This is a genomic window from Bradyrhizobium sp. CIR48 (assembly GCF_014198315.1).
In the GTDB taxonomy this organism is placed as follows: domain Bacteria; phylum Pseudomonadota; class Alphaproteobacteria; order Rhizobiales; family Xanthobacteraceae; genus Bradyrhizobium.
On sequence record NZ_JACIHG010000003.1, the window covers coordinates 1 to 230,686 of the forward strand.

A 230,686-nucleotide genomic window follows, 5' to 3' on the forward strand; every position below is an offset into this window, starting at 1 on the left:
AGGAACTCAAGATTGCCGTCCGGCAGATAACGTGCAAGGTCGCCGGTCCGGTACAGCCGATCGCCCTCGACAAACGGACTGGCGATGAAACGCTCCGCTGTCAGCTCAGGGCGGTTCAGGTAGCCTCGCGCCACCCCCGCCCCGCCAATGTAAAGCTCGCCCACCGCGCCGAACGGCACCAGCCCGCCATGGCCATCCAGCAGGTACACCCGCGTGTTGGCGATTGGACGCCCGACGTGAGGCATCTGGGGCCAACATGACGGATCAGCTGCAAGGTGGTGCTCGGAAATGACGCTGATTTCCGTGGAGCCATATTGATTGATCAATCTCGCGTTCGGGTGTGCTTCGAAGAACGCCCTAAGCAGAGGAGTTGCCTGCAATCGCTCGCCGGCTGTATAAAGCTCTCTTAAAGAGGGCAGCTGCACGCGCTGCGTGCTCCAGACTTCCGCAAAATGATTCAATGCCACGAACGGGAGGAAAAGCCGCTCGATCGCCTCCCGCTCTACAAATTCCAGCAGGTCGGAGAAGCGCCTCCGGGTCTCTTCCCGCAGGAGCACAAGCACTCCGCCGTCCTTCCAACAGATGAACAATTCCTGGCAGGACACATCGAAGTTCAGGGTCGCGAATTGAAGTGTGCGCAGTTTTGACGTGCCAATCCCCGCAAGCGAATTCACAAGCGCGCCATGGGACATTTCTACGCCCTTGGGGATTCCGGTTGATCCGGAGGTATAGATGACATAGGCGAGATGGCGCGATGTGAGGCCAAGCGTGCCCGGGTCCGGGTTCGAAGCCGGCCGCTCGCCCCAAGTCGGGGTCGCCGTCTCCAGATTGACCACCGTCACATCGGCCACGGCTTCGGCGCCCAATGCAGTTCGACCGGCGACATCGCAAAGCAGCAGTTTCGGTTTTGCATCGTCGACAATCTGCCGCAGGCGCGCTGACGGATAAGCCGGATCTAGCGGCAGATAGGCGCCGCCAGCCTTCAGGATCGCCAAGAGACCAACCACGATCGCTAGGCTGCGTTCCAGGCAGATCGCCACCGGTTGGTCCGGCTTGACCCCGAGCTCGATCAGATAATGCGCCAGCCGGTTGGCCCGCGCATTGAGTTCGCCATAGCTCAGTCTCTCCTTCTCATGGACCACGGCAACCGCTTCCGGGGCCTTTTGCACCTGCGCCTCGAACAGCTCATGGATACATCGCTCAAACGAATAAGGCGCCGCCGTCCGATTCAAATCCTCAAGTAGATACCTGCGCTCGTCAGTCGGCAGAATGTCAATTCGGCCGACAGACTGCCCAGCATCGTCCATCACGCCGCGTAACAAAGCTTGCAAATGCTGCGTCATGCGGTCGATCTGCTTGGGCGTTAATCGAGCGGCATCAAAATGCCAGCGGAAGCTCCCATCCAGAGCGCGAACCTCAAAGGTCAGCAAATCGCCGCATAAGGCTTGGCCATCCTTGTGGCTCGTCGTCAGATCGGCGGCGACGGAACAGCTCTCTGTCGTGATTGCAACGCCGATCGGCCAAGGCTGGAGCGCCCGTAACGCCTCCACACTTCGCAATGTCGGGTAGCGCGCGATAAGATCTCGGGCAAAGCTAGCGTGCGCCCTCAGCTGAGCGACTTCGGCCGCTACGGTTTTGCGCACTTCTTCAAAATCGAGAGCAAGTCCGATGCAAACATCCATCGGCACGACGGAGGCGATCAACACCTCGACGAGTTTGGAGCCAGTTTGCAATCCATCCCATGCAGGCTTCCATCCCAGTTGAAATTCTTTTTCCCCCGTCATCCGAGCGAGATAGATCAGCCAAGCCGTTACCAGATATTCCGATCGAGCTTGTGGGGAAAGTTTAGCCAAAGCGCTTGGGGTGAACCACGAACTCGACTGCCATCGGGAAGGCGCCGCAGCCACGGACGATGACACGAAAGGAGGATTCAATATTCTAAACTGCTCGAGCCGCCGTCGCCAAAACTCCTCCCCGCGCGCCAGCAGTTCATGTGCGCCAGATATGCTCTGCACCGGTTCATCGCTCATCCGCATCACCAAATATGGTGCCGGCAGTATCGCAGCTGCCACTCAACGCGTCAGCGCTTCTGGTAAGCGTTCTCATCGAATGACTTTTCCTCTATGGCGTTCTTTAGAGGATTACGCATGTTTCGTGCCAAAGGTGAAATCGAGTGCGATCGCTGCGATCGTCACAGTGGTGCTATGTCAGCTGTCCAACAGCGTCGCCAGACATCGTACAACTGAGCGCGCCATTAATCGGCACAAGCCTCCGCCCGCCTGGGCTTCCGGACAAGCCTGGAATCCCAAAGTAATTTGTCAGCTCAGCCGAACCGCATCGCGCGCACCTTCGCAGAGCCGGGACAAAGAAGTTTTTCTGAGGTCCGCGCGTGCGGTACGGGGCAGTGCTGGATGGCTTGAGTAAATGTTTCTCGCAATTAGCGGCAGTTCATATTGGATTTGCGTTTCTTCACAACGCTCAATACGCGGAGCCTGCAGGGTCGTCGAGCTTGTGGCGTTCGGTTCCGGTGAGGGGCGGGTTGAAGATGCTAACGAGGATCATGTCCTTATCCCGTCCCCCGCGCAGGAGATGCTTGTCATGCTTGTCAAGCACATACATGTCGCCCCGGCGAATGGGAAAGACATTGCCGTCCATGTCCTCGACCTCGCCCTCTCCGCCGATGCAGTAGCAGGCTTCGAGATGATTCCGGTATTGCAGAAGAGAAACGGTGTTAGCGCGCACGACGGTGTGGCAGATGCTAAAACCCATGCCGTCCTTATCCGTCAGGAGGCGGTGGCTAGTACCATTGCCCCAATCGACGAAGTGATCGGTTGCTTCAACCTCGTGCAGGCTACGCACAATCATAGTGTTCGATTGCTCCGTCCAGGTTGAAGTGATTGATCCAAAGGCTGGAGGCGGTTGTTCTGCCCCGGTACTGCGATCTCCCTGTCGCGCGGCCGACTGTGATCTCCGTCGAAAAACCCCGCCGCCGGTTGCTGAGAACCCGTGCAGTAGCCCTAAGGGATTGGCTAGACGCAAAAGCCCTGCCATTCGCCCCACATCGACTATTAAAACTATAGACGCGAGGGTGTTTCGCAGCCGAGCCCGATCGGCGCGTACCGGCTTGATGTTCCACCTTGGTACCGCCGCTTACCATTCTCTTCCCCAGAATGCTGCTGGAGGCATTGCCGGCGACATGAACTGTCTGCAGTCGCAGATTTGGCAAGTCGTTTCCTTCCTTCGTTGCCTTGCCTCTCGCCGCGAATGCGGTTTCCGAGCGTGTCAGCTAGGAGAGCAAATCTCATGCCGTGGTCGCAAACCGATGAAAGATAGAAGTTGCGGCTGTCTCAGCTGGCTAGCGAGTGAGAACGATTTGGCTGGGCGTGTAGCCAATCTAACAAACTGCCGAGATATTGGCCGAATACAAACAGGTCCGCGAGCAAGAACCGGTCGAACAGCGCGGACCGTCAAGATCCCCAAACCGCTTCCGCGCTTTAGAAGTTGCAAACTACTCCTGGCGTCACCAGAAAACATGTTGTGAACGTCGGAAATTTTGGCACATGCTGCGCCGCCCTGTGGCTGCCCTCTGAGTTGTTTCTCTTTTTCGCAACCTTGCGCTTCCGCTTCCGAGCTCTGGCCGCCGATTTAGCAGACTTTGACTTGGAGGGAGCGGGAGAGCCGCGACCGAATTGAGCGCGTTGCGACGATCTCTGACGTATCTCGTCCCGGCGTGCGCCACCAATTTGAGAAATCGGTCGCTTATCCCGAACACCTGTAGCTTCCAGACAATCAAGAGCCGCTGCACCAGCTTCTCGCGGTGAACGGCAGACAGACCGGGGCGCGAGCGAGAGACAGCTTCCACATGCAGCTGCGCCACCAAAGCTCGGGCGAGCGCGCGGAATGCTTCTTGAGGTTCATGCTCGGACGCCTCAAATGCGCACTCGGTGACCTTATCGGATATAATTCGGGTTCGAATGCCGTGACCAGCCCGCTCGTCGCGATGACAGTGACACGAGGCCGCTCGCTCGCGCGACCATTTTGGTTCGTTGGGTCGCGTGCGCAGTCCCAGACACACTCTAATATATTGATCTTGAATTAGATTCCATCGACGCAGCTGGAGCGCCCCTCAGTAGAACTGAGGTCCCACCGCGCCCCCGCGCAAGTCAGCAGATCACGCCGCCGGGGTCCGGAACGCGCGCGCGGTTCGCGGCTCCTCGCCTAGCTTGCCGGCATGTCCGCCCCCTTCCGAAGGCTAAACGCGAGCGGGAAGGTCTCGGCCGAAAGAGACTCGAGCGCGGTCTGCTCTTCGAGCAGGCGGTTTTCGATGAACTGACGTTCGACATCCGACAGGTTCGACTTCAGCAGGCGACGATAGCGGTGGATGTTGTCACGGTGAGCACGAATGCAGGCCAAAACTTCATCGAGCATCCTGGACGCTCCTGACGTCGTCGCAATCTCTACGAAGAGATGTTCAGGCGGGCATGTCGTCGGTCAACGCGCCGCTGTCATCGCATCGCGGAAGCCGTTCGGCAGGAGGATAAGAACCGTGGCAGCTCTTGAAATCATTCCCCCAGCTAGCCTAGCATTTCCATCGCGACGATCCGCAGCCTTTTTGGCTCGCCATACGCCGTCTTTCTGCTCGGCCAGTCCCTCAAACAGAGCTGGACGCTTGTGAAGCGCGAGGAATAGTCGGTCACGCCCCGGGTGCCGGACGCTTGTCGCCAACAAGCTCGCCCGTCAGTACTCTCTCCCGGCGGGCTGAACATCATTTGCCGATGTGCTATACGCTTCTTCGTTGAGAACAGCTTTGTTTGAGAGTTTCGATGTCTCTTTCGATTGGATTGATTGTGGACGGCTATGTGAAACTAAACGACCGCAGCGCGCTGGAGAACCTTCTGACGCATCGGCGGGAGCTACTGCAGCAGTTGAACTGCGTTACCGGAATTGATCCGAAGCCAGCGATCGCTCAGGTCGGTCAAGATATCACAGTGATCGAAAGGGCACTTGCGGCGCTCGCACAGGAGTAAACAGCAACGGCGCGCCGGCTCGCTTGAGTTGATCGCGCTCCCGCGCCGAACACTGAGTTAGCCAGCGTTTGCGGATGAGTGTTACAGCACGACGCCTCACCGGCTCGTGGCGCGCAAGGATGCGTGCGCCAAGGCTTGGATGCGCTGCCTTTTGTGCCAGCTGCTCTCTTCTTTCAACCCTCGGCCGCTCGCAGCGAGCAAAGTGCCAACCGTTTCACATATGCAAATGCGGGGCGGCGGCTTGCATGGGCCTATCGTGACGTATCGTGGTAATGAACGGGGGTACTAAGATTGACTGACGGCGCTTGTTCGCAAAACAGATTCTTTGTGCGGAAGGGCGGGAAGGGTTGGATGGTTTATGATCGGGAACGTAAGGGCCCAGCGCTGATTGGAACCAGCTTGGCAGCCAATCTAACCATTGGACAAGCCGAACGGACAAAGCAGATGCTCACCGCTTCGCGGGAAAACAAGGTCTGATTTTGAGCAGAGCATCGAGATGCCAGGTTGTGTGATCGTTCGAGCCTGCACATGCGATGGGAGTAAGAGCGTATCAACTCCCGCCGCCAGGAACGCTCGAGCGCAACGATACGACACTTCGCCGAAATCTCCATCGCACAAACGTCCCGTTGGACGCGTGGTTGACGAACACCGCATGCCGCTTCTCAATCGGCACACCGACCACCCGCACGCTGGTGAATGTCGCCCAGAAATGAACAATGAACTTCAAGCGCGGAGCCGTTCGCGTCCTCTGCGCGCGAAAGGATGCGCCATGACAATGCTCCATCGGATAACGCGCATCATGTGTGACGTTGGCCCGCCATCGATTTGTGACCACGATACAGCCCTGAGAGCTGGCCAGATCGCTACGCCGCAGGCGACGCGATTAGATCTATCGCCACATCGTTGGTGCTTTCGAAAGAGCTTCCTGACCGATCTGTTTAAGCAGATCGGGGCGCGTCTCACCTCTCCAGGATTTTGGAGGCAACGTAGGCGCGGACGCCGGCGTCATACGGTGAGACGTTCTCGCAAACCTCATCCAGGATCGTGCGCAGGAGCGCGGTCGTGGCACCGTCCAGCATTGGGAGATCTCCCTCACCCCATCGAGGAAGATAATGGGCATTTGCTGGACCGCAACGCAAGACATCAGACCGTATGAGGCTTCGCGACTGCGGGTCACCCGATTTTCACGGAGGAGCAATGTCCAGCATCTCTGCGATGGCTGATCCATTGCAGCAGCTCGCTTGATCGACCTGCTTTAGTTTTCTCGTCGCCCCTCTCGGCTTAACAGACAAGCTTGGCAGGGCTCAGAGCCTAAGTTGACACCCCGCGGTCATGCTCTGCGATGACGTAGGGCATGCTCGGCCATCTATTGCGCGCCGGACTGGCTGGCCGGCTGCGGCAGGCCAATGTTCGGACCCTGCTAGTTCGTTGCCGACCTCATCAGGTTCAATTGCCGCCAGAGGATTTGCCGCTTATCGAGCCTGCTGCGTCCAACCAAGCTCGAGCGCTTCGCATCCTGTCTGGCGACGAAATCGCGCGAGATCCGACGCCCACCCTCAGTGACCCGTGACTCGCGCCCCTAGGCGCTCTTGGCGATCTTCGGCTTTACGCAGCTTGATCGGGGAGAAATTTCGCGGTTATAGGCGTGTGGCTATTGATCCACAATCGCACGTATTGGCAGCACACGATTTTGAGCGATCCTCCTTTGGGAATGCCCGCTTGCAGGCGGGTGATCTCAGTAGCGACTTGCGTTTTCGACATATAAGCCTGGTGTAGCTGAAGGACCCCAGCACGGACACGCGAGCGTCGTGTGAAAATACATCGGGGTCGCTGCCGCAATGCAGGATTTGAGCGCGGGAGCGCGGCTCGTCGCATTAATCGATATTGCCATTTTGTTACAGTCTCCGCCCGGAGCAATCACATGCAGCCCGGGGCGGCATATTCCGCGGCCACATTGTGAGCCATTACTGCAACTGAGCATGAGGCATGAGCGAGATGGCGTCGCCGAAAGTGCCGTCCATCTGCGAGCTGGGCCCGAGCCCTTTGCAGGGAGTGAGCTAACACACCAGCCCACCCGCGTGCTGCATGTGAAACGCTCCGATCTGACGTCGAGGCGCCTCGTTCAGGAAAGAGAAGCGCCTGGGCTGTTCAGATTTTCTGCTGTGTTTGTCGAATAGGAAAGGGAGCTACATGAATCATCTTTACAGCAGCCGACGTCCCACAACATCTGTGATGACGGCCGAACAGCACGAGCTTGAGCGCTGCAAGCAGGAGATTGCGCGCCTCAAACAGCTCGTTGTACGACTTTCTGAGATTGCTTTGCGCAACGTCGTAGAAAGCGCGCAAAGCGGTCGGAATGTCCCGTGGCGTCTGAGCGAGCCGCCGAAGTCATAATACGGAAAGCGACCTCGCACTTGGCTGCTCTCGGCAGAGTGGAGCGGCCCCGCTCTCGCTCCACTTGTCAGCTGCAGGGCCAATCAACCGACATCAAGAGCTCGAGCGCGGGCAGTTGTTCAGGAGAAGGAGCAATTTCGGATCGCGTTCGAGAACTCTTCAGGATGCTGAGGATTTCAAGGCTAGCTGATCGGGTTCGGCTGCTTCTGAGCGCAGTCGCTTGCGGATCTGGCTAGCTAGGTCAGGACTACATTGTCGATCAACCGAGTCGAGCCCACGTACGCTGCGACACAGAGCACCGCCGGATAGCGCAGAGGGCTCTCGGCAATCCTGAGGGTCCCAGCGTCGACAAGCTTAAGGTACTGGAGTCGATCGACCCTTTCCAAATGCTTTCTTGCAAGCGCAATCAGCGTTGACGCCTCCCGCTCCCCGGAGGCAAACTCTTGGGCTGCGGCGAACAAGCCATGGCTGATCGCAAGGCTCCGACCACGTTCTTCCGGGCTGAGATAACGGTTGCGACTGCTCATTGCCAGCCCGTCGGGCTCCCGCACGGTCGGCACGGTGACGATCTCGATCGGAATATTCAGATCAACAGTCATGCGGCGTATCACAGCGCATTGCTGAAAATCCTTCTGTCCAAAGTACGCGGCGTCCGGCTGCACCATGTTGAATAGCTTGCAGACGACGGTCGCGACACCACGAAAATGTCCTGGCCTGAAACCTCCGCAGAGCGGTTCTGCGAGTTCGCCCGGCTCGACAAATATCTCAAACTGAGCCGGATAGATCTCCTCTGCACTTGGCGCGAAGATGATGGAGACCCCGGCACTACGGCACAAGGCTTCATCGCGGGCGAAGTCCCGAGGGTACCTGCTGAGATCCTCATTTGGGCCGAACTGAGTGGGGTTGACGAAGATGCTAACGACAGTTACGTCGCAGTGTCCACGGCTAGCCGAGATCAGGGACAGGTGGCCGTCGTGCAGGTATCCCATCGTCGGAACGAACCCGATGCGCTTATCGGAGTTGCGGACGTCTGCAAGGGCCCGACGCAGCTCAGCGACCTTCGTAATGACTTGCATTTCTTACCTTGATTCAGGTGGAATTGGAGGGCACCCAGTTGGCGATGGCATGGCGAAGCTGATCGGGAAGCCGATAGCACTCCTCTGAGCCCGGGAATGCACCTTTGCGGATATCGGCAGCCCAGCGCGACAGCGCCTCCTGGAACAGCTCGAATCCATTTGTATAGGCACGAACGAATTTGGGGCGATGGCCTTCGGTTAGCCCCAAGACATCATGGAACACGAGCACTTGGCCCGAGCAATCAGGTCCTGCTCCGATCCCGATGGTGGGTATCGTGAGAAATTCAGTCGCTCGCGCGGCGAGCTCGGCAGGAATCCCCTCCAGGACCAGGGCGAAACAGCCGGCTTCCTGCAGACGGTGCGCGTCATCGAGCAGCCGCAAGGCGGTATCCGTCGTCCTTCCCTGCACCTTGAATCCACCCATGACGTTGACGCTCTGCGGGGTCAGACCGAGATGCCCCATCACAGGAATTTCGCAATCGACCAAGGCGCGTACCATGTCGACGCGTTTGGCACCACCCTCGAGTTTCACAGCATCGGCGCCACGCTGCAGAAACCCGCCTGCATTGCGAATCGTATCTTCAGAACCGACATGAAAGCTCAGAAAGGGCATGTCGGCCACAAGCAGGGCATGAGGCCTCGTGCGCGCAACAGCCTCCAGGTGATGATTCATCATGGCCACGCTGACGGGCAGCGTGTTGTCGAATCCCAGGCAGACGTTTCCGACGCTATCGCCGACCAGGATGATATCGACAATGGGATCCGCGATGCGCGCCGCAACCGCATCGTAGGCGGTGGTCATCACGACACGACGTCCTTCATCCTTCCACTGCTGCAGTGCCGGAATCGTGACAGGCTCTAGAGGCTGCTCTGAACTGTGGCTCATATTGAATCCGCTCCCACACACCGTCGGCGCTTCCTAGAGAACGCAGGAGAAACCTGTCAATGGCATGGAGGATGGAGACCCCAGCTCTCTAGAACTGAAGAACAATGCAAAAACAGTCCAATGGTCGCGCAACCATGAGGCAAGACCTTCCTCATCGCAACTTCACCAGCCGAAGGCTCGTCTCCCCGCACGGTTTCAGCGACTATCCCGGCCGCCGCCTCGATCGAGGAGTGGCGCTCGCGACCACCATCTGCATGCGTTTTCTGGGCTGATTGCAGTGTCTCCAAACGGTGGCGGCTCGACCGACGGTGCTGCAGATGCACGCAGTGAGAGACTTCGTCTTTTGGGGCACTTCTCCGAGGCTGCCACCCTAGGGGTACTCGTGAGGCTCCTGCTTCGGCGCTGGCGCACCGAGAAAAGCAAACGGATCCCAGGCCAGGAACGCCCAAACGTGACAGGCCGCTGTAGCGGAGCGAGAATGGCGCTCGAGTACATGTCGTCGCGAAGGCGCTCAGACCGAGCCAGCCTGGCGGCCCTGTAGGTCCTGAAGTCGATTATTTTTGCCGATCTTTCTGTCACTTGATTTCCACGCGCTCTAGAAGGCCACCCGAATTCGCAACAAGTCTGACCAGGGCGGTACCGGTCCAACTCGGTCTAGTCCTAAGCCGCTCGCAACCATCGAAGCCATATCTGATCGGCCTCTCGTCGCGCCTTGAAGCGGTTGACGCATTTCTTGGAGCAAAGGGCCGTTCGCCAGCAGTAATGGCGGATCAGCCCAAACTTTCCGCCGCATATCGCGCAGCATGTGGCTGAATGGTCGAGTGAATTACGGAAGCCAATGTGCATTCTCGCCTCCTGTCAGACATTCACCTGCGAAGCCCCGTAGCCCTCTCACGGCAGCACCACCATCGCACCAAAGGTGCGGCCGCCCGGCGGTCCTTCTCAATGGTCTTGCAGCCATCAAGAGCATGACTCTGGTTGCGGCTGCCTCGCGAAGCAGTACTTTTCGCAGAATGCCTCGCCGAGAATTTGCTCATGATAATGGATTTCTCTATCGTGATTACCGCAATTCGCTCGACATTTCGGCCAAATGCTGCAGCTCTCATGGCTAGTCCGCAGGATTGCTGCGGCAGTTGGATCAGGAGCGATTAAAGCAAGTGTCTTAAAGCACGGTCCAGCCTGCGAGCCATGGGTGCTGCATCCTCCTTTGCACTATCAAACGGCAGCAATACCGACACTTTCGCCTTGCAAGATCCCGTCACTGAAGACGATTGCAACTGTTATGCATCTCACATCAGCAAGTCAGCAGCGTCACGGATGGCAGCATAAATTTCATCAAGGTCGGCCGCCGTAACGCAGTAAGGCGGCATCACGTAGATCGTGTTACCGAGTGGGCGTAACAGCAGATTCCGCGCTTGGAAGAATGCCAAAAGCTTCGGCCCGATGTCCGCCAGATAGCCGGCATCGCTCGTGATGAGTTCAAGCGCTGTGACTGTTCCTGTGCGTCGGACGTTTGCGAACCGTGAATCGGCGCAAAATGGCGCGAGTGCCTGTTCCTGCATCCTGGCCAAGGATGCGACCCGCCGGCGATATTCCTGGTCCTGCCATAGGTCCAGATTGGCCTTGGCGGCGGCGCAGGCCAATGGATTGGCCGTATATGAGCTCGAATGAAAAAACGTACGCGTGCGATCTTCAGAATAATGCGCATCAAAAATATCGGCACGACAGAGTGTGACAGCGAGCGGCAGCGCCCCAGCCGTGAGGCCTTTCGAATAGCAGGCAATATCGGGCGTGACATCGGCCTGCTCACACGCAAACAAGCTACCCGTCCGGCCCCAGCCCGTCATGACCTCGTCGGCAATGAACAGGACGTCGAAGGCTTCGCAGATCCGCTTCATCTCTCCTAGCACCGAGGGAGAATACATCAGCATTCCACCGGCACCCAATATCAGGGGCTCCACGATAAAGGCTGCGGGATGTTCGTTTCGACACGCGTTTTCAAGCGCATCGAGGGCTATTTGCTCACGATCTCTTGCCGGGAACGGAATCGAGGTCACCTCGAACATCAGCGCCCCGTAGGCCGCATTGAAGACGCCTCGGCTGCCTACCGACATCGCCCCGATCGTGTCGCCATGGTACGAGTGCTGCATCACCACAATTTGGGTTCGCTGTCTACCGGTGTTATGCCAGTAGCCGAGCGCCATTTTCAGCGCGACTTCGACGCTGGTTGATCCGCTATCGGAGAAGAACACATGCTCGAGCGCCGGGGAGGTGACCTTCAATAGTTCCGTCGCAACTAGCTCAGCCGGGTCGTGAGTGTATCCGGCGAAGATGACCTGGTTGAGCTTACCTGCCTGTTCTCGGATCGCGTTCACGATGCACGGATGGCAATGGCCGTGGGTCACGACCCACCAGGAGGAGATTGCATCGATAAGGCGTCGGCCATCTTCGGTGTAGAGATAAGCCCCCTCTCCCCGCAGCACCTTCGTCATGTCCCGCTGTAGAGCATGCTGTGTGAACGGGTGCCAGATCGGCGACCTCTTGGTTATTGTCATAGGTTCAGGAAATCACTGCCAACAAAGGAGTCTTTGAAAGCGGCCTGCAGCCTGTCGTTCGTAAGGGGAACAAGCCACGGGAGCCGTCCCAACCAACGCACTCTCCCGATCTCGCAAACCGCGCTTTCAGTTTCGGCGTTTCTTTCGCCAATGAACGCAACTCCAAGGATTCGAAGCTGACGCTTGCGAAGAGCCTCTATGGAGAGCAGGGAGTGATTGATTGTGCCCAGTCCCGTCCTTGCGCAAAGCACGACGGGAAGCTGCCAGCGCTCAAAGATGTCCATGTAAAGAGTGCGCGCTGTCAGCGGGACCATAAGTCCGCCGGCGCCCTCGATCACGAGTTGCCGCTCGCCACTGTCCGGCAGTTCAAGCATCTCTGTGTCTATGAGAACGCCGTCGATCTCCGCGGCGTAATGAGGCGACGCAGGCGTCCGAAGTCGATAGAGCTCCGGGACAATCCGATCGGATGAGAGGCCGCCGAGGCGGCGGACGCACTCGGAGTCGGTCTCTTGTTCGAGTCCAGCCTGGACCGGCTTCCAGTAATTCGCGCCGAGAAGGCTGGCGAGCCCTGCGGAAAATACCGTTTTTCCGACCCCGGTGTCCGTACCAGTCACGACGATCCGCTTATTTGTCAAAACGAGCCCCTCGTCACCTCGACAAGCGCATCGAGCATTGCGCGCACGTCCGCTTCCCCAACATTGAGTGTCAACGAAATTCGCAAACGGGCGGTGCCCGCTGGGACGGTTGGCGGCCGAATTCCGCGGATGTCGAAGCCGCGCGCCTGCAGATCAGAGGCAAGTCGCAATGCATGAGCATTGTCACCCACGATGTACGGCACGATCTGAGAGGTCGACGGCGTGTGCAAACCAAGAGAGGTGATCTGCCGATGCGCGAACGCAACGATTTTGGCCAGCCGTTGCTGCCGCTCCGGCTCTTTCTGCAGGATGAGGAGTGCCTCTCGAACGGCAACGGCCATCAATGGTGATGGGGCGGTGGCAAAAATAAACGGACGGCAGCGGTTGACCATGAAATCGCGCAGGATGCCGGAGGTCGTAACAAGTGCACCTGCCGCACCGAGCGCTTTGCCGCAGGTATGAACGACGATGAGATTGTCGCGCCTGTCATATGGGGCCGTGAGCCCCCGTCCCTGATGCCCGTAAGCACCTGTGGCATGAGCCTCATCCACGATCAGAAATGCGTCATGGCGATCGGCGATTGCCACCAGTTCCTTGAGTGGAGCGAAGTCGCCATCCATACTGTAGAGACTTTCGGCCACAATCCAGACGCGGCCCGCTCCACCTTTGGTTCGCCAGTCGCGAATTGCGTCTTCGACCGACTGGGGATCATTGTGCACGTGAATTCGGCACTCTGCGCGCCCGGCTCGCGCCCCTTCGTGAATACTGGCGTGCACTAGCGAGTCGAGAACGAGCAGATCGCCGCGCTGCGGCAGCGTTGTCAGGAGGGCAAAATTTGCGATGTAGCCGCCTCCAAAGAAAAGCGCTGCCTCTGCTCCAAAGAACTGAGCCGCTTCCGCTTCGAGCTGTTCATGCTCCTCGCAATTGCCGCGCAGAAGCCGCGACCCGCCGGCTCCAACCGGAGTGCCCGCCTCGAGCGCGGCGACCATCGCCTTTTTGATGCGCGGGGCGCTCCCGAGCGCCAGATAGTCGTTGGATGCGAAATCGATCCCCACGCGCGGCTTGAGACAGCGCAGCCGTTTATCTTCGTTCAAACTATTCAACGCTGCGACGTAGGGACTAAGTCTAGCTGCTTGGATTGCCCGCATTCATCGCTCCCAGGATCGCATCAAATCACGCAAAAGATCCGTTGGCCGTTGCAGAAGGAAGGATGGCCCGTGGGGCTCAACTTGCCAGGATGCGATTGTCTCGGTCCACACGCACAATGCGCGGCTTGAATATCTTTGCTTCGGCCTCGTCAAATGAGGCATATGCAACGATAATGATCTTGTCTCCGGCCATCGCCAGTCGGGCGGCCGCACCGTTCAGGCTTATCGTGCCAGACCTCGGCGGCGCCTCGATCACGTAGGTGGCAAAGCGCGTTCCAGTTTCGACATTGTAGATTTCGACCCGCTCGTTGATCACCATTCCTGCTGCCTCCAGGAGCGTACGATCTATCGAGATCGAGCCTTCATAGTGCAGATCAGCTTCGGTCACTGAGGCGCGATGGATTTTGCCCTTCATCAAAGTTATCTGCATTTCCCACCTAGGCTGGATGCTGGGGCAACATATTGCGCGCACTGCTTCCCTCCGGCGAGCCCGGACGTGATGCCGAGCCGGGCCAGCAGATCCGCATCGCGATCAACTTTCGGGTTTTGGGTGGTCAAGAGCACGTCGCCGATGAAGATTGAATTTGCGCCGGCCAAGAAGCAGAGCGCCTGCAATTCATCGGTCATGTATTGCCGCCCGGCAGACAAGCGAAGCACACTCCTCGACATCATGATCCGCGCGGTCGCCACCAGCCGGACCAGCGCGATCGGATCGGGAGGCTCCGCGGTGTCTTCCACCGGCACGCCCTCGATCTTGTTCCATAGGTTGATCGGCACGCTTTCAGGATGGCTGGGGAGATTGGCGAGCAGCACGAGCATACCTAGGCGGTCCTCGACGTGCTCGCCCATCCCGATAATCCCGCCACAGCAGATCTTGATGCCGGCATCACGCACATGCGCCAGCGTATCAATGCGGTCCTGCAGGCTGCGGGTCGTGATGATCTTGCTGTAAAACTCGGGCGATGTGTCCACGTTGTGATTGTAGAAGTCAAGGCCGGCCTCGGCGAGGCGTGCGGCTTGGTTCGGTGTTAGCATGCCGAGCGTGACGCACGTTTCCATGCCGAGTCCCTTGACCGCGTTGACCATGTCGCAGACGGAATCGAGATCGCGATCTTTTGGAGTGCGCCAGGCCGCGGCCATGCAGAAGCGCGTGGCGCCCGCATCCTTCGCGCGCCGCGCGGTCGCAACCACATCGGCGCAAGACATCAGATGGGTGGCTTTCAGGCCGGTCTTGTAATGCGCGCTTTGCGAGCAGTAACCGCAGTCTTCCGGACAGCCGCCGGTCTTGATGCTGAGCAGGCTCGCAGTTTCGACGTGGTTTGGATCGAAGTTCTTGCGGTGAGCGCGCTGCGCCTGAAGCATCAGGTCGGCAAAAGGAAGGTCGTAGAGCGCCTTAGCCTCTTCGACGTTCCAAAGATGACGAACCTGCGCCCTGTTGCCTGTTCCCTTCCGTTGGACTTGCGCAGCAGCATCCATAAACCCATCCCGCTCGATTGTAGATAATCGCGTGAATTATCTATAGTCATCACTCTCGAAGAGATGCTAATCGAGCTGCCTCGCAAATGCACCGGTTATTGCGGTAGATAATCTATGATCACTGCTGACAACATGACGACGGTCGCGCGCATAGCGGACTCAATCGCTGAGCGCATTATCAGCGGCGCCTTAGAGCCAGGCGCGCCACTCCGTCAGGATCACCTTGCAAGAGAATTCAATTCCAGCCACGTCCCGGTGCGCGAGGCCTTTCGGCAGCTGCAGGCACAACATCTCGTTGTCGCTGTGCCGCGCCGCGGTGTTCGGGTTGCCCCGCTCGATACCCGTTCAGTGAAGGAGATCGCCGAAATGCGCGCCGCGCTCGAAGTGGTGGCATTGCGCCATTCGGGGCCAAGGCTCACAACAGCTCATTTGGCTCGGATCGAGCTCACCGTGATCGAAGGAGACAATGCAAAGACGATCGAGGAGTTTGAGGTGGCCAACCGCGCCTTTCACCAAGCCTTGGTCGCGCCGTGCGGAATGCCGCGTCTGCTCGCGAGCCTCGATGGACTGCAGCTTGCCAATTCTCGATTGGTGTTCGCGATGGCGCGATCGGTGGGCTGGCGACCGCGCTCCAATCAAGATCACCGTCTGATTCTGCAAGCCTTGCGAACACGCAACGTCGATCAAGCCTGTAACCTGCTGACGCGGCACATTCAAACCATTGAGCGCCTCGCCCTTCCGGCGTCCTGAGCAAATCTGGCAAGCTTCATTGCGGATCGCCGACGATCGCAAGCGACGATCATGCAGCAAGCGACTAGCCTCATTGCAACGAGCTCTATTCCCAGATAGTTATAGCACCCTAGCGACATCTCCACGGACAGCCATGATTCGTCACATCGTCTTGTTCAGCGCCAAGGACGAGGCGCATATCGACCAGATCATCGAAGGTCTTTCGCTTCTCACCACGATACCACATGCGCGCCGGCTTGAGGTTGCCCGCAACAGCAAGACCGATCAGCTCGGCAACGATATAGACATCGTGGTCTATGGTGAGTTCGACAGCGAGACGGAGCTCGCAGCGTACAAAGCGCACGATCTCTATCAGGAGTCGGTTAAACGGGTCCGACCGCTCCGCGAGCTGCGGTTCGCGGCCGACTACGATGTAACAATAGATGCCGCTTTCGCCTCCACGGCAGGATGATCAGGTGCTGTCGCAGCAAAAGGTTCACGGCCGGGTTAACTTGGCAATGGGCCTCAAGTTTCGGCCCATCGCAGACAAGCGTCGTTCTCATCGGGTGGGGCAACAGATGGAACGGCACTTTCACGACGTCAGCCGCAGGTGACCGATAAGCCGATGTACGTTCGCGAGCTGCAGTGGGTTGAACCTGTCACAGCGGTGCGATGTCTTGGGCATCGATCGCATCTCACGTTTCTCGATAGCGCAGCAAGGCACGAGCTGCTTGGGCGCTACTCATACCTAACGTGCGACCCGTTCAGCACCTATAGAGTCGCGAACGGCCGAGCCAGTTGGAACGGACTGACTCTCGAGGCCGATCCATGGAAGGTTCTTCGAACGCTACTCGCGAAGTACCCGCAAGAGCATCGTCCGGATCTCCCGCCGTTCCAGGGAGGAGCGGCAGGCTACCTTGCCTACGACATGAACAGGACATTGGAGCGACTGTCTGCGCCGGCAATTGCCGGTCTGGGTTTGCCCCAATCCATCCTGCATTTTTATGATGTGGTCATCAGCTTCGACCACCGGGATAACAAATGCTGGATCGTCTCGACGGGATGGCCGGAGCAGGATCGCGCGCGACGGAGCGAACGAGCGCGTCGTCGAGCCGACGAGTTTGCAGCATTGCTTGCCGGTCCAAAGGCGCCACAGAAGGGTTGTCCCAGCAAAGCGGGCGCATGGCGCTCGAACTTCAGCCGCGAGGGCTACATTGCCGCGGTGCAGCGCGTGATCGACTTGATCCTGGCCGGTGACGTTTTCCGGACGAATATTGCGCAGCGTTTCAGCACCCGCCTGCCGACCTCGTTTGATCCGCTCGCCTTCTATTGCCAGCTGCGATCATTGAATCCGGCACCTTTTGCGGCCCTGCTGCGATGGGGAAAGCTGACCATCGCATCAAGTTCGCCCGAACGATTTCTGAAGCTTGAGGGGCGACAAGTCGAGACACGACCCATCAAGGGCACAATCGCGCGTTCGCCTGATTCTAAGGAAGACCACCGCCGTGCGGCTGTTCTCCTCGCTTCCGAAAAGGATCATGCCGAGAACACGATGATTGTCGACCTTTTGCGAAACGATCTGTCACGCGTTTGCACTGCGCATTCGGTCGAGGTTCCGGCCCTGTGCAATCTCGAGTCCTATGCCTCGGTGCACCATCTCGTGTCGATCGTTATGGGGGAACTTGCCGGAGAGGAAGACGCCGTTAGCCTGCTCCGTGTTTGCTTTCCGGGCGGCTCCATTACGGGAGCGCCAAAGCTGCGGTCGATGGAAATTATTACAGAAATCGAGCGCATAGCGCGAGAGGTCTATTGCGGGGCGATCGGCTTCATCGGCTTCAACGGGCACATGGACACAAGTATTGCGATCCGCACTGTCACGATCGACGGCGACCTGGCTGTGTTTCATGCAGGCAGCGGTATAACGGCCCTGTCGGAGCCCAAGGCCGAATACGAGGAAGTGCTCGCCAAGGCAGAGCGAATCTTTAATGCATTTGGTTCTGAACCAGCTGGTGCATTTTGATTGTGATCATCGATAATTACGATTCCTTCGTGTTCAACATTGCCCGCTATTTTCACAAGCTCGGTGAAGCCACGAAAGTGATCCGAAACGACGCTATCAGCATCAGCGAGCTCGTTGGTCTCAAGCCGCGCGCGGTGGTGATATCGCCCGGCCCCTGCACCCCAACAAAGGCAGGAATATCGATAGCAGTGGTCCGCGAACTTTCAGGGCGCGTGCCAATTCTTGGCATCTGCCTTGGACATCAGTGTATTGCGAGCGTTTTCGGAGGACGGGTGGCGCGTGCGTATCGACCCATGCACGGTCGGCGCTCATACGTTGCGCATGACGGCCGAGGGTTATTCAAGGGGCTGCCGACCCCGCTTGACGTCGGGCGCTACCATTCTCTTATCGTCGAGCTTGATCAGTCATGTGCGCAGAACTTCATAGTGACAGCGCGTTCGGAGGAAGGCGAGATCATGGCCCTCACGCACGGCTATTATCCCACCTATGGGGTCCAGTTCCATCCCGAGTCGATACTTACCTCACAGGGGCACGTCCTGCTTATGAACTTCTTGCGACTGACAGAGGATTTCCGAAACCACGCGGAGCAATGAGAGGCTCCATCAAGATGGTGGACCGTTGGTTTCCGAAGTGGTTGGAAGGCGCAGCGTCATATGGCAGGCATTTTGTGGAAATCAGCGCTGTTCCGTGCTCGGCTCCGCAGTCAGCGGCGCGCCTCCGACAGAAACCGGACCTTGCGGTTTCGAGGGCCGGACGTCTCTCTTGGCCGGCTTGGATGTGGTACGCACGGGTGGCGAAGTGGTAGAAGTAGCAGGAGAAGCAACAGGCGCCGGATTCTGCAGCTCCTCGATTCTTTGGGCCAGGGCTGCGATCTGATCCGAGACCCGCTTTAGCTCGGCTTGCTGCGCATCGACGTTGCGATTGAGCTCGGCAATTTCATCGGCTGTCTTCTGCTGCCCTGATTGGATCCCTAAAAGGACGTCCCTATCCTCAGGTGACAAGCCAAGCGTGGGAGGCACGACTTCATGCGCCGGCGGCGCCTCCGCAAACGTTTCGATATTCGTCCAAAAATAGGCGCCTCCGGCGCAAAAAGCGAGCAATACGGCTAGAAGAGCAACGATCCACCGAAAGCCTTTCGACGGTCTCTGCAGGACCGGCGGCAACTCCGATGCTTGGGATTGATCCTGCACAGCCACACCCCGCTCTCATCATCTCGATCTGCTTTGGTTGTTCTCGTTGCCGCGATAGCAGAAGATGGTCAAGAGCTGCCGCGAGCCGCAACCCCCGCTGCATCGTTTTCAGCAATGTTGTCCCCAAAACCGGGGCTTCATCGCATCAGGGTTTGTACGAGCTGCGCATTGCGCCCCAGGTGGTGAGGTAAATAATGAGGGCCGGTAGAGGGGGTTACCCGTGAAGCACATTCATACCTGCTTGCTCTTGAGGGGGCCGCCTCACTCAAACGCTGTGCGCGTTGGGGATTTGCTGGGTGACGCCCTGCTGGGTGACGCCCCCAGCGCTCCTGTGCCTGATTGTTCGAGGGTCGATAGTTGTCGCGCCGAAGTTGACCTGGCGCAGAAATGCTGCGCAAGCCACGCAAAAAGCGCGTGATGCGAGCGCAATCATAAGACTAACTATATCGTTCGATGGAGAGGGACCTACGTTGTTAGTGGGCACTGCACGAAGCCCAGCCAGGAGATCAGATCCGCCGTTCAAAAACGGCGGGCACGACATGCGAAAGCGAAGCGTTTCGAGGAAGCGGATCCCTACGGCTGCTTAAGCAGGTCATCTACAACCGCCGGGCCGCCATACGTGGAAAACCATACCAGCGCACTCTGTCCGGCTGCGTACCGTCTTGCGTGACGTCTTGCAGGGATCCTATCGCGCCAAAGGTCGATCGCGGGATCTAAATGAAAGCAAATGCGAGCAGGCTAGAGCAAAGCAGCGCAAGCCCAGCGGCTGTCAGCGCCAACAGGCTGCCGGACACAATGTCATGATTGCGCATGAACCGTCCTTCATGGGGAAGCAGCACGAGGGGGCGGCTGCCTTCACGGTGAATAGCCGATCACCCGATTACTACTCAAATTCGCTGCACTATTCCTGCGGTCTGCGAGGGAAAATGCATTTTTTGAGCGCAAATGTCCCGCTGTTCGGTGGCGGCGAGAACGAACGAGTATCAAATTTTGTGAAAGTGTTGGTGGCCAATAGGCTGTGTGGGTGGGATGCCCCGTAAGGCCGCCACTCTCGAGGGCACCGGATGTGAGCCGTTTCATAATTGCGATATATCGTTTCGAGTAATCCTGGTTGCATGCGCGTTCTCCTAACTGGTAAAGCACCAACCCGCATATTCCGAAAAAGGCTGCTAAGAATTCTACGACGTGCAATGTCGCCGGCTCGAGGGTCCCTAGGGGGTCGTCGCATCGACAATTGTCCACTTTCATTGGAGGTATTAATGCCCTCCTCGCTTTGTGGCGTTCCAGCGCTCCAGGCAGAGGCTCTGCGACGTCGCGGGCTAGCAGAATTGGGATCGCTGCCGCGGATGTCTCAGAGGCGGCGGATGGCAGCGCAAAAGTCGCGGCGGATGCAGGTGCCGCTGCAGAGAGCGAAACGATGGTCGAGGCCAGGAGCAAGATGAGTTTGCTCTTGCAAGCGACATATTTTGATTCATAGCCGTAGAACATTGCTCGTGCCAAACCCGATGTTCTCTCAGCGCGCCGGTTCTTCTTGCATGCTTGAGCCAGCCGCGAGATGGTAGCAAGATCGTTCCAGCTTTGGCACGGGCACTCATCAACATGCACCCACAGCCTGATTGATGCGATGCAAGTTGGATGAGGGCCGGGTAGTTGGCGGTGAGTTTGTCTTCGCGTGCCACGCGCCGGTATGCTCGACGTTGTTGAGGAAGCGCTCGACGGAATTCCGGTTCAAATAGAGATGCGGGCGAAGATTGATTGGATCTCAGCGATTGCAGCGCGGCGGAATGTTGGCCGATGCGCCTTCTTCCGGTCCGCATCATAACCTCGGCCGTCCAGGAGCATTGCTCCTGACTTTAGGTGAGATACAAGTCTTTCGGCGAGTCATTCGCCTCACGCGAACTTGCTTGTGACTAAATCGTCGGCGTTACTTCATCATCGCTTCGACCTCTGCACGAAAAGCTTGGCGCGAGGTATCTCGTGAATAGAACATATGGCCGCCCGGATAGACTACAAGCTTGAGGCGCGGCGCCGAGGCAAACGGCGGCAACTGATCCAGCACGATCTGCGATGCGAAATAGGGGGTGACGAGGTCAAACAGGCCGTGCGCGACGAGCAATTTCATCTTCCGGTCCGTTGCCAGAATCTGGCGCAGCTGTGAAAGGGACTCTGGGGAGCCGCGACCGAAATCCCAAGCCCGCCCAACCGCGCCGTTGCGCAGCTCGTAAGACCCGTCCGGCCGCCAATTAAGCTTGCGCGTAAGCAGATCGACAGTGGCGCTGGTCAGAGGCGCCAATAGCGTATCGCTGGAGGGATCACCGGAAAGTGGGAAATCGGAGTCCGGATACGGATTGAGGCCACGCACCGAGGCGTCATAATTGCCAATTAACTTACCGTTTTTACGCTCGAGTTCACGGCGGAACTCCGGGAGGCCGAAGCGGCCCGCCAGCCTACGACTGACCTTCTGGTCGATGCCGGTCAGCGCTGCGGCCTTGTCGGCCAGGCGCGTGGTCGCTTCATTGTCCGCCTGGCCTTTCATGAGATCGACCAGAAACTCGCCGCGTGCATAGGCTTCCACGTCGGCAAGATCAGATCGCTTTACCGGACCCTCGGCTTCGCGCAGGGTCGCGACATAGCTTGGCAGGGTTGCGACGTATCGCAGCAGGCTCGTGCTGGTAAACTGACTGTAGTCGAACAGTGGCGAGACCATAATCAGTCCCTTGATGCCTATGCCCTGCTGCATCTGCAACTGCTGGACAACCTTTGGCCCGCGAATCCCGCCATAGCTTTCACCCACGATGTATTTCGGCGACAACAGCCGGTCATGCATTTCGAGCCAGCGGCGGACCACCAGCGCGAGCGCGTTGACGTCGCCGTCAACGGAATAGAGCTGCTTGCGCGCATCATCGCCGGTTCCGACGAAGCGGCTATAGCCGGTGCCTACGGGGTCAAGAAACACGAGATCGGTGAAATCGAGCCAAGTTTCCGCGTTTGGCCGCGCCTCCGGAAAGGTCGATGGCGTGACCTCGTCCGCATTGATCGGCAACCGCCACGGTCCGGCATTACCGAGGTGCAGCCAGGCCGATGATGAGCCCGGTCCGCCATTGAAGAAGAATGTTACGGGGCGCGAGCCGCGGTCGGCTCCGTCAAGCTGATAGGCAGTATAGGCGATGTCGGCCTGGGGCTCGCCCTTGTCGTCGAATAGGCGGATGGAGCCGGCGGTCGCGACGAAAGAAAGCGTCCGCCCGGGGAGCTCAAGCGTTTGCGCGGTGCTGGAGTCCGGCGGCAGGCGATGCTGCTCGGCCGGCGATCGCATACTCGGCGTTTGCCCAGCGCCAGCCTTCTGGCCGGGCGGCGTAGTGACCTGAACAGGCGCCGAATCGGCGGCTAGTGCGCTCTCCATTCCCCCGCAGGCAAACAGGATCAGCGCAAGAGAGGTGTGGCGCAGCGCGGTCAAATGCATCGAGTTTCTCCTGTCCCGGCGCGCACCCTGTGCGCGGAACCCATCTGTCAAAGCAATTCTGATCGCTAACTCATTTGGGGGTACAACAAACCTACTAGAGCCAGTAGTCGTCTTCATCACCGCGTGCGCGCACAAAGGGGGAATTCCCTCCGTGCATACAAATCTAACCGGGTGGACCCCCAACTCGCCGACGAGCATGCGGTGTTATCGATGCGTGCTTCTGCCGGCTCAAGGAGGTTTCAGCGCGTTACAACCGGCTACGACAAGCTTGCGAGAAATCTCCTGGCCGTCGTTTACCTTGTCGCCATCGTCAGAGTGAGTATTGGATCCTTGGCCCGACTCCTAATCCTCCTCGCGGCTTTTACGATCATGTTGGCGGCACGTGACCAGCACCAAAATGGCTTCGTGCCACGCCCGACGGCATCCATGCCCCCGGTTGACGTGCCGTAACACAAGCACCTGCCTATGTCCTCTAACGACTTGACGCACTTCATCAATATTGGGCAATCACTCAGACCCATACTTGCGATCTGCACCGCAGCTGTAGGCAGCACATCTTCCGCCCTGGCGTGGGGACAGCTACGTCATTCTGTCATCGCGGAACTGGCCTAGCGGCACTTAAGTCCGGCAGCTCAAGCTCAAGGAGCCGATCGGCACACTTCGCTGGCCGCCAACTCAAACTGGGTGGGCGACTATAAATCAACGCCGGAAGGAAAGGACACCTATCGCCGGCATTTCGTCGATATCGACATCGAGCAGGCCGACATATGACGTCGCTCTTGGTTGCAAGGTTGGACACAACCAGGGAACCTGCATCCTCGAAGGTCTTCCGGCGGCGATTGCGATCCTCAAAGACAATTCACGCCCTGAGGAAGACAGGTTGCGTGCGCTGAGGCTCGTTGTCCATCTGGCTGGGGACCTGGAGCAGCCGTTCACGCAAGCGAACACAACGGCGATCAATGCGGTAACAAACTTTATGTCATCTTGCACGCGAAGCGACCCGACGGCGCGTGATGTACGCGCGCGCCGACATTCCACAGCATGTGGGAGGACCTCTCTGGTCGGTCACCAAGCGTATCTTGGGAGAGTTAAACTGATGCGCTAGATGCCGGTCCGCTGCCGACAGTCGAAGCCCCGCCCTATGATGAAGCACGAGTTGCTGCTTGCGCGAACGATACGCACGCCCTGGGTATAAGAGCCTATCAGCTCCTGCCCGCAGGAACGCAGGACCACAACGATTCGGGCCACGCCGTAGGATCAGCAACGATTATGCCGTAGCCATCAAAGCGGACCTGGATCGCGAGGTGGTAAAAGAAGCCGCGCGTCTTAAGGCTATTCTGGAAGATGCACTCGGCAATTCCTAGACGAACTGCCAACCTTAGGTCGGCCGCAGAACACCTCCCACTAATTCTCGATAATCATGATTTAACAAGATCAGTGTTGGATGCTTTGTACACTCGAAGTCCGCACGATATCCGAGGACGGTTCTGCGCGATGAGGGTCGTGCGGCTTGAAGGCAATCGGCGCGCGAACCGCGTACTAAGCTAAGGTTGAAACTCATTAAATCCACCATACACCAGATCGCAGCATCCAGCAGATACTATTGAGGACGCGTCGGTCGTTTTACCCGAGGGTCTCCACGCGGCTTGTTTGGTAGCATAGATCCGATAGCTGCCCATTCGTAGCGTTAGTTCATGGCGCATGATTCGAAGCCCCAGTTTGGGAGCTTGAATCACGGGCGCCGGGCCAATCACAATGCTTTTGCCATGTCAGGCCGACTTGTCCTCACGACTGCCCTCAAGCTTATCTCGCAAGGCCGTGATCACGCGATGGACAATCCGTATATCCTTGACCGACAGCCCTTCTGAAAGATCGTTGATCCAAGGAGCCTGCAACTCCATTGCGGCTTCGAAGGCGCGCTGTCCATTCGTAGTGAGCACGACGAGCTGCGCCCGTCGGTGATGCGGGTTGACCTCAAAAGATACGAGGCCCTCTCTGTGCAGATCATTGATAATCCGCTGCACGTTTTGACGATTGCCGCCGATGTCACGAGCGAGCCAAGCGACCGGTTGGGGACGTTCGGCGGACACAATGGCGCCAAGCACCTGCCAGCGTGCGCTTGTTAGGCCGAGCGGGGCGACCAGACGGTCGCCGGCTGTCAGAAATAGGCTGTCGAGCCTGAATAGATCGAGAACAAGGTCGGTCAGGGCGTCACCCTCCGGGGTTCGCTTGGCTCTATTCATTTGTCACCATTGTTTTGTATTGACATCATGATGTCAACGTGGTACGTGAACATGATACCAATTAGACATCACGTATCAAAGAGCAATGGAGGCACTCATGTCGCTGCTACGCCCACTCGACCCTTCTTTCCCGATCGACCGCCAGATCGCTATTGAGGCAAATTCGGTCGTCCTGGTGAACCCATTCACACTCGACAAAGCCGATGAGGCGGCTTTTCTCAAGACCTGGCAGGACGACGCAGCGTTCATGAAGCGACAGCCGGGCTTCATTTCCACTCAGCTGCACAGAGCTCTCGGCGACAGTTCGACCTATCTGAACTACGCCGTCTGGGAATCCACCGCACACTTCCGCGCGGCCTTCACCCATCCTGACTTTCTAGCAAAAATCGCCAGCTATCCGGCCTCCGCGATAGCCTCCCCTCATCTGTTCCAGAAAGTTGCCGTGCGCGGCATCTGCGTTGCCTAGCCCTGCTCTTTTTAGGAAGGGAAGATACTCATGATCAAGTTGATCCATCCTGTCGCTGGTGCCTTGGCTATCGGAACGATCGGCACATTTTGGCTGTCGACGGTACTCAGCGAGCTGTTCGCGTCCCATGCCACAGTTGCAGCGGTTAAGAGCACCATACCGTGGGGTTTCTTGTTGCTGATTCCGACGCTCGCTGCGACCGGTGGTACAGGTGTCATCTTGGCAAAGGCGCGCCGGGCCGGACTGATCGGGGCCAAATTCAAGCGCATGCCATTCATTGCAGGAAACGGCATCGTGATTCTTATTCCGTCTGCGCTCTTCCTCGCGTCCAAGGCTCAGGCGGCAGAATTCGATGGCACGTTCTATGCTGTGCAGGTGATCGAGCTCGTCGCGGGCGCAACAAACATTACACTTCTTGCTCTCAACATGCGGGACGGTCTCAAAATGAAGGGATGGTTGCGCCACAAACCCGCTTGATCAACTGAACCAGAACCGCGCGGACAACTGACCTGAGGCCCGGTATTGTCGTGGCTTTATGAGTACGCGCCCTAAAATGTTCTAGTTCTCCCGCCGGAGAACAGGCCGGGTGGTATCAGAATGCGTAGCCCGATCAGCAGTTTAGAACGTTCGGCCCTTCAGTTTACCTTCGGCAGCATAACCCTGACCGTGGTAACACTGGCCTGCTTGTACCTTCACGCGCATTTCGCTGCGACGGCGTTCGCGTATTTGTTAGTGATCTTGCTGTTTTCGCTGATGGGCAGTTTCATTGCGTCGTCGGCGCTTTGCATCGTAACCATCGCTGCTCTCGCTTACTACTTTGCGCCGCCGGCGTTCAGCCTGCGAATCGATGACCCCCAAGATCTGCCGGTGGTAGTTGCATTCTTTATTGCCTCGATTGTGGGAGCGCACCTGGTCGGAAAGCTCCGCCAGGAAAGAGAGGCTGCGCGTGTCGTTGCGGCCAAGCTTCAGCGGAGTGCGGCCGATTTGGAGGATCGCGAAAAGCGGTGGCGCGCCATCTTCGAGCACAATCCCGCCATGTACTTCATGGTCGATGAAGCCGGCACTATCCTCAACGTCAATACGCTCGGCGCGACACAACTCGGTTATGCTCCTGCTGAACTGGTCGGTCGATCAGTGCTGGACGTATTTCTCGAGGAGGATCGCGCGTTCGTTCGAGAATGCGTTCGGACGTGCCTTGAGGATGTCGGACAGACGCGCACGTGGGACGTCCAGAAAGTCAGTAAGGGCGGATCGGTGTTGTGGGTACGTGAAAACGCCAAAGCCATGCTCTGGGGCGATGAGCAGCCCATTGTCCTTATCGCCTGCGAAGATATCACGGAGCGAAGGCGGACCGAACTCGCCCTTCAGCGGAGCGAAGCACATTTAGCCCAGGCGCAGGAGTTGAGTCACACAGGCAGCTTCAGCTGGAATCCCACTACGGGCGAGGCCTTCTGGTCGAAGGAAACATTTCGCATTTTCCAATTAGATCCTGACACAGTGCAGCCGGGGCCGCAGCTCGTCGTTGAGCGCACTCATCCGGATGATAAGGCTTCGGTTAAAGAAATTATCGATCGCGCGATGCGAGACCCGAGCGATTTCGAGCACGAATACCGGCTTCTGCTACCGGACGGCTCGGTAAAGCACATCCATGCGCAGGCACGGGCGACGAGAACAGCCTCTGGTGACATCGAGTTTGTTGGAGCAGCGACGGATATCACGGCGGCGAGGCGAGCAGAACAGCAGCTGCGCCGCAGCGAGGCTTATCTGGCCGAGGCCCAGCATCTCAGTCACACGGGCAGCTGGTCCTGGGACGTCTACCGTCTAGATTTCGTGTATCGCTCCGCCGAGGTCGATCGTCTGTTCGGCTTTCGCCCACAAGAGCCGGTGTCGATCGAGACCATTCGATCGCGCATCCATCCGGAGGACTTGCCGCGGCTGGAGGAGGTGCAGTGCCAGGCGATTGAACACAAGGAGGGGCGGTTCGAATATGATTTTCGTGTCCTTCTACCGGATGGCGGGATAAGACGGATACACTCCGTTGCGCACGTGGTGGTCGGCAGCGATGGTAACGTCAGCGAGCTGATCGGAACACATATGGATGTGACCGAGCAACACGCAGCTAGGGAACGCCTGGAAAACACACTTGCCGCGCTGCGCGAAAGTGAACAGCGCTTTCGCGACTACGCCGAAACGGCTTCCGACTGGCTCTGGGAGACCGGGCCGGATCATCAGGTCACTCACTTATCCGAGCACACCAGTGCTGCGGGAATTTTGGCGGCAGGACTGATCGGCCTGCTTCGCTGGGACATTGCGTGCGACGTCGAAGATGAACCCGAGAAGTGGCGGCAGCATCGGGCGACATTGGAGGCCCATCTTCCGTTTCGGGATCTCGTCTACCGCACCGTGAATCGGACAGGTTCTCCGATCTACGTGCGCACGAGTGGCAAGCCTTTTTTCGATGGAAAGGGCAATTTTCTCGGCTACCGTGGCGTCAGCACTGACATCACCGCTACCATTCGCGCCGATCAAGCCGAACAAGAACTACGAAAGGCACAGGCGGAGCTTGCGCACGTGACGCGTGTAACGACGTTAGGAGAGCTGACAACTTCCATCGCCCACGAAATAAACCAGCCCCTCGCCGCTATTATCAGCAACGCTGATGCGTGCCTCGGTTGGATGGGCCGGGAAGCGCCTAATCTTTCCGCCGCCCGCTCTTCGGTGGAGTGGATCATCGAAGACGCAATCCGGGCAAGCGAGGTGATCCGTCGTATTCGCGCGCTCGCGAAGAAAGGCGAGATTGAGATGGTGCCGCTCGATATCAATGAGGTCGTCAAGGACGTCATTGCACTGGTAACACGAGAGCTGGTGAGCCACCGAGTGATGTTACGAACCGAGTTGACGGCAGGGCTGCCTACGATCCTCGGCGATCGGATTCAGCTGCAACAAGTGATCATCAATCTGGTGATGAACGGAATCGAAGCCATGGACGCAGTTACAGACCGGACGCGCGAACTGCTGATTCAATCATCGAAGGACGATGTGGGGCACGTCCAACTTGCCGTGACCGATTGCGGCGTCGGCATCGCCGAGGACGACGCGGACCGCGTCTTGGATCCCTTCTTCACCACGAAATCGACTGGCCTTGGAATGGGTCTTTCGATCTGCCGGTCGATTGTGGAAGCTCACGGAGGACGGCTGTCAATGGTCCACAAAAATGGACCGGGCGCGACCTTCCAGGTTGCCCTACCGCCGCATAAGGAGGCCGTCTCGTGACAGGACGATTTGACTCGCCAGGCGAAGTCAGCAATGCCGAGTCCTCGACAAGGGCGGTTGTCTTCGTCGTGGAGGATGACATCTCAATGCGTCGCTCGCTTACGAATCTTTTTCAATCGGTAGGGTTAGGCGTCATTGCATTCGGATCGGCGCGCGAAATGCTGCAGAGCCCGATCCCGGACGTTGTTAGCTGTCTGGTTCTTGATGTCCGGCTGCCAGGCTTGAGCGGCCTTGACTACCAGACCGAGCTCGCGAGGTTGAACATACATATTCCGATCATTTTCATTACCGGCCATGGCGACATTCCCATGACCGTCAGGGCCATGAAGGAAGGAGCGGTCGATTTTCTCAGCAAACCTTTTCGCGATCAGGAACTGCTTGATGCCGTGGTTGCGGCGACCGAACGCGATCGCAAAAGACGGGAGGCTCAGCAGATCGTCGCGAACCTACAGTCCCGATTTGAGAGCTTAAGCCCGCGCGAGCAGGGGGTGATGAAACTGGTCGCTGCCGGCCTGATGAACAAGCAGGTCGCCGCCGAGCTTGGGCTGGCCGAGATTACGGTCAAGATCTACCGGGGCACGTAATGAAGAAGATGCGTGCACGGTCGCTGGCCGACTTGATCAGAATGACTGAGACGTTGGGAATTGGCGCAAATCGTCCTGAACAAACACAAGTATGATTTTACAATTTCATTAGTCGAGCCGATCTTTAGCCGAGGGTGGCTAATGCTTGCAGCCGCTATTCCCGCTTCAGGAGGGCTCGTCTTGTCCGCGCCTGTGATTTCCGTTGTTGACAACGACGCCTCAGTCCGTGCGGCGACAGAGAATTTTTTGAAATCGCGTGGCTACATCGCCCAAATATTTGCCTCGGCCAAACACAGAGGAGCCCGGAGCAGGCTAGAACGCTTTGAGAAGCCGTACGGTTGATTGCGATTGCTGGGGTTTGGAATAACCGGCTTGGTTGCGCGCTCATCGAGTTCTTCACGCAATTCGGCGCTATCATAGGCTTTGTCAGCGAGCATCCATTTCGGCCGCTTGACCCTGCGCACGAGACCGGCACGTTACGCAGCCAGGACCTCAAGCGCGTCACGGTAGATACCACAGTGCAGTCGAAGGCCATCACCATTCCGACCGATGCCGAGCTCCTGCATGCGGCCATCAAGGGCCTCAATCACCTGGCGAGAAGGCACGGGGTCAGGTCTGGCAATCCTATGCTCGCGCGGCCAAGGCCGCCGCGATGATGGCTTCCCGCTACGCTCGCGCCAAACAATTCAGGCGGCATCAGGGACAGTTGCGCACCCTGTGTAGCAGGCTCGGCCCAATCATTCGCGACATCCGCCGCAAGATCGAGGGCCAGCCGGCACTGGAGGAGCCCTTCGCCCTTCAACTCGGCTGGGCCGCGCACATTCGTTCGCAGCAGCAGCGCCAGCGCGGCTGGAAGCTTTATTCCTTCCATGCTCCGGAGGTGGAGTGCATCGGCAAAGTCAAGGCCGCCGCGCCCTACGAGTTCGGCGTGAAGGCCTCCGTCGTCACCAACAATCGCCCGCTCCCGGCGGACTGTTCGTGCAGCACGCGAGCGAAATGCCCGACAATCCGTATGATGGCACACCCTGCGGGACGTCATCGAGCGCACCGAGACGCTCACCGGCTGTCCGATCGAGCGGGCCTATGCCGACAAGGGGTACCGCGGCCACGATGCGCAGAATCCCCGTGGCGTCTTCAGCTCCGGCCAGAAGCGCAGGGTCTTCGGTGTCATCAAGCGCGAGCTGCGCCGTCGCTCTGCCATAGAGCCCATCATCGGGCACATAAAGGCCGAAGGCCACCTCGGCCGCGGCGGCCTCTAAGGCCGCGCCGGCGACGCCGCCAATGTCGTCCTCTCAGCCGTCGGCCACAACTTCCAGCCGCATCCTCGCCCGGCCCAGAGAACTCTTGGGCGTCTTCCGCGAGTTGCTAATGGCGAACGGTCGCCTCTCCAACACAGCTCAATCCGGCTTCTTAACTCAGGAGTTGGAGCTTGGAGGCCAAAGTGCGGTTCATTCGGCCACTGGGTCCGGATGCGAAGAAGACCAATGCCGTACCACAAGCGGCACTCTATCGAGTCGCTTAACTAGTCTCGTATCGAGTCACCTGCGTGCCCCGCGCCCCGTTCCGGCCAAAGGATACCCTGGATAGCCGCTAAAAGCGGAACCTAACAAGGACTTGCAGAACGCAGGCGTGAGCTTGCCGCGGTGGATCACGACGTCTTCGTGACCCGTTGCAGCTCGAGCGTTCTGCCAGAGGCGATTGTAGCCGCGCTGTTCGTTGGATTTCACGTGGCAAGCGGCGAATTCGGCGTCAATCAATGTCGTTAATTGCCACGCATAGACCGGCCGCTTCGTATGGATGTGCACCCACATCGGATTCACCGCACCATTGCGCAGTGGCGTAGGCTGCAGCTTGAGCTCGAACAGCGTTCCGGGCTCACCCTTCAGCGCGCGCGGTGACTCCAAGGGAGCCAACTCCTCGGCCGCCTGCAACCGTTCGAGGTACTTCTGCGAGGGAAACGCATAGGTCTTCATGCAATCGATCTCGATCGAAGCCTTTTGCGCCTTCGCAGTTCGTGCCTGCCCCTTAACCTCCGACAACATCGCCTTGAGGCGGACTATTTTTTTTTGCACTTCGGGCACTTGGATAGGCGTGAGTAGGCCGCGTCGGCGAGGTTCGTCCAGCGCGGTTACACAGGCCTCAATCTCCGCGGATTGGCCCTGCAGCCGCTCAACCACGGTGTCCACGACGTGCTCGGCATCTTCGGGCTTCATGTGGCGCGCTCGCGAAACGGCTCTTTGCTCACTGCGCAGATCGAATTGCAAGAGTTCGTCTAATCGCGCGAGCAGGCGCGTCAGTGTCTCCTTCGATGGCGGGGCCTGCCATATTGCCAAGTGTTCCCTCGCGGAGGATGACATCCTCGTATGCGCCTCCTCCGGGCTCGCGAGTTTCTTCGTGCCCAGATCCGAGAGCACAATAACCTTGGTGGTTCGCGTCGTAACGGCGTCGGGCCTAGCGAGCTGCGGGTCGGGCTGCCCGGCTGCCGAACTCCCCGCACCTCCGGCCTGCCTGCGCTTGCCCTTCCCTTTCCTTCGCGCTGGACTGCCTTCGGCCGCCGGGTCGTTGCCGGCAGCGTCGGCCGGTAACGCAAGGCCAGCCTCCGTTGGCGGTGCAATGATGGCTGGTGTCTTCGGCTGCACTGCTAGCAGGCGCATGACCTCATGGGCCGTGACCCACGATTCTTCCACGATCTGATCCAACAGATCCAATGGAAGCTCGGGACTTGCTCCCTTATTCCTTAGCTCGGCAACCATGTTGGGCAGCGCCGACGCAAATTCCGATAGCCGCTCCATGACCCCTTCCAGAACGGCGCAGTGCTCTGCGTCGAGGGCTTGTCCTTTGCTGTTCAGAACAGCGTCGCCCGTTGAGAGGAATGCCGGAACAACATCGCCCATGAAGGTTCCGAGTAGACGTGCCCGACCGTTCTCGCCCAAGAGGATTTGCCTGACGGCCGGGTCGAGCGTGCTCGCGTGCGACTCAATCATGACCCGCGCGAGAAGGACTTGCGATTGCAGATGCACGCACCTCGTATTCAGTGCCCAGCCGGTATGCAGCCGTAGTGTCGCCTGTTCGGCCTGTCGCATTTCGGCCGTTGCACTTGGCAAGCTGGCAGTGGCTGCGCAGACGGACTGCATCCGTTCAGAGCGCAATGCCTTCTTTTCCCACCACTCCGTGCAGGCCAGATAGTGTTTCGCCACACCGGAAGCCGCTCGAATCAGCTGGTCGGGCGGAGCATTGGATTGGCGCATCCGCTCGAGTATCTTTCCCGCATTCTCCCTACTCTTCTCCAAGGCGTAGATGGTCGGTTCGGCCAGCGCGTTGCATTCGTTCCCCGCATCCAGAGTCCGGTCACGAATTCGGCAAGCCTGCTCTTCGGACAGAATGCTGCGCGCCACATCTGGAGACAGGCTCGCGTAATAGTCCAGAACTGCTGCGCCAGCTTTGACAACCTGATCGATCAGCTCTTGCGCCTCAGACGAGCTCTGAGCGCCCATGGCAGCACTGTGGCAAGCATCAAGTTCCTCAAGCAGGCCGTCCATATTTTGTTTCGCTGCGTTGATCCCCTCACCGCTTGAGGAAATGGGGACTGCCACACCCGAACCTGAGGGCAGGCTCGCGAGCGTCGCCATGCTATCTTCAGAGCGCATCCGCTGCACGACGGAGTTGAAAACTCGGTCGCCTTCCGCAGGGACACACTTTGGCTCCGAATGCGCACTGCTCGATACCGACGTGGTGTCGGCTCCCGCAGCCCAAACGTGCGGTTCGCCAGGTCGGCCAATGCCCGTCATGTTCCATCTCCCATACGGTCAACAATGCGCAGCGTCCCTGGATAGGCCACCTGGCTGACGGTTGGCTGACGAAGGATGCTCTCCGAATGCACCACCCCGCCGTCCTAGTTCAATTTCATGGAAGCTGTTGTGGTGCTGAGGCAGCAATAGGGGATGACCCATAAGGTGCGGGATAGTCGATTGTAGCGCCGGTCCGCATTCCGCTGCCTCGCCGTGACCAGTATGGAAATCTGCGCTGCCAGAAATAGCCCTGCCAAAGTCATTCCCGAATACCGAAAGCCGTCGAGCATGGCGAACCGCAGGGTCGATTGTCAGGTTTTCGGCAGCAGCAAAGCTCTTATTAACCGGGAGGAGATGCTATTGTTCGACCAAAGAGTTTCGGATCCAACTATGCTAGATCTGGCTCGATGTGGAACGTCTGTCAACTCGACCTCTTCTTCTCGCGTTCGAGTGAGCAGAACCTACGCTGCGCAAGTCCTTTTCAGAATAGGACCTCGCCGAGGATGCTGCCCAGTTAAGCGCACTTGGAATACGCTCATAAAAATAGCGCAGTGAGCGTGCCAAGCCCACCGAGCGCCAATCCGATATCGGCGAGTACCGTTAGCCCGTCTCGAAACAGCAGAAAGCGTGAGAATCGGTTCCACCACCAAGATTGCTCCGACCGATATCGCGACGATTATGCAGATATTTCGAGACGCATGTATCCCAGTGCATGTCCGAAGACGAGAAGGATACCGCCGAAGGGTATCAGCAGAAACATCGGCAAGAGCGTTGTCAGTTCCCCGCCGGCCTTTCCAAACTGCTTTGAGGCAATCAACCCTGCGATTATCGAAAGCGCTACTAAGAAATGGCGTCCACCGCTCAATCTTCAATGCTGAACTCAGCGCCTGACGTATCGAAAGCGCTGTCAAGGTGGTTTCCAATAATGGACAGCATCTCCTGGCTGCCTTGGACGGCTTGAGCGTCGATCTACAGGATGCATGCACATGATCCGAGGCTAGCGGCATGGGCCTGAACACGACCTCGGTCCGGATCAAGGTGACCTCTCAAGGATGTGAAACCGGAGGTGACGCGGCGGCTCTTCAATATCGTTCAGGGGATCGGCGCGAAGACGATCCATTATTTCTATGACTTCGGTGACAGCTGAGACCAAGTGATCAAACTCGAAAAATGGTTCGACATCACGACGATAGAGGGACTTCCCTCCTGCTCAAGGACGTCGGCGGTGCGCCCGGCTATGCCGAATACCTCGACGCCAGCGGCGACCCTACTCATCTGGAATATGAAAATATGCGCCTCCGGGGCCCGCACAGTTCGATCCCAACCTCGTCGCCCCGAGGATGCTCGAGGCCGGCGCCAGCGCATTGTTCAAAATTTGGAAGCCGCGGCGTCGCGGCACGCGGCTCAAATAGATGTCGAGCGTCAATCATCAAAAGGGTCGCAGAGCTACGCTTACAGTCCGCTTACCGGTCTGGTAAGCTAAGTCGGCAATGAAGAGGCGAGGAACTTCAGCTCGTTCACTCAGCCGGAGTGAGTATCTGGCTGACGGACCGCAGCGTTTGTCTTGCCGCTTTGGGACCAACCGAGGCAAGCGCGCGCAACTCGACGGCTTGCGAGGGATAGCTGCCAACCGGGCGCATGCTTGAGCTCCACCATCTGCTTGGCGATGTAAAGCTTACGAGAAGGACCGGACGTTAGATATAATCTAGCATCCCAACGGAGCAATCGCGGTTGCTGCCACAGAGCAGATAACAGCAGACCTCCTCAACGTTCCCGAGGTCCTCACTTAACGAGTAACGCACATTTGCTCTGTATGAAGTCCAACATCAGCGGGACAGGCAGCCGCAATAGTGTGGCCGGCAAGCCAGAGGAATGAAGTTCAGAACTGTCGAAGAGCTCAAGCTAAATGATCTCGAAGTATCTCCGACGTTCAAAGTCGGTGACCCGATGTTGAACGGCTTCCCACTCCCAACGGCGCGAGCAAGAAAACGCTTCAACAAACCTTTCTCCGAAGACATCACTTGCCGCCGCAGACTCTGCGAACCGAGAAGTTGCCTCTGATAGGCTTTGAGGCAGTCTCGCGGACGGCCGACACATTTCCGCGCTTGCATCACCGACGATCGAAGCCGGCAGTGCCGGACCTGTCTCGACACCCAATATTCCCGAACCAATCGCACTTGCGAGCGCGAGATATGGGTTTAGGTCTGCGCCAGGCAGCCTATACTCCAGGCGATGGGCAGATGGCTCTCCCGGAATGGCGCGAATTGCGCAGGAGCGGTTGTCAACTCCCCAGCTTGGACAAATTGGTGCCCAGCAGCCAGGTACCAATCTCTTGTAGCTGTTGAAGTTCGGCGCAGCGAGCACACAGAACTCATTCATGTATTCTAGTTGTCCGGCGATGAATTGCCTCATAAGCTTCGAGACGTTGCCGAACGCATCACTGTCGTAAAACGCATTCTGACTATCCGAGGACATCGAGATGTGAATATGCCCGGACTGGCCGGGCCATTCCTCGGAAACCTTGGCCATAAATGTAGCCATCATGCCTCGCGTTTGCGCCCAGGCCTTTATCATCGACTTGAATATGGTTGCTCGATCGGCAGCTTCCAGCGCATCACAATGACGAAGTGACGCTTCGACCACGCCAGGTCCCGTTTCAAAGTGCAGTCCGTTGAGAGGTATTCTAGCCTTCTCACAAAGCGCCAAGATCTCATCAAACAGCTCATGTTGCGCGACAGAGCGCGCAATCGAGTAGCCGAACGGGCCGCGAGTTAAAGGAACCCACTCGCCGAACGGCTTTTCTTCAATCGTGTCTGCGTTCTCCTTAAACAGCATGAATTCAAATTCGAACCCGGCAGTGCAGTCGTATCCGTGTTCAGCAGCCCTTCGCAGGACCCTACGCAGAATACCGCGCGGGCAGATGTTCTCATGTGAGCCGGTGAACTCCGCGAGGTAGAGATGTTGATCGCCGAGAAGAGACACCGAACGGCCGGTGCCTGACAGAATACGAAGGTCAGCATCTCCGAACGCTGATAGCGGCTTTTGCGTGAAACTGGCCGGAATGACCCGATCCGAACAATCCCACGCCAGCACCGCTTCAGAGAACTTGATAACTTTATCTCCATCTGAGAGATCTTCACCTAAGACGTGTTTGCCTCGCAGAACGCCATCGAAGTCGCTTACGCCGACCATCGCCGCGCGGGCTGGATTCGCTTTGGTCAACCTGGGATCAGTTGGCATTAATCGCCATCCTGCGTCACTAAATCGAACACCTGGTCCATCCGCATTGCTCGCAACTTGCGATAGTCATTCTCAAGCTGATTCAAGTCGCTATTCACGAGATAAACGATGCCGGGTGTCGACACCAAGTCGATCGTGGGAACCAGCTCTTGACCAATCGGAACGAATGCAATGGCATCCGCGAAGCTCGGAAGCTTGCGGATTGCTTCGAGTCCCGGGTAACCTGCAACGACACCGCCCATATCTGAGATCAGCGAGACGCAAAGTGCGTGAGCCTGCCGCTTGTAGGGCCCGCGCAGCCTCATATATTCACCAAAGCCCTTGGGATCTGCGTAGCGCCAGGCCGTCAGCGTCATATGGTTGTGCCCCAGCGCCATCGTTCGTGCTTTTGCCGACATGGTCCCTTGAAGCCTCGCTCCGAAGTCCACCAGAACCGGTCCCCGATTATCGACGATGATCTCAGCATGAGCCGGTCCGTCGACGATCTGTAGTGCCTGCAACGCACGCACCAAGTAGTCGGACAGTTCCTGAACGATTGGTTCGCCGCCCTCCAACAATCTCTCAAGCGAGCAGACCGATGATGCCCTCTCAACAGGAACCGTGTCATAGGTCCAGGCCTCCGTAACGAAGGCTTCCTCGTCGATCGAGACGGCATTTACGGTGTATTGCTGGCCGTTTATTTTTTCTTGCCCAAGGGCAAAACGATTCAACGCTCCGACACGGTTCGTCTTCCCGACAATTGCGCTTAGAGCCCGCTGAATATCAGCATCTGTCGAGCAAAAGAACACATCCTCGGTACCCGTACTGTTCAGAGGCTTGATCACGATCTGATCGAACTTCGCTTCGCGCTTCCAGCTCGCGATCTCTACAGGACTGTCGGACACGATTTGTCTGATCGATCGCACGCCTGCAGAGGTCAGCGCGCAAGACAATCGCGCTTTGTCACGCCGAGCAGCGGATAGCGCGGTCCCATTTGATGGTAAACCCAGCCGCTCCGACAAAGAATCGGCGAGTTCAACTCCGGTCTCGCACCCCGCGATAACGAACTCCAATTCCCGGCCATGGAGAGCCTGAAGATGATATTCAACGATGTCGTCATACCCCATGCGCTCGCTAGGGCGAATGACCTCACCATACAGGTCCGCATTGAAATGCGATTGGAATATGGGTGGAATCTGTGCAGCCGACATCACATGCACCGTTCCAATTCCATAGCGCTTGAATTCTTCCGGTAGGTATCTGCCGGTAGAGTATGCGTCTACGATTACACAATTCCGTTCTTTCATGCGGATCTCCGATACTGCAAGTAGATGTTGCCGACAGCAACAGCCGTAATGAGAACATTTCCAATGAACGTATGTGACGAAGGCACGATGCGAGAATCGAAGTACTGGAACAGGAAGGTGATGATAGGGGCGGTGGACAGGACCATGTTGACGGTGAAGGGCTCTACGCGCCGAATGCCCTGCTGGATCAAGAGCAAAGGAACAATGATCGTCGACAGCCCAATTGCTGCGATCGCAAACCAATGCTGCGAGATCTCAGGCACGATAGATGAATGATCGACCAGTCCCAGCAGCAAGAGAATCGTTCCATAAAAGCGATGCGCCAGGACTTGTCGGCCAGAAAACCCACGTTCGAAGAGCAGTTTGACAAGTATATTTGTAAGGGCCAGCGATAGGCCGGCCACGATGGCCAAGACGATGCCAAAGGACGATCGAGCCCCCCACTCCACGCCTGCGTTGCCGCTTGCCGAGATCCAAATCATGTAACTCCCGATCGTGGCGATCGTAACGCTCACGACAATATCGGATGCTGGAGGGGCACTCTGGTGCCTGATCAGTGCGTTTAACCACACTGTTGCGGTGGGCCCCAGCGCCACCATGAAGGCGACGACGATCGCGGGTTCAGCGTATTTCAGTCCGATAAATAGGCCGATCCAGCTGATTGCTGTCACGACATTGAGCGCAACGAAGACCAGGAGCGACCATTTCGCCACCGTTGCCTCGCCTCGCCCGTGGCGAGCCAGGAGATTGAACATCAGACAAACAACAGCGAAGGACAGCAGGAGCGCGACGAACACATCCGCTTGCTGAAAATACGATGCCGCATAAACCTCGCCTGCCGCGCTCACGACGACATAAAGCGCCACAAAGAAAACTCCCAGAGCGAAGCGATTCGTCAATCGCCCAGTCTTCCTGTGCCCGCGAGGGGGCGCACGGCCCTCGCAGGACCGGACGCGTGCATCGGCTCCGGGTGACTGTCCTTTCGCCGTGCACGGACCACGTTTGGTTTGCAATGTCACAACCCGCCCCTAGTTCTTCTTAGTTCGGTAGTACCCAACACACGCCTCTCCAAATGCCTTGAACAGTTGCTTGCTGAGGAGATCGGTTGAGACGTGCCATTCGGGGTGCCATTGCACACCGATTTGCAGGGTCGGGGCGCCAATGACCGAAGCCGCCTCGACCAAACCGTCAGGCGCCCACGCCTCCCGCCTCAGCGCCGGGGCAAGCGCCTCGATCCCTTGATTGTGCAGCGAGTTGACTTGCGCTTCGATCATCCGCGCGATTGGAAAGAGCGCGCCATCGGAAGATATCCTGACGCTGTGCGCGGCGTCGTACTGACGGTCTCTTGGACGATCTGGCTTCTCGGCGTGCATCGCGCCGCTTTCCGGCCTCCACTCCGCAAGCGATGAGCGGAGCGTGCCGCCGAAATAGACGTTGAGCTCCTGAAGCCCACGGCAGATGCCCAGAATAGGCATTCCGAGCGCGATGGCGCTCTCTATAGTTTGGGCAGAGAGCCTGTCCCGCGGACGGTCAAGAATCCCAACCTCAACGTCCTGCCGATCAGCCTCCGTCAAGGACGCAGGGGCTCTCAGGACGGCGGGGTCGATGTTCGATTCATCACCAGTCAACACCAAGCCGTCGACCCGGCGCATGATCGCCGGGGCGAGCTCCTCCCTCGCATCTTCGGCGTCGACCGTCGGCAACATGACGCAAGCCACTCCCGCATGACGATGGAGCGCCTGCAAGTACTTGCGCCGCAACCAGTCGCGATGCACACCATCGACGATGAGACGATTCGAAGTGACGCCGACCACGGCTCGGGTGCTCTCTGGCCGTAGCAACGTCACGCGCCATGCCCTCGCGTGCGAACCTCGGCAACGGACTGCTCATACAAGCGTCGATTTCGCTCTTTTAACTGAGCTATGACGCTAGGTTGACCTTGAGGTCCCTTGACAAAGAGCCCGCCCCAGGTCGCCGCGACCTTCGCGTAATTCGGATCCTGCATTCGGATTTTCTGAGCTTTGCGCAACAGCCAAAACGGGATACCCGGCGAAAGGTGATGCTCAAGGTGGTACTCATCCAGATTCTGTCCGAGGACGGCCCGCTCGAGGAAATTTCCTTTCCGATTCCTGGTGAGATAGACGTTCTGCGTCTCGGTTTCGCACATAGGTGAGTGCTCGGCTAGCTCGATAAACCAGCCGAGGACCTGGAACGTGGTGAGATAGGGCACGATCCAAAACAGGACGACGATATGGAGCAGCCCAACAGCATATGACCCAGCCAGGATGCTGATCCAGAAGAGATAGAAGCCATACTTGTCGATAAGTATGCCTGAGCGACTCAGATCCTCGGCCTCTGTGATCGAAAATCGATTGGTCCAAAGATACTTCAGATACGCTACTGTCGCGCCGCCGAAGATCGGCTTCCAGATCATGTTGAAAGCGTACCGCTCCGGAGGCAGCACGTCGTAGACGCCGCTGGCCAGGAAGAACTTCAGGTCGGGATCCTTGTCCGGGTCTCCGAGATAGGGATGATGCAAATAGACGTGCGAGATCCGGTATGCCCAGTGGCGCTGGAACAAGGGATAGGAGGCGAACAGAATGCCCAAGACATAGTTCCAGGTCGTGTTCTTCGCGAGCGTGCGGTGAGCCGCATCATGAGCGATGGTTGTCAATCCGCGCTGATAGGCACCAATTAGAAGGACGGCCAGCGGGTAGAGCCACCATGAGACGGACACAGTCGCGAGCGTGCACGCGGTGATGACAGCGTAATCTTTTGCAATATAAGCGGCTCCCGTTATGTTGTCGGGTCTCAGCTCGGAGAGCTGCCTATTGATTTCTCGGCTGAATTGAACGGCCTCATAGCGTGATGACCTCAATTTCCAAGCGTCTGCCTGATTCATGAGAACCTCCTCCTGATCGCTTGCAGGTTGTCAGATTGCGGAAAGCGCCTTGTCCAGATCGCGCAGGATGTCGTTGACATCTTCGATGCCGACGCAAAGCCGGATCGAGCCGCCAAATATGCCGGCGGCTTCGCGCTTTTCCCGCGGGACCGTGGTGTGGGTCGTCGAGACAGGATGGGTCACGAGCGTGCGGGCATCGCCTACATTCGAAACGTGATACATCAAGTCGACGTTCTGGATGAACTTGCGCCCAGCATGTTCGTCCTCCACTTCGAACATGACCATCGCCCCGTGTCCGTATGCGGCATTGAGTGTCTGTTCGACGGTTTCGCGATCGGCGCCTTCAAAGAGCCCCGGGTAGAAGACACGGCGCACTTTAGGATGCTCCTTGAGAACGTCGGCCACGATCCTGGCATTCGCGCAGTGCTGCTTCATGCGAAGTGGCAGCGTTTCAAGCCCTTGGATCAGTTGAAAGCTCGCAAACGGGGCGATGGCCGCGCCGGTATCACGCAGCCAGGTCATGCGAGCCTTGAGAAGAAACTCGCTCTTTCCAAGATCGTCGACATCGCGCACCGCGTTGTGCCAAACAATTCCGCCATGCGCATCGTCGGGACGGTTGAACAAGGGAAAGCGAGAGGCTCCGCGGTAGCTAAACTCGCCGTTGTCAACGATCAGTCCACCAAGCGTCGTGCCGTGACCGCATATATATTTTGTTGCGGAGTACGTCGTAATCGCAGCGCCGAGATCTGACGGCCGGCATACCAGTGGCGTCGTCGTATTGTCCACGACCAAAGGCACGCCGTATTTTCGGCCGATCTCGGCCAGCTGTTTGACCGGGAACGGAATCAGACAAGGATTCGAAATCACCTCCCCGAACAAGCATATCGTGCGATCATCAATGGCACGTTCGAACGTCTCGGGTTTTCGCGGATCGGCCGTCCTCACGCTGATTCCAAGACGCTTCAATGTGTTGTGGAGCAGGTTCCAGGTATTGCCATATAGATACGGAGAGGCGACGACATTGTCCCCCACTTCGCCACTTGACAGGTTGACTATAGCAAGGAACGTCGCTGCTTGACCTGACGCAACGGCGAGCGAGTCGCGTCCCATATCGACGGCTGCGTAGCGCCTTTCCAGCGCGCGGGTCGTTGGATTGATGATCCTTGTGTAGGTGAACCCATCGGCCTTGACGTTGTAGACGTCGGCAATGTGGTTTAGATCGCCATCGAGTTCATAAGCTGTATTCTGGTAAATCGGCACTGCGACGGCTTTCGTCGCTACGTCTCGTCGATAGCCCGCATGCAGAACAGCAGTCTCGGCCGAAAACGGCCGCTGCGGGTCCCCAGCCGCTCGCGCTGCCGGCATCGTTACGCGAGCCCCGCATGTCTCTTGGACCGACATCGGCACCGCTGACCGAGCCTGACCGGACCGGAAATATGTACGAAAAGCGCAGCCCAACTGCTCGATCCAGCTGGTTTGGATTTCCCCAATGCAACCGACGCGGAAACTCCGCGTCGGAAGATGCAGCTTCGAGTAGACGTAAAGGTTATGGGCCGCCAAGTGGCGATACAGCCCATCGAATCCTGCTTGGTCCACCATTCCGGACGGCGCACTGAACGCGACGCAGACCGGCGACTGCAACTCCGCGGACAGCAGCGGAGACACCAGTCCTTCGAGTTCTTTGACGAGATCGTTCCTGACCTTCTCATACCTGGAGCGCCTGGCATCAATGCCCTCCTCGTGCAGAATCTCCAAGGCCTTTGCCGTTGCCTGAACGATGTGGGTGGGAGGGGTCGATCGCCACTCACCGGTGCGCTCGAGCGAGAGCCATTGATCTCTCACGTCGAGCACAAACGACCTCGGTTCTTGAACCGCATTCTCCAGCAGCTCGCGAGAAGCGATGACAAACGCTACTCCCGGCGGCCCTTCTATGCACTTGTTGCTCGAGGTGACCAGGACGTCAGCTCCACGCTGGCTCAGATCGATATTAAGGGCGCCGAAAGAACTCATCCCATCGACGATGGTCTTTACGCCACGTCGCCTCGCCTCCTCCACGATCGCGTCCAGCGGATTGACGATTCCGGTTGTCGTCTCACAATGCACGAAACATAGGTGCGTAACGCCAGGATTTCGGCTCAGATGCTCGCCAATTTCTTGAGGATTCAAAGGATCGGTCGCTCGCTTGACAAGCTTCAGTGCCTCGACGCCCCACAGCCGCAAAATTTTTAGAATGCGCTCACCATAAATGCCGTTTATGCAAACGAGCGGCCTGTCGGCTCGGGACACAAATGAAGAGAGAGCGGCTTCCATTGCAAAAGAGCCGCCTCCCTGAATAGGCACCACCGAATAGCCTTCAGCATTTCCAAGCAAGCTGAGCATCAGCCGCCTCATGCAGGCGGTCACTTCCTTGAACTCGCAATCGCGCGATGCGAGATCAAGCTGCATCTGACTCCTGACTGCCAGCGATAACGACAATGGACCAGGCGTCAGCAAAGAGCGCTGTCTTGTCAAGACATTCCTCCTCAAGTTGTAGTTGTCAATGGATATGGAGAACGCCGAGCCACCAGGGAGCCTCTGACAAGCCTCGACTTCCTCCGGTCAACAGCTTCGGGGCAAGCGCCATAAATCGCGGGGGCGTTTAGGGTCGGCGCCCGAAACACCTGCCGGATAGCAACCTCCATATCTCATCGCAGATACGGAGCGATCCCTCATAAAGCTCATCGCCGGTGCCATTCACACCTCCTAGAAATTGGCTTTGGGAGAGCGCGCTCGAACGCAAGTGGCGCCGACGGGCGCTCTCATCCCAACCATCACACAGGCGCAGAATTGAGCGCCGTCGGCTTCTTGCGTCGCGAAGCAGCAGGTCCGGCGACCGACTTACGCGGTGAACCTTCTTTTCAGGCACACTTCACGTTAGGAGAACGATGCAGTCGGATGTCATCGCGCCCGGATGCAGATCAAGCCACGGCACACTTGATGATCGTCGTCGGCAGGGAGTCTGATGCGTGGGTTTGAGACTTGATGCATTCGCATTCCGTCGCTCGTTGGAGGGTTTGGGACGCCGATGACTGTCGTTGTCCATTTCGAGATCGTACAACTTGACGTTAGGGGCGTTTCAACCCTCTCGCGGGATTTTCTCACGTGAATTTTTCCTGACGCACTCCATCTGGCGGCGACAAGCCGACGTAGGCAGCAAAGTGCGGAGATTCACAGCGAGGCAGAATAGTTTGAGAGTTCGACGTCAGGACCGTCGGCATTCCGCCTGCAAGCACGATACCTGCAGGTAAGTGATGGCCCAATCTGCCCGGCACGTACGATCCTCGCCATACCCACAGCTGGAGTACGTGCTCTTCGCCGTGCCGGCGAGATTCCCGTGGATGGTGGTGCCTGGAAAGTGTACGCCCTCGTCGCAGATGACTGCCAGTATCACGTCGTTGCACTTGAATGGAGCGGCCTTGGCAGGCTGTGGCCGAGCCCGGCTTGAAGACAATTGGGCGACCTTGGATCGCTGGCCGTTTAGCGACGATCAGCTCGACACCTTTCGGCGAGTCGCCGTGAAGCAGAACATGTCATTCCTGCTCTGGTAGGACTACATCGAGCCGACTCCAGATGAGTGGCATGTGTCCTCTCTGCGAGCAATCGCTAGGCTAGTAGCATCTCTCGGTTCTGTAAGCCGCTTCGCGGCGAGAACGTCTTACGGATCAATCATCGGCTTTGTGAGCGTGCCGCGGTCGACGGTCGGTTTAACGCGTGAGGCCCAGGGTGAGCCGGAGTTCCATCGCGCCGCGGCACTCAATGAGCGCCAGTACCTCGGCCGTGAGGCGCTCTGGTTGGACGGATCGCACCTCCGACCCTTCTGCTCGCGTGTCTCTGCAGCGCCTGCTCGTTCATGGCGAGCTCGCGTTCGACGCGATCTACCGCGTGGTCGAATAGGTTGACGGTTGACCTGAGCGGATCATCAAGACATCGCCCTTGTCGCTTGCCATGGATGAACTCGCTTGCCTTTTCGGCCGCGCACATCGCCGGCTTCATGGTGATCAACGGGGGCAGGCGGAACGGAGCAGAACCCGAAGCATGGCGGAGGCCCGTAGCGCAGCGCAGGACGGCCAGGGTTCGCGGCTGCTTTGTCTCGCGATACGAACGCGCGGGGCGTATTGGTCGACGAGCGGCGGGCCAAAAGGAAGCACGCTTCCAGAAAGCTGGCAGGGTCGCGACAGGAGGGAGTCGGGGCCGACTGCTAAGTTCAGATTGGTCAATATACTGAAGCAAGCGCCCGCTCGCTGGATGCGGCCAGGCTCGGAAAACCGAGGCTCGAGTTCATACTGCGCGAAAGATTGAAGCCGGCCGAGACGCTGCCTGGCTTGTTTTTATGGGAGCTCGGCGTGTCGGTGGCCGCACGCGTAGCAAGAAGCGCTAAGCGAAACTCAACCTACTGGCAGTCGGACTTCCTCTCTGGCCTTTGTCATCGCGTCGTAAATTCTGATCTGGAGCATGGGACGACGCTTCTTGAGCTCCTCCGCTCCCGCCCATGCTCCATCTCTGCTCGCGTACTCGGTCGAATTGACCATCCACTTCGAGCACGTAACCGGAAGTGGGCAGTCGAGAAGTCGGGGCGACCATCTTGTTGCTTTAGAGCGAAAAGTCCGATCGCAGGCTCGCCTGAGCCGAATCGCCTTGGCCGGGCCAGCGGGATATTGTGCGAATCGATGGTGCGATGCGAGGGACATCTAACCATCAAGAATTGAGCGCGCCATCAAGACATCCACTACCGCTTCCACTGAATGCTCTAGGGTCTGCTCCATGGTCCTGAGATGAATCTCCGGTGTTGTTGGTGCTTCGTAGCACGAATCGATCCCGGTGAAGTTCTTGATCTTGCCGGACTTCACTTTTGAATACAGGCCTTTTGGGTCTCGCCGAGCGCATTCGTCGATCGGCGTATCGACAAAGACTTCTATGAACTCTTCCTTGCCAACCAGGCCGCGCACCCTGTCCCGCTCGGCCCTAGAGGGCGAGATGAAGGAGCAGATGACGATCAAGCCGCTGTCCGCCATCAGCTTGGCAACTTCACCGACGCGCCGAATGTTCTCCACGCGGTCCGCCTCCGAGAAGCCGAGGTCCGCGTTTAATCCGTGCCGGAGGTTGTCGCCATCCAGCAGCATGGTATGCCGCGACATGCCACACAGCTTTTGATCAACCAGGTTGGCAATCGTCGTCTTTCCCGCGCCAGATAGGCCAGTGAACCAGATGACGCAAGGCTTCTGATTCTTGAGCGCGGCGCGCTGCCTCCTGTCCACGGATAGCGCTTGCCTAGCAATATTGGTGTCCCGCCGTAGCGGAAAGGCGATCATGCCGGCCCCGACCGTACGATTCGTGTAACGATCGATGAAGATAAATGATCCGGTCTTTCGATTGAGGTCGTAAGAATCGAATACTGCGGGCATTGCGGTTGCAACGTCGCAGAAGGCGATCTCGTTGAGGGAAAGCATCCCGGCTGCCAGATGCTCACAAGTGTTGACGTCGATCCGATGCCTAATTGCGGTAATGCTGCCGGTAATCGTCTGTGATCCAATCCGCAGGACGTAATTGCGTCCGGGAGCGAGCGGCTCTTGGTCCATCCAGATCACATAAGCGGCGAACTGGTCGGCGACCTTCGGTCGGTCGTCCGGTCGCGACAGAATGTCGCCACGGCCGATATCGATTTCATCTTCCAGTGTAATGGTAACCGCATCGCCGGCTTCGGCGCCGACAAGGTCGCCATCGTGGGTCACGATCCGCTTGATGCTCGTGGTCCGTCCCGACGCGGCGACAACGATCTCGTCTCCTGCCGAGATCCTCCCGGAAGCCACCGTCCCGGCATAGCCCCGAAAATCCGGGTTTGGGCGGTTCACCCATTGGACCGGAAAGCGAAAAGCCTGGCCTGAGGTGCCGGACGGGATGTCAATGCTCTCCAAATGCTCGAGCAGGCAGGGACCATGATACCAGTCGGCATGAGCGGAGCGGTCCACGACGTTGTCGCCGTAGCGGGCCGAGATCGGGATCGGAACGACCGAGGTGAAGCCGAGACCGGCGGCAAAGGCCAGATAGTCACGGGCGATCCGATCGAAGCACTCTTTGTTGTATCCGACAAGATCGATCTTGTTCACTGCCAGCACGACATGACGAATACCGAGCAGCGAACAGATAAAGGAGTGGCGGCGGGTCTGAACCATCACGCCTTTGCGGGCATCGATCAGGATGATGGCGAGCTGGGCATGCGAGGCGCCGGTAGCCATATTGCGGGTATACTGCTCGTGACCGGGAGTGTCGGCCACCATGAAGGAGCGCCGCGGCGTCGTGAAGAAGCGGTAGGCGACGTCGATCGTGATGCCCTGCTCCCGTTCGGCTTCGAGCCCGTCCACGAGCAACGCGAAATCGATGTCATTTCCGGTGCTACCGTGCTTGATGCTGTCGCGTTCCAACACCGTGAGCTGATCGTGGTAGATCATCTTGCTGTCGTGCAGTAATCGGCCGATCAGCGTCGATTTGCCGTCGTCCACCGAGCCACACGTGATGAATCGCAGCTGATCCTTTGTCCTGGCGGGGACCGCTTCCGTTCTCGGCCTTGCAAACATCAAAAATAGCCTTCCCTCTTCTTCTTCTCCATTGAAGCGGCTTCATCGGTATCAATTAGGCGTCCCTGGCGCTCCGACACAGTCGCAGTCTGCATTTCTGCGACGATGTCTTCGATCGCCATCGCATCAGATTCAATAGCCCCGCTCAAAGGATAACATCCGAGCGTGCGAAAGCGGATCATCCGCATTTCCGGCGTCTCGTCGCAGTTAAGCGGCAATCGCGTGTCGTCGATCATGATCGTCGCACCATTTCGACGCACTGTCGGTCTTTGTTTTGCGAAGTAGAGCGGAACGACCGGAATCTTCTCAAGCATGATGTATTCCCACACATCGAGCTCGGTCCAGTTTGACATCGCAAACACGCGCATGGTTTCGCCCTGGCGGATCCGTGTGTTGAACAGGCTCCAAAGCTCCGGCCGCTGGTTACGGGGATCCCATACGTGTCCGGCCGAACGGAAGGAGAGTATCCGCTCTTTTGCGCGACTCTTTTCCTCATCGCGCCGGGCTCCACCAAAAGCGGCATCAAATCCGTGGAGGTCGAGCGCCTGCTTCAGCGCATCTGTCTTCATCACCTGGGTATGGAGCGCGGAGCCGGAATCGATCGGATTGATCCCGCGCGCGATGCCGTCCTTGTTGATATGGACGATCAGGTCGAGGCCGAGCCGCTTGGCTGTCGCGTCTCGAAAGCTGATCATCTCGCGGAACTTCCAGGTCGTGTCGACGTGGAGCAGTGGGAAAGGCAATTTTGCCGGATAGAACGCCTTGATCGCAATGTGCAGCATCACGCTTGAGTCTTTTCCGATCGAGTAAAGCATGACCGGCCTTTTGAACTCGGCGACAACATCACGCATGATTTCAATCGATTCAGCCTCGAGACGGCGCAGATGTTTCGGCAGCATATATCTTCTTTTTTCGATGCAGGATCTCTGTTCTTCGCCGTTCTATGGCTCCAGCCCAGAGTGGGGAATATCCGCGGCGCAAACGGACGGCCAAGAGGCAGGCTCGTCCATGAGGTCAAGCCCAATTGGACAGCAGACTTGAAGACGCGGCAACATATCGCATTCCGCCGCTGTTGCGACCGGCTCCGGCGTCACACCTGATCGGGAGATCAGCTCGTGCGGGTTAAGGATCTTGGCTAAATCAACCAGCGTGTTTTGATCGCAAGCATTCAGATCGCCCTACGAGATATTGAGGATCTGCTCAAGCCGCGCGACCTCGCCTCGCAACATCTCGATGGCTGCGTCTCGGTTCTCCGAAACGTTCCAAGCAGTGTGGACCGGCTCTCCAGCGTGAGAGGGGCCGGATAATGCTCCGGCCTTGGTATTTCGCAAATCCCACCAGGTTCGGAATATTCGACGATAGAGTTCGGTTACCTCACTTCCCCTATCCAGCACTCCGGCTTTCTGTGCATGCAGCAGTTCCTGCTCATATCCGAGTTCCAGCAAAAGATCAGCGCCAACCAAATCAGTCACGGTCTGCATCTCTTCGACGCTCAATTGAGATTGCCATGACTTGACAGAGCTTTCGTCGACGGCGTTTCGTTCCAGGATTTTTCGATCCCCAAAGCTGCTGGATCGAAGATAATCCGCTTGTCTCATCCCGGTCGATGCGACGACCGCTGGGTCACAGCCGAGCCCCGTCAACAGACGCCGGGTTTCCTCGTCCGGATGCGCCACGAGCAGTTCGTATTGCACGAACTGTGTCTGCGGGCGAGTGCGGTGCGCGGCGAGCTTGGGAAGGCCCAGAACCAAATCGGCGAGTGAAGTTATGATGACGTCGGGCAGACGGAGCATGAGATCGGCGAGGCTGGATACGCTAACCGAATGCGAGCTTTCTGTCCGCAGCGGGATGCCCCACGTCGATTTCAGTGAAGCGGCGATGGCATACGGATTGCGCATCAGAAGGATGTGTGGCGCCTCTGGATAGACAGATTCAAGAAACTCAAGCACCGTCCAATAGCGTGGTGTCTTGTCTATGACGATGCGCTTGCCCGCTTCTGCCAGATACTGATCGTATGCTGCATCGGCAAAAGCGCGGCTGACGATCGTGCGATCTATCCGCCCCAGGAATTCGGAGGTCGCGGCCTTGATCAGTGAGCTGCCCGCCGGGTGACGCTGATCCACCCTGCCAAATGCTTCAAGCGCCAACATCAACCAGGGTTCAGGCGGAGCCACGATGTCTGGATGGTGCTGGAGCAAGTGCGCCAGGAGTGTCGTCCCGGATCGCGGAAGACCGAGGAGAAAGCACACCGCAGGCGAACGGCCAAAACGTCCGCTCATCGTTCAGACCCTCGTGCTTGAAACGCAAACCCTGTCGGCGCTCGCTCGATTGAGCGAAAAAAGCCAGTCGCGCGATCACATGGGCAACCGCATGCGTACAAAGCGTCAAAACGACAAGAATTTTGTCTGCCACTCATGACTTGAGAACCGTTCAGTTTTGATTGATCGGGCGGGATCACGGAAGCATAATCGAAATTGCCTCCTCGATTTCTCGATAGTTGAAACGAAGTCAAGCGCCACCTCAATTGCACGAAGGTTGATCGCGATATGGGAAGGTTGGGAAGAACTATACGGACGTTTGCCGAAGACTGCCCGCGGTACATGGAAGGTTATTACGTGTAGTCATAAGCTGCACGTTGCTGGGGCATTGACGCCGTAAAATGCGACATGCACCTCGCTGATGTTCGGCCTACAAGAGCGGACAGCTCGGCAAGCGCCGTAAAGACTACATCGCGGACATCTCACTTGGCGGGGCGCAGCTATCTTGTCAGCGCGTATCGATCCTGACGCAACTTTGCCGTTGGTCCGTCAAGACGCTGAGCCATAGCTCCGGCCCGCCTGTTGTGCGCAAGCCCGTCCAACAGAACTATACCAACTATTTGATTTACCTGCTCTTGCAGCACTGGCGCTCCCCTAATCGGCGCTAAGGACGGTTGTCAAGGACGGAACCTGGCTTATTATGCCGCCGGATTTACCTGATCCAGCGAGCGCGCTTGGCTGCATCTATACTGACGGAGACGACATTGTCCGGCCGTTCATGTGGGAGAGCAGATCAATCCATGCGTGTCTCGCAGAACTTGCCAGCTTTCCTGCCATGCTGGGCATCACTGGGCCACGGTGGACGATCCTGATGGCGGTGACCTATTTGGGCAGAGAAAAGGGTGTGCCGGTCAATCTAGCGTCACGATTGATGCACGTCGACCCTTCCTTCGTGACGACCCACTCAAGGCTGCTAGAGAAAAACGGTTTGCTGCGGCATAGTCCTCCGCAAAGGATGCCCGGATCCTGCAGATGTCGCTGACGGCCACAACGCGCTGCATCTCGCGACTTTGGCGCCACGACAGGCAACGCAGGATGAGCTCGGTTTGATGAAAGCGGCGTTGACCGATCAAGCGAGCGCACTGCTAAGCCTGCTACGGCGAGGCATCGCCTGGAAAGGGCCCGCTCTGGCATTAAGAAGACCAAACGCACGACCTAGAAATGGAGCTCGCTGACCATGAGTCTCCCATCCTTCGAATATGTCTTGAAGCAACGCGGTCGAAGGTGGTTGTGGTCCGTGCACAACGCGGAGGGCGCGCAGGTGATGACGGGTTCAGGACGTAACCGCTCCGCCGCGATCTATCAAGCGAACAGAGCGCTTTTTCAATTGCTGTTGAGGCGCCATATCGTCTCGGAGCTCAAGCTAGCCAACAGGCTCGGCGGCGGTCCGCTTACGCCCAAACTTTAGTCTGGCATGAGCTTCGAGGATGCCCCATTCGCGAGGTTCTTTCCATTCGGCTAAAGCGATCAGCCGATGTGTTCGGCCCAGCGCAGCCAAGACTGCCTCGCCGAAGCTGAAGAAGCTGCCGCCCGAACGGATACTAGATTCCACCCTTACGGGAGTTCGCCTGAGACTGGTCAGCTTCTCGAAAGCTAACGCATCCAGGACTCGGCGTTGTGTCATCGCATGCGTTCCGGGACCGAGTGTTTCCGGGTTTTATCTTCGAGACAGGGCTATGGCCAAGGCTATGTCTTCACTCGCGATCATACATCGCAAGCGGCCGTCGCCCCCCTTCCAAGTCTCTTGATCAAGGATGAGGAGGCGCAGGAGCGCATTCCGCGACATTGAAGGCATCCAGCACATGCGTGAAAAACTCTCTCAGCGCGGATCGGCGAAGCCAAATGTGGGACAAAATTTCTATAACAAAAGAGGGCGGCCCGCGAGCCGCCCTACCGCACCCTTAGGCAGCGTCGCTCAAAATTAACGCTGATGTCCGAGTCCGATTCCGAGATTTAAGGCCTTCTGGCGTAGCGCGCCGGCGCTGCGTTTAGTCATTTTCGCTATCTTTATGACCGGGGTCCGAGCCTTCGAATGGACTTTGAGCTCTTTGATATCTGCCTTCGTCCACTCGCGCCGCTTAACGCGTTTCTTGGTTGCTTTTTTCACGATGAATGCTCCTTCTGAGAAGGGCGCTTGTAACATAGTTTTTTCGCAGCGCGACAGTAAAAAAAAAGGACAGCATCGGAACTCGCGCCGGGTATTAGCTCGGTCATGCTTTCGGAAGACAGCGCGTCTGGACTAGTGCAGCTGTGGAATTGTAAACTTCGTACAGACGCTGTGTGTGAGAGGCTTCGTTATAATTGAACGCAGCTCCAATCGACCCCTCTCTATTCGAAGCTAAGAACGTAGACTAACATGTTCTGGAATGAGAAAGCCAATCGCGATGAACCTGAACGGCTGCATCTCGGGGAGCTTCGTGATTTGGATTAAGTCTGGAGCGATCAGACATCGAGGCCCTCTGAGACATCGTGGCGAACTTGCTATGGTCACCTTTTGACGATTAGCGCGCTCGATATCTAAACGCCAGAGACCCCATAGGGCTTGCGCGTATACTAGATCGCTCACGTCTTCGTGTCGGTCGTCCGGGCTCGGCTCAACGCGTCGGAGTGCACGAAGACATCAGCTCCTCCATTCCTTGAGTTGAATGAAGACATATCGTCCCTTGGTCGCGTTGGAGCACTTCACAGTACCAATAGCCACTGCATTATGTCCAAACTGAACTTGGGCGATCTAATCGGGTACGTGGCCATCAGCGAGGGCTTGAGCGACAAGCCGTCACGCCGATAGCCCTTGCGCGGGCTCGTGCCGGGGAGCGCTTTCTGCGCGCGCTCGTTTGTAGCTGCGAAGACACCCAGGGGCGGCTACTCATCTTCGGGTTCGTGCGCGATCTCCCGTCCAACCTGCCCCTGCATAGTGCCCAGATCTAGCAGTTCGAGCCCTTCAAGAGTCTTCCTTCCCTCGTCGGTGATAATCCAGCACCCGGCCTCTCGCTCGATCAGCCTTTGGCCAAAAATATCGAGTTGGGGCGCGCGGCTCGCGATGCGCTTCATACGCGCCGGCCACTCTGGGCCGCTGCTGTAATAGATAGCCAAATGCTGTTTAACGACTTCGATGCTCGCCCGTCCGTGCGGCTGGCCGGCAAGTATCTTCAGTATGGACAGCTGAAAACTCACGCGAGCACGCCATCGAGTCGAGGAAAAGCTCCAAAATACTTATCCTGAGGGAAGCCGCAGCGCCGTGCGCCGCTTTTCAAAAGAAACCTTGCGCCATAAGCCTGATGAAGCAGGATACCCACCTGCCGCCGACGCGGTAACCAAGGCTCTCGACGGCATCGGCGACATCCTGCCCAGAGTGTTTTGAAGTGGGTCAGCGGAGACAGCCGCGTTGGCTACGCGTGTGACGAGGTCTCAACTGCCGTCTTCGACCGATTTGAGATCAAACTACGTCGGTGGTAACCGCGCTGTTCCACATCTTGGCGAATGACATTGCTCACTGAACGCACCGCACGCTTCTTTCGCTTCCAACTGCCGGCTAACCCCGCAGGGATCGCAAACCCTCGCGGAACGACCAAAAGATCGCGTCTTCCGTTCAAATAAATATCGAACATGTCGTCCCTCGTTTGATACAAGCCTAGATCGCGGGTTCATACATTTGGTGACATCGAAGCAACAGTTGCGCTTTAAGACTCTACGCGAGTTTTCTCCGGATTTCGCCCGCACTTGAGCGTGCATGGCGCGATCCCGCTTCTCCTTCGCGCGCTCCGCATTGCCGAGAATACAGGAGCCTTCGCACGCCTTTTTTTCGCTAACAGATCCCCTCATGGGGGCGTTGTTCTCGATAAGGTAATAAGCCTTGCAGGCAACCGTTGGACCGATAACGAGCCAGTGAACTGAATTGTCCTTCAGTAGACAGAGGCCTGATCTGTGATGCGACGGACTTTTGCCGCGCGGACGGATTTGATTGAGCATTGTCTTGCGTGGCCATCTTCTTTTGTTCTGAGTTTCTCCCTGACCGCGCGATCATATCGTACTCGGGTGCTGCTGCTTCAATGTACGTGATGACGTCGCGGGCGCGATGGTGCCGCCGGACGTGAACGTGTTCACATCCCAACTTACCGCGCACTGGTCACGGAATACAGACATGGCGTTCATAGCGCGAACGCGAGATTCGCCAGCCACAAAGTGCTACGCTCCTCGGTCCAACTTGTGCCCTTGACATCTGACCATTGGCCGACATGAGGTCTATATGGCTCAACCTTCATCAGATCGACACGATAATGACCATCCGCGTTTTAGGAACATTTCCGTCCTTGTCAGGAATATGCGCCCGAGCAAGTGGAGCGCACTCACCATTTGTGTTGAGCGTCTTCATGCAATACGCCGCGCCCTTTGAGACTGCATTTACTTTATCCAGCGGCCACATCGCCATTACCGAGGCGAATTTGATCAGACCGAGTTGTAGTTCGGCAGACCTATCATCTCCGCCTGCGGTAGTCGCGCCGGCCGTTGCGGCGGCGCCAGGCTGGCGGCGAAAAGCGAGCAATACGCAGAAGGTAAACGCGGGTTCGTGTTCCCGTCGCTGCGGCAAAGCAGAAAACGTAGGCAGAAACAGCGGTACAGACATAAGGACTGCTTCACCCATGTCGTCGATTTCGAGGCGGCAATGAGGCTTGTCCTGTGTCGGCCCTCTTTGAATGCCGGCATGCTCAGGAAGCAAGATCTTCGGCGAGGAACTGTTGAGCGCAATCAATCGCGAAAGCGTAGCGGGAGGATATCCCACGGCCGAGCGCGCAGGGTCTGTTCATTGGAGCAGTCTTTGAGCGGACTTGCATGGCTTTGCCTCTCGAGGTCGGCGGCGCAGCGGACTTCGGTCTGACATAGGCCACTCACCCGCTGCAGATCGCGCAATACGTCTCCATAGCGGCAGCAAGCGCATTCTCGAAAAAACCGGCAAGTGCCAGGCGCCCGCTTAAATACTCAGGAGAGCGCGCTAGTTGAAGGGCAGATGCGGACAGATTAAGTCAGGTGCGATCGCATCGATGTGCTGCGGGCTCAAGTAAACCCGGTTCGGATGTAGGGACAGGCTCGCGCGCAAACGGCTGAGCAGATGCCTTAACCGTCAAGGGCATTAATGTGTGCAGATTGGCCAACCACGCATACCCTTTGAAACAGCCATGGCTGCCAGAGGCAGACTTGTGCTTGACATGAATCAAACAAGACGAGTTGTGGGAGCCGATCCTTCCGGATGGCCCTGCCGGTACAACGCTTGACGGAGCGCTGCAGAGCCAGTTGAGCGGCAGGCGGCAAACTCTCCAGCGAGGTCCGCTAGCTGTGAGACAACAGGGCGCTCGCCGATTTGACGCCAGCATCACCAGTTGTTCTCGAATCGACGGTCGCCGCGATCCTGTCCGGGATCACGCTTAGATTACAGATTGACCCACAATTCGCAGACTTCCCCCGCCAAAGTCAAGCTAACCAGCCCATGCCGGCGGCAATGCAGGCGGGGTTCGAAGCTCTATTACATCGGCGAAGACTGTCCAATCGCGAACACTCTTTTGCTTGCAGAAATCGCTCTCCGCCTGCTGTGCAGCAGCACTCAGCGAGGTGGCATCGACCTTGAACGCTGCCTGACAGGCACGATGTTCGTGTCCGGTATCGTCACAAACGGTCTTAATGAACCGAACATTAAATGAAGGCATGGCATCCTCTTCTTGTGGGTTTGCTTATCCACCATTCTGCCATTCGCGCCACAAGAGTATTTGATCTGCCTCAAGCAGCATCCCCAAGAGGTTGTCCGCTCCTCCATCGAGATAAGGCCGAAACTTTGGCAGCGCGGCTCGAGCTCTCCTGTTGTGCCGCAGACCACGCGACCTCTATTTGTCCAGCTTGTCGGATCGCACCCTGTGTTTTGGGCCGAGGGATAACGCCTTCTGCTCTGCTCATGCCCTGGACTGACAAAATTGAGTCGCCGACGAATCGAGCAATGTCTGACGAGACGATTGAGAGCCGCATGCGCCGTCATGCCCGAGATACCGGCTATTGATCTCTATCGATCCCATACTCAACCGCTGGCAATATGGAGACTTGAGAGGCCGCGAACTTTACACGCGATACTTGATGGTCTCACGAGGTATTGCCGCAAACGAACGTCATTGCGTCAATCACCGGGCAGAGCCATTTCTGACGCGCGCCGGCGGCCGGGACTATCGATTGCGAGACCTACGCGCACGTGTTCGTGGGCCAATGAGGCAAACCGCCCCTGCGGTCGCGACAGCAAAGCCGATGATCACGCTTGTCGCATCCAACGTTTCGATGAGCCCCGGGTTCAGGACTTCAGCGCCAAGCCTATGGCTGGGATTTGCCCGGCAAGGCCACCGATAATGCGAGGTGAGCGATCAATTGACCATCTGCTTGCCGGCTATCGCAGCATCGAGGACAAATGCTGTCGCGGCCTATTCGCGCGCGGTGCACCTCAAATCAACCCCGCTAAACGCTGGCGTGTTGCGGACCAACGCGAGGTCCTGGCGGATCGCCCGACTTGGGACATGTCGCCTGCCAACGGGGGCCTGTGCGGCTCGCTGCAGCCGCTCGAGCTCGGCCATTCTGGATACGCAGCAGCTCTTTTTGACCTGTATCAATACTGCGGCGACTGCCTACTGATAGAAGTGAGCTTCCCGTCCAAGGTCACACACATGGCAGACAGAAAGACTTGGCGTCCCATCATCTTTTCATGTCCAGATACCGGCGACCGGCTGCCGGACGTACCTGAGCCGCGTGCCGATGACCTGCATACAATAACATGCGCCGCGTGCGAAGGCGTCCACTTCATCGACCCGCAAACGGGCGCGATGATCGACGCCGAGCGCGGCTAGGCCCGTCCGAATGGAGTCAAGCGAGTTCCGGCGTCTTCCGGTTCTCGGGATGCCGCCCCGGTCACAAGGGCGCGGCCGACGTCATCACAACCCAATGCCCGACTTTGACGCCGTGGGACAAGGAGATTTCCCACCAACGAAGGATGTTCGAGATGACAGACCACGGGGACATTCGTCCCGCCGCGCGCCAGATTGCGGGAGCGGCAGTTCAGTTCAACTTCTGCAGAACGGCGGTTAATACCAGCCGCCGAGGTCTTGAGCTGATCCAGATCGATTCGACCGAAGCCCGGGAGTTGTTTCGCAGCGCCAATCCTAATATTTCGGTTGGCGAGCCGATCATGTCCCGGCACGATAGGTTCAACGGCGCCACGGCCGATAAAACCGCGGCCGCCACGCCGCCTGGGCAATATTGGGCTGAGCCTGTTCGCGCGGCGGTCCAAGCCATCTGGTCCGTAGTTCAGAAGGTCGCCTGAATTTGTCAGCCAGCAGCGATGAACACCGTCCAAGATCTACTGGCGACCTGACTTGGGAGCGGCTCGAAACGGCGCCGCCCTTTGATCGGGATCTGGAGATTGCCGTGATCGAGGGTAATACCATTCACCGGGTGGTCTTTCCTTGCCGCCGGACCTTCGGCGGCTGGATCAAGGCCAAGACCGGAGAACACGTAGCCGTGCAGCCGACGCACTGGCGCATATGGCCAGATAGCGGCGGCCATCCTGCACAATGGATTGGTGTGAGTTGAGGCGCGTTCTGCTCCGGTGGCCTCTCGTGGGAAACAATGTAGAGTCAATGGAATGAGAGGGTCTACAAGGAAACATGTCCGACCACGTCCGGAACGGCTATGGCACTGCCGCGGCACGTTTTGCCGCTTTCGTCGCGGCCGCGGCCGGGCGGACGTCGCTCCTCTGCTCTGCCTCATTACAGCGTGGCCCTTCTTGTGAAAGGTCTCATTACCGATCCCGCAAACATGATCGATCTCGCGGAATTCGCGGGCGCCATGATCGTGATAGACGAGAAGGGCATCATTCGCTCGTTCAGCGCCCCGGCAGTGCGTTTATTTGGTTGGTCTCCGGACGACGCGGTCGGAATGAATGTGTCGAGGTTGATGCCGCAGCTCTACCGCGCCGAGCATGAGCGCTACATCGAACGTTATGTGGCCAACGGCGAGCGGCCCATCATCGGCATCGGCTGCATCGTGGTCGGCGAATGGGGCGACGGCTCGACCTCCGTCGGTGAGGCCATAGCGCGCGCCGAACGGCTCTTCACCGGTTTCATCCGAAACCTCACTAAGAGCGGGCGCAGGAACGGCGGTTGCAAGATCTGCCACCTGAACTCGTGCACGTGTCGCGGCCGACTGCCATTGGTGAGATGGGATCGTCTATTGCCCATGAGGATCAACCGGCCGCTCTCCGCAATTACAAGCTACATGCGCGAACAAAGGCTCTGCTGGCACCCGACGAACCGGACGCCAACTGCATTGGTGATGCACTCGAACACGCCGCCGAAGAGGCTCTGCTCGCCAACGATATCATCAAGCGCCTGCGGAAATTCGTTGCCAGGGGCGGGCGCACTGTGGAGAGTCCGCTCACGCTCCTTGAACAAGCTGTGGCTCTGGCCTAGTTGGCCCCAAGGAGCGAGGTGTACGCGTGATGACCCGCAGCGACCGCGACATGATCGTCGACAAGATCCAGATCCAGATCCAGATCCAGATCCAGATCCAGATCCAGATCCAGAAGGTCGCGCTGGATCTGATGCGCAATGCAATCGAGGCCATGGCCTCCTGCCCGCGCCGCGAAGCTGCCAACGTCGACAGGTTTACCGTTGCCCATAAAGGCCCCGGCATCAGCGCTGATATCGCCGACCGACTGTTCCAGCCCTTTGTCGCGATTAAAAGGCATGGCATGTGTATGTGGGGGGCTATCAATCTGCCGGACGATCGTCGAGCCACATGGCGGATATATCGTCGCGGAAGCGAATCCGGGTCGCAGCCCGATACTTCAGTTCACCGCGCCATTTGCGGAGCTTAGTGAAGCGACATGATGGGGCGGCGCATTCTTGTGATCGACGATGACGCCGCAATGCGGGACTCGCTCGCATTTCTTCTTGATGTAAACGGTTTCTACGTAGCAACCTATGAGACGGCGACCGCGTTTCTTAATGACGTCGCGAGCGGTCCAGTTGATTGCATTGTGTCAGACATCCGTATGCCGGGTATGAGCGGTCTCGAACTAGTCAGTAAAGTGAAGGCCAATCGCGTCAACTGCCCCGTCGTTTTGATAACTGGTCATGGCGACGTATCGCTCGCAGTCGAAGCGATGAAAGCGGGTGCGGTCGACTTCATCGAGAAGCCATTCGTGGAGGACGTGCTATTGCGTGCGATCAATAGTGCTTTGGAAGCGCGGCCGACGAACCCAGCCGGTGACGCAGCGAAACTGCAGGCGGAAGCCCGCCTCGCTGGCCTCTCGTCGCGCGAGCGTGACGTCCTGCAGGGACTATTAGCCGGCAAGATTAACAAGATGATCGCCCATGATCTCGGCATCAGTCCCCGGACAGTCGAGGTTTACCGTGCAAACCTCATGGCCAAGACCAATGCCCGCAGCATGTCTGAGTTGATGCGGATCGCCATTACTGCGGGACTCTAGCACCAGCGCAAATGGCGCGAATAGCTTATTCATGCATCCAAGCTGCGCAATCCAGACGGCGAAAGGAGGGTTTTCAGGCGTACCGCGCCGAGCGGATCATGTTTTCGGTGACGGCTACCGATGCAACACACGCTGCTGGTTTCTTGAATCACGACGGCACATGAAGCAGATCAACTACGTCCGCCCAAATTTGTGCTCCGATGGACAGCAGGTCTGTCACCCCCGAGAACGGCATAGTTCGGCAATATACTGGTCCATCCGCCAACGGAGCCCCGGTGAGGGCTGCCGTGAACGGTTCGACTTCCATCGCATTGAGCACAAGTGCGCATCTTGACGCTGTGGCAATCGGCTACGAGAGGACATCATTCGCTCATTGCGCCCGGCTGGGCGATAGTCACTTCGGTCTTCGAAATTCAAACGCTCGCGTGCTTTGGAGCGAGCCGAAGCGGCAGTGCGGGCACGGAACGCCGGCATACCAGCGCGCTGAGTGCGATTCCGGCCTAGGCGCGCCGCCCTAACCATCGTCACACACCATTAAGGGGCCACGACAGCGGATCGCATGATCATCAAGCGCGTCGACCACGTCGGCCAGCGTAAATCGATCGGGATGCGGTCAATATCCGCCCGGTCACTTCCGCGGCCGACCGATGCTGACGGGGATCAGAGCCAAGGCCCCCGAACAAGACTTCCTGCGGCGAGCCGAAAGTGGCGGTGGACACAACCATTCGGCTGGCTGGAGCTCTTCACGGGTGCGGCCGTGCGCTTCCGACTGTTTCCATGGACGCGGCCGCGGAAGCCAGCATGCAGCTTTCTAATCCGATTTGAACATGTTTGAGCAAACGAGGGACCGCGCCGCCCCATTCAGGACGCCCTGCTCATGGCACTTACGTGTAAATACTTAGGGACTTCTACCTAGGGAAAACATCCAAATTTTCCAGTTCGTCAGGATCAGCCAATCTGCGTCCCATCGACGTTCGCAAGATAGGGTCCGCCATGCACGCCCAGGCCGCCAGTTTTACCGAGACCAGTTGCTATGCGACGAGCGTCTTGCGTGGGCAACCTCAACACTTCGGCTAAGTTGATTTACGCCAACTCAAATTCAAGCGCGCTACTCTTTTGCGTCGAACAGCGCGGAAAAAATTGCAGCGCAAACAACACCGAACTCGGCTTGGGCGATCTTGCAAGTGGCAGAAACGCTTCCGGCCTAAATTGTCCCCCCAGGAACACCGCAATGATCATCGATCTTTTGCTTCGAGAGCATCGCAACATTGATCTGCTTCTGGCCGCTCTCCAACGCGAATTGGAGATTTTTGAGAAGGGGATCCGTCCCGATTATGAGGTCATCCGCGCGATTATCAGCTATTTCGAGGTTTACCCCGAGGTGTACCATCATCCACAGGAAGACTTGATTTTTTCCAAGCTCAAGGCTTGCGATCCGGATGCAGCTGCAATCGTCGGCGATCTCGCGCTTGAACACCAGGAAGTCGTCGACCGTTTGCACGGCTTCGCGCGAGCTATTGACGCCATCCTCACGGATCGTGAGCTCGCTCGGCAAGACGTCGGCAATATCATACGCGACTTCATAGTTCGCGAGCGGCGCCACATGATGTGGGAAGAACTAGATTTCTTTCCGGCCGCACTGAAGGCTCTCTCGGCACAGGAATGGACTGAAATCGCTTCCGCCGTCACCGGTCATGGAGATCCGCTGTTCGGCGAGACAGCGGCAGCCACTTCCGATGCGCTAAGAGCGCATATTCTGAAATTGGAGCAAGAAGCTGAGGTCGAACGGAGCTCGGTCGCGTTATCGTCCACCAAGGCCGGCAATCCCTGACACGGCGCCGAGAGGAGCCGTATTGATCGCTGCCGTTTTGCAGCAGGAATTAGACCTCATGCTCATCCTGCCGAAATGAAAATGGGGTGTTGGCGGGCGCGTAGCCGCCGTACCGCCAAAAATGGCTTCTGCGCACTATGATCGCTTGCTCGACCACCGGTGCAAACGCCATGGCCGAGCCTTTCTGAGCTCTGGTTCCGGCACGTCCCACAGTGTGACCATCTCAGGTTTGGTAGTTGCGCAGTGACATCGCGCGAAGCGGATGTCTCTCGTGTCGGCCGACCCGTAGGACGGACGATTGCGGCGCGCGGGTGCGGCGAAGCACTCCCACTCCTTCCCAGCCCGGCACGCTCTGAATGATCCGCGAGGCACTGCTCGCCCGGGTACGTTTAGCACGAACGGCGAGGCGCTGGACGTCCGGTCTAACTCTGCGCCGAGCCGAGTCGTGTCGGATCCGTGATCGCCATCTCTCAACTGGCCTATGTTGAGGGCAGGACCACGCTCACGGCTGAGGAGCAACCTATCGGCACCGTGCCATCTTCAAGCTCGTGACATCCTCCGCGTGGTCGGCTCATAGACTCCCAAAACAAAGGCCAAAGCCGAAACCCGACTATCGGGTGGAACCGGTCGGCCAAGGACTGCCGTAAGCAGGGTTCAAATCAATAGCAACCGCTCATGCATTGTCCACGCTGCGAGATCCTTGGAGCCAGGTTTTTCGTATCGTCGCGCTGATGGAGCATAAGGTTTCCAGGCAGGAAAGCGCACCGAGTTTGCGGCTCGTGCCCTGCGGTGACCGCCCGGCATCACCGCCTCCCTCGGCTCTGTCGTAATCGTTGCCAACGTGCTCTTAAGCGACAAACCTTGGTGTATATTTATACACTTCAGGCTATACGGTCGCATACCACTGCATAATTGAGCTACGCTGAGCTTGTGCTTCAACTGGGCTCAGATTTTCGGCGAATGTCCTTGCCGTAATCGAACCGGCGGTTGTCCTCTCTTCCGCCGATGGAAGCCCGCGCGATGCGTCAGCGTCGCTCCTCCCAGACTTTCGCCCGGCCCGCTAAGCGGGGGCCGGGCTTTTTTTGTGTTCCCAAGGCTCCATCGATTATGGAGAGCGCAAATGACCGCAAGAGGATCAGCTTTGTCGAGAAGAGACCCAAGCCCGGATCAACGGCCTCGCGGATCGAATGCAGCGCGCAGTTGGCGGGCGGCAGCGACCATGTTCGCTAGCGCCGGCCGAACCTCCTCCCATTTGCGCGTCTTCAGGCCGCAGTCCGGATTGACCCAGAGCTGCGAATCCTTTAGCCGGGTCCGAGCCAACGCCATCAGCTCTTTCATTTCGCCCGCCTCGGGAACGCGTGGAGAGTGGATGTCGTACACGCCCGGCCCGATCTGATTTGGATATTCGTAGTTCCTGAACGCGTCGAGTAGTTCCATTTTCGACCGCGACGTCTCGATCGAGATGACATCTGCGTCCATTGCAGCGATCGCACCGATGATGTCGTTGAACTCCGAGTAGCACATATGTGTATGAATTTGCGTTTGATCAGCGACGCCGGACGAGCAGATGCGGAAGCAATCCACGGCCCAGTCGAGATAGGCGGTCCACTCCGATCGACGCAACGGCAATCCTTCGCGAAGTGCAGCTTCGTCGATCTGGATCATGGTCGCACCAGCATTCTCGAGATCGCGGACTTCGTCTCGGATCGCGAGCGCAATCTGGCGGCAGACCTCGCTTCTGGGAATATCATCACGAACAAAGGACCAGTTCAAGATCGTCACCGGTCCGGTCAACATCGCCTTCATCGGCTTCCTCGTTAGTGATTGCGCGTAGCGCCACCAGCCTACGGTGATAGGCTTCGACCGCACTACATCGCCAAACAGGATCGGTGGCCTGACGTAGCGCGATCCGTAGGACTGCACCCATCCATTCCTGGTAAATGCGAAGCCGGCGAGTTGCTCACCGAAGTACTGCACCATGTCATTGCGTTCGAACTCGCCGTGCACGAGGACATCGAGACCGATGTCCTCCTGCCAGCGTACGGCGCGCGCCGTCTCCTCCTTGAGGAACCTGTCGTATTGCTCGTCGCTCATAGCGCCTCGGGCATGCGCCGCACGGGCATTCCGGACCTCTTTGGTCTGCGGAAACGATCCGATCGTCGTGGTAGGAAAAGCCGGCAGTCCGAAACGATTGCTTTGGATCTCGGCACGACGGGCAAATGGGCTCGCGCGCCGACGCATGGTCTGGTCGATCGCTTTCATCCGGACAGCGACATTGGCATCATGGATTATCGGCGAAGTCCGGCGGACAGTCGCGGCACATTCCGACTCGGCAAGAGCTAGCGCAACATTCTGGTCGCCTGTGAGTGCCCGCGCCAGGATCGCGAGCTCTCGCATCTTCTGGACCGCGAAAGCAAGCCAGCTCTTGACGTCGGAAGCGAGCCCGGTTTCGAGTTCAACATCGACCGGCACATGAAGTAGCGAGCAGGATGGGGCAATCTGTACACGATCCTTGCCGAGCTTCGCAATCGCGGGTTCGAGCCGCTGGCGCAGCGACGACAAATTCGACCGCCATACATTCCGGCCGTCGACGACACCGAGCGACATGACGAGATCACTTCGGCCGCCAGCGATGATCTGGTCCAACAACTGTGGCGCTCGAACCAGATCGAGGTGCAGTCCGGCGACTGGTAGGCTCAAGGCGGTGTCCAGATTGTCCCCGAGATCGCCGAAATAGCTGGCGACTAAGATCTTGATGGCTGGCCCCTCCTTGGCGAGCCGGTCATAGGCATGTCGCAAAGATTGTCGCGCCCTCTCATCCAGATCAAGAACCAGGCAGGGCTCGTCGAACTGAACCCAATTTGCCCCACGTTTGGCCAATTCCTGCAGAACCTCGATATAGGCCGGTATCAGTTCATCCAGTAGTGAGAGTGGCTGGAACGCAGGATCGGGACTCTTGCCGAGTTTTAGGAATGTGACCGGCCCGATCAGGACAGGGCGGGTCTGAAAGCCAAGGGCCTTGGCTTCCTCATACTCCTCGATCGGCTTGCGAGAGCATAGCCTGAAAGTCTGTCCCCTGTGAAACTCGGGGACCATGTAGTGATAGTTGGTGTCGAACCACTTGGTCATCTCCTGCGCGGGTGCGCCAAATCCGCGCGGTCCGTGACCGCAACTCGCATCCTGATCGTCGCATTGTGATCCGCGGGCCATGGCGAAGTACGTCTTGAGCGAAACGGATTCGGCTTTCGAGGCGTAGATCTCCGGGATGGCGCCAACCATGACACTTGTGTCGAGCACCTGGTCATACAGCGAGAAATCGTTCGATGGAATGACCGTGACGCCGATAGATTTCTGACGAGCCCAGTTCGCGGCACGCAGGCCAGCTGCATCCTCGAGCAACTGCTGTTCGCTGCTTTTTCCGGCCCAGTAACTTTCGAGAGCGAGTTTGAGCTCGCGCCTTGGACCGATGCGTGGCGTTCCGAGGGTGGCAACCGGAAGCGAGAGAAGAGTCATAGCGTGAACCCCATGTTGGGGGCAAAGGCCATGGCGGACGCAGGCAGGGGAAGTCGCGCGGTGCGACGGCTGCTTGGCGCACCACCAGGACACCCCGCCCGTGGACGAATATATTGTCGGGGCAGGTCTCCTGGCTCGCGGGTCATCGCTTCTGTCCGGCCTTCCCGAAGCCGCGCAGGCTTCAGTGACGTCGTTGGACAGCGGCTTGCCGCTCACAGTTGCGGGGGCAGCGCCGGCATTGTCACCGGCTTCCCTCTTAGCTCCGGATCAAGTGGAAACCGGAGAACCTCGACGGCTTGGATTATCGGCAAGAGAAGTCTTCCGTCAACCTCTCAGATTATGTCTCAAGCTGATGCTGCGACATCTGCTACGCGAATCACCGTGCATCACGTTGAGATGATGTAGAAGCGCTTTCAATCGGCGATATCGGAATGACCATCGGAGCTGCCCGCGGGCCGCACGCCAGATTGGTGGAAGGGACAAATGCGGCTTGCGCGGTCGGGACTGCCACCTCGAGCAGAACGCATCTCCGGCTTCCCAGCGGTTCTTGAGCACGTCCACCATCCAGTCACCTTCTCAGCCAACAGGATCCGTGTTGAATAGGCCCCAGCTGGCAAGGCCAGCAACATACCCCGCCAGCACGTTGATTTGCAGTTCAGCAAGACTCAAAATGCTCGGCGGTGAAGATCGGCTTCGCGTGGTTGGCCGTCGAGTGCAAAGCGCTCCGGACTGAGGCTGTTCTCGAAGCGCCGCGTGTCGCGAAGGGAGCGCCAAACGCACCATGGCCCATTGGCCGCAAATGCCCAAACGCATGGCAGAGATCGAAACGCACATTCTGGCAACGATACCGGACCAAACCGTCGCGTGACGAGGATGCATAAGCCGCGCTGGATAGCGCTGAAAGGAAACATCGAGACCTGCCAGTCGGAAAGTCGACAAAGAGGACACAAAAGCGGTGTGAATTGCCGCCCATTACCTGGCACGAAGAATGCAATACTTCGGCATGCCAGTCTCCTCCTTGCTGGGCAAGTCCAGCACAGCAAATTGAGGCTGTCGCCGGCAGCGAAGTTAGCGGCGCGTGACATAGAGGGGAGCGCCTGCTCGCACGGGACACCATCGGTCTCCCCGTCGCGTCGCCGCTAACTTCTTGCGCTCGCGCATAACAGGTTAAAGGTTGCCCCGCTTTAGAATGACGTGTGGATGAAAGCAGATAGGCTGACAGTTATGAGGAAAATGTCTGGAAGACGCGCATTATGGTTTTGTCTCGGTCAATCCCTGATCTGCCTGGCCGGGTTGGCTGCGACGAGCAACAGTGTTCGCGCCAACGAGAGCCCCCTTATCGAAAGATTCAAGTCAACGTGGCGGGCGCAAGACGGCGAGACAATAGAACAAATTATCTCCAATGTCTCGAAGGTGGCGCAGTTCGTCCCTCGAATGTGGGGCGTCGCTGAACTTGACGAAAATGACCATGTTTTCGTTTCGTGGACCAGGCACGGCGATGATACATCAGACGAACAGTACGTTATCACCTGGAAGATCGCGCTCGACGGCACGATTCAGCTTGCGTCGACCTATGCCAAACCGATGGAATTGGGCTGGCGCGCCCTGGCGCTCTCGTTGATCGCCAGTGAAGTCAAGGATGGCGAAAGGGACGCAAATTTTGGCTTTCTGCATGATCCGAGCAACTTCAACTTTGTGACGACCATGCAAGGCCGGCTCGGCGATCTTCTGCGGCAGGGCCGCTGCACTATCGTTGAACCTGTTGGAGTGGACTACTTGCCGAAGCAGAATGACAAGCCGACCGAGAAGGGTGATCTGTGGCGCGTTTTGCTTTTAGTGAACTGTAATATCCCAGGGCCCCGTTTTTTTACACACAACGGGGTCATCACTTTCGAGAAGAGCGAAGGGCAAGATTGGGAGCCGCAATCCTCCTTTGCCAAGCGTATCGCGGCCTTTCCTCCTGGCTCCTGGTTCGCTCGCATGGAGCCAAAGGAACAGGAAGAGTTAGAGGGGAGCGAAGGCCCTCGGTAAAACGGTCGCGCAGAGCAAGATCGCGCCGTAGCTCCTTTACGGCCGAACGTCTGAGCAAGTGCAGACATATTAGCTCGAGAATGTCGGTGTTTACGCCTTCAGCAGTCGCGAGCCCTTCCTGCAGCTTCAGCCCGTCAGGAAAAAGTCGGGCAGCACGATTACCTCCGATTCCTTCTGCGAGTAGCCGAGCTCAGCGGCGTGTGCCAGCTGGCGAGATTTGGCTCCCGGCGCGCCCGACGCGGTGGGGGGACACCAATCCACGAGGGAACCAGCTCCTCCATGCCACTGTTCAAGGGACCAGGCCTGAAGATGCCTCGGGCCCAAGCCCGATCCCGCGTGCGCGCCGCCCATCGCGCGACTGACTGGCACCCGCAAGAGCGTAAGCATGCCGACGCCGAGGCGGCACGCGGGATCGAGTGCTGCGACGAAACGCGTTAAGACAGTAATCGGGCAGTGTCAGTGGGCCGGCAATGCCCTCTGAGCACCGGCCCTTATCCGAGTGCCCCCGGCGAGAGCCCCGGAGCCGTGCGCGAGGCTTCGAGGACCGAACTGAGTCGGCGCTAGATTTCCTCGCGCGCATTCGTCTGCGCGTCAAATATCCGGATTTGAAGCGTGGGAAACCGCCTCTTTAGTTCTGCTCCGCCTGCCCTGGCGCCGTCTCTGGTTGCGAATTCGGCTCTGAGTCGACCATCCACTTCAAGCGCGTAGGAAGAGACCGGAAAATTCCGGGGGGCTGCAACCATTTCATTCCCATTGTGTAGTGAGGTTGTTGCGAATGATTTGTAGCTTGAGTCGGCTAAACCGCACCAGAGCTACCCTGCCCGAGTGCCGCGATGGGGCAACCATGTTGTGGATTGAGGCCTCGCACCGAATGGCATCAGGATGACACTCGCGATCCTCCGAACACGCGGGCGGCTTACCCCTCGCCCGGCGCGTATACAACGAAGCCACGGAGGTTGCCGTTCCAAAATTTCCCTGGCGCAAACGCACGCCCTCACGCGGGCTTGGTGGGTAACTCTCCACATGTGATCGCGGTGAAGCGTACCACGAGAGAGCGGCCGCCAGTCGCCGCCTGGGTCATGACAATCCGGTCCTTGTCCGAACGCGGCGGCGGCACCACGAACGAGATATGGTGCAGCGCAGACGTGCGAAAAGCCAGAACGGAATTGGCATCAACGACCACCCTGGTTGACCCTCCGAAAGAGGCCTCCGGGTCTTGCGCGGTTTGCGCAAACGATACCGGTTCATTTTACGCAGCGGACATTGAGCTGAACTCCGTGGCGCCTTTGTCCAGATCTCAGAAGAAGCAAGACCAGGTTTCTTTCGAACAGATCCTGACAAGACTTTACGGCGAAATGTCATCGCTCTTGCTGATACCGTCGGCAGCCTTGCCGATGGTGGCCGCCACAAAGCATAGCCAGATTGCTCCTCCCCTCCTGACTTCGACTCGACCCTTAAGATTCACAGGCGACTTTTGTTCTTCAACCGCGTGAGAAACAGCGTTCCGAGGTTCGGCTTTCTCCCGCATACCGAGTTCGCGGCCGAGCGATGCGGATCTCCTCCTCAGGTGGAGAGGGTGCAGTGCGCGCCCAGGGAGAGAGACCGGCGAGGTTCGAAGGGTACCGCGACACGCACACCGGAAGAAATCGCTTGAACCTCACGCAGCGTAAGGTCGTAGCATTGGAAATGACGGCCACCCTTTTTAAGAAAAAACGTCGAAAGATGTCGGCCGAATAACGGACATAGCGTCTAAGCAGTCGAATGTGGCGGCGCCGGATCGTGCGTGAACATGGATCAAGAGCGAGAGGTTATTGTTGGGATGAAACACCGCGTAATGATGGTCGCATTGTTCGCTGTCATCACATCTCCGGTCTGCGCAGCGAAGCTCAGCGGCCCTCCTCGCATCCTCGACGGCAATACGATTGAGATCGAGCAAACTAAGCTTCGGCTCTCAGGCATCGAAGCTCCTGAGACTGATCAGATTTGCCTCGACGCCCACGGTCGGAAATGGACTTGCGGCGTAGCTGCTCGCGACGAGCTGATCAAGCATTCGAACGGACGAACGTGGGATTGTCATACCACAGGAGTTGATGAATACGGCAGATCACGCGGCAGTTGCTTCATAGAAGGCGAGGACGTGAACGCCTGGATGGTACGCTCCGGCTGGGCATTATCGTCGGGCCCTTCTACTCAAAGCTACGTTGTCTATGAGGTTGTGGCGAGCAAAGCCTATGCGGGGCTATGGTCGGGGGCGTTCATCGCGCCCTGGGACTGGCGTCGCCGCAACAAGGGGACGATCATCATCGGCGCGAGCTCGGTTCCGATCGACGCTCAGGAACTCCTGCTCGGATCCGCGCTGCTATCGGACCCGCCCTCGTCCGAGTGCCTGATAAAGGGCACCGTAGACCGCAACGGCGAGCGCATTTATCACCTGCCCGGGCAACTCAGTTACGAACAAATCGACATGACGAAGAAGCCCGGTGAACGCTGGCTTTGCAGCGAAGCGGAAGCCGAAGCCACCGGGTGGCGTAAAGCCGCGCGATGAGGTGAGATGCATGCATGCAGGCCATTCTCCGACCTATCTGACCAAGATCGCGCCTTCGCGCCGCTCGCTGTTGCAATTCGCTATTTCGTCGGTTTGCCTGCGGCTTGGCAACAACATTGTCGATGCTAAGGAAGCAAGAACGCCGCCCAAGCCAGATAACCTGATCTCGCCGGAGACTGCCCTGAACCGGCTGATGGAAGGGAACGATCGCTATGTCCAAGGCGTATCACGAAGCGACGATTTCAAGCGCGAGCGCCCGGTTTTGGTGGATGGGCAAAATCCATATGCCGCGGTTTTGAGCTGCGCCGATTCTCGCGTGGCGCCTGAACTTGTCTTCGGCAGCGGACTTGGCGATCTGTTTGTCTGCCGCCTCGCCGGCAACTTCGCCAACGATGACACGCTCGCCAGTATGGAATATGCGGTGGCCGTGCTGAACACGCCGCTGATCCTGGTACTTGGCCACGATCATTGCGGTGCGATAGACGCCACGATCAAGTCGCTCCACGACCATAAGCCGGCGCCGGGGCACATTTCATCCCTCGTCGCTGCGCTTGCGCCTGCGGTAAAAGTATCTCGCCAGCAAACCGGTGACACGTTCGTCCTAGCAACCCGACAAAATGTAATCGATAACGTCAACAAACTAAAATCGACGGGGCCGATTCTGAACAGGGCAGTTGAGCAGAACAGACTGAAGGTCGTCGGGGGCCTGTATCGGCTCGGCACCGGCAGGGTCGATTTGCTGAGCTGACGCCGGCACCTTCGCCGGCCGGCTGGTCGTTTGCCGCCTGATGTAGGGCTTCGGTTGAGTTCCGTGCGATTCGCTCATGCATCGGCTGCATTAAATGCACCGAATACAATCCGCTCCACAATTGTCCTAGCTTCGAGAAGATCTTTGGTATGCGCGGCCTCTTAATTCTTATCGTATTCTACGTGCTCATGTTGGCGACGCGAGGCCAGCACCAAGAAGCACTCATACCGCGGGCTACACTATTCATGCCTGCACGTTGATGCGCTAGGCCAACAGACGTGGTGCAAGCGGCAGATCGCGGTGCGAGGCATGCAGGGGCTGAGCTCTCGGCCTAACGGAACACGCGACAATTCCGGCAGCTCTCACCCGCGATCCGGCAGCCCCCTCTGGTCCTGCTATGATCACCAGGCTCAGCTAGGGCCGAAGATCACATAGAGCAGGGATTACGTCTACCAAGACTACCCATCCGGCGGATGCAAAGAAAAATGCTACTCGCGTCGGGATCGGACGGTCTCCCCCGCATCTGCCATCAATGATGAACGACTGTGATCGCTATAAAAAGAAGGTAAAGATCTGCCGTCCATTCTTTCAAGGCGGCCGGAGGCAACTGTCTCGGTCAACCAGCACGAGGCGAGGCCTGCGCGTTTTTCCTACCCCGAAGGACGCACAACTGCAGCCAGTCCGGCGCTTATTGAGTCGTCACCATGATTGGCGACTGGAGTGCTTCGATTACGTATGTGACCGCGCTTCGGTTTCGATTTTGGCAGGTCACGGCGTATCTGTTGATCAACTATCCCGGCCCCGCGGCAGCGCGCGATCGAGCCTTCGTCGCACAAACTTTCTCGTATGACTGGCGCGCCACGCATTTGCAGGAAGATCGAACGCGCGGGTCAAAAGACGCCGAGCGCCGCCGGCGACATCCATCGTGTACTGGCGTCCGGCGGCACGTCCCCGGCTGGGGTACATATCGCGAGCAAGCGCACTCCGGTCTCTCAACGCCGGCAACCGGCTCTCGCTTGACGACGTTCCATAGGATATACCGCGAGGCAGAACGAGCATACCAAGGCCTGCTCGTCCATATCAGTGATGCCGCTGCACACCTTGATGTCAGCGCCACGTGGAGACACCTGCGCCGCCAATTCTTTGCACCCAATGGCCTTTCCGGACGCCCGCCAAAAGAAGTAACCGTTGCGGCGCGGACGATTCCGCCCGGGGTGGTTATTTGGCAGATTGGGCTTCGCCATGCGCGCGCAAGCTTCCTACTGACCGGACAATGCACACTCTCAGCGAGAGTGATCTGATCGCATGATAAGCGTACGGTGCGTACCGGAGCGACCGTGAGAAGATTTCCAGTTTCGGCGTGCCGAATCACGGACCTCGCCGGACGCGCCCCAACTCGATCCTATCTCAGAGCCCTGTACAGCACTGATCTCAGCAAAAGACGAGCAGCCAATCGTGTCGCTGTTGCTGGCGAGTTGGACAAGCTCAGTCATGATCTAAAGCATCTGGAGCTCGCTGAAGAGAGAGGCGCCGAAAAGCGTAAGTCACGGCAGGGATCTGCGCGAATCTCTTGCGTTTGGTACGACAAAACAGGAACAGTTGGATCAGTTACTGGTGAACCTCGACAACTCAAGCATCTAGGAAGCTTTTTGCCTTTCGCTTGCATGAGCGGGGGCACTCTTGGAGTACATAGGACAGCGACTTGATTGCAATGGCAGCCCCTGACGCCGCCGTCACGTTTGTTGAATACCTGCCGTCTCATGTCCGCTTCTAACCAACAGCTCACCCACAGTCGCGAGCACGGTAAATTGCGCTGTTGGTAATGTCAGGAGATCAGAGCGGGCCTGAAACTCCAGCAGGCAAGCCGAGCCCGACTGGTTCGCGGTCGAGGTCCACTTCAGTCGTTCTCCTTCCGCCGTGTTCGGTTGATGACGTCTTGTGCCTGGAATCAGACACGGGAGGCGCGAACATCCTGCCGGCGCGGCACGAGCGACGTGATCTCGCTGGATTCAGACACGGCCGGCAGACTTGATTGATGGCATGTCGATTGCTGGGGACATGGAAAAGAGCCGCAGGCTTGGGCAACCTCGCGGTCGCCAAGTCAGGCATTCACAATTGGTTCGAGCCGGCCGAGCCCAAGTGTGACAAAGTCCGTTGGAGAAGACATGACAAAACGAGCGCTGCCGTCAGCCCTTGGAGACATAGTGCAGCAGAGGCGGATCGATCTCGCTGCCGCATATCGGTTGCTTTGCCGGTTCAGCCTCAATGACAGCATCGACAGCCCTCCGTCAGTCTTCCAAGCCCTCAACACCTTTTTTTTGAGCCAATCGTTCGGGGTGTGGTTTAGACTGGAAACCGCCTGTAATCGCATCACAGTCGATATCAACTGCGACAGTTTCGACGATCCCTGCAGACTGGGTATCAATCCGGCCGGCTTCGCCATGCGCGCACAATCCAAATCAATGAAGCACGGCATCGATCGGCTCAAGACACCGAGGACAGCTTATGAACGCTCCACCAGAGAAGATCACTTCAGAAGCCGACGCTACGGCTGCGACCTGGGATAATCTGTCGCCGCTACTGGTCGATATCCGCGCGCGTCGAAACGAGTTCGCCCGCGCGCAGAAGATTCCAGACGAGATCATCGAGGGCTTCAAGCGCGTTGGCGTCTATCGGGCTTTGGTCGCCAAGCGATTCGGCGGCGAGGAGCGAACGCCCGCCGACTTTTGTCGCCTGATCGAGCGCATTTCCGAAGCCGACGGCTCCGCCGGTTGGGTCGCCAGCTTCGGCGATGGGGCTCGCTACCTCGCTGCTCTTCCGGACGACACGCTTCGCAAGGTATACGCGAATGGACCTGACGTGGTCTTGGCAGGTGCGCTTTTCCCGCTTCAGCCCGCCAGGCGAAGCACCGACGGGTTTGTCCTAAACGGCGTGTGGCCATTCGCCAGCGGCTCACCGGGCGCGGATCTGATAGCCGTTGGCATCACTGTGGAAGACGATCCGACCGGGGGCCTTGCTCGTGTAGCCGTGATGCCGGCCGAGAAGGTGACAATCCGCCCCAATTGGGACGTCATCGGCCTGCAAGGCACCGGCAGCCACGACGTCGTTGTCACCGATGTCATTGTACCGGAGGAATGGACCTTGATCCGCGGCGGTCCGCCGACACTCGACGCGCCGGTCTATCGTTATCCGTCCGTCACTTTCGCAGCGCAGGCGCATGCGATTGTCGGCATCGGTATTGCGCGCTCCGCGCTAAACGAGGTGATCGCCATGTCCGGAAGCCGCGTCTCAATCACTGGAGCGCCCGTGATGGCAGAGCGCGGCTATGTCCAACTGGAGATGGCGAGAGCCGAAGCTATGCTGCGTTCCGCCCGTTCCTTCTTCTATGAGGCCACCGAGCAGCTGTGGAAGGAAGCGCTCAAGGATGCGGTAAACCCGAACACAGCGACGCTGATGCGACTCGCCGCGACGAACGCCGCGCGGCAGAGCGCTGAGGTCTGCAACATTGCGAGCGGTCTCGCTGGAAGTGCGTCGCTCTCTACCACCAGCAATCTGGCGCGGGCCATGTGCGACAGCTTCGTGGTTGCTCAGCACGCAGCTTTAAACGAGGGAACGCTCCAAAGCGCCGGCCGACTCCTGCTCGGAAGTGCAGCACAGCCGGGATTTCCATGAAGTGGTTCATAAACGTTCCACACGCCGCGGCGCAACGGATGGCCGGACCTGCGATATAATGCTGTCTGCAGCTACAGTTCCTCGCGGCGTACCGGCCTTGTTTAAAGGACAAGAGAGAGAGAGAGAGAGAGAGAGAGAGAGAGAGAGAGACCCTTGCAGTCAGGCGCTCCTCAAAAACACCACTTCTTATCCGTGGCGCAACCCTCGAGCGCTCTCATAGGTCTCTACGCCCCCGCCTCGCTCATGGTCGTGTCGAGCACGATCCACTTGCATTTCAGCGCAACTGCTCGCGGTTCAACTCACAAAGCTCCCAAGTCCGACCTTTTTTAGTATCGCGCTCCGTGCTTAGCCGTTCGTTCTGCTGGCGTAGGCGGACGATCTCCGAAGCCTGGTCCGCCGACATCGGCGTCGCCTGCGTGGCGGGCCCAACGCCGCCGATGCCGGCTCCTGCCGGAGCTTCCAGAGTCGCAGTACCGAGTCGCGCAGACCGAGTTCGTTGACGACCGTTCCGATCGTGGCACTGTCGGAACCCCCCCGCCCCGACGCGGATGTCATGCGCGGGGTCTGTAATGGCAACCGGAAACCGGAGCGCCCCTCCGGCCACCGATATCCGCTCGAATGATCACCCGTTGTGCAGCTTTGGGCGGCTAAGCGCGCCGGTCAGGTTTACCAGCAATGAATGAGGCGCCCGATATGAGTCGCCATTAGAAGCGCTTATTTTCGAGCAATACATCACCCTCCACCGCGCGGGGATAGTGGGCCGCCACTTCGAATGATGGCAACAGGTCAAGAATAGCTTGGAGGGACAACTGCCCTTCGTAGAGCTCGCGGTCGCTATATTCTGTGTAGACGAAGCGCGTGTTGCTCAAGGTCTGCATGCCGCCGGCGATAACGTCCGCTTCGGCCCCCTGGACATCCATCCAGATGAAATCGATCGTATTCAGCTTGGCTTCGCTGCACCAGTCGTCCAGCCGCCGCGTTTCAACCGAGACAGGGCGACCGAACCGAACCCACTCATACTCAGTAAGATGGTTCTTCGGGCGGCGTATTGAGCCGGAGAGGTCCCATTCCTTCGCATCACCATCTGCATTGCTTGGATGGAAGTCGATCATCCCGTTTCGATCACTAATCGCGATCTCAAGCAGCTTCACCCTATAGAGGGATGGGCCCAGCTTCTTCTTGAAGCGCGCGATCGCTCGCGGGTCCGGCTCAAAGCAGTAGAGCTGAGCTTGCGGGCAAAGGTTGAGAAACTGTTCCGTATCGGTCCCGTCATTGCAGCCGATATCGAGGATGACGGGATTCGGCTTCTGAAGACGTGAAACAATGTGCTGGTGAACTTCGGCAGACGACACAGGTGCTTTTTCCATGGGCGCGGAGATCGGATGAATTTCGCCTTTGACGCCAATTCACACGCCAGACGCGCCGGCACAACGTATATCAACGTATATGATTCATATGCCCGTCGGTCCCTCGATCCATGACAGCTATTTGGACGCCATCAACACCAAAAGGGACGCCTGTCGAACGGGAGCTGCAGCGACTGCCCAGCAATACAAAGTGCCGCTTGGTTTCGGGAGCCGCGCCAACTGTGAGCTAGATCGTCGTGTCCGGTCCGCCTTTCGGAGCGGCGGAACGGCTTCGCGCCGAATGTCAGCCGTCGGTTCTCTTTGAAACGTGCCCGGCAGGCTGATCTCTCGTGCGCAGCAGCTAGCCAATCACCTCGATCACAGTTGCGCAAAATGTGCTCTGCCGACTGACGGTCATCATCTCAGATTCGCTGACGCATTTGCGAGCAGCTCCGGGCGATCCCTTCTTCGGAATCATCTGTCCTTCGGAGAAGAGCGTATGAGGTCAAAGCTCCGACGCACGCGTTGCCGCGTGCACGCCTCCGCAGCGATCATCTTCGATCACTCGATCGGGGTAAATGCAACAGGTGTGAGCGACCGTGCGACGTCTGGAGACGGACAATTCGATGATGGCCTTTCTTGGAGTACGCCGCCTCCCACAGGAAACATCGCCTGAGTTTTCGCGATAGTTGGCATATTATTGCGACTACGTCAGACTGATCGAGCGATGCTCATCGAGCGGGTCTTGTGCAGGTCGCCGGCGTCAACTGCTAGATGCTGCCGTCAGACGAAGCAATCATTTGCCAACCACGCGGTCGTCGTTGAAACACGCGGCGCTTCGATCGGTGTAACGGCCGCCCGTGCAGTGTTGAGGACCCCTGGGTTCAAATCCATGTTTCGACGAAACGCAATGTCATTTTAGCAACAGCTTGGCGGGCTGTGTAGCTGAGGGCGTTTGCTTCCGGACAAAGACAAACGTTGGCCAGGCTACGATTCAGTAGAACTGCAGGCATCGATCGTTCAGCCCATTTTTGGCCTGATCCTTGCTATAATTGGGCTTGTCACAATGTGACTATCTCTAACTTGTTCAACGCTCAGGAGACTCGCATGAATTTCCGCCCGCTTCACGACCGCGTCGTTGTCAAGCGCATCGACGCCGATGAGAAGACCGCTGGTGGCATTATCATTCCCGACACAGCCAAGGAAAAGCCCTCGCAGGGCGAAGTCATTGCAATCGGCCCGGGCGGCCGCGATGAGACTGGCAAGCTGATTCCGATCGACATCGAGGTCGGGGACCGCGTGCTGTTCGGCAAATGGTCGGGCACCGAAGTCAAGATCGACAGCGAGGAGCTGCTGATCATGAAGGAGAGCGACATCATGGGCGTTCTCACCGATGCGTTTCCCAAGAAGAAGGCCGCCTAACCAAGCGCTCGCACAGCTCACTCCCTGACGAGCGCCCACTTAGGCGCGCTGAAGGATGAGATAACAAGAACTGAGGGAATCTTTATGTCAGCCAAAGAAGTCAAATTCGGAGTAGACGCGCGGGACCGCATGCTGCGCGGCGTGGACATCCTCGCCAATGCCGTGCAGGTCACGCTCGGCCCGAAGGGCCGCAACGTAGTGCTCGACAAGTCGTTCGGCGCGCCTCGCATCACCAAGGACGGCGTTGCCGTCGCCAAGGACATCGAACTCGACGACAAGTTCGAGAACATGGGCGCGCAAATGGTGCGCGAAGTAGCTTCGAAGGCGGCGGATGCTGCCGGCGACGGCACCACCACTGCGACCGTCCTGGCCGCCGCGATTGTCCGCGAAGGCGCCAAGTCGGTTGCCGCCGGTATGAACCCGATGGACCTGAAGCGCGGTATCGACCTCGCGGTCGAAGCCGTGGTTGCGGATCTCCAGAAGAACTCCAAGAAGGTCACCTCGAATGAGGAGATCGCCCAGGTCGGCACCATTTCGGCCAACGGCGATGTCGAGATCGGCAAGTTCCTCGCCGACGCCGTGAAGAAGGTCGGCAACGAAGGCGTGATCACGGTCGAAGAGGCCAAGTCGCTCGAGACAGAGCTCGACGTCGTCGAGGGCATGCAGTTCGACCGCGGCTACATCTCGCCCTACTTCGTCACCAACGCCGACAAAATGCGCGTCGAGATGGACGACGCCTACATTCTCATCAACGAGAAGAAGCTCTCCTCGCTGAACGAGCTGCTGCCGCTGCTCGAGGCCGTGGTGCAGAGTGGTAAGCCGCTGGTCATCGTCGCCGAGGACGTCGAAGGTGAAGCGCTCGCGACCCTGGTCGTGAACCGCCTGCGCGGCGGCCTGAAGGTCGCGGCCGTCAAGGCTCCGGGCTTCGGCGATCGCCGCAAGGCCATGCTGCAGGACATCGCGATCCTGACCGGCGGCCAGGCGATCTCGGAAGATCTCGGCATCAAGCTCGAGAACGTCACGCTCAACATGCTCGGTCGCGCCAAGAAGGTGATGATCGACAAGGAGAACACCACGATCGTCAACGGCGCCGGCAAGAAGGCCGACATCGAGGCGCGCGTGGCCCAGATCAAGGCGCAGATCGAGGAGACCACTTCGGACTACGACCGTGAGAAGCTCCAGGAGCGTCTTGCCAAGCTCGCTGGCGGCGTCGCGGTGATCCGCGTCGGCGGCGCGACCGAGGTCGAGGTGAAGGAGCGCAAGGATCGCGTTGATGACGCGATGCATGCGACCCGCGCGGCTGTGGAAGAAGGCATCGTCCCGGGCGGCGGCGTCGCCCTGCTCCGTGCCTCCGAGCAGCTCAAGGGCCTGCGCACCAAGAACGACGACCAGAAGACCGGCGTCGAGATCGTGCGCAAGGCGCTTTCCTGGCCGGCCCGCCAGATCGCGATGAACGCTGGTGAAGACGGCTCGATCGTGGTCGGCAAAGTCCTGGACAACGAGCAGTACTCTTATGGCTTTGATGCGCAGACAGGCGAGTATAGCAATCTTGTCTCCAAGGGCATCATCGACCCGACCAAGGTGGTCCGTATCGCGGTCCAGAACGCTGCCTCGGTGGCCGCGCTCCTGATCACAACGGAAGCCATGGTCGCCGAGCTGCCCAAGAAGGGCGGCGCCGGTCCCGCGATGCCCCCGGGCGCCGGCATGGGCGGTATGGACTTCTGATCCACTTTCTCAAAGTGTCGATGACCGTGCAAAACCCTGGCACGAATGCCAGGGTTTTGCTTCGGCGAGCTTGCAACGTAGCCCTAGCAAGCCGTGCCAATGGCCGAACCCATCGGCTAATCCGTATGAACGGCGGTAGAGCCCAGACCGAACTTGCTTGTGACTTTTCCTTCGGCGGCGACAGAGCCTTGGCCAAGGTAAAACGGGTCCAGCACTGCGATGGAAGTGTGTCGCTATTTGAGTCTCACGAAGCTGCCTCTGCCGAGTGTTCGAACCCTTCGTCTGGGTTTATCGGGTGCCGCCTACCGCTTTCGACCCTCTTGCCCGTGGACCCAAGCGCCCACATGCCCTTTCCTGGCTCGCACTTACATCTGATGGCGAGAGGCTTATTTGAAACCCCTCAGCGAGAATGCGCATCATCAAAAACCACGAGATATCCTGCTGAAGTGTCATGATTTACTGTAGGCTCTATTTTTTTCCGCGGATGGGCTCCGCTTCGCCTAGGGGCCGCCAACTTCGCCGCAGCGTCCTACCATGATATCTGTGTTACAGAGAGTGTGTGTCAGCAGGTTGCGCAATCGACGCTGTTGAGCATACGGCCAAGCAGATCACGGGGAATGACTTTTTCTGAGGATGCAGCGGGACCGAACTTTGGACTACTCAAAACTAGAGTTTTACGCCTCTTGTAGCGAGACCGAAGTTTGGACCACCCAAAACTAGAGTTTTTCGCCTTATCACGTTGGCGGGCTGGTTGCGCCGACGTGGTTGTGCAGCAAAATCGGCGGTCGATTGCCGATCGCCCCATGGGGCCGTTCCTCGTTATAATAATTTGCGCCAAGTCTACACTTTTTCCTGGGCGTCCGCAGGGGACAGGAACCAGTGGGCGTTGAGACATTCGGCCCGGAAGCGACCGTTGAAGGGCCTGGACGCACTGTCGTTTGGCTTGCCGGGCCGCCAAACACAGTGTGACGCCGTGCTGTAGCCCTCAGAAGATTGCGCGAGACTAGCTCGCTGCCCTGCTCGATGCGGATCGTCGACATCCCAATTCCTTGTGGCTCCTTTCCGGTATCCCCACGACGTCGCTGCCGAAGGCCCGCACTCAGCAACTCCCAAAATAGATGCGGATCGGCTTCATGGAGTTCTCTCCGGTACCGGCACGAATTTTGATTCGTTCCTTTCGCACACCATCAGCCACGTCGTAACTATCATCAGCCGAAGGCCAGCCGAGAAGAATTTGATGAAAGCCAACGTTCTGATCGATCGCGACTTCACCATTGGTCGCACGGACCTCGTCTGTTTGGTGCTTTTGTCGAACATCTGGGCCGATGCATCTATGGTGGCATCTACGAGCCCGGCCATCGGAGCGCAGACAAAAGAGGTTTTCGGAAGGACGTGCTGTCGCTGGTGAAGGAGCTCGGCCCGCCCCTCGTTCGATATCCTGGCGCAATCTCGTCTCCGATTACAAATTGGGAGGACGGCGTTGGACCACTAGAGACGAGGCCGGCGCGCCTCCACTTGGCCTGGTTCAGCACCGAGCCAAACAGCTTCGGCACCAATGAATTCACGGGCTGGTGCACGGCGGCCGATGTCGCGCCGATGATTGCCGTCAATCGGGGGACCCGCGGCGGCGATGCCGCTCGCAATCTGGTCGAGATACTGCAACCATCCCGGAGGAACTGCGTGGTCGGAGCTCCGCCGCAAGCTCGGCTGGAGGACGACCTCATGGGATCGAGCTGTGGTGCCTCGGCAATGAGATGGCGGGCCCTGGCAGATAGGGCAAAACAGTGCCGCCGCTTACGGGGCAGTTGCAAGAGAGGCGGCCAAATGATGCGGCGGGTGGACCATACCATCGAACTTGCGGTGTGCGGTTCATCGTTGCGCAACATGCCTAGTTTCGGCCAATGGGAGGAAACGGTCCTCAAACACTCCTTCGACTACGTCGACTACATTTCAATCCATACTTATCTCGAGAATTACAGTCACAGCGCCTCATTTCTCGCGAGCACCGACGTGATGGACGGCTTCATCGATGAGGTCGTCGTCCTAGCTGATGCGGTTGCGGCCAAGCGGCGCTCCAAAAAGCGTCTTGTGCTGAGCTTCGACGAATGGAACGTCTGGTATCGAACGCGCAACGAGGTTGCCCCGGCGGTAGACCGCTGGTCAATGGCGCCCCCGATCCTTGAGGAACTCTATACAATGGAGGACGCGCTCGCCTCCGGCGGCGCCTGCATTCCATGTTGAATCACGCCGATTGGGCGAGAGTTGCCTGCCTGGCGCAACTCGTGAACGTCATCGCGCCGATCAGGACTAAGACAGGCGGAGGTGCGTGGCGCCAAACTATCTTCTTTCCTTTTGCGCATATGAGCCGCGTTGGTCGCGGAAGCATTTTGCACGCGCAAGTCGAGACGGAAGCCTGCTATGCGTCGTACAACAATACTGACGATAGACTGGTCGGACTTTCCCAGCGCCTGATGTGCCGTATCTCAAGATAGGGGCAGTCGCCGAACAAGGCGGCGGCTTGTCGCTCTTTCTGCTCAATCGTGATCTGAAGCAGGATGGAGGTGAGCGTCGAGGCCAGAAGCTTCGTTCCCCTGACAGTTCACGAGCGGCTCGAGCTCCGGCACGATGATCTGATGGTGGCAAATACCGAGAATGCGCCGGACAAGGTCAAGCCGGCGCCCTCGCAAAGCGTGGCCTTTGCCCGCGGGAGGTTGCGACGCTCAAGCCGGCGTCATGGAATGTGTGTGATCTACCTGGCGCCACGTTGAGAAGATGAAGGGTCCGCGAAGGCGGCGGCAAAGGATCAATCGTGATCGCGGTTTAGGTTCTTGCTTGAGCATGATTTTCGCGAACGCTATTAGGCCGAGAGCGTGAGCACATCGCAAAGGTGTGAGCGCTGCCGATCGCACCAGGGCCAATGATCGTGGCCAACGGCAGTGATGGGTGATAGTCCCCTGCCGCGATCAGCGCGTCCGCCGCCGCGCCCGGCCCAGATTATCTGCACGGGGTACGACAAACTTTCAGGCCGCCGCATTCTGCGCCTGCACGACATCATACTATCATCGTCTTTCGCCCGACAAGCAATCGGCCCGTTCTAGAGCGGCGCGCCCTACCAGCGCGTGGCTCCGATAGGTTATATCGACAAGCTTATCTTGATGAGAGCCCGCGCAGCGGCCGCAATAAATTCGAATACCGGAGACGTGCTTATGCTGCGCTTGCATCCACACTATACCAATGTGTAACCGAGATAGCCACGGGGATGAATTGGCACGAAGCGCGACCGGGTTCATTGTGGGCCTTATGACTATCTATACTCAAGTTTACGCCCAATTTAGCGAGGCGCAGGAACGCAGAGCCGAGGGCCGTGCGGCTGCACTATACTCCAGTTTGATCGCTGACCTCAGTCAGCTGAATTTCGCTGACGCGGATGACCGCCGAGCATTCCCTCCGACCCTACACAGCATATTGGCAAGGCATGGACTGTTCGGGCTCACCACACCAGGGGAGCATGGCGGATTAGCTCTTCCCTTGCAGGAGGCCATCAACCTCATCTCCGCCACTGCATCTTTCGATGTCTCCGCTGCCTCTACCCTCGTCATCCATAACTTCCTGGCCTTGCCCTGCATCCAAGCGGCACCGCACATCCCCGAACAAAAGCATATCATTTGGGGTGCAACACGCGGCGATCTCTGCGCTTTCGCTTTGACGGAGCCCGGAGCTGGCTCGGCCCCGAGGCACATAGAGGCTTCGGCTCTCATGCGCGAAGATAAAGTTCGTATCTCTGGCCGCAAGATCTGGATCGGCCTCGCTGACTGGGCTCGCTGGATCGTTTGCTTTGCGCGCGCGTCTGGACCCGATGCAAAAGGTCGGCTCGTTGGTGTACTCCTTGACAGGCAAACTCCAGGCCTAAAGGTCACGCACGAGCATCGCACACTCGGTCTACGTGGCATCATTCAAAATACCCTGGAGTTCCACGATGTCGAGGTGCCGCGTTCTTACGTGCTCTCTCGCGATCAAGACGGCTGGGGCGCGGCGGCATCTAGTATGAACCGCGGCCGTATCGGTGTGGCTGCTATGGGTCTTGGTGCCCTTGAGCGCGCTATCCAGGTCGCAGCCTCTTATGCAAGCCATCGCCGGCTCGGTAAACTGCGTATGATCGAGAACAGCTACATCGAGCAATTATTTGGACAGATGGTCCTGCGGCGGGAAGTCGTGAAGGCGATGCTGGCCGCATCCTGCCGACTTGTTTCAGCGCTGGGCGCGCCAAACGTCCACCTTGCGTCGGCAACGAAGGTTTTGTCCTCGGAGTGGTGCGGCCTTGTTGCTGATCAATGCGTCCAGCTGTTAGGTGGCCGTGGTTACGATGAGGGAGCCCCTTTAGCGAAAATCTATCGAGACGCTCGCATCCTTCGCATCTTCGAAGGTCCGACTGAGGCGCTCCTATCACATCTCGGCCGCTGCCTCCTCTCTAAAGCCACGCGTGACGAAATAGCCGATCTCTTTCGGTCAGTTGGAGCGGCATCAGTCCATGCTGCTGCAATTGAGGAGCTCTCTGGGCTCAATGAGACAGACGGGGCCGTGCTGATCTATGCGGGTTGGCTCACCACATTGGGACTGGCAAAAGCTGTCATGTCTGCTGGTTGCTTCTCTGCCTCAGATTGCGCCGCAGCAGCGGCTGACCTGGTCAGTTCCGAACTTGCAATCCTCCGTACTCGCGCGCCGGGCCGGCAACCTGTCGAAGTCCGCAATCGGGCTAGTCGGACTCTGACCACCTTCCTTGAAGACGCGGCTTGTTCTATTCGCTCACCTGTCCTCACAGACGATTACCTTAGATTGGTGCAGTATGTCTGACATCTGGCGGATGCCGGAGGTCTTTCCCACCTGGTGGGCCCGCGCGCAATGATGCAGCTGCGGAGAGGCGAAACATCCCTGAGCACTACCATGTCTAATTCCGGCAGGCTGCTATGAGGGCCTAAGCTAATCTCGCTCCGGGCGGCGCCGCAGCAGCAAAGGTTTTCGCGTTCAGGAGGACCCGATCCGCTCCTCGACCCGGCGCCGCTTCAGAAGAATGGGCCGCGTCGAACAACTTCAGCACGCTCCGTACCCTATCGATGATGGCCAGCCACCGTTTCGTGGTCCCCCATGGTCGATACTGACGCCACCGTGCTTGCGCGGCTGACGACTGCGCGATAATGCGTGTTCCGACATTTCTCGTAATGCGCCCGAGAAGCGCTATGTACCCCGGAAGGGCCGCCCTACACTCAGAAGCCCCGCGCCCTTCATTCCTGGTACTGTTTCGCTCCATTGGAACGCGGCGTCGAAGCGCATGCCGCAGCGAGATGATCGCCATGACTTGGCCAGGCCATGAAGCTTCATGTTGTTTCGGGCATGAGCGGCGAAGCAGTATACTGGACCCATCAGCCATGTGTAAGCCGTCTGACGGTCTGGCTTAGGATCAATATCATCGAGCCATTCGATACCCGCCCTTGCGATACTCGCAGATGGTCCAGCGAAAGGGCGACACACTCTCTCTCGTAGAGCCGATCCAAAGGCGATCATCAGCTCATCGCCGTGTTCCGAGTGATGGTGTAGCTCGGTAGAGCAAAGCCGCCCATGAACCTGCGCACGCTCGTTGAGAAGACCTCTGATGCCGATCTGTTGCACGAGATGATCGGCTTTGCCGCCCAGCCCGTGATGGAGCCGCAAATGGATTGCCAGATCGGCGCCGCCTATGGCGAGAAGACCCCCGAGCGTCTGGCCGAACGCAACGGTTGCCGCGACCTGACCTCGATAGACCCGAGCCGGCACGATCGAGCTTCGGATCCCCAAGCAGCGCAAACGCTCCTATTTTCCGGATTTCCTGGAGCCGCCGCGCATGGCCCAGAAGGCGCTCACCGCCGTCATCTCGACCCGCTCGGTTGACGCCTTGGTGCAGGGCAAACCGGACTCTCCAATCGCGCTGGAGGCGGTCAGACACCTCGATGCGTTGTTCGAGATCGAGCGCACCATCAACGGCCGGGACGCCGACGAGCGGCGCGCCGTGCGCCACGAAAAGAGCAAGCCGCTTCTTGAGCACATGCACGCCTGGTTGTTGCGCGGGCGCGAAGCCCTCTCGCGCTCCTCCGAGGTCCTGAAGCCTATGAATTACATGCTCAGGCGCTGGGACGACTTCAACTGCTTCCTCGACGATGGCAGAACTACTTGACCAACAATTGCGCTGAGCGCGCATTGAGAGGCATCGCCTTGGGAGCGCCACTGGACCTTCGCTGGTAGCCAGCGTGACGCCGACCGTCCCGCCATCGTGCTGACGATGATCACGACCTATCGCCTCAACGACGTCGAGTCCAAGGCCTGTCTCACCGAGGTCCTGGCCCGGATCGCCGATCTTCCCGCGATACGCCTGCACGAACTGCTGCCCTGGGAATGGAAGCTCCTCCGCCAGGCCGATAAGCCCGCCGGTCAGCAAGCCGCCTGACCTTGACACAACCGATCATAGAGCTCGTTGTGCCCGCGTACATGCGTCAATCGGGCGGACTTCGTCTATGCGTACTCAGCTCCTCACGTGAGACACACTATGATGCTCTGCGAACACACCGATTGCGGATCTTCGATCGGCGAGAAGCGCATTCACTCAGTCGCGCGCCCTGTTCAGTTGAAGCCGACACCAGCGCCTAGTCGGTCCCGCAGTGCCTGCCGATTGATGACAAGATTGTTGAGGTTCAGGTCCGGCCGTCGTGCTGCCAATCGCCTAACCAGTTCCCGGGTGCCGTCCACGACAAAGACGCCGCAGTCATAACCGTTCTGCTGCTGTCTTATCGGCGCCTGTTGCAGGTTAGCGTCGAGCCGTCCTGCGAGTTCCGCTGCGGGCCTGTCATTGTATCCCCGGGTGGAGTCGTAGTGATAGGCGACCGGCCGGCCCTGATCGCGGCGATTAACCAGCAGCAGCGACCAGTGACTGCCGCGCCGATGTCTATCCGTATCGCTGGCATCGCTTACCGGCAGGAACAGGAAGTCGGCTGTATCATGGCGAACCCACCCTAATGCTCGTTCGGCGACCTCCTTGGAGGGGGATCGCAACATTTGGGCAATCAGGGGATCCACGAACCGCGTCCGGGCGGCGAGATCCGGATTGTTCTGCTGCAACTCCTGCGCCAGGAGCTCATAGTCGCGCTGGATATGCTCGTCACCCAGCCACTGCGTGGGAGCCAGCACGGGTCCGCTGCGGTGGCCGGCAGAGGCAACGGTAGCCGAGGGGCCGATCTGAGCACCCGGGACAGGGGACGGGCGAGGATGATGGATGAATTGCGCACCGCGGCGTCCTCGCGGCCCCGGTGTGATCGAGTGGGTCTCATCGTTGATGGAGACCTGGGTTGGGCCGCTGAACTGGGTCGGCAGGACCCCAATATTATTCAGGACATCGAGCAAGAAAGTCGGCACCGGCTGGGATCCCTCCTGCCACTCCTCGTCGACTCGGTATCCGATGTGCTCAAGCTCCTGAAGTACGCCCGACCGCCCGACAAAGAACGCGGGCTTACCGGCAGGGCTGAGCATCGGCCCTGACTGAGCATCGTCTCGCATCTGCTGCGGTGTGTACGGCAGATCAACCAAAGAGTTGAGACCGCGGTAGATGTCTGACGACTGAGCTGGCGCGTCTGATAGTTCAGTAAAGACCGGCGGTCTGGCGGCAGCCCCACCCGCCGCCGCTGACTGAGCATCGTCTCGCATCTGATGCGGTGTGTACGGCAGATCAACGAAAGAGTTGAGACCGCGGTAAATGTCCGACGACTGAGCTCGCGCGTCTGATAGTTCAGTGAAGACCGGCGGTCTGGCGGCAGCCCCACCCACCGCCGCTGACTGAGCATCGTCTCGCATCTGCTGCGGTGTGTACGGCAGATCAACGAATGAGTTGAGACCGCGGTAGATGTCTGACGACTGGGCTGGCGCGTTCGACGGTCCGGTGAAGAGCGGCGGTTTAGTGGCGGCCCCACTCACCGGCGCCGACTGAGCATCGTCTCGCATCTGCTGCGGCGTGTACGGCAGATCAACGAATGACTGAAGACCGCGGAAAATGTCTGCTGACTGAGCTGGCGCGCCCGATGGTCCGGCGCAGAGCGGCGGTGTGGCGGCAGCCCTACCCACCGGCGCTGACTGGGCATCATCTCTCACCTCCTGCGATGAGTACGGCAGATTTACGAAAGAGTTGAGACCTCGGTAGATCGCCGACGACCCATCTGGTACCGCTTCCGGCGTCGGCCACGCAAACTCGTACGGCAGGTGCGGCGACCACGTTGAGTTCGACTCGCCACGCCCGGCTCCCCACCCGCCTGGTCAGGGAAGTCGCCCAGCGCAGCGTTCGCCTCGACGAGCCATAGGTAGTTCCGCAGACGATCGAAGCCCATGTCCGCGGTTCGATGGGCTTTTTTAAAGTCCGTGTAATCGTCGTTGAACGACTTTTGCTGCTCGCTGGTGCCGGTGACTCGGCTCACCATGCTCCCCCGCCCCTTTCTTTGAAGCCAAGCACCGAATCTTCGTTGGTTGCGGGCCAGATCTTGAACAACTTCTCTCCGGCTAGTCTCCTCGGGTTTGAGCATGCTCAGCTCTGCCTTTTCCAGGCCATCAATGATGCGGGCGTCATCGGGGTAAAGATGCAATGTGGGCGACGGCACAGCACGACCGCTGGGCTCCCGAGACGCACCCGCTTCGGAAACGTGCTCGGCATCGCGAACCTTGTTTAACGCGAACAATAGAAGCTCGTCCTTCGGGAACAACTTCTGAGCGAATTCAATCCGCGCAGCGTAGTCTAGCCCGGATATGGAGTAGCCCGGAAGATTAAGCGCGTTAGAAAATCTGCGAAGACTACGATCATGACGAGCAGCGCTGCCTGTCGTCATGCCACTGGCATTAAGCCGCTCTGAGAGGGGCGCGTCGTCCGCTGAGGGGATCGTGCGCGGCCGCCCGCCGGAAGCTACATAGCTCGGATCATGATACGCACGAAGAACATTCAACCCTTTCTTCATGTCTTCGTCGTTAGGGAAGTAAGTCTTGACGTGACGGACCAGGGACTCGTGGTCTCCCAGATCAATCTTTTGGCGATGAGCGCCAAGATCATGTCCAAGTCGGCGAAGCGCCTGAGTATAGCGCTTAATCGTCTTCGGTTTTGGTTTTTTCTGAGCTGCGTATTGGGCAATGGCCTTATCGATAAGTTCCCGATCTTCTGCAGAGAGATGGGGATGGTGGTTGCGGCCGCCACCGGAGACAGGACCCGGATGGGGTAGGCGCGCCTCGGCCAAGTGCTGCTCAAAGCCCTCTTGCCCGGCATGGCCCCCCTGGTTCTCTTCCAAGACGGCGTGTTGCGGGCCAAGCTGTTACATTGGATGGATCGAAATTGTAGGCGTCTAAGCTAGCCTCACGTCCAAGAAATCAATTGAGCTGATCCTATTATCGATAGGCTTTCCAGAAGCTGACGAGGCCGTCGCTCGTGAAGCAATGCATCGCCACATCTGCAGAACGAAACTGCCCCGCGGCTCTCAATGGTCGCGGGGGGGATTCATGGGTTTCAGGACCCGCCTTCCTCGCCGCCGATGAAGCCTTCCGGCGGCATGGGGCCGACGACTCGTCATTGCTCTGGCTGAAAACGGCATACCGGCGGCTCCGCACTTGTCCGCCGTCGATCTTCTCTCCCGGTCCGATCACTTTCGAGCTTGATCGATGGGCCCAGCTGTCGTCGAAGTCGCAGAGATAATGGATTGCCTTTCGTGGATGATGCCGCAGAGCCGCGCCTTTGCAATATCGATGGGTTTCTGCTGACACCTTCTCGCGGCACATGGCATATGCAAGTTTCACGATCTCTTTGAAGAGATAAGCTTATGTCTATGCTTGAACATACCCTTCAGTCGGATGTCCGCTGGACAGATGGGTGGGTTCCAGGCAGAAGGACATCGACCCACGCCGGCCGCTTTCGCACTTTGTGAATCTCGTCGGGTTCGTCAGCTTTCGGAAAGCTAGTCCCTGTACGGTGACGTCGAAGTTAGCGGCGCGTGGTAGGGACAGCGCTTGCCCCGTGTATGCGTGGGGCTTTGGGGCGCCGAGTCACGTTTCTGCTAACTTCAACCAGTGCGGGCGTGGCAGCGACAGCGTCTGATCCACCAGCCCGACCAGCGCCGAGTCGCGCCCGCGCTGCTCTAGGTGTGAGACTGGGATCATATAAAAACCATCGGACAACGTCTTCCAGATCAACTAATAGCCGGCTTGCGCCCGCTCCGCGGAGAGGGGCTCCAGGCGTAAATTCAGAAAAATTGCTTTGTAGTCGGCTCCGCGCAGAGTTTGACCGTCAGGCTTCGAACGAATACAGTGCATAGTGTTATCACTGTCGGTTCCGGTTTTGGGATCTTCAACCAGAGCCGCGCGCGTACAGGGCGCCACATCCATGTTCCCTACCGTGGTTGCACTGTCGGAGGCGATGCGGCTGTCCGGCATCGATCACGAAAGATCCACTCGCGGGCCTCGGGTCTGTTGCAACCTCCGAAACACTCACGCCGTCCTTTGCGTGACGACAGTCGATATATCATGTCGGTTCGGGTTCCTGTAGCAACAACTCACCCATCTGATCTGACCGAACGGTAAATTCCGCATAATTAGGATCAAAGAGGGTCGTCATTCCATTCGATGTCGACGTTGCGATTGTGTGGGCGCCACCTGCGGCGAAACGCAAGCTGACCAAATAGATCACCCCATCGTCAGTGACCTCATTCACGATTTGGTCAATGCGCGAAGATGTACCAAACCTATATCGCGTCTGTTCGGCGAACGGATCTAGGCCGGCTTCGCGTAACATCGTACTTTTTGCCTGAAGGTTGTGAGAACCTTCCGCCCCATCACTTCGCAATAGACTCTTGAGGTCTTCATACCGCTGCTGCCGCATTGCCGCTGCGTTATGATTTTGAGTCCCCAGGTGCAGCGCCCTCATCCGGGATGAAGGGCTGCTCGGCAGATTGAGGAGCCATTCCGCTGTCATCCAACGTAGATTCCGTTGACATTGGCCTCGGGCAATTCAGCAGCCCTGTATTCGAACAGAGGACGGATAGGCCTCGCTGAAGAGGATGGATTTGAGCTGGACGACAGAGAGGATGTGCTGGGGTCTAAGGTGCTTGGACTATGAATGATTGCATCTGAGGTCTGCGGCTTGCTGCAGCAGAGCCCCATTTTGTCGGACAATTCCCCAGATGGCGGGCTCTCCCGTTGAGCGAGATCCGTCAACGTTTGAGCAAATTCGTAACCGTCCGCGGACCGACTCGGTTCGTCAGCTTGATCAGGGCGTGTGGATCGGCCACTAACTCGATTATACATGCCGGTTCGCCCGCTTCCTCGGCGTACTTTTCCTCAGAGCGAGCGCGGCTGCTTAGTATCCATTCGGCGTAGGCCGCAGGGTTACCGCTTGAGCAGTCCGGGGTTCTCTTTGTAGAGCTTGATGAGCTCGATCAGGTTTTCGATTCCGAAGTCGGTGAACGCCTGGACGCCGTCTTCTCCGACGCCATAGACCCAGATGACGCCGTCCTCGGTCTCCATTTCGTTGGCGATGTCCCACAACCAATCTTCGTCTTCGCCGAGGTCTTTGGCGACCTTGGTAATGGTGGTGACGTGATGGACCTTGTTGACGTGGGTGGTCATGCGGCTTGAGCAGAGATCGCCGATGGCGTCCAATTCCAGGGCAGAAGCTCGTCCAGCCGATGAGCCGGCTGGGCAGCGATCCGGGCGAGGACATCCGTAAGCCATGCCTGCGGGTCAATGCCGTTCATTTTCGCCGTGACGATGAGGCTGTACATGGCTGCGGCGCGGCGCCCTCCGCGGTCAGATCCGCAAAACAGCCAGGACTTTCGGCCCAGAGCGATGCCTCGCAAGCCGCGTTCGGCGGCATTGTTGGAGAGGCACACCCGTCCGTCCTCCAGGAACAGGGTGAAGCTCGCCCATCGCTTCAGGACGTAGTTGAACGCCTTGGCCAGGTCGTGACCGGGAGACAGTTTGGCGAGCTGTTCGCGCATGTAGACCTGAAGGTCCTCGACCAGGGGCCGGCTCAGCGTCCGCCGCACCTGAAGGCGCTCCTCGGCACTCTTGCCATTGATGGAGCGCTCAATCTCGAACAGCGCATCGATCCGGCGCACCATTTCGATCGCAATCGGAGACAGCGGGATTTCCTTTTTGCCGGCGGCCTTGCGCCGGGCATTCTCTTCGATGTCAGCCATGACGAAGAATGGGCGCCTTCCATGCGACCAGCAGGTCCGGGCTGACGCCCCGCCAGATAGAGCCGGTTGTATCCGTCATAGGCATCGGCCTGCAGGATACCGGCATATCGGGCCAGATGTGCCAGGGGATGCTCGCCCTTGCGGTCGCGTGAGTAATAGAACATCGCCGCCGGTGGCACGGCGCCCCCAAACGGCCGGTCGTCCCGGACATAGACCCAGCACCGTCCCGTGTCGGTCTTGCCCTTGGCCAGCACCGGCACGGTTGTATCATCGGCATGAAGCCGCTCGGCCGCCATGACATGGGCTTCCACCAGGCTCAGCAGGGGCTGAAGCGCCGTGCAGACCGAGCCCACGGCATCGGCCATGGTCGACAGCGCGATCGGCACGCCCTCCAGAGCGTAGCGCTCGGACTGACGGTTCAACGGCTGATGCTGACCGAACTTCTCGAACGTGATCATGGCCAGGAGGCTCGGGCCGGCCCATCCCCTGGCGATCGCATGGAACGGCGCCGGCGCCTGGCTGATCTTCTCGCAATCGCGACAGGAGAACTTCTCCCGCACCGTCTCGATCACCTTCCACTGGCGCGGCACCACTTCCAGCGTCCGGGTCACGTCTTCGCCGAGCTTGCGCAGGCGACTGCTGCCGCAGCACTCGCACGCCGTCGGCCCGTCGATCACCACCCGCTCGCGCGGCAGATGCTCGGGGAAAGTCTGACGTTCGCCGCGCTTGCGGGTAAATCCGCATACCGTCGTCGTCTTGGCGACAGCCCGTTCCGCCGCAAGCTCGTCTTCGGTGGCATCGGCTTCCAGCTCTTCGAACGTCAGCGCCAACTGCTCGATCAGGCGTGACGAGCGCTCCGACCGCTGGCCATAGATCTGACGCTCGAGCTTGGCAATCCGCAGCTTCTGATGGGCGATCAGCGCCTCGTCGTCCGACGCTTTCGCGCGGGCGACCGCGAGTTCAGCCGCGATCTCCAAACCCCTCGCGCGCTCGGCTGCCAGCGCCTCTTTCAGGGCGGCAACCTCATTCGGAACGGCGTCGCGATCAGCATCCATGCGACGCAGTGAATCACAGATTGGAGGCGTTGGGACTCCCCAGAGTGCCCGCAACCGCAGTTTCTTCGCTTTGGCTCAGCCTGCGCTCTGCGGTCGCCAACTCAATTGCGGATTCCGCCAGTCGATCCCCTCGAGCATATAAGCCATCTGCGCCGCCGAGATCGATATTGCCCCAGCCGACGCCGAAGGCCAGATGAACTTGCCACGGTCAAGGCGCTTGGCGTAGAGCGACATGCCTAACCCGTCATGCCAGAGGATCTTGATCAGATCGCCACGGCGGCCCCGGAAGATGTAGAGATCGCCCGCGTGCGGATCGCGCTTCAGAATCTCCTGAACCGTCAGAGCCAAGCTTCGCATGCCGCGGCGCATGTCGGTGTGGCCAGTCGCGATCCAAACCCTGACGCCGCTCGGAATCGGGATCATCGTCGCCGCAGGAGCTCAAGAACACGTTGCAGCGCCTCAACGTCCACGTCGCGGTCAACGCGAACGCGACAGCCGCCGCCAAGCTCGATCTCGATCATGCCAGCCCTTGCATGCGGCGAAGGCGGTGAGGACGCTGGCTGTGGCATGCTGCTCAAGATCGGAGCCGCCACCGGCGTGATCTCGACGGGAACGAGAGCAGGCACGGCATCTCCGCCCAGTCGACCCTGGCGCGCTTGTCGACGCCAGGTGAACAGCAGGCTATGAGCTACCCCGTGCCGGCGCGCGACGCCGCACACCGTCTCGCCAGCCTGCAAGGTCTCTTCGACAAGGCGAACCTTCTCGTCGTAACTCCACCGCCGTCGACGCTCGGCGCCCAACACATTGACCTGCATTCGCCACGTGACCTTAAAGCTAGACTTAAGGTCAAATCCTCGGGCCGCACCTCAAACTACACAAGGCGGCCGCTGCCGGAGGGATACGCTGCTTACGCTCTGCTTGCGAATGATCTTGCGGCAAGCTGACGACGAGCTGACAACCAGATATTTTGGCGAAGCTACCACCTCCCCCGCGCCTAGTTGGTGTCTCGACCGTCTCTGCTCATGAGCCCCGCTCCAGATGCGGGGTAGCCGACGAGCTCACGGCTGTCGCACGGCGACGACCGGCCGACCTTGTGTAATTCCGGATGCAGTCAGGGTGATGGGGCGACAGTGATGGGGCGACGGCGCCTTCGTCAAACTGAATTCGACCGTCGCGTTGACCTCGATCTCACCATCATCGCGTTATGCCGCCGGCAGGCACACTTCTCGCTCCAAAGAGTGCGCAACTCGCGTCGCCGGATCGCCCAGTAATTTCCTTGTGACCGGTCGTCGGCCCGGCAAGATGCTTTTGTTGCTGCCGAACCGCGTTCAGCACGGCTCCGCGATCTTTATTGGGATCAGCGCACTATTAGCTGCTCCTAGTTGATAGCAGCTAATTCAGGGCTCAGCCCCCCGCACACGGCACAGGCGATCAGTCCTGACATATACCCGCTTTAACGCCTCAGTTCGGCGGCGCCGAATCGGTGCTCCTGGAGCCGCTCGGCGTCACCTTCCCCTTGGATAAACTAACTCAGCTGATCATGATGTCGCGCTCATCCGCGCGAACAACATTGCTGCGTCTGAGGGCCCTAATCCAACGATGCCTACAAAGCTCGGCGGCGGCATCGGGATGTCCCGATGAGTGGGTCTCCACAGGTGAAGGCAATATCGGCTGTTATTCACATACTGCGAATGTGGCGGATGCAGTTGCATGACGCACTCCTCTTCATCCCAGAACAGGTCTTTGACAAAGCACATCTCTTCCCAGTTCGGGCAGCGCCGCGGCGTCGAGACAGCGACATGCTCCCAGCCAGGACGGACAAATCCACTTATCTTTAGTTCACACCCGCAAGGCCCCTGTACAAAGAACACGCCGCAAGGGCCTGATCCCGGAACCGTAGCGAACCGGCCGTGTTGCACGCGGCCGGCTTCCAGCTTCTCTATCATCCGCGTTCGCACGCTCGCTCCTTTGCCTTTCGGAGGGCCTTGAACTCGATGCAGATGACGTTGTCTCGCAACTCGTCAACCGGCTCGATCCTCGGCCCAGCGCTCCTATATCCCTCTTCAGAGCACCATCTGAGCAAGACGCAGCTGTCCATCATCACTCGTTCTCCTGCTATAGGCTTATAACGATCGCATTGTGGGCCGAACGCTCTGAGGGGCCACTGATTGCCGAGTATGAGCGGTAGCGATGGCGAATCAGTCCGTCGATCGCAACTTCCCGCTCATGATGCAACTCTGTCATCGAGCCCCACTCATGCGAAGCATCTTACTCACCGATGCCGGCCAGTATTGGTCGCACATCGCCGAATAGAGCGCCCATCAGCAACAGTAATGTCCGCCATCGCTCTCCCGCGATTCAAGCAAGCGTTAGTGCGCATTCATTCATGGCTACCTGCTTGAGCACAAGACACTGGCGGCTCCTCTCCTCAACGAATTGGTCGTCATCATGGCATGCTCCCGTAGTGACCTTCGACATCCACACTCAATGGTGACTCGCAAAGCCTGTGATGGCACCTGTTGATGCCGCGCGGCGATCAACTGCTTGATGAGATCGTACTTGACTATTCAGAGGTTCTCGTGAGTGCGAATGGTGCTCAATGCGCCATCTATGTGAACACGATTTAATTGTACCGGATCGAGTCGAACGGGTCTGCACCAGGGCCGCGGACGCCTGACATGAACTGTCTTCGAGCTGATAACATGAGCGGGTCGCCTGCCATCTCGGTGTCTCCTCGTAAGGTCACGGTCAGAAACAATGATTAGTCGATCTCAATCAGGGCGGCCGTCGACTGATCTTCCTGCGTCAATACGATGCAAGTCCCAGCTCATTGTTCATGGTATGGCGCTCGCGAAGCGCTGAGCCTTTTGCTGCCAATGCGGGTGTCCTCTTTCAGACATGGACGTCGCGAATCCGACCTTTGGCAGCGACTCTGTGTCGCCAACGCCCGACAGACGCGCTTTTGTTTGCATCAAGGCGGTGCCGATACTTCTGCGTCGTGGCATGTAGATTGCTGCGGTGACGGAAAGCGACCTTAACTGTACCGACGATACACGAGCATACCATCGACCGGAGGATCGCCGCGCAACAGACAACGATTCTGATACTCTCATGAAAGAGGACTGCGAACTTATGAGTGGTACGAGGCATGCAAAGCCCGGCATTTTTCGGTGGACCAGCGCGACGTCTGATGAAATGACGCATTGGCGCGCACCAAAGCACCCACCGATCAAGCATTACGGCGCCGATTGTCACTCCCGGCAGGCGCAAAGGAGGTGGAACCTTTGGCCCCTGGCCGCACTCCTCATAAATGCGCTGCTTTGGGCTGGACTCTACTGGATCATCGCAGCGTTCTTCTGAAATAATCTAGCGGATGGCAGAGGCGCGAGGGGCTTTCCGACGTCCCTCGCATGCCGCGGCCGCACCGAATGCGCGCGCACCATCAATCGGACGTGGAGCCCCCTTTCATAGACTTGGTTCCAGCGCACCTTCGCAAATCCGCCCCTCGGACGAACGCAAAGGAAATATTGAGGCATGACGCAGATATCTCGAATTGGCGAAACCGATACGCCATTGCAGCCGCGGCGACGTTCCAAACACTGGCCTGTAACAGCTGAACGTTCCGGCTCGCATGGCATATGGCCTCCCGCGTTAACCGCGACGCATTGACTGCAAATCGAGGTCTAGGGTTGCGCATTTTTTTATGAGGATTAGCTTTCGAGAAGCTGACTAAGCAAGTAGGCCTGAAGGTACGTTGGGCAGGCGGACTGCTCCGCCTTCACGTATATGTCGCGATCTGGAGCGCGGCACAGGACCGTCAGGATGCCCCGCCCTACGGTGCCCCCCAACGCCCCTTCCAGGCACTGACTTGCTTGCTGAGCGACATTTGCGTGGCCATTGGGTCCGGAGCGATCAACAGGCTGGCGCCTTTTGATGATCTGCAGCGTCGCTTTACAGCTCTTCCTCATGCCACGTATCGTCCTCGTCTTTGTGCATCTGCCACACGTGGGCGCGCCGAGCCAGCTTGTCGTATTCCACAGCAATTTTCAGCAGCCTGTCTTTGGCTTTTCCGTCAGCGAGCGCCTCCGCTTTCTTTCGCGTTGCTTCCGCACGGCCTCGCCAGTGCTCGGGTTGGTGGAGTTTACTTTTCGGATTCATGCCGAGAGCATGCAATTCGCAGATCAAAGAAATGCGACACCGTCCCTCCGTATAATCACGTAACCGCGGCGCTCGGGGTCTCGGGTGCCGAAGCGGGCAGTCGCCATGCACAGCCGCTATTCTGGAACACCACAGTGCGCGTTGGAGCCGAGGCTCGTACGAAGAATGCACAGCCCGACATCCTCAGTCGATCGGACGCACGAAGGGGCTTGAATCGCACGTAGCGTTAGATTGTACGATCCTCGACAAGCGGGAACCATGTCCGACAATTTAGACCGTTCCGGACACGTCATGAGAATTGCGAATGTTTCAAACATCTAAACTCACCTTTTGCGACTCGATCAGGACGATGAGATCCTCCAGGTGCATCCTTGTCCGCGCTTCGTCGGAGCTGTTCCTGTCGCGGCTGGACGAAATCGCGCGTTTCGAGCTCTGCACGGCAGGCGCTCCCATCACAGTAGCCTCACCGGAACGGACACAAGACGGAGGCTCCGCCCACCCAACGTCTTCACATAACGCGGAACACAGGCGTTATTACAGCAAACATAGTCTCGACGCGCGCCATCATGGTTCGCTCTGAACGATCGAATGCATCATCAACAGTGGCTTGAGCGCACCTGCGCTTTTGCCTGCTCTCTCTGCCTCGCGATAGCTGGCCCGGGCCCTTCAACCCGGCGTCGCGCCGGCTACGGCGTCATTAGTCGGTTGGCGGTAGGCTGGGCCAGAGTACCTAAGCACATGTCAGGTCGAAGCAATGCCTCGCGACATCCAGGCATGCACCGAATCACTGGAAACTCCATAATGACCACTTGCTGGGCCAGCTCAGCCGCCAGTGCTTCCACTCTTCGTGGTGCTCCGCCATTACGGCAGGTGTCGTTTCTGTCGTGCCGGACAGATGACCAGGACCGTACGCACCGCAAAAGCGGAAGAACGAGTATGCCGGCACCGTACTTAAGCAGTTCGGGCCTGAACGCATCCACACGGACTTGAAGGGATATCATGACTCAAAATCAACGAACTCAGCTGACTTCGCGCCTCAAAATCTACCGCTGCGCCAGCGCTCTTGTCGTCGCAATGACAGCTGTAATCCCCGGGCTGGTCAACGCGCGCGATCAAGCGCCGACCGCAGAAGAGAAAGAGGCTTGCATGGAGGACGTATTCCGCCTTTGTAGCAGCCACATACCAGATCGGGCCGCTATCACTGCCTGCCTCAGATCCAAGCAAGCGAGCCTCAGTCAGCAATGTCGCTACGTGATCTCCGTGCGAGACACTGGCAGGAAAAGCAGCGACTCGAAGTGACGATGTGGCGACCTGTTCGTTTGCCGTACCCGCAGAGTGGTCCCAGCGTGAGCTGCAGGACGGTCACCCGAGGTTAGGTGACGAGCATGGTCGCCTACAATTGACCAACACTCTGATTCAGTCGCGCTTGTCCAGATAGGCGAATGCATAAATTACCCTTCTGGCGGCCATTCGAGGGTCAGTTCTTGAAGAATATCGCGAGAGGTCAAGTTTCTATTATGCGGCCTTGGAAATTTGGGACGACTGCATTCTTGATCCGATACTAGAACTGCCCTCGCAATCGCATTGAACGCTTCGCTCGACGCGCCTCAGTACGGCGTACTCTGCTGTAAGGCAGGACCGAACATGACCGGCTCACCGCCTCAGGCGGCCGGATCGACGGGACGCGTCCATCGCGTCATGAAGGCCGACCTTCATTTACTATCAGGTGGGATTATTTTGTAGAGCCAGCTGAGACCGGGCTTGATCTACCTAGCGCCGATGGCCTCGAAGCCGGTAGAGGAAGCCCGGTGATCCGGCCGGAACAGCGCGGTAAAGAGGCCGCTGCGTACGCGGCAAGCGGGTGCGAGACAGTGTCATCGGTCCTGCGACAAGCAACTGCAGTGGCCGACGATCTCCTCTCGACGGCACCACCGAAATGGAGAGCTTGACCCTCACGTAGCGTCAGGTTGTAGCCTCGCCAAGTGTGCCCACAAACGGACTGCCGCCTCAAGCGTCAATGAGGCCATGCCGCGTGGGGCGGGCCGCTGCATCAAGGCAATCGGTGCCGGGTCTCTTCAAGGATGTCTCGCTGAACGGAAGAGCTCGAGGTTTGGACAGGGAACGTGTAAAGTTCGATGGAAGTGCTTAGATCGATCATCGGCAAAGTTGCCACGGGCGCCACTCTGACGCGTGAGGAAACTGCGTCAGCCTTCGACAGCATGATGTCGGGCTACGCAACTCCCTCGCAGATCGGTGCCTTGCTAATGGGGATGCGGGTCCGGGGCGAGACGGTCGAAGAAGTCACAGGCGCCGCCTCGGCGATGCGGAATAGAATGCGGCGGGTCGAGGCGACATGCGACCCCGTCGGTCTCGCTGGCACGAGCGAGACCCCTAAGTATTCGGTCAACGTGTCGACGTGTGCTTCCTTCATCGTCGCCGGGGCCGGCATCCCTGTGGCCAAGCATGCCAACCGCGCTGCGTCTTCGGGTTCAAGCGCCGCAGACGTGTTGGCGCGCCTCGGTGTGAAGGTCGCTCTCAAGCCTGAGGCCATCGCACGTTGCGTGCAGGAAGCCGACATCGGCTTCATGTTTGCGTCAGCCCATTATCCGGCGATGCAGCGCATCGGGCAGATCCGGACCGCAGTTGGAACCCATACGATTTTTAATCTGATCGAGGCTCTGTGCAACCCGGCCGGGGTCAAGCGGCAGATCGTTGGGGTATTGTCTCCCGAATGGGTGCAGCCTCTAGCGTACGTCTTGAAGAACCTGGGTGCCGAGACGGTATGGGTTGTTCATGGCTCGGACGGGCTCGACGAAATAACCCTCACAGGCCCAACGTTTGTTGCTGCGCTTGAGGCGGGTATAGTCCGCACCTTCGAAGTGACGCCGGAACAAGCCGGGCTCCCCCGCTGCCGCAACGACGCGCTGGAGAGCAGCGATGCGGAGACTAATGCCGTTGCGCTGCAAAATGTGCTTGACGGCGTACCAGGTCCATTTCGCGACGCCGCGCTTTTGAACGCGGCGGCGGCGTTGGTCGTGGCCGGGCGGGCCTCGACACTGCAGGAAGGCGTAGCACTTGGACAAGAATCACTTGATCGCGGCGCCGCAGCCGCTCGACTGAAGCGCCTGATCGCGGTTTCGAACGCCTGACAGCCGAGTTGGCCGATGTTCCAGTATTGCGACCAAGTCTACTGCTCACGAGCGCGAAAATATTGCAGCCACGAATGCACGTCACTTCTGCGGGATTTCAAGGAGCCTGCGCCGCCTGCGCTCGCCCTGACGAACGCAATTCGCGCTGAGCGCGGGGCGCGAGAGCCAACTTTCTTATCGACGAGAGCCTGTTGCAGTGCCCGGGTTGCCGAGGTGAGGACCCGCGACGAGGCGCGCGCTGCGCGCCAGAGGAGACAATCGATGATGTCCTTTCAGAGGATTGAAACACTCGGATCTATTGCAGTGATGGAACACATCATTCGGAAGTTTCGGGAATTGATCGATACGGATAGCTCAATCCCGCCGGAGCTGAGGGGTGCGCTGCACGCGACGCTCGATGAGCATCTTCTCGATGCAAAAAAACGTATTCTACTAAAAGTACATTAGGTGCGTCGATGCCGTCTTCATGCGGAGAAACTCTGGCAGGCGCGCGCCGGTACAGCAACCGGCATCATCTCGTCCGCACGGGACCCAGCGAGGTTCCAGCACAGCTGGTCGGATCGCGACCACCGCTCCACTTGCACTGGCGCGTCGCCGGGCTGCTCAGCGCGGTTTGCTGTTTGATGGGGGCCCTGTTGAAACAGGGGCGGCGGCAATTCTCTGTTCTGCCGCTGCGATCGCCATCCGGCGTAAGGCGCCGAGATATTGCACGTCCGTCCGGTCATGACTGTAGCAGATCCAGAGGACATCGAAGTCATACCCGGTCTCAATGTGAGCCTACTCGTCACCAATTTCGACACCGGGTACCCCATTACAGGCCCAATAGGGATCAAAGTCGTCTCTGGGTTTAAAGACACTGGAAGTGGGGTTCAACTGCAGAGGCTGATCATGAGCCACCAGTTCTCTCCTGCCATTCGGGATATGCCGTCTATCCAACCGGCAGAGTTCCGCAATGCCATGCAAAGCCTGGCGAGCGTTGTCGCCATCGTGACGACCGGGACGGCAGCCCGACGACGTGGACTGACGGTGAGTTCTCTGACGTCCATCTGCATGGAGCCGCCTTGCCTGGTCGTTGGCATCAATGCCCGCTCCGAAGCACATGATGAGATCCTTTCCAACGGCAGCTTTGGGGTCAGTGTTCTCCGCAGTGACCAGGAGGACCTTGCCCTGCGTTTTGGCGGTGGGGAGGGGGCGAAATGCGCGCACCGCTTCGATACCGCGCCCTGGGATCAGGGCGCCCTCGATGTACCGCTATTGCCCAACGCATTTTGCGCGCTCGAATGCATCTTGTATGATCACAAGGTGCTTGGCACACACACCGCCTTTATCGGACGAATTATCGCGACCCGACAAAGAGATGGAAATCCATTGATCAACTTCCGGGGCGCGCTTCGTACCTTACTGCTTGACTGAGTGCGGTTTTTGCGCAGATCCCGTCGGGACAGCAGAACGGTCGACGGCCTCAATCCTTAGTCGCTTCCATGACAGTCATCGAACAATTTCCCGGGCTTTGACTGGTTTCCCAGATTAGAGCTCGTATTGAAAGGTCTCATCAGCCCCGGCAATTTCGGCGCTTCGCCTGTCGTGCGATGCTGGCACCGGTCTGCGACATCCCGCGTCGAGACGCGTGGCAGGTTGGGCCGACGAACAATGGCAAGACGATGATCGTCGAGAAGTTCCGGCGCAGCCATACTCCTGTCGCAGCGATCGACGCCGAAGATGAGTCGTTAGCGTACCTGTACTCAAGACGCAGATGCCGGCCAGTCCCGATGAGCGGCATTTCTTTGGTGCAATCCTCGAAGGACTCGGCATGGCGAATACACCATTGCTGCGCAGCAGAGCTTGGCGATGCGGCTGATGTGGAAGGCGGATGTGCGGATGCTCGTGATCGATGAGTTACACAACCTTCTCTCCGGATGGCGGACCCGGCAACTGCGCTTGCACAACTTACTGCGATGGCTCGGCAACGAACTGCAGTTCCGCTGGTGGGTGTTGGCACAGCCGCGGCACTGCGCGCGATTCGAGGCGATGACCACCTTGTCAATCGAGGTTCGAACCCATCGCTCTGCCGCCATGGATAGAGGACGAGGCATATCGGCGTCTTCTGGAGACGTTGTTGCCGCTGCGCAAGCTCTCCGGACTGACCGAGCCTGCTCTGGCCGGAAAGATTCTTGCGTTGTCAGAAGGCGTGCTGGGCGAGATCGTCGCAGTCGTGACGTGTGCCGCCGCGACCACGGTGTTGTCAGGCGCGGAGGCAATCTCTCCGCGCGTGATCGAGATATCCGGATTTATGCCACCCTCCGGTCGACGACCTGTGGCGATCTAAACTCTATCGTACAGAGGTCTACCGGCGCCCCTCGACAATGGCGGGATCGCTGCCAGTTACGTCGACCTGCAACAGACGAGACACTGGTGGTCGTGGTTTTGTCGACTTGCCGCGATGCTCGACATGCCGCCTCTGATCTTCATAACAAGCTTCGGGATCGATGGCCGCCGCCACACGGAGTGGTGGCGCCGTCCACACGAAGATCAGCTCACCATGAAGACAGGGTTTGGTCCTAGGCGGCTTCCAGGTATGACTATGGCCGCCTGGTTCTCGGCGCACGACGATGAACACCAAGGCCGGTTCAGCGCTCCGTGTCCGTCGTCGACCTGCGCGACCAACAGTCGGCCGTTCTGTAGCGGTCTACCCTTCCCGTCTGGCCGAGGACGACATACCGTACATCCGGCGGGAGTGGACGATCGGCTGGCTGGCGGTCTGCCCTCGACACCAATGCGTTTTGGTAAGCAATTGCCCTTCTTGCTCTCGTGATCTGTGGGCTCATTGGTTGGAGAGCCAGTAGTCGGTCATTGCGACCACTGCGACTTCAGACTGAGCAAGGCCATTGCTCGGCCAGCCCTTCGCGCCGCTGGATTGTTGAAGCTCGAACGAACGGAGGCCGGGGAAATGCCGCCGATCGGTTGGATCGAATTCACCACGATCGCCGATCTTGTCATGTGCACCATATGGGTGGACACCGCCGATCATGCGCGCGAGACCGCGTGCAGTCGCATCGTTCGCGACCTTGGAATGAGGGCCGATCAACACTTGTTCATTGAATGGCCGGCGAACTAGGGATCGTTGGTGATGTTGACGTGGAGTGCCGCAAACTGGCCGAACCGGCTTCAGCAAACGTTGCATGACCGTAAGCGGCAAGCTGAGGCCGTCAGGCGGCGTGGTTCCATGGCATAAGCGCGTCGATTTCACTGCTTGGCCAGCCGTTGGCGATACGCTGAAGGGTTAGGGTGAGCCAGGCGAACGGATCGACGTTGTTCATCTTCGCTGTCTGCAGCAGTGTTGCGATGGTCGCCCAGGTTCGTCCGCCGCCGTCGCTGCCCGCGAAGAGGCTATTCTTTCTCGTGATTGTTTGTGGCCGGATAGTGCGTTCGACGATGTTGGAGTCGAGCTCGATGCGACCATCAGTCAGGAAGCGTTCGAAGATGGCACGGCGCGAGACGGCATAGCGGATCGCCTCGGCCAGTTTTGATTTGCCGGAGATCCGACGCAAGGTCTGCTGCCAGAGATCGAAGAGATCTGCGACGATCGCCGCGGAGGCTTGCTGGCGCGCGGCAACGCGAGTGTCGGGGCCTTGACCGCGCGCCATTTTCTCGACCTGCCAGAGCGTGGCCATCCGCTCGACCGTCGCCGTTGCCACTTCCGAGGTCCCTGCAACATGCAGCTCGTAGAACTTGCGCCGGCTGTGTGACCAGCAGCCAGCCAATGTGACGCCGTCATTGCCGCGATCGGATCGCGCCAGCTAGTTATAGGCGGCGTATCCATCAACTTGCAGGATGCCGTGATAACCATTGAGATGTCGGGCCGCGCATTCGCCGGCACGACTGTCTTCGAAGCGATAAGCCACCATCGGCGGACTGCTGCGGCCAAAGGTTCGGTCATCCCTGGCATAGGCCCACAAATAGGCTGTCTTCGTCGATCCGGAGCCCGGAGCGAGCGTTGGCAAAGTAGTTTCGTCGGCAAAGACCCGTTCGGCCTTCTTAACCTCGCTGAAGATGTAGTCGGCCATGATCTCGAGCTCGAAGCCGAGCTTGCCCATCCATTGCGCCATCAGCTGCCGGTCGAGCTCGACACGATCGCGGGCGTAGATGGCCTCCTGCCGGTAGAGCGGCAGGCCGTCGGCATATTTGGCGACGGCGATCTGGGCCAGAAGCGCTTCCGTCGGAATGCCTCCTTCAATGATATGAGCTGGGGCCGGCGCCTGGATCACGCCGTCCTCGTTCTTGAAGGCATACTTGGGACGGCGCGTGACGATGACGCGGAACTTCGCCGGCACCACATCCAGACGCTCTGACACGTCCTCGCCGATCAGCACCTTCTGCTTACCGGCATGCACGGCCAGCTCTTTCGGCTCAGTTTCGATCCGTTCCAGATGGGGCGCAAAGCCCTTGCGCCGGCGCGGTGCACGCTTGCCATCCGTTTGCGCACGCCCCTTGCTGACCTGAGCCTTGATCGCAGCGATGCCGATCTCGATCTCCTCGAAGACTAAGGCCTGCTGTTCATCGTCGCCGTTCGCCGAGCCGAGCTTCTCCGATCGTCGGCCGAACCGGGCGCGGTCGAAGGCCTTCAGGATCTGTGTCAGCCGCTCGATGCGCGCATCGGCATCGGCGTTGCGGGCCTTGAGATCGGCGACTTCGCTCGCCAAGGCATCGGCGCGAGCCACTTTCTCGGCCATGGCAAGAACCATGGCCTTCAGCGTCTCTACGTCATTCGGGAGGCTGAGATCGGGCGGCGACATTGACCCGACCAGAGCACATTTTGCTCCGGTTCTCTCGTCCTTTCAGGCCATTGATTCACTTCGCCGCAGTGCTTTTACCCAACAATCTCCGGCGGCTTAACCGCCATAGTCCGGACCCGCTTCCAATCCATCCCGTCCACGAGCGCCATCAACTGCGCCGGATTCAGCTGCACCCGATGATGCCCGATCCGCGGCCAGCAGAACTTCGCCTGCTCGAGACGCTTTAAATAGAGGCACACGCCGGAGCCATCCCACCACACGATCTTGATTCTGTCGGCTTTTTTGGCCCGGAACACATAAAGCGCACCGTCGAACGGATCTGAGCCCGCATCGCGCACCAGCGCAACAAGGCCATCGATACCCTTGCGGAAGTCGACCGGATGGCTGGCCAGGAACACCTTCACACCAGAGGGGATCATGCCGATCGGACCGCCCGGATCACCCGCTGCAAATGCGCCTCCTCGACATGCCGGCCGGCGCGCACGACCACCTCGCCAATGGCAATCTCGATCACTGCACCCGTCATAGACGCCACCACGCCCTCGTCACTCGAGTGCCGCGAGCAATAATGCCGCTCGGCCCGAGCATCGCGACGCCAGGCGAAGAGCTGCGACGGGTGAATGCCGATCCGATGGGCGATCGCCGATACGCTCGCGCCGGGCTCAAGCGCCTCTGCCACCACTTGTGCCTTGAATTCATCCGACCAGCGTCGGCGAAGTTGTCGCGGAGCTCCCTCAAGACGCTCGGCGACCGCTTCGATCATATGGAAGGCTCTAGTTTCAGAACTAGGCGCAGACATAGACGCTCACATCGGCTCACAACTGAGCAGCCGATAGCCGATCTCTCCGCCACTCTGCCAGATGGGGTCTCTTTGCCGCTTACGCATGACCTCCGGTTCCTCAACATCGATGGTGTCCTACAGGCTTCCTTCGCGCCAAAGAGCGCACCGCAAGGTGCATCTTGCCATCGTGCGGCCGCCGCACGAAGATTGATGACTGTGCTGTAGTTCAGTCCTTGGCCCCATATCGGCGCCAATCGTCCGCATTTTGACCCATTTGCGCCAGGCTTCACGCAGAAGAATATCTCGTGTCGATAGGGCAACAGGCGCACGGCGCGAGCCTAAGTGAGCTTTGAGCAGCAGCTGGACCAGTCGCAAACCCACGTTGCCTGAGGAGCGTGGTGGAGGATCGGAGCGCGGGCCTGCGGCAAAACCGTCAGTCACTCGGGGGCGGCGCACGGACCAGAACCGGGACCGAATAGCGGGAGCCACAGCCGGCCTTTACAGTGTACCAAGTGTGCAGGTGGGCGCAAAGCGCGTTGCTCCGAACCGTTTGCCACAACCTCCCAAAAGAGGCCACCGCATTCGGCCAAAGCCTAACTCTCGACCGCCGCTGCCTGAGAAACTGCCAACATTGCAGCGCTGAAGATCTCTGCAGCCGCCTGGCGCGACGCAGCTCTCCTGGTGCGACTACAGACGAGTGGTCTGCGAGCCCTGAAGCGCTGACAATGTGTGGAAAGATCGTGGTGATTTGAGCATTGTCGGCATAGATGTTGGTTTCCCAGCCATGGATCCGCGCACTTCGTATTCTGTATGTGTATGTCCGATGGCCGCCTCAATGTCGTAAATCCGACAAGAGCTGCCGCAGCAACTCCGCACGAAACGCTGTACGTGGCCATGTTCTTCTCGTCCAACAAGGCGCAGTCGAGATTTTGTGGGTGGCACGGCGGTTGCTAATGAGCAGAGAGAACACCGGATGGGGTGGGTGAAGATTTCGCAGGCGGACATTAGTGGTCACACGGATGAGACTGTTGCCGGTTTCAACAGACGGCTTGCAAAACGCGGCTCTTGCAGATGCAGGATTCACCACGCCTCCCGCGGCTACAGGCCAAGCCGCTGCCGCATCCCAAGTCACACAAACGTGCTTTAGTAGTGAAGCGAAGCACCCGGACCCGGACAGAATCTACACAAGCGCCAAGGACAAGAACTTACACGAGCTCAAAGAGACTTCTGTGGAAATGCTGGATGTCATTGGAATTGGAATCGGCCCATTTAACCTCAGTCTTGCAGCGCTTATTGACCCTACTCCGCTCCGCGCACTTTTCCTGGAGAAGCGCGACGCACTTTTCTGGCATCCAGGCCTTGCGCTGCCGAACAGTCGGCTGCAGGTGTCGCCGCTCAAGGATTGCGTGACCCTGGTCGATCCTACTAGCCCATACTCATTCCTCAACTATTTGGCACTGCATGGTCGGCTCTACAGCTTTGTCAACAAGCGCAATGCATCAACGTCCCGGCAGGAGTTCACTGAGTATTACCGGTGGGTCGCAGGGCGACTCAATACGCTCCGCTTCTCCGAGGACGTCACGGATGTTATTCCGTTTAGGGACGGCTACCGCATCAGCACGAATACAACCACATACTTGGCGCGCGCTGTTGTTGTGGCCGTTGGCGTAGAGCCCAAGATCCCCGCCTTTGCCAGATCTTTGCTATGTGACACTGTCTACCATGCAGCCGACTATCTCGAGCGGCAGCTACCGCATGCAGCCGAGCATGTGCTTGTTGTGGGAGGTGGCCAGAGCGGGGCTGAGATTATCGAGGACATTCTTACTCGTTCTGTATCCACCCAGATCACGTGGGCGACGTCGCGTTCGAACTTGTTTTCCATCGACGACAACAGCTTTGTGAATGAGGCTTACACACCCGCCTACAGCCGTCGCTTTCACGCTCTACCGCTTCAGCAACGCCGGGACATAGTTGAGGGCGAGATGCTTACGAGCGATGGAATTTCTGTCGATTTGTGCAACCGCCTGTATGAAATGCTGTACGAACGCAACGTGGATGGCACGCAGGCCGACCGTTTTCGTGTGTTGTCCAGCGTAGTCGTGAAAGACATCACGTCCCACATAAAGCGGTGGCGAGTAGATCTAGATGAGATCGCAACGCAGCGAAATAGCCGCATCCTCGTCGATCGTGTAGTGCTTGCTACAGGTTTCCAGCCACGTACGCCGCCCTTCTTGGAGGCCCTCCTCGAGGGTGCGTGTATGGAAGATGGCCTACCCGTTCTCGGCCCGGACTACGCAGTCCGCTTCAGTCGGCACATGCCCGGGCCAATATATCTACAAAACCAAAGTCGCGTGCAGCACGGATTGCAGAGCGCCAATCTATCTTTGGTCGCGTACCGCAACAGCCAAATTATTAATAGCCTCCTCGGCCGACCGTTCTATTTGAATACATCCGACAGGCAGATGATTCAGGTTTACGCACCTTCGGACACGTCTGAAGGAGACGCCGGGTTGGTTGCGATGCGATCAACCCGACAGGTATTGGGTTGCACATGAACGGCGGCTCGACCTCACCGCTGCGGGGCCGGATTGCGGATGGACCGGCCAACGCCGCCGACCAGCTTTCAGGCACGCTCGAGTACCTCGCCTTTGTACCATTTTTGATTGCCTCCATTGTCATTGCAGCAGCTTACGGCACTAGCTTTCTGTTGCCGGACTACATGCATGCGCTCGGAATGGATAGTCGAACCGCGGATCTTATTATATCAAGCGGCATGGCTGCCACTCTCGTTTCCTGTTGCTTAGCAGGGCGGCTGGCAAAGCGGATAGGCCTATTACCCACGTTGACCGTCGCATCGCTGTTTATGGCGTTAGCAATGCTGGCCTTTGCCGGCGCTGCCCTCGATACGCGAGCGGCGTACGGTGGAGGACTACTGGTGGGCGCTGCTTGGTCAGTGTTCTTCATTTTGGCACCGCTGCAGATCATCGGCCATCTACAGCCCTCAGCACGTATTCAGTATTTGACGGTCTTATCCGGATCACAAATGGCTGGGCTCGGCCTAGCGGCTCCACTTGGTCACTTGCTCGCAAAGTACACTGGTTCGCTGGCGACGATTTATGCCGTGCTTGCGATTGCGTGCGTGATCGCCGCGGCCTGCGTAGACCTTGCAAGACGCGCGATGTCGAGGCTATCGGCACTGGCTATGCCGGATATCGCAATTACACTGGCCGCGACCACGACACTGCTTCAGAAGTGCACAGCACGCCCCATCGCCATGATTGCGATTTCAGCCTGCATATTCGCGGGGCTGTCTACATATCAGAGCGCGTATGCCGCATCACGTCACTTGAATTCCGATCTGTTCTTTCTCGTTTTTACTGCTACGAGCGTGGTACTACGCTTCTCAGTCGCTGACCTCATGGGCAGCCTGCCCTTACGCCGACTGGCGCTCACGCTCATGCTACTGACCGCTGCGTCTCTGGTGCTGTTCCTTCTCAACGGTGGCAGCGCCTCACTCTATATTGCGGCCACTGTCCTCTTTGCCGCCGGCTATGGATTAAGTTATTCAACCTTGAACACGATAGCCGTCAATCTCGCCGGCGAGCACGGCGTCTCCGTGCCCACCACCTCGCAGATCTTTACCCTCGCATACTTCCTCGGGCTCTTCGGCTTTCCCATGGTCGGAGGGCAGTTGGTCCGTGGATTCGGCCCTGACGTGATGTTGCTGAGCCTATTGAGCGCGACCGCTCTTAATGCGGTGCTAGCAAGCCGCCTCGGGCAAAGCACAACTGATCCGTCTCATCTTAGGAAGGACCTCACACATGCTGACTGAGGCACAACAATCGAAATGGCGTAAGAATGGATACCTTCGGTTGGAACAGTTCTTCGATCCAGCCACGCGCGAGAAGATTTCTCGTTACGTCGAGGAAGTTGCACGTTGGGATGTAAGCTCCGACAAGTGGATGTTGTGGTTCGAGAAGACGAGTGACAGCCGGAAGATTATCTCCAAGGCAGAGAACTTCTTAGACTACCATGCCCCTCTACGGGAGGCGCTCCTGGCCGATGGCCGCATTCGTATAGCGGTCGAGACGCTCTTGAATGAGAAGACACGGATGTTGAAGGAACTTCTGATCTTCAAGTATCCGGACAGCGGCGGATACCGCCCTCATCAGGACATCTATCATGTCCCCCACAAGATACCCGAACGAATGGTGCACGCAATTGCATCCATCGCCGTGGACGACTCCGACCCGGGTAACGGTGGGCTCTTCTTCACGCCAGCTCGCCATAAGGAAGGAATGTTTCCGATGGATGCCGGCGGCGTGATTCACCCGGAGATCGCCGAGACCTTCACATGGGAGCCGGTGCAATTGACAGCTGGCGATGTTTTCATTTTCGACGATTACGCGCCCCATTACTCCCTGCCAAACAAGAGCGATCGGTCGCGTCGTGCAATTCACTTGGTATTCCAGCGCGCATCCACTGGGGGTCCGACACGCACCGAATACAACCGCATGAAGCGCGCCTACAACCCACCGGAGGAAGCGGTGGCGAATCTTGAAAACCTAAAGCTTCCCAATGGCATATTCTATCGCGACTGACAGCCACGTCTGAGGAAGAGCAACGTGTACACGACGCAGCCCGATCCTTCTTTAATGCGAACCGAATACGGCGTTCTGGTCTGGCGCCTTTTGGAGCATCTCCCGGAGGGTCTCAGCCCAGCATTTGGCGCTTCAGTCGTGGAACTCGCTCCTGGCGATGCGGTCGACCCGCACGATCATCAGGAGCACGAACTGTGGCTGCTGATCTCTGGTCGTGGAGAATTCGAAGTCGACGGTCAGGTCCGTGATGTTAGCGAAACGACCTTGTGTTACATGTCGCCACATCAGACGCACACTATCCGCAATAACAGCCAAGACAGCGCTCTCAAGTTTATCTCGATCTGGTGGGATTAACGTGCGCACTTATTTTGTCTGTCCCGCGCCGCCTTGCCCTAACGGCAAACTACATCTGGGCCACATCGGCGGAGTGTATTTACTCGCTGATATCTTCGTCCGCTTTCAACGCATGACCGGCCATCGGGCCTACTACATCACTGGTTCAGACGAGCACGGCACACATACGCTTGAAACGGCACGAAAGCTCGGCCGATCCTTTAGCGAGGTCGCAGAACAATACGTTCACCAGATCTTAGAGTGTTTGCGTGCCGTGCAAATTACGCCTGATGTGTTCGTGCGCACATCTAGCGCGGCTCACAAGGAAAATGCGTTAGCGATATTCCGCGAACTGCAAGTGGCCGGCTACGTCGACGTACGGCAGGGCGTCCAACTATATTGCGAACATTGTGATGAGTTCGTTACGGACTCGCTCGCAACTGGACGTTGCCCGGCTTGCTCATCGCCTTGCGACAGCAACCTGTGTGAGAACTGCGGGCTGGCTGTCCAGCACGACACAATCCGTGACGCACGGCACGTCACCTGCGGCCGCAATCTTGCGCTAAGACCCATCAGGCAGGCCGTGTTCGACATGCCAGGTCTCGCTCGCCAACTGCATGAAGCCATTGGAGAAAGCGCATGGCCCGAGCCGATACGCGCCAAGGCGCGCGCTTGGCTGCACCGGGAGGTGCGCGGTTTGCCGATGACCCGCCATTTCAGGCACGGAGTGGAGGTAGAACAGCCTGACTCTCTGATCGGCCAAACGCTGCTTACATGGTTTGAGGGCCTCTGGTGCTTCGACACCGGAATTCGGGAGCAATGCGCCCGCTCAGGTCTGGACGCAAACGCGACGTTGCACGACCAGAACAGCGAGCTTCTCTTCTTCATGGGGCAGGATAATCGCTTCTACTACACGCTAGGTGTGGCCGGCGCTCTGCTCGCGCGCGGCTACCCAATTCCAACAAATCACTCCGTCCAGGATTTCTACAAGCTGGAAGGCGAGAAGTTTTCCACCAGTCGTGATCATGCTCTTTGGGCCGATGAAGTGGCGCGCGAAGTGGGGCCAAACGTACTCCGTTATGCACTGGCGCGAGTGGCCAAGCCGTTTGGAACCGACGCAAACCATTTTGATCTCGACGGGCTCATCTCGGCAGCCTCACGCATTCGGGTCTGGGAAGATGCGTTACGGCGCCTTGCAGAAAGCGAGCGTAGGGTAGAGAGCACCGAACTCTCCCCGAATTTCCGCCGCTTCGCTGAAGATTACGCCGAAGCGGTCACCGCACTGCGTTTCTGGGATGCGCTTGATATCATCGACAGGTACTTCGAGCTAGCTGGCATCGCACATGCAAAGGGTCGGACATGGAATGCTGCGCAGATCTCGCTGTTCCTGAGCCTACTCTATCCCGTAATACCTGAGCTAGCGATGGGCTACGGCCAGCACTACTTTGGCGGTTCCTGGCGGCCGTCCCTCGAGACATCAGCCGTAGCAGCCCAGCCAAAGGCGTCGGTGAACTTTCCCCGTTTCAGCACGCCAATACCTGCAAGCTTTGCCTCGGAGTACAACAAGCGCTTTCGCAAAGAACAGATTTGGCAATCATGAAGATCCGAATGACGAAGCCATGAATATGCGCATCTCAAAACGCAGCGCTGTCGCTCAGGGTTTTGCGCCGTTCAACTCCTCAAGTGCGATGCATGGTATCAATTTCGGCTACGCGCTGCCTGACCCGGTGATGTTTGCAGAACTGCCGTGGCCAGACGCGTTTGACGGACGTACAGGTGTGGCTCCCGACGATCTGCTGCAGTATACAGATGCGGCGGGTTTGCCCGAACTTCGTACAAAGCTCGCACTGAGGTACGGTGTGCGGCATGACCAAGTTATGCTTACGGGTGGAGCTTCACAAGCCTTACAATTACTTGCCGATGGATGGATTGACCCCGGTGACGTGGTCCTGACGGAGGACCCCTCCTACTTGGGTGCACTGCGTACGTTTTCGATCGCGGGTGCAACCGTGGTCCAGCTAGGTCTGGCCGCAGAGGGAGTGGATCTGAACGAAGTGGAGGCAATGCTGCAGACCAGTGCCCGGGTGAAGCTTTTCTACACGATGCCGGCATTTCATAATCCAATCGGGCACCAGATGTCGTGCGACTATGTAGCCAAATTGGCGGCACTGCTAGCCCGCAGTGGCGCTCTCTTGGTGCAGGATCTTGTCTATGCTGAGTTGCCCTATAACGGTCCAGTGCATTGGTTGGCGCCGGGCGACAACGTGATCAATGTCCATAGCATCTCAAAAGTTGCCGGACCGGGACTACGGGTAGGCTGGGTGCTTGCGGAGCCGGACATTATCAACAGGCTTGCGCACCTCAAACGCGACGGCGGCGTAAGTCCGGTTCTAAGTAATGTTGTTTTGGGATTGTTGCAATCGAGCGCTCTTGACTCGCACATAACACGCTTGCGCGAGCACTACCGAGCGAAGCGAGATGGCGTACATAGGTTATTGCAGCGCAGCCGGATTCTCGAGCCGGAATATAGTGTGCCAAGCGGGGGCTTCTCGTTCTGGGTACGGCTTACCGCGGGTACCGATCCGGTGAGGTTTATTGAAGCTGCAAGCCGGGAGCACGACGTACACCTTATAAATGGTCGGAACTATGGCCCACGAAGTGGCCGTCACGTGCGCCTGTGTTTCAGCTATCTTCCAATATCTCTCATTGAGCAGGGGCTGGAGCGCTTAGGTAATCTGCATGCTAACCTTTAGACGCGCGTGGAATGTTTCAGCAGAGTTTTCCCATCATCTGAGAAGGGGTCGCAGGTCCAGCTCCCAGCGCCGACACTTCTGAAGAGAGCGAGCTTACGCGGTCACGCGAAGTGGCTGTCCTGCTTTGTTGCGGGCCGGCAAGGTCGCCTTGGTGCGCCCTAACCGACCCGCTCGTCACTCGCCCGAAGCTTCGAAGAAATGTTCGAGCTGCATAAGGGGTGCTTCTTTGCCACGCACTGAAGGCAGAGTATACGGCCCCGATTTGCCGCATCTTTGCAAGCTGCTTGCTGTTCATCGCGGCGAACCGAGAGCTGGGCTGCAAGCTCGTGAGCAGCCGGGTTCGCCGGCCGCGCAGTCCGCTCGGCAGTCCGGCTCGGCGCGGGAGCTTCGCCCGACGCCTGGCCACCCCGAACGCGGGAGCTTGGGCTCGTTGGCCAGCAGATGCAAAAACCAGCATCACTATCAACTGTCGGGAACGACGTTTCGGGGTCGAGATCACCGCTTCCGTTACATACCGACTGCTGCGCAACGTCCGCCATATAAGAAGACCCGTGCCGGTGCCGCACTTTACGCACACGCCAAAAAGCTCGCCACCGAGCTTGGCTTCGAGCTCGGTTCAATTCGCCTGATACATTCACGCTGACGCCCTCGGTGCGCGAGCTGATGCCGAGAATCTGCGGCACCAGCTCGTCGGCATGGGCCATGGTCGGGACGCGCATGTCGACTTGCGAATAGGCCAGTTCCGCGACCACGTTGGGCCTGGTGCCGCCGCGGACGACGCCGACATTGACGGTGATACCACGCGTGAGATCGTTCATCGCCTCCAGCGTCTGGATCACATGGCCGAGTTCCCGGATCGCGCTGCGGCCGTCCTCGGGGCGCGTACCTGCATGCGCGGGAGCGCGCTTGATGAATACGTCAAAGCACGCCACGCCCTTGCGCCAGTATGTATTTCGCTTGCGGCCATCGGCCTCGATCAGCCCGCGAGAGGTTGGGCTGCCGATCTCTTCGTCCGAGACATAGAGGTGCGTGATGCCGAGTGTTCGACGCGTTCAGCGACGGCGGCTCCGATAGCAATTTCACCGCGCCGCATACCGCGACACTTGACGGTCTTGGTGTCGATGGCAAGGGCGCGCATACGCGTTATGAGCAACTCTACATCTCGTCGATTGAACCTCGCGCGCGGCTGCTCTACCGCCTCTGTCAGACGCTGCGGTAATCTCGACGCCGGGCGAAGTCAGTGATCGCGACGCGCGTTTGATGGCGGCCGGGGGCACGTTCGCAGGATCGTTCCTCGCCGCCCCTAAGGGCTGCAGGCTGCGCCCCCTTAGGCCGACCTCATCGAAAAGTATCGGTCGGATGCCGGATTTGGCATTGCAAGGTCAGCGTAGGATAGAAGTGACCGAGCTATCCAATCACGGCAGCGGAGGTCAGGCGGGTAACCCGCTGCAAAGGTAGCGAGCACTTGGTCGCAATAGGGCGAAATGTTTCCGACCATGGGCTTATCGGCAGCGACCCTGATCTCAAAGGAGACGAACTTTCTTGACGCAAATCGCAGCGCTGAATGCGCGCGACACCAGACCGGCCGGCGGCCCGATTCGAGAGCTTGGCCACGTTCACACGCCTGCCAAAAAGGGCTTGAATCGGACGTAACGTTAAGTTGTACGGTCTTGAGGTAGGCCTATCTCGGTCTGCCGCCGGGATTGTGAAGGATTGCGAATGTCTGAGCTGGTCAGATCTCCGTTCCCATGGCCGGTCATCCTCAACCCCTGTGGCGGGTCGGTCGGAAGGGCGCTGCAGCGAGTCCCGATTGCGGCGCTATGGCTCGAACGTAGCTTTGAATGGCTCGCCATTCCGGAAGCAAGACTATGTGGCTGTTCTGGACCGGGGGACCAGAGAGCCGGCGAGGTCAGAATTGACCGACGTAGACGTCCATCCGAAACCCCTAAGTGTGGGACGCTGCTTCCCGAGCTGAACCAAGCCCCTCCTCTGGCGCGACACCGCGCCAAGATCAGTTCGCCGAACCGGCTTTCCGCTCTGTTCAAACTGCTTTCCCGTGAAGGCAAGGCATTTCTATCGCGGAAAGGTGCGACAGACGGCGGGCCTGCGCAGGTTCTCAAAGAGCCTGAGCTGCAATTGTCGCTCCGCGTGACCAGCGCGGCATCGGATGATATTGCTTGGCATTATGGAGCAGCAAGTTGAAAGAGCCCGACGGCCTCAAGAAGGTCCTGTTGATCGACCATATTGAAGGCCAATGCCGTTGCATCATCGGCTTCAAAGATGGAGATGCTAGGGAGGCCTATATGTGCGGCGAGCCAGTATACCAAAGACGCGGCAAGAAACTGTCTTCCTGGTGTATCTATCACTACGGACAGATGCACACGACCGCCACCCAGCAGAACAGAGTGAGTGATCAATCGCCCGAGATCCCTCAAGCAATATCGATTGTTCGCAACCCAAGAGAACCATGAGAAACCGGGTCCTTCCAATGCCGTGTGATCAGCCTGTACAAGAGCCAACCGAAACATGTGATCGGGGCCTCGCCAAGCAATTCCGGATTGCGGCGGAAGCAACTTGCGGCAAACGTACTATGCGGGCGTGAGGCGCATGAATAGCGAGTTTGAGCTCTGCAGCCTGACGAGGGAAACGCTGCCTATGCTCGCGACACAACTGCGATCCATTTCGAAGGGCAGACTCTCAGCTACGTCAGCCTCAACCGACAGACTGAGCGGATCGCTCGCCTTCAAGAGCCAGCTCGGCGTCCAGAGGGGAGACCGGATCCCGATCCTCAGCTTCAGCACGCCGAATTTTCTGGGGATGCAATGGTCGATGCGAAAGCACCGACCTATCCTCTCTCGGAGCAGGACGGCGTCAAATCGAGCCTCACTCAGTGCCTCACCGCGGCACAGCAAGTTCAGCATTGTTGCATCACGATTCCTGTCTGATCGCTTCCAAATGCCCGGAGGTCGCGGATGCCGCGGATCCTGATCATGAATGCCGGTACAGCTCAGATGTCGGGCGCCGATTTGACACCAGCTCAACTTTCGCTGGCCGCCAACTCGGCATACCGTTCAGCGTGGTTTGCTCATGAGGGTGACCTGATAGTCTCCCCAGTAGTCATCCCGGCGGATCTGCTATCCTTCATTGGCGCGACGCTCGATTTCGACGCATCGAGTCTCTGTCTGCTTGTACCTCAAGGCGGCAGCCAATCGCCGGTCCTTGATGATTGCACACTCCTTTCCAATTCTGTTGTTGAACGAATCAACAGACATATTCGTCAGACATCGACCTGGCGATTATATCCCTGCTACTCTACTGAAGGCGTCGCACGCCTGGCGGCCATGCTGGGCATACCGCAGACCGGCGACGACTTCGCTCTGCAGCGAGGGCCTGATCTGTTGAACCGCAAGAGCCACTTCCGTCAATTGGCGACAAGCGTCGCACTTCCGCTGCCCAATGGATCTGTCACGACGGACTCGAACGAACTATTCAGAGCGGTCACTTCCCTCAGAACCGAGACCGGGAGCGTCATTGTAAAGCTGGACAATGGAGCCGGTGGAGTCGGAAATGTTATCCTGACGGGCAATGAAAGCGATCCACTACCTGGGGCAAGAGATACCCGACGGATTCCATGGCCGTCGTTTGATCCTGGCGCGCTTTGGTCTGAGATGACAACGGCATCGTGTAAGACGCTGGTCGTGGAGTCGTACCACCTGGCCAAGTCTTTGTTCTATCTTGAGTATGAAATCGAGGATGATGGTTCAATTGTTTTCACGAACAGTGGAAACATACGTTTGCGCAAAAGCACGGATCGATCCGAAAGAACTCTGATCTGGACAGGACTTGAGCTTCCAAGCGACCTGGGGAACGAGCAATGGTTGACTGCCCAGGCGCATGCCTACCAATTTGTGACGCTCGCGCGAAACCTGGGATATCGCGGAATGATCAACATTGACGCCATCTTCGCTGATGACGGACGGTTGCTGTTTAATGAAGCGAACGGCCGCTGGGGTGGCGGCTCGGTGTTACACAGCATTGCCGTTCGGCTGCTCGGCTTCGACTATTCCGGTTGCAACGTTATTTTATCCGTTAGAAATGTTCGATCAGGATCCCTCCAAACAGCACATGATCGTTTTGTCAAGGAAGGATTTCTGTTCAACCGCACACGCAAGGAAGGAGTGATCCCGCTTGCCGCCGATCAAGAGGCCGGCACGGTGGAGTGCCTTGTGATTGCGCGCAATAGGCCCGCGGCCCGCGATCTGCAGCACCAGCTACTGCGAATGGTTTGATTGAGTATCCCAGCGACCACATCTTCAACCGCTGAATTCATCTGAACTTGTCCCTGCTTTCAATCGCGCGCGGTACCTGACGAAGCGACGCGAATGTTTGCCTCGTCTAGCTCGAGCTCTGTCAGCCCCAATCCCGACCACCCTTAAGTCGCCCCTGGAGTGCTGGCGAATCGGCGATGAGGTGCCCGAGGTGCAGCGGCTCATTGTCTGGCCGCTTGCCCCGCGTCAATCGTCCAATCAGCGCTAGCGTCGCGTCTACCACGTGGAACCCGCAATCATGGCCGTTCTGCTGCCGGGCCAGCGGGCCGCTTGCAGACGGACGCCCAGACGTGCTGCGAGCTGTTCTGCAACGGTACTGTTGGAAGACCCGACGGAGGCATAGTGATGGGCAACCGGCGCGGTAGGCACGCGTCAACTAACAGAAGCGACCAGTGGGCGCCGCCGCCAGTAACGCCAGCATCGTTCACAGGCACGAACAGGAAATCGGCGGTGCCGTTACCATCCTGATCATGACGATCTGCTGGAAGGTTTGTACGCGGTCGCTCTGGCTCGGGATCAAGCCCAGCAACTGGGCTTGCGCAGGTTGAACGGATCGGGTCGGGGCGGCGAGATCCGGCTCGATCCGTTGCAACTCTTCTTCCACATGCACATCGCCGTGGCAGCTTTTGCGAAAGACAGTCTGAGCACAAGATGGCAAAGCTACCATCCTTTCTTAAGAGCTCACCCCGTTACCAAATTCACTGGAAAGCGATTTCAGCCACCCCACCTCATACGTCAGCGGTAGAGCTTTCAATGATCCGGCGGTTCGCGCCGCTGCGTTTTGAACAGAAGTAGACCAGCGATCGGCGCTCGCCGGACAGCACAGGCTTCACCTCGTGCCGGAGCTTACATGTGGTGACAAGCACGGCGCCAAATGGCGGTCGGAATACCTGGTGTTCGTACCGGGTTGGATATACCACGAACTCACCCCCGTCGAAGTCCCTCGCCAGCTGTACAATCACCGAGTACTCGAAATCCGGGTCGCTCGCAGCGTCCAGATGAATGCCAACAAAAGAACCAGGAGGCATCCGATGCATTTGGCATCGGCGAACCACGTAATCTGACGTGGCTCCCAAAATCTTTCTTAGCGCGAAGCTTCGGTCTTTCCTTTCAAGTAGTTTCATGATCTGCCCTGGAGCTGCACCACTCGCGTCGCTAGGAGCGCGGCCGGGCGGGTCGACCCTCACGCGTTTGACGAAAACATTGTGCGAGTCGCCGGCATCTCCCTCCCTCACTTCTTCTTCAGGAATCTCAGCCTGCAGCTGTTCGATCATGGCCAAGTCATCTTGGGTGAACAATATCTCGGGGCCGATCACGACCGTCCCCTTCACCAACAGCTCAATGCGGTACTTTGTCAAAGCTTCTTCTGAAAGCAGACGGGATTTCTGATTCATTGCGCGCGCCATTCGAGTTCACTCCAGGGTTTTATCTTCAACGCATGGCTCCAGATCCTGGTGCATCAAGCGGAATGCTTGGTCCCAATGCTCGCCATCGAACTCGCTTATTGTTATGCGTTCGATGGTCCTGTTATCCAGGCATCGAATGTTTACGCTGAATCCGGAGGGGTTCGACCGCGGCGTATAGAATGGCTTTACACCACAAACCCGGCAAAACGTGTGCCGAGCGATGTTCTTGTTGAACTGATACGCCGTGAGGAATTCTTCGCCGCACTCAATGCCGAGCTTATTGCCAGGTACGAGCAAGTGCAGAAATCCAGACATTTGGCAGATTGAGCAATTGCATCGAACTGCAGAGAGCTCTCGCGGTGCTTTGACGTAGAACTTGACAGAACCACAATGACAACGGCCACGGTGTTCGATCTCCGAGTGATCATCTCCCTTAAGTGAGACAATTCGGAGCATATCGCGGCACCAATGTACGCTGATCCGATAGGCTCGATCGAATTCACTCAAAAAGCGCTCATTGCGGTGAGCCGGGACAAGTTCGGCAATAAGCCGGCTTGTCATTTCTGCGTGATACTTCTCCGCGGGATCTTCTCCGCCGACATGGCTGCGGAAGTATTCAAGGTCGTCAGGCCGCGTCTTGAAGGTTTTGACCAGAGTGGTCCATAGCGACTGGATCATGTCGGCAGCATGTAGCTCAAAAGCGACCATGTAGGCGCAACGCACCAAGGGATCTTTCGATGACAATCCGGCATAGAGAGAATGCAGGTACCGCTTCGTCGTGGCGCTGTAGTTGGGTCGTATTGCTCTGCCGAGTAGTTGCGACGCATCCTTTCTAAACAGATTGGAGTGGAAGTTCTCAGTTACCAGAATATCGGGTAGCGCCGCCTTGCCGCCCTGGAGAATTTGGCCATAACCGCCCGTCTCATCCCAACAGATGAAATTTCCGACCACGCTGGTCAGCTCAATGTCCCTCGCAAGATCGCGATTGTGATTCATTGCATCGAATATGAGATCCCGTTGCGACCCCGCCTGCAGGTAGGGGAAGGCCTGTGACATCGCCAGATATTCAGGGAGCAGGCTTGCGACCTGGTCCTCGGACATCTCCGCAGCGAACGGGTGCGGGCCGAACAGGGCTCGCGCTTGCTCGGTCAAATACTCGCAGCATATCTGCGGAGGCTGATCGGGTGTAAATCGAGACGCTTGAGATGTCATTTGACCCCTGGAGATGAGGAGAGAATGGTCCTTGGCGGAGCAACTTCGTATCCGGGCCAACTATTGGCTACCGCGAGTTCGTTGGTTTTCGATGGGCTTGTGATCGCGTTCACCATCCAGGCGCAATTCCTGGTGGCCACCTTTCGCGGTGGCAGACATGGGCATGCTCAGTCCTGCTCACGCCCATCGAAGGGAACGTGTAGATCAACTGAGCGGCGGCGAGCCAGACGGATTTCGGTGCACGAAAAGTCCGACGCCGCGAATTCTCGGCAGGGCCAGCATTCGCTTGCAGATTCATGGGGAGATATTGCGCCGCGCAGGCTCTCGCGGTCGCTGCTCCTGCAAGTTGATCGAAACGCTATGAGCTTCGTATAGCATTGCAAGGATTATCCGCATCTACCTGGCTCTTAGGGTCTCGGCGGCAAGCCGCGCGTAATGCCGGCTGCTGGCCGGCACGAGCTTCTCAAAGAGACCGGCGCTATGTTTCACGTTCGCGAGCGCCACCGCGCTGTCTTCTTGCACGTTTATAGCAATCACCGTGCCAACTCGTGCATTCGCTCCACAGCCTGAATACATTGGCAAAACGCTCGCGACCGACTCGTCATTGCAGTGTACTAGACCTGACAGCGCTTGCATGGCCGTCGGACACCAGACGGCGATGGGCGAGCCGCCACTCACAACGGGTAAAGGGCTTTTGAAACGCGGAGATTGGTCCAAAGCTACCACATAGGTGGGCTTCGCGCCTGGACAGCGCTTTTGGCGTTCGTGCGCCAGCATGGTGATCCCGATCGCTGACGTAATCCGTCTTCGCTCGTGACAACTACGCGAGGAGCGGTCGCCTCAACGCCGTCGAACACGACCATAGATCTGGACGCATGCGCAGCCCTTTGTCGATGCGCCTGACAATCGCGGTCAACTCCGGGGATCGATCGAGGCCATAACGTGGTCTACGGAACATGCGGTCCCAGGTGATCGCGAGCAATCGAAAAACGCCATGGACCAGAATGCGAAGGTCGCCGGCTGAGATTCCTACCTACATCATCGCGCTCACTGGACGCGGGTGCCTCATGGTGTTGAGACATCCTCGGACCGTTACGATGAGGACTCTCCAGATCAAACGTCGCGGACAAGTGCCGCAAGATCGGCTTCGAGCTTCGGTTGGTGCTTGAAAATTGCGTCTATCAACGCCGGCGCCGGTTGTTCGGCTGCCTCGACCAGCTCCGCCTTCTCAGCCCGCGCAGAGGGAGCGAACACTCGCTTGACGACGGTCGGCGATCCCTTGAGGCCGCATTTGGAGACGTCTTCGATACCGGCATCGTTTGCGCTCCATTTCACGATTTTGGCACGCGCGGCACGCAAGGCATCCTCCATCGCGCCGCGCCGAATCTGATTCGTTGCCTCCAGCATGGTGATGAGACAGGGTAGCCTCGTGTGCAGCACCTGGACACCGCCTTCGGAGCGTCGTTCCGCTTCAATTGTATGGGCGGCGAGATCTAAGGATCTGACTTTCGCAACGTAGGTCAGTTGCAATACGCCCAGCCGCTTTGCGATGCCGGGCCCAACCTGCGCCGTATCGCCGTCGATGGTCTGCTTTCCCGTGAAGATGAGGTTTGTCTGGCCATATTCCTTACCAATTTTTCGAATGGCTGTTGCAAGTGCATACGTTGTGGCCAGGGTGTCGGAGCCCGCAAAGCAGCGATCGGTGAGTAGGACGCCGCGATCGGCGCCATAAGTCAGCGCCTTTCGCAAAGAATCTTCCGCCGATGGCGGCCCCATTGTAAGCACGGTAATTTCGCCGCCAAACCGATCGCGCAGCTCCAGCGCGGCCTCGAGCGCGAAGAGGTCATACGGGTTGATGATGGTCGGCACTCCCTGACGCATGATTGTATTGGTGACGGGGTGCACGCGGATCTGCGCTGAGTCCGGAACCTGTTTGATGCAGACGACATTGTGCACGGTGTTGCTCCAAAAGCTGCGACAGCTGCGGAGAGCACAGCAAGTGTTGTACCATCGCGCGCCCTTTTGGAATTGGCTTGCCATCACAGAGGCTTAGACCGGGTGATGCGCCCCCTCTAGCCCGCTTGCCGACGAAGGAATGCTAACATAGTCAGGACTGCGACAGCGCTGTTCCGCAGGGCACGCCAGCTGAGTCGGGCCAGGACAGCTTGCGACAGATTACCGCCGCCAATCACCAGCGGGTGGCCGACCGGTTGACGTTCAGCATTGCCGCTCACTGTCCGATCTTGATCGACGGATAGGCATGACGCTTTAGATGTTCAGCAGCTGTGCGCGATTGCATGGCCCGCAGGTGACGCTCAGTATGTCATCGCGCGCAAGTCGTCTCTCATCGAACCAGGTAAGCCCGCCTTTCGACAGCAGTCCCGCAATCGGGCGCGGTGCCTTCGCTCGGGGTCAAGTCGCCCCCCGAGGGCGGACCCATTTCCTTCAGATTGCGATCAGATTGCCCATCGGAGATCGTCCTCATAAAGCTATTTGGCGGTAGCAGTTCCGACCGATGTCATCGTTCAGAAACGCTTTATCTCGATTCCATATTTCCTCAGCGCGTAGCCAATCTGGCGCGGCGTTAGTCCGAGCAGGCGCGCTGCTTTTGCCTGCACCCAGCCAGACTTTTCCATGGCCGCAATCACCCGTTCGCGATCGGCCATCTTCGCGCCACTAACGAGAACAGTGCCAGGAGGCCCCAGTAAGGCCAGCTCGCCGCTGACAGACTGGACCGGCTGGGTCGCTTGAGCTAGCGGAATGGTGGACTTTGCGGGCACCGATGCCAGGGGTGCGGGCTGGTCTGGTCTCTCATCTGACGTGCCTTTCCACAGCATCGCAGAAAGACACTGGCCGTGGCAGCATGCAAAGTCACTTCTCACGATCGATGATCCGGCGCACAGCGTCGCTGTCCGCTCGATGCAGTTCTCGAGTTCGCGGACATTCCCCGGAAATCCGCAGTTCATCAGTACATCGATCGCACTCGCCTCCAACGTCAGAGTACGGCCGTTCTCGTTATTGAAATTTCTGAGGAACTCCCTGGCAAGCAGCGGAATATCACTGCGTCTTTCGCGCAGCGGCGGCAACAGTAAGGGAACTACGCTGATGCGATAGTAAAGGTCCGCGCGGAACTCGCTCCTTGTGACAGCCTCTTCAAGGTTCTTGTTGGTCGCAGCTATCACTCGAACATCGACCTTAAGAGTCTGGTTGCTGCCGACGCGCTCGAACTCCTGCTCTTGCAGAACGCGCAGCAACTTCGCCTGGAACGGAGCTGAGATCTCGCCGATCTCGTCAAGAAACAGCGTTCCTTTGTCAGCAAGTTCGAAGCGCCCCTTGCGCGCGCTGAACGCACCGGTAAAGGCGCCTTTCTCATGTCCGAATAATTCGGATTCCAGGACGGTCTCAGGAAGCGCCGCGCAATTCAGCTTAACGAACGGGCGCCTGGCGCGGGACGAAGATTCGTGAATGGCCTTGGCGACGAGTTCCTTTCCGGTACCGGATTCACCGCGCAGCAGAACCGTGCTGTTAGATCTGGCTACAACCGCAATCTTCTCGAGCAGCCCGCGCAACGCCGGACTGTCGCCAATGATCCCATGGGCGTGTAGCTTCTTGCGCTCCCGAGCGGGTGGCCTAAATTCTAGTACTTGCTTTTGTAGCCGGTCTTTCTCCGCCATCAGTCGTTCGCGATCGCAGGCGAACAAGCGATGTAACTTCACTGTTTGTCCCACCAGGTTGGCGATCATGGCGAGCAGCCGCGCATCGTACTCTAGCCCGAGACTCGACGTATCGTCCCCGATACGGTCGACCGTCAGCGTACCCACGACCTTCGGATCAATACGAATCGGAACCCCGATGAACGACACTGGCATATCATCAGAGGCGCCGAGCACTTCCCGGTCGGTAGCGCTGAATACTGGCTCGGCGGCCACGTTTTCGACGACAAGAGGCCTGTCCGTCGCGATGATCTGGTCGATTGCCTTCCGCGGCAGTCGCATTCGGTAACGTTCGTCGCTGCCTTCGCTCCAGCCGGCGCCCACTGTAATGTCCGGCATGCCGTCGTCGTCGAACAGTGAGACGATGCCGTGTCGCATCTGCACAAACGATTGCAGAAGACCAACAACGTTGGCCAACGTGACTTCGAGCCGACAAGGAGCGGTGAGTATTTTCGATATTTCGAAGATGCCGGTCAGCGCGCTCTCACGCAACGGGTCCCCCGAGAGCTTACCCTCCGGCTCAGATTGCGAGGTAGGTCTTTCACGTGAGGAAGGTATATCCAGCATGAGGCGGCCTCCGTTCTCTTGATCATCCTCCCTGGTACCTTGTCCTGGTTGGCGAGCTTCGTTTTGCATGTCACTCTCGTTCTAACGCCGGTGTTGACGAGATGACATAGAACCGTGACATCTTTTCATGGCACGACAGTAAACTTACAGTGTGCCTTCATTGCATTTTTACGGATTGCGTGCGCGTCGTCAGCGAAGAACGCATGTACCGCTGTTGCAGCTCACGTCAGCTGTGTCGCCAAGGCCGGCCGATTCACAGATGTTGCCCACCATTGATTGGCACCTCGGCCCCTGTGACATAGCTCGCCGCATCCGAGCACAGGAAAAAGATGACCTTGGCCACTTCATCCGGGGTTCCCACTCTGCGCAGCGGGATACTTGGCACGAGACGCGCTTCTGTGTCGGGCGATAACATGTCCGTCCTGATTTCGCCGGGCGCGATCGCATTCACGCGAATGCCATGCGGCGCATAATCGTGGGCCATTTCGCGTGTGAGGCTCGCGAGCGCAGCTTTCGACGTGGCATAGGCGCTGCCCGCAAACGGGTGCACCCGCGAGCCCGCGATCGAAGTCACATTCACGATCGACCCTGACGCGGCTCTTAGCTCGTCAAACAAACCCTGCGCCAGCAGGATCGGGGCCACCAGATTGAGATGGAACACACTCATCCAAGTCTCGATTGACGTCGTCAACGACGTCATCCGATCGCCAGCGGGCGTTTTCGGCGAGACACCGGCATTGTTCACTAGCGCGTGCAAAGGTGCACCGGCCAATCGTTTCTTGACCTCAGTGATCGCGCGCGGCAGCATTCGATGATTGCTGAGGTCGATCTGGACATGATCCTCGTTCCCTGCCTGCCAGGGGCATCGCTCGCCGTCGAACGGCTGACGCGCGCAAGAAATGATGCGCCAGCCCGCCTCCGAGAACAGCTTGGCAGTGGCATGACCAATTCCGCGCGATGCTCCGGTGAGCAACATCGCCTTCTGTTCTCCGCCATGAACACGGGCTTTATCGGCCTGAAAGGGGCAAGCTAAATGTGTTTCGGGCAGCGGGCCTCTGATTAGATCGTCATTTGGCAGATCCAGACCCACGCCCGCCTCCTCTCCTGATGCGCGCAGCACGCGTAGCAGGATTTGGGCCACTGCGATGCATGTAAATCCGCTTTCGTTTTGCGTCCTAGTGTCGCGCACGCGGAATGTTTGGCGGGCTCAAGACACGGCGCGTGTGCTTTGTGACAGCGATGGTGCATCAGCTACGTAATGTCGCGAGCACACTCGCCTGCGTCAAGACAAAGCTACGAGCCGCGCTCTCTTTCCTGATCGCACAACCGGAAGAGCCAAAAACATGGCCAGCGCCTCTCGTCGAGGCAACGATCGATCAGGATAGCGGCCGCCGCCAGTAGCCGCTTCAACTCGAAAGCTGACGTTACCAGCTTCGTACGTTAGATTCGCCGGCAGCTGACGCCGACTTCATCGCGCCCCGCTCTGCTGTGTCCGGCACTGGCACATCGCCGGGCGGATTGATTCCCGGACCACGACCTGGCGTACTGAATGTTTCTTCAAAATAGTGGATCTCGAGAGCGCCCGTTGGCACCAGCGCGTACAGACCGCCAAGACGGAACTCGCCGGCTGAACGGAGACCCCTTTCGGTATGTTCATCCGCGATCGACCACCGATTAGCTTCGACTTTGGACCCACCCGAGGGGATGACGAAGACGTGTTACACCTGTTTACCGCGGCGGCCGCACGTAAGCTCATTGTTGTCGACGTCGAGCTTCACCGGAAGACATTCGTACCCCGCGTCGCTCTGTTCTCCGGTGGAAGTTCGGGACAGAGCATCACCTTGGGCAGGCAATTGCCGGCCCGAAAAGATCTGCCAATACTGCTGGATGCAAAAAGCGGCAATCAGATCGATCAGGCGAGCTACGAATTTCATAAAGCCACGAGCTCTTGTGGGGATTCTTCAATCAGGATCAATCGGCTCGGATCGCTCAAATCGAATTCGATCACGCGTGGGGCAAAGAGACGCGCATAGCGCGTGAAGGCGCTCGTCGGGGGAAAACGGATCACGGTGTCGCAGCGCGCAAGGAGATACATATCGATGAGGGCGGAAAAGCCGCCCTCGGCTCCGAGCGCGGCGTTGTGCAATGGGCCGGCCTGAGGTGCCTGGAACCGTTTTGGGATCGTGAAAACATCGGGAAATATAGTCGAGACCTTCTCAAGGACGAGCGCGCTGTCCGTGCACAGGAAAGCCCTCAGGGGTTTTGCGTGGGGTAACACCCTGGCCTTATCGATGGCATTACAGACCTGGCGCAAGGCGCGCTCCGGGTCAGCCCAATAGGGAGCATGCCCCATAATGTCCTCGCCGTTGCCATGCCGGACATGAATGCCGATCACGCTGTACGGCTCAAAGTGCTCCTGGTAGATAGCATCAATCCGAGCCTGAATTTCAGGTCGTGGCTTGATGCTCCGAAAGATCTCTCGTTCGGCCTCCTGATCGCAGCGCCACATCAGACACGCATCACACACAACCGTGTTAGCGTCACTATCTTTGTGACTTTGGAACAGTCGATCGAGTTCGTCGCGCTCCCTGAAAATTTGCTCGTCCGGGCGATAGACGCAATCGATGGTTGGCTTGTTCCACCATGTCGGGAAGAACGGTCCCGGAAATGAACACTGATTGATCTTGTCATCGCAAATCACCCGCACGCCAGTAATGTCTTGAACCGGTTCGAAGAAGACTGGAAAGGCGTTGGTGGATGGCTCATCGAGATAACAAGATCCCCGCCAATCGATGGCTAGCGTCCGTCCTGTCTGCTTTGCAAAACGCCAGGCTGCCGCCAGTGACCACAGGCAGTCGCCGAACCCCGTGCGTCGCCGGGAAACTACGAACCTATCATTCTTCGAACCGCTCTGCATTGCCTCTTCCCGGGCTCCTGGTTGGACAAGAGACGTCATTGCAGACATCTCACGTATCATCTTGTCCGACGTCACGGTCTGAAATTGCGGTGCCGGCGAGCTGCGTCGGTAGAACTTCATAGCAGCGCTATCCGTGATGGGCAGCGTTCTCGCAACACTTTCCGTTTTTTCTCGAGCGGTGTTGCGTCGACGTGCCCGATTTCAGTCGGATGGCCGATGCCCACCCGTGCGTCGGATGGCCTAGCCTCCTCACATGCAGGCATCGGCATGGCCATGCTCATGAGTTCCGACTATGTTCGCTTGGCACTTTATTACAGCCGCAAGCCGCGCGCGGCGGATGCAGCCGAACGCCCCGCAGCTCCCACACGAGCCGCAGTTCCTTCACGAGATCTTCACGCTTGGCCTGGTCCAGCATGGTTGCGTCGAGAAGCCCGCCGAGCGACGCCTCGCCCTCGATCCGCATCAAGATCTCGAAAAGCTCATGTGAGATACGCGTACTATCGTGGGCGGAATGTCCCGTGCGGATCTCGCAGGCCGTTTCTTGACGATCGGGCGCTGTGTGGGAGCGAACACGATGAAGGGATGCATACGGCGGCAATGAAACGCCGAGTGCACTCCAATCCTGCAGTGATGCTGGTCGCTTCCTGACGAGGAAAGGACCAACAACAAGTCCGTCCAGGTCAGTCGTCAAGAACGTGGTGATCGCATCTGACACGGACTCCACGATCGGCTCGGCATTGTTGTTAAATGAGGTATTTAGAAGAACTGGGATGCCTGTTCGCCTCTTGAACGCATCAATTACATCCCAATAGGTGGGGTTTGTCTTGCGCGATACTGTCTGCAGCCGAGCGGTCCCATCAACGTGCGTGATCGCACCGAGCACGTTACGCTTGGCTTCACGCACACGAACCACGAAGTTCATGAAGGGGAGTTGCCGCGTGCCCTCCGGGAGCTCAAAGAACTCCCTTGCATCCTCCTCCAGTACAGATGGCGCAAAGGGGCGATAGCCCTCGCGCTTCTTGACCATCGCGTTGATGCGGTCCTTGTTTTCCGCAGGCCGCGGGTCCGCGAGAATGCTGCGGTTACCAAGCGCACGTGGACCGAACTCAGAGCGGCCCTGAACCCAGCCGATTACAGCGCCATTTGCCATCCAGTCTGCCGCACTGGATGCTATGTCATCACTTCGCTGAATGTCGAGGTGGCCTGACCATGCGTTGAGCTCATGCTCTACGGCTTGCTCGTTGCCGAGATCGGGCCCCCAATAAACGTCCGGCAGTCGCTCGCGCGGCGCCGGCTTGCCCAGCTCGTTTGACACCATCAACGCAGCGCCCAGTGCGCAACCGGCGTCGTGCGCCGCGGGTTGAACAAAGATGTCGTCAAATAGCCCGGAATAAAGCAGCTTACCGTTCAGCGTGCAATTATGGGCTACTCCCCCAGCCAAGCACAAGCGTGTCATGCCCGTCGCTTCACGATGGTGCCGCAGGATGTGAAAGACGATCCGCTCCAGCGCCTCCTGCAGCGAAGCGCTGACATCTCGATGCTGTTGGGTGAACGACATTCCTTTTCGCCGAACCTCGAGCTTGCGGACCAGGGCCGGACCGATCCGATCCAGGTGAACGCGATAGCCACCGTTTTCCAGCAACTCGTAGAACTGCGCGAAGAGCTCGCGATAGGGAGCGGGATCACCATACGGGGCAAGCCCCATCACTTTGTACTCGTCGAACAACCCGTAGCCGAGATATCGGATCGTCTCGAGATAGAACAACCCCAGGGAGTTATGTTCCGGGAAGGTTGCTAGTTGTGCAATTTCGGTGCCAGACCCCACTGCCAATAAGCCGGAGAGAAAATCGCCACCGCCGTCGATCGCAAAAACGAGACTTTGCTCGAAGCCGGACATGGCAAACGCGCTCACGGCATGCGCTTCGTGGTGATTCACGAAGGAAAGCCGCGACGGATCGATCTCAGCGCCGAACTCCCGTGCCAGCAGCTGGCGCAGCAACAGTTTGGCGTCCAACGGAACGGGCTGAGAAACAGAAAGACGCTCGAGCATGGTATTGCAGTAGGCTTCAGTCGCGTAGAACGCGATACGGTCGATCTCGCCGAGCTCAACCCCTGCGGTAGAGAGGCAGTACCGGATCGAATTGCTCGGGAACTTGTTGGAGTGCTTGACGCGGTTGAGGCGCTCCTCTTCGACAGCAGCAATCACGCGGCCATCCTGCACAAGAACCGCAGCGCCATCGTGCAGAAATGTACTCGGCAGCTCCGGTGAGCTTTCATAGATTCTGTCAAGTCCGCCACTCACTCCTAGGCACAACATCCCGTTCTCCATATGATCATGCCGAGAACGCCAACTGCGTCCCACCTATCAAATCTTTACAGTCACGCTCCGTCGGTTGCGCGGGTCAGACAGCACAACACAACTTTGCAAAGTCCATCTCGGCGCCTAGCGACTGGCGCTCAGAAAGTACGGTGCTGGCGTCCGCACCGATCGACCGAACAGGCGGCCGTAGACCTTGCTCGATCTGGGCTTCTTAAGGCCATTGCAGCAGTTGCTGTGACAGACCAGGTCATCCCGAGCTACCGCGGAACGCATCGTGACATTGCATCGATGTGACTTTCTCCATTTTTGCTGAACTCACGTCAACGCATCAGCCGGCGACGAAATAGTGCTGTCGACGCGAAGAAGGGCAAGACCGCGTAAACGCAGAGCGCACCTACGTGCAGGGCAGCGCTGTCGGCGCCACGCTCAAGCATCGCTGGGCGAATAAGGTCGACCGCATGTGCGAGAGGCAATAAGCCGGCGAAATGCTGAAATGAGCCGGGCAGTTGGCTCGTCGGAAAGACGGCGCCACACAAAAACACCATAGGAGTGAGGAAAAGTGTCTGGTAAAACACGAAGTAATCGTAACTTGGCGCAAGAGATATGACGACCATCGCGATGCTGGCGAAGACAAGGCCAGTAAGGGCGATTGCTGGCATCGCATACAGAATGGATGGCCATGACGCATAACCCAGCGTGGCAGCGACGATCCAGATCGCTGTTCCGGCCAGAACGGACTTACTGGCCGCCCACACCAGTTCACCCAGAACGATGTCGCCAAGCGTGAGCTGAGTGGAGAGGATTGCTTCCCAGGTGCGCTTGGCGTCCATGCGTGCAAAGGCTGCATACATGGTTTCAAAGGTCGCGGACGTCATGGCGCTGGTCGCGACCATGCCTGCCGCCAGGAACGCGATGTACGACGTTCCCTCAACGCGCCCCACGATCAGTCCAAGGCCAAAGCCGAGGCCAAACAGATTGGTTATAGGATCTGCGAGGTTGCCGAGAATCGATGCAAGTGCGACTTTCTTCCATGCTAGGAAGTTTCGACGCCATACCGCAACCCAATTGTACGCGTTAGCGGGCATCACCGCCGCATAACTTTCACCCATCGCTCACTTCTCCATCTCGCGCCCGGTCAGCCGCAAAAACACGTCTTCGAGATTCGGGGGGCGCTGCAGAATACGAAGCCCCGCTCGCCCGCGCAGTTTCACGCGTACCTGCTCCGGATATGGCGCATAACAAAAGAGCGTCTCACCACTCACTTCGATGTGCCGTGCATGCGGCCTGATCAACTCGCAGAGCTGATGTGGATCACCGCCATAGATTTCGACCACGTTGCAGCCAATATGCTCATCGATCAGGCTGTCCGGCTTGCCTTCGGCGATCTTGCGTCCACCCTCGAGGACACACAGCCGATCGCACAGACGTTCGGCCTCTTCCATGAAGTGAGTGGTCAGGAGAATCGTCTTGCCCCGCCCGAGCAGAACTCGCAGTCGTTCCCAAATCAGGTGGCGGGCGTGCGGATCCAAACCAGTCGTCGGCTCGTCCATCACGAGCAGATGCGGGTCATTGATTAGCGCACGCGCCAGCGTCAGCCGTCGTTTCATACCACCGGACAGCTCGGCGACACGCGTGTCCGCCTTGCTTTCGAGGCGTGCAAACTCGAGCAGCGAGGGGGCGACCGCCTCGATCTTGCGAGCGCTCATGCCGAAGTAGCGGCCAAACACCAGCAGATTCTCTCGTACGGTGAACTCCATTTCAAGGTTATCGAACTGCGGCACCACGCCGATGCGCACACGCGCCACACGAGCGCGGGAAGGGACAGGCTCATTGAGCACCGTAATCTTGCCTGCGTCCGGCGAAATCATGCCGAGGACCATACGGGCAATCGTACTCTTGCCAGCTCCATTCGGCCCGAGAAGGCCAAAGCATTCTCCGCGCGCAACAGAGAACGAGAGCTCATTGACGATGATCTTATCGCCAAATGATTTTCTCACGCCGGCAAGGTCGATCGCTACCGTGGACATATTCATCTTAGGCTGAAAGAAGTCGTTCAGCAGACGATGGCTTCTTAACGACCGTTTTGGTCCAGAGCTGGCCGTCGCACCACACATGCTCAACACGCCCCCATTGGCAAGCCGCGGCAGCATCCGGGAAGAATCCCCGTCCGTGGAGGTTCGCGCTCGTGTTGCAGAGCAGCGGAATCCCCGTGAGTTGCTCAAATTCGACCAGAAGCGCGGCGACCTTGTGCGGAGAGTTGCGGGAGATTGTCTGCAGCCGCGCCGAGCCGTCAAGATGGACCACAGCAGGGATCTTGTCGCGCCATTCCGCCCGGGTCTGGTGATCGAAAAGCATGTAAGGATCTGGCGTACCTGGGCTGAAAATTTCTGACGCCCGATCCTCCAGACAGATCGGCGCCACCGGCCGGAAGTGCTCGCGACGCTTGATGTCGTTGAGATGATCCTTCATTGCCGGGGAGGTCGGCGCTGCAAGAATGCTTCTGCCGCCCAACGCCCGCGGCCCAAGCTCGGCGCGCCCGGAAAGGAAGATGACCGGCTTGTTGTCGGCGAGAATCGCCGCAAGTTCACGCAGACTGCATGGCGCCGCCTCCCAATCCGGCGGAAGCTCGCTGTCCTGCAGGTCCGGACCACTGTAAACTGACCATTCCAATGGCCCGAAGCCATTTTGCGCCGCCATCGCGCCGCAAGCAGCGCCGATTGCCGAGCCGCTGTCATTCGGAAACGGCGGCACCCAAACGTCATCGAACAATCCCTCCGCACGAAGCGCGCTGTTCCACTTGATATTGAGACCGCAACCTCCGGCGATACATAGATTTCGCGCTCCCGGAAGCGACGAGTGTCGCAACAGAACCATCGCCATTTCCTTGACAAGAAGACGCTCCACGAACACATGAAACGACGCAAGGACGTCCTCCGCTCGCTTGGCCGTCAGGCGCAATGCGCTTGCCTCGAAGAAGTCGTGCATAGCTGCCAGCGACGATTCCGCATTGTTGATGTCAGCGCGGTAGCGACGAGCCTGCTCCGTGTCATCGGCGAAGCGCTTTTCATAGAGCTCCTGAAACACCGTCACGATGCTTTCGTCGACAGAGCCAAGCGCGATGTAAGCCATCAGCTTGCCGGCGATGCCCAAATCCCAATTGGAGCGGTTCGGCTGCCTATAAGGGCCGAAGTGAAGGCCCGCGGCAGCATAGGCGTGGCCGATCATCGGAAATAGGGATGCAATGAGCCGTGCCCCCCGAGGCTCGACATAGTAAAGACGTGGAAAGATGCAGCCGTCCCATACCAGACAGAACGCGGGTTTTCCCGCGCTGGCAAAGGGACTGGTGCTATATGCTGACGCGACATGGCCCGTGACGTGCGGGTAGCTCTTATATGTAAAGGCCTTGCCTCCGAGGATCAGGCCAAAGCCGTCGACGGAATCAAGAAGGCCCTCAGCATGGCGCTCGACATATGGCGCCCCTTTCAGCGCGATCGGCACAGCGCCACTTAGGACCTGGAACTGCGACTCAATCTCTCCATCCCAGCCGTCGATCACGAACTGATCGATATCCCGCGGATCCAGGCCATGCTCCGCCAAGGCGAGCACGACTGCATCGAGATTCTCGATGGATTGATATCGTGGACTGTTGCCGCGCTTCTCTTGCTCGGTGCAAAAGACAAGCTGCCCGTCCTCGACGACAGCAATTGCCCCGTCATGTGTTAACTTGATGCCGCAGATGCGCATACGATCCCCTGGTCTAGTGACCGACGTTTGGTTGTTCTGACGAATGACCCGGCTTCCGGAACCGGACGATCAAGCAGTCTTCGTTGACCGAGTCGGTGTGGCAATGCAGGCGCTCGACCTCCGACAGGCTCTCGTTGAAGAGAGCGATCACCGTTTCGGCACCAGCAGCATGACCCCATCGTTGACATGTGGCATCACGTGCGGACCCGAAAATCAGAGTTCCATTTGGCGCAAGCATACTCACCAGGTTGCGGATGGCCGCATGCATCTCGACAATGTCCTTGAGGTAGTAGAGAACCTCGGCCACTACAATCAAATCGAACTGCTCAGTGGTCGAGAACCGTTGAATGTCGCAGGTCACCCACGTGATATGTGACCACTTCCTGGTCCGTCGTCGCGCTCGATCGATCGCCTGCGGCATGACATCGACCACCGTGAGTCGCTCGCAAAGCGGCGCCAGCATCTCCGTGAATGCACCGGCTGCACATCCTACTTCGAGGGCATACGCAACATCTCCATCGCGATGCGACATCCGGAGCATTTGCGCGTATCGCTCCTGCTCAAACGAACTACTGTCGAGGCGCCATGGATCGTCGAAAGCCAACTCGCGCTCTAGCAGCTGATGATTTGTGTCCAGGGTCATGAGCCAATCACCTATTTGAAGGCAGTCGAACGGTCGCGACCGCAAACACTCTTCTTCGCCGCCAGGCTCGATGGACGTTGCGAAACCCCCGTCTTACGAATTGTGCTACACACTCCCCCCATACTTGCAGGACTTCGTCCAGCGCTCGGCTGCAGGATGACCGGCTCCTTTTCCCCTTCCGCCGACACGTTGGCGACCTTGCGCGATAGCCAATCACTGTTGCTCAAGGTACAAAGCGCATAGGCTTTTAGAGGAAGTAAGAGAAAGATATTGATCGGTGTGTGGAGCGAGAAGCCCAGAAACCGCACTTCGCGAGCACGAAGGGATGCCACACTGCACCGGACCATCGTCATTGCTGCAATCGTCAATCCCGTCCACCAGGGTACCGAACCGCCGATTACGAGCTGCGCGAGCGCAGCCAGTGATGAAAGGGCGAGAAGCAACGGGCCGAGATTTTGCCCGATAACATCTAACGTCAGATAGCCATCGAGCTCTGGCAGCAGACGCAACGCAAGAAACGTGTCCCGAAAGGTACTGCGCGCCCAGCGGAGTTGCTGACGCAGATATGGCCCAAGGCTGTCAGGGACGACTGTTGCTGCGATGGCGTCCGGGACATATTCGGTGCGGAACCCCGCCTTGAGCATGAGGATGGTTAGATGGCGATCCTCACCGAAATCGCTCGGCTTCCCGCGAAAGAATTGCGCTTCGTATTGATCAAGTAGCAAAGCGAGCGCGGAACGACGATACATAGCACATGGGCCGCAGCAGCACATGACCGCACCGAAACGAGCTTGCGCCGCGCGCTCTTCGTTGCACGCCAACCAGTATTCCATATCGATCAGCCTGGTCAGCCAGGTTTCGCTGCGATTGCTCGCTATCAACTGACCCATGGCCGCACCGACTTGCGGGTCATGCATCTTCAATACAAGCTTCGCGACAACGTCAGCGGCAAGTATCGTATCCGAGTCGACGTTGAGAACCAGGTCACCGGATGAGCTGCGTATTGCGGCGATCTGCGCTTTGCGCTTTCCAACGTTGTTTGCCAGCAAGATGATGCTGAACCTCGGATCGTTCGCATAGATTTTGTGTACAGGCGCGACAAGGTCGCGATTTGCAGATCCGTCGTCGACCACATAAACCTGAATCTTTCCGGTGTAGTCTTGGCTCGCAAGCGACTCCAGACATTCGGCGAGCGTGATTGGATCCTCGTTGAAGCACGGCACGATGACGTCTACACTGGGAAGGGGCGCCTCCGATCGCCCAAGATTGTCCTGCTGCGATGAGTTCATCGCCGGTCTGGCATAAAGCGCTTGCGCGCTCTTGTAGATAGTCGAGAGCAATGCATAAGACGAAACGGCGACAGCACTGGTGGTAGCGAGAATGTCCATAGGGTGCCAGTTTTTGTTCAGTGAAGTTGAGGGAGCGGACGGATTACAAACCCGCGCCGTTGTAATGCCGGAATCAGATATGACAGCGCCATCGTGGTCTGATCACGCAGCGTGGCATCAGTGCACAGCCTCTCCTCATCAGGAGGATATCCGTCGTGCAGGAGAACAATTGCCCCCGGGCGAATGCTCGCCAGCACTGAACTCACAATTCTATCAACTCCGGGGCGGGACCAATCTCTCGGATCGACAGACCAGTGCACAGCTGTGAGACCAGCGCTCGCTGAGATAGCAAGCACATCTTGTGTCCATATGCCGTAAGGTGCTCGCATGTACCTGGGCGAGGCCTGCGGGCAAGCCGAACGGATTGCCTCGCTCGCCGTCAACAGTTCATCGCGTACCTCCGCAGGTACGCATCTGGATAGATCCGGATGCGTCATCGTGTGGTTCGCAACCTCATGCCCTTCCGCAATCATTCGTCGAATGAGTTCAGGTTGGTCGGCCGCGTACATGCCGATCACGAAGAACGTCGCCGTAACCCGATGTTGCGCCAGCACATCGAGCACTTCTGGCGTACAAGATGGATTTGGCCCATCATCAAAGGTCAAATAGACAGGGCGACTTCCGCTCACGTCAGCGTAGTCGCAACGGACAGCCGATGGGGGCATAAGCCCGTTCACAGCTCAGGCCCGTTCCGATCGATGATCGTCCCGGCCGGCCACTCGCTCATCGAGCGTCCAACCGGGAAAACCACTACGATCACGTCTTCGATCCGGATCGGCGGCAAATTGGGATACACATCTGGATGCGTGGAGCGGACGCGAATACCAGACATGAGTGTTGCGAGCCCCTGCCTTTCGACCAGTCGGGTCATATGTTTCTCAAGCGCAGGCCTAACCGTGCCAAAGCCGAATGGAATCCCAAGCTCCAGCAGCATGGGATACATCACGCGCATTGCATGGCTGACTCCCAGGCCTTCAAGATCCGGACGCACCGCGTATAACCCCAGTTCGCCCACGAGAAGATCGACCCCACCAACATTGATGAAGCGGCGTAGTAGCCCGAGGTGAGCAGCTATCCCGCGCGCGTCGTAACCGATTACGCGGACCTCAGGTCTTGCACCGGCCCAACTTCGGTTGCCCTCAAATGGCTGCGCATTGAACGCACCGGTCGGCCCGTAACTCTTGCGGAAGAACTCGGCGAGTTCGGCATGATCGGCGAGTTGCAATTCGCTTTCCCAGCGACGACTCCACTGCACTTGAGCGCGTGCAGAAGGAGTTTCCGCAGTCGGGGATACGGCAATGTTCATGGCGAGCTTCCTTGCGCCGATGGAGTTATGAGCGGAGATGGTCACGTGAACTCGCTAGTCGCTGAACCGCTGATCAATACTGAACTGAGCTGCCATGACCCGTCTGAGCGCGGCACTCCTCGCGCACCGCCGCGTGCGCTTTCGCTCGCGACGAAGCGATCTCATGGTTCGCACTCGTCATCCGGCCAATGCCCTGCGCGAGATATCCCGGGAGATGCCGACGAGGCGATTGGACTAGCCCGAATCTGTCTGCACCACGGAGCTTCTCCGCCTCGTCTAGCATCGCTGTCGACGTTTTGACGTCTGCGGGCAGGCCTTCGATGCAGGGGGCCTCATCGACGCCGCATCCTAGTGGCATCAGATCAAATTGCCTCATATGCATCTTCGACACGCCCTGAATGCTGTGGACAGGCGAGCCATTTGGAAAGTCGCCTGAATTACTTGGCATCCGCAATCTGCGCCTGCCGCTATTTCGCGACACTAGAATGCGGCTGAACGCGCTCTCAAGTGTACGCGGGTAAACCTCCAATATGGAAACGGATGAAACACGCATACCAAGGTTTATGGAGATCCGCCTGGCGGCTCGATCGAGCGAGCTTTGCACCGAGAAGAAGCGACGCGGCTGGCACGGCGCGTCCATAGCTGCCCTCGAAGCGGATGCGCCGGCTGCTCGCACGTCCAGGAGTTTTTCTCTGAGCCAGCGTGAACGAGCAGCAGCCATCATGGTATGCCTGATTTCTTTTGCAAACTGATGTTTGCTATCTAACATCCCGCAATTTGGTAAAATCGATTGTTTCGATGGAATACATCCACACGATGGATAGACTCACAACATGCGGTTCAAGGGACTTGATCTAAACCTTCTCGTCGCGCTCGATGCTCTGATGGCGGAGCGCAACCTCACAGCGGCGGCGCGCAAAATTCACCTGAGCCAGCCGGCTATGAGCGCGGCGATCGCGCGGCTGCGCACCTATTTCCGCGATGAGCTATTTACCATGAGAGGTCGCGAGCTTGTCCCGACACCTGGCGCGGAGGCGCTTGCAGGTCCGGTTCGCGAGGCCCTGCTGCACATCCAACTCTCGATCATATCGCGAGACGCGTTTGACCCTGCTCAGTCGAGCCGACGCTTCAGGTTCATTCTCTCCGATTTCATGACGATCGTCTTTCTTCGCCAAATTGTGGACCGTATCGCACAGGAAGCTCCGGCGGTGCGCTTCGAATTGCTGCCATTTTCCGATGAACCCGATGAGCTGCTCCGCCGGGGCGAGGTGGATTTTCTCATTCTGCCGGAACTGTTCATGTCGAGCGCGCATCCTAAGGCGACGCTGTTCGAGGAGACCCTCGTATGCGTGGGATGCCGCGAGAACAAGCAGCTCTCGCGGCAGCTTACGTTCGAGAAATACATCTCGATGGGGCACGTTACGGCGAAGTTCGGACGGGCGCTCAGACCAAACCTCGAAGAATGGTTTTTGCTTGAGCACGGCGTCAAGAGACGCATTGAGATCGTTGTGCAGGGCTTTAGCCTGATTCCGCCCATATTGTTGGACACAGGACGTATCGGCACAATGCCCTTACGGCTCGCCAAACACTTCGAAAAGCGGATGCCACTGCGGATCGTCGAGCCACCGCTCCCCCTGCCCACATTCACCGAGGCTGTGCAGTGGCCTGCGTTCCACAATACCGACCCGGCGAGCATTTGGATGCGGCGGATATTGCTGGAGGAAGCATCTAACATGGCATCTGGGAATCAGGAGCCTCCAACTCGCAGGCGCTGCTAGGCTCACAATAAGCCGCTCCCAGCACGTTCCAAATACGCTAACAATCCTTCGACCTGCTCGGCCGCTTTCGCCACTTCAACGTGACTGGGGCCAAGCTGCCAGAGACGGCGATCGGTTGCGAAGACTTGCCGAGCGGTGCGCGAGGTGACCTCGCTGGTGATGTTTGATGCGCTTGCACTGCAAACAGGCGTAAGCGCGAAGCCGATACCCTGGCCTCAGAGTTAGAATGAATGTGCGAAGAAGCCTCCGGCTTGGAACGGGGGTTTGGATGGGATTGGGCAGCAAAAGGGACGCCCATTTGGACGGCTCGTCGGTAAGGCCCGTCAAACAGGCGACGCCCGGCACTATCGCGGCAGAACACACCTCCTCCAGCACAATAATGTTTGGCTTGCCCGATAAAATCGCTTGAACCGCACACTGCGTCAGGTTGTAGGTTGGCCGCCGTGACTAACGCTGCACTACGCGGCCGTCGACCGGGCGCTTTGGCGAACTCACGGCGCTGGCCGGACACTGTGTTCATCTGCCATTAACCAACTGACCGGGTCCTGTTGCGTGGCTCGCCGGAAGCGGCGAGACCGATCAACTTCGGGATTCCTGACGGTTTCCGGCCGCGGCTGGTCGCCCTACCGCCTTGCTCTCCGTTGTTGCGGTCTTTCACGAGCGTCTTTTCGCCCGCAGGACGGAACGATGTCCATTCGGGCAAGCCAATAGGACCTCTCGAGACGCAGCGGTCACCGCTCGTTGTATGCGCCGCAACCCCGTTCATGCCGGATAAGTAGACATGCGTTTCAAAGGTCTGGATCTAAATCTTCTCGTCGCGCTGGATGCTCTAATGACTGAGCGCAACCTCAGCGCAGCGGCACGCAAGATTAATCTTAGTCAGCCTGCCATGAGCGCGGCCGTTGCCCGGCTGCGTTCCTACTTCCGTGATGAGCTGTTTGGGATGAGGGGGCGGGAACTTGTCCCGACCTCACGCGCGGAAGGACTCGCGGGTCCTGTGCGCGAGGCTCTAACGCACATTGAGCTCTCAATCATCGCGCGACACGTGTTCGATCCAGCTCGATCGAGCCGGCGATTCAGGATCGGCCTTTCTGATTTCATAACAGTCGTATTCTTTCGAAATGTCGTGGAGCGCGTCGCGCGAGAAGCACCCGCCGTCAGCTTCGAACTGGTCGCGCTCACCGATGAGCAGGATGAGCTTCTCCGCCGCGGCGAAGTCGATTTTGTTATCTTGCCCGAATTATTCATGTCCAGCGCGCACCCCAGGGCGGCCCTATTCGAGGAGAGACTCGTCTGCGTAGGTTGCCGCACGAACAGCCAACTACTGCGGCGTCTTACATTTGATCGGTACATGTCGATGGGCCACGTGGCGGTTAAGCTCGGAGGTGCGCGCAAGACGCCGATCGAGGAATCCTTTTTACTCGATCTCGGTCTGAACCGGCGTATCGACATTCTCGTGCAGAGCTTCAGCATGATCCCGCCCCTGCTGGTAGGCACGGACCGCATAGGGACGATGCCATTGGGGCTCGTAAAGCATTTCCAAAGAACGATGCCCCTTCGCATTGCGGAGCTCCCGCAGCCATTCCCCGCCTTCACTGAGGCGGTCCAATGGCCCGTGCTTGACAATAGCGACCCGGAAAGCCTGTGGATGCGAGAGATATTGTTGCAGGAGGCTAGCCGCATGGTGACGGGAGAAGAGCCCTCCATCATCTGCGCTACGGAACGAGCGGATCCTACCGGAGATTTCGCATGATCTGTCTCGCCGTTTTCGTAAGGACGCACGCAAGATCCGCGAACCTCAGCGCAGACAATTCAGGATCGCCTCGCTCGAATTCATGATCGCTCTATAAAGATATTCGCAGCGGACGGCTATCATGACGACGTTGTGTAGGTCTTTCGCACGTTGGCAATAGGCTCGACGTGCGAGCGGCGGCTCAGACTGTTGGCCTGGTTTTAGAGACAGGGCGTTACGTTGCACCCGGCCGCAGGGCGCACCTGCCGCGATACAGCAGAATCGCCGCTGGGCTGCCCTCGTCAACTCGCCGAATCAGTAGTGGCTCCCGATGAGCGGAAACGCTTCGGCTTCTTCGGAGTCGTACCATCACGCACCGTGGGCGTGCTGGTCATCGATCATGCACATGACCGCGATCTCTTGCGCTGTGGAAGCAAGCATCGCGCACCCGTGTTGCCCTGTCGCATCACCTGGGAGTACATCGCATCTTCGTCGCTCCGCGCCGCGGGTCTGACTTGTTTTGGCCCTATCGCAGCCAAACGTCTTGACGACGTGCGCTGCCATGACGCAATGACAAACAAGGAGCTGAACGTTGGAGCAGTGCATCGGCGTATTCGATCCGGAAGAGCTTTCCGTCCTAGGACGCCTTTATGATAGTGCGGTCACCGCGCTACCCCCATCGATGCGAAGTCCGGAAAATCGCACAGCAATCGCCAAACTCATCCTGGAGCGTACAGCGGCTGGCGAGGCTCGACTGGCATGCCTGACGAACTTATTGATCACCATTTCCCCTCAGGGTTGATCCCCCGCCATTCTGAGGATAGTCACCTCCCACGCGCTGGAATGGAAGACGATCCAGCTAGAGCTTTGAAATAGCTTGAATCACACGTGACGTCAGGTTGTAGGCTTTGAAATTGAACAACATGAGCAAAGCTACACCACGAAGGCGTCGATGGCGCATTGGCGAACTTGCAGAGGCGACCGGAGTAACGGTACGCACGCTGCATCATTATGAACACACCGGGCTACTAGCGGCTTCAGAGCGTACTGACGGCGGCCACCGGATGTACGACCGCGAAAGCGTGCAACGGGTTCACCAGATCCGTGCGCTACGTGAGCTTGGCTTCTCCCTTGTCGAGATCCGTAAAGCTATGGAGGGCACGACCTCACTTATCGATCTTCTACGCAAGCATTTAGAGCGGATAGAACTTCAAGTCGCTCGAGCAACTCTGCTGCGAGATCGCTTGCGCAACATGACCATCGACAGTGATATCCAGGTAAGTGTGGATGAGCTGCCTGCCACCCTCAACGCCATGTCGCGGGTCGAGACGCATAATCAGACGTCCCGATGTACCTGCAAGTTAGCTGCAGATCGCGAGGAGCGGTGGCGGCGGATCCGCAACGACCTGCGTGATTGCATGGATCGGGGCGAGCATCCTTGCGGCGAGCGGGCAAAAGCTGTCGCAGTTGCAGCACGCTTGCTGATCAGCGAAATCGCCGGCGCCGATTCACGCGTTTCGATGATCCTGAAGGTACTTGCACGATTAAGCGCCCCCCGTAGTCTGGCTGGTTGGGACCCCTGCCTCATGCAATATCTCGATCTCGCCCTTGGCGGGTTGGAAGATCAGCCGTACTGACGTCCTCACGGCCGGCTCCGCACGGCATTGCAGATCGGCCCTGGCAATCTGAAAACGCGATGACGCTTGGTTGATCGGCGGCTCCGATACGGGCCGACAGTTTTATTGACTCAACCGGACAGTCGTCACGACCTCGCCGATCGGCGCTCCCTGACACACTGATCGAGGCTCCTTCAAAGGGACTTGAACCGCACGTAACGTCAAATTGTAGGCTCTAGCATGGTCGCAATCTGGCCGACCTCACGCAAGCTTCGCTTGTCAGACAGCCTCAACGTGCAGGCACGTCTGATCACAGCTGCTGGCGGTTCACTTCAGGTGAGCATTGGGAGCTCTACAATGTTAAGTGGGCGTTACGCTTCTGCTGCGAGTGCAGCGCTTCTCTTCTGCGCCCTCGCCTCGGTTGCGCGCAGCTCCGAGGTCAATATTGCCGTAGTTGGGCCAATGAGCGGAAGCAGCGCTGCCTTCGGCGCGCAAATGCGCGATGGTGCGGCTGTGGCGGTCGAGGCGTTGAACGCTTCTGGCCTACTTCTCGATACCAAGGTGATATTGAGTGTCGCCGACGACGCATGCGACCCGAAGCAGGCTGTCGCAGTCGCGAATAAGCTCACAACGGAGCGGGTCCGGTTGGTCGTTGGCCATTTTTGTTCTTCCTCGTCGATCCCGGCCTCCGGGATTTACGAAGAAGCAGGCATCATTCAGATGTCACCAGGCTCGTCAAATCCTCAGCTAACAGAACGCGGCCTTGAGAGTGTCTTTCGGATCTGCGGCCGCGACGACCAACAGGGCATCGTTGCCGCAGAGTACATTCACCGGAACTTCCCTAACGACAAGATCGCAGTGCTCGACGACAAGAGCACCGCCGGCAAGGGTATCGCCGACGTCGTTGAAGCACAGCTTCGGAGATTCGGTGAACAAGTCATTCGCCAAAGCTATGTAGCCGGTGAAAAGGATTACAGGGCGCTGGTCTCAAGAATGAAGAAGGATCGGGTGCGCGTCGCCTATATCGGCGGCTATCACACCGAAATCGGATTGTTTGTACGCCAGGCGTCAGAAGCAAGAGCGGGACTCATCGTCATGGCAAGCGATCCGTTGATGACCTCTGAATTCTGGGCCATTACAGGCAGCGCTGGAAATGGCACGTTGTTTACCTTCATGCCGGACCCCGCCAGGAATGCCAATGCGGCCGGCGTGGTGGCCAAACTCAAAGCTTCCAACCTGTCCGCTGAAGGCTACACGCTTTACGCCTATGCAGCCGTGCAAGCATGGGCAGAGGCGGTGATCCGGACCGGCTCTTTCAATGCTGTGCGCGTCGCCAGCGCACTTCGTTCACGGCCGACTGATACCGTGATTGGCCCAGTCCGGTTCGATACAAAGGGAGACAATGCGGCTCCTGGCTTTCTGGTTTACCGCTGGCGAGACGGCCGTGTTGAAACTGTCGAGCAGAACTGATTGGCATCAACGCCGTCTCCCCCAACCCAAAGTGACACCGATGATGAGGCGCACTCAGGTCGTTGGAGCGGCGATACTCGCAAGCTCTCTTATACTTGCAACTTTCGGAGCGTTTTTTGCTTTCGTTGCAGCGCTCGCAGAGCTACCCGATGTCGAGCTGAAGGAGACGCTACATCCGATGATAGACAAATAGTAGCCGTGCCCGAGCTGATCTGGCTCGCAGGCACAGAACCTCTGAAGCGGCTAACGATGCTTCTGGTCGAGCACATGCTCGCTGTGGAGGCGCTTCGGGAACGTCTAGCAAGGGTGCGGCCGGACTGCCATCTGCGCATTCTCGTGACCACTCACATTGTGCAAGCTCAGATCCGCGCCCCCAAAGAGAAGCGGCCTAAGCGGTCGAATGACGAACGAGACCTCTTTGAGCGCGACGGCATGAAGCAGCAGCCATCTGACCCATAACCGGAGATTGATCGAGTGAAGAGTGGCCTTCCTTCAAGACTAAGGTGCGGCATTTTCGACCATTTGGATGACGACGGCCGAGATGCCGCACGACAATATGAAGATCGTCTCAAGCTGATCGAGGTCTGCGACTCGCTAGGCTTCTACGCTTATCACCTGGCCGAACACCACTGCACACCTCATGGCAGGGGGCCCTCGCCGAACCTGTTTCTATCGAGCGTCGCGCAGCGCACCCGGCGATTACGCTTCGGTCCGCTCGTCCTGTTGCTCAACCTTTATCATCCATTGCGCGCGTTCGAGGAGATCTGCATGCTTGACCAATTGAGCGGCGGCAGGCTCGAGGTCGGGATAGGCCGCGGCTCACAGCCGATTGAATGGGGCTTCTTCGGCATCAGTGCAGACGCCGCACCAAGCCGTTATACGGAAGCCAGTGAGATCCTGAATATTGCGCTGAAGGGACATACGTTATCTTATCAGGGACGCCACTTCGAGTTGAGCGAGATACCCTTAACGTTGAGGCCTCATCAACGTCCATATCCGCCTACCTGGATCGCGAGCAATCGGGCTGAGTCGGCGCAGTGGGCCGCTGCAAATGGCGCCAATCTGGCGTGCATAGGCCCCGCCCGTGTTGTCCGGAACGTTACGGACGCCTACCGCTCCCGTCGAGCCCACAATACAGCGGCATACGGCCGCGACCCATTTCTCGGGCTGGCCCGCATGGTCGTGATTGCGAAGTCTGATCGGGACGCTCATGCGGCGGCCGAAGCTGCGTATCGGCGATGGCTGGAAAGCTTTAAGTTCCTCTACGAGCTGAAAGACATTCCGACACCGCCCGCCCTTCCGCTGACCTTCGATGCAGCACTTGAAAGCGAATTGTGCGTCGTTGGAACGCCAACTTCGGTCCGACAGCTCCTTCTTCAGCAGATGGAAGTGGCAGGTACCAACTACTTGCTTTGCCAGGTTGCATTCGGAAACCTTCCGCTGGAGATTTCCCTGTATACCGCAACCGCAATCAAAGCTGAAATTCTCGATAGCTTTGGCGGATAATGTCCATTGGGCGATGGTATGCTTGGCAAGTAGACCGACGCGCTGTGGTTATCCGAAGTTGGTTGCGATTTTGGTTGTTGTTTGCCCTGGGCGCAAAGGCGATCGGCAGCCTCATTGGCAGCGATCAAGCCGTTGAGCTGCGCTTCTTCTTACTCGGACACATGGAACTCTGCTTTCGAAGGAATTCTTCGCCGGCATGGGCGGAGCTGGCGGCGGTATCGTCTACGTCAGCAACGGCAAGATTGTCGGTGTCGGCGCTGAAAACCTTCGCTGTAGCGGCACCTACATCGAGCAAGGCGGCCGCATAAAGGGGACTGTCAACCTATATGCGCCAACCGGCGGAACGCTGGTAACGGGCGCTCAAGTACCGGCAGACTTCAGATGGAGCCTGACGCTCGATCGACCTGCTAACTTCTCAGATGGGAAGCCACAGGCGCTCATGGTTGAGGGTCGTCCGATACACATTGTTAGGGAGAAAATCGGCGATATCTGACCGCCTGGCGCTCGTATTTGGGGTCGAGCTTTGGCCTAGGGACTGTTTGCGAACCGCTTTCTCAACTCATCCGCGGCCGAACGCTCTTCGTCTGCTTCGATCTCGCGGGCCTCTTCAATGAAGGCCCGCGATTGCTCAGGCTCATCCTGCATCTGCGGGAGGCCGGACCTGGTCGGATAGTCGCCGACGAGACTCCATGACCTTCTCTTTGGCTAATGGGGATCGAGGAGTTTTTTTTGCACCTTCGTGACAACTGGAGTCCGATTTAGAGGCTCGCCAGCGATCACTGCTGCGACCTCTCTCTTCTCAATCATGGCCGCCGGTCATCAACGAATCAGCAGGCGCCATAAAAGGCGCATAAGACGACAGAAAAAACTAACTGCCCCGCTTTCGATGTAAGAGATGAGATTACGCGCGTGCGCGATCCACGAACTGGATGCATCCCATCAACACTTTCGATTTTACCAATTTCAGCCAAATACCCCATAAGTCGATAGCCGATTTCCGGTAAGCACATTTCACGAATGTCGTGTGAGCAATGGACCCTTTTTGCTTGGAGCACAGTCGCAGGCCGATTCAAGGTTGTTGTGGCTGCATCGCCAACGACACCCATAAATCCTTGGAATCGACGCAGGTGCGGCGCAAATGCGGTCGGATGGCTAATCGCAACGTCTGGCGCGTAATCTATCGCGCTGGCGCCTCCCCCTTTGCAATCATACTAAGCCCCTCCAAGAAGATCGACTCTCACGCACACCGCTTGGCCAAGGTAAATGCGTGCGCTGTATAGAATTGGGGCGGGCGAACTGCCCTCTACATCGGTGCGGGCTGGACTTTTTGCCCTGACCAGGCGGGCGCCGCCTACAATCCGACGCTCTCGTGGCGTTGAAACAAAGCAGTGCGGTCAGCTATCTGACCACGCTAAGTGCAAGCCGCATATCCGCCGGCCACGACGAGGCACTGACGTCGATCGGTGTGATGAGACCAGCCTCGCGATCTTACTGCCCACCCCAGTACGTCTTGTGATCGTGGATTCTCACTCTGCTCGCGTCCTCAGTCTTCGTCGGCGGGCGGCTTCCACACCCATTTCCTACAGATTGAGGCCACTCTATCTCATTCTATGCGCCGGCGCTCTTCGGCCATATCCCGGCGCCGTTATCCCTTCTCAGCAATCCTTACATCACTATCGCAACGAGGGGTGGAGTTGCGCGATCTGCCGGTCTTGTCTCCTAGCGCGCCCACCTTCAAGGAGCCCATCCGCACCCTCACCGGGCCAGGTATCGCCTGTCAACGAATGCAGAGAAAAACCGCAGACGCATGTTATTTCTGGGTTGCCTCGCATGGGCTGGGAATTAATCTTCTGGCATGATGAGGAGACCGGTCTGGACCAGTTGACGGCGCGCCTTCAGCAACAGCTTCGTCCAGCGCCAAGCGCTCTTTACTGCATTCTGCCTGGCGAGGCCTCCGGTTGCGTCCGGATCGCTATGTCCGGCGGCAAGCAATCCGGCAGCAGTTCGGGCCGCACTTCTCGACCTGCCGTCATCAGCAGTGTCCCCGCTGGCTGGAGCCACAGCCACGGTTCGACGCGCTGGACCGGCTCGACGATCGAATCAAACGACGGGCCATCTACAACGCAGTTAGCAGCGTTCTATAGTCGATTCCGGCTTTGCGGTCCTTCCGCGGCACATGCCTGCCACCCTCTTCCTGCGGCGAACGTGCATGCGCGCCTTGCCTTGTGCAGCAGCCATTCGTTCTATCGCCGCGTCTGCCGTCTCGCGAACGGAAAAGCACGACACAACCGCTACTCAGCCTGCTGCCTGCATTCAATTACTTTGGAGCAACACCGTGGAACTTGACCCTTCCAATTCACGCTCAGAGAACCTCGAGGATCGCATCGACTTGCAACTCGACATCGTGGCCGCCCTCATATGCGAAGAAGGCAACGAGCTCGAAGCGGTCCGACTGCTAAACGCCCTGACAAGCCAAATGATTGTGGCGGAACTGGAGCTCGGCCAGCTCGGCGATACGAGAACCTGGGGCCGCGCCGGCGACCGGCAAACGACGCGACTGTCGCGAGACCGTGGCGTTTACTACCCAGAAGACCTTCAGGTTCTGGGACGCCTTCTCGATCAGGCCGTGGCCGCATTACCGGCAGAGCTTCGAACACCCGCCAACCAAATGAAGATCGCGAAACTAATTCTGTCACGTGCAGCAGCGGACTGAGATTTCATTTTTGGCTTTTTCTGCGGCTATTGGTGCGCTTATCGAACTTTATCGCTGGGCTGAGTGCTATGGCCGTACGCACCAGAGATCGACGACTTGGCGTTTATGGGCTCATCGTCCCGTAAGCGCGCCGGTTCCGCTGGCTTTTCCCTATCACAACTGTTCGCCACCATGCTCGAACGCTGGACGCCGCGCAGGGTCGAGCAAAGGACAAGTGCCGGCGGACACATGGCAGAAAGCAAACAAGCAGTGGCTGGAAAACGCCACAGGCTTCCAGAAACGCTTCTTAGCTTGAGACTGCGAAAGGAGCCGAACGATCCATTTTTTATCGATGTTCGGCTTTAGTCGTGATTGGCATGGGCCGATCTTCCGATTGCAGGAAGAAGAGCCCCAATTATCGACGGATACCGAGCAACAAGAGCACCTCGGCAACGACGCCGCGCGAACAATGCGAGCTGGTTTCAACCGCTCAGAATTATTCGAATTGCGCCTGGGAATACGACATTTGCGGTCATCGTAACTTCAACAAACATCTATAAATCCATTGAAGCATCGAGAGCAGCTCAATGTCTGAGCGTACTGCGGCTCTGATGTCTTACTTGCTGGGACAAGCCGCAGACTCTCGGTTTGCTTTGCGAAGGTACTTCCTTGTATCAGGACGCCGTGGAGTGATGAGATGGATCAGTTGTTATCCGATCAAGTGGAGATGCAAGATGCTATCGTGAGAGTCGCATTTGATAAAGCCTGGCGCTTTGTTGAGAAGGATCCGTTGCTGGCGCATAATCGCAAGACGGTCCTCCATAGCCGGTTGTGCACTTTCCTTGAGACTTCGATAAGGAAGGGTGAACGGAATACTTTGAATCTGGCTAACGAGGCGATACGCAGCTTGCGGGCTGAACTGGCGCCGTCGACCGAGCAATAAGGCGCTTGAAGCTCTACTGCCACATGAGTTTGGCTTGTTAAGGCTCTTGGGGGCCTTATGCCGCGGGAGAACAAGGGGGCAGAGCATGGTGGAGCTGACCTTAATCCACTCATATTCGGCCCCGCCGAAGACGAGCACGTTGCGACGACTGACGCCTATGCAGCTCTTCCGGTGACCCAGACCAGTCAACTGGAACCCAAAGTCGGCGACGAGACGGGGCAGTCGCACTAATATTCGCTGGCGCCAGCGAAAAGCCATACCGTTTCCTCTCCTGACCTTTGGCTCGGCACGAGCTTGCGCAAAGTTCAAGCAAGAGCCTCGTCAAGCACACCCGCATCGGCTCCTTGATCATTCGTCGATCGACGTCGAGGTTGAGGAACATCGTGCTACACTTGCGATAGGTCCTGAGCGAAGCGATCCAGGCCTGTGATCGATCATCGCCGCATCGCTACGATTGCAAGCGGCAGCACGACCGTCCTGCCGGAAGAATGAGCTTGAGCGCAGGAGACGCGTCCTCGATCAGCGGCCTTGCGTGCATGCACGGGACGTGTTGGCGCGGCCTGACTTTGTCGCTAGTCAGCGACAGAGGGAGCCAAACAGCTCGCAGCATTGCCTCCCGTCACTGGTCATCACGAACGGATCGTATTCAAAGGAGCATCTGCGCGAAGGACCAGTGTCGGGCCCCAGCATTGCGGTCGAGGTCGTGCATGGCAAGTTGCGCGCTCCACAATCTGACGCAGCGTGCGATTGGACCCATTTCTTTCGAAGACATGTTGTGCGGCAGTTACAGCAATTCGCGTTCATATTGTTAAACGCACGGCGCCGGGGGGCACCGAAAGGAAACGACACTCGAATGAAAAAGATTCTGATTCTGACCGCAAGCATCGGCGCACTCGGTGCCGCCGCTCCCTCATTCGGCGCGGACTTGGCGGAGCAACCTGTCAAGGTCAAGGCGGTAGCGCTGCCGGTCGCAGCCCCGATCATCGATTGGTCCGGTTACTATATCGGCGTCAATGGGGGCTGGGGAACGAGCCACAATTGCTGGGATTTCAATGGCGTCACTCCCGAGGGCTGCCATAATTCGACTGGCGGGACCATTGGCGGCCAGATTGGCTATCGTTGGCACATCTTCAACATGGTCTACGGCATCGAAGGTCAGGGCAACTGGGCCGACTTCAGCGGCTCCAATGTCAGCACCGCCTTTCCGGCAAACACCGTTGGCACCACGACAGATGCATTCGGTCTACTCACGGGGCATATCGGCTACGCGTTCAATGCCGTCCTACTTTATGGAAAGGGTGGTGCTGCGGTGACCAGCAACACCTATCACCTCAACTCGGTAGCTCCAGGCACCGAGCTTGCCAACAGCAATGATGTGCGTTGGGGTGGCGTGCTAGGCGCCGGTGCCGAATTCAGCCTCACGCCGAACTGGTCAGCTGGCGTCGAGTATAACCATTTGTTCATGCAGCGGAGCAACATAAACTTCCCAGCCGCGCTTGGCGCGGATCGCGTCCACCAGGACGTCGATCTCATTACGGCACGGCTCAATTACAAGTTTGGGTCGCCCTTTCCCAAATAGAGACCTCCACGCGGTTGCGTGAATCGGAACCCCGACCCCCGGCCGGGGTTCTTTCCTCAGTAGCTCCTCTCCCTGCCGGCCACCAATCCAGGTCCGAAGCACCAGGTGCGAGCTCGTCTGGGCAATGGATCCACAGGCTGGGTGGTGTGTGGCCGAGATGCTCACCACACTGGGGGAACAGATCAGTCGATTCGACAATTCATCGATCTCATGAAGTCCCACAACCTCACGCAGCGTGAGATACCGGACTTGCTCCAAGGAGCGTCGTATCTGCGAGCTCGCCGAAGGCGCCACGCTCAACACGCCAGAAGCTCGAAGCCCACAATTTGGCTGTTAGTGCCCATTCTCACAATTCAAAGAACATGGAGGCGAATAGCGATAGCGACTGCTTGAATTCGGCTGGTCGCACCCAACTTGCGCGTCGCATTCTTGACATGAAAGTTGACTGTATTGTCGCTGATTCCCAGTATCTTCCCAATTTCCCATGACGATTTCCCCTCTGCCACCCACCGCATGCAACTGATCTCTCGCTTTGATAATGCCACTTTTCTTTCGCAACCATTATCGCAGGCACGAGCGATGTCGCCATAGGCGGTGTGAAACTGCCAGGCCAGCGCGTTGAGATGACCGATTCGATTCTGAGGATCAGCATCGTCGAACGCAGATGCAAACGACACCACAGATATCCGACCCAACGGGCCAAACAACGGCACGCTCATGCCATGCTTCAGCCCCGCCTCTCTCGCCTCGTCTAGCACGCGTCGTTCGTCCGGTTGAAGCTGATAGTGGTCGGCGAGTTGATCCCACAAAAACGGCCGCGAAAGCATTGGCGTCCGCCGGACTACCGGGTCGATAGTATGGTACTTGCGCTTGAAGTATCGGTCGCACCAGTCTGGCGGCCACTTCACAGCCACAGTCGGGGGTGGATACTCCGCCAGCCGAAGTGACTCAACGAAGTTGAGAGCGCCGTATGCGACTTCACTGAAGCCTTCCTTGGTGGCACAGCCTACAAGAAGCTCGAATAGCGCTCTGAGTGAATGAGTCTGGTTCGCGCATTCGGTGAAGCTAAAGAGGTCCATGATGGGCGCTTCAGTACGACGATCGAGCTCCCCGTCATCGTGTTCGATTGCGCTTGTTTCAGGCGGAGCCAAATTCCAGTCCATGAGCTGAACTCGAGTTTTAGTTATTCGTGTAGTCGGAGCGCTAGCGCTGTGCCGGGCGCCATTCGCCTTATTCGTTGCCCTGCCGCCGAATGCGCGGGCATGATCGCATCAGACACCGGAGATAGCGCCATCATCCCTGCCTCCGAGGCTGGGCGGAAGTAATCGGTCCTGTTCGCCGATAGCGCACCGGCCAAATCGGAGATCATCGCCCATCATCCGTGTTGAAGGATTGTGCCACCGATACGAACCCAACGGTGTCCCGTTTGATGATGCCGGCACCGATAGAAGGTCCGCTGTCCTGGACTGAGCTTCCAAACAGCTCCAGCGCTAGAGGCTTTGGCTCTGTTGAGCTTGCATGGCGAGAAAACGCAGCCGAACGACGCTTTGGTTTGTCTCGAGGCCGAGCACGACGAGATCCAGGGCTCTGATCTGCGCGATACAGCTAAGCTCGAGTGGTTGGCGGCGCGGGGGCTCGACGAGCGACCTGTCAGCATCCATTCTCTGCTTAGAGACGAAGACAACAGGAGAGTCATGTCTTTTCCCAATCTTGCGAATTGCCATCGCTAACAGTTCGCCGATTCTCCGCCGTGCGACGGCGCGGGGGACGCGATCGATGAGCAACACGGAACAGTCGAGGCAGAAGCCATACTCCTCGCATCATTGTGCGGCGTCTCATCGACTCCGTCCGGTAGGCTTGGCGCAAACGTGCCGAACGTGCAGAAAGGGGCCACCTTAAAGGCCCAACGAGAGATACTCGTAACCGCGAGATCTGCTTGATGCGGAGGACACTTTGCATGCGCTTCTCCAGCAGGGAGAGGACCCGCCACCAGACTAGCAAGTGTCATACCAACTGTTAATTTCACCAAAATCAAACGTCGCAGAAAGGGCTTCGAACGCCCACGGTTGGTCGCGACGTAGGAGCGTCGAAGCATTTAGGACATCCGGCGGAAAGGCGACAGCACCATTGCGAGGCGCGGCGCGAGGTGAGCTACAGCAAGAAATATAGCTCACCTTGGCGGCCCCCTCACCTCCGGCCCAGCGATTCCGGCGAAGCGCTTAGATCGTCCCAAGCAGAAACACAGTTAGATCGCACCTGATGCACGAAATCATGATGGGCTCGGTGGAAAACGGCGAAGATCGTCGCCAAGGTCGGTGAAGCGTGGCTACTCTGCTCTTCGCGATCATCTCACTGCTCTATGCGAGCATTGGCCAGGCAGGTGGCACTGCATTCGTCTCGCTAATGGCATTTTTGGGTATGTCATCGACGGAGATGCGCCCGACGGCTCTTGGTCTCAACATTGTCGTCGCGATTTATTCTACGTGGCTCTTCAACCGCAACAAGGTCATTGACTGGGCAATCCTGCGCCCGCTTCTCTTTTCGTCGATGCCAGCGTCGCTTGCCGGTGGCTTGATTGTGCTCGGGGACCACATGTACAAGACGCTGACCGGTCTTGCTCTTCTTCTGGCGAGCGCAATGATGATCATTCAGCGGGGACGAGCTGCCGATCGTCTTTGCGACACTTCGCTCACGGCAAGCGTGAGCATTGGCGTGGCCCTTGGCCTGATTTCCGGCCTGACCGGCGTGGGCGGCGGAGTGTTCCTCGCGCCGACGCTCATCACACTGAATTGGGCATCACCCAAGCAGGCCGTCGCGTTATCACCGCCTTTTATTCTGGCCAATTCCACAGTCGGCTTCGTCGGAGCTCTTTTCAGCGGCCAATTTCCCTCTCCGGATTTGGCTCTTTACGCTAACTCCGCGCTGGCGGGTGCGGTCGCTGGAACGGTAGTCAGCCTGAACTACCTGAACCCGGCAGGCATCAAATTTATCCTCGTGGCGGTTATGCTCGTTGCCGGCATCCAGTTGGTTCTCGCTTGAAAGTCTCAACTCCCATTTTCATGGGATCGGCAGGAGATCCAGCACGGTCAGACGGGGGTGCAACATGACGGAGGCCGCAGCTTAAGTCTGGTCCGCGCGCCTTGCCTAACTCTGAAAGCCGACAACGCGACCACGAAAAGCTGTCGGCTCGAGCGACGATGGGGCGGATCTCCTCGTGCATCCCAGCTGATCGCCATGAGCCGAGCGGTCCGTACCTAGTCACATCCCGTTCGCGCTTCCAATTTGGCGGGAGGGTCAATGTTGGCTGGGCGCACGAGCGGGATGAGGCGCACCCTCCATCTCGTCTGTGGCTTGCGCGACCCTCTCGGGCCACGAAGCCGTCAAAATGTCGCTCGTGCTGCCTTTGAAATCGGCCGGGCCAAAATAGCATCCTTTTACCGGCCCCCGATGAGTTCGATGCCTTCGGCGTTGTACAACAGAAGCAGTGGAGTGCCCACTTTCGACCGATCCAGCTGTTTGGCGGCAATCTCCTTGAGGCCTGGCTAGGCTCAGCTCTCATTCGCGTGAGACACGAGCTCCAGGTTCGATTGGCCTACCGAACCACAAACTTCCTCGATCCATTGTGAATGGACTGAAATGCCAGGATGCGAAGGTCAATTTCATGCAATGAACAGGCGCAAGATCTCCGAGCCGGCTCCTGCACGGACGGCTCCAGCTCGCAGCCGAGAACATAGTGAGGGGATGGTCGACGCCTGGCCATGCGGTCTATGTGAAACTGAGAGCTGCGATCGCATCGCTGCGACATAGATATGCGGGATCTGGCAGGGATCGATAGCTCCAAAGCCGATGTAAAATGAAAATAACCCAGTTGATTGAACAAGAGTAAAAACTATTGCAGATAGTGTCTCGTCCGATGCATCCGGCCGGGCTTCGCTTTGCCATCAGCAAGAGCCGTTGTGAGTTGGTGAGCTGCATTAGACAGCGACGAGACGCCGCCGAACCAAGGCGCCCCGACGCACTTCGCCGGGGGGCTGAAAGTGCGCTGGGGTCGCCCCAACATCATCAGTACATCCGTGATGATGCTTGTGGCAATGAGACAACCAGCGTGGCGGAATTGAGGCTTATGCGTTCGATACTAGGGATTAGGAATTGTTATCGTCTGCTGCGCTAAAGCGACATGAATCGCACGTCGCGTCACGTTGTGCTCTTGCGCTCCTCGCGCTCCCATCTGGCACGCAACTTATCTTCCGTATCACGCCGGCCTTCGACGGAGGCATCCGTCGAACTCTGTGAGCAACCAATCGGCTTTGCTTGAAAAAAACCGGTTTGAAGATCCAGAAGCTCAGCTGCTCATGGTGAGACCTACAAGTCCCTGTTTTCGTCGCAAAAAACAACTGGCCACCAGCGAATGCGAACCGACGTGCCCTCGGATGAGCGATTGATCGTTCGCGCCGGCTCGTCGGGCACGCCTAGCCGCTTCAACCGTGCTCGCACGAGACAATTCATACCTAAACGTCCAGATAATCGCCAACGAGCGGCTCTCACTCCCTGCTCTGCGCCTAAGCCGCGTTGGCAGTAACATCGAAAGCGGGACCAGATCTCAGAAGCCACTAGCCGGGTTTGACATAACGCAAAGACACAAGAGAGGCCATCGGTCAGCTTCGTGCTGTTTGAGCATGGGAAAGTAAAGCCTTGCAGACCTCCCTTCTAAACAAGTATTGCGATGCTCGCCTGCCTTGGTACACCATCTATCCAACCGTACCGGATTTCTCCGCGATGGTCGGTGCCAAGACTTGTGAGACATGGCTGAGGCGGCTGCCGCCCGACGAGCCGGTATCGCTCTACATCCACGTTCCGTTCTGTCGCTCTATATGTTGGTATTGCGGCTTCCCTACAAGCCTCACTGGCGGCGAGCGACCGGTTCGCAATTATTTGGCGGCAGTGCGGGACGAGATAGGCTTGGTCGCAGAGCAAGTGCCGCCCGGTCTGCCGGTGCGCGACGTGCATTTCGGCGGCGGGACGCCGACCACCATTGCACCGAGCGATTTTCTCGCCTTGATGGAACTCCTGCGCCACTGCTTTGCATTCAGCAAATCAGCTACCATCGCCATAGAAATCGATCCGCGTGGGGTCACGGCCGAGATGGTCGAAATGTTACAAGCGGCCGGAATCAGCCGCGCGAGCATCGGTGTGCAAAGCTTCGATCCGGTGGTTCAAAGGTCGGTCAACCGCGTGCAGAGCGAGGTGCTGACAGCTTCGGTCGTCGAAAGTCTACGCCAGCATGGCATAAGCCGCATCAATTTCGACCTTCTCTTCGGGCTGCCGCATCAGACGGTGCAGACCTGCGTGGACTCCGCGCGGACGGCTCTGGCCATGCGGCCAGACCGGCTTGCGGTTTTCGGCTATGCTCACGTCCCCTCCTATATGAATCGTCAGCGCCAAATCGATGAGACGGCGCTGCCCGATAATGTCGCCCGCGCTGAGCAAGCCGCGGCTATTGCAGATACGCTGGTCTCGGCCGGCTACCGCCAGATCGGGCTCGACCATTTTGCCCTGCCCAATGACGAGCTCGCGCTGGCGCAGAAAGCTGGTCGGCTGCGCCGCAACTCCCTGGGTTATTCGGCTGATACCTGCAAAACCGTGATCGGCTTAGGTCCGTCAGCCGTCGGCCGCCTGCGTGACGGTTACGTCCAGAACGAGGTCGCAACCGCTTCCTATCACCAACACATTCAGGCTGGCCGTCTGGCAATCTCAAAAGGCTACTGTCTCACCGCCGAAGATCGCCTCCGCGCCGCAATCATCGAGCGTCTGATGTGCGATTTGCAGGCCGACGTACCAGCGATCTGTGCTGCTCACGGATTTGATCCGTTTACTCTTCTCAATTCGGCCGAGCGCCTGGGAACGCTTGCCGAAGACGGGATAGTGGAGATTGAAGAGGGATTCATTCGGGTCAAGCAGGAGCACCGGTTTGTCGTTCGCGCTGTTGCTGCCGCGTTCGACACTTATCTCGACCGCATCCCTATTAACTAAGCCACGCATGTGAGCAGATCCCCAACCTCTAAGCTCTTTGCGAGGCAGCGATCGGAAGAAGCGCCTCGGGACAGGCAGATTTCGAAGAAGCAGCGGCGGTGTGATGACACGAGCTTTCAGGTATAGTCTCAGAACTGGCGAGGGCTGATTAAAAAGGGAGCTGATCGCAAGGAGAGGCGCAGCGCGCTCCGCCGCTCAGGGCCACGCCTCGATCATGCGGAAAGTGCTCTGCCCCACCTCCCCCTGGAGCGCTCTCGATGATAGTGACGGCCTCAGTGACATGCCGCTGGAGACGACGGCGCCCGCGCAAGCTCGGGTATTTTACGGCCGGAGGCAGCTTTGCGAAGCTAAGGTCCACCTCATCGAGCACAGTTGGAGGCTCGACCACGCCTGCAGCGTCTCAGCCTCAAGGCTCGGCTGCCTTCGGTCCGGCGATCACTGGCGCGCCTCCGACGGCAACAGGTGCCTGTGGTTTGGACCGCCCGAAGCGTTTCCTGACGACGCTCGAAACCGCCCGGGCTGGCGCCGAAGAAGGCTCGGAAGCAGCAGAAGGGACAGGTGTTGAACTCTGCAGCGAATCGATCCGCGAAGTCAGCATGGTGATCTGATCCAGGATCCCTTTGAGGTCATCCCGCTGGGCGTTGATCCGGCTGTTGAGTAATGCGATCTCATCGCCAGTTTTCTGCTGTGCCCAGTTTATCTCAAACAAGGCTGCTCTGTCCTCCAGTGAGAGGCTCATCGTTGAAGCGACGTCCCGGGCTTCCGGCGTCTGGACAAACGCTTCAAGGTGAGCCCAAAGCCAGACGCCAGCAGCACACGAGCTGACGAGGACAAGCGGGAGCACCAAAATCGGGAGAATTCGTCTTGACGGCCCGCGCAAGAGCGGCCGCAAGTCTGAAGCGGCCGCTTGATCAATCAAGTCCATTGTCCCTCGCCTAAGATCCCATCCAGCAGGCTTGTTTTGTCGACGCCATAGGCTGCGATGCTCTCGCGCTCCAGGAGCTGCGAGCGTCGACGATAATCAATCTTGCCGAGCTTCCCGATCGGCTGCCCTGCTCCCATGAAACGCTACTTCTTGAGGAACGCAACGCGACAATTTGCGCGCGTTCTCCATGATAGCGTCACCAGCGAGCAATGGTACTCATCTTCGCCGGCGATGGCTCAGCATTTTTTCACCATTCAGAAGAACCCTGGAGATTTTCTTACCCACGGCACGAATGCACACCGTTCACTCATTCCTGCAGTGTGTTCGATGGAGCCCCCTCACGGCTTGCCGAGACCAGCAACTTCCTCTGGGACTCACCACGTAAGCGCAACGGCTGATCGGCCGAGCGGCAATGGCCGATTGGACCGGCAACCATTGCACCTGATCAACTACCAATTCCGGCAGGTTGTTCGAGATGACGGGCTCGTGGCAAGCGTGACCAACGAACGCCGCGCACGTCAAGGATTCGGATGCAAGAAAGGTTGTGCCGCCCTCACGGCAGCCAGCAACTGTTCGCCGATACCCGCCAAAGCTGCTCGATGGCCGATTCCTCCGGTCTCCTGGGCCGTCACGTTGGATGTTGTGGTGAGGTTGCCGCGCGCGCAACTTCAAGCCTGGCGATTGTCTCGTGTTTCGCTGACAACGATACCGCTAAAGCGCTTCTGGAATCCAAGCCTCTTGCACAGCTTTCCGGTAGCTGCCGTTTCGCCCAGAAAGCCGCCTTCGATGCAGATGCGCGACACCGCCAGACCCGCCTGACCCACAGTGAGCAGGGCGGACATTCGCAATGTTTGGTGGCCAGGACAGCATGCCCTCGCGCGCTCGTCGTGAGCATTTGCCGAGGCAGTGCCCTTCTCTGGCTCTCGGCGCGCCGGCGTTATGCACCAGCAGAGTTTCGGACCAGATCATCATCGCGCCGCGGGCTGAGAGGTTCAGCAAGCCTGAGTGGTCCTCTTCGGATGGATCGTGTTCTGGCTCGTCCCACTCGCCCTCGGACGCGAAAACGCCGGGACCTCACTTTGAGCCAATCACGCCGCTGTTCAATCTATTCATGGCCGGCAGACATGGACTCGAAGTACGCCATACGTGATTGCCTTCTTGCGACGAGCTCGCCTCGGACAAATTCGGCTACGGCAGCACTTTCTTTCAATTTCAGACCAAGGGGAAGGCAATTTGGGCTTATTATCGCGCTTTCGCTAGCGGCTTGTCTGGTCGGCAATTCCGTACTGGGACAAACCGCGAGCGGACTTGATCCTAGTTCTATGGATCAGGCCAGCAAAACAGGAAAGACCTCCGATCGGGCCGCAAGGCTCCGGATCGACCTGATCCGTCAGGCAATCCGCCCTCCTGCTCCGGCGCCAGCAGCAGGTCCCGGAGTGCCTTTTGAGAAGCGCGGCAATGCGGGCAGGGGTGCCCAGACGAGACCGCAAAAGACGATCGATCCCTTCGAAAGGTACGACAAGCTGCGTGAAAAAGGGTTGTGGTTCAGCATACCTGGCCCTGCGGACACGATTGGTCAGGACAATGACGGCGTTAGATCGGCGCTGGCAGATGTCGGCATCGGCTACATCGGCTGGACGCACAACAGCTTTGTAAACAACCAGCTGCCGAATGCGGCCAGAAGCACTATCGCAAACCAGCTTTATATGGGCCAGAACCCGACCTTCGCGTCGGCAAACTTCATGATCGTCACCTACGATCTCAGCCGGTTTGGCATTGCCGACGGACAGATTGTCGTAGGAGCCGAGCAGCAATACTGGACGTGGGATCGACCGGGACCAGATCGAGCGGGAATCAATACGCTCGCCTACTACCAGACTTTCTTCGACAGGACGCTAGAACTCAAACTTGGCTACCTCAGAAACCAAAATGAGTTCACCGGCACATTGTTTGGAGGGATTACGGGATCGAACATGTCTGCCTTGTTCCAGGGAGGGATGAGCACCAATGCTGCGCCGACGCCGGCGGTTAACTTGAAGTTCAATTTTGACGATCGCTTTTACAACAAGGTCTCCGTCCAGCGCTCAATCAGTCCAGATGGTGCCTATGCCCACATAACCGAGAATCCCACCGGCTTGAACTGGAGCACGGCCAATGCGGGCATCCTTCTCGTTGACGAAGCCGGCTACAAGAGCAAGGCTGCTGCAGGCGTATCCGACACGTGGCTGCGGGCGGGCGTTGGTTTGAACAGTAGCCGCTACACGAATTTGGCGGATCCCAAGCAACAAAGGGAGAGCGGGAATAATTTTCACTACATCGCTGCGGACAGGCAGCTCTGGCAGATTGACGCGAGTGGGACACCGTCTCGCGGCATCTATGGCGGCTTCTCCATCATGGGAGCTCCGCCTGTCCTCAACAAGATCAGCCAATATTACGAGCTTCGTCTTTATGCGAAAGGGCCCTTTGATAGCCGGCCCAGTGATCTGATTGGACTCGTTGCTAGCAAGACGAGCTGGAGCAAATTTGCGGTGGATGCTGCCCTGGCTAAAGGCCAGCTTGCGCATCGTGATACCACGGCAATCACCGGAACATATACCGCCCATCTTGCTCCGGGAATATATGCAGGCGTGGGATTATCATACGTTCATAACCCCACAAGCATCACGCACACGCCCCAAACTGAACACGCGCTGAATGTGTTAGTGTCTACTTTGATATTCTTCTGATCATGGCAATCGCCCCTCTGCTCCCACCTGCTCGTGACGCATGGGACCTGAGCTTCGCCATCTCTTTGAAAGGATCTGCGCCAGACGAGCCGGTTAGGTCGGATATGAGGGGCGCCAGCTAAAAGGATTATGGAAAAGGACGTCGTTAGTTCTCCAGGGAAATTGGGCGGATTGTTAAGGAGAAAATGTCCGATCGCCGTCATTTCCGGGGTTGGCCAGCGCGAATAACCTCCCGTACGGAACCATGGCCAGGTCAGGTTCTCGAAAGCTTGCCCGACTAGGCAGACCTGTTCAGGTGATCCTGGAGGTGAGGTTAGCGTGGACCCGCAAGATCTTGATCCGTTTAACGTGCCAGCTCGGTCGCAGGTGCAGCACGACGTCTCGCAAGTGCCGCAGACAAGCCAGGCCGGACAAGATGGCTTTGAGCAGCACTTGGCTGAGGCAAGGCGGGCCCAACCCACTCCCGTCGGCGCTGGAGGCTCCTATCCACATCTATCTACAGAAGACCGGGACCTTATCGATAGGGCGATTGCTCAATATACGGCTCAGAAGAACCCACAACCGAACACGGTCAAGCTTTATACTCAGGCACTTCGTCGGCTGGCGAATGATCTTCGCGCCCGTGGCCAAGCGACTGATCTAAGGGACCACCAGTCCCTGGTTGATCACCTAGATACTTACTTTCCGAAAGACGCCCTCATGAAGACAGGCGTAAGCGTGCTTCGTGCGTATCATGATTCCGGTCATTTGGTTTCTCGCGGGCGACCGCGCGCGCTCCCCTCAGCGAAAGACGCATCTAACGATAGCCAGCAATCCCCGGACGAAGCGATGGATGCACGTGCCCGGAGTAATCTTCTGGCAAGCGAGGACGCCACCATCAATCATGAACATGACGCAGCTCAATCGAGAGCAGCGAAAAGACAGAGGACGCTGAACGATCTGGAAGAAGTTCTCGTATATCGGAAACCGAGCGCAAGCACCGCCTCGGGAGGAAGTGGCGGAGCAATGCCGGTCGCTTCAACGGGCGTCATAATCCGGGGGCAGTGGGACAGGCGGCCTCTTTATCCCGAGGATCCTGCCGATATCTTCAGGCTTGAGGAAGCGCTTATTGAGGGAGGGACGGCCGCCGTTACGGCGAAGCAGCATGCAGGTTCTCTTATTGGCTATAGCCGTTGGCTCTTCGCAAACAACAAGCCAAGCATTGTTGCTCGGCTAGACGGCAAATCGCTGAGCGATGGCAGTGACGTGCGCGAGTTCAGCGGTTCCTCTAATAGCAACAGACTCGTTATAGCATTAGAGCATCTGCGGAACTTTCGGTCGACGGGCGTAGTCGTGCCCATCGTGCGTCCGGGGCGCACTCGCGCTAAGCTCAATCCTCCCAACGTGCCTCCAATCAATCCCGAAACCGCGTCACTGACGGACCCGATACGCATCGACGGCGCCGCTGAGCAGCACCGCGCGTTGCAGGTAGCTAAGCGGCAAGAGGAGCATCAGGACTTGCAGGAAAACCTACCCGTCCCGTTGGCGTCGGCTCTCCTCCAAGGACAGCTCGCGGTCGATCCAGAGCAGCTTCCTCAGGAGCAGCTTCGGCGCGGACTGGACCATCTTGATGACGAAGCAATCCCTCTGCCAGTTCCCGTCCGTTCAGAGGAGGAGCTTCAACGACTGGAAAAGAACTTGCACGACGAACTTCAGGGACGATTGGAGGATCATGCAGCTCCTTCGTTCTTCATTGATCCGGAGGAGTTTACTTTCGATCCAGACCAGTTCTCTCCAGCGGAGTTTCGGCGGCTGCTGGAGGATGAAGACGCACAGGAGGTTACCGAGGGGCGAGATGATCAACCCGCCACCTCGGCTTTCGTTCAAGGGCAAGTCGCATCCGATTCGGAGCAGCTACCTCAGGTAGATCTTCGACGAGTACTGGATCATCTCGATGATCAACCCAGCGACTCGCCAGTCTCCGTCCCTCCAGAGGAGCTGCGGCAACTGGAAAAGGACTTGCACGACGCGCTTCACGGACGAGGGGATAATCACCTTGCCGCTCCAGCGTCTATTGATCCAGAAGACTTTGCTTGGGATCTGGAGCAATTCCCTCCAAGTGAGCTTCGGCGCATGCTTGATGATGAATAAGCAGAGGAGCTTTCAGAAAGCCGAGATGATCAACCCGTCCCGTCCGCCTTCGTGCAAGGGCACATCGCGATACGGGGTACCGCCAATTTATATCGCGAAGGTCTCCAGCGAGCCTACCATGATTGATGGCAGCCTTGATCGACTACCTTCGTCTAAGCTGGTTGCCGATCTAGGAGAGACTCGAATGGCCAAAGGCACGCATTCGTTGCACTAACAAGAAGGACGGAAAGAACCTCACGAAAGGATCACACACGTCGGCGGACTAAACCCCGACGGAAACGCAGCGGAAGCGATCCATCGATCAGGCAATCAAAGACATCGAGAGCGGCGAATGGGAGTTCTATGTCGAAGAATACGGCCGCACGGTTGATGTGGTGTGAGCCACTCACGACGGACCCGACAATGTCCTTTCGCTACTAGTCGAGTGTCGCTGATGATCGCCGGTCCGCACTGCGCTCTCAAGGGGGGTCTGCCCGATAGGTAGGCCGAGCCCCTCCCAGATACCAGTCAGCGCCTTGCGAGCGTGAAGGCGGAATGCGCGGGATGCCCCCCGAACGCATCCTCGGGCAACCTCAAAAGGCGATTGCGTCGGCATTTGATGATGGCCCCAGGTTCATCTGGTCAGCGCGTAATATCCGCCCCGAGCGCCTCAGCTCGGCGGGCGAACGCTTGTCCCGTTTATGATCACCGTCCACTTCGACCAAAGTGGAAGTTAGCGGCAACGTGATTCGGCGCTTTGTCGGCCCTGAAAAGCGCTGTCCCTACCACGCGCCGCTAACTTGGGTGGGCTGCCTTGCCATAGCAAAGCTACCACCTCGCCTTCCCAGGAGTGTCGTCAAGCTCCACGGGCTGCGAATTGTAGCGCCAAGAGCGCTCGTGGGATGCCTACCAGGATTGGTGGCTGGCCTTCACTTCATGAAGGAGCGCGATAAAGTGAGGTTTGGCCGCAGAAGATCGGCACAAGCACATCAAGATGACACCGTGCTTGCGAGCAGGTCGGCTGACTTTGCCCCAGCCTCATGCTCCTTCAATACGCGATAATCTGTCTTCCGGGAACCTGGCGCGCTTCATTTGTCCGTCCTTTCTTCGGGCCGTCCCCTAACTCCTTCCGGAGCAAATACTCAGTCGCAGGTAAAATCTACGATGGCCTGCGAGAGCCTTTCTGACCAGACTTCGGTTACAGCTACTTATCGGCAGGGCTGGTTCGACAAACGAAGGAGCGGGGTGGCACTCCGAGCATGAGCTGGGACAGATAAGGAATGTCGCGCACGGTCCAGCGAACCGCAAGCGCGACGGCAACAATCATTGCCCCGAGAAATGTAGCCGCGGCCGCCCTCGTTGTGGGGCTCCACAATTCTCCATACTGTATCGAATCCATTAGACGGAATACCGTACCCTGGATCAAGTACAGCACCAGCGTGCTCGGTCCCAGTTTCGCGGCGATAAAGCGGACCACCCGATTTGAGCGGCCAATATTCCATGTTCATCACCGCTGAGGCAGCTGCTGAGCCAAGAAACATCAGAAGCACATTCTTTGCGGACTGCAAATCCTGGACCAAAGCAAGATTGTTGTAGACATAAGTGTCATTGCGCCAGATCAGAAAGCAAATCATCGCCACCATTGAGGCAGACATAATCAAGAACGGCCCCTGAGAGCGCACTATGCTCGTCCACCGCTCCGACTGCGCAAATGCGAGTCCCAAGCAGAAAAACGGGTACGTATACTTTATGAGAGGGAATATGGAAAAGGTCAGAGGTGCGAGGACGACCAGAATGACCGATACCAAGAAGACCCAGGACGAGGAATGATTGAAGATCGAAATAGTTTTGGCGAGAAGAAAGCAAATGAACGCGGCCCAGACGAACCAGTATGTGCCGGCGAAATCATTCAGGAACTGCAAAACGTTGTCTGCTGCGCCCGCCGGTCGGGGAAACACGGTCAACTTTAATGTCTCCAGGAGAGAGCACCAAAACAGCATAGGCAACAGGAGTTGCATCGCACGATCGCAGATGGCTTTCGTGAAGGGCTTTCCCGTTAGCGCTCGGCAGGAAAGATAACCGCTTATCGCCATAAAGAGAGGCATGTGGAACATGTAGATCCATTTGAAACTTGCCGAATCCCAAAACCCTTCATTTCGGTAGAGGATATATTGGATCAGGTGGCCGACGATCACTAAAATAATGAGCACTCCTTTGGTGAAGTCCAAAGCGAGATCGCGATCGTGCGCTGTCTCAGGCATGACCTTTCCTGTTACATGATGTATCAACATCGCGCCACGCTTTTCCAATTAGCCGAATACATAGCTCGCGACAAATCGACCTGTCCGATGACGGCGGAGACAATCGCCGCTCGAGTCTGCACTCCAATAGCTGACTGTGCGATAAAGACCCAAAGGAAAGGGGAAACGAGCTATACGATGGTTTATCGATTTCTTTCCCACCAACCACTGAGCGGAGGAGCTGTTTGAAAGTCATCGCGAGGAGTCATTCCATAGCGTAATAACTGAACTGCGCATGAAGGCTTAAGCGTATGCACGTTGCGAAGTAACACGCCCGCCGAGGATTTTAGCCCATCGTTACGAAAAGAATTCGTCAGCAAACCGTTGTCTGGTAGCCATGTTGTTGGTGTTTGTTCCGTCGGCTGCACTCCGCGCTGTGCTCCCTCGATGACAAACGCGCTCGATCTGCAGGGCTCGCTGAGCGAAGGTTTTCAAGACAAGAATTGGCGAGTATTTGTGAAAGGATCAGGGATGCAGAAGGTATCTTAGGGCATGCACCAAATTCGTAGAAACCAATGAGCCTGCCTGGTTCTACAAAGAGGAGGCTGCCCGGTTCAGTCCGTAGACGCATCTCGCCTGCCAACAGCCGCGTATAGAATGCCTCACGCGAGCTGCCCCGCCGAAAGACGGGGATTGCTGCCCTGCTGACTCTTCAGCCACGTTCAGGGAAAATGCGAACGCGTTGGCGTCCCTCGCTTTCCACCAACTCGCCCCTGTAAGGCACTCCGCGGATCTCGAAATAGGTCGGCCGCCCAGGCTGGGGCATGATGCGCTCGCCTTCCAAAACGCGCACGAGGTAAGACGACAGGAATCGCTCCCTATGCTCCCAGCCGCCCCGGATAAGATAGCCAAGATCGACTGCACTTTCCTCGGTTTGCCTTGCGCTTACGATTGGCGGTGGGCGATGCAGCGACTGGGATGGCCCGGCCTCGTTCGTCCCACCGGCGCGCGGGTGATGAATCAGGCGAACATCCCTGCGACCGCCTGGTCCAAACGTAGCCGAATAGAGCTCACCGTTGATCGCAAACTGACTTGGTCCGAACTGGTTTGGCAGCAGATTGATATTGCCCAGGACATCGATCAACACGTCTGAAGCCGCCTGCGAGCGGTGGCGCCAGCCGGCGCCAACAATTGTGCCGATATCCCGTAGCTCCGGCGCCGCCGTCGGCAGTCCTGCGAACGACGATGCGGCTGCAAGCTCAGGTGCTGGCGTAGAGTCCGCATCGTCACGCAAGTGGTACGGCGTTGACGGGTCCACATCGACGAAGGAATCGAGGCCGGCATAGATGTTTGACGATTGGGGCCGAACTGACGACGACGATGCGGGCTCTTGCATCTGTTGCCCAAGCCAGGCCCATGCGCCCTGGCTTGGGGTAGCTGGAGTCGCAGGAAGTTCGACTGGCAGATCAGCCTGGGCGGCCCAGTGCGGCGCTGGAACCGGTGACGCAGGACCGTGGATTTGCTCCCCGAGCCAGTCCCAGGCTCCGGTGCTCGGCGTCGCTGGCGTTGCAGGAAGCTGCTGTAATGAGGCAGCGTGTGCCCCCCGGTACGCTGGCATCGATGAGGCGGGCCCGTGCATTTGCTCGCCAAGCCATTCCCAGGCTCCCGCGCTCGGCGTTGCCGGCATTGCGGGAAGTTCCTGCGGCGAGTGAACCTGCCGAGCACCTTCCGCAGACGGTTGACCAGGGTCCTGAGGAGGCAGCAATCCGAGCGCCCTGTTCGCCTCCAGGATTTGCTCGTATTGGCCAAGCTTGACCAGATCAGCGTTGATCTTGCTGTCGTCGGTATCGTGCCTGTACTCCTCGACATCCTGAGCGAGCCCAGCGGTGGACAGTCGGCCGGCGATCGGTGGCCGGTCATGCGTCTGCAGCCACTCACTCAGCCTCGACATGCGGCGAGCTTGTCTGTCGATCGTCTTCGGGTCGATCCTGCCTGTCGCCTTTTCCGCCGCCGCCCACATGCCGATCAGGGTTGCGTCCGCGCCGTGAGGAGCCAGTCGGCGGACATCGGCCGCCAGGGCGTTTCCGGCACCGACCTCACGAAGCTTCTTCAAGGCGGCCTTGATGCGCCTGCCCCGGTCCTTTGCGTAGGTATCGACATCCTCATCGAGCTCAGCTTCCAGCTGGTGGTTTTCCACATCAGGATTTTCCAGCTGCGCGTTTTCCAATTCCCGGCGAATTCGATCCGCGATTGAGGGCCTGCCGGCCGCGCTCAGGCGCGCGCTCAAATGGCGCAAATCGGTTGCCGCATTCTTGATCGTGCCGTCGCTGAGGTTACCCATCGCCTTGTTTCTGAAATCTTCGATGAGCTCCTCATCGGCGGCAGAGACCCCGCGCGTCCGGCCCGGCTGCCTTCATAATCAATTCGTAGACTCGTCGGAAAAGAGGGCTCAGATTGCCCCGCCTCGCGCGAGGACTTTTCACTGCCGCTCCCTCCAAGGGCCTTGCCGATTCCGGACTTGAAGCGTGACCATAATCCGCGGCTTTTTCCGCCCTTGGTCGACGCAGCAGGCTTCGCGTCCGGAAAGGTATAGCGTGCGCTGCTGAACAGATCATCGCGCAAACTGGATTGCGGCACTTGCGCCAAAGCGGGAAGCTGAGAGCGAGGAATGTCTACGCTCCGGCGCGTCGGGCCTATTGAACTCTCCCTAAATGCGGAGTGTGGCGGCACCCGCATCGACCCACCTAGCTCATCCCGCCGGACTGCTCGTCCGCGTGCGGTAAGAGCCCGATCAGGCGACGTTGATTTGGTTTCATCAGAAGGATCGAGGTTCAAGCCCTCCAGCCGCCTTTCAAATTCACCCTGCTCGGAGGGATTATCCTCTCGCTGCCCATTTCGCCCCTGCAAGGCAGCGTACTCCCGCATCCAGGCTCCTGAATTCAAGAATGGGTCAACCGGATCCATCCTGCTCTCCTCATGTTTGTATTGGCAATGCAGCAATCCGCACGGCCGGCAGCAGATCGTCTAGCGAGACACGATTCTCGATTGTTGTAGCTGCAACCTTTCGAAAAGCTGACGAGATCTGGACATTGCTGCGCGATTGACGGCCTCTCGTCCGGCCGACCGCTTGGCGACAGGACGGGTGCGCTCCCGCTTTTCCGCACCTCTTCGCCGGGCCTATTCCAGTCGACGAGATATCAATGGATCCCCCCTGTCGATCGTGAGAGGAATTCAAGCATCACAGCGGGGACCACTCAGCCTCGACAAGGATTATCGCGCAGTCACAGATCAATTAAGCTCCGGCCACTCCGGCGAGCTTTGTCTTGAACGTCAACCAAAGCGAGCTGGTTCGCTGCGGTAGCGCCTATGGAAGAACTCCTTTCACCGCCGCGCCACCTTGGTCTTATCAACAACTTTCAACTGGAAGCGCTCGTCCCGACGAGGCTTTCGAGCGGAGCACACCTCGCCTTGAGTCCCAGCTTTCATAGCTCGGCAACACCGAGAGGAACTGATTGACGCAGCGCGCCGTCGAAGCGCAAAAGCTCCTTGTCAGCGATTGGCGAGACTGCAGCATCGATCTTTGGCTTCCGCCGCAGAGCAATGATAATATACCTGCGGCGGTTTGCGACTTCATAACTCGAGGCCGCCATTGGCGGCCAGCACGCGGTGCATGACCTCGCGTTTAATCTCGCTGGCGAGCTCGTTTCGGATTTGGGCTCCGAGCACCCGCTCGGCATCCGGATCGCCTAGAAGACCGTGCTGGGCCAGTCGCTGATCCAAGCGGGTTTGAAACTCCTCGCCCATGGCTTCGACGAGCCGTTCTTGCATCGCTTCATATTCATCAGGAGCGATTCGTCTCAGCACCGTCTCCCAGGGTTGCCAGCGGGTTGCCATGTAGTCGGTAAACTGGTTCGCTTCTTGCTCGCGAACCGAATCCAGAGCGCGCGCCGCATCGTCGGACGTCACGTGAGAAACCGTCAGAAAGCGCATGTCGGGGGCGACGTGGATCAACTCCAGCGGCTCGCGCAGAAGATGTTGATAGGCCAAGTAGACTTCGACGTCGTCTAGGTTCGGGTGCAGGGTGAGGAGCGAGTTCACTCGGTCGCGCGCGATCCCGTCCAGCGCGTCTAGGCGGAATGCAACGCGGCCGCGCTGGATCAGTTGGTCGAGCCTATCATCATACACCCCCTCCTCCACGTCAGCATTGAGGCGCGCGGTCCGCATACCGTTCCAGTGCAGGGTAACACGATCCTCGCAACTGGCGTTGGCTTCGGAAGCCTGTGTGAAAAACTGTTCGCGCAATCTCGGATTGGCCGCCGCCTGCCGCAGATCATCAGCCACGGCTTGCCGAAACTCGGCACTTCCATAATTGATGGTACCGCGTAGCCGATCTAGGAACCGGGCGTAGTCTTGGGCGCCAGGCTCATCCGCAAAGTGCAGCCATTCGGCTGGCGCCGCCGGATCGTCCCGCAGCCAGTGCGCGGCAGCCTCGTACAGAGGCAGCTGCCCAAGATGCGGTGCCGCAAGGCGAACGCGGACCTCGTCCGGGAATGGATTATCGCCGAATTCGACGTTCTCCAGCGGATAGCTCAAACTTCCCGGTAGGAGATGTTCTGGGAGGCTGGTGAGCCGGTTACCGCTGAGATTGATTGATTGAAGCCAGTTCGGAAGGGTTTCGGGGAGGTTGGCCAATTGATTGCTGCTGACATCGAGTTCAACAAGACCCCATGGGAGGGACTCGGGAAGCTCGGTCAGCTGATTGTCACTGACCGACAGCGAGGTGAGGCTGCTTGGAAGAGCCACGGGCAGGCTACTCAGTCGATTGTTGTTTGCGTTCAGGATCCCCAGCTCCGCTGGGAGGCTGTCTGGGAGACTGGTCAACCTGTTATCGCTTACCTCGAGGCGATAGAGGCTCGCCGGAAGAGCGTCCGGCAAACTGGTCAATTGGTTGTGGCTTATAAGAAGCTCGCGGAGACCAGGTGGAAGGCTTGCGGGCAGGCTACTTAGCTCATTGTGCATGGCGCCGAGGTTCAGTAGCCTCGGCGCAAGGGCGTGGGGCAAAGCGGTTAAAGACAGGGATGACAAATCGACCGAGTTCGAGCGCATGTTATCCGCAGCCCTGATTCGTGAGCGCCCCTGTCGCCTGTTCTCGGCTTCGCCCTGCCCCTCCTCGGCAACCCAGTCGTCCAGGATTCGCGCGCGCGCGGAGGCCGGGGTCCGATATCCTGTCAAGCTTTCGACCAAATTCGCCAGGGCACGGTTGAAGCCGCCGATGTAGCTTTCACGCTCCCCTTCTTCAAAAGTGTCCGGGCTGGAACCTGCGCTCCGCGGTGTCTGTCCTGTGTCCACCATTTCTCTCCATCATCAGAAACTTAAGGAATACGCCTGCCGCCGCGCAATGCTGCGAAGCAGGAGTTTGCGCGCTGGCGCAATAATCATTCGAGCGGGCGCACGTGCGACGCGTCGACCCACTCCTGGACGAAGCGACAGCTTCACGGTTCGAGGCGGCGAATGGATCGATGCGGCTGCAACGTTTCCTACCGTTCCGTTGATCGGACAGATCTAGAGGACCGCCAACGTGAAATCGTTCTGCCCCTATTACGGCCACCTGTCGATTAGCTGACGGGTCTCGCTGCAAAACACAAAAGTTGGACGATTTGTTACCCAAGGAAAAGACCAGCGTTGCACCGATTGCCTTACCCACATGAAAGGACCGCTCCGGAGTTGCGCGTTCGAGCGACTGCCGGTCTTCCTTTTGACGCACTCAACCGAAAGAGGCTTCCTTGGCTGCCATTGAGATAATCCACCGTTGCCGCGATGGGGCGCGATGTTAAGCCGCCGCTGCGTCGGTTAGATGCCGAAACGTATAGATGGGAGATAACTGCCCGCGACCGCGATCGATTTGTTGTACCGAAGTCATGTCGGTTTCGAAGCCATCGGTACCCTTGCCGCGATAGGTCTGTCAGCTTGTCGAAAGATAGATGCCCTAAGTTCTGGACGGAGTTGTCCCGGGCCGGGTTGGCTCGGTGTGGTAAGGAAAGTGGAATGGATCCTTTTGAGGCAGGACAGATTCAGCGCCGCGAAAGCATTTCTTCTGCATCTTCCGGACAAGACGCGGGGGAAGACGGGGGAGCGGCACAGTGGGATGAAGTCGTCTCGGGCTTCGCATCGAACACTGGGCATTCACCCCATGGGGCGGCTGAAGAAGACGAGGCGCTCGAAAATTGGCTTGCTGAACAGGAGGTGGGTCCCCTCGAGGACCGGGAAGAAGCGGCAAGGCGGATGAATGCGCTGGGTGAAGACGCCATACTGGATCTCGAGTCGCTGTCCCTTACCAGTCTGCCCAGACTTCCAAGCCAAATCGTTGTGCTCGATGTGCCCTTCAACCGGCTTACGAATTTGCCTGACGAACTTCCTGCTTCGCTCCAGCGTCTCAATGTCAGTGGCAATCACCTGAGCAGCCTGCCCGCGCTGCCAAGCGGGCTCAGAGGCCTCGACGTAAACTCCAACCGGTTGGAGAGTCTCCCTACCGTGCTGCCTGCCGGGCTCCAGTTTCTCTGCGCCAACCACAATCGGTTGCCGAACCTGCCCGAAGGCCTCCCTTCTTCACTGCGATTTCTCCACGCCAGCCACAATCATCTCACAAATCTGCCAGAGCTCCTTCCTGCTACGCTCGAGTTTCTCGATGTCAGCGAAAACCAGCTGACGGAGCTGCCTGAGACTCTCCCCGCTTCGCTCGAGTTTCTCGACGCGAGCCTAAACCAGTTGACTAGTTTGCCCGAGGACCTACTGACGGGGTTGGGCGCCGGCATCACCATAGTGCTGACTGAAAATCCGCTATCCGAGCACGTGCTGACGGACCTGAATACAGTCCTAAGCGCGGAGAGTTATGCCGGTCCGACCGTCCACCTTTCGCGCGACGACGAAAGTGTAGCGTCCGGGACAGACGATGAGCAGGCGGAAGCTCTCGCTGAAACGGTTGCAGAATGGCTCAAGAGCGATCCACGGGAGGGCGATCGGGAGGTGCTCGCCGCTTGGCAGAACTTTGCAGAAGAGCCGGGCGCCCGGGAGTACGGGCTCTTCCTCGGCAAGCTGTTCAATTCCGTCAACTCTAGCAATGAAGGATTTCGGCAATCGGTGGCCAATGATCTGCGACAGGCGACAAAAGTTCCGCAATTGCGTGCGCAGTACTTTCAACTGGCGTGGGATGCCAACCAAAGCTGCGAGGATCGTAGAACTTTGACGTGGAACGGCATGCAGACCGCGCGCCTCATCGCAGAAGTCGAGAACGGCTTCTATGACCACAAGGCACGGCTTGCCGATCTCGTCGATTTGGGGCGTGTCATGTTCCGCATGGACGCGCTCGAGGCGATTGCGCGCGAGAAGGCTCACTCTCTCGGCTCGGCTGACGATGTCGAAGACATCGAGGATATTGAGATCTTCCTTGCCTATCAGAACAAGCTGCGCGAGCGGCTGGGCCTGCAACACGTCGCGCCGGAGATGCGCTTCTTTGAGGTCTCCGGCGTCACCGACGCCGACGTTGACCGCGCAGAGACATCCGTAAGGACCAAGGAGGCGGTTGAATTTGGCGACTACTTGGCAATGGACTGGCAGCCTTGGGACGATGTGGTGCGTCGCATCGCACCTGAAGACCACGCCAAGGCGCAGGACCAGCTCATTGATGCAATGGGGAGGGAGTTCGACAGCAGATTGGAGCAACAGCTCGCCGACCAAGGATTGACCGGGGCTGAAGCTGACCTGGTTGAAGATGCCAAGCGAGCGTTAGGCCCCGCAATTCGCAAAGAGATCGCCCGTGAGATCAAGGGGGCTCTTAGAGACAAGGTGCTCAATGAGCACGGCCTCACCCTGTGAAGCGGCCTTTGCCGTAGAATCTGTTTTTCTGTCGCAGTTCCTCTGGTGGAGAAGCCAGCGTTGCTCCTGTTTATTATGGTGCCAATAGATGCTGGTCAGCTAGACGCTTGGAGCAGACTGGCTGCTAACTCTCTACCGAGGTTCCTAAGCCCAATACCTGGATCGTCAGCGATACCCACTCTCAATGCGGAGCACACCAGTAGACGTTTATCGCTCAGGCCTGCAATTCCGGAGAAAACTCAAGCCGGCTTATTCGCGCGCGTTTCGATCTCCGCGCAGCGGCGCATCAATGGGTCAAAGGTGTCCGGCACATCTAACAACAACCCGTCATCAATCATGTGCTGGTAATCCTGCTCCAAGACGGTTCGGGACTCTCCTTCGGGAACAAGCTTCAATGCACCGCCGACGGCCACGCGATAATCGATGACCGACCCCGTAGCGTCCTTTTCTGAGAAAAACCACGGCTTGTGTTCTGCGACAATCCCAGCCAGCTTCCGGCAGACCCTTCTCTGCTATAGCTGTCTACGGCCTTCTCCCAATGCGAACCGGCATCCGATGACGAGACGGTGCAGGCAGACGTGCAGGCAATGGGGCACTTGTACATAAACGGGCAGAAAGGTCCCGGGGAACGCTGCGCGCGAGTCTTCCGGATGCAAAGCAGTTGTTTGGACGGGTTGCCAGCCGGAATCGCCTCGCAAGCCGATAGCTGCGTCATGCTCTAAAGGGCGACGGCGCGACAGGTAAACGCGACACCTTCGGTCAAGGCGACCTTCTGGTCTCTATTGGGCAGGGCTACCGGCGGCAACGATGATTTGCGCGGGCAAAGCCGCGGAGGAGGTGCGCAGGCTGGAGGAGAGTTTGAATCGATCATGGGCTTCGACTTAATGACGAAGGCTGCAACTCCGACAGCAGGCGGGTTGTACTCATGCACGATGTCTGAAATGCTCTCCTGCCCATCCTCAAGGACGGATATTCGCTGAGTGATCGACACGATCATTTCGTCTCGCTTGTTTTGGTCATGCATTCCAGTACCCGACGACGGCGTAATCGAGATCCAGTTTCTGATTCACGGTGCATTTCCCGTCGTCGCCAAAGGCGCGAGGGCTCGAAAGCGGTTGTCCAAAGGCGACATCGCCGCGCTGGGTGACGCTTCGGCACACGATGCTCTGAGGCAATTGGTGATAAACTGGTGTTGCATGGGATACGGCTGCACCGATCCGCGCCGCAAACGAATTGCCTCGACATAACCATTTAGAGCTGCATCCGGGACGTGGACAAGCACCTTGCCAAGCACCTCCTGCGTTCCGGCTGCCGTGCCAGCGCCAGCATCAACCCGCTCCAACAGCGAATCGATCGAGACTTTACTGATTAGGCTGGTGAGCAGGGGCTTCGTCAGCGGCTGGCGGTTGCTGTGACTTGCGTTGATCCGTGAACGAGTGGCTCCAATGCCTTTGAAATCGAGACAATGCGCTTTCTGTTACGCTACGCAAGACCGAAGACGCGCTCGCCTTCGTCGTTGCGCAGATTACCGCCGAGCAGTGCCTTCGCTTGGCCTTTGAGAGTACTCACCCGGTCCCGTTCAAGACCTCCATGTGCAGAACCCGACATTGCCATTGAGGCAATCTGAAAACGTAAAGAGATGATGGTCTGAACAAGTTCGCCGTCCTGGCATGTCGATTGCTAGGAAGTGGCTGCTACATCATGCCACTAACGCAACGGCCGAGTCAGACCCAACTTGGGTCCAAACCAATTCTCGAGCATAGAAGCGGCCCTGTTAACTGCCGCTCCGCCAACGGAGCCCGGTCATGCCCATCGACACATCCAAAATCTTCGCGTCCATTCGCATCAACAAGCGGGAAGCGCAGGAGCGCCAGACCGCGGCGCTATGCGAATGGCCTGGTTGCCAAAACAAGGCTACCCATCCCGCGCCCAAAGGCCGCGACAATGCGCGCGACTATTGGCATTTCTGCATCGACCATGTTCGCGAATACAATCAGTCCTACAATTTCTTCTCGGGGATGGACGCGGAAGCGGTCGCGCGCTACCAGAACGACGCGCTGACCGGCCATCGTCCGACCTGGAAGATGGGTGAGAACATCAGCGCCCGCAAAATGACCGGCAGCACTGCCACTTTCGAGGACGACTGGCATGCCCTCTGCATGCTCGTCGAGGTGAACGGACGCGCCGGTGCCCGCCCCCGCGCGAAGGCCAAGCCCGAGGCGCGCAAGATTTTAAATGCCGAGCGGAAAGCGTTGCAGGTGATGGGCCTGACTTCCAATGCGACGCTCGGCGATATCAAGGCGAAGTACAAGGCGATGGTCAAGCAGCACCATCCCGACGCCAATGGCGGTGACCGCTCCACGGAGGATCGCCTGGTCGAGATCATCAAGGCCTACCATTACCTGAAGACGGTGGTGCGCGAGAGCTAGCCCGGACATCTCAGTTGGCCTCAACGGCGCATCAGCAGTGGAAGACGGAACCACCCAGACATTAGTCGCTTTGCTCTGGTTAGCTGGCAGCTTGACTTTTCTGGCCAACGCTTTCGGCCGAGCATGGCGAACAACCGACATGATGAGCGGTTCGTCTCATTCCGCCCAGCGATCAGGAACAACAGTGAGGCGTGACAGCACGCGCCGCCGTCTATCCGCTCTCCTCCGTCATTTATCCAAGGAGCACCGTCGTTTCCTCACCGTCAGTGTTGCTTTGTGTTCCCTCGATGTCGTTCCGTGGGCAGCCAATCTGTGGTACCTCCGAAGAACACTCTTAGCGACCATCTCGAGGCCTCGCTATCGGTCAGTTGATGGGAGTGAGATTCGCGGCCTGAGGGGTTAGCCCCGGCGCCGAAGGATCTATATTCGGCATAATAGCTCGTGCTCAAGGAGTTGGTCTTGCCGGGAGCCCATTCTCGCCAGCCTTCCGCAACGACCTGCGCATCCATCTTTGTCGACAGGAAGACCACTGTGGCGTAGGGCCGCCAAGGGCGGCCAAGCGCGATATCGCGCGCGGCAGGGTCGGCGCTTAGGCTGCAATGATCAAAAACATAGCCGCTGTCCTCATCGGGAGCTGCCTTGCTCTGTGCGGTAAAGACGACCGCTTGATTAGCAATGCCGTGCAACTCACATTGCCGGAACCAGGCCTTGGCGTTGCCAAATACGAAATCGACATGCCCTTCGATGTAGCAGTTCGAGAAGTATTGGCGTGACATTCTGCCGTTTGGACCCTTGCCGGCAAACAGCGTGTCCTGGGCGCCGAGCAGACGGACGCGCGTGACGACGTCCTTGTCTCCGGTTAGGGACAGTGCAACCGCTTGCGAGGGTGGATTGGCCGGATTGAGGGCGTAGTCGTTCTGTATGGTCAGATTCTCGAGCCGGAAGTCATCGCCAGTGGCACTCAGCGTCGCCGAGCGGGCGGTTCCTCCTACATTGATCGCGCCGTCGCCGTACACAATGACGGTATCCTCCGGATTGCTACCAGTCCCTGAGAGATGAATACCGGATTTTGAGATTTTGACTTTCTCGCGATAGACGCCCGGCGCGATCCGGACATTTCCGCCTTCCGCCGGCAACGCGTCGATGGCTTGCTGCACGGAGTGATAGTCTGCATTTCCGGCATGAGACACCCATAGTGGCTGAGCGTGCGCTGCCGAGATGCAGAAACATCCGGCCAGAAGCGCAGACGGCACGAAAATTCGCATGTGATTTCACTCTTCGTCGAGTTCGCGGCACGTTCGACGCAGTCGATATAAGGTACCGCCGCGGGATAGCCGCCGTGCATGGTCAAGCACATTTTTCGCGCGGAATCAGAACCTGCACGTCACCTTCACATTCCGGCCCTGCAGACCGTCGGACAATTGCACCCAACTCGGGGCATGAGGCTGACCTTCTTCAACACCGGTAATCTTGCCCTAGATGCGGAACTCAGTACCCGAGTTCGGCACCGGGTGGACTGCTTACCGATTGCCGTCGCGGAATGCCCTGGAACATACCTCCGATCCGCGCAGCAACGGTTTTGCAGCTCGTCCGGGCAGCGGCGGTGATACGTCAGAATGGTTTGCGGTGACGTTCGCATGTTCAACTTGCCAAGTCGCGGAATTGGCAAATCGGACATCTTCGAGTGTCACGTCAAGTGCATGCCCCTCGTCTACGCCGCGCATCAGCAACACACCGGTGTCGCCATGCACATGACGGAGAACGATTTGCCGATAGACCGGTATCCTTGTGCCTTGTGCGCGCGGATCATACTTTGTATCGAAAGCCACGGGCCACCTGTTGCCCCTCAGGCACACGTACTCATAAGTCACGCTCTCGACCAGACCGCCTCGACTGACATCGCTCTTGATGCGCAGGCCAGACGTCGTACCATCCAGCGTCAGATTACGCACCAATATGTCTCTGGCCCCGGAATTCACCTCACTGCCGATCGACATGCCATGCCCCCAGCCGAAATAATTATCAATGATCGAGATATGGCTGCTTGAGCCATTATCGCCGGCCTTGACTGCGACGTTGTCGTCACCCGTACGGATCAAGCTGTGGGTGATGGTCACATCCTGACTCGCGCCAAGATCGATGCCGTCGGTGTTGCGGGCGTCCGCCGGTGAATCGATCGTGAGGCCCCAAAACGTGGCACCTTCGACCCGGCTCATCGCGATATGAAAATTGGGAGCGTTGCGCAAGGTGACACCAGAGAACGTGATGTCCTGCGCATGATCGATCTGGATCAAGCGCGGGGCGTTCTGGTTGCCGCCCTGGGCTTGGGCGCGGCGGGCTAGCTGCCACCAGCTTTCCGCGCCGCCGCCAATAATTGCTCCGCCTTGACCATCGATGATGCCTTCTCCGTAGATGCCGCCGCCACGCGTTTTAGAAAAGCTGATGAATGGCCGGCAACCGTCGCCCTTTTCCGCGATGCGACCACATTGTCCGAGGCCCTTGTCGTAAGCAGCAGGTTCGGGAATGGCGATCAGCGTCGCACCGCGTCCGACCCATAACGTCACGCCCGATTTCATCTCCAGTGGGCCTGAGTGAAACTCGCCGCGCCCGAGATAAACTGCAGCCCCAGCGGGGCAATTTTCAATGGCGTCCTGTAGGCTTGGTGTATCGTTCTTACCGGAAGGCACAGGGCGATCGCAGACCGTATGAGGTGCAACAGGTTCGGTGATAGTCCGGCGGTCTTGCGCCTTTGCGGCGGGGCAGACAACCATGGAGGTGAGTATGGACAATAGGGCCCAGTTGGGAAAACGCTTTGTCATCGACCTGCTCGTGCTTTGTCACGCGCATCCTTGCCGCGTGCCTTGTTTAGTATTGAGCGCTGGCTCGATCGAGCCGCCGCGCGCGTCACTGGCCCGCGCAAGATGACATTTATAAGACGCAGCAGAGGCCTCGGCGGTGCGATCGCGCCGTAGCACCTTGCCTATGCGCGAAAAAGACGAAGCGTTGTGCGATAGTCCAAAATCCAAACAGCTTCTCAGCGCTCTCACAGTTTTTACGCGCCCAAACGGTCCCGATTTGCGGCATCTCAACTGCGCGTCAATCCGCACGATCCGTCGCATCAACGTTCGATCAAAGACCCGCACTACAAGAACTGACAGCAGCGCCCAGGGGGTCACCCGATACCGAAGCTGCCGTTCAGCCAGGAAGGCGCGCCGCAAGATGTGTAGCGACACGTCGTTGGACGAACGGGGGGCCGGATCGGCTTTTACGGCGGCAAGATCGAGATCGAGCCCCTGCGGGTTAGGGACATGGACTGTTCATCGCCGCTGGCGCTAAACTTTGTCGACGGCGATCCGCTGCGGGATGGGCCACGAGCGCTGCATCCAATTGCTGCTCAAAGGCGTCTTGTTCCGCCTGGTTCGGTTGCTGATCGTCTGCAACAGCATGCTGTACCGATGCCGGAGGTGCTGCATTGGATATGTCGGAATTGTGTGAGTCCATGCCAGCCTCCCGTCGAGGATCAGGTTATTCCTTATTCGGAGAAGCTTTCGAGAAGCTGACGAGGCTACGCCGGCACCGGATCGCACTCGCACCGGGACCCCTCTTCCTGGGTGCTCACGAACTTGGGTGACTGCCGTTACCCGCCCTCTTTCGCATCGCATTGTGATCGCTTGCGGACATAGTTACCAGTTCTCGTCATCATCCATGCGATGCCGGATGAGGCATGGTCGGCTTCCGCGGGCAGGACCGCCCGTGACTCGCATGCATGGCCCACGGCCATAGCAGACCATCGTGTCATTGAACGCGCCCTCTCCAGACAGGTCTACCGGCAACTTGAGCGCCTTGAAGACGGACAAAACGAGCGAACTGGGTGGCTCAAGGCGGAGAGCTCTTTGACATTCGATTCAGGACATCTACTTGAGCAGCTCCCGAAACAGGAGACTCTAGCCAAAGACGCGGCGATACGTCCCATATGTGGTGCTACTCTGCGCGCATCCCCTGGCCAACGCACCGCGATCAACCAAAAGCCGAGCCTATCGGCAGGGCCGCACCAGTTATCCAGTTCGCCCGCCGGGCTCGCAACACCATGGGTCTCGAGATCTTCGCCAGCCCCGTGACAAAACCTGTCGCCGTTAACGTGCGCGGCGCGAGCTTTCAGCGGTCCCATGATCGAGGCGAAAACGCCACGGCCGCATCCTGGTCAACAGGATCATCGACGCTTCGCGATTTGGGCGGTCCTAGGTTACGTATTGAATTGTTTGCCGCAGAGTTGCGCTGGCGTTCATCGCTCGGCGATGAGACCGTACGACGCTCAAGCCTCCGCTCCAGATCCGCCAATCCTGCCTTACATTCGGCGACAACCGATTGGGCGCGAAGCAGCTTGACCTTGAGCTCGTCCTGTTGCCTGAGTTTTTTCTCACGATCCCAATCGTCGTGCATCAGCTCATTGACCATCTGCAGAGCACCGACTGAAGGCCGCCGCTGAGCTTCACGGACCCAGGCTCGGCATCTCGCAGACTCCCGCACTCGAGCCACCGGCCAAAAGTGACGCAAACAACCGTCCTGAGGTATAGCGCCTTTTGCCCTGGTGTGTGGACCATCTTGTTGAGGACCACCATTCGTTGCGAGCCCCTTACACGACAATCGGGTTCTGCCCGGCAGACCGGAGCGCGTTTCGAAGATGGCAGAGTTCGGGGCGCAGGCGCACGGTTTGGAATGCGCATCAGGAGACCTTCGATCAAGCGGGCAAGTTTCATCTGAACACCAAGTGGTTTCGTCACATCTTCAAGCAACCGGCATGCCAATGCCTCTTGAGCGTTTCCTTATAAAGAATCGATGTCGGTTTTCCCGCGGCACGTAGTTGCAGGCGGTACTTTTTGTCGCGCTTGAAACAAACGACGTCTTGAACGAGACAGCCAAAGCCGCAGCCCACGACGGCCATAGCAGCGCTGACTATGGCAGCGGTCAATATAGAGAGAAGATTTTTCCGGACGTCGGCCAGAATGCTCTCACAATCTTGGAGTGGTGCGTTGTTGTGTGAGAACATGCTATCGGTGGCCATGGCGCCGGTGATGCGAACGCGACCGCAGCGATAAGATCGTGTCAGCGAGGTCCAAGGATAGCTGAAGCGCGCAATCCGGGGCAGTGTGTTCATGAGGAAGGCAGCAGAAAGAACGCCCGCATCGCGGCCTCGTCGGTCGGTGAAATGGGTAGCTGGCCGTCAAACTCACCGACGGACTCGCCGCAACTGCAACACTTGCCACCCCGATCGCGCTCACGCAGGTTGGACAGATCGCGATGATGGCGACGGATTTGGCCTGGATCGACCATATCGGCAATGAGGCAGTGGGCAGCCGCGATTGCCGGCATGATCTCGCCGCTCGGCTTGTCGTTCGCAGCCGGTGTGATCTCCGCGGTGGGTCCGCTCCGCGGCCCAAGTATGTGGTGCGGCGGACGGTGCTTTTGGTACGGCGCCCGGTGCGCATTGAGCTATGGGTTGCAATCCTTCTGTGGGTGCCGATCATGGTTTTGTCGCTGCAGGGCGAGCAAATTGTGCTTGCGCTCGGCCACGAACCGGCCATCGCGCGGCTAGCTCAACAACGTCTGTTCGGGCCGGCCTGGCGCGTCTTGCCGGCATTGTGGTTCCTGGCGATCCGCAGTTTCATGGCGGCAATGGCGGCGCGCACTGCCTCAGCGCCATTTCGGGACGAGTGCAGGTCCGCTGTTCACGCGAGCGTCCTGTTCATGGCGATCTCCTCACGTTCGGCGAATGAGAGGTAGCGTCCTGATAGAGGTTTTGACGATTGCGATAAATGTGTCGGGGTCATACCGCCCGCTCGTGCAGTTGGCAGACGATATTGTGCAACCTTCGGTCCTGACTTCTCTCGCAATGAGCCAGATCTACGCTCACTGACCATGCTGATTTATGTTTTCGCCATCTGCATTCGGACTGCGCAGCAGGCGACATGCCGCTCGCGCGGCCCCAGTTGCAGGGCGACTCGTTGAGCCCGATCTTTCTTCACGACCGTTACTCTTTATCGGATGGCACCAGGAGAGCCGTCCTCACTAAACCGGCCTACAGCCGCCGGACCGAACGAATATGAGCTCGCCTGCGGATCACTTCTTAAGCCTGCGGGTAGAGCCTTCTCTTTCATGATCGAGTGTCCCCCGGAAACCTCGTCCAATAAGCTCAGTGCGGCGCTTTCGCCTCCCTCCGCTGCTTCTCAACGGACGGTTTTAACCAGGTCTGCTGCGACCGTGCCTCTCATCCGGACAGGTCGACTGTCAGCCTTGAGACCAAGGTCGGGAAGTTGACGCGAGACACTCTTGGGAATTCTGCGAAATGCACGAATTCAGTTCGGCACACGGTTTGCTTCATTCGGGAAATCATCACCAATCGTAGTGCGGTGATCTTCGGGACGGACCTGGCGAGCGCTATCGCGTGTTTGGTCTGTCTGACGATTTGTCGTGCGGCAATACTTGAGGAGGCGGGTCGTGAACCAGGAAGTGCAGGACAAACTTTGATGCGATCGAGAACTATTTTTTGTGGTGCGACAACAATTGCGCTCGTCGCAAGCAGCGCAGCCAAGCCGGCGGACCTTGAGCCACAACTTAAACTGCCACAGGCGGTGTGGAACTGGTCTGGAGGCTATATTGGCGGGCACGCCGGCGGTGGGTACGGCCGCACCTCCTTCAGCAATCCACACGGTCCATCAATCTATGGCGGCATCGTGGATACCCCGGCTTTCCTTGCAGGTGGCCAGATCGGTTACAACTGGCAGAACAACAGCTGGGTGTTTGGCATCGAGCTGGATGCGAGCGGTGCGGTCTCCGAGGGCACAAATACATGCCTCGCCCCTTCGGGCTTGGTTGTGAGTGCAAATTGCAAGGCAGGTCCGAGCCTCTTTGCCACCGGGACCGGTCGCGTCGGTTACGCCTTTGGCGCGCTCGGACACACGCTGGCCTATCTCAAGGCAGGCCTAGCTTGGCAAAACAATCGGGGCGATGTCGTCAACAACTTTGAAGGCCGCGGCTTGCCACAGGAGAAAACCCATTTCGACTATGGTCGGGTCGGTGGCATCATCGGGCTGGGCGTCGAGCAAGCCCTAACGCCTGCATGGTCGGTGAACGTGGAATATGACTATCTGCATTTTGATGGGCCGAGTGTCGCGACGGCCTCGACAGTGCAGTTGCCTCCGTTTGCGATTCTGCCGGCGGACACAACCAGCCTGACCAGCAACTATCACATCGGAAAGATTGGCCTGAACTACCACTTTGGTGTGGACCCAGAGGCCGCACAATGGTCCGGCGCGCCGCTCTATGCGAAATCAGCCCGCAGCGTACCACCCATTTTCTACGCGCCCGCGTGGTCCTTCGAAGGCGGCTCGCGGCTCTGGCTGAGCCGGGGACGATTCCAGTGGGATCACAGCGCATTTCGGTATGGCCGGCCTGAAGACCCCAGCATACTGGTATCGAGGCTCACTTATCATGGCCTGGACGGACTTTCCGGGGAGTTATTCGGCCGTGTCGACAGCCCGTGGGGAGTGTTCCTGAAGAGCAATCTGGGTATCGGGGGCTTCAACAAAGGGAAGATGAACGATGAAGATTGGCTGCCACACAAGGGACGGTCGTACCAGAACACCCTTTCACGTCAGTCGAACGGAAGGTTCACATATTACACGGCGGACGTCGGTTACGATTTCCTGCGCGACACGAATTACACGATCGGGGGATTTCTAGGCTGGACGTACTACAGCCAGAGCTCGGACACGATCGGTTGTGTCGAGTTCGCTAATCCGCGGAATCGATGTCTTAAGCCGGGTGACAACAGGATCGTTGGCAGCGAGGATACGCAATGGAATGCGCCTCGAATCGGCTTGAGCGCCGAAACCCTGCTGAGCGAGCGTTGGCGTCTGAACGCTGATGTCGCTTACCTGCCGTGGACCTATTTCATCGGGCGGGATAATCACCTCCTGCGCGACGAGACCACCTTCATTGAACAACGCGGCAGTGGTGGTGGCGGAGTCCAGATTGAGGGCGTGTTGTCCTACTTCCTCACCCAGCACATCAGCGTCGGGGTCGGAGGCCGCTATTGGGCCATGTGGACCAAAAAACGGGGCGACTCTCTGTGCAGCAGCAGCGGCTGCATTGGTGATCCGTCCGTATTTGGGAAGTACAGCATGGAGCGCTGGGGTACGTTCTTCCAGGCCTCTTATAAGTTCGATTGAAAGGTCTACCAAAGCCAAGCTCCAGATTCCTCTCGACACATCCGACGCCGGCTCGCGAGTAAAGACATCGGCGCCAGAACTGTGCGCCGATGCCATTGGGTATGGCGTGACCATACCCATCAGCGAGCGTAAGAGTGGAAACCCGATCTTGATCAACAGCATGGGCACGCGAGCGCACAGCGCCTGCGCTCGCCCCAAAGACCATCGCGTGCTGCGATACCTCACAGGCGCAGCACAGTGACAGCTGACCAAATCTGATTACGACCTTATCTAGCGACGATTGCGCGCACGCTTTCTCAGCTCGGAGAGACAATCATTCCGGGCCCATCAACAATCGTGTCGATTTGATCGATGCCCTCTGAGAACAATAAATCTTTACATGAGTTAAGTGCCGCGCGCGCCTAGCAGCCGGGGTGGCGGTCGAGGCGACTGCTGCGTCACGCTGTGCGTCGATTGGACCAGCCGTTCCAGCGTCGCCGCGGCCTCTGACGGCGACTGCGCAGGAATAAGCAATTTTGCAGCATCAGCGACTTCCGCTGACGAGAAATAGATGGTTGATCAGGGCCTCTCTTTGACCGGCGACGGCCTTTGCGGTCGCAGACAGGGATTGCCGCCCGTCTTGCGCAATTTCCCAGCCGAGAGCATCGCGAAATACAAAATTCGCCGAAAAGATATTCAGATCCGGCGCGTGTACGGCCAACCGCGCCATGCGATCGGCCCAGTGAAGGGCACCCCGGGATTTGACCTCGCCTCGCCTCGCCTCATCAAGCCAATCCGGTTTTTTTCCACGGGCCCTCGGAGGCTCACGCATCAGCGTAACAGAAATACGCCTGCAGCCGAAGCGCAGCCGGCCAGTATGGTCGATAACGGACGAGCCCGGTTTTGCGAGCACCTTCATGAACTACATGCATCACGCCTGGACAGGGGAGCACCAGCCCGGCTGGCGTGCACTTCCCCGCATTTGGTCGCGAGTGTACGGTTCGGACCGTTTGTGGCCCGCGGGCAGGAATATCTTGCCACGCCCACACTGCGACCGGGCTGCAACTCCTGTAACTCTGACGGCAGTGACCGGTCGACGGCCTCAGGAGACCAAGGCTGTCACGCGGTTTGTGAGACAGCCTCATGGCTGGAAGCGACTGTCGCAAGGCCGAATGCCCGGCGCGCCGTGACAAGGCATCGCAGGACAGGTACGAGAACACGCTTTGAGAGAGCAGTTTCCCAAGACGAGTCGGATCATCCAACTCGGAGATCCTCGGCTGACATCTTACCCGAACGCCCCGCCTTGAGCTGATAACTTACCCGGGCCCCCTCTTCGAGAGTGGTGTAACCGGCCTTTTCGACGGCACTGATGTGCACGAAGACATCGGGACCTCCGTCCTCAGGCCTGATGAACCCATAACCTTTGGTCGAGTTGAACCACTTCACAATACCCATTGCCACGGCGGCATCTCCATAGTGAACCGTTGTGATCTAGCGAAGAGTCTCCTTGCCATCAAGACGGTCGGCAAGAGACACCCAGCGTCGCTGCGCTGGTCACGCGCTCATTCTTTTATCGCGCGATCTAGCTGCGGCCGCATCCTGCAACGACAAGAATCCTGACGTCGACGACAGTTTCGTCTCAAGGCTTCAGCCCAGATGACGTTTTGACCTTCGCTTCACCCGTCGCGCGCCCGCTCGCCCCAGTCCCGTGTAACAAGGAGTGTGTCACCATCGACCCAACTGACGTCCTGCTTGCCCTCTGGAAAATAAAAGCCGTCCGCAACCAAGGTCTTGGCGAGGCGATCGAACTCTCGTACGGACACGGCATCCTTGCCGCCATCGGAAAGACTAATCAGGCAGAGGCCCTCTTCAGGCGGAAAGCAGCTGCTACCTTGAAAGACCCAGTTTCTGTCTTCGGCGGCAGCCAAGGCGTCCACGTTGAGGATGGCTTGCCACTTTGGGTCTTGGCTACGATCGCTCTCACGCGTGATGCGCCGCCGGACGCCGCGCACCTGGTTCTCGTCTTGCCAGAAATGCTCCAAACCGCGCCCTCCAATGGAATATCTGCGATCCGATCCTTGGCCTGCAGGAAGGAGAGCCTGTTCGTAGAAGCGCCGATAGCGAGGATCTGACTGAAGCACGCCGAGCGTCTTCTCGTTCTCGGCGCTAGCCTAAGCCAACGCGCCTGGCCCTTCGATCTCCTCGAGCCAAAGGAATGGGTCATCAGTCACCGCGGCATCTGTTCGCTCCTGTAAAAGCACCGTGGAGGGTTAAGCAGGCAATCAAAAGCAGCGAGGCGGAGAGGAGTGATGTCTTCATGGATTTGCTCCGGCTGAGGTCGAGCGGCCACGCTCGCGGGCCCTGGCGCGTCAAGCAGAAGCGAAGCGCGCAAGCGCATGACATAGCGCGGCTTGCGCTATGTCATGCGCTGCTCAGTGCAAGCTGCGAGTCGCAAGTTTCCGCTGCTCCGGCTGCAACAGCACCATGTCCGCTTCCCAACACTGGTTGACAAGCAGACACCGACAGCATGTCAAGCCGGAGAGTCCGTTCACCACCGGCTTTTCGGTTTCAGCGGCCAAGAACGGAACACGCCCCGCCTCCAATCACAACGCCCGCCTCTAGATATGAGGTAGATTCCTTCGAGCGAGTCCATTTGGCAGACTTGTCAACGGGGGTCATCATGACAAAGAACAGCGCGTTGCTCAGAGGATTGCAATCAAGAACGATGAGGGCAGAAGCATCGACTATGGATCAAAGTAGCAACGCGTCTTGAGGTCGAGCCGCTAGCCAAACGGGTTCAAGCGCCGGGTCAGGTTCCCTCTTTCGATAAGATGACTAAACGAAGCTGTCATCAGCAGTTCTTATGGTCGCTAGGGTCAGGCTCAATGATCCCGAATCTACCGGCGGCAAAGGGCGCACAAGCCCGCGGTCCTTCATCGAAGGCGTACCACGCGAAGGACGAAGGGCGAAATGTCGATCGAGAATGCCCGCTGCTAGCGTAGCAGCTTGGCAGGCGCGAGGGGAGTCCGAGCCATGCTGCTGACTGTTCTAACGCTCCTGTTGCGGCCCGTTCATTGCAACAGGCAGCCGCCACTTTCCGGCGCGGAACGACCAAAAGCGCGCTGGTGCCGACGCCACTTGCAGAAGCGTCGTTTACGGGTACGGAACAACGCGTTGGCTGCACACCCTCCCGTTCCATTATGTATCACTCGCGTGATACCTTGATGCAGCTCCTTCAACACTCCCGGTCATCATCCAGGCTTGCGCAACCTGCAAGAACCGCGTCAGCGTTAAGGATCTGGATTGTTCCTCTGTGCTGCTGCTGCGGAACAGCTTAGTCCTGTCGTGCTGTCCTCCTCGTCTTCTCAGTCCTACCCGGCACCGGGGTCTTCTTCGGGACGACCGCCGAGTGAGGCTGTGGGTATCGGCAGATCCCAGAGTCTGCCCTGTGTGTGCATCAGTCGGGCCTCTAGCGCCTCATAGGCCTTCTTCTCGTCTGCACAGGCAGCCTTCTTCAGGGCGACATCCGCGGGGTCGATCTCGTTATAGGTGGCAAGCGCCTCGGCATGGTTCCGATACAGCGGCATCAGAGCCTCGTTCGTCCAGCCGCGACCGAGATGGAGGCACTGATCAGCCGGAACGGTGACACGGCTTTTGTCCAGCTCCCGGACGTAGTCCGCCGACCAGTCGTGAATGGTATAGGATTCAAGCTTGTCCATCATTGACCGCCAGCGCTTGACGCGCTCCTCAAGCGGCATGTTGGCCGCTTTTAAAATAGCGTCTGCGATTTCTTTGGGATCGTTTGGATCCACCAACAGCGCCTCGTCCTCGTTGAAGTCTTCAGCCGCCCCCGCAAACTTCGATAGAACCAGAACGCCGGGATCCCTCGGGTCTTGGGCAGCAACATATTCTTTCGCTACCAGATTCATGCCGTCCCGCAGCGGCGTGACGACACCTACATGTGCCGCGCGATAAAGACGCGCGAGTGCAGCCTGGCTGAACGGATCATTCGTGTAATGGATCGGCCTCCACTTGTCTGTGCCATGCTCGGCATTGACGTGGTTGATCGCATTCTCCACGTCCTCCTTGTACTTGTGATACTCGTTGATGTCGGCGCGGGAGAGCGGCGCGATCTGCAACAGCGAGATGCTGCCGGGCTGGGCCGCTAAAAGGTGGTTGAACCCGTCGACCTTCTTGTCGATGCCCTTCGTGTAGTCGAGCCGGTCTACGCCGATCGTAAACTTCGCGCCCTCGAAGTTTTGCAATAATGACGAGACTTTTTCTTGCTCTGCGGGAGAGAGGTCTGCTGCAAGATACTCTGCGAACTGCTTGGGATCGATACCGATTGGAAACTTTTGAAGTCGCGTCTGGCCACGTTCCGTGGTCACAACGCCATCCCTGCTCTCCAGCCCGAAATGGGTTCGCAGGCAGGCTAGGAAATTGTTCAGATCCCAGTTCGTTGAAAGCCGAGCAAATCGTACTTCAACATCGATTTCATCAGTTCGCAATGGTTGGGTACGCACTCTATCATGTCGGGCGTAAGCCATGGCGTATGCAGGAAAAAGCCGGTTGGCCGCTCAATGCCGAGGTCATGCAGATCAGACCCAAGCGGGAGCAGATGATAATCATGCACCCAGAATGCGTCTCGATCTCGTACGTCGAAAGCCGCGCGCGCGATGAAGTCGTTGATCCTTCGATAGCTGCCATAATCTTCTTCCGAGCCCGACATCCGGTCCGGCAGGGAGTGCAATGCTGGCCACAGCGTTGAATTCGAATAACCTCGATAGTAGCCAGGATGGTCTGCGGCCGGCAGATCGAGCCTGGCGACGTGCCCTGCACCAGTCGGCACCAATTGCAGGGGCCGCTCAACCCCGCCGCCGTAGGTCTCGGAGGAGCCTATCCAAACAGCGCCGGAACGTTCCACCACCGGCTCCAGGCCGGCGGCGAGCCCGCCGGTCTGGGGTTTATTGGGGTCGAACGGCGCAACGCGGTTCGAAATGACAACGAGCTTCATTTCGGGCTTCTGGTTGACAGCATCAAGGCGATCCTCCACCTCGTCCGATACACTAGGATTGGAAGGACCTGCACTAGCTTGTTGTTCATGAGGTCTCTCGTCCAGGTGCTGGTCAAAGTCCGCCTGGCCCATGGCTTCATCTTGCCCAGCGGCTGATGTGCTGCCGGAGCCTAAGGTTGCCGTATCGAGCGCTTCTTGGATTCGAACCATCTCGCAACTCCGTCTTGACGATGTTTACGTTTGGTGCAGTCGCAGATCAGCCCCGAGATATCTCCACTTCCCCAGGATGATAGGTCTAGCTTTCTGAAAGCTGACCGGCCGAGCAAAATGGTCGGATTGCTGCATCCATCCAGGACTTCGAGGCGGTCATGGCGGAGGAGATGTCGGATTAAGGCAGACGACGTTTGGCTTCATCGACTTGATGAGTACACGCCTGAGCGTTGTTGCCATAGGCAGCGACGCACAATGGACCCGACGCTAGGAAGGCTCGGGCGCTGTGGCGAGGTCACCGTCCTGATCGGCACCATTAGAATGGCGTCAGCGCGCATTGACGAGTCTATGGAGTGGTCAGTTCTCTGGATGTCGCAGATCTTGCTCGCCAACATCGGTCGCCCGCTCCGGCCTTCCGACGGTACGATATAGACGGCCATCATAGGGGTCCTGGCGCGGTCCGCCCCCGGCGCATTAGCGCGCATCCGAATACAAGGTAGTAACCTGCAGAGAAGCTTCTTCTATCAAACTGCCGCGGCTCACAACCTGCGCTCTATCAGGTTGTCGCCCTGCGCGGTGATACGGTCCGCTTCCATGACATGCCCCTGTTCATACCGTCAGGAGGATACCTCCGATGTGGTCGGCTTAATGCTCTGCCGGCCGCGCTAACAATGCGGCGCCGTGGCGCGCGCTCGCCGGCGGGCGAGTAGCTGGCTGATCTCAATCAAGATCCTGTTTCCGCAACGAATTTAACACGCGGCACGGTTCGATTGCGTCTCGGCTTCGCTTTGGCTCACATCTTTGTCGAATAACGAAGGCCCGGATCTCTCATCCGAAAGGCCGACTTTGCGGCTTCGCTCCCTGCCGCGCTGCAGAGGCCGACGGCAAGGCCCCTCATCCCTACTTTGATAGTGCTATGCGACAACCCCACCAAGTTTGGCCTTTGTCACGGAAGATTTCGTCGTATATTTCACCCTCGAGGATTTCCTGCGCGGAGTGGTCATCTCGCGACGAAATACGTCTCCCGCTGGGAGGTGGTTATGCAGTACGACCGGATACGCCTGTTCCATCCGGCACGCGTTTCATTCAGCCAGCATAGCGCACAACTCAACGAACTAGTCGGTTTCATCTGTAGCGGGCTATCTTGAGGTGGAATGCGTTCGCTGGCTTAACGCATCTCATTCGCAGCGACACTCAGAAACACCCGCATCGCGACGTCCGCCGCAAACATATTCAGCTCATGGCTCGAATCCTCTAGATCATCGAAGAACGCAACCTTCGCATTGGTGTTCCGGAAAAACGCAGTTCATTGAGCTAGCTAAGCTTCGTGAGGATCGCCCGAACATGGTTGAGCACGCAGAGCGCTAGAGTATCGTGCAACGTCTACCAGCAGCTGCGCTTTTGGAAATCCGTTTACGGACTATTATTGCCGCCTTCCTGCCCGGCCCACACCGTGTACGCCGCCGATGACCACGACTTCAGCACCAAAGCCGCTACGATCACCACACATCAATTTGCGACAGGTATACAACCGGCGCGTCCGCAGCAGGGGGACGGAATGACCACAACGTTGACATTGGGATCCGACCGGCCATCGAGCTTTCAACAGTGTTGAGCGCCGATGATCTCACATCGCCTAGTGGTCCGCCGCGCCCCGCAGTGCCGATATGCGACGAAATCGAAGCACGCTCTGTTCTTAGTAACAGCACCTGTATTATGTCTATACAGCTGCGGACGCGCAATCGCTTGCATTCTGCCGGAGCAAGCCACAGTCGCCCCTTGCATTTCGCTAGATCTGCATCAGCGGCAACGGAACCGCGGCCGTTACTCAATAAGACGCAGACGCCGCGCCTTGACGACGCACTGGGTACGGCTGGTCGTTTCCAGCTTTCGCATCGCATTCTTGACGTGAAAGTTGACGGTGTTCTCGCTCACTTTCAGGATGACTCCGATGGCCCAGGATGACTTCCCCTCCTCGACCCATCGCAAGCACTGTCTTTCACGTTCCGACAGCACAACCTCTTGCACATCCGCCATGATTTTCTCCTGGAGTCGAGGAGAGGCATCAGCAAATGCCATACCACTCAGTGGCGCCCGTAAACTATCAGCGAAGCAGGACAAGTTCTTCGGCGATTGCCGCTCCATTCGCGCGAGCCCGCCATCCTACTGCAGCCCTATCGACGGGGCTTTCGACATTGTCGTGAATCCGACAGCAGCATTACGACAATCGTGGCTGTCGATTTTCGTCGCAATCTATGTGAGCCGGATATCACCGTTTCACCAAGCGCTCCTCCCCCCGCCCAAGGAGTGGGCGGATTCTCTCTGGGGGCCGTAGACCTGGCTCGCGGACCAAGGTCATGCATCCAAAGCCCTTCTTTCCAGCCTTTGGGCACGACGCCAAAAAATCATAGCGAAAGCTTCGCGTTCGGCGCGAAACCTATGGCGATCATGCAAGCCTTTTGCGTCCCAATAAACTACCAATGCTGGTCATTGATCGGCATCACGCCGAAACGATATGAGCAGTGACGTTGGCGCCAATCGAGGATCTGCTTCCAGGATTTAGGCATGCAGTATCAACCACAATCCGTTCGGCCTACCGCAGGTCGTCAATGCGCAAAGCAGTCGCCAGTCGAAATGCTTCGCGCCCAGGTCTGCTCGAATGATGAGCTCTCGTTTCTGATGGAAGCGCATGATGGCCTGTCCGCTACAATCGCCCAGCGCTCAGGATTCAAGGCGCTCTGGGCCTCTGGCCTGTCGATTGCCAGCTCGCTCGGCTATCGCGATGCCAATGAAGCTTCATGGACCCAGCTCGTCCAGAGCGTCGAACGCATAGTGGATTCAACTGAGCTACCTGTGCTCGTTGACGGAGACGGCGGTTTCGGCAATTTCAACAATGCTCGCCTCCTCGCACGCAAACTACATCAGGCTGGCGCGGCGGGCGTCTCGCTTGAGGACAGCTGCTTTCCGAAGCTGAACTCGCTCATTGGTGAACGGCATCCGCTCGCCGCTATCGACGAATTCTCAGGTCGTCTGCGGGCTGTAAAGGATGCAGTCGCCGATAATCTTGTTCTAGTGGCCAGGATCGAAGCGCTGATCGCCGGGCACGGCTTGAACGAAGCCATCTTGCGTGCTCACGCTTATGCCGACGCGGGAGCCGATGCAATCTTGATTCACTCGCGAAAGAGTACCGCGGACGAGATGCTTTCGTTCGTCACCGAGTGGCGGAACCGGCTCCCTGTCGTCATTGTCCCGACGACGTACTTTCGAACGCCAGTCTCTGCCTATCGCGATGCGCGCATCTCCACAGTCGTCTGGGCCAATCACTCCATGCGAGCTGCGGCAGCTGCAATGCGGCGAATCTGCGACAGCATCGCAGCTCAAGAGAGCGTTGCGAGCATTGAATCTCATATCGCGCCGCTAAGTGAGATATTCGAGCTCCTGAGGTATGACGAACTCGCCGTGGCCGAAAAGCAGTATCTCCAGCCCAGCTAGTCCATGTCAGCGGGTTGGCACCTAGAGCTTCCTTTCTTCAAAACCGCCCAATGCGCCCCCCGGCCTCTCGTCCGTCTCGCTACAGTGTCACCCAGCAAGGCCGCGACCTAACATCCTGGACAGCTCCGGACATGGCTAAACATCTGTTCCTGCCGCTTAAGGAAGCTCACACAGCAGGTGCATGCGTTGATGACAATTCACACATACCCGCTTCAATATCTGGGGTGGTCGGACAAGTCTGCGGCACGTAACACTGAACAGAGGCGTTCGCGATGCTTGCGGAGCGACACTCGGGATGAAGAAGGCCAATGAAATGCCTCTGAATGCTCCCAAGCATGCTCTCATTCTCGCCGCTGGAGTGGGCTCTCGACTGCGGCCGCTAACGGATCTAAACCCGAAACCTCTCGTCCAAATCCATGGCACTCCCATCCTGCACAACGCGCTATATAATCTTGGGCGTGTCGGCGTGGAACAGGTGACGATCGTTGTCGGCTATCGCAAAGAGGTGATCCAAGATGCCTGCGGCAGCCGCTTTGGCAGTGTTGCAATCAAATACGTCGAATCCCCCGTTTACGACCGTACCGGCAGCGCCTATTCGCTCTGGCTGGCGCGTGACGCGCTCGTTTCCGGGGGCCACTTTCTTCTTGAGGGCGACGTCTTCTTCGAGGAAAATGTATTGCGGCAGCTGCTCATCAGTGAAGAGCCCGACGCGGCTGCTGTCGCTCCCTTCGATGATCTGATGCAGGGATCAGCGGTCCTGTTGTCCGATCTTGGCTTCATTTCAGAATTTCGCTTGAAACAAACAGCGAGAAATCTCATCGCGGAAGGCCCTCCCCTTTACAAGACGATGAATCTATTGCGGCTGTCCGCGTCTACTCTGCGGACAGAGGTTATTCCGGCCCTAGATGATATGATCAGGGCCGGAGCTACCCAGGCCTACACTGAGGAGCTTCTTTCCTATCTCGTGGAAACACAAGGCCTGCAGCTTGCTGCCGTGAGATGCGATGATCTCAGGTGGTACGAAATCGATGATGCGGAAGATTTGCGCACGGCCGAGCGCATCTTCGCTAGAGCCGATACGTCTGATCCAACTGCCTCGGGGTGAGGTTCACGACGATCACGGAAGGTTTGACGCTGCGCCTCCTCACAACCTGCGCGGCTGCCTCCGACACCGGCCGCGTAACGATGCCAAGACCCACGTGCTTGACGGGTGCCGCAACAAAAGCGGCCGCCTATTGGCTCAGCAGAACGCGAGCGGCTCGTCCCGGCATGAAGCGTGAAACACACAACCACAGGCGATGGTGGTAGCGAAACAGGGTATTTGGCCCCAGCCGCTTTGATCGCAGGAATGGGACGGTACTTAGGCCTTGAAAGAGGCAGATGATTTCGATTTGCTCGCTCGCGCTTTTCCGGATCGAGGCTTTCCTGCAAGCGACTGCTCCGCAGAACTAATCTCTTTAAAGTCGAACCTGAAGGTGATTCTCGGTGCGCAAAGTACATTCTCGCCAAATTTGATGGGAATACGGCCCGAGCAATCAAGGCTCTCTTTGACGAAGACCGGCGCCGAAGTCGACATTTGAAGCAGGCGCGCCTCCTGCGCAGAGGGCAGACGCGCACTTATCGTCACCCATTGCTGCGAGTAGTCGACAATTCCAATGCGCTTGAGAGCCGTCGAGATCGAGTTGGCGCCGGAGAATTTGTCCAGCAGTCCGGGAGTGCGTTTCGCCGGAAAGTAGCTATGCGCGATCACGATTGGGATCTCGTCCTGATAGCTCAGCGTGTCGATGCGCAGCACATCGTCGCGAGCTTGCAAATCGAGGTAGCCGGCGAGCCGCTCGTCTGCCTTTATCGTTGCAGCAGACAGGATCTTACGACGCGCCAAGCGGCCTTGCGAGATGAGATTATCGGTCAGCCGGGTTTGAGGCGAGAGCAGATACGGTGTTGGATGTTCGACAACGAAAGTGCCTCTCCCCTGCTCGACACGTAGCAGTCCTTCCTGCTCAAGTGCCCGAATGGCGTATCTTACGGTGTGCCGGTTGACACCATATTCGAGAGCAAGCTCTACGTCGTTCGGAAGTTTTTCGCCTGGCCGAAATCGGCTCGAAGCAATGGCTTCTTCGATGTTCGACCGAACAAATTCCCAGCGCTTTCCTTGATACATAGGTCAAATGGTCCGTGGTTCAGGCTTTCAATTGCGTCGGATTAGCGCCAAGTTTATCATTCTTAGCCTGCGCCAGCCGGGTTACGGCCGCTCCCCTCAGATAAAGGCGTTGTCGGTAAAGCTCCCGGAAGACAATTGACCGGCGCGCTGAAGAGGCAATTGAGACGCTCGCATCTTCGACATCATACTGGCCTGAGTCCTCGCGATCTTGCAAAGCTTCATCGATGATACGGCCGTGCACCGTCGACGGTAGCGGCAGTCCCAAGCTGGAAAGGATCGTCGGTACCAGATCAACGATGCTGGTTGGGGCCGCAACAACTCCGCTTCTAAAGGCATTGCCAGCTAGGATGCATAATGAAGACAGCTCGTGCGCCGAAAGCCCTCCATGCATACCAACGCCGATCGGATAGGTCCCATCGTAGTACACGGCGTCGGGCGAACCGCTCCGATTAGCCGCGCCGCAATCGGCGAGAACAAACGACAGGTCTGCACTTCGCTCGTGTTCGGCCATGACAGCCGAAAGCGGGAGGGTGCTCGCGATAAGTGGAGAGCCATCGGAAGCCTTACGTGAGAAAGCAACGCCAAACCATGGCTCCTCCGACAGGCTGTGATACAACTCTGCCACAAGATGGCTCTCTCTGCCCCGGGCCCAAATGTTGACAACCCGTTGAGCTGTTATTGCGGCGTCTACCTCGGACGTGAGTTCGTATCCGACCTTGAATCCCGAGCGCTGCAGGTGTTTCAATACGGAGACCTTTTCGCCAATGATGGCGTGTCCGTGATCGGAAGCAGCAATAAGCTGTACTCCTTCCCGCGCTCCTTTCTCGCTCCACCAAGCGAAAATTCGCCCAAACTGGCGATCGACCTCGTGGAGCACCTCACGCGCCCTAGGATGCTGAAGACCGAACATATGATATGTAATGTCCGGCTCCGATAGCCAGAGCAGGCTGACCTCCGGAAGTGCTTCTTTCTTCAGGAACGCGAAGAATAGATCAACGACGCGTTCAATGGTCGCACGCGCCGGCCGCTCGTCGGGAGGGAGCATCGGAAAGCTTGGCGCAATCCGGCGAACGGCCGCGTTGCCACCGAACTTTGACGGGTCATGAACCCAGAACGCCGGCGCAGCTTTCTGCCAACTCCCCCAGCCCGAAAGTCCAAACGAGCCCTGCGACTGAGACCCGATCGACAGCATCGCACGACCATGAGCCGCCAAGACTTCGCCAATCGTCGTGGCGGTGAGGACGCCACCGCGTTCGCTGCCGAGCGTCATGAGCGCTGAGAGCGAAGATCCATCGATCGACCGACCGTTTGCCAAAAAACGGTTGCCGATGATTCCATGGGCCGAGCTATGTCCGCCAGTGGCCAGCGCGGCCGATGAAACCCGCGTCTCACTGGGAAAAGATGAGGTATGGCGGGCAAGTCGAAGGCCGATTTTGGACAGCTCGGCGAGATTGGGCGTAACTGCTTCGTCTAGCTGGTCAGGACGAAGGCCATCCAGCACGACAATGACAAATTTCATTCGGCCACCTTCCTCCGATTCCGAGCCTCAACCTACGGGAGTGGCAGCCCTCTTGTCCAGCTACCTAGGCACCTAGGCCTGTCATGATGGTGTCACATGGTGTGAATTATATCTCGCAACACTCGAACCGCTCCTCAGAAAAACATTGTCCGAGTCCGCCCGGCGCGAGCGTGAGCAGGCGAAGCTGCATGGTTCAGAAGCTCGGCACTCAATGGTTTGTGCAACTAAGAAGAGATGTGTGATGAATACCTGTGATCGGCGCGCGGTACTCAAATTGGTCGGTGGGCTGAGCTTGCTTCCATCGACCTCTGCTTTTGCCCAAGACGCGGGCCGGACGGCACTGCGGATCGCAATGCAGGATCTGCGCGTCGAGCTCGATCCGCTCCATCCCCGTGCTACGGCGCTCGTGAGCTTCCGGGTGCTCGAGAGCATTTACGACAAGCTCTTTGCAATCGACTATCAACGGGACGGGCAGATCCGGCCGATGTTGGCTGAAAGCATCGAGGCGCTCGACAGCACCACATATCGCGTGTCTCTGCGGAAAGGAGTTCGATTCCACGACGGTGAAGAGTTAACGGCCGAGGACGTCGCATTTACTTTCGGCGCGGAGCGTATGTTGGCAAAGGACAGTCCGGGTTTTGGCGTTGGCCAGATCAGCTTTCCATCGATGAGCACGGTGCGGGCAACCGGCCGATATACTGTCGAGTTCAGCACCAAGGCGCCCGATCCTGTTTTCGTCAAGCGCCTGACCTCCTATGGAGCCGGCATCGTCTCGAAATCGGCCTATCTGAAGGCGGCGACATTCGATCAATGGGCCAGGGCTCCCATAGCGGCGGGGCCGTACAGGGTCGTTGAGGCCGTCGAAAACCGCTACATACGTCTCGAGGCGCACGAGGGATACTGGGGTGGAAGGCCGCCGCTGAAGGGGATCGAGTTTCGGATGGTGCGGGAGCCGGCGGCACGCGTCGCCGGCCTTCGCGCTGGCGACTTCGATATCATCACAACCGTTGCGCCGGATCAGTTCGATATCCTCGCCGCGGACAAGCGATTGGACGTGGTTGGCGGCGACACGATGTCCTTCCGCACGCTGGTCTATGATTCGACGACCAATGAGGTGCTGCGGGATCCGCGCATCAGGCGCGCCATGAATCTGGCGATCGACAGGAAGACCATTGTCAACAGTATTTGGCGCAAACGCATAAGTGTGCCGCCTTCCCATCAACACCCTGCTTACGGCGCTCTCTACAATCCTGACCGGCCAATCCCACGGCACAATCCGGAAGAGGCGAAGCGACTTCTTGCCGAAGCCGGTTATAACGGGGCAGCAATTCCTTTCAAAACGGTCGGCAACTATTACACGGCCGAGCTTATCGAAACTCAAGCCATCGCGGCAATGTGGAGGGCTGTCGGCCTCAACGTCGATATCCAAATGAAAGAGAATTGGGCCCAAGTCGAAGACCGTCTGGGCCGCGGTGTGAACAACTCGTCTGATGGGACATACTACCCCGATCCCACAGCATCGTTCGTCTCGCGCTGGGGGTCACAGAGCAACTTTCAGAGGGGTGGGTATTGGCGGAACGACAGATTCAATGTGCTGGAGACGACTTTGCTGACGGCGCAGGACCCGGCCGCAAGGCGAGCTGCCTATCAAGAGATGCTGGACATATTCGACGAGATTGATCCACCAGGAACGGTGCTGCATTCGCTTGGCGAGTTCTTCGGAAAGCGCGCCAACATCAAGTGGACACCGACGCCAACCGGTTTGATGGATTTTCGGCCGGGCGCAATCAACGTCTAGCTGAGAACGCCTTGGGCCAGACGCAGAGGACTATTGTCTGCTCGGAAGATGGAATCATGGACCAAACCAGTTCGCATGCACTTGAAGCACCTTTTTTCCAAAGTTTTGAGCAAGGGAATGCCGGGCGCCCAGCCACGGCGGCTGGCAGCCCGCCGCTCCTGAGCATTACTGGATTGACGGTTGTTCTTGCAGACCGACCCGAGACCCGCCTCCTGGACGCCGTTCGGTTCGAGCTGCGGAAGGGTGAGTTTTTCGCGCTTGTCGGCGAAACCGGCAGCGGAAAAAGCGTGCTGTGTTCGACCATCATGGGAGTAGCAAGTTCCGAGCTGAAATGTCTCGGCGATATTCACATCGAAGGCAGGCCTCTTTCCGATGTCAATCGGCGCCGGCGCGCAATGATCTACCAACAGCCAAGTCTATATCTTAACCCTGTTCGGAACATTGGATTCCAGCTTCGCGAGACTGTCCAGATGATCGGCGGCTTGAGCAAGAAAGAGGCGAGCGAAAGAGCTGCAGATCTACTTAGCGATGTGGGGATCGATGATCCCAATGAGACGATGAGGAAATATCCGCACGAGATGTCCGGCGGAATGAATCAGCGCCTCATGATTGCAATGGCGCTCGCGATGAAGCCGAAGCTTCTCATCGCAGACGAGCCGACCTCGGCTCTCGACGTCACCACGCAAAAGCAGATCCTTGACTTGCTCGAGCGGCTGCGCTCAGACATGGCAATCCTCTTTGTGACCCATGACCTGGGCGTTGCCCTGCAGCGGTCGGATCGTATCGGCGTCCTCTACGCCGGCCAGTTGGTCGAAATCGGGCGCGCCGATCTCGTCGCTCGAACTCCCCTACACCCCTATACGCGCGCGCTATTCTCCGCTGTCCCCCCACTTTCGGGGCACCCCCGGCGTCTGCACAGCCCTGAAGGTACCCTCCCTGAACCTACTCAGCGCCAGGCCGGCTGCAATTTCGCATCTCGGTGCTCCGGAACGTCGGACATTTGCCGGCACACCAGGCCCACCTTGCAGGGCATTCCACAACAAGTGGTCGCATGCCACAACTTGGAGGCATGAATGGCATTGCCGATCGAGGCTCCTCACGCTCGTACAGCGCGCGCGTCCTGCGAACCCATTCTAGAGCTGCGCAATGTCAATTTTTGCTACCCGGCTGCTCGGCAGTCCTTTGCGGAGGTCCTTGGCGGCTCGAGGCTGCACAAGATCAACATGATCATCCGCCGTGGGAAAGCCCATGGGTTGATCGGGGAGTCCGGCAGCGGCAAAAGCACAATTGCGAAGCTTCTGCTTGGGCTGACAGCGCCACAAGCGGGCCAGATCTTTTTTGAGGGCGAGCTGCTGACGCCGGATCGATTGGCTGCGTTCCGCCGCCGTGTCCAACCTGTCTTTCAGAACCCTCTCGACGCACTGAACCCAGCCTCCCCGATCGGCAAACAAATTATCGCGCCTCTGCTTGTGAACTTCAAAATGAAGTCTTCGGATCGTGAGGCTCGGCTTGCTGCGGCAATTTCCGCCGTCGGCCTATCGGGCGACATCCTTGGCAAGTTACCGCATCAGATAAGCGGCGGACAGGCGCAGCGGGTCAATATAGCGCGGGCGCTTATTCTCGATCCCGAGGTTCTGATTTGTGACGAGCCCGTCTCCGCGCTCGACATGACCGTTCAAGCTCAGATCCTGAACCTTCTGTCGGATCTGCGTGAGAGCCGGGGCCTGTCCCTCTTATTCATAAGTCATGATATCAGATCCGTTGCCTATCTCTGCTCAGAGATCACCGTCTTGAAGCGCGGAAGCATCGTTGAGAGCGGTTCACGCGATGAGGTGCTGCTCGAACCAAAGACGGATTACATGAAGTCCCTACTCGAGGCGGTACCCAATTCTGAGCCTTGTTCCCGGCCAGCAGGGCGTCGGCACTCGCCGGCGGAGAGGTGATAGCCGCATGAGGCGCAACGTCCAGAAGGTACTTGCGAGGAAAATTGCCCGCGCATTGGTCACGCTCGTTCTAATGGTAACAAGCGTATTCATTCTTATGCGCTGCGCGGGCGATCCGGTAACCGTCTTACTTGGGCCGGACGCGACGGCGGACATGCGCGCCGCCTACTCCGGCGAATTGGGGCTCGACCGCCCGATCCTGGCACAATACCTGGCCTACCTCCATGACGTGGTCCGAGGAAGCTTAGGCGTCTCTTACGTCTATCGACAGGATGCGCTCGGTGTGGTCATCAGCCACCTTCCATTGACGCTGATACTCACCTGCTCCGCTCTTACCTTGGCGGCGATCACGGGCGTTGCCGGAGGAATAGCTGCCGCGGTGTTTCCGTCGAGCTTCATAGGCCGTGCGTGCACGATCGGAACCGTCATGGGATTGTGCGTTCCGAGCTTCTTCTTGGCGATCGTCCTGACGCTGGTGTTCTCAATTCACCTCAATTGGTTGCCGACCGGCGGTGCGGATAGCTGGCGCAGCTTGGTTCTGCCGGCAGTAACCATGGCGGCCACAAGCTCCGCCCTGCTTGCCCGCTACACCCGCGTCGCCGTTCGCGAATCGCTGGACAGCCGGTATGTGTTGGCCGCGTTTGCGCGCGGCATTCCGTTCTGGCGGATATTGATCCACCACGTATTGCCCAATGCGGCGGTGCCCATCCTGACCATACTTGGCCTGCTCATCGGCGGAGCGGTAACTGGTTCGACGGTGGTCGAGACGGTCTTCTCATGGCCGGGTATCGGAAACCTCTTCGTCACATCCGTCGGAAACAGGGATGTTCCAGTGGTGCAGGCAATTGTCCTGCTTGCTGGCACTGCGATGATCATCACCAACCTGGCCGTTGATCTCGGATACACCTGGCTCGATCCGCGGTCGAAATCCTCGGAGACTTAGATGAGCACCGTCTGGGCGCGTGAATGGACTTGGAACATCTTTCGTGGTCCGAAAGCTCGACGCGGTGCGCGTAAGCCACCCAAAATAGGACTCCATGTTGCCGCGATATGGGTTGTCGGATGTCTGTTGATTGCCGCACTCGCCCAGGTGATCTCCCCCTATCATCCAGCACAGATCTCCTTGGATGTACGGCTTTCGCCACCACTATTCTTCGGCGGCACGCTGGACCATTTGTTGGGCACCGACGAGCTCGGTCGGGACGTGTTGGCTCGTTTGATATATTCGATCCAAATCAGCATGCTCGTTGCGGTGGGCGGGACCTTTATTAGTACCCTGCTGGGCGTTTCGTTGGGCTTCCTCGCTGCCGAGCTTGGCGGCTTAGCCGACGAGGGAGTGATGGCACTGGTCGACATGCAGGCGGCCGTGCCGTTCATGATGACTGCACTGCTTGTCATAACGATATTTGGCAATTCGCTGGCACTCTTTGTGTGTCTTGTGGGCTTGCACGGTTGGGAACGCCACGCCCGCATCGCGAGAGGACTGGCTTTAACGGCGCGCAATCGGCTCCATGTAACGGCGGCGCGGACCTACAACGCGTCGCGGGTCCATATCTACGCAAGACATATTCTCCCAGCCTGCGCACCTACCCTCGTGGTCGGCATGACCCTTGGGCTCACTGAGACGGTTCTCTTGGAAAGCATCCTGAGCTTTCTGGGGCTGGGGATACAACCGCCGATGTCCAGCTTGGGCAATATGGTGGGATACGGCAGAGACTATTTGATGACCGCCTGGTGGATCGCCCTCGCGCCCGGGCTCGTCATCGCAGCTACAGCAATTGCTCTCATGACAATCAGCGAGGCGCTGCGCCAGACGGGACCTCGCTCAACTTCTTTCACGTCCATCTGAGGAGACGTCATGTCGGGTCCGGACCTCGAAAGCGCATCGAATCAAATGGTCAGAAACGTTCCTCTGTATCGGCAAAAGAGGAAGTTCACCTGTGGACCATCCTCCCTGATGATGGTCATGTCCGCGCTGGACGAGCGATATCAGCCGAATGAAACAGCTGAGCTCGAGATCTGGCGAGAGGCAACGACCATTCACGGCGGCTGCGGACCAGTTGGTCTGGCATTGGCCCTTAAACGCCGCGGCTTCGCAGCGCTTGTTGTCGTGAGCCATGATGGACTGTTTCTTCAGTCCCGCGCTTCACAAGGCGGCGAGATAGAGGTGATGCAGATTCTCCAGGAGCGAGATCTCGCCGAAGCATACCAGCGCGACATCCCCGTCCATCTTGGCACTTACAGCCTTGACGACGTCTCGAAATGGATGGCGGTGGGCTGGTATCCCATCGTGATGGTTAGCATTGAGTTCGAAGCTAGGACGATCACTCATTGGGTGGTGGTGACCGGGGCCGACGCCGATCACGTATTTTTCAATGATCCTCTCAAAGATCCCGCCAAGGCAGATGCTGCCACGCGTGTCGACCACGCGAGCTTTGCTAGTATGACCGAGTTCGGCCCTAACCGGGAAAAGGCTGTCATTCTTGCGGGCCTTCCAAAAATGGCGAATGTCGCGCTTCCGCTTCCCCGGATTTATGCTGGTCATCAACCTCGGCCTGACATGCCGAGCGTCATTGGTCCCGAACGCTGATGAATTCGGTAGCCGCCAAGAGCCCAACCTATAGCCACGATTAATCGGTCTCGAATGGTGCCATCGAGCGGCTGCGGTCGGCAGCGCCGGTATACACGCAGTCCGCAGCAGCATAACCAGCCACCATGAGGCATGTTCTGCATTCTTGCGCGTGTACGTCAAAACGAGCTTTTTCGCCGAGCGCGCGAACACGACAGGCCTCTCTCGGCGTCCTTCTCGCATCCTAATCCATTAGCCTGGTTCAGCGCGGTTCCAGCACTCCTCAGAATGCGTCATGCGCAATGGATAGTGCGATCGCGCATCCGTTTCTGGCAGCTGGCATTCTCCCGTTTCTATACCGATCGGCTCGTCTTACCGCTAAGCGGTGCGGCACTTCCGATTGCCTTGGCCCCCGGCATCCGGTCCTACCAACAGCTATGAAGAAAGTTGACGAAGGAAGACCTCCAGATTGCAGATCAGCCAGAGTTGCTTTCCGAATGCATCGTTTGCTGCTTGAGAGCGGCGAGCATACCATCGGCGGAGAGCACCAATATCGAGATAATCAGCGATCGCGGGAGATTCTTTGAAGATTAAGTCACGAAATGGCGCCGAGCTCTGATCTGTCGCCCACTTACTTAAGGGCAAGGGAAACCCGAGCTTTTTCCTCGTGATCACACTTGCCGGTAAACGATCTCGGTAAAGAGTGCGCAACACGGCCTTGGAGACGTCAAGCGTTTCGCTAAATTTCTCAATCGGAGCAAAGGCCGCCTGAAACGGGGCGAAGGCATGTTTCCAACGCAGATGTTCTGAGAACGACATGCGCAGAGCCAGCGCAACGATTCGATGGTCTGTGAAGGGAACGCGAGACTCCACCCCCGCCGCCATTGTGGTGTTGTCGACCATTTCGAGCAGCGCCGGGAGATGATGCCGTACAAAGAATTGCCTTATGCGCTCGACCGGAGTGGCGCCGCCTGAATGATAGGCATTGTTCATCCAATCGATCAGCTCCGCATCGTGACCGATGTCCTTTCTCCATGCCGATGTCGCAAGCTCGAGCTTCTCGGCGTGGGGAAAGTAAGTGTACCGGGCGAGAAAGAGTTCGAATTCGCTTGCTTTAAACTTGGGAAGGCCGAGATGACGCCGCGCCGGGCGGCCAATGACATCTGGCAAAGCAGCCAGCAACCCCTGTCGACGAAGGTCAAAGGGCAATCTGAAAATCCGGCTGTATCCAAGGAATATCTCGTCGGCACCTTCGCCGGTAAGGAGAACCTTGTGAGAGTGGCTGACTGCTCGAGCAAGCAAATACATCGCCGCTTCGTTGTGCATGCCGACTGGATGACCACGTAGTGTGGTAAGGCGCTTAACGACATCCAGGCTCGTTGCCCCAGGCAACCGGACCAAGACGTGGGCTAGCTTGAGAGATTTCGCGACCTCGACCGCATAAGGGCTTTCATCGTATACATCATCGCATATGACTCCAGTGAAGCACGTCGGCCTTTGTGCAGAGTGCCTTGTAAGCTCGTAAGCCAACACGCTGGAGTCGAGCCCTCCGGAAAGCAGCGCCGCGACTGGGCTGTGCGGCAACAAATGTTCCTCCACAGCGCCGCCGATCAACGTTTCGAGAGAACTGCAATCACCACCGTCATCGAGGCAGGCAGGATACCACCAACGCGTATACTCGCGAGATTTCGCCGTAATCTTGAGCCAGGTTCCAGGTTGCAGCTTTCGAATATCTGCAAATAGCGTCCTTTCGCCGAAGACGGCACGGTAGGACAGGAAGCTCGATAATCCAACCGGATCGAGCTTTGAACGGACTCCTGGCCAATGCAGGATGGCGGAGGGCTGAGAAGCAAAGACAACGCCGTTATCTGCGCAAGCGTAATATAGCGGTTTAATTCCGAGCCGATCTCTGACAAGGAACGCTGTCCCCGTCTTTTGATCGTAGATTGCGAAAGCAAACATTCCCCGCAGGCGTTTGACGCTATCGATCCCCCAACAAGCGAATGCCTTGCAAAGTACTTCCGTATCCGACTCTGTGCGAAATCGGTATCCGCGCCGGAGCAAGTCCTGCCTTAACTCACGATAATTGTAGATCTCCCCATTATAGGTGACGGCTAGCCCGAACTCCTCATCGAGAAACGGCTGATTTGACCTGGGATCCGGATCGATGATCGCGAGCCTTCGATGCGCAAAGCCAAAGGAAGACGTCACGTAATTGCCACTCGCGTCGGGCCCCCGATGGGCCAGCGCCTGAGCGCAACGCCCAAGGTTCCGCTCGGCCACTGACTTATCAGCAATCCGTCCGATGACTCCGCAAATCCCACACACAGCTAGCCTCCTCCGCGTGCTAAGCCGGCTGCCATACCGTCGAGGCGTCGGCTCTCCGGCAGCTCTCGATAGACTGGAGGCTACAAAAACAACCTCCAGAAGCTAAGACCACGTTCAGTCAACGAGCGCCAATTCGTAGGCAATACTCTGGTCTTCGCGGGCCCAAAAGCGCGGTCTCAAATATTCCGGACTACTTGCCGCGGTGCGCACCAAGTGAAATCTTATCCCTAAAGGCTAAACACCCCTTGTGAGCGTCCCAACCGAGTTGGTCAGGACTCGTTCGACGAGCCACTTCGGAGGCTCAATGCGTGGTGGAAGATACAGAGCGCGGTAGAGCCGATCGAGTTCTTCGGCGCTGCGTGGAACGTCCGTCGAATCCAAAAGTGCGGTCATCATGCGCATGGGATAGAAGCAAGCCTTGCGCTTCTCTTGAGCGATCAACTCGTCTTGTGAGCGACAGGTCGCCGATCCGTCCAACAAACGCAACCACACCTGGCAGAAGAGCGCGTAGCCATAAAGTTGCGCTCTGGTATCCAGAGAAAGAGCTGTCTCTAAAGGCAGCACGGGGAACTGCAACTCGCCGATAATATCGCCCCTGTCCACTCGCTCCGACAGATAGTGGACAGTCACCCCGAAGCTCTTCTCGCCATTGAGTATGGCATGCGTCCGCGCAAAACTGCCGCGATATTCGGGGAGTGGGCCCGGATGAAGGTTAATGCCTCCTCCGTCAAAACGTGTAAGGATATGGGGCGGAAACACCTTGTTCCACAAGACGCTTACGAGAAACTTTCCGATAGGAGGAACATCGTCTATCGACTCGAAAAACGGTATTCCGAACCGCTCCGCGACTTCCCAAAGCTCCTCACTGGTCTCATGCCGCCACCATGTTTTCTCGTACCGGGAAGCGCCGAGAACGCCCGCGACGTGGTCTTTGCCGCAGGTCTCGATGACAAACAGAAGACAGCGGGTTGCAAGCCCCCTGGTTCCGGCAAATACCACGCGGTTAGTTAAGCTCGACATTTCCCGCCCTTATGACCTTTTAAGCGCGACTATTGGCCCGCTCTGCTCGTCATCAACAGCCCGGCGGACGCAGTGACCGCTACGCCAATCGTGAACACATGCACAAGAGTGCCTGTTGCTTTGATCTTGAATGGGGCGATGTGGAGCAACGATAGGGGTACAAAGACGGCCGGAAGGACGACACCTAACTCAAGCGGCGCAATAGTGTGGTCAACTAACAAGATCGCCGCGAGCGCTGGCAGAGCGTGAGAGAGAGGTAGACCGGTCGAATAACCGTGATCGTCCAATCCGAAGTGGGCAAAATATGCCAGGCGAACAGCCCCGATCAATAACAGGAACGCTGTAAACACCGCAGATGCTGGAGATTCGATGAAAGACGCAATAACGATTGCCGGGATCACCGATCCAAAGATGAGGTCCGAGAATGCATCGAGAGCTTTACCAATGGCTTTGGTGGCCATCGTTCGATTCTTGGTGCGCCGGGCAATTTCGCCATCCACGTCATCAGCGATGATCGCGCAGAGCCCGAGCACCACTCCCGCCTCATAGTGTCCTTTCACGACGAGCCCCATCGCAGCACCAGAACACAGGAGCCCCACGGCAGTAACGGCATTTGCGCGGTCAGATAGATATGCGATCATCGAACCTCGATGTTACTCTTTCTGCCGAGAGCGATCGAATTCTCAGCCCTTGCGGCTGGTTGCAAACCGCAGCTGCAACTTAAATTGGGCCAGGTCCGAAACATCCGCAAACTACCGGTTCTGGTAGGTCAGCTTAGTGGTTCCGCGAGCTTAGACGTGCACCTCTTCCCATCATGCGAATGTGGTGACGAGGCGGACCCGAACTGTGGTCGGCTACCTTGACCCTGCTGTTCAATCGCCTCGAAAGAACCGCTAGCGGGCGCTTGTTGACACACCCCAGGCAAGACGCAAATGGGCGGAACACCGGCGCGAATGGCGGTCGCGATCGCGATGATCGAGACCAAAGTACCGGTAATCCCAACGTGCGGCTTCCCAGCGCGGCGGCATCTGTCATTTAGAGCTTTGGCCTGCCGAAGCCGAGATACGTCTCCCATTCGGCGCTGCAGTTGGACCGTCCAGTTGATCGCCCTCTCTCGCACACCACGGCTCTCCCGAATGCGCACTAACGTCGAGCTCGGCGTGATGCCCCCAAATTCAGACACTTCAGAATTCAACAAGGTGCGTTCGGCGCGATCAGCGAAGTGTTTTGATGCCGTATCTTTCGGCGCGACCGGTGCTGCAAAACAAGAAGTCACGGGCCGAGTTCGAGTCCCTCCTTGTTGAGGACCACACCTCGTTGGACCAAAGCCGCCCAAGGTGGAGAGGGCAAGACCGGCACGGCGATTGCGATATTCGGCGAGGTTGAGCATGGAAGCCTGATATTTTGGGTAGACGAATAGCGGAGGTGACGGCGCACGACGTCCTGCGGGTCGCACTTGGCTGCCCAGGCAGCCGCCGCGTGGCCCACGGGCCTCATCAGTGCGCAGCAGATCCACAGCCGTACTCCGACGCGTTAGCAACTTCCAATGTTGCGCCAACGATCACCACAACGCTGTGGCCGGCCGATGGGATCGGTGAACGAGATGCCGGCGCAAAGAAGCCGGCATCTCTGGATCGACGACCGCACCCATCAGACCATCGCCCCAGCAAAACAGCTGAAGAATGACAGAAAGACGCTCAAGGGGGCGAAAGAGATCGACAGGAGGAAGACGATCTAGATAAGCAGGTGGAAGCCCGTGTCACTTCGCCGGACGCAAAAGTCAGGCCTGCCACCATGACCATGAAAGGTCTTCGGGACCAGACCTGCACCCGGTCCACGACGAGCGTCGTCTTCCCAAGGGTCGATGAGCCGGAAGCGTATGCCGGGTGGCGTTGGCGTCGCTCACCGTCGGCTACCGACATAATTTGTCCGCCTTCCTCCAGGCCACCTGACAGCCGATCGATCCAGAGCCGACGGTCGCGCCTCGAGCGTCAACTCGACGATGGAGGCCAACTGAGAGTACCGCCCAGCCTGCCGTGGGAATCGTATGCTGGTCGTCTCTATCAGTCGGCACATTCATCAAGCTTACTGGGACCCGCCTTCAGAACGGCCAACCTGTCCAGCGAGTTGAATCGAAAGTCGCTCGTTCGACCCAAGCAAATGGGCCCAACCTCTATGACCGCTGGACGACGCCGCGTGCCGGCCACACACGTCGAATATAGACCGAGCCGTAACAAAACGACTAAAGAAACGCTTCCGGCGCAGTAGACCTGCGAACTCCCTTCACCAAAACAGGTCGCGCCATGATCAGTCGGGGCCCTTGAACTCAGATCTGGTTCTGCCAGATTGAATGCTCAGATGACGGGGCGATCTGCAGCTTTGACATTTAAATCAACGTTGAACATTAACCGCGCAATTGGCGCCACCGCCTCATGCACGCTGGCGGGAAAGACGCGTTTTTCTTTCCAGAACGGACCATTAACTGTTATCGCCTCACCGCGAGTTACTGTGCGGCATCTCTTCGTAGGCTAACAACGACTCACGCGCTGGTGGGCGGTGGTCAACCCCCAGTTCGCGAACGTCTTAGCTGGCCTACCACATAAAGCTGCGAACAGCACTCAACCATCGCCTAAAATGTAACCAAAGCCACTTTCTGAACTTTTCGACGTGAAATAGTACGGCCGAGCGCCGCTCCAAGACTTTTCTCTCGACAAACATCCAGGAGAGATACGCTGCTGCACCTGAAGAAAGGAGGCCATAGACGAGTTTCAACACCCAGAAGCTCCCGCCTGGAAGCAATTGGAACGCCGCCTGTTGGAATGGGAAGCCGTAAATGTAGATACCGTATGAATAATCGGCACCGCGCACCCATCGCATTCGCGTTGGGTTGAGTAGCCCCATATATATATTGTTGAGTAGGCGACGAACGGTGCCTCGAGGTAAGACATCGAGTTGCAGGAGAAGAGCACCAAGGACAATGTGAAGCTCAGAACGAATAGCGCGAGCGAAAACGGCAGCATGTTCCGGACGAGATAGATTGCAACTCCGAACATGAAAGGAAGGATCATCTCGCCGTGGCTGACGCCGTAGGAGGGGGAGGTGACACCTTTTGCCGAAAAAGCGAGCATCGCTAGGATAGCTAGGCTCGTGAAAAGGCCCGGTTTCTTGGTGAGCCCAGCTATTCCCAGAGCCGCAATTACAGCATAGCACTTCAGTTCATAGGGAATAGTCCAAATTGATCCATTCACATAATTGGGAGGAGGCCGGTTCTCGAAGACGCCGGGAAGATAGATGTGCACCCAGCCTACGATACTGCCCATATAGCGCCAGAATTCTGGATCGGATAAGTAGTCAATTATCGACAGTGACGTTAGGAGTGCGCCCAACACGAGGGCGGAAATTAGCGTCTCAAAGCTAAGGGCTGGAACCTAAGCGTAAGAAATGCGGGGACCGTGTTCCGTTCCAAACTTCCCGCGACCAGGAAACCACTCAAGCATGGAACGACGAATTTCAGGATCGGATGTAGCGGGCCACCCCACATCTCCAAGTGAACCTGCATCCCGTAGCATATCGATATGCTATGGACGCTGACCTTGCCCCCAAGTTTTATCCAATCCTGAGTTCGCTCCGGTCGTTGGATTTGCCCGGTTGGGCGGTGGGAGCGACGGGAGCTGGCGCGGAGCCTTCGGCATAGCGCAGCGCCAGATCCCGGCGCGGGTGAGAGGTGAAGGCGAACTCGGAGGGCGTTTTCCATCCGAGCTGCGAGTGGGGTCGGGCATCGTTGTAATCGGCCCGCCAGCATCCGAGTGCGACGCGAGCCTGGGCCACTGACGTGAACAGCGTCTCGTTCAGCAATTCATCCCGCAGCCGGCCGTTGAAGCTCTCGATGAACGCATTCTGCATGGGCTTGCCCGGCGCAATGTAGTGCCAGGCGACGCGGCTCTGATCCGCCCATGTCAGGATGGCGTTGCTGGTCAGCTCGCTGCCGTTGTCGCTGACCACCATTTTCGGCTTGCCGCGCTCGATCATCAGCCGGTCCAGTTCCCGCGCCACACGGAAGCCGGAGAGCGAGGTATCGGCCACCAGCGCCAGGCACTCGCGCGTGCAGTCATCGACCACGGTGAGGACGCGACAGCGGCGGTCGCAGGTCAGCTGATCCGACACAAAGTCGAGCGACCAGCGCTCGTTCGGCGCCATCGGCGCCGTCATCGGCGCCCTGGTCCCGATGGCGCGCTTGCGGCCGCCACGGCGGCGCACTGCAAGCTTCTCTTCCCGGTACAGCCGGAACAGCTTCTTGTGGTTGACCCTATAGCCCTCCCGCTCGAGCAGGACATGCACGCGCCGATAGCCGAAGCGGCGGCGCTCGTGCGCGATCGCCTTCATGCGCTGGCGAAGGCCGCCATCGTCCGTCCGGATCGTCTTGTACCTCACGGTCATGCGGCAGCTGCCCATGGTTTTACACGCCCGCCGTTCGCTCATCCCGTGGGCATCCATGAGATGGGCGACAGCTTTCCGCTTGGCTGCGGGCGTCACCATTTCTTTCCCAGCAAGTCCTTCAGCGCGACATTGTCGAGCATGGCATCCGCCAGCAGCCGCTTCAGCCGCGTGTTCTCATCCTCCAGTGCCTTCAGCCGCTTAGCCTCCGACACCTCCATACCGCCGAACTTCGCCTTCCATTTGTAGATGCTGGCGTCGCTGACGCCGTGCTTGCGGCACAGGTCGGCAACCGAAACGCCGGCCTCGTGCTCCTTCAAAATCCCGATGATCTGCTCTTCCGAAAAGCGGCTGCGCTTCATGCTCTGGTCCTTGTCGTGGGCCAGAACGAACTTCAAACTGGATTATGCCCGTGGGGCAAGGTCAACGCAGATGACGATGATCGACAGAAAAATCCGAAGATAATCAAAACCTGATGGCCGATTCTCCGCTCGGTTCAGTTGATCTAGGATGGTCGGGTTGGCTAAGCGAAGAGGCAACCATTTGTTCATAACTCAGGACTCGCTTCTTACTTCTGAGTTAGCGGCTTTCTGTGTCGGCGCACAGGCCATGGAAAGGACGCTGGAACCCTGACAAGACGCGCGATTTGCTGATCGCAGCGAAACGGTTCTTGAGCATCAACTTGACACTAAGTCAGCGCCTGGTCAGGCCGGGTACAATAAATTGAACTCTCCGACGCTCGTAGTCAGGCACTTCGTGTTTGTCTGCACCTTTCTGGTCGTCCATAAACGACGCCATACCTCGGGCAAAGATCAAAGAACCGATCCTGGCAATCCTTATCAATTTTGCCATTCTCTGACGGAATGATCGCCGCTTCTATTTCCCTTCTTGTACGCACAGCGCAGTCGCGCATGGCGGTAGCGCTGGTCGCAACTTCTGAAACGTGACCACTTTTGCAATCAAGCAACCTGACTCAGTCGAGTTCGGTGACTGCGCCACCCTAAGGCGCTCCTCCACGCCAACGTCAGAAGCTTCGTCAAACAAGCTGCACTCCTTGCCGTTCGGAGGAACGGGGCCCATACCGGGCGGGGTTCGGTCTCAAGGTTACCTCCGGAGTCGAACGGATCAGGATTGCCGTTCTTGTCGCGAGCGTCAGGCCGTCGCACAACAACGAACGTGGTACTCCGCCCGACGTTTGGCGCACTCGAATTCAGTCCATATCGATACCCCGCTGAAGCAACGGCCGTGCCAATGCTGTTGAAGCAAAGTTGACGAGTTGGAAGGACTCCTCGAGGGGCGCATCCGAGATGCCGTCGTACGGTATCACTAGCGGGCAAATCTCATGGAGCGCCCTTGCTTGATGAACCAGTTCGCTCAGATGTCTATCAGTTCGCGGGCGCTCGCTAAGTGGTCACGCTGCACCAAGCAGCGAGGGCGGTCGAAGGGATATGCCACGATATAGTCGAGCGGAATTCCAGCGGGCTTGGCTTCGGCACCTTCGCTGCAGATCCGAAGGCTATGACGCTCGATTTGCGTACCGGGTCAGGCTGTTCAAAAGCCTCCCCTGCAGTTTGACAGCAATGAAAGCCGGGTCGTTCAGGTTCAGGCGGAAGATCGAACCTCACTCCAAGTTAGCTTTCGAAGCTCTCGAAGTGAAATGTGTCGATTGGTGACGAACCTACAAACCTTCACAAGACTAAGGAGTCGACACGCTTCTTTCCCTGGCTCTAGCATAACTTGGGAGGACGAGGAGATACTGAGGAGGAAGCGTAACCAGCGCTTGCATTTGCGAACTTGGATTTGTGGCGAGCGTCGGCACGGCAAACATCGCCAAGCTTCTGGTGCTGTTGGGAACGAAGGACAATGCAGATCCGGAGGCCCCCCTTCGCTTTATCCAATTCGCTGAACAGACTAACCTGCTTAGTCGTGGCTGATGTCTGCAACATACCAAACTGTTTGAATTGAGACATGCGCCGAAAAGAGGCATCGGCCTGCTTTGCCTGACGCCGGCCCAAATCATGCTTCGTTTCCGGTGAGAAACACCAGGAGAATGCTATGCTAAGCGGCAACCTGATTCTCATTATCGAGCAGCTGAGAATTCGCGCGTCCGTTTACCCAGCCTTCTCTGCGCGCGTTGCTTTAATTCCGAGGGATATCGGGGTCTAAGGCACCCCTTGAGCCGTCCCAGCGTTCTTATGCAGGCAGCCTCTCGTTTCTATGAGAGATGCAGCCTGAGCCACTTTGGGGCGATCGAATGCCAATGCAGAATGGGCCTATCACAGTGCGGCGACGCGATTTGCTCTCCCTGATTGGTACCGTGGCAGGCAGCGCTGCAATGTACCACATGATGACTGCGCTTGGGTTTGCCTCTGAATCTCGCTACACAGGACCTATCCGGCTGGACGGGGATGCCAAAGGCGCCTCCGTACTCATTCTCGGTGCGGGCCTCGCTGGCATGACGGCCGCGCTGGAGCTACGCAAGGCGGGCTATAAGGTCCGGATGCTGGAGTTCAACGACCGCCCCGGCGGTCGAAATTGGACGCTCCGCGGCGGCGATATTTATGTTGAACTTGGTGGATTCAGGCAGACCTGTGCTTTCGAGGACGGACTTTATCTTGATCCAGGGCCGTGGCGGATTCCATATCATCATCGAGCCTTGTTGGATTATTGCAAGCGGCTTGGCGTTGCACTCGAGCCTTTCATCCAGGTCAATCACAATGCCTATCTCCACGCCTCCCGCGCATTCGGGGGGGCGCCGCAGCGGATCCGCGCAGTGAAAGCCGATTTCCAGGGTCAAATTTCTGAACTGCTTGCGAAAGTCGCAGACCAGGGCGGATTGGACCAGGGCGTCTCCATGGAGGACAAGGAAATCCTGCTCCTTGCACTGAAATCGTGGGGCGCACTTGATCATAACTACGAGTACAAAGAGGGCCTGATTGCATCCCGACGTCGCGGCTATGCCGAACCGCCCGGCGGGGGGTTATCCGCGACTCCCGTCCCCAGCGAGCCGTTAGCACTCTCAGAAATATTGAGGTCGCAACTGTGGCGCCATTTTTGGAATTTCGCTCACTACGAACTGCAGACGACAATGTTCCAGCCGATCGGCGGCATGGATATGATCGGCAAGGCTTTCGCGCGGGAACTCGGCGGACTCATCCAATATAATGCAAGGGTCACGGAAATTTGGCAGAACGTCGGGGGCGTCACAGTGACTTATGTGGATGCCAACAATCCCGCGCAGGCGCCGCAACATATCACTGCCGATTGGTGCGTGTGCACGATCCCGTTGTCGATTCTGAGCCAACTGCCGATTAATGTCAGCGCCGCGATGAAGGCGGCTATAGACGCCGTGCCTTATGGAGCATCAGTGAAAGTCGGGCTGCAGTTTAAACGACGATTCTGGGAGGAGGACGAAGCGATCTATGGCGGCACCAGCTACACAGATTTGCCAATCCACGAGATCGGCTATCCCAACACCGGTTACAACAAAAGCGGACGTGGCATCCTGCTCGGTGCTTATCTTTTCGAGGGCGCCGATTCCTTCGAGTTCACCGCTATGCCGCCGGATGAGCGCGTGGCGCGCGCGGTCGAGTTCGGCGCAGCCATCCATCCTCAATACAGGGCCGAGTTCGAGAACGGCATCGCGGTCGCTTGGCACCGGGTACCATTCGCGCTAGGCTGTAGTGGCCACTGGTCCGAGGACGCCCGCAAACAGCACTACCGCAATCTGTGTCGGATCGACGGGCGCATCTTGCTCGCCGGTGAGCATGTGTCGGCACTGCCAGCTTGGCAGGAGGGCGCAATCCTCTCCTCGCTCGATGCCATCGCCCGGCTACACGAGCGGGTAATCAAGATATGATGCCAGGGTACATCCGCCGCATAAAGCACGTCACCATCGCTTGCATGGCTGCGGTGTTGTTGCAGTCCTCGTATTCTGTGCTAGGGCAAAACGACTTGCCGCTGCGGAAGGGCCGCCATTTTTCCTCAAGCTATCGCTTTGTCGAAACGACTGGCGAGCGGCTGTATATCACTGTGTGCCGCGGTTGCCATATGGCCGATGGCACGGGAGCGAGAGCCGCGGGCACCTATCCGTCGCTCGTCGCCAATCACAATCTCGAAGCAAGCTTTTATGTGATTGACGTAGTCCTCAACGGCCGCCGCGGCATGCCCCCTTTCGGCGAAATGATGAACGACGATCAGATCGCCGAAGTCGTGAATTATCTTCGTACGCATTTCGGAAACAGCTACTCAGACTCAGTGATAGCAGGAGACGTACGGGTGGCGCGAAGGTGATTGGACGCATTAGCCGGTGACAACGTTTTCTTGGTCCTAATTGTGGTCCGGCGACTGGTAGCGGTTTAGCCGGCACAGGTTGACTAGAGCGCTTCACATCTTGACTGAAGCAGAACGCGGCGTGAGCGAAGTAGTTAGCGCATTCGCGAGGTTGGATGTCCTGGACGAGATGGCCGATGTGGCGTCAAGTGTCCTCCACGGTGCGTTTCTGAGCTTGCCGCATCCAGTGTTCGATTTGAGAAGGTCTGCTCGATTTGGTTGAGGTCGGGCGAGTATGGCGGCAGGTGCCAGTGCCTAGCGCCGGCGGCCTTGATCATCTCCCTGACGGTGTTCGACGCGTGGCACCCGAGATGCGAGAATGACGATATCCCCTTCACGCACCGTTGGCAGGAGAAGGTACTTCAGTGAGCGCGGAAGCATTCGCCGTTGATGGGCCATCGAAGACGCATGGTGCCGTGAGTTGGCCATGACGGAGCGCGCCAAGAATGTGAGGGTACGCCGGTTAAAGTGCGGCGCGAAGCCGCGCAGGCGCGCCCTTTTGAGCCCCAGCCCCGCAAAGGGGCTATGTTGCTTTGAATCAGGTCTCGTCGATGAAAACGAGCCGGCCTGGATCGAGCCCGGCTTGCCAGGATCGCCAACGCTGCGCTTACGAGAGACCTCGGCGCGAGCGTGTTCGAGGCCGAACGGTGTTTTTGCGTGCTCCCCACGGGGTGCCAGTTCTACTTTCAGACCATGTAAGTCGGGTGCGGCGTCTGAGTGATCCGCTCGGCGATGAAGGCCCAGGGCGGATCAAACACAGGCTTGAGATGGCTGCCCATCTTGCCAGGCATAACCCAGCGGGTCGCCGCTGTCGCTGGCCACTGACAACCGACGAGACCGCAAGGCCAAACCCTTCTGCGCAGACCGGCAGGTCTCGCCTGAAGAAGCGACTCCACGACTCGTTCGCGAAGATCCAGAGAAAGAGGTCGGGTCATGCGATCCTTGCCGCCAATCCAGTCAGCATCTGAATCACAATCCGCCCAAACCCGGAATCCCCTCCGATTCAATTAAGGAAGAAATGCTCTACTTGTCCCCGCCGATCGAGCATGGCATCCCTTGTTGATACCGTCATCGGGCTATACGCGCCTCCTTCGGAGTGTTCGTGATGCGACGTGTCACTTTCGCGCTGAACCTACCTTCGCACAAGCCGTTCTAGATCTTTGGCGACCTCGCCAGCCATACGAGCCTGAGCTTCGAACATCTGTACTGCCTGGGTAGCCAACCGACCTAGCCCCGGTTTCCCATAATCTTGAGTTGGGATTCAAGCTGGTAGACAATGCTCGCGTCAGTCGCGCCCCATTCGGTCGCTGCGGCGCGCGGCGATCGGCGGCCAATGCTGCCAACGCGGCCCTAGGGGTCTTTTCGGTCGCAGCAAGCTGACATCCAAGGAGCGCAATGGCTTGAGCCGACCGGCACAATGATTTAAGGCGGACCCCAACCGACTGCCGCTTCAAGCCGTCGATTCTGTCGCGATCTTAAACTCTAACCGGTGCAGCGCAGCCGCGGTGTGGCCGTACAGCAGCAGCAAACTCTGCTATTCTCAACAAATTCCTTTCCGTGCCACCAGAAACGCGCTTCGTTCACGGAGGTCCGAACTGGCAGCAATGTCTTGTTCCTGCCATGCTGAACTTGCGTTGTGACGAAAGGAGCCAGCAGATCCTTCACGCTAAAGACGTCGCCATTCTTGATTACATAGTCGACGTTTGCGGCATCCTCGATACGCAGCAACGGGTTTCCATCGACCAGGACGATATCAGCAAGCGCCCCTTCGGCAATCGTCCCTAAAGGCTCGCCTAGAAACTCTCCGGGATATCGGGAAGCCATAAGCAACGCTTGATATGGAGTTACACCAAACCGAACCATCGCCCGCAGATTGAGGTGCAAGCTGATGGCCGGGAAATCGATCGGTGCGTCTGTGCCAGTGATTATGCGCCCACCCGCGCGCAATAACTCTCTGACTTGTATGACGTTGCGTTCGAGCTCGGCGAGGGTGACCAGCCGTTTCGGACCGGACATCAGTCTAATGCGCTCCTTCAGTCGTGCATACTCCCACGTGGGATAAAGTGTTTTGATCCGGATGTCATCTGTCCACGAACTATCCTCACCTAGCAATGCATTTGCAGCGAACAAGGTGGGCGTACAGGTCATGCCGCTTTGCACGAACATCTTAAGCACATCCTGATAGGCCGCGCCTGATCGGCTCATGGTTCGCGAGTAACCGAGTCGGCTTGTGGCACCGAGATGCTCCATGCCGTCCGCTCCGAACGCCGCGGCCGGATACTGGTAGTGAGACGTAACGTGCAGACCCCGAGCATGCGCCCAGGCAATTACGTCGCGTTGCGCCTCCGGTGCCAGCCGGACATAGGTTTTGACGAGGTCATACGACAAGGCTTCTGCGCGTTGCAACTCGCGCGACAATTGCCCTGGCTCCGTGAGCGGACGCATGAAATTGTAAAATATCCTAGAGCCATCGATAGCTTCGCCGGTTCCAAAATGACGTGGCCCCACACGTGTGCTGGACTCGATGGATTCCCTGTCTTCCAGCATGTGGTATGCCGGCGAGCCGACCGACCGCGTCGTCGTGATTCCAAGCGAAAGCCATAATCGTCCTTGCCGGTCACCGTATGAATATCCCTGCATTTGTCGATGCGTGTGCATATCCATTAATCCGGGCATAGCTGTCGACCCAGGAGCATCGACGATCTTGGCATCGCCGTAGGTGTTGCCGTTCTGGGGCACAATGGCAGCGATCTTGTTCGTGTCGATGACAATATCGACGTTTTCGCGAAGGTCCGCAATGCGAGCATCCCATAAGCGTCCGACGCGAAGTACGGTTCGCCCCGCAGGCTTCGACATCGCCCAATGAATCGAGAGCGGCACGCTTTCTGGCTCTCCCCCGTCGGCCGCAATCAGCCGCAAACATCCATTAGATAGATAAAGCAGCATTTTGGAGTCGCCGCTCCAACTCGGAGCATCCGTAACCTCCGCGTTGATCGCGCGTGGCACGCTGGTCAGCTTGCACCGGGCATCGACCGAAGCGACGTACAGCAAACTAGCCAGCACAAAAGCGACCTTCGTCCCGTCAGGTGACCACACAGGTCCATCATCGCCACGCGTGCCGAGCGATCGATGTGGAAGGGGAGATTGATATTCAACCTCGCCGGTCATTCGATCGACAGTGAGGATTTCACTTAGCCCTTCGCGATAGCTACGGGAGTAGGGTTTGAACGCTGCTAGGGCAATCGTCCGCCCATCAGGTCCCCAACTCGGTCTGCCCGGTTCCCATAAAGGACCATAGACTTTCTGAATAGAGCCGCTCTCGACCTCTATCGTATAAAGAGTGCCGGTCTGATCCAAAAAAGCAATCAATTTGCCGTCGTGCGACCAAGAGCCGGACACCGCGGCATAGGAGACGTGGGTGAGTTGGCGATCCTCGCCGGTGTTGAGGTCGCGCAACCAGATATCTAGCTTTCCGCCGCGGTCACTCGAGTAAGACAGCCAACGCCCGTCGGGCGACCAGGCCGGGTCGGATTTATGGAATCCGTCACCGCAAATGCGGCACGGCCGCTCTCCAATCGTCATCCTCCAGATATCGTTGAGCGCGCGGAAAGCGATATTGCGGCCATTCGGCGACAAGGCTGGGCTGCCGATACCGAGGACCGGACGTAGTGCGACCGAATCGAAATCCCGACGGACTTTCTTGTAATGCGGTTCTACGATTGCAAGCTGTGCGGAGAATTCAATAACGGAAGACTCCGCTGTTTCCAGGCGGCGCCGCCGGATCTTGCCGCCTGACGTGTAAACAAATTCGCCGGTCGGCAACCATGATGCGCGAAATGGAAACACGTCTTCGCCTTGAACTACGACGCCCCGAGGACGATGCAACTGGACCGTATCATTGTCGACTATCATGTACGTGAGATCGCCATCGGGAGACCAGGATGGGGCGTGAATCTCCTGGCGATTGAGAATGTTCGTCGGGTTTTGGACAGATGCAATTTCTTTCCGGTTACCCCGTTCGTCCAAGACATCGAGGGATGATCTGTTCGTGACGAATGCGATCATTCGTCCGTTGCGCGACCAGGCCGGCTCGGTTTCTTCGGCGGCGGTATCTACCAGCGCTTTCACGGCGCCCGTATTCCTATCAAAAGCGTAGATGCCGTAACCCAGCCCGCGGTCCGACGAGAATGCTATTCGCTGCCCATCCGGAGAGTAGGTTGGCTCGCGATCATCGTTAGGACCGCGCGTAAGTTGCCTCAACCCGGTGCCATCGACGCAGATTGTCCAGAGATGAAATTTTCCGTCCCGATAGCATTGGAAAACGATCTCTTTGCCGTCTGGGGACCAGTCGGGGTGCGCGACGTCGCCGAGTTCGTCAGTTATCCGTCGTGCGACTCCACCGCGGATGTCCACAAGCCAAAGGCTCCCGGCTAGATCAAATGCCACCGTCTGCCCAGTAGGCGACACGGCGGCAGAGATATTGGTTCCCTCAGCAACAACGGCGTAGTGTTCGTCCCTGGAAGGGGACATAGCAGACAAGGAAAGGTCATAAGGGGCCAGTATCGCGCCGCCGCCCAGCGACAACACCTTACGGCGACTGATCCTACGGCGTAAGGTTGTCATCATTCTCTCACAATTCCTCTTCGATTGCGTGTCGTTCTATTCCGGCAATGACGGCCCTGGCGGGGGGCCCATTCGTTTGACATCCGGAATGATTGCGAGCGGGACCACCTCTCTCGCGGCTTCGACGCCGATGACGTTCTGTGATGCTAAAACGCCTGCGACAGATCCAAGACGCGCCTATATAGTTCGCGCTGCCCTCGCGGAACATAGCCCTACTAAGGATGAGTTGAGCCGAACCAAGACCGCGGCTCTCTCTTACAAACTCGGGTACGCGAGTGGCATGGCCTCCTCCAAACTTTGCTGCGTCGAATCGCAAGCACATATCGGGCCAGTGCGCTTTGCAATGACGCTGCAGTGCTTACAAGCGGCTCAATCGCGCCAGAGATAGCAAACCTAGGCACCTCCGGAGAGGCCACTCCAATAATTCGCTGATAAGCATTTCATTTGTCGTTGGCGAGTGCCCCGGTTATTGCAAACCCATGCCGAGTTGAACTTGGCCACCATTACCAAGCTCGCAAGGCACAATTTTCCAAGATGCGACGCATAGACAATTCAAAGCTCCTAAGCCCCGGTCTCGCTAGCCCCGAGGACACTCCTGAGCGCCCGCAGTTCGCATGGCTCTAGAGCTCAGATTTCAGCGTGGTAACGTGGCACAACCCGCTTGCTGTACTCGCGCTTCTTTGCATGTGTCATTGATTGCCTAACTGTTGCCGGTACCCACTATGTCCGCGAGTCAACTCCCGGCCGTAGCAGTTGATGCCAAATACAATAATGTGCGATGCGTTTCTTACGAGTACCGGTTGATAGGCAAGACATCCCAGTAACGAAAACGGTTGTCGGTCGGCGTAGACGCGGCGACCTCGGCCGATCCGCGGGAAAGTTCCCGCGCTTCGCGAAAGAGGTTGTAGACCTTAATGCAGCGAACGCCGAATGACGATCGTCAATCAAGTAAATCACTTGAACGAGGGACACACGAATCGCGCTCTGTCGTGAACGGCTCTTTGTGACGGGCCGAAGCGGCCGGCTACGAGAGCGATCGAAGATCGCTGTCTAGCACCTGCGGGATCAGACGCCGAACGACACCAAGCGTCGATCCACAGGTGAGAGCAGCGCTTCACTTTCACATTCCTGGGACAAACAATGAAGCTAGCTGAGCCTCCTTCCCGTATCCCTTCGACTCCCAGGATCTTGATTGGTAAGAATCGCCAGGGACACTGGATCGCGCGCGAACAGAATGGTCTATTTGGCGGAGTATTTGTGAACCGCAGCCAGGCATTGAAATACGCTCTCAGCGTTGGCCATCATTCAGAACTCGTTGTCGAACTGACGGAGGAGATCGAGCTCGATATTTTCTGATCTTTTCACTGCGCTCTCCGCTCGGAATGACTTGGTGCGCCTGCCAGCTTCGGGATGGAAGCTATCGCGGTGAGATGGTGCTGGAGGCTTACTCCGGTTGAACCTCGCGTTGGCCAACTAAAAGAACCGAACCATGATATGGAGCCGTGTTTAGGCAAGCGCGCTTCCTACCAGGATTTGGAAGAGCTTGAGCCCCTCGTTTCGGCTGCGATCAGTAACGAAACCAGAGTGCAAGGACGCCCGCCTCCACCTCAAACGCTCCGCGGTCGGATGGAGATGACGATACTTCTCAAATCGAAGTGACGCTGTGCGAGACAGCGCGGTCCTGAGGACGTACAGCGACACGAACGGTGACGCCGCATCTAATCGAGCCGACAGACTACCGGATGGGCCCATACAATTCATCAGGAGATTACGTATGATCCATACCAGGGCCGCAGTCAGACAAATCAGTCCTTGGCCCCCATGTCGCGGTCGAGGTTGGCGCACCGACTGGAACGCGCACAATGGTGGAACACGAACTTACATTCGGTCTTCGTTCACGAAACTAGAAGTCTTTGCAAAACCAGAATATCGTAGTTTTTTTCACCGTGGGAAAACGCCCCCGGGAGACATCCCACAATCGAAAGGCCGCATTTTCGTTCTGCGAAGGCAATAGCGTTCGGCGCATCGGCAAATGTCATTGCTAAGACGCAATGTAGATTGTCTGTCCTTGGTTGCCTTAGAATAGCACGCGCAAGCGCGGATCCGACTCCTTTGCTACGAAAGGGCCCTTGAACAAAGAGCGATAGCTCCGCTGTCTGCCGCACCCCTTCATTGACATGGTGCTGAGTAAGTGCTGCCCATCCGATCACGTTACCTTTTCTAATACACGTGTAGGATACAAATGAGGGACGACGTGCGAATATGAATTCATGCATCTCTGCGACGCTCCAACGACGTGTTCCTTGCGTCGATTCCCGGTCTCGGCAAGCGGCCGTATAGATTTCAGTTACTTCAGGTAAATCGCATTCTCGCAGCCGGCGCAGTTCGTACCGCATTTTTACCGTCCAACTCGTTTGGGATGACGCGGGTTAATTCAGACGTGTATTTCAATGACGAGTGGCGCACTCTTCCCGTCGACTTTTCTTCGCCGAGGAGCCCTCTGGTTAGTAACCTTTAACGTGCAATCAGGTGACGTGCGCGATGCCGCCTGAGTTCTCTAACGCAGCTATTCTCCCTTTCGCCCACAACGTCATGATCGTGGGAGTTTCGTTCGCGATACATGTGAGTGAACCGTCCCTCTACTGACGTTCCTAAGCAACGGCACTGCAGAAGGCCACCCAAGTTCATCGAGGACATACACCGAACGCTAATGTACAACTAGCCTCCCGAAACCTACCAGAGACCGTAGCTGGTGGAAGCGGTTATGATGGTCGTATCGTTGACCACACGAACTCTGACTGTGCTCTCCACGAGAGTGTCTAGTCTAGCCGCCTAAGCAACCGGGAGCGGTTGCCGGGCGGGCCAATCACTTCATAGCTCGCGTTAACATTACAACCAGCAATCAAACAGATCGGAGGTGCTAGTGATTCGACGCGCAAAATGTTCAGATGTTGAAGACATCACGGCAATTTATAATCAAGCGATAGCACCTGGCGTCTTTGCCACAAGTCAGGTGTCGCCTGACACTCCCTCCGAACGTTTGGCTTGGCTTGAGCAGCATCAAGGTCCGTATGCGGCTTTCGTCTATCAAGATGACAGCAGGAAGACAATCGCCTGGTGCTCGCTAAATGCGTTTTCAGTTCGTCCTGAATATATAGAGCTCCCCGAGGTCTCATTTTATGTTGATGAAAAACACCGAAGAAGGGGAATTGGGAAGTTGATGCTCGCGCATTTGATCGACACCGCCAACACTTTTGGACTACGTGGGCTGTTCGGCCGCACCTTTGAGAGAAATGTGGGAGCAATCAAGAATTTCAATCTGTTCGGATTTCGACGTGTCGCCACCTTGCGCGAACTCTCACGTATTCGAGGTGAATGGCACAATGACGTATGGCTGTGGAAGCAGTTGCGGTGATGTCTGCCTTCCTCTGGCGGGCGCCAAACAGGGGGCACCGAGCCGCCACGAAGAGCTCCTAAAGTCCACGCGAGCTCAAGCACTGCAATCGCCCTGCGCAGTAAAACGCCATCAGCGGCACGGACATCGGCTAACACTGCCGACAGGAGACGCACTTCGTTTGCGAAAATGCGCTGCCTTACACGGGTCTATGCGAACTAGGATACGGCCGGAACCCTGCTTGCGCTCGCGCCTCCCCAGGTGAAACGACTAATCGCGAGGCCGCATGCAGCCTTTTGTCCACTAGCTGCAAATCGTCGTTCTGACCCCGACAGCGGCATGAACTCTGTCCAATCTAAGGTTCTGGCCGTCTTCAATGGACACTTACCTTTTCAGACGAACTCAGTTGTCTATTGGCACGCGCGTTGCTAGCGGCACCATGCAGCCTGGCCGCAATAGCGGAGCCCAGGCTGGCCGCAACTCGCCGGGTGCTTCGAGTGATTTATGTTGACGGTCAGGCCACCCTGCGTGATGTGGAACTCAGACGAGAGTTTCGCTGTAGGAGAATGTAATGAGGCTGCTGATACTCACTAACACCCTCGACTGCTTAGGCGAGAACGACGCACCTATCAGTAACGCGTTTCGCCGGTTGGGTTGGGAGGTAATTATCGGCGAGTTGAATTCAATTTCGGCAGACGATTATCGCTTTTTCACAAAAGGAGTTCTAACGCCTCAAAACGCCGAGCCGTATCATCCCGGCTGCGTCGCAAGAGGAACTCGAAATGCTTATTTTCTCGACGAATGCCAATTAGTCTGGGTCATGGGCCATCCTCAGGATCGTGTATCTCTTGACATCTGGCAAATGCTTTGGCTGGCTTCTCGTACCACGTCCTTTGTTAACAGCATCGAAGGTCTGGTATTCCTTACTCCAAAACATGCATTGGGCTACGTCGTGCCTAAGGCAAACAGAGCTCTGTCGTACATATCGAACGATTTTTCGCTGCTATGGGATCGCTGCCAAGAAACTTCAGATCAGTGGTGGGTAGCTAAGCCGCCAAATTCCACCTGCGGACAAAATGTCTTTGTACTTACCCCCAAAGGGCCAAATGTCCGAGCAATCCTGCAATGCCTTACTGGAAATACAACTGCGCACAAAGATAGCTATGGCGAACTGGGCGGCTTCAAAGCCGAGTACGCCGTTCTTCAGAAGTATATTCCTGAAGTGGTCCGCGGCGAAAAGCGTATCATCGTTGCTTGCGGAGAGGCAGTCGCTTGGCACGGTCGAATCGGGCATCCAGACGATCACAGGTCAAATATAGTGCTAGGAGGAACACCTATTCCGGTCGACCTGAATGAAAATGAAATTCAGCTAGCCGAGTCGGTCGGTCGGAAGCTTATGGCTCACGGAATCAACTTCGTTGGAATTGACGTTGCTTATCCCTACATAATCGAAGTAAATCTTGTAAATCCGGGAGGGCTATACGACTTGCAGTGTGCGTCTGGGGTAGATCGCTCAGATAAAGTTTCCGAGTTGATCATTGCTCACTTCAAGAATAATTCGCGTTCCTGAAACGCGCTTTGCACTCGGAGACGAAAAATCGATATCACCGCGTTATCTTGCGTGCTGGAAGGATGATGGACGACTGCTTCGACGATGCCGATGGAGAGCTTCTTCCGCAAATGGAGAAAGAGTTTAAGATCGATGCGCGCGGTCCGATGGAGATTTAAGGCATAGATGGATGGCTGACCAGACGCCTTAAAAGTTGTCTTCGCGGGCGCCGCAGCACGCAAGGCTTGGCGCTTACCATCAAGCGCCTTGACGCGGCAAATTGTCCTCGGCGGCGGCCGGCACGATATCGATTTCGGCGGCATAGATGGCCTGTATGCTCAAGGCCTATGTTTATGCCCGTACTTTTCATGGTGATCCTCCCTCAGATCGATCTTCGACCTGGTGATGTCTCAAGCTGCGGTTGGCGTGCAAGGCGGTTGCGTTGTCGGGGAAGAGAAAGCGGCCTGAAGGCTCTCGGACGGTCAGGATGCTCCCTCGCTTGAGCTGAACATAGATTTACTTTTGAGAATCCCGAGGCGGGCTGCCAATTGGGTTGCTGTCAAATGGTCTGCGACCGGAGGCGATGATGGCCCAATGCTCGGCACCACCGTCGGAGCCCGCAAACATCGTCATTTTCCGGTTGAGTGTGATCGGGTGGATAGCGCATTCGACAACGTTGTTGTCCATTTCGGTACGGCCACCACCGATGAAGCCGTGTCAGACCTTCCCAGCGTGAGAGTGCATAGCGGATGGGTTGGCAACTTGCGCCCCTTTGGCTGATCAATGCCGACGCCAGGGCAAACTGTACTTCCGCTTCGGAATGACCGCCCCCGGCTTCTCACAACCGACGTCGCCAGCCAAACATTGCTGCGGCGACAATCCATGCGGTCGCGCTAGCGAACAAATCCAGTCGTCGCCGCTCGCAGAGATCTCCGCAACGATCCCCGCACTCGCGCATTCGCGCCGTGCCATCACGGTCTCTCGGTCGAAACCATCGAGAGCCTTCGCACCTGAGCGGCAGGCAGATAGGTCGGCAGAGTTGCGAGTTTCCATAGTTGCATCGATGGAAACCAATCCGCCAACGGACTCGCGTTCGGCCCCCGATGGTGGAGGTAACGGAAAACGGCGCGCAACGACCAGCACATCGCCTTGCCTGTTGCGGGCTTCGATCCCGGGCGTGGCGCTCAATGTGGTGGATCACGTCCTGTCGGCCGATCTTGCATAGGGCGACGACGCGGCTGGACTACACTTCATGCAGGAAGCTGCGGATGTCCGGGAGATCGAGGACGATGGACAGGCCAAGCCGCGCTCTGATCGCAGGTAGACGTCGAGTTTCTTGAAGATCCGTTCGTGCGAGATGACAGGCGGCAGCACCAACGGAGCGATCGCGCCCTCTTCGCGCAGCACCGACGGCCATCGCTTGAGCGCGTTATCAACTGGTTGGATAGACTGCCTCCCGCCTCGATGTCTGACGTACCGCACTCAACGGCCTGAGGTTGACGAGCTTGTAGCGACGGCCCGCGATCCAACTCAAGAGCCCGCCAACCACCTGAGGAAACGCTATGTGCCGCGCCGAACAAGCCTCTCTTCGACGGGACGAGCGGTGTCTCGACGTACCGTCCGTGCAGCCCGCTTCTGAGACGCCCCACAGCCGGCTTCTGTCCAAGTACTCTGCTTCCATCTTCCTGTTCTCCGCTTTTGACAGCGGAGGCAGATGCCGAAGGCAAACGCCGATCAGCGAGAAATCTGGGGGAAAGCGATCCGACTCGGCATAGTTCGGCGGGCGGCATAAAGGGCCACAATGAACCGCGTTGATCTGCCAGCATGGCTCGACGCGCCACAATCCATGCAACTATAGATGAGACGAGCAGGCGCAGGCGGGCTACGAGGGACTTTGACAAGCGATGAAGTCATAATGAAGCCCTTGCTAGTCATTCGGCCCCCTTATTGACGATCAGCCGCTCGAAAGCAGACCGGCCGTATCAGACTCTACGCCGCTGCAATTCAAGAGCTTCTACTTCGTAATTGAGTCACCGTTTCGATCAACGCTTCCTCGAATATCCCCAGCCCCTGATTTAACGTCTCGAGATCGATTGTGAGCGCTGGAAGGAACTTCACAACTTGATCGTCGGGCCCGCATCGTTCGACAATTAATCCCCTCTCAAATGCCCTTCTTGTCGTTGCTTCGGCGATTTCGGTCGTTTGGCAATCGAACCCTAATGCCATACCGCGGCCTCGAACAGAAAACCCATTTCCGTGCTCCGATGCAATAGCCTGAAGTCGGTTTCGCAATAGCGCTCCCATACGACGAACCTCCTCCGAGAACCTCGTGCAGCGCCAGTACATGTTTATGGCTGCGGTTGCAGACACTAGGGCCAGGTTGTTCCCTCGAAACGTTCCAGTGTGTTCTCCCGGGTCCCATGCGTCTAAGCCTTCCTTGATCAACAACATTGACAAAGGAAGACCGTAGCCACTTAGCGACTTTGATAGCACGATGACATCGGGCGACAACGCCGCAAACTCGAAGCTGAAGAACTCACCCGTGCGTCCACAACCCATTTGGATATCGTCCACTACGAAAAGGGCGCCAACATCCTTTGCAATCGTCTGGATGGACTGCAACCACCTCTTGCTAGCTACATTTATTCCACCTTCGCCCTGCACTGTTTCGACCAAAATGGCTGCTGGAGCGTCGATTCCACTGCCGCCATCCATCAACATCTTTCGCACGTACTCAGCCGTATCGACAGCTGAGCCCAGATAACCATCGTAAGGCATGAAAGTTGTGCCAGACAACGAGACGCCGCTGACCTGCCGATAAAAGCGGTTGCCCGACGCAGCAACCGCTCCCAAACTCAAACCATGGTACCCACGAGTGAACGTGATGACATTCTGGCGCTTAGTAACTTTGCGGGCGAGCTTTAGAGCTGCCTCAATTGCGTTGGCTCCTGTTGGCCCCGTGAACTGGTAACGGTACTGCAGCCCTCGGCTCTCGAGTATGACAGAATTGAAAGTCTCCATGAATTCGATCTTAGCAGGAGTTGCCATGTCAAGCCCATGGATCATAGCATCTGACGCCAGATACTCGGTAACAGCAGCTTTGATACCGTGATTGTTGTGGCCGTAATTGAGTGCCCCAGCACCGGAGAAGAAGTCAATCATCTGCCGACCATTCTGAGTCAAGATGATGGAGCCGCGAGCACGACTGAAAACAGCAGGAAACAAACGTGAGTATGAGCGGACCTTGGATTCGAGCTCTTCAACGGCGCGCAACTGACGCGCTTCAACACTAATCGCCTCGCCCATTGGACGTCTCCTCAGCAATGGTGAATACATCTGCAACCTTGTCTGGCTGGTCGGGTGGCTTCATACATTATTGGTTTCTCCCAGGTAGTTGCAAAAGAAGCGAGAGCAATGAAACTACCAGAACCTGTAGTCTCTGAGGGAGCGCCCCTGCGTATGCACGTCGTAGCCAGAATGACATTGGCCGCCGCATTGGGCACGCGAGATCGCAGCTCTCGGTCATAAGGTCCGGCTCATTCCGCCGGCTTATGTCAAACCCTTCGTCAAGCGTGGTAAGACGGATGCGGCGGACGCGGAGGCCATCAGCGAAGCGGTGACCCGAAAGACCATGCGCTTCGTGCCGATTAAGACGGCTGAGCAACAGGCTGCCGCGATGGTGCTGAAGACCCGCGCTCTTCTAGTGCGGCAGCGAACGCAGGCGGTCAACGCGTTGCGCGCGCATCTGGCAGAATTGGGGATCATCGCCACCGCCGGCCTCGGAAGGTTGAGGCGCTGGTCGCAATCATACGGGATGAAACAGATGCTCGCCTGCCCACAGCAGCGCGCTTCGCGCTGATGGCTATTGCCGACGAGATTGAAGCTTCAGCCGACCAGATCGAGAGGCTCGAGCGCGCAATCGTCGTGGAGGCGAATCGCGACGAGGACATGCGTCAGTTGACCACAATCCCTGGCGTCGGCGCCATTACGGCGGCGACCATCGAGGCGCTTGTGCCGGATTCCGTCGGGTTCAAGTTGGCTCGGCACTTTGCCGCCTGGCTGGGATAGACGCCGCGGTCTCATTCAAGCGGAGGCAAAGAGCGGCTGGGACGAATATGCAGGATGGGAAATCCGGAACTCCGCTCTCTCCTCGTTGTCGGGGCAACGGCCGTCTTGCGCGTCGTCCGAAACGACGCTCGGGCGCGGCCGCGGCTGAAGGCCCTTCTCGCCAGACGGCCCTTCAAGGTTGCCGCCGTCGCGCGGGCCAATGAGACGGCGCGGATCATCTGGGCGCTCCTGAACAAGGGCGGAATCTATCGGCGTCCCGACCCATTGGCGGTCACCGCGGTGACGCAGTGACCGCCAAAATGATCTGACCGGCGCAGGCCGGCAGAGGGCAAGGTGCAACAACAGGCGATCAACCTTGGGACGAGATCCCGAAACGAATGAAGCTACTGGCCCCAATGCGCTCAAGCGCGTAAACTTGATTTGGCTCCTCGTTCCGCGGATCTCATCTAGGCCAGCGGCCATATTGTGCCCCGCGCAAAGGCCGGACATATGACCGCACCGTCCCAATGTGTGAAATCGACTGAAAAAGCTCTTGTCTCGCGGGCCAATGGTATGGACCCCGCCCTCGCCGCGGTGAAATCTCGAGCGTCAACTGCAGTGAAGGAGGATATCATGCAGGTCGTTCGGATAGGTCTAGATTTGGCGAAGTATGTCTTCGAAGTTCAGGGCGTCGACAACCACGGGAAAGTCGTTGTGCGAAAGAGGTTGCGTCGCGATGCGGTGGCCTGCTTTTTCGCCAATTTACCGGCCTGCCTGGTCGGCATGGAGGCTTCCAACGGGGCACACTATTGGGCTCGCGTGCTCACGGCGCTTGGCCATCAGGTCCGACTGATGACCCCTCAGTTCGTGACGCCATACGTCAAGTCAAACAAGAACGACCAGAACGATGCGGAGCCATCTGCGAAGCGGTCGGCCGTCCGTCCATGCCACCGAAATCAACCGATCAGCTGGCGGTACAGGCTGTCCACCGCATTCGCCGACGCCTGGTCGCCGACCGGGTCAGGCACGCCAACCAGATTCGCGGTCTTCTGTCCGAGCATGGCATTGTCATTGCCCGTGACATCGCGCAGCTGCGGCGCGGCCTCTCTGTCATCGTAGGGAACATCAATGACGGCCTCAGCGAGATGCTCCGAGCGCTCATGAGGGAATTGCAAGAGGAGTTGTCGGAGCTTGATACCCGCATTGCAGCCTATGACCGGCGGATAAGGGAAATCTTCCGACGAATGAGCAGTGCCAGCGGCTCGGTAAAACAGCCTTGATCGCTGCCGTAGGCGATAGAAGCTGTTTCAAGAACGGCCGCCAGTTCGCGGCTTGGCTTGGCCTGGTGCCGAAGCAGCGATCCAGTGGAGGGCTTGCCCGCTTGTTCGGCATCAGCAAACGCGGCGATCGATACCTGCGGACGCTGATGATTCACGGAGCTCGCGCCGCTTTAAGCCGGGCCACTGGCAAGCGGCATCCGCGAAGCCTCTGGCTCGGCAAAATTCGGCAACGGCGCCATCCCAATGTCGCGGCCGTGGCTCTTGCCAACAAGAATGCGCGGGTCGTGTGGGCTATGCTCACAGGCGACGCAGCTTATGAGCCGGCGCTGTCGGTGAAGGCGGCCTGAAGCGAAGCGGCAATCAAGGAAAGGAGGTCTCACCCGGCAATTGCAACAAATGGCAGGAGATGGCGAAACGGTCACCCCGTCGCTTCCCGAACCTGATGTGTGGACTGGCACGGCTTGCGCCGATGTCTCGGGGCCGTTGAGGTGGAAGCGGGCGAAAACCATCGAGGCTCTCGGCGGAGACGTTGTCCAGCCGCATCAAGAAGCCGGATATACGTCTGCAGTTGTGACCGTCGATCCTGATGAAGCCGGTCGTTGCAATCGGGCGGGGTCCATATACGTTCCACATATGGGGGCAAGGTCACATAAAGACTGGCAACGCATTCAAAGACCCCTGAAAAGCAAGCAAAGCCACTTCCTGAATTTTGCGACGCGGAATAGTGCGGTCGAGCGCCATTCCAAAACCCTTTTCTCGACCAAAGTCCAGGAGAGGTGCGCGGCTACGCCTGAAGAGACAACGCCATAGACAATGTTCAAAAGCCAGAAGGAGCCGCCTGGAAGCAGTTGACAGGCTGCCTGTTGGAAGGGGTAGCCGTAGAGGTAGATGCCGTAAGAATAGTCGGCGCCGCGCCCCAGAAGCGTTCGCCTCGGATTAAGTAGTCCGATGTACGCCGTTGAGTAGGCAACAAACGGTGTCGCAAGGTAAGACGTCGGTCTGAAGTAGACGAGCACGAAAGACAGTGTGAGGCTCAGAACGAACAGCGGAAGCGAGAAAGGCAACGAGTTCCGGACGAGATAAATTGCAACTCCGAACATAAACGGGAGGATTAGGTCTCCGCGGCTAAAGGAAACAATGATTAGCTCTCCGCGCACACGAGAAATAGTAGGGAAGGTGCCTCCTTCTGCAGAGAACGCAAGCAGCGAAAATAACACTACGCCCGCGAAAAGAAAGGGTCTCTTGGAAAGCCCAGCTATTCCTAAAGCTGCGATTGCAGCGTAACACTCGAGTTCAAAAGGAACGGTCCAAATTGATCCATTTGCATAGTGCGGAGGAGGTCGGTTCTCGAAAACGCCGGGAAGGTACAGATGCACCCAGCCTACTATATTGCCGATGTAGCGCCAGAATTCTGGATTGGCAAAATAGTCGCTTAGAGACAGCGACGTTAAGAACGGGCCCAACAGTAGGGCAGAAATTAGCACCTCAACGCAAAGGGCTGGAAAAATTCGCAGGAACCTCAGGGTTAGAAACGCCAGAACGGTGTTGCGTTCCAGACTTCCTGCGACCAAGAATCCACTCAGGGCAAAGAAACTTGGGACGATAAACTTCACCATTGGATGCAGCGGACCACGCCACAACGTCTCTAAAGCGACATCGATGCCGTAGCATATTGATATGCTATGGACCGATATGACGCTGATCGAGAGAAAACTCCGAAGATAATCAAAGCCGGATGGTCGATTCTCCGCGCGTATCAATCGATCCGAGATCGTCTCATTGCCGAACAACCATCTGATCATAACTCGCCCCCGTCTTACTTTGAACCTAGTCGGTCCTTGTCCATCGGCGCACATGCCACGGAGAATGGACATGAGAAAGCCGGCGCATCGCGCGAATTTCAGATCGCTGCCAAACGCATTTTTACCGTTCGGTAGACAATAGGTCAGTGCTTGGTCGGGGCGGATCGGCATACCGATTGAGCTGTTCGGCGCTCGTAGTCGGAACTTCGGGCGGCTCCAATGGAGCCGCTAAGCGCGCCGCGGCCTCTCACAAGATCGAAGAACCGATCCCGACAATCCTCACATTCGCTATCTCTGATGACGAGTTCGTTTTAAATGACCGCGCCCTTCCCGTTACTCTTGTCGTACACACCGCGCACACACGCTTCGTGGCGACGGTAGTTGCGACAGGCATCGGCTTGCGAAGCGCGGTTACCATCAAGAACCAACGCCGTTAAGTTCGGTGCTTGCGGGTCCTCCAGAGGCAGACCGACGCAGAAGTCGGAGTCAACCTTCAGCGATTCAGGCATTCCAAATGCTTCGTCGAGCATACTGCAACTCCTTTCGCTTAGAAGATCGAAGGCCATACCGAGATCGCGTATGAAGCATCACCTCACGATGGCGGCACGAAAAGAGCGGCTTCGGTCTTGTGATTGACGCGGGATAGCCGATTGACATCGGGATTTACGTTGTTGCCGTTTGGCGTCTAGCATAGACAGGGCGATGCGGAGGTCCACCCCACATTGAATGCACCAGCAACGGCCGTGCCAAACGACGTTTAAGCTGGCTTGCACCCGCTTAGAAAGACATTACAATTCAGGGCGCCACGCGCTTCGTTTCATCCAATTCGCCGAATCGATTGAGTTGCTTACATGGCGCATAGAGCCAGCCGATGTGTAAGAGGGCGGACCGTGCTTCGCAGGAGCGCGTCATGTCATTGATGGGAAGACGCGGATGTCAGGAACACACCAAACTGCATGAATCGCGACATGCGCCAAGAGGGTCGGCTGCATCGCGTGACGCTGGCCCAAATCCTACTTTGTTCTCGGTGAGATAAACCAGGAGGCCGCTATGCCACGCGACACACTGCTTCTCATTGTCTTCGACCGCCTGAGAATTCGCGCGTCCGTTTACTGCAACCCTCATTGCGCTATTGCTATGAGCCGGAGGAATATCAGAGCCAAAACAATAGGCCCATGGAGCCGTCCCAGTATTCTCTGGATGAGGTGACGGCTGTTACCTGCCGCTATTGACTGAGAAACATCTCGATGACCGCTAGTGAGCAGCCTCTCAACTGGTATTTTTAAGCTTAGTCGCCAGAACATAGGGACACAACCGAGGCCTTTGGGGCTCGCTGAACTCAGGAAGGCTCGGTCCGCTTCCAATTGCGGATGGCATCTCAATCGCCAACGATCGTGAGACGCTCATCTTCCGATTCAGCTTTGATAGTGCAGAGGGAAAGACTGTGGCTCGCTTCCGCGCGGGCCAGGCGTTTACGGGAACGGTCCAAGCTGCCAATCAAACGGCGCCTTGAGCAACAGTCTCCCATGAACATCACATGTTATGCAGAGCAGCCTCTCGTTTTTTTCGGAGATGCGGCCTAAGCCGCTTTGGGGCGATCGAGTGCGAATGCAGAACGAGCCTATCACAATGCGGCGACGCTATCTGCTCTCCCTGATTGATACCGTGGCAAGCAGCGCCGCATATACCACACGATGACCGCGCTCAAGAGCGGACGCGGCGTCTTGCTCGTTGCTAATCTTCTCGAACGCGCTGATTCCTTCGAGTTCACCGGCATACCGCCGGATGAACGCGTGGGGCGCGCGGCCGAGTTCGGCGCAGCCATCCATCCTCAATACAGGACAGAGTTCGAGAACGGCATCGCCGTCCCCTGGCACCGGATGCCACTCGCGCTCGGCCGCAGCGCCCACTGGTCCGATGAGGCCCGCAAGCAGCACTATCGCAATCTGTGTCGGATCGACGGGCGCATCTTGCTCGCAGGTGAGTTGTGTCGGCACTGCCGGTCTGGCAGGAGGGCGCGATGCTCTCCTCACTCGATGCCATCGCGCGGCTGCACGAGCGGGTGATCAAGACATGACCATCCGCCGCATAAAGCATGTCACCTTCGCGCCATGGCGGCGCTGTTGTTGCAGTCGTCGTATTCCGTGCTCGGCGAAACGATCCGCCGGAGCTGAATAGCCGCCATTTTCCCCAGCTATCGCTTTGTCGAAACGAGTGGCGAGCAGCTGTATGTCAATGTGTGCCGCGGTTGCCACAT

The 230,686-nt window shown here is 57.9% G+C and carries 160 protein-coding genes, 15 pseudogenes and 1 riboswitch (1 of these 176 cut by a window edge); of the genes and pseudogenes, 82 read left to right on the forward strand and 93 right to left on the reverse strand.

The features are described 5' to 3' along the window. The 3 genes from GGD66_RS10505 to GGD66_RS10515 form a co-directional block, all read right to left on the reverse strand. Nucleotides 1-2,030 (reverse strand): amino acid adenylation domain-containing protein (locus GGD66_RS10505; protein ID WP_246788820.1); only part of this gene is annotated, 2,030 nt, incomplete at its 3' end. Nucleotides 2,031-2,478: 448 nt separating this feature from the next. After that, nucleotides 2,479-2,865, reverse strand: coding sequence for an ectoine synthase (locus tag GGD66_RS10510; protein ID WP_104463793.1), 387 nt, complete (start codon nucleotides 2,863-2,865; stop codon nucleotides 2,479-2,481). A gap of 1,353 nt (nucleotides 2,866-4,218) precedes the next feature. Further along, nucleotides 4,219-4,428, reverse strand: a complete 210-nt coding sequence (locus tag GGD66_RS10515) for a hypothetical protein (RefSeq protein WP_183257629.1) — start codon at nucleotides 4,426-4,428, stop codon at nucleotides 4,219-4,221. A 395-nt stretch (nucleotides 4,429-4,823) separates the two neighbouring features. Here GGD66_RS10515 and GGD66_RS10520 point away from each other — a divergent pair, with 395 nt between their 5' ends. Beyond that, a complete protein-coding gene (locus GGD66_RS10520) occupies nucleotides 4,824-5,027 on the forward strand; it encodes a hypothetical protein (RefSeq protein WP_183257630.1) in 204 nt (67 codons plus the stop codon). A gap of 889 nt (nucleotides 5,028-5,916) precedes the next feature. Here GGD66_RS10520 and GGD66_RS10525 read toward each other — a convergent pair. The 8 genes and pseudogenes from GGD66_RS10525 to bioB all read right to left on the reverse strand — a co-directional run bounded on the left by GGD66_RS10525 (nucleotide 5,917) and on the right by bioB (nucleotide 15,197). Next, nucleotides 5,917-6,106, reverse strand: a pseudogene (locus GGD66_RS10525) (hypothetical protein). A gap of 1,551 nt (nucleotides 6,107-7,657) precedes the next feature. Continuing rightward, nucleotides 7,658-8,497, reverse strand: coding sequence for a pantoate--beta-alanine ligase (panC, locus tag GGD66_RS10530; protein WP_183257631.1), 840 nt, complete (start codon nucleotides 8,495-8,497; stop codon nucleotides 7,658-7,660). Between the two features lie 13 nt (nucleotides 8,498-8,510). Beyond that, on the reverse strand, nucleotides 8,511-9,383 hold the full coding sequence (panB, locus tag GGD66_RS10535) for a 3-methyl-2-oxobutanoate hydroxymethyltransferase (RefSeq protein WP_183257632.1): 873 nt from the start codon (nucleotides 9,381-9,383) through the stop codon (nucleotides 8,511-8,513). A gap of 1,289 nt (nucleotides 9,384-10,672) precedes the next feature. Continuing rightward, entirely contained in the window at nucleotides 10,673-11,938 is a 1,266-nt protein-coding gene (locus tag GGD66_RS10540; RefSeq protein WP_183257633.1) for an adenosylmethionine--8-amino-7-oxononanoate transaminase, read from the reverse strand. After that, nucleotides 11,935-12,573, reverse strand: a complete 639-nt coding sequence (gene bioD / locus GGD66_RS10545) for a dethiobiotin synthase (RefSeq protein WP_183257634.1) — start codon at nucleotides 12,571-12,573, stop codon at nucleotides 11,935-11,937. Before bioD ends, GGD66_RS10540 begins: the two co-directional genes overlap by 4 nt. Next, nucleotides 12,570-13,721 (reverse strand): 8-amino-7-oxononanoate synthase, encoded by a 1,152-nt coding sequence (locus GGD66_RS10550; protein WP_183257635.1) that lies wholly within the window; start codon nucleotides 13,719-13,721, stop codon nucleotides 12,570-12,572. The genes bioD and GGD66_RS10550 overlap by 4 nt, the downstream gene beginning before the upstream one ends. A 76-nt stretch (nucleotides 13,722-13,797) precedes the next feature. Further along, a complete protein-coding gene (gene panD, locus GGD66_RS10555; RefSeq protein WP_104463782.1) occupies nucleotides 13,798-14,151 on the reverse strand; it encodes an aspartate 1-decarboxylase in 354 nt (117 codons plus the stop codon). Continuing rightward, nucleotides 14,142-15,197: a biotin synthase BioB gene (bioB, locus tag GGD66_RS10560; RefSeq protein WP_183257636.1), complete on the reverse strand. Its 1,056-nt coding sequence runs from the start codon at nucleotides 15,195-15,197 to the stop codon at nucleotides 14,142-14,144. Before bioB ends, panD begins: the two co-directional genes overlap by 10 nt. Nucleotides 15,198-15,311: 114 nt before the next feature. Here bioB and GGD66_RS10565 point away from each other — a divergent pair, with 114 nt between their 5' ends. The 4 genes from GGD66_RS10565 to GGD66_RS10580 all read left to right on the forward strand — a co-directional run bounded on the left by GGD66_RS10565 (nucleotide 15,312) and on the right by GGD66_RS10580 (nucleotide 18,539). Further along, nucleotides 15,312-15,947, forward strand: coding sequence for a GntR family transcriptional regulator (locus tag GGD66_RS10565; protein ID WP_183257637.1), 636 nt, complete (start codon nucleotides 15,312-15,314; stop codon nucleotides 15,945-15,947). A gap of 133 nt (nucleotides 15,948-16,080) precedes the next feature. Further along, a complete protein-coding gene (locus GGD66_RS10570) occupies nucleotides 16,081-16,398 on the forward strand; it encodes a Dabb family protein (protein ID WP_104463779.1) in 318 nt (105 codons plus the stop codon). Nucleotides 16,399-16,551: 153 nt separating this feature from the next. After that, entirely contained in the window at nucleotides 16,552-17,946 is a 1,395-nt protein-coding gene (gene pabB / locus GGD66_RS10575; RefSeq protein ID WP_183258033.1) for an aminodeoxychorismate synthase component I, read from the forward strand. After that, entirely contained in the window at nucleotides 17,943-18,539 is a 597-nt protein-coding gene (locus GGD66_RS10580; protein ID WP_183257638.1) for an aminodeoxychorismate/anthranilate synthase component II, read from the forward strand. The genes pabB and GGD66_RS10580 overlap by 4 nt, the downstream gene beginning before the upstream one ends. Nucleotides 18,540-18,620: 81 nt before the next feature. Here the strand turns inward: GGD66_RS10580 and GGD66_RS10585 are convergent, their stop codons facing one another. From GGD66_RS10585 to GGD66_RS10600, 3 genes are all read right to left on the reverse strand, one after another. Further along, nucleotides 18,621-19,142 (reverse strand): hypothetical protein, encoded by a 522-nt coding sequence (locus GGD66_RS10585; protein ID WP_183257639.1) that lies wholly within the window; start codon nucleotides 19,140-19,142, stop codon nucleotides 18,621-18,623. 1,918 nt (nucleotides 19,143-21,060) lie between these two features. Continuing rightward, a complete protein-coding gene (locus tag GGD66_RS10590; RefSeq protein ID WP_179733769.1) occupies nucleotides 21,061-22,596 on the reverse strand; it encodes a S10 family serine carboxypeptidase-like protein in 1,536 nt (511 codons plus the stop codon). Between the two features lie 1,769 nt (nucleotides 22,597-24,365). After that, nucleotides 24,366-24,839, reverse strand: a complete 474-nt coding sequence (locus GGD66_RS10600) for a MarR family winged helix-turn-helix transcriptional regulator (RefSeq protein ID WP_183257640.1) — start codon at nucleotides 24,837-24,839, stop codon at nucleotides 24,366-24,368. A gap of 97 nt (nucleotides 24,840-24,936) precedes the next feature. On the opposite strand from GGD66_RS10600, the gene GGD66_RS10605 reads away from it, so the two are divergent. The 5 genes and pseudogenes from GGD66_RS10605 to GGD66_RS10625 all read left to right on the forward strand — a co-directional run. Next, nucleotides 24,937-25,305, forward strand: coding sequence for an antibiotic biosynthesis monooxygenase (locus GGD66_RS10605; RefSeq protein WP_244550795.1), 369 nt, complete (start codon nucleotides 24,937-24,939; stop codon nucleotides 25,303-25,305). 30 nt (nucleotides 25,306-25,335) lie between these two features. Next, nucleotides 25,336-25,782 (forward strand): hypothetical protein, encoded by a 447-nt coding sequence (locus GGD66_RS10610; protein WP_179733763.1) that lies wholly within the window; start codon nucleotides 25,336-25,338, stop codon nucleotides 25,780-25,782. A 120-nt stretch (nucleotides 25,783-25,902) separates the two neighbouring features. Continuing rightward, entirely contained in the window at nucleotides 25,903-28,578 is a 2,676-nt protein-coding gene (locus tag GGD66_RS10615) for a PAS domain S-box protein (protein ID WP_183257642.1), read from the forward strand. Continuing rightward, nucleotides 28,575-29,257: pseudogene (locus GGD66_RS10620) on the forward strand (response regulator transcription factor). Before GGD66_RS10615 ends, GGD66_RS10620 begins: the two are co-directional and overlap by 4 nt. A gap of 363 nt (nucleotides 29,258-29,620) precedes the next feature. Continuing rightward, nucleotides 29,621-30,576 (forward strand): annotated as a pseudogene (locus tag GGD66_RS10625) (IS5 family transposase); the annotation flags it as partial. Between the two features lie 124 nt (nucleotides 30,577-30,700). On the opposite strand, the gene GGD66_RS10630 reads toward GGD66_RS10625, so the two are convergent. From GGD66_RS10630 to GGD66_RS10680, 11 genes are all read right to left on the reverse strand, one after another. Further along, the gene (locus tag GGD66_RS10630; RefSeq protein ID WP_183257643.1) at nucleotides 30,701-32,950 is read right to left on the reverse strand and encodes a hypothetical protein; all 2,250 of its coding nucleotides are present in this window, start codon (nucleotides 32,948-32,950) and stop codon (nucleotides 30,701-30,703) included. Between the two features lie 1,902 nt (nucleotides 32,951-34,852). After that, the gene (locus GGD66_RS10635) at nucleotides 34,853-36,190 is read right to left on the reverse strand and encodes a glutamine synthetase (protein ID WP_183257644.1); all 1,338 of its coding nucleotides are present in this window, start codon (nucleotides 36,188-36,190) and stop codon (nucleotides 34,853-34,855) included. Then, nucleotides 36,190-37,476 (reverse strand): ATP-grasp domain-containing protein, encoded by a 1,287-nt coding sequence (locus tag GGD66_RS10640; protein WP_183257645.1) that lies wholly within the window; start codon nucleotides 37,474-37,476, stop codon nucleotides 36,190-36,192. The genes GGD66_RS10635 and GGD66_RS10640 overlap by 1 nt, the downstream gene beginning before the upstream one ends. After that, nucleotides 37,473-38,375: a DMT family transporter gene (locus GGD66_RS10645; RefSeq protein WP_183257646.1), complete on the reverse strand. Its 903-nt coding sequence runs from the start codon at nucleotides 38,373-38,375 to the stop codon at nucleotides 37,473-37,475. Before GGD66_RS10645 ends, GGD66_RS10640 begins: the two co-directional genes overlap by 4 nt. Nucleotides 38,376-38,504: 129 nt before the next feature. After that, entirely contained in the window at nucleotides 38,505-39,290 is a 786-nt protein-coding gene (locus GGD66_RS10650; RefSeq protein ID WP_312014102.1) for a gamma-glutamyl-gamma-aminobutyrate hydrolase family protein, read from the reverse strand. A 29-nt stretch (nucleotides 39,291-39,319) separates the two neighbouring features. After that, on the reverse strand, nucleotides 39,320-40,378 hold the full coding sequence (gene rtxC, locus GGD66_RS10655; RefSeq protein ID WP_183257648.1) for a dhydrorhizobitoxine desaturase: 1,059 nt from the start codon (nucleotides 40,376-40,378) through the stop codon (nucleotides 39,320-39,322). 30 nt (nucleotides 40,379-40,408) lie between these two features. Next, a complete protein-coding gene (locus tag GGD66_RS10660) occupies nucleotides 40,409-42,823 on the reverse strand; it encodes a 2-aminoethylphosphonate--pyruvate transaminase (RefSeq protein WP_246788821.1) in 2,415 nt (804 codons plus the stop codon). 2,282 nt (nucleotides 42,824-45,105) lie between these two features. Continuing rightward, nucleotides 45,106-46,989, reverse strand: coding sequence for a sulfate adenylyltransferase subunit CysN (gene cysN / locus GGD66_RS10665; protein WP_183257650.1), 1,884 nt, complete (start codon nucleotides 46,987-46,989; stop codon nucleotides 45,106-45,108). Beyond that, a complete protein-coding gene (gene cysD, locus GGD66_RS10670) occupies nucleotides 46,989-47,888 on the reverse strand; it encodes a sulfate adenylyltransferase subunit CysD (protein WP_183257651.1) in 900 nt (299 codons plus the stop codon). The genes cysN and cysD overlap by 1 nt, the downstream gene beginning before the upstream one ends. Nucleotides 47,889-48,167: 279 nt before the next feature. Then, nucleotides 48,168-49,268, reverse strand: coding sequence for a sulfotransferase (locus GGD66_RS10675; protein WP_183257652.1), 1,101 nt, complete (start codon nucleotides 49,266-49,268; stop codon nucleotides 48,168-48,170). Nucleotides 49,269-52,169: 2,901 nt separating this feature from the next. Further along, entirely contained in the window at nucleotides 52,170-52,481 is a 312-nt protein-coding gene (locus GGD66_RS10680) for a hypothetical protein (RefSeq protein ID WP_183257653.1), read from the reverse strand. 64 nt (nucleotides 52,482-52,545) lie between these two features. Between GGD66_RS10680 and GGD66_RS42005 the strand changes: the two genes are divergently transcribed. Continuing rightward, nucleotides 52,546-52,668, forward strand: a complete 123-nt coding sequence (locus GGD66_RS42005) for a hypothetical protein (protein WP_283814468.1) — start codon at nucleotides 52,546-52,548, stop codon at nucleotides 52,666-52,668. 900 nt (nucleotides 52,669-53,568) lie between these two features. On the opposite strand, the gene GGD66_RS10685 is transcribed toward GGD66_RS42005, so the two are convergent. Further along, nucleotides 53,569-54,057 (reverse strand): hypothetical protein, encoded by a 489-nt coding sequence (locus GGD66_RS10685; RefSeq protein ID WP_183257654.1) that lies wholly within the window; start codon nucleotides 54,055-54,057, stop codon nucleotides 53,569-53,571. A 721-nt stretch (nucleotides 54,058-54,778) separates the two neighbouring features. After that, nucleotides 54,779-55,006, reverse strand: coding sequence for a hypothetical protein (locus tag GGD66_RS10690; RefSeq protein WP_183257655.1), 228 nt, complete (start codon nucleotides 55,004-55,006; stop codon nucleotides 54,779-54,781). An 846-nt stretch (nucleotides 55,007-55,852) separates the two neighbouring features. Between GGD66_RS10690 and GGD66_RS10695 the strand changes: the two genes are divergently transcribed. From GGD66_RS10695 to GGD66_RS10715, 7 genes and pseudogenes are all read left to right on the forward strand, one after another. Further along, entirely contained in the window at nucleotides 55,853-56,179 is a 327-nt protein-coding gene (locus GGD66_RS10695; protein ID WP_183257656.1) for a hypothetical protein, read from the forward strand. 152 nt (nucleotides 56,180-56,331) lie between these two features. Then, a complete protein-coding gene (locus GGD66_RS10700; protein WP_183257657.1) occupies nucleotides 56,332-56,652 on the forward strand; it encodes a hypothetical protein in 321 nt (106 codons plus the stop codon). A 524-nt stretch (nucleotides 56,653-57,176) separates the two neighbouring features. Beyond that, nucleotides 57,177-57,410 (forward strand): annotated as a pseudogene (locus tag GGD66_RS41290) (PAS domain S-box protein); the annotation flags it as partial. An 80-nt stretch (nucleotides 57,411-57,490) separates the two neighbouring features. Further along, complete coding sequence (locus GGD66_RS41295) at nucleotides 57,491-57,799, forward strand: hypothetical protein (RefSeq protein ID WP_246788880.1); 309 nt, start codon at nucleotides 57,491-57,493, stop codon at nucleotides 57,797-57,799. 29 nt (nucleotides 57,800-57,828) lie between these two features. Further along, entirely contained in the window at nucleotides 57,829-58,206 is a 378-nt protein-coding gene (locus tag GGD66_RS41300; RefSeq protein WP_246788881.1) for a hypothetical protein, read from the forward strand. Between the two features lie 9 nt (nucleotides 58,207-58,215). Continuing rightward, complete coding sequence (fixJ, locus tag GGD66_RS10710; RefSeq protein ID WP_183257658.1) at nucleotides 58,216-58,821, forward strand: response regulator FixJ; 606 nt, start codon at nucleotides 58,216-58,218, stop codon at nucleotides 58,819-58,821. Nucleotides 58,822-60,052: 1,231 nt separating this feature from the next. Further along, on the forward strand, nucleotides 60,053-60,652 hold the full coding sequence (locus GGD66_RS10715; protein WP_183257659.1) for a hemerythrin domain-containing protein: 600 nt from the start codon (nucleotides 60,053-60,055) through the stop codon (nucleotides 60,650-60,652). 1,167 nt (nucleotides 60,653-61,819) lie between these two features. Here GGD66_RS10715 and metE read toward each other — a convergent pair. Then, nucleotides 61,820-64,165, reverse strand: a complete 2,346-nt coding sequence (gene metE / locus GGD66_RS10720) for a 5-methyltetrahydropteroyltriglutamate--homocysteine S-methyltransferase (protein WP_183257660.1) — start codon at nucleotides 64,163-64,165, stop codon at nucleotides 61,820-61,822. A 102-nt stretch (nucleotides 64,166-64,267) separates the two neighbouring features. Continuing rightward, nucleotides 64,268-64,471, reverse strand: a riboswitch (cobalamin riboswitch). Between the two features lie 894 nt (nucleotides 64,472-65,365). Between metE and GGD66_RS10725 the strand changes: the two genes are divergently transcribed. Then, nucleotides 65,366-66,196: a nodulate formation efficiency C protein gene (locus GGD66_RS10725; protein WP_183257661.1), complete on the forward strand. Its 831-nt coding sequence runs from the start codon at nucleotides 65,366-65,368 to the stop codon at nucleotides 66,194-66,196. A gap of 994 nt (nucleotides 66,197-67,190) precedes the next feature. Here GGD66_RS10725 and GGD66_RS10730 read toward each other — a convergent pair. After that, nucleotides 67,191-67,379: a hypothetical protein gene (locus GGD66_RS10730; RefSeq protein ID WP_183257662.1), complete on the reverse strand. Its 189-nt coding sequence runs from the start codon at nucleotides 67,377-67,379 to the stop codon at nucleotides 67,191-67,193. Nucleotides 67,380-67,985: 606 nt separating this feature from the next. Here GGD66_RS10730 and GGD66_RS10735 point away from each other — a divergent pair. The 4 genes from GGD66_RS10735 to GGD66_RS10750 all read left to right on the forward strand — a co-directional run bounded on the left by GGD66_RS10735 (nucleotide 67,986) and on the right by GGD66_RS10750 (nucleotide 73,161). After that, nucleotides 67,986-68,741: a thermonuclease family protein gene (locus tag GGD66_RS10735; RefSeq protein WP_246788863.1), complete on the forward strand. Its 756-nt coding sequence runs from the start codon at nucleotides 67,986-67,988 to the stop codon at nucleotides 68,739-68,741. A gap of 10 nt (nucleotides 68,742-68,751) precedes the next feature. Next, nucleotides 68,752-69,489, forward strand: a complete 738-nt coding sequence (locus tag GGD66_RS10740) for a carbonic anhydrase (protein ID WP_183257663.1) — start codon at nucleotides 68,752-68,754, stop codon at nucleotides 69,487-69,489. Nucleotides 69,490-71,654: 2,165 nt separating this feature from the next. Beyond that, nucleotides 71,655-72,056: a hypothetical protein gene (locus tag GGD66_RS10745; RefSeq protein ID WP_183257664.1), complete on the forward strand. Its 402-nt coding sequence runs from the start codon at nucleotides 71,655-71,657 to the stop codon at nucleotides 72,054-72,056. Continuing rightward, complete coding sequence (locus tag GGD66_RS10750) at nucleotides 71,995-73,161, forward strand: acyl-CoA dehydrogenase family protein (protein WP_183257665.1); 1,167 nt, start codon at nucleotides 71,995-71,997, stop codon at nucleotides 73,159-73,161. The genes GGD66_RS10745 and GGD66_RS10750 overlap by 62 nt, the downstream gene beginning before the upstream one ends. A 704-nt stretch (nucleotides 73,162-73,865) precedes the next feature. Here GGD66_RS10750 and GGD66_RS10755 read toward each other — a convergent pair. Beyond that, the gene (locus tag GGD66_RS10755; RefSeq protein WP_183258036.1) at nucleotides 73,866-74,513 is read right to left on the reverse strand and encodes an FkbM family methyltransferase; all 648 of its coding nucleotides are present in this window, start codon (nucleotides 74,511-74,513) and stop codon (nucleotides 73,866-73,868) included. 1,101 nt (nucleotides 74,514-75,614) lie between these two features. Between GGD66_RS10755 and GGD66_RS10760 the strand changes: the two genes are divergently transcribed. Continuing rightward, the gene (locus GGD66_RS10760; RefSeq protein ID WP_183257666.1) at nucleotides 75,615-75,929 is read left to right on the forward strand and encodes a co-chaperone GroES; all 315 of its coding nucleotides are present in this window, start codon (nucleotides 75,615-75,617) and stop codon (nucleotides 75,927-75,929) included. 84 nt (nucleotides 75,930-76,013) lie between these two features. Continuing rightward, the gene (groL, locus tag GGD66_RS10765) at nucleotides 76,014-77,654 is read left to right on the forward strand and encodes a chaperonin GroEL (protein WP_104463750.1); all 1,641 of its coding nucleotides are present in this window, start codon (nucleotides 76,014-76,016) and stop codon (nucleotides 77,652-77,654) included. A 734-nt stretch (nucleotides 77,655-78,388) separates the two neighbouring features. Here groL and GGD66_RS41305 read toward each other — a convergent pair. Beyond that, nucleotides 78,389-78,688: pseudogene (locus GGD66_RS41305) on the reverse strand (transposase); the annotation flags it as partial. A gap of 481 nt (nucleotides 78,689-79,169) precedes the next feature. On the opposite strand from GGD66_RS41305, the gene GGD66_RS41310 reads away from it, so the two are divergent. The 5 genes and pseudogenes from GGD66_RS41310 to GGD66_RS10790 form a co-directional block, all read left to right on the forward strand. Then, nucleotides 79,170-79,895, forward strand: coding sequence for a hypothetical protein (locus GGD66_RS41310; protein ID WP_183257667.1), 726 nt, complete (start codon nucleotides 79,170-79,172; stop codon nucleotides 79,893-79,895). Then, nucleotides 79,889-80,146: an alpha-L-arabinofuranosidase C-terminal domain-containing protein gene (locus GGD66_RS41315; RefSeq protein WP_183257668.1), complete on the forward strand. Its 258-nt coding sequence runs from the start codon at nucleotides 79,889-79,891 to the stop codon at nucleotides 80,144-80,146. The genes GGD66_RS41310 and GGD66_RS41315 overlap by 7 nt, the downstream gene beginning before the upstream one ends. Before the next feature lie 808 nt (nucleotides 80,147-80,954). Next, nucleotides 80,955-82,505: an acyl-CoA dehydrogenase family protein gene (locus GGD66_RS10780; RefSeq protein ID WP_183257669.1), complete on the forward strand. Its 1,551-nt coding sequence runs from the start codon at nucleotides 80,955-80,957 to the stop codon at nucleotides 82,503-82,505. Between the two features lie 762 nt (nucleotides 82,506-83,267). Continuing rightward, entirely contained in the window at nucleotides 83,268-83,576 is a 309-nt protein-coding gene (locus GGD66_RS10785; protein WP_312014303.1) for a transposase, read from the forward strand. 7 nt (nucleotides 83,577-83,583) lie between these two features. Further along, nucleotides 83,584-84,129: pseudogene (locus tag GGD66_RS10790) on the forward strand (transposase); the annotation flags it as partial. Between the two features lie 173 nt (nucleotides 84,130-84,302). On the opposite strand, the gene GGD66_RS42175 reads toward GGD66_RS10790, so the two are convergent. The 8 genes and pseudogenes from GGD66_RS42175 to GGD66_RS10830 form a co-directional block, all read right to left on the reverse strand. Next, complete coding sequence (locus GGD66_RS42175; protein ID WP_312014104.1) at nucleotides 84,303-85,673, reverse strand: Ulp1 family isopeptidase; 1,371 nt, start codon at nucleotides 85,671-85,673, stop codon at nucleotides 84,303-84,305. A gap of 170 nt (nucleotides 85,674-85,843) precedes the next feature. After that, a complete protein-coding gene (locus GGD66_RS10800) occupies nucleotides 85,844-86,995 on the reverse strand; it encodes a hypothetical protein (RefSeq protein ID WP_183257670.1) in 1,152 nt (383 codons plus the stop codon). A gap of 1,223 nt (nucleotides 86,996-88,218) precedes the next feature. Then, the gene (locus GGD66_RS41325) at nucleotides 88,219-88,668 is read right to left on the reverse strand and encodes a YopT-type cysteine protease domain-containing protein (RefSeq protein WP_246788822.1); all 450 of its coding nucleotides are present in this window, start codon (nucleotides 88,666-88,668) and stop codon (nucleotides 88,219-88,221) included. 413 nt (nucleotides 88,669-89,081) lie between these two features. Further along, nucleotides 89,082-89,321, reverse strand: coding sequence for a hypothetical protein (locus GGD66_RS10810; protein WP_183257671.1), 240 nt, complete (start codon nucleotides 89,319-89,321; stop codon nucleotides 89,082-89,084). Next, nucleotides 89,318-90,948: pseudogene (gene tnpC / locus GGD66_RS10815) on the reverse strand (IS66 family transposase). The gene GGD66_RS10810 and the pseudogene tnpC (GGD66_RS10815) overlap by 4 nt, the downstream one beginning before the upstream one ends. 75 nt (nucleotides 90,949-91,023) lie before the next feature. Further along, on the reverse strand, nucleotides 91,024-91,371 hold the full coding sequence (gene tnpB, locus GGD66_RS10820; RefSeq protein ID WP_183257672.1) for an IS66 family insertion sequence element accessory protein TnpB: 348 nt from the start codon (nucleotides 91,369-91,371) through the stop codon (nucleotides 91,024-91,026). Then, entirely contained in the window at nucleotides 91,368-91,763 is a 396-nt protein-coding gene (gene tnpA / locus GGD66_RS42355; protein WP_183257673.1) for an IS66-like element accessory protein TnpA, read from the reverse strand. Before tnpA ends, tnpB (GGD66_RS10820) begins: the two co-directional genes overlap by 4 nt. Before the next feature lie 3,136 nt (nucleotides 91,764-94,899). After that, nucleotides 94,900-95,106 (reverse strand): hypothetical protein, encoded by a 207-nt coding sequence (locus GGD66_RS10830; protein WP_183257674.1) that lies wholly within the window; start codon nucleotides 95,104-95,106, stop codon nucleotides 94,900-94,902. Between the two features lie 2,135 nt (nucleotides 95,107-97,241). On the opposite strand from GGD66_RS10830, the gene trpD reads away from it, so the two are divergent. The 6 genes from trpD to GGD66_RS42365 all read left to right on the forward strand — a co-directional run bounded on the left by trpD (nucleotide 97,242) and on the right by GGD66_RS42365 (nucleotide 101,098). Beyond that, nucleotides 97,242-98,255, forward strand: a complete 1,014-nt coding sequence (trpD, locus tag GGD66_RS10835; protein WP_183257676.1) for an anthranilate phosphoribosyltransferase — start codon at nucleotides 97,242-97,244, stop codon at nucleotides 98,253-98,255. A gap of 261 nt (nucleotides 98,256-98,516) precedes the next feature. Then, on the forward strand, nucleotides 98,517-98,702 hold the full coding sequence (locus GGD66_RS10840) for a hypothetical protein (protein ID WP_183257677.1): 186 nt from the start codon (nucleotides 98,517-98,519) through the stop codon (nucleotides 98,700-98,702). 441 nt (nucleotides 98,703-99,143) lie between these two features. Beyond that, a complete protein-coding gene (locus GGD66_RS10845) occupies nucleotides 99,144-99,668 on the forward strand; it encodes a flavin reductase family protein (RefSeq protein ID WP_246788824.1) in 525 nt (174 codons plus the stop codon). A gap of 248 nt (nucleotides 99,669-99,916) precedes the next feature. Beyond that, complete coding sequence (locus GGD66_RS42360; RefSeq protein WP_409362369.1) at nucleotides 99,917-100,150, forward strand: hypothetical protein; 234 nt, start codon at nucleotides 99,917-99,919, stop codon at nucleotides 100,148-100,150. Nucleotides 100,151-100,371: 221 nt separating this feature from the next. After that, nucleotides 100,372-100,581 carry a hypothetical protein gene (locus GGD66_RS41335; RefSeq protein WP_246788882.1) on the forward strand — a complete coding sequence of 70 codons (210 nt, stop codon included), beginning with the start codon at nucleotides 100,372-100,374 and terminating at the stop codon, nucleotides 100,579-100,581. Between the two features lie 283 nt (nucleotides 100,582-100,864). Next, nucleotides 100,865-101,098, forward strand: coding sequence for a TniQ family protein (locus GGD66_RS42365; RefSeq protein ID WP_183257679.1), 234 nt, complete (start codon nucleotides 100,865-100,867; stop codon nucleotides 101,096-101,098). Here the strand turns inward: GGD66_RS42365 and GGD66_RS10860 are convergent. From GGD66_RS10860 to GGD66_RS10875, 4 genes and pseudogenes are all read right to left on the reverse strand, one after another. Continuing rightward, complete coding sequence (locus GGD66_RS10860; RefSeq protein WP_183257681.1) at nucleotides 101,077-101,436, reverse strand: hypothetical protein; 360 nt, start codon at nucleotides 101,434-101,436, stop codon at nucleotides 101,077-101,079. The genes GGD66_RS42365 and GGD66_RS10860 overlap by 22 nt on opposite strands. 25 nt (nucleotides 101,437-101,461) lie before the next feature. Beyond that, a pseudogene (gene tnpC / locus GGD66_RS10865) lies at nucleotides 101,462-103,048 on the reverse strand (IS66 family transposase). Nucleotides 103,049-103,122: 74 nt separating this feature from the next. Next, nucleotides 103,123-103,467, reverse strand: a complete 345-nt coding sequence (gene tnpB, locus GGD66_RS10870) for an IS66 family insertion sequence element accessory protein TnpB (RefSeq protein WP_183257682.1) — start codon at nucleotides 103,465-103,467, stop codon at nucleotides 103,123-103,125. Beyond that, a complete protein-coding gene (locus tag GGD66_RS10875) occupies nucleotides 103,464-103,811 on the reverse strand; it encodes a transposase (RefSeq protein ID WP_246788825.1) in 348 nt (115 codons plus the stop codon). Before GGD66_RS10875 ends, tnpB (GGD66_RS10870) begins: the two co-directional genes overlap by 4 nt. A gap of 1,037 nt (nucleotides 103,812-104,848) precedes the next feature. Between GGD66_RS10875 and GGD66_RS10880 the strand changes: the two genes are divergently transcribed. From GGD66_RS10880 to GGD66_RS10905, 6 genes are read left to right on the forward strand one after another with little or no spacing between them, the layout of a single operon-like run. After that, entirely contained in the window at nucleotides 104,849-106,384 is a 1,536-nt protein-coding gene (locus GGD66_RS10880; RefSeq protein WP_246788826.1) for a lysine N(6)-hydroxylase/L-ornithine N(5)-oxygenase family protein, read from the forward strand. Then, nucleotides 106,381-107,661 (forward strand): MFS transporter, encoded by a 1,281-nt coding sequence (locus tag GGD66_RS10885; protein ID WP_183257684.1) that lies wholly within the window; start codon nucleotides 106,381-106,383, stop codon nucleotides 107,659-107,661. Before GGD66_RS10880 ends, GGD66_RS10885 begins: the two co-directional genes overlap by 4 nt. Continuing rightward, nucleotides 107,651-108,430 (forward strand): phytanoyl-CoA dioxygenase family protein, encoded by a 780-nt coding sequence (locus GGD66_RS10890; RefSeq protein ID WP_183257685.1) that lies wholly within the window; start codon nucleotides 107,651-107,653, stop codon nucleotides 108,428-108,430. The genes GGD66_RS10885 and GGD66_RS10890 overlap by 11 nt, the downstream gene beginning before the upstream one ends. A gap of 24 nt (nucleotides 108,431-108,454) precedes the next feature. Then, nucleotides 108,455-108,784, forward strand: coding sequence for a cupin domain-containing protein (locus GGD66_RS10895; RefSeq protein WP_104465072.1), 330 nt, complete (start codon nucleotides 108,455-108,457; stop codon nucleotides 108,782-108,784). 1 nt (nucleotide 108,785) lies between these two features. Next, nucleotides 108,786-110,363: a class I tRNA ligase family protein gene (locus GGD66_RS10900; protein ID WP_183257686.1), complete on the forward strand. Its 1,578-nt coding sequence runs from the start codon at nucleotides 108,786-108,788 to the stop codon at nucleotides 110,361-110,363. 19 nt (nucleotides 110,364-110,382) lie between these two features. After that, the gene (locus GGD66_RS10905; protein WP_183257687.1) at nucleotides 110,383-111,516 is read left to right on the forward strand and encodes a PLP-dependent aminotransferase family protein; all 1,134 of its coding nucleotides are present in this window, start codon (nucleotides 110,383-110,385) and stop codon (nucleotides 111,514-111,516) included. Between the two features lie 611 nt (nucleotides 111,517-112,127). On the opposite strand, the pseudogene GGD66_RS10910 reads toward GGD66_RS10905, so the two are convergent. Beyond that, nucleotides 112,128-112,565: pseudogene (locus tag GGD66_RS10910) on the reverse strand (peptidase dimerization domain-containing protein); the annotation flags it as partial. Between GGD66_RS10910 and GGD66_RS10915 the strand changes: the two are divergent. The 3 genes and pseudogenes from GGD66_RS10915 to GGD66_RS10925 all read left to right on the forward strand — a co-directional run. After that, a pseudogene (locus tag GGD66_RS10915) lies at nucleotides 112,562-112,735 on the forward strand (M20 family peptidase); the annotation flags it as partial. The pseudogenes GGD66_RS10910 and GGD66_RS10915 sit on opposite strands and share 4 nt — an antisense overlap. 979 nt (nucleotides 112,736-113,714) lie before the next feature. Then, the gene (locus GGD66_RS10920) at nucleotides 113,715-113,987 is read left to right on the forward strand and encodes a hypothetical protein (protein WP_183257688.1); all 273 of its coding nucleotides are present in this window, start codon (nucleotides 113,715-113,717) and stop codon (nucleotides 113,985-113,987) included. 501 nt (nucleotides 113,988-114,488) lie between these two features. Then, nucleotides 114,489-115,805 (forward strand): peptide ligase PGM1-related protein, encoded by a 1,317-nt coding sequence (locus tag GGD66_RS10925; protein WP_183257690.1) that lies wholly within the window; start codon nucleotides 114,489-114,491, stop codon nucleotides 115,803-115,805. Between the two features lie 463 nt (nucleotides 115,806-116,268). Here the strand turns inward: GGD66_RS10925 and GGD66_RS10930 are convergent, their stop codons facing one another. From GGD66_RS10930 to GGD66_RS11005, 16 genes are all read right to left on the reverse strand, one after another. Further along, nucleotides 116,269-116,448 (reverse strand): hypothetical protein, encoded by a 180-nt coding sequence (locus tag GGD66_RS10930; protein WP_183257691.1) that lies wholly within the window; start codon nucleotides 116,446-116,448, stop codon nucleotides 116,269-116,271. 124 nt (nucleotides 116,449-116,572) lie between these two features. Then, complete coding sequence (locus GGD66_RS10935) at nucleotides 116,573-117,250, reverse strand: 2OG-Fe(II) oxygenase (protein ID WP_183257693.1); 678 nt, start codon at nucleotides 117,248-117,250, stop codon at nucleotides 116,573-116,575. 6 nt (nucleotides 117,251-117,256) lie between these two features. Next, a complete protein-coding gene (locus GGD66_RS10940) occupies nucleotides 117,257-118,402 on the reverse strand; it encodes a GFA family protein (RefSeq protein ID WP_246788827.1) in 1,146 nt (381 codons plus the stop codon). A 1,173-nt stretch (nucleotides 118,403-119,575) separates the two neighbouring features. Continuing rightward, a complete protein-coding gene (locus GGD66_RS10945) occupies nucleotides 119,576-120,418 on the reverse strand; it encodes an electron transfer flavoprotein subunit beta/FixA family protein (protein WP_183257696.1) in 843 nt (280 codons plus the stop codon). Between the two features lie 569 nt (nucleotides 120,419-120,987). Then, nucleotides 120,988-122,811 carry a nif-specific transcriptional activator NifA gene (nifA, locus tag GGD66_RS10950; RefSeq protein WP_183257698.1) on the reverse strand — a complete coding sequence of 608 codons (1,824 nt, stop codon included), beginning with the start codon at nucleotides 122,809-122,811 and terminating at the stop codon, nucleotides 120,988-120,990. A gap of 184 nt (nucleotides 122,812-122,995) precedes the next feature. Further along, a complete protein-coding gene (locus GGD66_RS10955) occupies nucleotides 122,996-123,832 on the reverse strand; it encodes an SDR family NAD(P)-dependent oxidoreductase (RefSeq protein WP_183257699.1) in 837 nt (278 codons plus the stop codon). Nucleotides 123,833-124,460: 628 nt separating this feature from the next. Beyond that, nucleotides 124,461-124,676, reverse strand: coding sequence for a hypothetical protein (locus GGD66_RS10960; RefSeq protein ID WP_183257700.1), 216 nt, complete (start codon nucleotides 124,674-124,676; stop codon nucleotides 124,461-124,463). Continuing rightward, on the reverse strand, nucleotides 124,673-125,779 hold the full coding sequence (locus tag GGD66_RS10965; protein WP_283813334.1) for a nodulation protein NodZ: 1,107 nt from the start codon (nucleotides 125,777-125,779) through the stop codon (nucleotides 124,673-124,675). The genes GGD66_RS10960 and GGD66_RS10965 overlap by 4 nt, the downstream gene beginning before the upstream one ends. Nucleotides 125,780-125,936: 157 nt before the next feature. Then, a complete protein-coding gene (locus GGD66_RS10970; protein ID WP_183257701.1) occupies nucleotides 125,937-127,976 on the reverse strand; it encodes a carbamoyltransferase in 2,040 nt (679 codons plus the stop codon). A 323-nt stretch (nucleotides 127,977-128,299) separates the two neighbouring features. Beyond that, nucleotides 128,300-129,088 (reverse strand): ABC transporter permease, encoded by a 789-nt coding sequence (locus GGD66_RS10975; protein WP_183257702.1) that lies wholly within the window; start codon nucleotides 129,086-129,088, stop codon nucleotides 128,300-128,302. 3 nt (nucleotides 129,089-129,091) lie between these two features. Continuing rightward, nucleotides 129,092-130,012 (reverse strand): nodulation factor ABC transporter ATP-binding protein NodI, encoded by a 921-nt coding sequence (gene nodI / locus GGD66_RS10980; protein ID WP_183257703.1) that lies wholly within the window; start codon nucleotides 130,010-130,012, stop codon nucleotides 129,092-129,094. A gap of 1 nt (nucleotide 130,013) precedes the next feature. Next, nucleotides 130,014-131,723, reverse strand: a complete 1,710-nt coding sequence (nodU, locus tag GGD66_RS10985) for a nodulation protein NodU (RefSeq protein ID WP_183257704.1) — start codon at nucleotides 131,721-131,723, stop codon at nucleotides 130,014-130,016. 13 nt (nucleotides 131,724-131,736) lie between these two features. Then, nucleotides 131,737-132,366: a nodulation methyltransferase NodS gene (gene nodS, locus GGD66_RS10990; RefSeq protein ID WP_183257705.1), complete on the reverse strand. Its 630-nt coding sequence runs from the start codon at nucleotides 132,364-132,366 to the stop codon at nucleotides 131,737-131,739. Nucleotides 132,367-132,377: 11 nt separating this feature from the next. Next, nucleotides 132,378-133,754 (reverse strand): chitooligosaccharide synthase NodC, encoded by a 1,377-nt coding sequence (gene nodC / locus GGD66_RS10995; RefSeq protein ID WP_183257706.1) that lies wholly within the window; start codon nucleotides 133,752-133,754, stop codon nucleotides 132,378-132,380. 17 nt (nucleotides 133,755-133,771) lie between these two features. Beyond that, nucleotides 133,772-134,431, reverse strand: coding sequence for a chitooligosaccharide deacetylase NodB (gene nodB, locus GGD66_RS11000; protein ID WP_183257707.1), 660 nt, complete (start codon nucleotides 134,429-134,431; stop codon nucleotides 133,772-133,774). Continuing rightward, entirely contained in the window at nucleotides 134,428-135,060 is a 633-nt protein-coding gene (locus GGD66_RS11005; RefSeq protein ID WP_183257708.1) for a NodA family N-acyltransferase, read from the reverse strand. The genes nodB and GGD66_RS11005 overlap by 4 nt, the downstream gene beginning before the upstream one ends. 833 nt (nucleotides 135,061-135,893) lie before the next feature. Between GGD66_RS11005 and nodD1 the strand changes: the two genes are divergently transcribed. From nodD1 to GGD66_RS11050, 9 genes are all read left to right on the forward strand, one after another. Beyond that, nucleotides 135,894-136,838: a transcriptional regulator NodD1 gene (gene nodD1 / locus GGD66_RS11010; protein ID WP_104462415.1), complete on the forward strand. Its 945-nt coding sequence runs from the start codon at nucleotides 135,894-135,896 to the stop codon at nucleotides 136,836-136,838. 781 nt (nucleotides 136,839-137,619) lie between these two features. After that, nucleotides 137,620-138,591: a transcriptional regulator NodD2 gene (nodD2, locus tag GGD66_RS11015; RefSeq protein ID WP_183257709.1), complete on the forward strand. Its 972-nt coding sequence runs from the start codon at nucleotides 137,620-137,622 to the stop codon at nucleotides 138,589-138,591. Nucleotides 138,592-139,493: 902 nt separating this feature from the next. Next, nucleotides 139,494-140,207, forward strand: coding sequence for a MerR family transcriptional regulator (locus GGD66_RS11020; RefSeq protein ID WP_183258041.1), 714 nt, complete (start codon nucleotides 139,494-139,496; stop codon nucleotides 140,205-140,207). A gap of 219 nt (nucleotides 140,208-140,426) precedes the next feature. Continuing rightward, the gene (locus GGD66_RS11025; protein ID WP_246788829.1) at nucleotides 140,427-141,656 is read left to right on the forward strand and encodes a branched-chain amino acid ABC transporter substrate-binding protein; all 1,230 of its coding nucleotides are present in this window, start codon (nucleotides 140,427-140,429) and stop codon (nucleotides 141,654-141,656) included. 474 nt (nucleotides 141,657-142,130) lie between these two features. Next, entirely contained in the window at nucleotides 142,131-143,162 is a 1,032-nt protein-coding gene (locus tag GGD66_RS11030; RefSeq protein ID WP_183257710.1) for an LLM class flavin-dependent oxidoreductase, read from the forward strand. A 196-nt stretch (nucleotides 143,163-143,358) separates the two neighbouring features. Next, nucleotides 143,359-143,655, forward strand: a complete 297-nt coding sequence (locus GGD66_RS11035) for a hypothetical protein (protein WP_183257711.1) — start codon at nucleotides 143,359-143,361, stop codon at nucleotides 143,653-143,655. Nucleotides 143,656-145,371: 1,716 nt separating this feature from the next. Continuing rightward, complete coding sequence (locus GGD66_RS41340; RefSeq protein ID WP_246788830.1) at nucleotides 145,372-145,875, forward strand: NolY; 504 nt, start codon at nucleotides 145,372-145,374, stop codon at nucleotides 145,873-145,875. Nucleotides 145,876-146,551: 676 nt separating this feature from the next. Beyond that, nucleotides 146,552-146,797: a hypothetical protein gene (locus GGD66_RS11045; RefSeq protein WP_183257712.1), complete on the forward strand. Its 246-nt coding sequence runs from the start codon at nucleotides 146,552-146,554 to the stop codon at nucleotides 146,795-146,797. A gap of 853 nt (nucleotides 146,798-147,650) precedes the next feature. Continuing rightward, the gene (locus GGD66_RS11050) at nucleotides 147,651-148,376 is read left to right on the forward strand and encodes an outer membrane protein (RefSeq protein ID WP_183257713.1); all 726 of its coding nucleotides are present in this window, start codon (nucleotides 147,651-147,653) and stop codon (nucleotides 148,374-148,376) included. A gap of 353 nt (nucleotides 148,377-148,729) precedes the next feature. Here GGD66_RS11050 and GGD66_RS11055 read toward each other — a convergent pair whose 3' ends face one another. Then, nucleotides 148,730-149,455, reverse strand: a complete 726-nt coding sequence (locus GGD66_RS11055; protein WP_183258044.1) for a LuxR family transcriptional regulator — start codon at nucleotides 149,453-149,455, stop codon at nucleotides 148,730-148,732. A 1,243-nt stretch (nucleotides 149,456-150,698) separates the two neighbouring features. Here GGD66_RS11055 and GGD66_RS11060 point away from each other — a divergent pair. Further along, nucleotides 150,699-151,415, forward strand: coding sequence for a sulfite exporter TauE/SafE family protein (locus GGD66_RS11060; RefSeq protein WP_183257714.1), 717 nt, complete (start codon nucleotides 150,699-150,701; stop codon nucleotides 151,413-151,415). A gap of 1,653 nt (nucleotides 151,416-153,068) precedes the next feature. Next, a complete protein-coding gene (hemN, locus tag GGD66_RS11065) occupies nucleotides 153,069-154,406 on the forward strand; it encodes an oxygen-independent coproporphyrinogen III oxidase (RefSeq protein WP_183257715.1) in 1,338 nt (445 codons plus the stop codon). 406 nt (nucleotides 154,407-154,812) lie between these two features. Here the strand turns inward: hemN and GGD66_RS11070 are convergent, their stop codons facing one another. Continuing rightward, nucleotides 154,813-155,331, reverse strand: a complete 519-nt coding sequence (locus GGD66_RS11070; RefSeq protein ID WP_183257716.1) for a hypothetical protein — start codon at nucleotides 155,329-155,331, stop codon at nucleotides 154,813-154,815. Between the two features lie 668 nt (nucleotides 155,332-155,999). Then, a complete protein-coding gene (locus tag GGD66_RS11075; RefSeq protein WP_183257717.1) occupies nucleotides 156,000-156,173 on the reverse strand; it encodes a hypothetical protein in 174 nt (57 codons plus the stop codon). Between the two features lie 480 nt (nucleotides 156,174-156,653). Here GGD66_RS11075 and GGD66_RS11080 point away from each other — a divergent pair, with 480 nt between their 5' ends. Both GGD66_RS11080 and GGD66_RS11085 read left to right on the forward strand, forming a co-directional pair. Then, nucleotides 156,654-158,057: a carbohydrate porin gene (locus GGD66_RS11080; RefSeq protein ID WP_246788831.1), complete on the forward strand. Its 1,404-nt coding sequence runs from the start codon at nucleotides 156,654-156,656 to the stop codon at nucleotides 158,055-158,057. A gap of 318 nt (nucleotides 158,058-158,375) precedes the next feature. After that, nucleotides 158,376-160,187: a hypothetical protein gene (locus GGD66_RS11085; protein WP_183257719.1), complete on the forward strand. Its 1,812-nt coding sequence runs from the start codon at nucleotides 158,376-158,378 to the stop codon at nucleotides 160,185-160,187. A gap of 1,183 nt (nucleotides 160,188-161,370) precedes the next feature. On the opposite strand, the pseudogene nolL reads toward GGD66_RS11085, so the two are convergent. The 3 genes and pseudogenes from nolL to GGD66_RS11100 form a co-directional block, all read right to left on the reverse strand. Beyond that, nucleotides 161,371-162,457: pseudogene (nolL, locus tag GGD66_RS11090) on the reverse strand (nodulation factor fucose acetyltransferase NolL). Between the two features lie 661 nt (nucleotides 162,458-163,118). Next, on the reverse strand, nucleotides 163,119-164,747 hold the full coding sequence (locus GGD66_RS11095; RefSeq protein ID WP_246788832.1) for a hypothetical protein: 1,629 nt from the start codon (nucleotides 164,745-164,747) through the stop codon (nucleotides 163,119-163,121). A 1,289-nt stretch (nucleotides 164,748-166,036) separates the two neighbouring features. Beyond that, on the reverse strand, nucleotides 166,037-167,758 hold the full coding sequence (locus GGD66_RS11100) for an NEL-type E3 ubiquitin ligase domain-containing protein (RefSeq protein ID WP_183257720.1): 1,722 nt from the start codon (nucleotides 167,756-167,758) through the stop codon (nucleotides 166,037-166,039). Nucleotides 167,759-168,451: 693 nt separating this feature from the next. On the opposite strand from GGD66_RS11100, the gene GGD66_RS11105 reads away from it, so the two are divergent. Beyond that, entirely contained in the window at nucleotides 168,452-170,278 is a 1,827-nt protein-coding gene (locus GGD66_RS11105) for an NEL-type E3 ubiquitin ligase domain-containing protein (RefSeq protein WP_183257721.1), read from the forward strand. A 239-nt stretch (nucleotides 170,279-170,517) separates the two neighbouring features. Here the strand turns inward: GGD66_RS11105 and GGD66_RS11110 are convergent, their stop codons facing one another. Further along, the gene (locus tag GGD66_RS11110) at nucleotides 170,518-170,691 is read right to left on the reverse strand and encodes a hypothetical protein (protein WP_183257722.1); all 174 of its coding nucleotides are present in this window, start codon (nucleotides 170,689-170,691) and stop codon (nucleotides 170,518-170,520) included. Nucleotides 170,692-171,258: 567 nt separating this feature from the next. Between GGD66_RS11110 and GGD66_RS11115 the strand changes: the two genes are divergently transcribed. Both GGD66_RS11115 and GGD66_RS11120 read left to right on the forward strand, forming a co-directional pair. Beyond that, nucleotides 171,259-171,525 (forward strand): hypothetical protein, encoded by a 267-nt coding sequence (locus tag GGD66_RS11115; RefSeq protein WP_183257723.1) that lies wholly within the window; start codon nucleotides 171,259-171,261, stop codon nucleotides 171,523-171,525. Nucleotides 171,526-172,083: 558 nt separating this feature from the next. After that, entirely contained in the window at nucleotides 172,084-172,707 is a 624-nt protein-coding gene (locus GGD66_RS11120) for a J domain-containing protein (protein WP_183257724.1), read from the forward strand. A gap of 263 nt (nucleotides 172,708-172,970) precedes the next feature. On the opposite strand, the gene GGD66_RS11125 is transcribed toward GGD66_RS11120, so the two are convergent. The 5 genes from GGD66_RS11125 to GGD66_RS11145 all read right to left on the reverse strand — a co-directional run bounded on the left by GGD66_RS11125 (nucleotide 172,971) and on the right by GGD66_RS11145 (nucleotide 178,077). Further along, nucleotides 172,971-173,972 carry a pectinesterase family protein gene (locus GGD66_RS11125; protein WP_183257725.1) on the reverse strand — a complete coding sequence of 334 codons (1,002 nt, stop codon included), beginning with the start codon at nucleotides 173,970-173,972 and terminating at the stop codon, nucleotides 172,971-172,973. A gap of 255 nt (nucleotides 173,973-174,227) precedes the next feature. Continuing rightward, the gene (locus GGD66_RS11130) at nucleotides 174,228-175,526 is read right to left on the reverse strand and encodes a glycoside hydrolase family 28 protein (protein WP_183257726.1); all 1,299 of its coding nucleotides are present in this window, start codon (nucleotides 175,524-175,526) and stop codon (nucleotides 174,228-174,230) included. A 1,336-nt stretch (nucleotides 175,527-176,862) separates the two neighbouring features. Then, a complete protein-coding gene (locus tag GGD66_RS11135; RefSeq protein ID WP_183257727.1) occupies nucleotides 176,863-177,162 on the reverse strand; it encodes a hypothetical protein in 300 nt (99 codons plus the stop codon). Nucleotides 177,163-177,484: 322 nt separating this feature from the next. After that, nucleotides 177,485-177,862 carry a hypothetical protein gene (locus tag GGD66_RS11140; protein ID WP_183257728.1) on the reverse strand — a complete coding sequence of 126 codons (378 nt, stop codon included), beginning with the start codon at nucleotides 177,860-177,862 and terminating at the stop codon, nucleotides 177,485-177,487. Beyond that, a complete protein-coding gene (locus tag GGD66_RS11145) occupies nucleotides 177,859-178,077 on the reverse strand; it encodes a hypothetical protein (RefSeq protein ID WP_183257729.1) in 219 nt (72 codons plus the stop codon). The genes GGD66_RS11140 and GGD66_RS11145 overlap by 4 nt, the downstream gene beginning before the upstream one ends. Between GGD66_RS11145 and GGD66_RS11150 the strand changes: the two genes are divergently transcribed. Together GGD66_RS11150 and GGD66_RS11155 are read left to right on the forward strand one after the other, a co-directional pair. Then, complete coding sequence (locus GGD66_RS11150) at nucleotides 178,006-178,488, forward strand: hypothetical protein (protein WP_183258085.1); 483 nt, start codon at nucleotides 178,006-178,008, stop codon at nucleotides 178,486-178,488. The genes GGD66_RS11145 and GGD66_RS11150 overlap by 72 nt on opposite strands. A 743-nt stretch (nucleotides 178,489-179,231) precedes the next feature. Then, nucleotides 179,232-180,935 carry an outer membrane beta-barrel protein gene (locus GGD66_RS11155; protein WP_183257730.1) on the forward strand — a complete coding sequence of 568 codons (1,704 nt, stop codon included), beginning with the start codon at nucleotides 179,232-179,234 and terminating at the stop codon, nucleotides 180,933-180,935. A gap of 523 nt (nucleotides 180,936-181,458) precedes the next feature. On the opposite strand, the gene GGD66_RS11160 is transcribed toward GGD66_RS11155, so the two are convergent. The 7 genes from GGD66_RS11160 to GGD66_RS11180 all read right to left on the reverse strand — a co-directional run bounded on the left by GGD66_RS11160 (nucleotide 181,459) and on the right by GGD66_RS11180 (nucleotide 188,175). After that, nucleotides 181,459-181,833: a hypothetical protein gene (locus tag GGD66_RS11160; RefSeq protein WP_183257731.1), complete on the reverse strand. Its 375-nt coding sequence runs from the start codon at nucleotides 181,831-181,833 to the stop codon at nucleotides 181,459-181,461. A gap of 335 nt (nucleotides 181,834-182,168) precedes the next feature. Further along, nucleotides 182,169-182,375, reverse strand: a complete 207-nt coding sequence (locus tag GGD66_RS11165) for a cold-shock protein (RefSeq protein WP_312014105.1) — start codon at nucleotides 182,373-182,375, stop codon at nucleotides 182,169-182,171. 215 nt (nucleotides 182,376-182,590) lie between these two features. Then, nucleotides 182,591-182,956, reverse strand: coding sequence for a hypothetical protein (locus GGD66_RS41345; protein WP_246788833.1), 366 nt, complete (start codon nucleotides 182,954-182,956; stop codon nucleotides 182,591-182,593). 1,329 nt (nucleotides 182,957-184,285) lie between these two features. Continuing rightward, complete coding sequence (locus GGD66_RS11175; protein ID WP_283814470.1) at nucleotides 184,286-185,461, reverse strand: trehalose-6-phosphate synthase; 1,176 nt, start codon at nucleotides 185,459-185,461, stop codon at nucleotides 184,286-184,288. Further along, nucleotides 185,359-186,138 (reverse strand): trehalose-6-phosphate synthase, encoded by a 780-nt coding sequence (locus GGD66_RS42015; protein WP_283814471.1) that lies wholly within the window; start codon nucleotides 186,136-186,138, stop codon nucleotides 185,359-185,361. The genes GGD66_RS11175 and GGD66_RS42015 overlap by 103 nt, the downstream gene beginning before the upstream one ends. Nucleotides 186,139-187,561: 1,423 nt before the next feature. After that, complete coding sequence (locus GGD66_RS42370) at nucleotides 187,562-187,744, reverse strand: hypothetical protein (protein ID WP_409362361.1); 183 nt, start codon at nucleotides 187,742-187,744, stop codon at nucleotides 187,562-187,564. A 218-nt stretch (nucleotides 187,745-187,962) separates the two neighbouring features. Further along, nucleotides 187,963-188,175, reverse strand: a complete 213-nt coding sequence (locus tag GGD66_RS11180; protein ID WP_018321443.1) for a response regulator transcription factor — start codon at nucleotides 188,173-188,175, stop codon at nucleotides 187,963-187,965. 597 nt (nucleotides 188,176-188,772) lie between these two features. Between GGD66_RS11180 and aepX the strand changes: the two genes are divergently transcribed. Further along, entirely contained in the window at nucleotides 188,773-189,630 is an 858-nt protein-coding gene (gene aepX / locus GGD66_RS11185; RefSeq protein ID WP_183258046.1) for a phosphoenolpyruvate mutase, read from the forward strand. 313 nt (nucleotides 189,631-189,943) lie between these two features. Beyond that, the gene (locus GGD66_RS11190) at nucleotides 189,944-190,735 is read left to right on the forward strand and encodes a phosphocholine cytidylyltransferase family protein (protein ID WP_183258047.1); all 792 of its coding nucleotides are present in this window, start codon (nucleotides 189,944-189,946) and stop codon (nucleotides 190,733-190,735) included. Between the two features lie 255 nt (nucleotides 190,736-190,990). Here the strand turns inward: GGD66_RS11190 and phnF are convergent, their stop codons facing one another. Next, nucleotides 190,991-191,791: a phosphonate metabolism transcriptional regulator PhnF gene (gene phnF / locus GGD66_RS11195; RefSeq protein ID WP_183257732.1), complete on the reverse strand. Its 801-nt coding sequence runs from the start codon at nucleotides 191,789-191,791 to the stop codon at nucleotides 190,991-190,993. A gap of 19 nt (nucleotides 191,792-191,810) precedes the next feature. Continuing rightward, on the reverse strand, nucleotides 191,811-193,310 hold the full coding sequence (locus tag GGD66_RS11200; protein WP_183257733.1) for an alkaline phosphatase family protein: 1,500 nt from the start codon (nucleotides 193,308-193,310) through the stop codon (nucleotides 191,811-191,813). A 241-nt stretch (nucleotides 193,311-193,551) separates the two neighbouring features. Between GGD66_RS11200 and GGD66_RS11205 the strand changes: the two genes are divergently transcribed. Genes GGD66_RS11205 through GGD66_RS11230 form a run of 6 tightly spaced genes read left to right on the forward strand, consistent with a single transcriptional unit; the run spans nucleotide 193,552 to nucleotide 199,641 of the window. Further along, on the forward strand, nucleotides 193,552-195,108 hold the full coding sequence (locus GGD66_RS11205) for an ABC transporter substrate-binding protein (RefSeq protein ID WP_246788834.1): 1,557 nt from the start codon (nucleotides 193,552-193,554) through the stop codon (nucleotides 195,106-195,108). Nucleotides 195,109-195,164: 56 nt separating this feature from the next. Further along, on the forward strand, nucleotides 195,165-196,181 hold the full coding sequence (locus GGD66_RS11210; RefSeq protein WP_183257734.1) for an ABC transporter ATP-binding protein: 1,017 nt from the start codon (nucleotides 195,165-195,167) through the stop codon (nucleotides 196,179-196,181). Next, entirely contained in the window at nucleotides 196,182-197,051 is an 870-nt protein-coding gene (locus GGD66_RS11215) for an ABC transporter ATP-binding protein (RefSeq protein WP_183257735.1), read from the forward strand. It begins immediately after the preceding gene. A 7-nt stretch (nucleotides 197,052-197,058) separates the two neighbouring features. Beyond that, nucleotides 197,059-197,994: an ABC transporter permease gene (locus tag GGD66_RS11220; protein WP_183257736.1), complete on the forward strand. Its 936-nt coding sequence runs from the start codon at nucleotides 197,059-197,061 to the stop codon at nucleotides 197,992-197,994. After that, a complete protein-coding gene (locus GGD66_RS11225; protein ID WP_183257737.1) occupies nucleotides 197,995-198,900 on the forward strand; it encodes an ABC transporter permease in 906 nt (301 codons plus the stop codon). 9 nt (nucleotides 198,901-198,909) lie between these two features. Beyond that, nucleotides 198,910-199,641, forward strand: coding sequence for a peptidase C39 family protein (locus tag GGD66_RS11230; protein ID WP_183257738.1), 732 nt, complete (start codon nucleotides 198,910-198,912; stop codon nucleotides 199,639-199,641). A 414-nt stretch (nucleotides 199,642-200,055) separates the two neighbouring features. Here GGD66_RS11230 and asnB read toward each other — a convergent pair whose 3' ends face one another. The 3 genes from asnB to GGD66_RS11245 all read right to left on the reverse strand — a co-directional run bounded on the left by asnB (nucleotide 200,056) and on the right by GGD66_RS11245 (nucleotide 203,609). After that, entirely contained in the window at nucleotides 200,056-201,948 is a 1,893-nt protein-coding gene (asnB, locus tag GGD66_RS11235) for an asparagine synthase (glutamine-hydrolyzing) (RefSeq protein ID WP_183257739.1), read from the reverse strand. A gap of 234 nt (nucleotides 201,949-202,182) precedes the next feature. Then, nucleotides 202,183-202,968 carry a formyltransferase family protein gene (locus GGD66_RS11240; protein ID WP_183257740.1) on the reverse strand — a complete coding sequence of 262 codons (786 nt, stop codon included), beginning with the start codon at nucleotides 202,966-202,968 and terminating at the stop codon, nucleotides 202,183-202,185. 29 nt (nucleotides 202,969-202,997) lie between these two features. Further along, nucleotides 202,998-203,609 (reverse strand): CDP-alcohol phosphatidyltransferase family protein, encoded by a 612-nt coding sequence (locus GGD66_RS11245; protein WP_183257741.1) that lies wholly within the window; start codon nucleotides 203,607-203,609, stop codon nucleotides 202,998-203,000. A gap of 953 nt (nucleotides 203,610-204,562) precedes the next feature. Between GGD66_RS11245 and GGD66_RS11250 the strand changes: the two genes are divergently transcribed. Further along, the gene (locus GGD66_RS11250; protein ID WP_183257742.1) at nucleotides 204,563-204,706 is read left to right on the forward strand and encodes a hypothetical protein; all 144 of its coding nucleotides are present in this window, start codon (nucleotides 204,563-204,565) and stop codon (nucleotides 204,704-204,706) included. 1,868 nt (nucleotides 204,707-206,574) lie between these two features. Here the strand turns inward: GGD66_RS11250 and GGD66_RS11255 are convergent. After that, nucleotides 206,575-207,764, reverse strand: a protein-coding gene (locus GGD66_RS11255) for an IS3 family transposase (protein ID WP_183258049.1) whose coding sequence is annotated in 2 segments (ribosomal slippage) — nucleotides 206,575-207,515 and nucleotides 207,515-207,764 — 1,191 coding nt in all. Because the reading frame shifts where the segments join, the coding sequence is not laid out codon by codon here. Between the two features lie 1,973 nt (nucleotides 207,765-209,737). Between GGD66_RS11255 and GGD66_RS11260 the strand changes: the two genes are divergently transcribed. Together GGD66_RS11260 and GGD66_RS11265 are read left to right on the forward strand one after the other, a co-directional pair. After that, complete coding sequence (locus tag GGD66_RS11260; protein ID WP_409362362.1) at nucleotides 209,738-211,261, forward strand: flavin monoamine oxidase family protein; 1,524 nt, start codon at nucleotides 209,738-209,740, stop codon at nucleotides 211,259-211,261. Nucleotides 211,262-211,305: 44 nt separating this feature from the next. Then, the gene (locus GGD66_RS11265) at nucleotides 211,306-211,695 is read left to right on the forward strand and encodes a cytochrome c (protein ID WP_183257743.1); all 390 of its coding nucleotides are present in this window, start codon (nucleotides 211,306-211,308) and stop codon (nucleotides 211,693-211,695) included. Nucleotides 211,696-211,792: 97 nt separating this feature from the next. Here the strand turns inward: GGD66_RS11265 and GGD66_RS11270 are convergent. Then, nucleotides 211,793-212,669 (reverse strand): annotated as a pseudogene (locus GGD66_RS11270) (IS630 family transposase); the annotation flags it as partial. A 547-nt stretch (nucleotides 212,670-213,216) separates the two neighbouring features. Then, on the reverse strand, nucleotides 213,217-216,360 hold the full coding sequence (locus tag GGD66_RS11275; RefSeq protein ID WP_183257744.1) for an amidohydrolase family protein: 3,144 nt from the start codon (nucleotides 216,358-216,360) through the stop codon (nucleotides 213,217-213,219). Nucleotides 216,361-217,497: 1,137 nt separating this feature from the next. Here GGD66_RS11275 and GGD66_RS11280 point away from each other — a divergent pair. Then, on the forward strand, nucleotides 217,498-217,713 hold the full coding sequence (locus GGD66_RS11280) for a hypothetical protein (RefSeq protein WP_183257745.1): 216 nt from the start codon (nucleotides 217,498-217,500) through the stop codon (nucleotides 217,711-217,713). Nucleotides 217,714-218,252: 539 nt separating this feature from the next. Here the strand turns inward: GGD66_RS11280 and GGD66_RS11285 are convergent. Next, nucleotides 218,253-218,753, reverse strand: coding sequence for a GNAT family N-acetyltransferase (locus tag GGD66_RS11285; protein ID WP_183257746.1), 501 nt, complete (start codon nucleotides 218,751-218,753; stop codon nucleotides 218,253-218,255). Between the two features lie 527 nt (nucleotides 218,754-219,280). Between GGD66_RS11285 and GGD66_RS11290 the strand changes: the two genes are divergently transcribed. Both GGD66_RS11290 and GGD66_RS11295 read left to right on the forward strand, forming a co-directional pair. Next, a complete protein-coding gene (locus GGD66_RS11290) occupies nucleotides 219,281-219,772 on the forward strand; it encodes a GNAT family N-acetyltransferase (protein WP_183257747.1) in 492 nt (163 codons plus the stop codon). A gap of 550 nt (nucleotides 219,773-220,322) precedes the next feature. Next, a complete protein-coding gene (locus GGD66_RS11295; protein ID WP_183257748.1) occupies nucleotides 220,323-221,321 on the forward strand; it encodes a RimK family alpha-L-glutamate ligase in 999 nt (332 codons plus the stop codon). Nucleotides 221,322-221,876: 555 nt separating this feature from the next. Here the strand turns inward: GGD66_RS11295 and GGD66_RS11300 are convergent. Together GGD66_RS11300 and ectB are read right to left on the reverse strand one after the other, a co-directional pair. Beyond that, nucleotides 221,877-222,087: pseudogene (locus GGD66_RS11300) on the reverse strand (transposase); the annotation flags it as partial. Nucleotides 222,088-223,304: 1,217 nt separating this feature from the next. After that, nucleotides 223,305-224,606, reverse strand: coding sequence for a diaminobutyrate--2-oxoglutarate transaminase (gene ectB / locus GGD66_RS11305; protein WP_246788835.1), 1,302 nt, complete (start codon nucleotides 224,604-224,606; stop codon nucleotides 223,305-223,307). A 232-nt stretch (nucleotides 224,607-224,838) separates the two neighbouring features. Here ectB and GGD66_RS42180 point away from each other — a divergent pair, with 232 nt between their 5' ends. From GGD66_RS42180 to GGD66_RS11315, 4 genes and pseudogenes are all read left to right on the forward strand, one after another. Beyond that, entirely contained in the window at nucleotides 224,839-225,159 is a 321-nt protein-coding gene (locus tag GGD66_RS42180; RefSeq protein WP_312014128.1) for a transposase, read from the forward strand. 89 nt (nucleotides 225,160-225,248) lie between these two features. Next, nucleotides 225,249-225,440: pseudogene (locus GGD66_RS42185) on the forward strand (transposase); the annotation flags it as partial. Nucleotides 225,441-225,473: 33 nt separating this feature from the next. Next, complete coding sequence (locus GGD66_RS42190; protein ID WP_312014133.1) at nucleotides 225,474-225,659, forward strand: hypothetical protein; 186 nt, start codon at nucleotides 225,474-225,476, stop codon at nucleotides 225,657-225,659. Between the two features lie 321 nt (nucleotides 225,660-225,980). Next, nucleotides 225,981-226,974, forward strand: a pseudogene (locus GGD66_RS11315) (IS110 family transposase). A 321-nt stretch (nucleotides 226,975-227,295) separates the two neighbouring features. Here the strand turns inward: GGD66_RS11315 and GGD66_RS11320 are convergent. The 3 genes from GGD66_RS11320 to GGD66_RS11330 all read right to left on the reverse strand — a co-directional run bounded on the left by GGD66_RS11320 (nucleotide 227,296) and on the right by GGD66_RS11330 (nucleotide 230,426). Beyond that, entirely contained in the window at nucleotides 227,296-228,429 is a 1,134-nt protein-coding gene (locus GGD66_RS11320; RefSeq protein ID WP_183257749.1) for an acyltransferase, read from the reverse strand. Between the two features lie 311 nt (nucleotides 228,430-228,740). Beyond that, entirely contained in the window at nucleotides 228,741-228,959 is a 219-nt protein-coding gene (locus tag GGD66_RS11325; protein ID WP_183257750.1) for a hypothetical protein, read from the reverse strand. Between the two features lie 1,110 nt (nucleotides 228,960-230,069). Continuing rightward, complete coding sequence (locus GGD66_RS11330; protein ID WP_183257751.1) at nucleotides 230,070-230,426, reverse strand: hypothetical protein; 357 nt, start codon at nucleotides 230,424-230,426, stop codon at nucleotides 230,070-230,072. A gap of 186 nt (nucleotides 230,427-230,612) precedes the next feature. On the opposite strand from GGD66_RS11330, the gene GGD66_RS11335 reads away from it, so the two are divergent. Continuing rightward, on the forward strand, nucleotides 230,613-230,686 hold the 5' end (the start) of the coding sequence (locus GGD66_RS11335; RefSeq protein WP_312014129.1) for a cytochrome c. The gene runs 253 nt beyond the window's last position; only the first 74 of its 327 coding nucleotides appear in the window; its start codon is at nucleotides 230,613-230,615; its stop codon lies off the right edge, out of view.

Coding starts and splice junctions, on each gene's coding strand:
- GGD66_RS11215 (WP_183257735.1), top strand. CDS start 196,182: ATGGCATTGCCGATCGAGGCTCCTCACGCTCGTACAGCGCGCGCGTCC.
- nodS (WP_183257705.1), bottom strand. CDS start 132,366: ATGACCCTGGACACAAATCATCAGCTGCTAGAGCGCGAGTTGGCTTTC.
- panB (WP_183257632.1), bottom strand. CDS start 9,383: ATGAGCCACAGTTCAGAGCAGCCTCTAGAGCCTGTCACGATTCCGGCA.
- GGD66_RS10935 (WP_183257693.1), bottom strand. CDS start 117,250: ATGGCGCGCGCAATGAATCAGAAATCCCGTCTGCTTTCAGAAGAAGCT.
- GGD66_RS10725 (WP_183257661.1), top strand. CDS start 65,366: ATGAAAGCAGATAGGCTGACAGTTATGAGGAAAATGTCTGGAAGACGC.
- GGD66_RS11120 (WP_183257724.1), top strand. CDS start 172,084: ATGCCCATCGACACATCCAAAATCTTCGCGTCCATTCGCATCAACAAG.
- pabB (WP_183258033.1), top strand. CDS start 16,552: ATGTACGTTCGCGAGCTGCAGTGGGTTGAACCTGTCACAGCGGTGCGA.
- GGD66_RS11155 (WP_183257730.1), top strand. CDS start 179,232: ATGCGATCGAGAACTATTTTTTGTGGTGCGACAACAATTGCGCTCGTC.
- GGD66_RS11240 (WP_183257740.1), bottom strand. CDS start 202,968: ATGTCGAGCTTAACTAACCGCGTGGTATTTGCCGGAACCAGGGGGCTT.
- GGD66_RS10550 (WP_183257635.1), bottom strand. CDS start 13,721: ATGCGGGCAATCCAAGCAGCTAGACTTAGTCCCTACGTCGCAGCGTTG.
- GGD66_RS10700 (WP_183257657.1), top strand. CDS start 56,332: ATGACAGACCACGGGGACATTCGTCCCGCCGCGCGCCAGATTGCGGGA.
- GGD66_RS42175 (WP_312014104.1), bottom strand. CDS start 85,673: ATGCGAGACGATGCTCAGTCGGCGCCGGTGAGTGGGGCCGCCACTAAA.
- GGD66_RS10570 (WP_104463779.1), top strand. CDS start 16,081: ATGATTCGTCACATCGTCTTGTTCAGCGCCAAGGACGAGGCGCATATC.
- GGD66_RS11200 (WP_183257733.1), bottom strand. CDS start 193,310: ATGAAATTTGTCATTGTCGTGCTGGATGGCCTTCGTCCTGACCAGCTA.
- GGD66_RS10630 (WP_183257643.1), bottom strand. CDS start 32,950: ATGACGGGCATTGGCCGACCTGGCGAACCGCACGTTTGGGCTGCGGGA.
- GGD66_RS10860 (WP_183257681.1), bottom strand. CDS start 101,436: ATGCAACGTTTGCTGAAGCCGGTTCGGCCAGTTTGCGGCACTCCACGT.
- tnpA (WP_183257673.1), bottom strand. CDS start 91,763: ATGCAGGTCAATGTGTTGGGCGCCGAGCGTCGACGGCGGTGGAGTTAC.
- GGD66_RS11130 (WP_183257726.1), bottom strand. CDS start 175,526: ATGACAAAGCGTTTTCCCAACTGGGCCCTATTGTCCATACTCACCTCC.
- GGD66_RS11325 (WP_183257750.1), bottom strand. CDS start 228,959: ATGCTCGACGAAGCATTTGGAATGCCTGAATCGCTGAAGGTTGACTCC.
- nodD2 (WP_183257709.1), top strand. CDS start 137,620: ATGCGTTTCAAAGGTCTGGATCTAAATCTTCTCGTCGCGCTGGATGCT.
- GGD66_RS10695 (WP_183257656.1), top strand. CDS start 55,853: ATGTCGCCTGCCAACGGGGGCCTGTGCGGCTCGCTGCAGCCGCTCGAG.
- GGD66_RS10810 (WP_183257671.1), bottom strand. CDS start 89,321: ATGACCACCCACGTCAACAAGGTCCATCACGTCACCACCATTACCAAG.
- GGD66_RS10510 (WP_104463793.1), bottom strand. CDS start 2,865: ATGATTGTGCGTAGCCTGCACGAGGTTGAAGCAACCGATCACTTCGTC.
- GGD66_RS11180 (WP_018321443.1), bottom strand. CDS start 188,175: ATGGCGGATGTGCAAGAGGTTGTGCTGTCGGAACGTGAAAGACAGTGC.
- panC (WP_183257631.1), bottom strand. CDS start 8,497: ATGCAAGTCATTACGAAGGTCGCTGAGCTGCGTCGGGCCCTTGCAGAC.
- GGD66_RS11045 (WP_183257712.1), top strand. CDS start 146,552: ATGGATCAGTTGTTATCCGATCAAGTGGAGATGCAAGATGCTATCGTG.
- GGD66_RS10875 (WP_246788825.1), bottom strand. CDS start 103,811: ATGATCGAAGCGGTCGCCGAGCGTCTTGAGGGAGCTCCGCGACAACTT.
- GGD66_RS41300 (WP_246788881.1), top strand. CDS start 57,829: ATGACCCGCAGCGACCGCGACATGATCGTCGACAAGATCCAGATCCAG.
- GGD66_RS11020 (WP_183258041.1), top strand. CDS start 139,494: ATGAGCAAAGCTACACCACGAAGGCGTCGATGGCGCATTGGCGAACTT.
- rtxC (WP_183257648.1), bottom strand. CDS start 40,378: ATGAATCAGGCAGACGCTTGGAAATTGAGGTCATCACGCTATGAGGCC.
- GGD66_RS11295 (WP_183257748.1), top strand. CDS start 220,323: ATGAGGCTGCTGATACTCACTAACACCCTCGACTGCTTAGGCGAGAAC.
- GGD66_RS10830 (WP_183257674.1), bottom strand. CDS start 95,106: ATGAATCCGAAAAGTAAACTCCACCAACCCGAGCACTGGCGAGGCCGT.
- GGD66_RS11160 (WP_183257731.1), bottom strand. CDS start 181,833: ATGAAGGTGCTCGCAAAACCGGGCTCGTCCGTTATCGACCATACTGGC.
- cysN (WP_183257650.1), bottom strand. CDS start 46,989: ATGTTTGCAAGGCCGAGAACGGAAGCGGTCCCCGCCAGGACAAAGGAT.
- GGD66_RS11055 (WP_183258044.1), bottom strand. CDS start 149,455: ATGGACCTCTTTAGCTTCACCGAATGCGCGAACCAGACTCATTCACTC.
- GGD66_RS10635 (WP_183257644.1), bottom strand. CDS start 36,190: ATGCCAACTGATCCCAGGTTGACCAAAGCGAATCCAGCCCGCGCGGCG.
- GGD66_RS10760 (WP_183257666.1), top strand. CDS start 75,615: ATGAATTTCCGCCCGCTTCACGACCGCGTCGTTGTCAAGCGCATCGAC.
- GGD66_RS11145 (WP_183257729.1), bottom strand. CDS start 178,077: ATGCCGGCAATCGCGGCTGCCCACTGCCTCATTGCCGATATGGTCGAT.
- GGD66_RS10565 (WP_183257637.1), top strand. CDS start 15,312: ATGATCACTGCTGACAACATGACGACGGTCGCGCGCATAGCGGACTCA.
- GGD66_RS11205 (WP_246788834.1), top strand. CDS start 193,552: ATGAATACCTGTGATCGGCGCGCGGTACTCAAATTGGTCGGTGGGCTG.
- GGD66_RS10885 (WP_183257684.1), top strand. CDS start 106,381: ATGAACGGCGGCTCGACCTCACCGCTGCGGGGCCGGATTGCGGATGGA.
- GGD66_RS42360 (WP_409362369.1), top strand. CDS start 99,917: ATGATCGTCGAGAAGTTCCGGCGCAGCCATACTCCTGTCGCAGCGATC.
- GGD66_RS11230 (WP_183257738.1), top strand. CDS start 198,910: ATGTCGGGTCCGGACCTCGAAAGCGCATCGAATCAAATGGTCAGAAAC.
- GGD66_RS11150 (WP_183258085.1), top strand. CDS start 178,006: ATGATGGCGACGGATTTGGCCTGGATCGACCATATCGGCAATGAGGCA.
- GGD66_RS11210 (WP_183257734.1), top strand. CDS start 195,165: ATGGACCAAACCAGTTCGCATGCACTTGAAGCACCTTTTTTCCAAAGT.
- GGD66_RS10715 (WP_183257659.1), top strand. CDS start 60,053: ATGATCATCGATCTTTTGCTTCGAGAGCATCGCAACATTGATCTGCTT.
- GGD66_RS11100 (WP_183257720.1), bottom strand. CDS start 167,758: ATGGTGGACACAGGACAGACACCGCGGAGCGCAGGTTCCAGCCCGGAC.
- GGD66_RS10610 (WP_179733763.1), top strand. CDS start 25,336: ATGATCAAGTTGATCCATCCTGTCGCTGGTGCCTTGGCTATCGGAACG.
- GGD66_RS10660 (WP_246788821.1), bottom strand. CDS start 42,823: ATGCAGCTTGATCTCGCATCGCGCGATTGCGAGTTCAAGGAAGTGACC.
- GGD66_RS10880 (WP_246788826.1), top strand. CDS start 104,849: ATGAGACTGTTGCCGGTTTCAACAGACGGCTTGCAAAACGCGGCTCTT.
- GGD66_RS11280 (WP_183257745.1), top strand. CDS start 217,498: ATGAAGCTAGCTGAGCCTCCTTCCCGTATCCCTTCGACTCCCAGGATC.
- GGD66_RS10605 (WP_244550795.1), top strand. CDS start 24,937: ATGTCGCTGCTACGCCCACTCGACCCTTCTTTCCCGATCGACCGCCAG.
- GGD66_RS10615 (WP_183257642.1), top strand. CDS start 25,903: ATGCGTAGCCCGATCAGCAGTTTAGAACGTTCGGCCCTTCAGTTTACC.
- GGD66_RS10890 (WP_183257685.1), top strand. CDS start 107,651: ATGCTGACTGAGGCACAACAATCGAAATGGCGTAAGAATGGATACCTT.
- GGD66_RS42365 (WP_183257679.1), top strand. CDS start 100,865: ATGAACACCAAGGCCGGTTCAGCGCTCCGTGTCCGTCGTCGACCTGCG.
- GGD66_RS10675 (WP_183257652.1), bottom strand. CDS start 49,268: ATGAGCGGACGTTTTGGCCGTTCGCCTGCGGTGTGCTTTCTCCTCGGT.
- GGD66_RS11245 (WP_183257741.1), bottom strand. CDS start 203,609: ATGATCGCATATCTATCTGACCGCGCAAATGCCGTTACTGCCGTGGGG.
- GGD66_RS11050 (WP_183257713.1), top strand. CDS start 147,651: ATGAAAAAGATTCTGATTCTGACCGCAAGCATCGGCGCACTCGGTGCC.
- nodU (WP_183257704.1), bottom strand. CDS start 131,723: ATGCGCATCTGCGGCATCAAGTTAACACATGACGGGGCAATTGCTGTC.
- GGD66_RS11320 (WP_183257749.1), bottom strand. CDS start 228,429: ATGATCAGATGGTTGTTCGGCAATGAGACGATCTCGGATCGATTGATA.
- nodC (WP_183257706.1), bottom strand. CDS start 133,754: ATGGACATTCTCGCTACCACCAGTGCTGTCGCCGTTTCGTCTTATGCA.
- tnpB (WP_183257672.1), bottom strand. CDS start 91,371: ATGATCCCGATTCCGAGCGGCGTCAGGGTTTGGATCGCGACTGGCCAC.
- GGD66_RS11285 (WP_183257746.1), bottom strand. CDS start 218,753: ATGCGGTACGAACTGCGCCGGCTGCGAGAATGCGATTTACCTGAAGTA.
- GGD66_RS11260 (WP_409362362.1), top strand. CDS start 209,738: ATGTACCACATGATGACTGCGCTTGGGTTTGCCTCTGAATCTCGCTAC.
- groL (WP_104463750.1), top strand. CDS start 76,014: ATGTCAGCCAAAGAAGTCAAATTCGGAGTAGACGCGCGGGACCGCATG.
- GGD66_RS10750 (WP_183257665.1), top strand. CDS start 71,995: ATGAACGCTCCACCAGAGAAGATCACTTCAGAAGCCGACGCTACGGCT.
- nodI (WP_183257703.1), bottom strand. CDS start 130,012: ATGAATATGTCCACGGTAGCGATCGACCTTGCCGGCGTGAGAAAATCA.
- GGD66_RS11125 (WP_183257725.1), bottom strand. CDS start 173,972: ATGCGAATTTTCGTGCCGTCTGCGCTTCTGGCCGGATGTTTCTGCATC.
- GGD66_RS41340 (WP_246788830.1), top strand. CDS start 145,372: ATGCGCGCCTTGCCTTGTGCAGCAGCCATTCGTTCTATCGCCGCGTCT.
- GGD66_RS11225 (WP_183257737.1), top strand. CDS start 197,995: ATGAGCACCGTCTGGGCGCGTGAATGGACTTGGAACATCTTTCGTGGT.
- GGD66_RS41325 (WP_246788822.1), bottom strand. CDS start 88,668: ATGACAGCGGAATGGCTCCTCAATCTGCCGAGCAGCCCTTCATCCCGG.
- GGD66_RS10600 (WP_183257640.1), bottom strand. CDS start 24,839: ATGAATAGAGCCAAGCGAACCCCGGAGGGTGACGCCCTGACCGACCTT.
- GGD66_RS10905 (WP_183257687.1), top strand. CDS start 110,383: ATGAATATGCGCATCTCAAAACGCAGCGCTGTCGCTCAGGGTTTTGCG.
- GGD66_RS11095 (WP_246788832.1), bottom strand. CDS start 164,747: ATGGGTAACCTCAGCGACGGCACGATCAAGAATGCGGCAACCGATTTG.
- GGD66_RS10960 (WP_183257700.1), bottom strand. CDS start 124,676: ATGAAATTCGTAGCTCGCCTGATCGATCTGATTGCCGCTTTTTGCATC.
- nifA (WP_183257698.1), bottom strand. CDS start 122,811: ATGCAAAACGAAGCTCGCCAACCAGGACAAGGTACCAGGGAGGATGAT.
- metE (WP_183257660.1), bottom strand. CDS start 64,165: ATGACTCTTCTCTCGCTTCCGGTTGCCACCCTCGGAACGCCACGCATC.
- GGD66_RS11265 (WP_183257743.1), top strand. CDS start 211,306: ATGGCTGCGGTGTTGTTGCAGTCCTCGTATTCTGTGCTAGGGCAAAAC.
- trpD (WP_183257676.1), top strand. CDS start 97,242: ATGGAAGTGCTTAGATCGATCATCGGCAAAGTTGCCACGGGCGCCACT.
- GGD66_RS10780 (WP_183257669.1), top strand. CDS start 80,955: ATGACTATCTATACTCAAGTTTACGCCCAATTTAGCGAGGCGCAGGAA.
- GGD66_RS42015 (WP_283814471.1), bottom strand. CDS start 186,138: ATGGTTCGAATCCAAGAAGCGCTCGATACGGCAACCTTAGGCTCCGGC.
- GGD66_RS11105 (WP_183257721.1), top strand. CDS start 168,452: ATGGATCCTTTTGAGGCAGGACAGATTCAGCGCCGCGAAAGCATTTCT.
- GGD66_RS10735 (WP_246788863.1), top strand. CDS start 67,986: ATGGATCAAGAGCGAGAGGTTATTGTTGGGATGAAACACCGCGTAATG.
- ectB (WP_246788835.1), bottom strand. CDS start 224,606: ATGGGCGAGGCGATTAGTGTTGAAGCGCGTCAGTTGCGCGCCGTTGAA.
- fixJ (WP_183257658.1), top strand. CDS start 58,216: ATGATGGGGCGGCGCATTCTTGTGATCGACGATGACGCCGCAATGCGG.
- phnF (WP_183257732.1), bottom strand. CDS start 191,791: ATGTATCAAGGAAAGCGCTGGGAATTTGTTCGGTCGAACATCGAAGAA.
- GGD66_RS10840 (WP_183257677.1), top strand. CDS start 98,517: ATGATGTCCTTTCAGAGGATTGAAACACTCGGATCTATTGCAGTGATG.
- GGD66_RS10540 (WP_183257633.1), bottom strand. CDS start 11,938: ATGACAATAACCAAGAGGTCGCCGATCTGGCACCCGTTCACACAGCAT.
- GGD66_RS10745 (WP_183257664.1), top strand. CDS start 71,655: ATGACAAAACGAGCGCTGCCGTCAGCCCTTGGAGACATAGTGCAGCAG.
- GGD66_RS10925 (WP_183257690.1), top strand. CDS start 114,489: ATGCCGCGGATCCTGATCATGAATGCCGGTACAGCTCAGATGTCGGGC.
- GGD66_RS11190 (WP_183258047.1), top strand. CDS start 189,944: ATGCCTCTGAATGCTCCCAAGCATGCTCTCATTCTCGCCGCTGGAGTG.
- GGD66_RS11080 (WP_246788831.1), top strand. CDS start 156,654: ATGGATCAGGCCAGCAAAACAGGAAAGACCTCCGATCGGGCCGCAAGG.
- GGD66_RS10845 (WP_246788824.1), top strand. CDS start 99,144: ATGAGCCACCAGTTCTCTCCTGCCATTCGGGATATGCCGTCTATCCAA.
- GGD66_RS11025 (WP_246788829.1), top strand. CDS start 140,427: ATGGTCGCAATCTGGCCGACCTCACGCAAGCTTCGCTTGTCAGACAGC.
- tnpB (WP_183257682.1), bottom strand. CDS start 103,467: ATGATCCCCTCTGGTGTGAAGGTGTTCCTGGCCAGCCATCCGGTCGAC.
- GGD66_RS11220 (WP_183257736.1), top strand. CDS start 197,059: ATGAGGCGCAACGTCCAGAAGGTACTTGCGAGGAAAATTGCCCGCGCA.
- aepX (WP_183258046.1), top strand. CDS start 188,773: ATGCTTCGCGCCCAGGTCTGCTCGAATGATGAGCTCTCGTTTCTGATG.
- panD (WP_104463782.1), bottom strand. CDS start 14,151: ATGCAGATAACTTTGATGAAGGGCAAAATCCATCGCGCCTCAGTGACC.
- GGD66_RS10520 (WP_183257630.1), top strand. CDS start 4,824: ATGTCTCTTTCGATTGGATTGATTGTGGACGGCTATGTGAAACTAAAC.
- GGD66_RS10975 (WP_183257702.1), bottom strand. CDS start 129,088: ATGGGTGAAAGTTATGCGGCGGTGATGCCCGCTAACGCGTACAATTGG.
- bioB (WP_183257636.1), bottom strand. CDS start 15,197: ATGGATGCTGCTGCGCAAGTCCAACGGAAGGGAACAGGCAACAGGGCG.
- GGD66_RS11140 (WP_183257728.1), bottom strand. CDS start 177,862: ATGAACACACTGCCCCGGATTGCGCGCTTCAGCTATCCTTGGACCTCG.
- GGD66_RS11135 (WP_183257727.1), bottom strand. CDS start 177,162: ATGGTCAATGAGCTGATGCACGACGATTGGGATCGTGAGAAAAAACTC.
- GGD66_RS10965 (WP_283813334.1), bottom strand. CDS start 125,779: ATGAAGTTCTACCGACGCAGCTCGCCGGCACCGCAATTTCAGACCGTG.
- GGD66_RS11075 (WP_183257717.1), bottom strand. CDS start 156,173: ATGTCCGCCCTGCTCACTGTGGGTCAGGCGGGTCTGGCGGTGTCGCGC.
- nodD1 (WP_104462415.1), top strand. CDS start 135,894: ATGCGGTTCAAGGGACTTGATCTAAACCTTCTCGTCGCGCTCGATGCT.
- GGD66_RS11005 (WP_183257708.1), bottom strand. CDS start 135,060: ATGAACATTGCCGTATCCCCGACTGCGGAAACTCCTTCTGCACGCGCT.
- GGD66_RS10515 (WP_183257629.1), bottom strand. CDS start 4,428: ATGCTCGATGAAGTTTTGGCCTGCATTCGTGCTCACCGTGACAACATC.
- GGD66_RS10970 (WP_183257701.1), bottom strand. CDS start 127,976: ATGTTGTGCCTAGGAGTGAGTGGCGGACTTGACAGAATCTATGAAAGC.
- GGD66_RS11275 (WP_183257744.1), bottom strand. CDS start 216,360: ATGATGACAACCTTACGCCGTAGGATCAGTCGCCGTAAGGTGTTGTCG.
- GGD66_RS10640 (WP_183257645.1), bottom strand. CDS start 37,476: ATGAAAGAACGGAATTGTGTAATCGTAGACGCATACTCTACCGGCAGA.
- GGD66_RS10740 (WP_183257663.1), top strand. CDS start 68,752: ATGCATGCAGGCCATTCTCCGACCTATCTGACCAAGATCGCGCCTTCG.
- cysD (WP_183257651.1), bottom strand. CDS start 47,888: ATGCTGCCGAAACATCTGCGCCGTCTCGAGGCTGAATCGATTGAAATC.
- GGD66_RS11035 (WP_183257711.1), top strand. CDS start 143,359: ATGGGCGGAGCTGGCGGCGGTATCGTCTACGTCAGCAACGGCAAGATT.
- GGD66_RS10590 (WP_179733769.1), bottom strand. CDS start 22,596: ATGCATTTGACCGCGCTGCGCCACACCTCTCTTGCGCTGATCCTGTTT.
- GGD66_RS10690 (WP_183257655.1), bottom strand. CDS start 55,006: ATGCCTTCATTTAATGTTCGGTTCATTAAGACCGTTTGTGACGATACC.
- GGD66_RS11070 (WP_183257716.1), bottom strand. CDS start 155,331: ATGGACTTGATTGATCAAGCGGCCGCTTCAGACTTGCGGCCGCTCTTG.
- GGD66_RS41315 (WP_183257668.1), top strand. CDS start 79,889: ATGTTGAATCACGCCGATTGGGCGAGAGTTGCCTGCCTGGCGCAACTC.
- GGD66_RS10785 (WP_312014303.1), top strand. CDS start 83,268: ATGAACCTGCGCACGCTCGTTGAGAAGACCTCTGATGCCGATCTGTTG.
- GGD66_RS11175 (WP_283814470.1), bottom strand. CDS start 185,461: ATGGCTTACGCCCGACATGATAGAGTGCGTACCCAACCATTGCGAACT.